Raw genomic sequence first — 230,686 nt, 5'->3', positions numbered from 1 at the left:
TGGACATCGGTTTGCTTTCCCCCGCCGACGCAAAGCCTGCGAATTCACTGGCCGCCGGCGTTTCCAAAGGCACTGCAACGCTGCTTCGGCTTGGCAGATAACCGTGGAGGGCCTGACGACAGCTGTGCAGGTAGCGCATCACAGGGCTGTCGGCTTCAGGCTTGAACAACCGAGCAGCATGAACATCCTCGTCGCTCAGGGGCAGCGCGAAGCGGTCGCGGAACGCCAACAGCGCCTCAGCGTCGAGCTGTTTCTGCTGGTGCGCGATCATCTTGCCTTGCCCCCAGCGGCCCATGCCATGGGCCGCACAGGTCGATCAGTTGCGAGGTCATCGCCAGCAGTTGATCGTGCATGTCGCCCCACAAAGATCTTGTCGCCGACCGAAGCGACGAAGGCTTCATTCGCACAGGCCGCAAGGGCACCGGTACGGAAGCTGCCTCCGCGATCAGGCCACCGACAATCGCGCGTGCGCCGACCTTGGCCGGAATCCCGGTGAATTCCAACCGGGTACCTAACCGGTTATAGATGGAGGCCGAGAGGACATCCGCAGCCGCACTGATACTGGCCTGGGCCAGATTGTTCTTGAAGCTGGTCCGAGGACCAGCAACAAAACGCTTGGGCGCTCGTTAAAGAACATGCACCACGGCATCGCTCGATAGGTAGCCGTGAACTATCGATTTAGCGACGGGAAACGCAGGCATTGACCGGCGGTATCCGACCGCGCCAGGGTTGGGCCCGCTCCAACTGCGCCGCGAGGGCAAACAGGGTACTTTCTTCGCCAAAGCGAGCGGCGAAGTGGGCGCCCATCGGCAAGCCGGCAGCGCTCCAGTACAACGGCACTGACATTGCCGGTTGCCCGCTGGCATTGAACAGTGCCGTGAACGGCGAGTAGCTGTGAAACTGTTCAATCAGCTCCTCCAGGCTCAGGCGGTCGTCTTGCGGATGCAGCTCACCGATCGGCACCGGCTCGCGTGCCAGGGTCGGTGTGAGGATCAGGTCGTAATCCTGCATGAACACCGCCAACTGCCGACCTAAGGCATGAATCCACTCCACCGCCCCCGCGTACTGCGCCCCACTGACATCCCCCTTGCTGCGCAAAATAATGCGGGTGCGGGCTTCCAGCTCCTCAGGCTGCACAGCGAAACCGCGCATCTGCCCCAACACATCGACATAGTGGCGAGTGCTTGCACCGATGATGGTGAAGACCTGATCGAGAAACGCCGGCAGCGCCACCGGCAAGCTGACCAGTTCAACGCGGTGGCCCAGGGATTCGCACAACCTGGCGGCCTGGCGCACGGCTTCCACACTTTCGCTGGAGGTCGGCCAAGGCCCGAGTTGCTCAACGAGGGCAATACGCAGCGACCGGGGGTCACGCTGCAGCGCGGTGACATAGGGCTGCGCTTGCAGCGGCGCGGCATAAGGTGCGCCCAGGTCCATCCCGGCCGTGGCATCCAGCAGCGCGGCGCTGTCACGCACCGACAAAGTAATCGCATGGGGGGTGCCCATGCCGGCCCAGCCCTCGCCGACCATCGGCCCGGACGGCAACAGCCCACGGCTGGGCTTGAGGCCGAACACCCCACAGCAGGACGCCGGCACACGCAAGGAACCGCCGCCGTCGTTGCCATGGGCAAACGGTACGACACGGGCCGCCACCAAAGCGGCCGCGCCGCCGCTGGAACCGCCAGCGCTGTGGCCGATATTCCAGGGGTTGCGTGTGGCGCCAAAGCGCTTGGATTCGGTGGAGTACGACGTGCCGAACTCGGGTGAGGTGCTGGTGCCGAGAATCACACACCCGGCACGGCGGATACGGCTTACGTGCTCAGCTTCAAAGTCCGCGCGAAAGCCTCCCAGCGCTTGCGAGCCATTGGTCATCGCCGCGCCGTTGACCGGCGAAAACAGGTCCTTGATCAAGGTCGGTACCCCGGCGAACACGCCGTGACCCGGCCGCGATGCGAGTGCCGCCGTACGGGCGGCATCATAAAGCCGCTCGGCGACCGCATTGAGCTGAGGTTCGACCCGTTCAATACGATCAATCACCGCCTCCAGCAGCTCGCCAGGTTGCACGTCGCCGCGCCTGACACATTCGGCCAGGCCGGTGGCGTCTTCGATGTCCAGCAGGTTCTGGATGTCCATTTTTATCTCCTTTTAATTACGAATGACTTGAGCCGAATGCCGGCGCGTGCGCTTTGCGCCACGCTTGCAGACCTGCCAGCGCCCAGACCAGGGCAGAGGCGAAACTGACGATCGCCAACCATTGGATGGAGTGGCGCAGGTCGCCCGAGTAAGCACTGAGGACGGCCACCACCAGCGGGCTGACAAATTGGCCGAAGTACAGAAACGCGGTGAACCCACCCAGACCGCGCCCTCGGTTTCCGGCACTCAGGGCATTCATTACCGGCGTCATCGCGTTAGGTACCAGCAGACCGGCGCCCAGGCCGTGAATCAGCACCGCCAGCAACACCGTGTTGTAGCTTTGCCCGCGCATCAGCAGCCATAACCCCAGGCCCAGCAGGGTCAGCAACAATGCATTGCACCCGAGGATGCCTATGCGGCGGCGCAGCAGCGGCCAGGACAATGAACCGACCAGGGTCGCCAGCAACCCCAGGCCTGCCGACAGCCCGATCATCGTGCTCGACGTGACACCCAGGCTGACCAGCAGAATCGGCGCCTGGATCGGCACGATAAAACTCAGGACCATACCGCTGAGGATCAGCAGATAACCGAGCACCAAGGGTACGATCGCCACCCTGCCCTGGCCGGGCGTCGCGACGGTGTGCCGGGGCGCTGTGGGTTCCCATAGCACCTTCATCATCACCGGCACCAGCAGCAGTGGCAGCAGGTACAACAAAAACGGCAGGCGCCAGGAGTGTTCGCCCAACGCTCCGCCCACCACAAAGAACAGCGCGCCGACCAGGCCGATGGTGACCACCTGCCGATTGATGTAGCGCAGCCGTTCCTCGCCGTGCCAATAGTCGGCAATCAGTGTGGCGCAACAGGTCATCACCGCGGCCTCCGCCGCACCGAACAACAGGCGTACGCCAACGATGGCGGGCAAGTTATCCAGCAGCGCCGGAATGGCCCCGAGCACGGCATACAAAAGGGTGGCGATCACCAGCAACGCTTTACGCCCTACCCGGTCGGCCAACCAGCCAACCAGGGGCGCGCACAGTGCAATCGCCAGCGCAGGGCCGGTCACCGCCAACGGCACCAATAGATCCGCACGCGGTTCCAGCGGGCCGAACTCGGCGCCGAGCTTGGGCAGGATCGGCGCGACCATGACCGCGCCCATGATGGTCAGGCTGCTGCCCAGCATCAGCACCAGCCCTTCACGGCGTCCGGTGGCTTGCCGTAGTGATGGAGAATCGGAATAGGATGAGTTCATGGCCAGCCCCTTAGAAACTTTGAGAAATGCGCAGCGCCACGGTGTAGCCCTCGGCACGGTTGCGGGCATCGGTTTCCTTATAGACATGCAGCCACACGGGCGGCAGGCCCGGCTTGAAGTAACTCACGGCAGGACCTACAGCCAGCACCCGCGCGCGGTTGCCTGATTGCAGGCCGGGCGCATCGTCATCGCTGAACTGGCGGTAGTAGTAGCCGCCCAGGCCCAGTGTCCACGGCCCCACATGTTGGCCCACGGCAAACTCGTGCCGGTACTCGACACCGCTTTTGTAATCGGTCGCGGGGTTACGGGTATTGACGTCGACTTCAAAGCTTGACGAAACCTCAAAGCCACTGTCGGTGATGTAAGTGGCGTTGACGATCGATGAGAACGTCCAGTGATTGAGCCCTGGGGAGATCAACCGGTTCTTGTCGTAATCCCCCGTGGGCGTCTGGATCTGCAACTGCGTGTTGATAAACAGATTCGGCGAGAGGCTCCACTGCAGGATCACCGGCAACAGTTGCACGTCGGCCATTCGAAACGGATCGGCTTCCAGGCTCAGCGGCCCCACCGGCGTCTGTACCTTGATGGAAGCGTCCATCTTGAAAAACGGCACCACGGCGCCGAAACCATAGGTGGCACCCAATACGGTGTAATCGGTCATGCGCATATAGGCGAGGCCGATGGACAACACATCCAGTGAGAAGTGGTTGTCGACAGGGCGCCCTTGGCGATTCTTCTGCACGTTGGCCGAATAGAACGCCGTGCGCAGCCCCAGTGTCCCGAAAGGCGTGGCCGGCGGCATCATCCCCGCGCCGAAATCGTACACACCGACGGCGGTGGTCGGCGCGCCGCTCTCGGTGGCCTGGACACTGGCGCAGCAACCCAACAGCCCCAGGGTGAACAGCGTCATACGTGCGGCGCTTGCGTTATTGTTATGAATCATCGAATGCCCCTCCCATCAAGTGGTGTGGGCCATCCTAGTAACGCGCAACGTGAGCCGGTTATCCGTTTTCAGCAGAGTTGAGTGCGGCGCAGGGTTTGCGAAGGACTTTCGCCAAACATGGTGCGGTAATCGCTGGAGAACCGGCTCAAATGCCAGAACCCCCAGCGCGCCGCCACTTCCTGTACACCGTGGGCTTGGGTGCTGGTTCGCAGTTCGCGACGCACCGCATTGAGGCGCAACGCACGCAGATAGGCCACCGGGTTGATGCCCAGGGTTTCCTGAAAACAGTATTGGAGTTTGCGTCGGCTGGCGCCGATGTGGTTGCACAGGTCGAGGATCGACAGCGGTTCGTCGAGGTGACTCAACGCGTATTCGCGAGCGCGGTCGACCATCCTTTTACGCGCCGTGGGGTTGAGGGGGGGCGCGTGGTCCGGCGCGATCAACTCCAGCACATGCAACATCACCGCATCGCGTATGCCGCGCCGGATCGAATCATGCCCCAGCATGGCATGACGGCCCTGATCGCAGCCCGCCAGTTCATCGAACAACGCCGCGAGGTCACGTTGCACGGATGATTGGCCCAGGCGGTAACACTTGGGAAGATCGGTAATTCGAAACTGACTGCGTTGACGCTTCAACAGATGTTCCAGTGCGCGCTCGTCAATGGCCACCCCGAGCAGGTCCAGGTGCTGTGGGGTATGCAGCTCGGGAAGGTTATCACCGTGGGCAACCAACAGGCTGGGCTCGTGGATCGGATGCCCCGAGCAATACACCGGACCGCTGGCACTCAAGGGAAGGCTGAAGGTGATTGCGCCTTTCCAGGCAGAGCCATGTTTGACCATGGCCTGATTAGAGCGGTCGCGCACCAGTTGCATCCAGTCCGAACGGAACGCCACCAACTCACCGGTAAAGGTGCCGGGGGATAACTGATCGTAGCGAACCTGCCAGCCGTCCATATTGCGCGCATGTTCATCGATGTCGCTGGTCAGAAAACGCTGGAGGGGTAACGTCGGTGCAGGCACCAACGAGGCCGCAGGCATCAGCACATTATTATTGTTCATTGACCCAACCTTTTTTCAGTTGCAAGGCTTACAGGTCATAGCGCACGCAAGTTCCATTCCGAACCCAGGGCAGATCGTGCATTTGTGCCGAAAACGGATAGTGAGGATTCAGGCCCGCGACGTTATCAGTGGGCAAAGACGTTCATCTATTAATTAAATGTTAGCCCTTCAAGGCTTGATGTTTTTCAGCTCATTGAGCAAGCCCAGCAACTGCTCCATTTTCTCGGTGCCAAACTGCGCTTCGATTTTCTGGTAGTTGCTTTCCATGCCTTCGCTCATGGAAACGAAGCATTGCTGGCCGCGCTCGGTGAGGCCCACGAACACCCGGCGTTGATCCTGGCTGGACTTCTGCCGACGCACCAGGCCGTCGCGCTCCAGGCGCGTCAACACTCCGGTCATGCTCGGTTTGAGGATGCAGGCCTGCTGGGCGAGCTGGTGGCTTTCGAGTTCGCCCTGCTGGCGCAGGATCCGAATGACCCGCCACTGTTGCTCAGTCAGTTCATGCTTGTTCAGGGCCGGACGGAAGAACGCCATTGCGGCTTCACGGGCTTGCAGCAGGGTCAATGTCAGCGAAGGTCTGGGGTTGGCCATGACGGCACCACTTAAATGGGCGAGTCGGCAGCTTAGTGTCGCCGGCCAGCGGCCGCAAGCGGCGCTGGCGCTGTGAAAAGTACAATCGGTTCCGCGTAAAAGCCATTCTGTCGCACGGCGGCGATGCGCATGATGATCCGTACAAGATCAACAAAACCAAGGCGCTACGCCCCTATGCCTGGCTCAACGCAACCCCGATTGGCGCTGGCGGTACTCCCCGGGAGTGAGCTGTGCGTAACGCTGGAAAAAACGACTGAAATAGGCCGGGTCCTTGAACCCCAGCTGATAGCAGATCTCGTTGGCCGAGCTGCCGGTAAACAGCAGCAGGCGCTTGGCTTCCTGCATCAGGCGCTCCAGGATCAGGCGCTTGGACGGCAGGTCGGCAATGCGTCGGCACACATCGTTGAGCCGCGCCTCTGTCACCCCGATGCCCTGGGCATACCGCGACAAGGGCCAGTGTTGCTGGTAATGCACTTCGATCAGCTCATTGAAGCGGTGGAAGATTTTCAAGTCTTCGTGCCTGGCGGGCGTGGCTTTCAACGAGTGGGAGCACAGCCGCAACAGGCTGATCATGATCAACCGCGTCAAGCTGTCCAGGGCTGCGCTGCGCCCGGAACGCTGGGCTTTCACTTCTTCGCTCAGTTCCTCGAACAGATAATCCAACCGGCGGATATCGCCCGCATATTGCGGCTCCAACTGCGCCAGGGCGACACACGCGGCCGACAATTGCGCACCGGCCGGTGCCAGGCTGGCGTCGGCTTCGATCAGCTGCCACACCAGTTGCTGACGCACCGTCAGCACGTGCCCGTCACTGTCGGCCTCGGTCACAAACGAGTGCGGAATCGTAGGTGGCGTGAGGAAGAACATCGGCCCGGACTCGACGTATTGCTGGTCGTCCAGATACACGCGCACGGTGCCGCTTTTTACGTAGTGAACCTGGAAGAACCGGTCATGCCGGTGAACGGGCATGTTGCGCCCGAAGAAATCCGCCAGGTTCGCCAGTTTGTCGTAGTGGACTTCGGCGTCGCTGTAGCGCTGGTCGTATACCTGGCCAATGTTGATGTTCGGAATGGGTTGACGGTCGCTCATCGCACGCTACTCGTTTTTATTGTGATGGCTGCAGTGCAGCGGCTCTCATCCTGCACCGATTTGGGCGGCACAACCACCGCACAAACAGTCTGCCACCCTTGACGATAGTTAACATCTTAATTATAACTGTTAACACATTAACTAAATGCGGGGCCGCCATGGCTCTGCCAGGAGAAAGCATGAGCCGCGCCTTGCATGACGTCGCGACTGGCACCCTTTTCGGTGTCGCGCTGAACTACCAGGGGCTGCTCAAGCAGCGCCTCGCCGAGTTCGAACAGCCGCCGTATCAGAAACCGCCGGTCAAACCGGTGCTGTTCATCAAGACCCCCAACACGCGCAACCAGCACGGCGCCGAGGTGGTGCATCCAGGTCAGGGCGAACGCTTGCAGCCTGGGCCGGCATTGGGCGTGGTGATGGGCAAGAGCGCCAGCCGCGTCAGCCCGGCCGACGCACTCGATTACGTCGCTGGATTCACCATCGTCAATGAGTTCAGCCTGCCGGAAGACAGCTACTACCGCCCTGCCGTCAAAGCCAAATGCCGCGATGGTTTCTGCGCCATCGGGCCCGAGCTGATACCCACGGCGCAGGTCTCGAACCCGCACAATCTCGCGATCACGCTGTACGTCAACGGCGAGATTCGCCAGCAAAACACCACGGCCAACTTCGTGCGCAACATTCCATTGCTGATCGCCGAGATCAGCGAATTCATGACCCTGCACGCAGGCGATGTGCTGATCACCGGCACACCGGAAGGTCGCGTCGATGTACAACCGGGTGAGACCGTCGAAGTTGAGATCAGCGGTCTGGGCCGCCTCGTCAACCCCATCGTGGCCGCGTCACAGGAGCTCGCATGAAACACGCCCGTATAGCATTTGAAGGCGAAATCCACCTCGCCCACGTCGAAGACAACAACGCGGTACGCCTGGCTGACGGCCGCCTGCTGGCCGAAGACCAGGTGCAATGGCTGCCACCGGCGACCGGCAGCATGTTCGCCCTGGGCCTGAACTATGCCGACCACGCTGCTGAACTGGCTTTCAAACCGCCGACCGAACCGCTGGCCTTCATCAAGTCCGTGGGCACGTACACCGGCCACAATCAGGTGACCTGGCGCCCGGATAACGTCGCTTACATGCACTACGAGTGCGAGCTGGTGGCCGTCATCGGCAAGCCGGCGCGCAACGTCAAGCGCGAAGATGCCCTGGATTACCTGGCGGGCTACACCGTGTGCAACGACTACGCCATTCGCGACTACCTGGAAAACTACTACCGGCCCAACGTGCGCGTGAAAAACCGCGACGCCACCACGCCTGTCGGCCCATGGATCGTCGATGTGGCCGATGTGCCAGACCCTGGCAACCTGACGCTGCGCACCTGGATCAACGGCGAGCTGCGCCAGGAAGGCAGCACCCGGGACATGATTTTCGACATTCCATACCTGATCGAATACCTGTCCAGTTTCATGACCTTGCAACCCGGCGACATGATCGCCACGGGCACGCCCGAAGGCCTGGCGAACGTCGTGCCTGGCGATGAAGTGATTGTGGAAGTCGAAGGCGTAGGCCGCCTGGTTAACCGCATTGTCAGCGAAGCGGCGTTCTTCAGCGCCCGTAAAGAGGCTTGAGCAGCATGATCAAACATTGGATCAACGGCCGTGAGGTCGAAAGCAAAGACGTGTTCGTCAACTACAACCCGGCCACAGGCGAAGCCATCGGCGAAGTGGCCAGCGGTGGCGCGGAGGAAGTCGCGCAAGCCGTGGCCGCCGCCAAGGAAGCCTTCCCGAAATGGGCGGGCACCCCGGCCAAGGAACGTGCGCGCTTGATGCGCAAGCTGGGTGAACTGATCGAACAGAACGTGCCGCACCTGGCCGAGCTGGAAACCCTCGACACCGGCCTGCCGATTCACCAGACCAAAAACGTGTTGATTCCAAGGGCCTCGCACAACTTCGACTTTTTCGCCGAAGTCTGCACGCGCATGGACGGTCACAGCTACCCGGTCGATGACCAAATGCTCAACTACACCCTGTACCAGCCGGTGGGTGTCTGCGCGCTGGTCTCACCGTGGAACGTGCCGTTCATGACGGCTACCTGGAAGACCGCGCCGTGCCTGGCCCTGGGCAATACCGCCGTGCTGAAAATGTCCGAGCTGTCACCGCTGACCGCCAACGAACTGGGGCGCCTGGCTGTGGAGGCCGGCATTCCAAAAGGCGTGCTCAACGTCATCCAGGGTTACGGCGCGACTGCCGGTGACGCCCTGGTGCGCCACCCCGATGTACGCGCGATTTCCTTCACCGGCGGCACCGCCACCGGCAAGAAAATCATGCAGACCGCCGGGCTGAAAAAGTACTCCATGGAACTGGGCGGCAAGTCGCCGGTGCTGATTTTTGAAGACGCCGACCTGGAACGTGCCCTCGACGCCGCGCTGTTCACCATCTTCTCGCTCAACGGCGAACGCTGCACCGCCGGCAGCCGGATCTTTATCCAGGAAAGCGTGTACCCGCAGTTCGTCGCCGAGTTCGCCGCGCGCGCCAAACGCCTGATCGTCGGCGACCCGCAAGACCCGAAGACCCAGGTCGGCTCGATGATCACCCAGGCCCACTACGACAAGGTCACCGGCTACATCAAGATCGGTCTCGAAGAAGGCGCCACCCTCCTCGCCGGTGGCCTGGAGCGCCCGGCCAACCTGGCGGCGCACTTGAGCAAAGGCCAGTTCATCCAGCCCACGGTGTTCGCTGACGTGAACAACAATATGCGTATCGCCCAGGAAGAGATCTTCGGCCCGGTGGTGTGCCTGATTCCGTTCAAGGACGAGGCCGAAGCACTGCAACTGGCCAACGCCACCGAGTACGGCCTGGCGTCCTACATCTGGACCCAGGACATCGGCAAGGCGCATCGTCTGGCCTATGGCATCGAAGCGGGCATGGTGTTCATCAACAGCCAGAACGTGCGCGACCTGCGCCAGCCGTTCGGCGGCGTGAAGGGCTCCGGCACCGGCCGTGAAGGCGGCCAATACAGCTTTGAGGTGTTCGCTGAGATCAAGAACGTGTGCATCTCGATGGGCAGCCATCACATTCCACGCTGGGGCGTCTGAGCACCACCCGAAGCCCCTAAGACAAAAACAATTTCAGGAGAATCATCATGGGCGAAGTCGTCCTGGCGGCGAAAATCTGCCACGTTCCCTCAATGTACCTGTCGGAGCTGCCTGGCAAGCACCACGGCTGCCGCGAAGCGGCGATTGCCGGGCACAAGGAGATCGGTCGGCGCGCCCGCGAGCTGGGCGCCGATACCGCCGTGGTGTTCGACGTGCACTGGCTGGTCAACAGCGCCTATCACGTCAACAGCGGCGAGCACTTCAAGGGCATCTACACCAGTAACGAACTGCCGCACTTCATCAAGAACATGGCGTACGAATACCCCGGCTGCCCGGAGCTGGGCGAGCTGATCGCCGCCGAGGCCAACGCCGCCGACGTGCGCACCCTGGCGCACAACATCCCGAGCCTGGAGCTGGAATACGGCACCCTGGTACCGATGCGCTACATGCATATGGGCGTACCGGGCGAGCAGACATTCAACGTCGTTTCGATTGCCGCCTGGTGTGCCTGGCATCGCCTGCAAGACAGCTTCACCTTCGGCGCCGCCGTGCGCCGGGCCATCGAGAAGAGCGACCGCAAAGTCGTGGTGCTGGCCTCGGGGTCGCTGTCGCACCGTTTCTCCGACGACCGCAATGCCGAAGCCAATATCCATAACTGGACGCGCGAGTTCGACAAACAGGTCGACCTGCATGTGGTGGAACTGTGGCGCCAGGGCCGCTGGAAAGAGTTCTGCGCCATGCTCCCGGACTACGCCGAGCATTGCTTTGGCGAAGGCAAGATGCACGACACCGCCATGCTCCTGGGTCTGCTCGGCGGGCCGGACTACGACAAGCCGGCCGAGATCATCACCGCGCCTTTCGGCAGCTCGGGCACCGGGCAGATCAACGCCATTTTCCCTGTTTGACCGCATGGCCGCGCGGCATCCCCGCGCGGCCTGAAGGAGCCGTTCATGCCTCACTTCATTGCTGAATACACCGACAACATCGAACAGCAGGCAGACCTGCCGGGCCTGTTTGAAAAAGTCCACGCCAGCCTGGGCGCCAGCGGCGTGTTTCCCCTGGGTGGCATCCGCAGCCGTGGCGTGCGCCTGGACACCTGGCGCATGGCCGACGGCAAGCATGACTACGCGTTCGTGCACATGACGTTGAAGGTCGGCCATGGCCGCGACCTGGCCACACGGCAGCACATCGCCGAGCGCCTGTTCGAGGTCATCACCCAGCACTTCACCGAGCTTCAGGCCCAGCGCCTGCTGGCCTTGTCGTTTGAAATGATCGAACTGCACGAGCAGCTCAACTTCAAGCAGAACAACGTGCATGCGTTCCTCAAGGCGCAGGTCGGTTAAGGCGCCCTGCCCGTTCACACCCTCGGCCTCTCAGATAAAAAGTATAAAACCATGAGCACAGCCCATACCGCCGACAACCTCGGCCAGGTCGTACGCGACCGTACTCACAGCACCATCACCTGGCGGCTGATGCCGTTGTTGCTGATCTGCTACCTCTTCGCCCATCTTGACCGCATCAACATCGGCTTCGCCAAGATGCAGATGAGCGCGGACTTGAATTTCAGCGACACCGTCTATGGCTTCGGCGCCGGCCTGTTCTTCGTGGCCTACGCGGTGTTCGGCGTGCCCAGCAACATGGCCCTGGACCGAGTGGGCCCCAGGCGTTGGATTGCCACGCTGATGGTGGTGTGGGGCGTGCTGTCGACCTGCATGTTCCTGATCGACAGCGCCATGGGCTTCTACGTGCTGCGCTTTTTGCTGGGCGTGGCCGAGGCCGGTTTCTTCCCGGGCATCCTGGTGTTTCTGAACCGCTGGTACCCGGCCGGTCGCCGCGCGCAGGTCACCGCCTTGTTTGCCATCGCGGTGCCAATGGCCGGGGTGATCGGCGGCCCGCTTTCCGGCGGCATCCTTGAACACTTTCACGACCTGGGCGGCCTGCGCGGCTGGCAATGGATGTTCGTCATCGAAGGCGCCCCCGTGATTTTGCTCGGGCTGGTGGTACTCAAGTGCTTGCCGGACAGCTTCGAGACGGTCAAGTGGCTGGCGCCGGAACAGAAGCAACACCTGCGCGAGCAACTGCACCGGGAAGAACACCGCAAATCGATCACCTCGTTCTCCGCCATTCTCAGCAACCCGCAGGTGTGGCTGCTGGTGGCGGTGTACTTCGCGGTGATGCTGGCAGTCAACACCCTGGCGTTCTGGATGCCGACGCTGATTCACGGCGCCGGCATCGGCAGCGACGGCAAGGTCGGCCTGCTCAGTGCGGTACCGTACCTGGCCGGGTGTTTTTTCATGATCGGCTGTGGGCGCTCGTCCGACCGCTACCGTGAACGCCGCTGGCACCTGTGCGTGCCCTTGCTGATGTCGGCCGCCGGCATTGCCATCGCCGGGCTCGCCCCCGCCAACCCGGCCGTGGTGCTGGGCGGCTTGACTCTCGCCGGCATGGGCGCCAGCGCGGCGTTGCCGATGTTCTGGCAACTGCCTCCCGCGTTCCTGTCCAATAACACCCAGGCCGCCGGGATCGCCCTAATCAGCTCGTTCGGCAGCATCGCGTCATTCTTCGCGCCCTACCTGATCGGCTGGATGCGCGACACCACCCAAAGCGCCAGCCTGGCCCTGTACGTCCTGGCGCTGCTGATTGCTCTTGGCGGCTTGCTGGTGCTGCGCACCCGGGCGGCCATCGTCAACCCTCAATAAGAGACTCTTGCCATGCTTGATCAATCGCTCATTTTGCAAGCCGCCGCGCGCCTCGACCAGGCCGAACGTTCACGCGAGCAGGTGCGTCAGTTTTCCCTCGAACACCCGGCGATCACCCTCGACGACGCCTATGCCATCCAGCGCGCCTGGGTCGCGCAAAAAATCAAGGACGGGCGCAAGCTGGTCGGCCACAAGATCGGCCTGACCTCACGGGCCATGCAGGTCTCGTCCAACATCACCGAGCCGGATTACGGCGCGTTGCTGGACGATATGTTCTTCGATGAAGGCACCGACATCCCCTTCGAGCGCTTTATCGTGCCGCGCGTCGAGGTGGAACTGGCATTTATCCTGGGCAAACCGCTCAAGGGTCCGAACGTGACGGTGTTCGATGTGCTCGACGCCACCGAATGGGTGATCCCGGCGCTGGAGATCATCGATGCGCGCATCCAGCAGGTCGACCCGCACACCAAGGCGACCCGCAAGGTGTTCGACACCATTTCCGACAACGCCGCCAACGCCGGCGTGGTCATGGGTGGGCGGGCCGTACGCCCCACCGAGATCGACTTGCGCAAGGTACCGGCGGTGCTCTACCGCAATGGCGTGATCGAAGAGTCCGGCGTCTCCGCCGCCGTGCTCAATCACCCGGCCAAGGGCGTGGCCTGGCTCGCGAATAAACTGGCCGCCTATGACGTCACCCTGCAACCCGGACAAATCATCCTGGGTGGCTCCTTCACCCGTCCGGTGGCGGCCAACCCTGGCGATACCTTCCATGTCGATTACGACATGCTGGGGTCGATCGCCTGCCGATTCGTTTAACGGGAGAGCACTCATGGACATGCCTATCAACACCTTCAAACGTCGCCTGCGCAGCGGTGAAACCCAGATCGGCCTGTGGCTGGGCCTGGCCGATGCCTATTGCGCGGAACTGGCTGCCAATGCCGGCTTCGATTGGCTGCTGATCGACGGCGAACATGCACCCAACAGCCTGCGCGGCATGCTCGGCCAGCTCCAGGCCGTGGCGCCCTACCCCAGCCATCCAATAATTCGCCCGGTAATCGGCGACACCGCGTTGATCAAGCAAGTGCTCGACATTGGCGTACAGACCTTACTAGTGCCCATGGTGGAAAGCGCAGAACAGGCGCGGGAACTGGTGAAAGCCATCCACTATCCGCCCAAGGGCGTGCGTGGTGTCGGTAGTGCGCTGGCCAGGGCTTCACGCTGGAACAGCATTGCCGGTTATCTCGACAAAGCCGACGAGCAAATGTGCCTGCTGGTGCAGATCGAAAGCCGCGAGGGCTTGGCCAACCTGGATGCGATTGCGGCGGTGGAAGGCGTCGACGGGGTGTTTATCGGGCCGGCGGACCTGAGCGCCTCGATGGGCCATCGCGGCAACCCCGGCCACCCTGAGGTGCAGGCGACAATCGAAGACGCCATCGCGCGCATCCGCAATGCCGGCAAAGCCGCCGGCATTCTCAGCGCAGACCAGGCACTGGCGCGGCGCTACATCGAACTGGGCGCGGTATTCGTGGCGGTGGGCGTTGACACCACGGTGCTGATGCGCGGGCTGCAAAGCCTGGCGGCGGCCTTCAAGGATTCACCGGCACCTGCCAGCGCGGCCGGCGCTATCTATTAGTGCGAACGAAAAGTGACCTGTAGAGACGGAGCCCTCCTGTGCCGGGGGACTCCTCGTCACAGGCTTATGACCGGCATTGCAGCCGGTACCCCTGGTTCAGCGCTTGAGGGTTTTCAGCTCATTGAGCAAGGTCAGCAACGTCTGCAACTTCTCCTCGCCAAACTCCGCCTGCAAGCGCTGGTAATTGGCTTCCATGCTCTGGCTCATCGAGTCGAAACAGGCTTGACCCTTCTCGGCCAGCCGCACCAGCACGCGGCGTTGATCCTGCTGCGCTTTGCGCCGTTCAACCATGCCCGCAGCTTCCATGCGTACCAGCACCCCGGTCATGCTCGGCTTGAGGATGCACGCCAGCTCGGCCAGGCGGTTGATCTCAAGCTCATCGTGCTGGCTCAGGATACGAATGACCCGCCATTGCTGCTCGGTCAGTCCGTGTTGATTGAGCGAAGGACGAAAAAAACCCATGGCGGCTTCACGCGCATGGAGCAAAGTGAGGGTCAGGGATTGGCGCGGTTTAGACATGGGCGGCTGCGTCGTAATTAGTTAACAGATTAACAACATTCTAGCATTGGCAATTGTTCCCCGTGTGCGGCTTTACCGCGCGGCCGGATTCGGGACTGAGTATTGGCAGCCACGGTCAAGCGCGGCGGCACACAGAATCAAGACACCTACCGCTCGGAAGGCACTTAATGTGTCGCAACAGGCACAGAGCTTCTTGTCGGCTCTGCAGTGAGTTTCCCTTCACTTTTCCAGGCTGCGCCATGATCAATATCGAAACGCCGACCTACTACTCGGCAACCAAGAAATACAATCTCAGCTTCCCCACCCTCGAACGGGACGTGGAAGCCGATGTCGTGGTGATTGGCGGCGGTTTCTCCGGCATCAACACCGCACTGGAACTCGCCGAAAAAGGCATCACCAATATTGTGGTGCTCGAAGCGCGCTACCTGGGCTTCGGTGGCACGGGCCGCAATGGCGGCCAGATCATGGCAGGGATCGGCCACGACCTGGAAAAGATCAAGCAACAAGTGGGCGACGAAGGCCTGCGCCAGATTTTCGAAATCAGTGAGCTGGGCGCCGGCATCATCAAGGATCGCATCGCCAAGTACTCGATCGACGCCGATTTCTGCCACGGCTACGGCTATATGGGCTTCAACGCCCGCCAGGAAAAAACCCTGCGCGCCTGGGAGAAGGACTTCAAGTCGATCAACACCCAGGACGAAATCCGCTTTATGGCGGGGTCCGAGGTCAAGCAGATCATTGGTTCCGACGCCTATACCAGCGCGCTGCTGCACATGGGCGGCGGGCACGTGCACTCGCTGAACCTGTTGCTGGGCGAAGCCAAGGCCCTGGCTGGCCACGGTGTGCGCATCTTTGAGCACAGCCCGGCGCTGGAAGTCAGTTATGGCGAACGTATCACCGTGCGCACCGGCCGAGGCTCGGTCAAAGCCTCCAAGTTGCTGTGGGCCTGCGACAGTTTCCTCAACAAGCTGGAGCCGGAACTGCACAAGACCACCGTCAATACCTATGCCTTCCAGTTGATGACCGAGCCGTTGCCAGAGGAGATGATCAACCGCATCAGCCCGATACGCGGCGCCTACAGCGATATCCGGCCGGTGATCGACTACTACCGGGTCACCAACGAAAACCGCTTGCTGTTCGGTGCCGCCACGCCTTTCGTCGAGCACATCCCGGCGGACCTCAAAGCCTGGAACCGCAGCCTGATGCTGAAGATTTTCCCGTACCTCAAGGACGTCAAGATCGACCTGGCGTGGGGCGGGCCGATGGCGACCGGGGCCAACCTGTTCCCGCAGATCGGCACGCTCAGCGGGCGCCCGAACGCCTTTTATGTCCAGGGCTACGCAGGCTTCGGGGTCACGCCCAGCCACATCATCTGCAAGGTCCTGGCCGAAGGCATGAGCGAAGGCTCGTCGCGCTACGACCTGATCAGCGCGGTCAAACATGCGCAGATCCTCGGCAAGGACCATATCCGCCCGCTGCTGCTCACGGCCGGCAAAAGCCTTCATCAACTTTCGGGCTACTTCAACGGTCGCCGTTGAGCCCAGCTGTTTCATTCACAGGAGAACTGTCATGTCCGTTACCACCCTGAAGAAAGACATCCAATTATCGGACCTCGATACCTGGGGAACCGTTGCCGACCTCGGCTCCGAGATCCTCGAAGGTGAAGTCAAAGCCTTTGGCAAAATGACCTTCGGAGCACCGACCGACGCCGTCAGCAGCGCTTATTTCGGCACCACCCGGGGCAAGTTCCGGATGGTCTACCCGTTCGCCGAACACGCCACGGTCGTCACCGGCGAAGTGCAGTTGACGGACGAAAGCACCGGCCAGAGCGCCCGCTACAAGGCCGGCGATAGTTGGTTCGTGACCAAGGGCACACCGGTGTTGTGGGAGGTGGTGAGCGAAAGTTTTGTGAAGCACTATTTCGCGGTAGTCTGATTACTCCCCTCTGCCGGCTTCGGCCGGCAGCGTTTGTTCCGGCGCAGGTGACTGACCATGCACGCCATCCCCACTCAGGAAGTCGCCGGCCATTGCCTGCAGGCTTTCACTCAATTGGTGCCTGCCAGCAAGGCAGCATTCTATTGCGTCGACCGCCAGCTGCAAGCGCGTGATTTCAGGCTGCAAGGCATGAGCAGTGAGATGCACCGCGACTACCTGGACAACTACCGCCAATTCGACCCATTGCAACCGCGCAATTGCCTGTCCAGCGGGCTGGCGGTGGTGCCCCTGGGTTTCGCCATGGCCCGCCAGTCCATGCGTGACAGCCGCCGCTATCAAGACTTCCTGCAGCGCTACGGTGTGGTCGATGTGGTGGAGATCGTCGCCCATCGCGCCGACCAGCCCCAGGCGGCTATCTCCTTGCTGCGCACGACGGAACAAGGGGTGTTTACCCCAGACCAACTGGCTCGGCTCAATGCCTTGCAGGCGTTGCTGCAAATGGCGGTGGTCAATATGCAGCCTTGCGACGATGCACTGGCCGGTCTTACGCCCAAAGAGCGTCAGATTGCCTGGTTATTACGTCAGGGCGCGAGCAACAAGCAACTGGCCCAGGAACTGGATGTCGGCCTGCCCACCATCAAGACCCACCTGATCCACCTGTTTCGCAAAACCGGTGTGACCAGCCGTACCGAACTGGTCGCCGCGCTGTTTCTTTAAGCTGCCTCAACCCTTTGGTTGATAGGCGCGCCAGGTCGCCAACCGCATGATCCGGGGTGTCCATTCCCTCAACCGGAGCCATGCAATGACTACCTCATCCGACTGGATCACCGTAGGCGCCCTCGCCGATGGTTTTGCCCCCGACGCGTTTATCCTGCCCAACCTTGCCGACCTCAACGGCAAGGCCTTCACCCTGCACTTCGCCAACGGCTGGCAGATCGAGCATCGCTTCGACACCGAACAGTTGCACTGGCACGCCGCCGACGGCCACTCCAGCGGCTCGGCCGTCTACCGCGCCACCTCGGTACGCCCGGGCCTGTACCTGGTTGATTTCATCAAGCATGAAGCCGGCCAGGCGTGGTCGATCAGCCTGGTGCTGGACACCACCACGTCGTCGTTCACCGCCGTGATCGGGCGCATGCCGGACCGCGAACATACCGAGCAAGGACTCTACAGCCGCGCCCTGGCCGGCAAGGCCCTGACCTCGGTAGAAGTAGATTTCCTGCACGGCAGCCTCGATCAAGCCTGGCAGCCCGGCCTATGCCCGCACGCGCCCACCCAGGAACTGACCGGCCTGCGCAACCTGTATCGCTACAGCCCCAGCGAAGTCTACGAGCACATCTACCTGAACGATCAGTTCTATGCCTGGCAGTGCCTCAAAGGCGTGGAGCAGGGCCTGTGCGATACCGATCGCTGCCACTACTACAAGATCGCCGATCAGCTGTACCTGTTTGTCTGGCGCGAAAAGATCATCCCGACCCTAGGCCTGGTGCTGATCGACCTGCAACAGCACCGCAGCGACGGCAAGATCTTCGGCTATGCCGGTGCGTCGTTCGATGAGCTGTCGAACTTTCCGGTCAGTTCCTACTGCCAAGTGCTCAACCGCACGGAGTATCCCGATGCCTGATCCACGCACCGTTGTCATCACCGGTGCCGGCACGGGCATCGGTGCCGCCTGTGCGCGATTGTACGCGGCCGAAGGCGCCAACCTGGTGCTGATCGGCCGGCGACGCGAGCCGCTGGAGCAGGTTGCGCAGGACAGCGGCGGCCTGGTGCTGGTGGGCGATGCGGCCTGCCCGGCCACCTGGGAGGGTTTCGTCGCGCAGATTGGTCAACGCTACGGCCGCCTCGATGTGCTGCTGGCCTGCGCCGGTGGGCATGGCGTGGGCAACGCCACCCAGACCAGCCCACACACTTGGGAGGCGGCCTTGCGCAGCAATCTGGACAGCGCGTTCTACAGCGCTCGCGCCTGCCTGCCGCTACTGATCGAAAGCGCTGGCAATATCGTGCTGCTCGGCTCCATCGCCTCGCTGGCCGCCGGACCCGAAGTATGCGGCTACACCACCGCCAAGCATGCGCTGCTCGGGCTCAGTCGCTCGCTGGCGCGGGATTACGGCCCACGCGGCGTTCGGGTGAACGCGGTGTGCCCGGGGTGGGTTACTACGCCGATGGCCGACCAGGAAATGCAGCCGTTGATGAGTTTCCATGGCGATACTCTGCAGCAAGCCTATGCCCGCGTGTGCGCCGACGTTCCGTTGCGGCGTCCCGCCAGCGCCGAAGAAATCGCCAAGGTGTGCCGCTTCCTGGCCAGCCCGGATGCCGCGATCATCACCGGGGCCAGCGTGGTCGCCGATGGCGGCTCGAGCATCGTCGACGTGCCCACACTGGCTTACGCCCATATGGAGCGTGCACATGCCTGAAGACTTGGATTTCAGCGGCAAAAGCGTGCTGGTCACCGGCGGCGCGCAAGGCATTGGCCGAGCCATCGTCGAAGCGTTTGCGCTGCGTGGCGCACGCGTGATGGTCGTTGACCTTCTCCGACCGCAGGCCCGGGCGTTGGCCGACGAATTATCGGGACGTGGGTGTCAGGTCGAAGCCATCGAGCTTGATCTGGCCGATGCGACGGCAGTATTCGACGCGATCAAGGGCATCGAACGAGACTGGGGGCGCCTGGATATCCTGGTGCACAACGCCGGTTATTTCCCGCTGACTGCATTCGAGCAGATCACCCCCGCTGTGCTGGAGCGCACGCTGGCAGTCAATCTCTGCGCGCTGTTCTGGCTGACCCAGGCCGCGTTGCCGATGTTTCAGCGTCAAGGTGGCGGCTGTGTGTTGGTCACCTCCTCGGTCACCGGGCCACGGGTCGCTTATCCGGGGCTCAGCCATTACGCGGCGTCAAAGGCAGGGGTCAACGGGTTCGTCCGCAATGCCGCATTGGAGCTGGCCACTTACCAGGTGCGCGTCAACGGCGTCGAGCCGGGGATGATTGCCACGCCGGCCATGGATAACCTGGGCGACAGCCAGGTCAATGCCGACATCGCCAGCCGCGTGCCGCTGGGACGGCTGGGTGCCGCTCAGGATATTGCCGGGGCGATGCTGTTTCTGGCGTCGGATCTGGCAGCTTATATCACCGGGCAGACCATCGTGGTGGATGGCGGCTCGACGTTGCCTGAGGTGAAATGACCTCTGTCGGCATGTAAACCGGATCAACTATGGGAGGGCGCTTGCCCCTCCCACATGTTGATCGTGGTGCATCCGTTCAATAGCGCTCGACTCCTTCAAGCAGCGACAGTGAATCACTGAACACCCGCAACAAGGCCGCAAGTCGTTTGACGTAGCCATGGGGCGTTGAATAGATCAGCTCCACATGCAAGCTGTCGACGATGCCCAGGTAGGCGTCGCCAAATACTTCAAGTGCGTCGGGTGGTACCGTCCTGTACCGCCCTTGCGCGGCGCGCTGAAAGTCTTGGCGAATGCTGGCCAGATAAGCCTCGAATCCTGCCGTAATGACGCTGCGAATTTGCGCCGGCGGAAAGTACGCTGTGCGCAACAGGAAGCGCAAGTGCGCCGACCCTTCATAGCGCTCACTCAATCGCTCAAGGTGCAATTGCCCCGGCACACGGGTGTGGGCGGTTTCGTCCTCGAAGCACTGCGCGATGTACTGGTGTTCATGGGCCAGGGCAATCTCGAAGACCCTCTGAAACAGCGCGTTCTTGCTTACAAAATGCGCATACAGCGACGCTTTGCGCATGCCCGCCCCGACCGCGATTTCGTGCAGCGATGAGGCGTCGTAGCCATGGGCGGCAAAGTGTTCGACCGCGACTGCGCAAATGTTATGGGCCGACAGCGTGAGCGGTTTCATTGACAGACAGACACCCTACACAGCACCGACCGCTTGCTGCAGATGAGTGGAACGAAAATCCTTGGGCGACAGCTCGAATTGCTTTTTGAATGAACGGCTGAAGTGCGCAGAATCGGTGAAGCCCCACTTGTAGGCAATCGAGGTGATCGACTCGCTCTTGAGGAAGGGGTTGGTCAGGTCGTCCGCGCTGCGTTTGAGCCGCGCACGCTGAATATAGCGACAGACGCTGTCGTCCTGCTCTTCAAACAAACGGTACAAATGCCGCACTGAAATGTTCAAACGACTGGCCAGGCCCACCGGACTCAGACCGGGCTGGGTCAGGGACTCGTCGATGATTTTTTGCACATAGCTGCGCAGGTTACTACCCTGCAAGGATGCAGTGCCGTCGCCCGTGGCGTCATGCAGTTCAAAGGCTGAACCGAGCAGGGAAATAAACGCCGCTTGCAGCGCCTCGGCCTCTTCAATCGAATCCTGCCCTTCCAGGCCCTCGCGGCACAGCTGATCCATTAACACGTGGAGCATGCGCCCACAGGCCTTGCTCGAAGAGATCTTGCCGAAGGTTTTCGAGGCGCTGCCCAGCTGCTTGCACACTTGATTGCGCGAGAGTGACAAAGAGGCATGTTCGATAAGGCCGAAGGGGCTGATCTCGATCGAACCCGTGGAATCCATCAGTAACATCTCGCCGGGGGCCAGCTGAATGACCTGGCCATTCTGGGTGATCTGGCAATAGCCGCTGCGCTGGCTGACGAGGAAGCAATGCTGGTCCATGTCGTGATCGGCATTGGGTCGCTCGCGCTTGATCAGGCCGGCATTGGTACGCAGGTTGGCCAGTGACAGGTCGCCGCGGGAGTGCTTGGAAACCTCACCGATGAACAGTGAACGGTTGAAGGCCAGTTCCGTGTCGAAATGACCGCACGCCGCTCGCAGATCCTGAGTCCAGGTTTCCAACCCACAGTGCGCAGACTGATAAGTGCTCATGGCATCTCCACAATGGTTTCTTGTTTTTGTCGGCCAATAGTTAACATGTTATCTATATAGGCGCAACAAGTGCGTGATACCGACTGTAGAAGCACTAATGATGCCAATTCCTCAACTCAAAGCGCGCCCAATACCCGCTGTAAACCTGCGAGGACCGTCAGCAACCCGGCTCGCTGCGCGCCGCTCAAGGGGATGTAGCGCCGGAACGCCGGCATGCGGTTGACCACCTCGCTACCGCCCATGTGTTCAAGCCGCACGTGCCATTGCTGCCCGCTCAAATCGAGGTGCAGGCGCTTGAAGTCCAACCCCATCAAGGCTTGATGCAGGCTGGGATCGTCGTTCAAGGCAGCCTGGAGCCTGGCCAGCAAAACCGGCGCTCCTGCCCGTTGCCGACAGGCCAGCCCCGTGCGTCGAATCGACCCGCTGTGGTGCAGTTCAAAGCGCGCACTGCCCCGCTCTGAGGCGGGCACCGTGAACATGAATTCGGTCATGACCAGGTGCATCAGCAATTGCGCTTCGGTGCGCTCGGCAACATCGACCTGAAGACCGATGTCCTCCAGGCAAAACCTTGCCTGGGCGCGCCCCGTCGAGGCGAAACTCGCCAGCCCAAGATTACGCCGCACGTACTCAAGCGTGACCCCCGGCCGGTAACCGGCCGGGGCCCGTTGGGCGCTGAACAGCTCAGACAGCTTTTGCAGCCTGCTCGAGATAACGGTTGTGAGGGTTGCCAGGCTCATGGGAGAACTCCTTGGCCAGCACTTCTTCTACCGAAGCCGGCTTGAATGGATTGACCTTCTGTACCACCAGTGTCCAAAACAGCGCGTATGAAGCCGTGATTCCGAGCATCACCCCGAACGGCACATAAATGTCCGCTGGGTTCATGCCCGGCGGGGTAATGAACCACATGCCCAGCAAGATACCGACGCTGGAAAGAATCTGTGGCAACGGGAAAAACGGCGAACGATAGGCCCGTGGCAGATCCGGACGACGAATGCGCAGGATCACCACCGACAGCGTCACCAGCAGGTATGAGAAGCTCCACGCGCACACCGCCGCCAGCACCAGGTGCATGATGTTGTCGGTGTTGCCGCCTAACCACAGGGCATACAGACACGGAATCAGCATCGCCACCAGTATGCACAGCAGCGGCGTCTTGAAGCGCGGGTGCAAATAAGTGAAGACCCTGGGCAACGCACCGTCCACCGCCATGCCGTAGAGAATCCTCGGCACGCCCGCCATGAGCGTGTTAATGGTGGCGGCACCGGCAAACAGGAAACCGATCCCCAGCCACAGCGGGCCAATATCCCCCATGACCTGCTGGGCAAAGCGTGGGATTGCCATGGGTGTGTCGAGCAGGTGCACGCCGGTCGCGGCATCCAGCACCACGTTTTCCACCTGGCGCTTCATCGCGGCGCCGTAGATAAACATGCAGGCGGCCACGCTCAACAAGCCGAAAATCATGGCCTTGGGCATGACCTTGGCCGAATTGCGCAAGTCCGGGGCCAACGGCGTGACGAACTCGCACCCGACGAACATGAACATGGCCATGCCCACCAGCGACAGAATGGTGATCAGGTCGGTGCCCACCAGCGACACGCCGAACCAGCCCTCCAGTTGCACCGCCGGTGCCGCGATCAGGCCGAGCACGCCGAACACCATCAGGGTCGTCCACATGCCAAAGGTCAGGATGATCTCGGCCCTGCCGAAGGCGCTGACGCCAAAGGCATTAAGAATGCCGAACACCACGACGAACCCTACCCCCAGCAACCATGAACCGCCGGCAGACTCCGCCAGGGTATTGAGGTGCTCGAAGTTCACCAGCGCCATGACCCCGGACAGAATCGTCTCGGCGGTGCCGGCGAACACATGCACGATCAGGTACGCCGACAACGTGCCGGTGATCGCAAAGAAACGGCCCATGCCGCAATTGATGTAGTCGTAGACCGAGCCGGTGGTCGGCAGGATCGAGGCGGCTTCGGCGAAGGTGGTCGCCTGGGCCAACATCATCACCACTGCAATCAGCATGGCCACCGCGAAGGCGCTCCCGCCGATACCGAAGCCCATGGTTGCGGTGAGAATCACCGGGCTGGCCATGATCAGGCCAATAGTGCTGGCCAGCGCGGTCGGAAACCCGACGCTGCCCCGTTTCAAATGCTGTGTGAGCCGGTCATTGATCGACATGGTGCGGATCCTCGAAAGCGGATTTCTGATTGGATGCATCGAGCCGTACAAGGAGCTGGCGATAATGCCCTCCCCAGCCAGTCCCTGATCGAAACGGCATCGTGCGCAAATCACTGTGCACCTCCCGAGCGCCGATCGTCTTGCCCATGTCTGCCGTGGCTTTTGTTGCTGCCTGCCAAGGCATACGGGTTGGCGGGCAGGATCAATTGCGTGGCACGCAGATGAAAGACTTCCCGCGCCTGCGGTCATCTTAATGCGCCCTGGACCTAACCATGCTGGGGAATATAACAATGGAACACACACTGAAACCACGCACGCTGTCCTTAGCCGTCGGGCTGGGAATCGCGTTGTTGATCGGCCATTCGTCGGCCCAGGCCTATGCGTTGTATGCCGACGAGGACACCCACCTGAATGCGGACTTCCTGGCGGTATACGGCCTGTTCAACAGCCGCCACAACTACGACGGCACAGCGGGTGGCTCGACCTGGCGCGAAGGGTTCATCAAGTATGGGGTAAGCGGCGACCAGGGCCTGGCCGGGTACGGCACCGCATATGGCGCGCTCAATTGGGTCAGCTCCGGTACCTGGGGCGATGGCGACGCGGCGGGCAACACCGATGGCAGCGAACGCACCACCAAAATCGAAGACGCGTACCTCGGATGGCGATCGGCCGACCTGTTCCCGGCGCTGGGCAAGGACGGTGTGGATTTTTCCGTCGGTCGCCAAGTGGTCAAGATCGGCCGGGGGTTCCTGATCAACGACGACGGCCCCAACCTGGGCAAAGGCCCGGCTGACGGCGCGCTGAACCGAGGCGGCGCCTATTACCTGGCGGCACGCCACGCCTTCGACCGCACGGCGGTGCTGCGTCTGGGCGGGCAAGAAGGCCTGCACGGTTCGGTGCTGTGGCTCAAATCGAACAACCGCGCCCAGGCTGAAACCGAACTGGCGGCGGGCACCCTCGACTACACGGCCGCAGCCGGCACGCTGGGCTTGACCTGGGTTCACGGCATGAACGTCACCGACCAGTGGGCCAGCGACTTCCAGAAACAGCGCGAGGGGCTGGACACTTACAGCCTGCGCGGCGAAGGCAGCGCCGGTATCGACAACGCCAGCTTCGCCTTCGAATACGCCTGGCAGGACAAGGACGCAGGGCCGGAAAAAGCCTGGTACGCCGAGGCCGGCTACACCTTCGCCGATGTCAGTTGGTCGCCCAAATTGACTTACCGCTACACGCGCTATTCGCAAAAATGGGACCCGCTGTTCACCGGACTCAGCACCGGCTACGGCACCTGGTTCCAGGGTGAAGTCGCCTCCAACTATGCCGGCCCGTTCAACAGCAACACCGGTATCCATCACGTCGGTCTCAAGGCGACGCCCCTGGAGAACCTGACAGTCGGCGCGCTGTACTTCGACTTCAATACCCTGCGCAAAAACGATGCGTTGAACCTCGACGCCCGGGAACTGGACCTGTACGCCGAATGGGCGGTCAACAGCCACCTGATCATCAGCCCGCTGGTGGGCATTTACCAACCCAAAAAGGATGCCGACAGCGGCGGTAACCAGGTGGGTGGCAACGGCACCAACCTTTACAGCCAATTGACCGTGGCTGTGCCCTTCTGACCGATTTGAGGAGCTGCGCGGCGCAGCTCCGTCCTAGCGTTCGTGCTGATGCAGCATCGTCTGGATCTGATGAGTCGCCTGGCGGGTGTTTTCCGCCAGCTTGCGCACCTCATCGGCGACCACCGAAAACCCACGTCCAACCTCGCCGGCTCTGGCCGCTTCAATGGCGGCATTCAAGGCCAGCAAGTTGGTCTGGTCAGCGATGCCCTTGATCACACTCACCACCGTGGCGATTTGGCCGTAGGTGGCCTGATTGTGTTCGAGCAACTGCTGGTGAGTGGTCTTCGCCGACTGCTCATCGCTGATGTCCCGTACCGCGCCGAGCACCCGCGTCAGACAGCCCTGGGCATCACGCACTGCCCGCCCACGCTCGCGACACCAGATGTAATCCCGGGTCTTGTGGCGCATCCGGTATTCAACCACGTACTCACCGCTGCCTTGGGGCGCCAGGATTTCCCGGTCGAAGATCGCCATGATCTTCGGCAGGTCATCGGGGTGGGTAATGCTGACCTGCGCGTCCCAGCCGTCGGGCAACTCATCGGGCGCGTAGCCCAGGAGCAGGCGGAACTGATTGAAAATCCGCATGCGACTGGCGGGGTCTTGCACGTTACCGTTGACCACGGTGATGTCCCAACAGCCCTCAGTCATGGTGCAGAGCAGCAGCTCCCAGATCTGCGTCTCGTGTTGATGCGCAAGGGCGCGCTGCACATGCTCACGCAACTCGGCTTCCAGCGCCTGTTCACGCTGCCCGGCCTGCTGCAGTTGCTGGCGAAGCACGGCAAGTGCCTGTTCGCTGCGCGCCCCTTGGGCAGCCTGGTCGCGGGCTGACTGCTCGGCCAACAGCAACTGCCGCACAGCTTGCGCACGTTGTGTGGCGAGTTGCTCCAGGTCGGCCTGCAGCGGCGGATAAGCTTGCAGCGCGTGAGTTTGCAACACCTCACCAGCCAGCAGCTGCTTGAGGACGGCGGCAAGCTCCTGCATCGGCTGTTTTTTCTTGAAGAACATCGGCGTGGCCCTTCTGATCGAGTCGAAACCGCGGATCTAATCGCAAACCGAGCACGCTTGATTGTACGAGCCTGCAATGCGCTTGCGCGTGGCTGCCACACACGAAAAGTCATATGTGGCGAGGGAGATTGCTCCCGCTGGAGTGCGCAACAGCCCCATTGTTTTTAGGGCCGCTACGCGGGCCAGCTGGAGCAAGCTCCCTCGCCACAGGGATATTGACGCAGGCAATCAGCAGTGGCTGATCAGCTGCTTCAACACCGTCTTGAAGGTTTCGATCTGGTCCTGGCTGAACTCGGCGAACACCTTATCCTGCTGCTCGCGAGCGATAGCCCAGAGGGCTTCAGTCTGTTCGATACCCGCAGCGGTCAGGCGCACGCCGTGTTCATCATCGTCGACCAGCCCCTTGCGCTTGAGGTTGGCCACGGCGTCATCGATTTCCCGCACCGGCATCGCCACTTCCCGCAACAGGTCACTGGCGCTCAGGCGGGCGTCGTTCTCCAGCACCATCAGCATCCGTGCTTCGTTGGTACGTAGGCCGGTGGACAGTTGCCGGGGCTGGTAGCTGGACTGGTAGGCGCGCACCGCCTGGGTCATCAGGTAATAGAGGTTGTGGCTCAGGCGGCCCTGGAAGTGGCTGCTCGGCGGTTGGCTTTCGTCACGCTTGGTCATGCGCGTATGGGGCAAGACCATGGAGTAGGCGCCCTGATGGTAGAGCAACGGCGAGCGGCCGAAATCATCGAAGGCCACCACCTTGCCGATCATGATCCAGTGATCGCCGCCGTCGACCTGCTGATATTTTTCACAGTGAAAACGTGCCGAACAATCGGCGAACACCGGCGCCCCGCCCTCCCCCGGTTCATAGGCTATCTCGGCGAAGCGGTCGTCCCTGGGCCGGGCAAAATTGTTCGAGAGGTCGATCTGGTCGGCCGCCAGTACGTTGACCGCGAAATGGCTGGCCTCCTCGAATACGCCGTGGCTGCTGGAGCGTTTGTCGATGCTCCACAGCACCAGCGGTGGGTCCAGGGACACCGAGTTGAAACTGTTGGCGGTAACACCCACTTTGCGGCCGGAGCCGTCGGCGGCGGTGACCACGGTCACGCCCGTGGCAAAGTTGCCCAGAGCCCGACGAAAGGCGCGTGGGTCGAAAGTCGATTCAGACATGCAAGACTCCTGGGCTGCGTCAGGCGCAGCCCTGATTGTTGTTTTAAAAAAGCGCGTTCAGATCATGCTCGGATCGGGCTCCAGGCCCATCAACTCGCGGCCGAGGATCTGTGCACAGACGTCGTAGTCGGTGTAGGCGTGTGCACCGGTCATGTGCGAGTCGCGGAACAAGCGCTGCATCTCGTTGTGCTCGAACCAGGCATTGCCGCCGGCGGCTTCGAAGAGACGGTCCACCGCCTGGATGCACATCTTGGTCGCGTAGGCCTGGTTGGTGCGCCAGAACGCCAGGGTTTCACGACTGGGGTAACGCTGCTGTTCACTGTGTTCGGCGTGTTCGTTCCAGGTTTTTTCGAGAAAGGCGCGCGCGGCGGCCACCTGGTGGGTGGACTCGGCCAGGCGCATCAACGCCGGGGTCGCGGCACCGACTGCCGCCCCGGTATAGGCGCGCACGCGGGTCTTGGTTTTTTCGCGGAACACCTCGATCATTCGCTCGGCGACGCCCAGGCTGACGGTGGAAAAGCCGCTGGCAAAGTAAGGCCGGTACGGCGAATAGAAGATCTTGCTGTCGGGGTACAGCCCAAAGCCTGCGGACTTGCCTTCCATCATGTCCTTGGCTTTCTGAATGCGGTGCTCCGGCACCCAGGCCTTGTCGATGATCAAGGTCTTGGTGCCGCTGCCTTTCATGCCGGCGGCAAACCAGTCATCACGGATCCGGTAGTCGCTGCGCGGCAGCACCGCGAAACAGTAATCCTGGGTGCCTTGGGCGTTGTTGCGGCGAAACCCGACGATCGCCCACTCAGCATGATCACAGCCACTGCTCCAGCCCATTTCACCGCTGAACAACACGCCGCCCTCAACTTCCTCGGTGCGCCCGAACGGCGCGATACTGCTGCTCGCAGTGGCATTCGGGTCAGCGCCCCAGACTTCCTGCTGCAGTTGGGCCGAAAACAGCGCCAATTGATGGCTGTGGGTACACAGCAGGCTCATGGCCCAGGCCGTGCTGGCGCAGGCCCCTGCGAGCAAGGCGATGCAGTCGGCAAACTGCGGCAGCGACAACTCCATGCCGCCGAACACTTTCGGCTGAAACACACGGTGCATGCCGATGCTCTTGAGCAGCGCAATATTCTCGGCCGGCACCTTGCGGTCCTGCTCGGCCACACCGGCATTAGCGGCGATGGTCGGCAGGATGAACTTGAGGTCTTCGAGGAGCGGGTTTGGCTTTTTCATGGATGGCCCTGCTTATTATTGGATGTCCGGGCACCGCTATAAATCGAGGCATGGCGCCGGATGCAGGGCCAGTATGGAGCGCGCCTTGCTGCCAGAACATGCACCTTCCAGAGTCAAGATTGTACTTTTCAAAGGCTCAGGCGGGTCCTCCATGCACCGGCGCTGGCAGCCACAGACATGCCGCTCGGCAGCCACAGTCAAGCCCGTTCCGGCCACGGGGATTAACCTCAGGCTTTTAAATGTCTGCCACCAGGATCCTCCCCATGAGCGATATCCCACTGCTGCCCCAGGTTGAAGCCTTCCTCCGTCGACACCACGCGTTGTTCATCGACGGTGGCTACGTCGAGAGCCATTCCGGCCAGCGCTTGGAGGTGATCAACCCGGCGACCGGCCAGGTCATCGCCGGCGTCGCCGACGCTGACCCGGCCGACATCGACGCGGCCGTGGCGTCTGCGAGCCGCGGCTTCAAACAGTGGTCGCAGGTCGCACCGGCGGTGCGCGGCAACGTACTGCTCAAGCTGGCCGACCTGCTGGAGCAACACCGCGAAGAACTGGCGCAGATCGAAACCTGCCAGTCGGGCAAGATCATCCAGATTTCCCGCGCCTTCGAAGTCGACCAGGCCGCGCACTTCCTGCGTTACTACGCCGGCTGGGCCACCAAAATCAGCGGCCAGACCATCACCCCCTCGCTGCCCTCCTTCGCTGGCGAGCGCTACACCGCTTTCACCCTGCGCGAGCCGGTCGGGGTAGTGGTCGGCATCGTGCCGTGGAATTTCTCGACAATGATCGCCATCTGGAAACTCGCTTCGGCGCTGGTGACCGGTTGCAGCATCATCATCAAGCCCAGCGAGTTCACGCCACTGACCATCCTGCGCATCGCCGAACTGGCGATTGACGCCGGCCTTCCCGCCGGTGCGCTGAACGTCTTGACCGGCGGCGGCAGCGTCGGCAAAGGCCTGATCGAACACCCCGGCACCGACAAGGTGTCGTTCACCGGCTCCGTGCCGACCGGCATTGCGGTGGGCCAGAGTGCCATGGGCGCCGGGCTGACCCGAGCCACCCTTGAGCTGGGCGGGAAAAACGCGGCCGGGTTCCTGCGCGATGTGGACCTGGACAAGGCCGTCAACGGCATCATCGAAGCGGGCTTTTTACACTCCGGGCAAATCTGCGCCGCTGCCGAACGCTTCTTCGTGCATCGTTCGCAGATCGCAGCGGTCATGGACAAACTGGCCCAGCGCCTGAGCACGCTGAACATCGGCTCGCCCCTGGATGAGCGCACCGAATTCGGCCCGGTCACCAACCGCCAGCACCAACTCAAACTCGGCGAGTTTTTCTCCAAGGCCCGCGCTGAAAACAACACCATCATTCACGGTGGCAACCTGATCGACCGTCCCGGCTGCTACGTCGAGCCGACGATCATCCTCGCCAACAGTGTCAACGACACCCTGCTCAACGAAGAGACCTTCGGCCCCATTGCCACGTTTTTGCCGTATGACAGCGAAGAAGAACTGCTGGCCTTGATGAACAACACACCCTTCGGCTTGAGCGCCAGTCTCTGGACCAACGACCTGGGCAAGGCCCTGCGCATGGTGCCCGCCATCGAGGCTGGCACGGTGTGGGTGAACATGCACACGATGCTGGACCCGGCGGTGCCGTTTGGCGGCAAAAAAAGCTCGGGGGTAGGCCGCGAGTTCGGCAGTGCCTTCATTGATGATTACACCGAGCTGAAGTCGGTGATGATTCGCTACTGATGCCAGGGGTGGCCTGCCGATGCGTACGCTATCGGTTTCCGGAAGACGGATCTAATGCTGAAATTAAACGGCACTTTTTCTGACGAGTACGGGAATAGCGCAGCACTCATGTCGACAGGCCTCTTCGGACAAAGAGGCCAATACTCAAAAACGCCTTTCAGCCCTCCATCGGTTGCTTCAGCTTCGCCCAGGCTTCATCGGTGATCCGGTAGCCCTTACCGGCCTGAAGCAGGATCACTCCCTCCTCGCCCAGGCGTTTTAGTACTTCGCGTACGCTGACGAACGTCATTCCGGCCGACAGCGATACCAGACAGGCATGCACCTCACTGGCGTAAACGCCACGCCCGTCCAGCCTGGCGGCGACCAGTGCACTGAGGACTTTGAAACGCAGCAGACTGGCACGCAACCCATATAAATGCAGCAATCGACGGATGCTTTGATTGGGGCTGCGATCACCTATGAACGCCAACTGATCGGTCGCCGTCAGTAACGGTGACGGTGCGTTTGCGGCCGCTGAGCCTGAGTTGTTCAACATGCGAATACCCCCTTCGAACTATTCAGGTGGGGTCGCTACATCGGCTGTAGCAACCCCTCCTGTCGTCATCAGAAGTCGACGCTGGCCGACAACTGCAAGGTCCGTGGGGAGCCAGGAGAGAATGCGCCGTACGAAGCAACGCCCGACCAGTACTCACGATCAAACACGTTCTGCACGGTGGCGCGGAATGTGGTCGGCCGGCCTTCGATCTTGGTGGCGTAACGCGCGCCGGCATCGAAGCGGGTCCAGGAATCCAGCGACTGCGTATTGGCCTGATTGACGTATTGGCTGTCGGTGTAAATGGCGCCACCGGTCAGGGTGAAGCCTTCGAGCCATGGGGTATCCCATTCGGCCCAGAGGTTGGCTTGCACGTCCGGCACACCCACCGGTTTGTTGCCACGGTTGGCCGCCGTTGCCGAATCGGTCAACTTGCCGTCGAGCAGGGTCACGCCACCCATCAAGCGCGTACCCGGCGCGACTTCGCCGAACATGCTCAACTCAACGCCCCGGTTGCGTTGTTCGGCCTGCACCGAGAAGATGTTTCCGGCGCCGGTTTCACCGCTTGGCTTCTCGATCTGGAACAACGCCAGCGTGGTCATGAACGTACCGTGTTCATATTTAACGCCCAGTTCATGCTGCTTCGATTCGTACGGGGAAAACGTCTCGCCGGCGTTGGCCGCCGTGCCTGGCGCGGTGTCACCTTTGCTCAAGCCTTCTACATAGTTGTAATAGAGCGAGACATCTTCCCAAGGCTTGATCACCACGCCGACCAGTGGAGTCGTGGCACTGGCGTTGTATTTCGAGCTGACCGATCCTGCGGCGTTGTAGTTGCGTGACTCAATGTCCTGGCGACGGATACCGAGGGTCAACTGAAAGCGATCATCCAGCATGGATAAGGTGTCAGTCAGCGCGACACCGGACAGGTCCGATTCGGAAATGCGCAGCACCTTCGGCGAATTGATGGATTGCTTGGGCGCATCGACCGGGTGATAGATGTTCGAAAGAACTTCAGTGCCGTTGTTGATGCCTCGGGACAGTTCATCCTGGTACTGGGTCGCCATCAGCGTGGTCGTGTGGGTGATCGGCCCTGTCGCGAACACGCCGCGCATGCCGACATCCGCTGTTGAGCGATCGACGTTGAATTTGTAGTAACCCGGTGTGTTGCTGGTATCACCAGCCGCATTGAGGATTTTGGGCACTTGATCGGACATGCGCTTGACGTCCGATTTGCCGCCGCCGGCATGGGCAAATACCGTCACCGTGTCAGTCAGATCATATTCGCCCCCAAGCAAGGCAGACTGCTCCTTGGTGTCGGACCAGCCCCAGTCCTGCGGCAGGTTGGTGCGTCCATTCGGTGCGGACGGCACCTCTACACCCGGCGCGACGGTGAATGGTCGCGACGCTGCGTCGAAGCTTTCTTTCTGACTGATGTAATCCAGGTTCAAGCGTAAGCGTTCGCCGCGATAATCGAGGGCAATCGCACCGATACCCAGGTCTCGATGTTGATCATCAATGGCGGTATCGCCGCCCTGCAAGTTACCGTTGAAGCGCACGCCAAACTGATTTTCCTCGCCGAAGCGCCGACTCAGATCCAAATGGCCGCCGACCTGAGAGTCCGAGGCGTAACTGCCGGTAAAGCGGGTCAGGTCTTCATCCAGTGGGCGTTTGGGAACGATGTTGATGACGCCCCCGACGCCACTGTTGGGCGAAATGCCGTACATCAACGCGCCCGGCCCCTTGAGCACTTCAACACGTTCGGCGTACTCGGTGAACACCCGGTAGTTCGGGGCTACGCCATACACGCCATCGAACGCCAGTTCGCCGAGGTTGCCTTCACCGATCGGGAAGCCTCGGATGAAAAACGAGTCGACGATCCCGCCCGTCTGGCCGGTGGAGCGCACCGAAGGATCACGCTGCAGCGCGTCGGCTACGGTCACGGTTTGCAGGTCGGCAAGGGTCTTGGCGGTGTAACTGGTGACACTGAACGGCGTGTCCATCACATCCTTGTTGCCCATCATGCCCAGCCGTGCGCCACGTGCTACCTGGCCGCCGGCGAAGGTTTCCGGCAATGCCGTCGGGCCGTTGTAACGGGCGTTGACGGTGGTCGTGTCGAGGGTCAGCGCATCCGTGCTGTCACCGGTCTGCGGTGTGGCCGCAGTGTTCGAGGTCTCGTCGGCAGCAACGCTGCCTTGCTCTGGGGTGGCGGCCCAGGCGCTCCCCGCGACCAGAACGAAATTCAACATGGCGGCACGAATGGCGAGTGTTAACACGCGCTCACCGCAAGGACGAGTGACAACAGGCATGACGTGAGGATCCTTTTCATAAAGGGAAAATGGTAATCACTCCTATTGCCAGTCGACCCGCAAAAAAGTATCACTCGCTGAACCGTATTTTTATTCCTGTGCGGCCCAGGCTAGGCATACAAGTCTGCCAGCGGTATCGCGACCACCGGCAACGCTGGGTCAAAAGCGTGTCGGGTGGTCTTGTATGCAAACATCTCGCCGCGAGCGATCGTGGTGAAAATTCGCGCCACTTCAAAAGCTTGTCCAGTCCGCCAATGCCGCACACACACCCGTGGGTCGGTGTAGTCGAGCTGGATGCACGGCACTCGCTTCAAGCCCAACTGCAACGCCGCGTTGAGTCGGTGATTGCCATCCATCACGATGCCTTGCGAGCGCTCGACGATGATCGGCTCCAGCCATTGCCCCGCCCGGATAATCGACTCACGCAGCATCGTCACGTTAGCCGGGTCGACCTGCTCCGACTGCAGCACTTCGCAAAGCGGCCGCAGCGCAATCTGATAACCGTTTTCCATGGTTGATCTCCTGATTTGGCGGTGATTCAGCAGGCATCTGCGCGGACAATCGGTGCGTAACGGCTGGCTGCATCGAGCAAACGCTGGGCGTGCTCGATCAGCGGCAAGTCGACCATCTCGCCATCCACTTGCACCGCATGACTGCCCGTCGCCACCGCACTCATCACCCGTTCGGCCCAGGCCAATTGGCGCGAATCCGGCAGGAACGCGCGCTGCACCGAGATCAGTTGCGAGGGGTGGATGCACAGCTTGGCGCCGAAGCCCAGCGAGCGTGCGTAATGCGAGTCTTTGACGACGGTCGCCAGATCGCTGATTGCCGGTGTAACCCCGTCGATGGGAGACGGCAAATCCGCCGTGCGCGAAGCCAGCACAATGCGGTTGCGGGCAAACAGAAAGGCCTCGGGAGTCTGGCTGCAGTTGATATCGAGCGAGAAATCCAATGAGCCGAACGCCAGCCGGGCCAAGCCCTGAATCGACGCAATCGAATCGACCTGTTGCAGGCCCTTGGCAGTCTCGATAATGGCAACGATCTTCAGTTCCGGCTGCCACTGCAGCAGACGCTCGACCACCCGTGCCAGCGCTTCGGGGCACTCGGCCTTGGGCAGGAAAATCCCGTTGCAGCGCTCTGGGTAGCGCATGTCGCTGAGCCAGGTCAGGTCCTGGCGAAACAGCGAACTGCTCGCGCTGTTCAGGCGAATGTAACGCTCGCAGGCGGCGCTTGGCGTCGCCTCTTGCCAGGCCCAAATGGCAGCGCGCGCGGCGGCTTTGCTGTCCGGATGAACGGCGTCTTCGAGATCGAGGATGACCGCGTCGGGCCCTGCTTCGACGGCTTTGGAAAAACGCTCGGGACGGTTGCCCGGCACGAACAGGTAGCTGATCGCGTGGCGGATGTGGCTGCTGAGTCGATCGGATTGCATGGGCTTGCTCCTTGGTGTGAACCAGTCGTGGTTTCTGAAAGTTTTCAGGCCCTTTCAGCGGCAGATCTGCACGCTGCTACGGGTTTTTCGAAACAGCCTCTAACGCCTTATTGTTCAACGAATTAAGGCACTTTTTTATCTCGGGGCGAACGCGTCCTTGAGCGTGTAAATACACGTTCATGTGTTCGCCTTGAGCAGGTCGTTATTCAAAAATATTTCAAAACCTTACTTGATAATCGTTCCTGTTCGCAATATTGTTCACGCCGCCAAGAGGAACTATTCTCGGTTCAAAGCACGTCATCCGGACTTCGGGAAGTACCTGCCAATGATGTCATTTGAATGTCAGTTACTCGTATTTAATCGGGATAGGCCATCAACTAGTGGCCAATTAATACATCCGTAAAAACCTTAAGGAATGGGGTTCTCATGCACGTCTTTTGTGAACCATTTATTACGACCAGCATTTCGCAGCTTTACCCGGTTTTCTGCTGGCATCCACCGCCAAAACATTTAAATCCTCATGATTGAGGCGCAATAAAACAGCCTGAAGCGATAACGCTTAGTTATTAAAACATCAAGGGTGACGTCATTTACGGTGCCAGAGGTTAACTATGCCTTCAACAAACACAGCGCCTGCCGAACAACGGAATAAAGTTCATCATCCGCAGATGTTAAAGCCGCTGATTGATCCCCTTATTTCCACCTTCATCAATGACTTTCCGGACACTCTTCAAGCGTTGGTCAAACAGCACGGCTCGCCCTTGAACCTGGTCTGGCCCCATGCGTTTGAATTAAATACAGCGGCCTTGCTGGCGGTATTGAAACAGCACCGCGTGGCGCATGCGCTCTTCTACGGAGCCAAGGCTAATAAGTCCCAAAGCCTGCTCAGTGCAGCGGCAAGTTCGGGGATCGGCGTTGACGTGTCGAGCATCCACGAGCTGCATGCAGCGCTGCGAGCCGGCACGCCGGCAGAAAAAATCTGTGCCACGGGACCGGCCAAAACGGCCGCATTTCATCAAGCACTGATCAGCGCCGCTTCGTTGATTTGCGTGGACTCGCTGGAAGAGCTTGATCACCTAAAAAGCGTGGTCGACGCACAATCAAACCTTGCCAAAGCCAGAGTTTTACTGCGCTACAGACCGAGGTGCAGTCCAAGAAGCCGCTTCGGAATGGGCGCAGAGGACATGCTCGAAGGCCTACAACGGTTGACGAAATACACGAAGTCTTTTCACTTCGAGGGTTTCCATTTTCACCTCGGCGGTTATGGATTCGAATCCCGTGCACAGGCCTTTCGTGAGGTCGTCGGGTTCGTCGAGGCCGCCAGGGAAATGGGCTTGAATCCGCAGATGATCGATATTGGCGGTGGCCTGCCGATTCGTTATGTCGAGCCTCGGGACTATGCCCGCTTTCTGCAAGACGACAATAAGCCGAGTCATTATTACAACTTGAAAGTTCCCGCTGCTTATTATCCTTATGGCAGCGACCTGACCGCGCCACAATGGCTGTCATTATTACTCGAGGCCGAGCACTCATCTGGCCTTTCCATCGCTGATTATCTGAACCGACAGCCTATAACACTGGCACTGGAACCCGGCCGAAGCCTGGTGGACCAAGCGGCCATTTCAATATTCCGCATCACCCGTACAAAACAATTGACCGACAATAAAACCGTCATTTTTGTCGAGGGCAGCAGTTTCAGCGCCTGCGAGACCTGGTTTGCATCTGAATACTTGATTGATCCAATACTGGTCAGCACAAGCGAACTGCCCAACACACCAACCCACGCGTATATAGCGGGCCATAGCTGCCTGGACGATGACGTGATCACGCATCGGCTGATCAACTTTGCGACGACGCCTCAAGCCGGCGACTTATTGATTTACGTTAATACCGCCGGTTATCAGATGGACTTGCTGGAAAATGAGTTTCATCGCCATCCCCTGCCCCGGCGGTTGACGGCAACCTGTTGTACGGAAGGTAACTATGCGTTTTCACCTGACTACTAAAGGGAACAATTGAAATGATCTTGACTAAAGTATCTGACCTCATTGGCAATACCCCGATGTTGGGCATTGATATTCCGGACACCCACACCCGCTTGTTGTTGAAGATTGAAAAAAACAATCCCGGCGGCAGCATCAAAGATCGTATGGCGCGCAATATGGTCCTGGCAGCGCTGAAGTCCGGTCGATTGAAACACGGCGGCGTGGTCGTCGAGTCGTCCTCCGGCAACACCGGGATTGGCCTGGCCATGGCAGCGGTCGAGTTCGGCCTGCACTTTATCGCCGTGGTCGACCATCATGCAGCGCAAGACAAAATCGCCGTGATGAAGGCGTTGGGCGCCGACATTCGTTTCGTCAAGGGGACGTATCGCGAGGATGAAGTGGCGGTGGTCGAACGCCAGCAGATGGCCGCCGAACTGGCGGCCGAGATCCCCGGGGCTGTGTTCATGAACCAATCCGACAACGCCGCCAACGCGGGCGGCTACAGTGATTTCGTCCGCGAAACCATCGCTCAGGCTGAAGGTGTTATCGGCGCTTACGTTGGCTGTGTCGGCACCGGTGGTTCGATGACCGGCATCGCTCGCGGCCTGAAAGTGCACAACCCGGACACGCTGACCGTTGCGGTGGAGCCCGCCGGTTCGATTGTGTTCGGCCTCCCCGGCTACCCCTACTACCAATCCGGCACCGGTACGCCGGCCGGCGACACCGTCGGCCTGGTGCTCGACTACAGTTGCATCGATCTGGGTGTGCAGGTCACCGATTCTCAGGCGTTCGAAACGGCCCGCTACATGGCGCGCAACTTTGCCTTGCTGGTGGGCGGCTCGACCGGCGGTGCGATTTTCAAGGCGCTGGAGCTGATCCACAAAGGCGTATTGAGCGGCAATGTGGTTGTGCCGATTGCCGACGGCGGCGAGAAATACCTGCACACCGTGTTCGACGACAAATGGCTGCAGGAGCGCGACCTGATCGACCCGAGCATCGCACCGCAACTCGATGCATGGCTGGGCAAGACCCAATGGCTGGAAGGCGTTTGCGCACCGCTGCAATTGAGCGTCGCATGACTTACCCATCACACAGGAACGCCTCTCGATGAATTTATTGAAAGTCGCCATCTGTGGTGGCGGCAGGACCGGTCACCTCAACGCCGTCCTGTTCAAGCAACTGCCGGATGTTCAGGTTTCGATGCACACCCATAATCCGGAAGTCATCGAACAGCACGCCCGCCATACGCCGCTGCAGGCCTTGTTGCCCGATGGCTCAACCCTGAGTGCCCGGCTGGATCGGGTAACCAGCGATGCAAAAGCAGCGGTCGAGGACGCCGACATCGTCATCATCACCGTGCCCGCCCATGCCCGACCGCAAACGCTTAAGGCCATTGCACCGCATCTGAGCACGGGCAAACCGGTTTACGTGGGCGCGATTCCGGGATTTTGTGGTTTCGATTGGTTGGCTGAAACCACCCTGCCCGATCGGCCGAATGTCGTGATCTGGGGCATGAAGGATGTTCCGCATACTGCGTTCGAGCTGATACCGGGGCGCTCGATCAAAATGGGCGGCGGTAAAAGCCAGTTGTATGTGGCGACCCATGCCCGCGAGTCGCAGGCGTGCAGTCAGCAACTGCAGGACATTTTGACGCGGTTGTACGGCCCGTGCGTGACGATGCTCGACCACTATCTGGAAATCACCCTGACGCCGGGTAACCCGATCATGCACAGCTCGGTGATCTACGGCCTCATTGGGCCGTACGGCCAGTGGCATCGCAAGATATTCCCGCAACGCATGTGCTGGTGGACCGAGTGTCCCGAACTGGGCGCTTACTTCCTCGAACGCATGGATCAGGAAAGTCAGGCGTTGTGCGCGGTGATCAGCCAGCGACTGGGTATCGACCTGTCCTCGGTGAAATCCCTGAAAGAGGAAATCGTCGAGGCCTACGGCGAGCAGATCCGCGACCAGAGCAGCATGTTGTCGATCCTGCGCACCAATCAGGCCTACAACGACATCCTCGCGCCGATGGTGCCGGCCGACGGCAACCGCGCCGGTTACGTGATCGAGCGCGAGAGCCGCGCCTTCAATGAAGACGTCGCCTACGGCCTGGTGCTGCTGGTGGAAATGGCCAAACGTTTCGAGCTCAAGGTGCCGTACATCGAGGAAGTCCTTCAGTGGAGCGTGGCTTACATGCACGGCCTGCGTGACTCGGCGCTCGATTACTTCCCGGACCATTGGCCACACACGACCAACGCCGCCGCTTGATCTCTTTACTCAATTTCGACGAGCAGACCGCTGATATGAATGACTTGCAGACACTGATCGCCTACTCCCGCAAAAACGCCATGCGCCGCCTGCTGCGTTGCCTTTTTGCGGAAAACATCCTCGACCGCTCGGCCCTGAGCTTTTCCCACGAGGGCAACCAGGCCACTTTCCCGCTCAAGGGCGGCCGCGCCCACCTGGTGTTTTCGGATATCGCCAAAGGCCCCGCTGACACGGTGGTCAATGACGGTGACGTGGTGCTGGTGACCGACGAAGGAGTGCGTCACACCATCACCAGCCATCAGGACATGCTGGATGTGCTGCGCGACAGCTTCGATTTCGAACCGACTGACGAAGGCGTGGCAGGGCTCAAATCCGACATGGAAAACAGCCTGACCAACGACGCGCACGCCCGTCAGCATCGCCAGCAGTGGAATGCCCTACTGCAACAGGCCGCCAAGGACCAGGGGCTCAACAGCTTCACTGACTACCTGCGCCAACACGCCAAGACCAAGGATGCCGCAATCCTGCTCGACCAGTGGGGTTCACTGGAAGGCCATCCGTACTATCCGACGTGGAAAGCCCGCCCGGGGCTGAGCGATGAGGAAGTGGAGCAACTTTCGCCCGAGTTCAACGCGCAGGTGCCGCTGCGCATCGCCGCCTTGCGCGCCGACAATGCAAAAAGTGAAAGCATGCCTCACGTGACCAATTACCACGATTGGTTTGCCGGCAACTTTGCGCGCCAATGGGAACAATGGAAAGCCTCACTCAACCGCAAGGGCCTGGACGAAACAGAGTGGCTGCCGCTGCCGATTCACGCCTGGCACTTGCAGGCCTATGTGTTGAAAACCTTCGCGGCGGAAATCGAAGAAGGCATCCTGATCACCGACGGCCCGGACATTCCAACCCTGCCGACCATGTCCTACCGCACGATGATGCCGATGCTGGACGAATGTGCGCCGCTGATCAAATTACCCATCGCCGTATGGATGACCAGCGAGCTGCGCAGCCTGCAGGCCAAGTCGATACACATGGGCCCGCGCATCAGCACACTGATCAGCAAGATTCTCGAGGCAGAGAACGGTTTTGATCGACGCCTGGAAATATTCCCGGAAGAAATCGGCGTGCGTTACAAAAACGCCGTTACCCAGGACGATCATCCGGGCCGTCATTTATCCGTGGTCTATCGCGCCAGTGCGCCAGCGTTCGAGCGCAATGACGACTGCCTGCCGATTACCGTGGCCTCGCTGTTCACGCGTTTGCCCGGTAGCGGGCGACCGTTGTTCACCGACCTGATCGAGCGCGATGGCGTGCGCGCCACTGCCGTGCAGGTCGAGGACTGGTTCCGCGAGTACGCCAAAGTGGTCACCCACCCGGTGGTGGCGATCTATTTGATGTACGGCATCGGCCTGGAAGCCCATCAGCAAAACACCATGGTGCTGTTCTCCCCCGACGGCAAAGCACGTAGTCTGCTGATCCGCGATTTCGGCGATGGCCGTACCTACGCGCCATGGCTGGAACAACGTGGCTACAGCCTGCAGCCGCATGTCCAGCCGGGTATCCTGCCGACGGTGTTCTGCGGTGATATTGAACCGGTGCGTATGTTTGTGCTGGACGCGGCGTTTCTCACGCATCTGCATGAGATCGCGCTGTGGCTGACCCGGGAGTACGGCATGAACAACACGCGGCTGTGGCGAATCCTGCGCGAGGAAACCGATCTCGCCTTCGAGGCCGTGCGCGATCGTGTTTCGCCAGCCGTATGGGAAACCGAGCACAAGGCGTTCGTCGAAGACCCATGGCCGACCCGTTCGTTGTTGCGCATGCACTTGATGCAGTACAGCAATTATCGTTTGCAACACACCCTGTCCAACCCGCTCGCCAGCGTTTAACCGAGGCTGACTCATGTCCCATGCAGGTGTCATCCAGGGTTCAAGAGTACGAATCCTGATTTATCTTCTATTTGCGATCCAGTTGGTGTCGATGGGCGCGATGGAAATGAGCGGGCCGTTCTGGCCTGTCCACCTGCGTGGGCTGACGACTTCGGAGTCGGTTTTCAGCTTCGCGAGCATCGCCGTGTACGTCGGGCCGATGCTGGGCATTATTCTGACCAGTGCATTCTGGGGCCGTATCGGTGATCGCTATGGCCATAAGTTGATGATGATCCGCGCGCTCGCCGGCTTGTCGTTGACCCAGCTTGGGCTGGCCCTCTTCACTGATATCTGGGTCATCCTGATCCTGCGTTTCCTGCAAGGCGCGTTCGCCGGGTACATCGCTCCGGCGCAGGCGTATGGTGTGAGCATTGAAGCGCCGTCGCGACGGGCACGATTATTCGCCATCCTGCAAATCTCGACCAACGTGGGCTCACTGCTGGGTGCGGTGGTCGGTGGTTTGATCCTCGATTACGCGACGTTCTTCTGGATCAACCTCATTGCCTCGGCGCTGTGTGCGGTGTGCACCGTGACCGCCGCCGTGACCTTGCCGGATGTGCCCCCGGCGAAAAAACCGGCAACCGCAGACAAACCCGCGCCGGCCAGCCGTTCCGGCCGTCTCTGGCAAGGTTCGCCGTTGCTGTCGCTGCTGGGCGTGATGGGCATTCTGTTGCTGGCGCGGATGCTGCCGCAGACCTCGTTCTCGCTGTACGTCAGCTCGGTGTTCGAGGTCAGCAATTCGGTGGTCGGCCTGTGCTACGGCCTGCTGGCGCTGGGCTTCATTCTTTCGGCCACGGCATGGTCGCGTTATTTCGAACACCGTGGTCAGCAAGACACTTTGCAGCGCATGACGTACGTCGTCATCGGCTGCATCGTCCTCACCGCCGTGGCGGGCGCCACGCGTAATCCGATGGTGTTCGTCATCGCCTACTTTATCTGGGGCGTATTACTGGGGGCGACCACGCCGGTGTTGATGGCGCTGATCTCGAAAACCGCCGACAGCTCGCAGCAGGGCCATGTGCTCGGAATCGCTCAGGGCACCGCGCAGTTTGCCTCGATCGCGGGGATCTCTGCCGGTGGCCTGCTCAGCCAGGTCTACGGTTTGCAGTACACCTACCTGTTCGTTTGCCTGGCCTACGTGCTGGCGCTGGTTCCCATTGTTGCGCTGCGTTACTGGCCTGCGGTGATGCAACCGAGTGCAGCCCCGCCCGGGGATTGACCAAGGAGTTAGCTTTTGAACGTTGAACAACTGCGTGCCGACACACCCGCCGTCGGGCAACTGATCCACTTCAACAATGCCGGTGCGGCACTGATGCCCGCGCCGGTGATCGACGCCATGACCCGCCACATTCAACTTGAGGCGAATCTTGGCGGGTATGAAGCGGCCGGGCAGCAATCGGCCCAGGTGGATACCGTCTATGGCGCCATCGCACGCCTGATCAACGCGCAACCCGAAGAAATCGCGGTGATCGAAAACGCGACGCGTGCCTGGGACATGGCGTTCTATTCATTGCCGCTGAAACCTGGCCAGGTGGTGTTGACGTCGACTACCGAGTACGCCGGAAACTACATTCCTTACCTGCAACTGAAGCAGCAACGCGGCATCGAGATTCGTGTCATCCCCAACGATGAGCGCGGCCAGGTCTCGTTGTCGGCGCTTAAGGGAATGCTCGACGATGATCGCGTTGCACTGATCTCCCTGCCCGTGATCGCCACCAACGGCGGGCCGGTGCAGCCCATCGAACAGATCGGCGCCCTCGCCCGTGCGGCCGGTGTACTGTTTTTGCTCGATGCTTGCCAGGGCGTCGGGCAGATGCCGATCGACGTGCAGAAGATCGGCTGCCATATGCTCACCGCGACCAGCCGCAAATACTTGCGTGGGCCGCGCGGAATGGGTTTCTTGTATGTCGAAAGATCGTTGTGCCAACAGCTGGAACCCGTGTTTCTCGACCTGCATGCGGCGTCTTTGCAAACCGCGCACGCCTTCACAATCCGTCCCGACGCACGGCGCTTCGAAAACTGGGAATGTAATGTCGCCGCGAAACTGGGCCTCGGGGCCGCGGTGGTATACGCACTGGCCCAAGGTATCGAACCGATGTGGCGGCGAATTCAGCATCTGGCGGATTATCTGCGCCAGCGACTGGCGGATATCCCGGGCGTGACGCCGCAAGACCTGGGGGCGGTCAAATCCGGCATCGTCACCTTCACTCATTGCGGTGGCAGCGTCGCGCAGGTTCAGCAGTGGCTGGCCAGTCAGGACAAGCGAATCAACGTCTCGACCTCGACGTTCCGCTCAACCCTGCTCGATATGCAGCACAGGGACTTGCTGGAGGTCAGCCGCGCGTCACTGCATGCTTACAACACCGAGGCGGAGATCGACACGATGATTGCTGCGCTGCGCCGTCTGCCGCAGCAGTGACCAGCAGATCAATCGGCGCTTGCGTCGCAGCAGGGTTGTAAACTAGCATTGGGAATACTTCTCAATTGCATGAATATTTGCAGCCATGAGCGAAACCCTTCCCGCGAATAATGACAACCACCTGCGCGCGATCGAAGCCCTGTACAGCGGCCATCACGGTTGGCTGTATGCGACGCTGAGAAAAAAACTGGGTAACGCCATGGATGCGGCGGATCTGGCGCAGGATACGTTCACCCGCATCCTCGCCTCCCAGGTCACCGTTATCGAGCAACCCCGTGCGTACCTGAGCTGTGTGGCCAAAGGCATACTGGTCAACTGGTATCAGCGTAAGGCACTGGAGCGCGCCTACCTTGATGCCCTCGCTCACATGCCCGCGCAGCAAGCGCCCTCGCCGGAACTGCGGTTCATGGTGCTGGAAACGCTGCACGAAATCGACGCGATGCTCGACGCCCTGCCACCGCTGGTCAAACGCGCATTTCTTCTGTCGCAGATCAGCGGCCTTAAATACGACGACATCGCCGAGCAATTGGGCGTTTCGCTGATCACCGTCAAACGCTACATGAAGCAAGCCTTCGTGCAGTGCCTGTTGCTGGTGGAATGAATGCGCACACGGCGCAATGAACCGAACCCCGATCACCAGTCCCTGGAAGAAGCGGCGGACTGGTTGATCCGCATGAGTGAAAGCGCACTCAGTGACACCGAACGTGCCGAATGGGAGGCCTGGAAAGTCAGTACGCCCGAACGCAGCAGGGCCTGGTCGCGTGCACAGTTGCTGCAAACCAAACTCGGCGGCTTGCCACCGTCACTGGCCATGTCGGCACTCGATCGCCCCAGCAGTCCGGAACGGCGCGCGGCGCTGGGCAAACTGGCGATGATCCTGGCGATCCTGCCGGCCGGTTGGGGCAGCTGGAAACTGGCTGAATCGCAGCAATGGTCCGCCGACTTCCACACGGCCGTCGGTCAACAGCGCGAACTGACGCTGGCCGATGGCTCGAAAATCACCCTGAACACCGACACCGCCGTCGACGTGCTGTTCGACGCCAACCAACGCCTCATCCACCTGCGCGAAGGTGAAATCCTGGTGCAAACCGCACCGGACCGTTCACCGCTGCCCCGCCCCTTTCTGGTCAGCACCCGTCAGGGCCGCATGCAGGCGCTGGGCACGCGGTTTACCGTTCGAGAACAGCAACCTCGTACACACCTGGTCGTGCTGGAAGGCGCGGTGAAAGTCGAGCTTGCGCAGAATCGCCAAGGCACACCGCTGATCATCAATGCCGGTCAACGCACTGACTTTTCTGCCTATACCTTTGGCCCGCTCAGCGTCGCCGACCGCTACGTCGGCGCCTGGACCCACGGCATGCTGATGGCAGACAACATGCGCCTGGCCGATTTCGTCGCCGAACTGACGCGCTACCGCCGTGGCTTCGTGCGCCTCGATCCGGCACTGGCCGATCTGCGCATTTCCGGCGCGTACCCCATCAGCGACAGCCAGCGCACGTTGAACATGCTCGCGCAAACCTATCCGATTCTCGTCAGCGGCCATTTGAATGGCTACTGGGTCATGCTCTCGCCCGCCTGAGTCAAAAAATAGTTGCCGACCGGTGATACTTTTTTTGATCTCGACTGGCTTGTAGGTTGAAGCACTTTTCCGTCCTGTTCATAGGCTCACTCATCCATGCTCGCTGCACGCCTGCTGCGCCCGGATCGTCTGCTCAAGCCCGTTGTTCGCAGTGCGTTGTTAAGCCTTGTCCTTATCGGTGCCATTTGCCCGTTTGCCTTGGCCATCGTGCCGGTGCAACTGGACGCTGTCGCGGTCCGCAGTTACAACATCCCCGCCGGGCCCCTCGGTGCCACGCTGTCGAGTTTCGCCGTGGATGCCGGCATCGCCCTGTCGTTCCAGCCCTCGTTGGCCGAAGGCCTGACCAGCCCCGCGCTGGTCGGCGAGTTCTCTACCCAGGCGGCGGTCAATCGCTTGCTCGAAGGCAGTGGCCTGGACATGGTGCTACGCAGCGACGGCAGTTACACGCTGGTGACGCGCCGCGTGACACTGGATGAGACAGCGATCATCGGCGTTGAAAAGCGTGCCGATTCGTTGCCACAGGTCTATGCCGGCGGCCAGGTGGCCGATGGCGGACGATTGGGCATTCTGGGCAATACCGATGTGATGGACGCGCCATTCAGCGTCAGCACCTACACCTCGGCACTGATCAAGGATCAACAGGCCGTTACCGTTGGCGACGTCCTGGAGCGCGATTCATCGGTACGCGCCACCGGCCAGACCGGCGGCATTGTCGACTCGTTTTTTATTCGCGGCTTTCCCGTCGGCGAAGGCAATTTGGGGGAACTGGCATTCGACGGCGTGTACGGTGTCGCGCCCAACTATCGGGTGTTCACCGAATACGCCGAACGTATCGAACTGATCAAAGGCCCGGGCGCCCTGCTCTACGGAATGTCACCGAACAATGCCGTCGGCGGCGTTATCAACGTCGTGCCCAAGCGTTCCCTCGACGAAGACCTGACCCGTTTTACCAGCAGTTACGGCATGAACTCGCAGCTCGGTGGACACCTCGACGTCAGTCGGCGCTTTGGTGAAGAGCGCCGCTTCGGCGTGCGCTTGAACGGCAGCACACAACTGGGAGATACGGTGATCGACGCGCAGTCGCGCCATGTCGATATCGGCGCCATTTCCCTTGATTATCAGGGCGAACGCCTGCGCACTACCTTTGATTGGCTCAACCAGAAAGAACGCTTCGACGCTGCCTCACGACCGTTTTTGATCGCTTCGGGCGTGGACATTCCCTCCGCCGCCAACGGTCGCACCAATGTCAGTCAGGAGTGGGGGTGGTCGACAACGCGCGACAAATCAGCGTTGCTCAGCGGCGAATACGACCTCAGCGACGCCCTGACCTTGTTCGCTCACGCAGGCGGCGGCAAATCGGAGGTTGCGCGGATGTCGGACCAGACCCCAACCATCACCAACGCTGCCGGCGACACCTCGTCGGTCCCCGGTTACTACAAGTTCGACGTCAAGCGCTACACCGTCGACGCCGGGGCGCGCCTGCGTTTCGACAGCGGGCCGATCAATCATCGCGCGGTGTTGCAGGTCAGCCGTTACCACGACACGCTGTCTCGCGGGATCATTTCCGGCGAGCCGATCCTTTCCAATATCTATCACCCGGTGGATCGCCCGAAGCCTTACATCCCCGAGCCGGGCACGCCAAAAGTATCCGACAGCGAACTGACCGGCGTGGCGCTGGCTGACACGCTGTCGATTCTGGATGACCGTGCACAAATGACCGTCGGTGTGCGCAAACAAAACATCAAATCGAACAACTACACGGCCTCCGGCGTCGTTACCACGTCCTACGATGACGGCCGAACCACACCGTTGTTCGGCGCAGTACTCAAGCCCTGGGATCACGTTGCGTTCTACTACAACTACATTGAAGGCCTGAGCAAGGGCGACGTCGCGCCCTCCACCGCGTCCAATGCCGGCGAGATTTTCGCCCCTTACGTTTCCCGTCAACATGAACTGGGGGTCAAGGCCGACTACGGCACCTTCACCGCCACCCTCAGCCTGTTTCAGATCACCAAACCCAGCGGCGAACTGACCTCCGGCGTTTTTTCGGTTCAGGGCGAACAACGCAATCGCGGGCTCGAGCTGAATGTGTTCGGCGAAGTCACGCCGGGCACGCGTGTGCTCGGTGGTGTGACCCTGCTCAATGCCGAACTTCGCAAAACCGGCGTGGCCGCCAACCGTGGCAATAGACCGGTCGGCGTACCCGACGTACAGGCCAACCTGTGGGCTGAATGGGATACCACGTGGGTCGAAGGACTGACGTTGACCGGTGGCGCTATCCACACCGGCAGCCAGTACGTGGACCAGGCCAACACGCAAAAACTGGATGACTGGACCCGTTTCGATGTTGGCGCACGCTACACCACCCGCATCGAAGAACGGCCGACCACGTTCCGCGCCACCGTGCAGAACGTGTTCGACCACAAATACTGGTCGGGCGTCGCCTCTTATGGCGCGTTCTCCCAAGGTTCACCGCGCACCTTATTACTCTCGGCGACTGTCGATTTCTGAAACGTTCAGGCGGACGACGGTGTGAGCCGTTGACCGAACTGACTTTTGCAAAGGCTTTGACCATGGTGATTTTTGATCGACGCAGCCTCGCGTTTGCTGCGCTGTTACTGGCAGCACTGCTGAGCCTGCTCTCGCTGGCGCCCCGCAGTGCCCACGCCACCGAAACAGACGCGGCGCGTACCGAAGTCACCGATCTTTTGGGTCGCAAGGTCAAGGTTCATCTGCCAGTCAGACGGGTCATCCTCGGCGAAGGCCGGCAGTTGTATCTGGTTGCCGCCCTCGACACACAAAACCCCATCGAGCGCATCGTCGGCTGGCGCAAGGACCTGATCCAGTCCGACCCGGACACCTACAACGCCTACCTGCGCAAATTCCCCGACATTGCCAAGATCCCTACCTTCGGCGGGTTTGAGGACGGGACTTTTGACATCGAGCAGGCCATCTCGCAGCGCCCTGACGTGATCATCCTCAACATCGAGGCGCAGCACGCCACCGAAGATGCGCGTTACATCGAAAAGCTCGACACCCTGGGCATCCCGGTGGTGTACGTCGACTTTCGCAACAATCCCATGCAGAACACCGAGCCGACCATGCGCCTGTTCGGCCAACTGTTCGGCAAGGAGCAAAGAGCCGAAGCCTTCATCGATTTTCGTAACCAGCAGATTCATCGCGTCACCGACATCATCGAGAAACAACATCCGCCCCGCCCCCGCGTGTTCATTGAGCGCATCGGTGGCTATACCGATGATTGCTGCCTGAGTTTCGGCAATGAAAACTTTGGCCTGTTCGTCGAAATGGCCGGTGGCGACAACATTGCCCGCCGCATCATTACGACGACGTTCGGCCAGTTGAACCCCGAGCAGGTCATCGTTGCCAACCCTGCGCACGTGGTGGTCACCACCGCCAACTGGGAAGCTTTTGCCCCCGGCGGCCACTGGGTCGGCGTCGGTCCCGGCGCGGACATGACACAAGCCCGAAAAAAACTCGCGTGGTACACCGGGCGTCCGGCCTACGCCGGCATCCAGGCCCAGGAAACTCAAGCCTTCCACGCGATCTGGCATCAGTTCTATAACAGTCCCTACCAATTCGTCGCGATTCAGCAACTGGCCAAATGGTTCCATCCGCAGCTGTTTGCCGACCTTGATCCTGACGCGTCATTTCGCGAACTGCATGAGCGCTTCCTGCCGGTGCCGTACGAGCCAGGTTACTTTGTCAGCCTGCGCCAACCCGAGGTCAAGCCATGAGCTCATTGACCGACACCGTGGTCATGCAGCGCGAGACGTACCGTCGTCTGGTGTTGCGTAAACGCCTGATTCTTTGCGGGCTGGTTACGGCCTTGATGTGCAGTGTGCTGCTCGACCTGGCGCTGGGGCCGGCGAGCTACAGCCTCAGCGAAGTGCTCGGCGCACTGTTTTCGCCGGACAGCGCTTCACCGCAGGTGCGCGTGGTGATGTGGGATATCCGCTTGCCCGTGGCATTGATGGCGGTTGCCGTCGGCGCAGCGTTGTCGCTGGCCGGCGCGCAAATGCAGACGATCCTCAACAACCCGTTGGCCAGCCCGTTCACCTTGGGCATTTCCGCCGCCGCCAGCTTCGGCGCGGCGTTGGGGTTGGCGTTCGGCGTGGCGCTGTTCCCGCTGGCGGCGCAATTCATGGTGCCGCTGAACGCGTTCATCATGGCCATGCTCTCGGCGCTGCTGATCCACTTTCTGAGCATGCGCCGCGGCGTCACCGCCGAAACCATCGTGTTGCTCGGTATAGCGCTGGTGTTCACCTTCAATGCGCTGCTGGCACTGGTGCAGTTCTTCGCCACCGAACAAGCCGTGGCCGCCGTGGTGTTCTGGACCATGGGCAGCCTGACCAAAGCGACGTGGCCCAAGCTTGGGATTATCTGTCTGGTGATCCTGATCACCCTGCCGATATTCGCCAAACGCGCCTGGGCCCTGACTGCCCTGCGCCTGGGCGACGACAAGGCCGCCAGTTTCGGCATCAACGTACGCAGCCTGCGCTTTCAGACACTGATCATGGTCAGTCTGCTGGCCTCGTTTCCCGTGGCATTTGTCGGCACGATCGGCTTCATCGGGCTGGTGGGTCCGCACATCGCGCGCATGCTGATCGGTGAGGACCAGCGGTTCTTCCTGCCGGCCTCCTTGCTGACCGGCTCGTTGATTCTGTCGGCCAGCTCCGTGGTCAGCAAAACCCTGATCCCCGGTGCAATATTTCCCATCGGCGTGGTCACTTCGCTGATTGGCGTGCCGTTCTTCATATCTCTGATACTCGGCGGGAAGAAAAACTCATGGTGAAGCTGCAACTGGAGACGCTGGGTGCCCGCTACGGCCAGCGCGAGATCCTGCGTGATGTCTCGACGGCGGCGTTTTTCGGCGGTCAGGTGGTCGCCGTGGTCGGGCCCAACGCGGCAGGCAAGTCGACGCTGTTCAAACGAATGGCCGGGCTGATCGACGGCCCCGGTCAGGTGATCCTGCAGGACTCAAAAAAAGGCCTGACGGGCATCAGTTATATGCCCCAGGGGCTGAACGCCAGTGCGCGGTTGACGGTGTATGAATCAGTGTTGCTGGCGCGCAAACAACTGACCCCTGGATGGGTCGTGCATGATGACGAACTGGAACTGGTCGACGAGATTCTCGCCGCGCTGGGCATCGCCAACCTGTCCTTTCGCAACCTGGGTGAACTCAGCGGCGGTCAGCAACAGCTGGTGTCCATCGCCCAAACCCTGGTGCGCGAACCGGAAATACTGCTGATGGACGAGCCGACCAGCGCCCTCGACATGCATCGCCAGGTTCAAGTACTGAACTTCATGCGCAGCCTGGCCCGAAAACGCGAGGTGATTGTGTTCATCGCCATCCACGATCTGAACCAGGCGCTGCGCTTCGCCGATCAGGTACTCGTCATCGCAGACGGCACCACGCAAGGTAGTGGGCCGTGCCACGAGGTGATTACCGAAACGATGCTGCGCAGCGTTTACCAGGTTGAGGCGCGGATTGAGCAGTGCAGTCGTGGACTACGGCATATCGTGATTGACGGTATCGTCTGATGCCTTGCAATGATCGCCCCGCAGCCCCCTTATGCGTGGGTGAGGTACCAGCGCCAGTCCTGCTCGCCGACTTCAGCGTTGAACGTGCGGAACTCGCGCCACTTGATCGCCAGAAACACCTTCAGGAATTCAGCGCCCAGCGCCTCACGTGCCCAGGTTGAACGTTGCAGCGCCTGCAATGCGGTGAGCCAGTCGGTGGGTAGAAATTCAGTCGCCTGTTCATAGCCATTGCCCACAATCGCCGCGCCGGGATCGCTTTGATGAGTGATGCCGTGGTGAATACCCGCCAGTACGGCGGCAGCGGCGAGATAGGGGTTGGCATCGGCTCCGCAAATGCGGTGTTCGATGTGACGGCTTATCGCGGGGCCGCCAGGCACGCGGAACGATACAGTGCGGTTGTTAACCCCCCAACTCTTGGCCAACGGTGCGTAGCTGCCGGTCTGGAACCTGCGATATGAGTTGGCATGGGGGCAAAATATCGCCAGCGCGTCAAACAAAGTGTCCATCATCCCGCCAATGGAGTGACGCAACAGCGGCGTGCCCTGCGGGTCTTCGCTCGCATACAGGTTGTTGCCCTGCTCATCGGCCAGGCTGACGTGCAAATGCATACCGCTGCCGGCCTGATCGCTGAATGGCTTGGCCATGAAACACGCTTGCATCCCGTGTTTGTTAGCCACGCCTTTGACCAGGCGTTTGTAACGTACGCCTTCATCGATGGCCTGAAGAGCGTCAAAACGATGCTCCAGCGTCAATTCGAGCTGACCCGGCGCATACTCGGAGATCGCCGTACGCACCGGTAACCCCTGCAGCGCGCACGCTGCGTAGAGGTCATCAAGAAACGGTTGAACCTGTTCGAGTTCGTATACGCCATACACCTGCGGAGCCACCGGACGTACACCATTGGTTTGCTGCGCCGGCTGCGGTCGACCGTTGACGTCGCGCTGTTGGTCCAGCAGGTAAAACTCCAACTCCACGGCCATGACCGGATGGAATCCATCGGCTTTAAGCCGTTCGATGGTCTGCACCAGTACATGACGCGGGTCGGCCGGTGCGGCGGGAATACCTTGGGTCGGGTGCATGCTCACCTGTACCTGGCCGGTGGGCTGGGTACGCCAGGGTTGCAGGGTCAGGCTGCCCGGCAAAGGGTAGGTCCAGCAATCCGCGTCTGCGACATCCCAGACCAGACCAGTGTCGTCTACATCCTCACCCTGCACGGTCAAGGCGAGAATGGAACTTGGCAGCGGCCGACCATTTTCGTAGATCGCCAGTAGCTCATCACGATGCAGTAACTTGCCGCGTGGAATACCGTTTGCATCGAGCAGAAACAACTCGATGCTCTGCACTTCAGGGTGTGCGGCCAAATAGTCTTCGGCCTCTTTTTTATCTGCAAATTGCATGTCAAACCTCTTCGCGCTCATTCAAGCGACTTGGCAGTCTTTGTAAGAAAAATAGGTTCTTCAAACGTTGGGCTATGAGGGCATAACCCGCGCGCCCGGCAGGGCAAGCAGCGTAGTCAGCGCGTCATCCAGCGCAGCGATCAGGCTGTCGATATCTGCGACGCTGGTTTGCGGACAGCACAGGGTCATGTTGTGAAAAGGCGTGATCAGGATGCCGCGATTGATCAAGTAGAGGTGCAGCGCCATTTGAAGGCTGTCATGGAAAGCCGCCTCGGCTTGCGCGCCGGTTCTGGGCGGTGTGGCACAGAATTGAAACTCACACCGTGCGCCCAACTCGGTGACAGACCAGTTCAGTTGGTGGCGCTCGAATAGCCCTCGAAGTCCCTGCGCCAGTCTTGAGGCGACGGACAGCATGTGCTGGTAAGCCGCGTCGGTCATGACCTCTTCAAGACTGGCGCGCATGCAACGCATCGCCAGCGAGTTGGCGGACAGCGTTGTGCCCATACCGCTGTGTCCATGACCGCCCCCCTCTGCGCTCATCTGCACGTCGCGCATGGCCTGAGCAACTTCCTCGGTCACGCCAAACACCGCGCAAGGCATGCCCCCTGCGATGGGTTTACCCACCACGAAAAAGTCGGGTTCCAACGCCCATTGGCGCGTGCACCCACCCAGGCCGGTGGAAATAGTGTGGGTCTCATCAATCACCAGAAGGCTGCCATATTGGCGGGTCAATTCTCGGCACTTTTGCATGAATCCAGGATCAGGCAGGACCATGCCGATGTTGGTCATCGCCGGTTCGCACATCAGCGCGCACACATCGCCCTGGGCCAAAGCAGCCTCCAGTGCGGCAACATCGTTAAAAGGGATGGATCGACTGTACTGGCTCAAGTCGTAGGCCTGGCCCACAAGACCCGGACGGTGCACTGTCTTGCCGTCGCGGTAGCGCACCATCACGTCATCCACGGTGCCGTGATAGCAGCCGTCGAACACCAGCAGGACATTGCGCTTGGTGATGGCGCGCGCCCAGCGCAGTACATAACGGTTGGCGTCTGTGGCATTCGCGGTCACTTGCCAGTAAGGCAGCCCAAATTGCTGAGCCAGCAACTCGCCGCAGACCACCGCGTCTTCGCCGGGCAGCATCGTGGTCAAGCCATTGTTCGCCTGCTCGGCGATGGCGCGGGCGATGGGATCAGGTGAGTGGCCGAACATCGTGCCGGTGTCACCCAGGCAAAAATCGATGTACTCATGACCGTCGACATCGGTGAAGCGTGCGCCTTTGGCACGCTGCACGAAGAGCGGCGAAGGCATCGACCAATCGCTCATCCAGTGCATGGGCACACCGTTGAACAGATTCGCCCTGGCGCGTTTGGCGAGCGCTATGGAAGCCTGGTTGTTTTCTATAAACCGGGCACGTTCGGATGCGGCAAAGGCAGCAATGGCTGATTCACAAACTCCACTCTTGGACATGATTAAAACCCTTGGTTAATGATCAGATTAAGTAACGTTGTTGCCGTTTAGATAGCCCGCCTATGCGTGCCGTCTCAGTTTGTGGCGGGCACGTAAGTACCGTCCCGCCGACTTGGCGCCTGGGTGATTGTTCTAACTATTTACACTGCCCGCGCATTTACGTTTTTCGAAATCGCGCAGGCGTTGACGCTGGAGCCGGGCGATGCGCGTGACCACAGTTGAAACGTAACTGTTGCTATCGGCGCCTGAGGATTAAGGCGCTTTATTCTCGACCCGCGAGTTCCCGCCATCGACCACGAGCACTTCGCCGGTGATGTAGCTGGATTCTGGCGACGCCAGAAAGGCAACCGCCGCCGCCACTTCGTGGGGGCTGCCTGCACGCCCGATCGGGGTGAAACGCCCCGCTTCGGCTTCCTCGGGTAAGCTTGAGGCGGTGGCAATCCAGCCTGGCGCTACGCTGTTTACGGTGATCCCCTGCTTGGCGACTTCAAGCGCAAGCCCCATGCTCATGCCCACCATCGCGGCCTTGGCGGCGCTATAAGCGGCTTCGCCAGGGTTGCTGCCCCGCGTGCCGGTGGTGGAACTGATATTGACAATGCGCCCGTAATGTCGCGCCTGCATGCCGGGAAGCACGGTGCGGGTTAGAAGAAACGCTGTCGTCAGGTTTCTTGCTATGGAAAGGTTCCACTCATGCAAACCCATCTGGGCCAATGCCGAAAAAGGCTCCGGGCTTCCTTGCATGGCCATCCCCGCATTGTTTACCAGAATATCGACCTGCCCCCAGAGTGATTCTGCCCACACACCGAATTCGCGCACCTGACCTTCATCGGTCAGGTCAACTGGCCGGCCTTCAACTTCGAACCCTTGGGCGCGAAGTTCTGCCACCCGTTCCACGATGCGCTGACTGCTGGCGGTGACGATCAACCTCGCCCCTGCCGCCCCCAATCTGCGCGCAATCGCCATACCAATACCTGCTTCACTTCCGGCACCACTGACAAGTGCGACCTGCCCCTTCAAATCAGTCATTAACATGGTGTTCCCCACGTACTTAATTTGTAATAGGAGTGGAAATTAGGCTAATAAACCTGATAAATAAAGACGATTATTATCAGAGAATTTGACAACCACCATGGCGTTTACCAGCGAGTCACTTAAAGTTTTCCTTGCGGTTATCGACAGCGGTTCCTTTTCTGCAGCGGCACGAAAACTGGGCCGGGTCCCCTCGGCCATTAACATGGCGGTTTCGCAACTTGAAGCAGAGCTGGATTTATTGCTGTTCGACCGATCAACCCGCAAAGCCATTCCTACGGCTGCCGCAAAAGCACTTGAACCTCAAGCACGTCAGGTCGCGAGCCAGATCAATTTGCTCGACGCCCATGCCCTGCAGCTTCACCAGGGTTTGGAGGAGCGCCTGGTCCTGGCGATGGCGCCGGAATTGCAAACGGGCGCCTGGAGTCGCCCACTGGCCATTATCGCCAAAGAGTTTCCCACGCTTGAAATCGAGATTCGCTCGGCCTCCCATCCCGAGGCGATTCGCATGCTTCACGAAGGGCAGGTGCAATTGGCGCTGGGATTCGAACGACCGGGGCTCGATGAGCGGGAGACTTTTCTTGAGGCGGGAAGCCAGCTGTTGGTCGCCGTTGCCGCCCCGGATCATCCTGCGGCCGCCGGCAAGAAAAGCCCGTTAAGTGAAGAACAACTGGTGGACGTCCGGCAAATCATCGTCGCGACCGGAGGACCGACAGACTCAGACCCGCGCGTTGTCCTGTCGCGGCGGATCTGGCTCAGCGACAGTTACCTGGCGACCCTGGATCTGGTGCTGCAAGGATTGGGCTGGGCGTATCTTCCGCAACCGCTGGTACAACCGCTCATCACGTCCGGCGCGTTGACGGAGGTGGTGTTTGACTACATGCCCAGTCAGATGCGGCTGTGGGTCGATATCATCTGGGTAAAAAACCGACCTCTGGGGCTGGGGGCCAGTCGCTACCTCAGCCTGATGCGCAAAATTGCCGAGGGCGAGCCTCGTCGCATGTAAGCCGTAACCACCGGCGATGGATCATTGCGGCCATTGTTCGAGCAGTATCGAGACGAATTTTTCCGCCGCTGGCGAAAGCGATGATCCCCGACGGTAAACCAGGCCCAACGAGCGGTTCACCACCGGCTCGATCAACGGCACGCTGACCAGGGTTGGATGATCATGCGCCGGCATGGCCAGGCTCGGCATGGCCGAAACCCCCAGACCGGCCTCCACCAGACCCAGTGACGTGGACAGATGCTGGACTTCGTAGAACCACTGCGGTCGCCAGCTCAAGCCCGACAGTGCGTGATCGAGCAGCATGCGGTTTCCGCTCAGGCGCCCCACCCCGATAAGCCGGTAATCGCTCAATTCAGACCAGGTGACCGAGCTGCGTCCCGCCAACTCATGGTCACGTCGGCACGCCAGAACAAACGGTTCGCTGACCAGGGGCACGAACTCGATGTCCGGATGCTGCCCACTCATCATATTGATACCGAAGTCGGCCTCCCCCCGCAGTACGGCTTCCAGCCCCTCATTGGCACTCAGGTCCAGCAGACGGATGCGGATTTTTGGATAACGCTCGTTGTACAGCCGAATGACTGAAGGCAGGAAATAGAACGCAGCCGTCGGAATGCACGCCAGGGTGACCCGGCCAATCTGGCGTTCAGCCAGTTCACGAATATTGAGAATCGACTCATCGAAGTCATCCAGCAAGCGCCGCGCCTTGGGAAGAAAGTCGCGGCCGACGCTCGTAAGGCTGACCTTGCGCGTGGTGCGATCAAGCAAAGAAGTACCCAGCCCCTCTTCCAGTTTTTTGATCCTGCGGCTGAGTGCGGGTTGAGAAAGATGCAAGGCATCAGCTGCTTCGTGAAAACTGCCGAGTTCGGCGATCTTCACAAAAGATCGGATGTCGTTCAGCTCATAGTCCATGTCTTTCCTCATCAGCAGAAGGCGTCGAAAGGACGCTCAGCGTAAATTCATCATTCGCGAAACGCAATAATCGCTTCAATCTTTGCATTTGAAACATTTTTTAAAGCTTGAGACTCTTGCTCCAAGAACATCAATTACACCGATTGATCAACAAGAGTCAGTATCATGCAAAGAATTCCCTGTGTGCTGATGCGCGGTGGCACCTCCAAAGGTCCGGTTTTTCTCGACTGGGATTTGCCCGCTGCCGTTGAGGCCCGCGACGAACTGCTGCTCAACCTGATGGGCTCCGGTCATGAACTGGAGATCGACGGCATCGGCGGTGGCAGCCCGCAAACGAGCAAGGTTGCCATCGTCAGCCCTTCGTTGCACCCGGATGCCGACGTTGACTACCTGTTCGTTCAAGTGATGGTTTCCCAACGCCGGGTCGACAGCGCACCCAACTGCGGCAACATGCTGTGCGCGGTTGGTCCGTTCGCCATCGAACAGGGTCTGGTCAAGGGCACCCCAGGCCGCACCCGTGTACGTATTCGCAATGTCAACACCGGGACTTTCATCCATTCCGATGTGCACACACCGGATGGCAAAGTCAGTTACGAGGGCGATACCGCCATCGATGGCGTTCCCGGCACGGCCGCTCCCGTGCAACTGACCTTCCTGGATGCCGCCGGCAGCAAGACCGGCAAACTCTTTCCCACCGGCAACCCGCAGGACGTGATCGACGGCGTTGCGGTGACCTGCATCGACATGGCGATGCCCATGGTGCTCATCCAAGCCAGCCAACTGGGCAAGCGTGGCGATGAGAGCCCGGCGGAACTGGACGCCGATAAGGAATTCCTGCGACGCCTTGAAGCACTGCGCCTGCAGGCCGGCCTGGCCATGGGCCTGGGTGACGTCAGCGATAAAGTGATTCCAAAGCCGGTGCTGGTCTCCCCCGCCAAAGCCGGCGGCACGATCCAGGTGCGTTATTTCATGCCGCACAACTGCCACCGCGCGCTCGCCATCACAGGCTCGATTGGTTTGGCCACCGCGTGCGTGACAGCAGGCAGCGTCGTCGCCCAGATGCTCGGAGGGGTGAGTACTCCGCGTCCGGAAGCCGTGCGTATCGAACACCCAAGCGGCGCAATTGATGTCGTATTGTCCTACACCGGCGTCAACGGTGAGACAATTCAGGCTTCCGTCGTACGCACCGCCCGCAGGCTTTTCTCCGGCTACGTCTACGCCACTGACTCGCAGCGTCTTGCCGGATAAATTCCAGTAGCCGTTGGCAGTTTTTGCATCCGCACAATTCTAAAAAATGGGTGATGCCATGAAACTTGTTAAATCGCTCTACTTCCAGATCCTCTGCGCCGTGGCGCTGGGCATCGTGGTCGGGCACTTCTGGGCGCAGCAAGCCATTGCGCTAAAACCGCTGGGTGATGCCTTCATCAAGCTGATCAAGATGATGATTGCCCCCGTGGTGTTCTGCACCATCGTCACCGGCATCGCCGGGATGAGCGACAAGCGCTCGCTCGGGCGCCTGCTGAGCAAGACCATGCTGCTGTTCTTCGGCCTGACGGTGATCAGCCTGGCGATCGGCCTGGTTGCGGTGTACCTGTTCCAGCCGGGCGCCGGCATGAACATTGATCCCAGCCAGCTGAGCACCAAAGGTTTGGCCCAGTACACGGAGTCGGCCGCAAAGCTTGGGGTTGTGGAGTTTTTCATGCACATCATTCCCGAGACGTTTGTCGGCGCCTTCAGTAAAGGTGAAGTGTTGCCGGTGCTGTTTATCGCGGTGCTGTCCGGCTTTGCCTTGTCGTCGCTGGGTGAACGCGGCAAGCCTGTGCTCGACGTGCTCGAATCCGCCTCGCACATGGTCTTCAAGATCTTCTCTTACCTGATGCGTTTTGCACCGATCGGCGCGTTCGGGGCCCTGGCGTTCACGGTCGGCCAGTACGGCATCACCTCGCTGGGCTCCCTGGCAAAGTTGATCATGACCTTGTACATCGCCTGCGGCTTCTTCGTGTTCGTGGTACTGGGCAGCATCTGCCGCGCCAACGGTTTCAGCCTGTGGAAACTGCTGCGCTACTTCCGGGAAGAGTTTCTGGTGGTGCTCGGCACCTCCTCCACGGAGCCTGTGATGCCGCGCATGCTGGAGAAACTCGAAGCCCTGGGCTGCAAAAAAGGTGTCGTGGGCCTGGTACTGCCCACCGGCTACTCGTTCAACCTGGACGGCACGGCCATCTACCTGTCGCTGGCGGCGATTTTCATTGCCCAGGCCTGCAACATCGACCTGAGCCTGACCCAAATCATCACCATGCTGGCCATCATGCTGCTGTCCTCCAAAGGCGCCGCCGGCGTCACCGGCAGCGGGTTCGTGGCACTGGCCTCGACCCTGACGGTCATTCACGACATCCCATTGGCCGGCCTCGCATTGCTGATCGGCGTTGACCGCTTCATGTCCGAAGCTCGCGCCCTGACCAGCCTGGCCAGCAACGCGGTAGCGACGGTGGTGATGTCGATGTCTGAAAACGCCTGCCACCGCGAAACGTTGAACCGGATGCTCGACGCAAAATTTTCCCCGCCACAGGAAATAGCCTGGGAACACGTGAAGGTCGCCGAACGCGCCTAGAGAAACCCGGATAACGCCACTCCCTGACTTGACTGAACCCCCTCCCCGCCTGGCGCCGTTGTGCCGCCCGGCGGGTCAGGGCTCGTGCGCGTCGGCGTCAGCCATTCTTACGATAACAACAAGAGAATCGTCCTATGCTCGCTTTCCTCGGCTTGGCCATGGTGGTCGTCTTCACCTTCCTCATCATGACGAAGCGCTTGTCGCCGATCGTCGCGCTCACCGTGGTACCGATCGTCTTCGCGGTGATCGGTGGTTTCGGCGGTACCACCGGCAAGATGATGCTCGACGGCCTGAAAATGGTCGCACCGTCTGCCGCGCTGCTGCTGTTTGCGATCCTGTTTTTCGGCCTGATGATCGACGCAGGCCTGTTCGACCCACTGATCCGCAAGATCCTCAAGCGCGTCAATGGCGACCCCATGAAGATCGCCGTCGGCACTGCCCTGCTGTCGTTGCTGGTGGCGCTCGACGGCGACGGCACGACGACCTACATGATCACCTGCGCCGCGATGCTGCCGCTGTATAAACGCATCGGTATGAACCCGATGATCCTGGCGACCATCTCCATGCTGTCGTTGAGTATCATGAGCGGCATGACGCCCTGGGGCGGCCCCGCCACACGGGCGATTGCCGCACTGGGCCTGGATGCCGGCGAATACTTCGTGCCGTTGCTGCCGACCATGATCGGCGGCGCCCTGTGGGTGATCTTCACGGCGTTCCTGCTGGGACGCGCAGAGCGCAAGCGCATTGGCAACGTGCAGCTGCAAAGCGGCGGCGGCGATTGCTACATCAACGCGATTCTTGAAGACACGCCCCACAAACGTCCGAAGCTGGCCTATGTCAACCTGGTGCTGGTGATCGCGGTGATGGTGGCCCTGGTGATGGGGCTGATGCATTCGGCGATCCTGTTCCTGATCGGCTTTGTGCTGGCGCTGATGATCAACTACCCGCAATTGGACATCCAGAAAGAACGCATTCTGGCGCACTCGGGCAATGCCATGACCGTGGTGCTGCTGGTGTTTGCGGCCGGTATCTTTGCCGGGATTTTTTCCGGCACCAAGATGGTTGACGCCCTGGCGCAGACCCTGGTCGACTGGATCCCGCCGTCCTGGGGCCACCTGTTCCCGTTGGTGGTGGCGATCACCAGCATGCCGCTGACGTTCGTGCTGTCCAATGACGCGTACTATTTTGGTGTGGTGCCGATCCTGGCCAATGCCGCCGCAGCCTATGGCATCGACCCGGTCGAAATCGCACGCGCCTCGATCCTGGGCCAGCCCGTTCACCTGATGAGCCCATTGGTTGCCTCGACCCTGTTGCTGGTGGGCATGGTCGATCGCGATATCGGCGACTTCCAGAAGGCCACGGTCAAATGGGCCGTACTGACCTCGCTGGTCGTCACCGCGCTGGCTCTGTTGACCGGGGCCATCAGCCTCTTCACCTGATTCACCCACAACCTCTGCTGCCTGCCAGCGCGCCTCACTCACGGGGCGCGTGTGGCCCTGTGCCCCAATACCTCAAATACCTTAAATAACAACAACGAGTCATCTGCCATGAACCATGTGTATACCCGTCGGGCTTTGTTTTGCGCGTTAGGCCTGGTACCCGTAGCGGGCGCCAACGCAGAAGGTTTCATCGAGGACAGCAAGCTCAAGCTGCAACTGCGCAATGTGTACTTCAACGAGAACTTTCGCGACGAGCATGGCTTGAGCGCGCGAGCGGCCAGAACAGCAAAAAGCGAACGCACTGAGTGGGCCCAGGGATTTCTGCTGGACTATCAGTCCGGCTTTACCGCCGGCACCCTCGGCTTCGGCGTCGACGCCCTGGGACTCTATGGCGTGAAGCTCGACTCGGGACGCGGACGCAGCGGCACCGGCCTCATGCCGGTGCATGATGACGGGCGCGCGGCCGACGAATTTGCCAGTGCCGGCGCCACCGCCAAAGCCCGGTTCGCCAAAACCACCGTGAAGTACGGCACCTTGCTGCCGAAGACACCGGTCCTCGTTTACAACGACGCACGCTTGCTGCCCCAGACCTACCAAGGCACCCAGATCAGCAGCACCGACATCGAGAACCTGACCGTTACCGGCGGGCATCTGGACCGCTTCAAACTGCGCGACTCCACCAACAGCGTGCCCATCGTGCCGGACGGCTACAGCGGCGAGAAATCGGGCGATTTCAACTACGCCGGGGCCGAGTACAAATGGGGCAAAAACATTCGCTTGAGTTATTTTTACGGCGAACTCGAGGACTTCTATCGACAACAGTTCGCCGGCATCCAGCACGACCTGCCGCTGGCCGGTGGTGTGCTGACCACCGACCTGCGTTATTTCAACAGCGTTGACAGCGGTTCCGCCTACGTCGGCAAAATCGACAACGACATGTTCAGTGGGCAATTGTCCTACCTGATCGCCGGCCATACCGTCGGCGGCGGCTACCAGACCCTTCGCGGTGATGCCGGTTTACCCTACATCAGCGGCGCAACCGTCTACTCGTTCAGCAATGCCGGCATCGGCAAGTTCATCGAGGAAGACGAGAAGACCTGGATGCTCAACTACGGCTACAACTTTGCCGCCGTCGGCGTGCCGGGCTTGACCTTTTCCGCGCGCTACCTGAGCGGCAATGACGGCAAGTCCACCACCACGGTCAAGGAATGGGAGCGTGACGCCGAGCTGGCCTACGTTGTGCAGGCCGGCACGTTCAAGGGGTTGGGCGTGCGCATGCGCAACTATGTGTACCGTTCTGAGTTCTCCCGGGGCCGCGACAGCAACCGCCTCTACCTCACCTATGACATCGCCCTTTGGTAAGTCGACGATCGCGGCCCTTGCGGCCGCTTTCCTACAGATTCAGGTGAGGAACCCCAAGCATGCTGTTTAAAAATAAAGTCCTGATGCTGGTGCTGGCCCCGGTGGTGCTGTTATCCACGGTGCTGGCGCTGACGACGAGTACCACCTTGCTGTCGAGCGCCGAGCAGGAAGTCACCGTGACCCGTGAGCGCCTGCTCAATGAAAGCCGGGAGCGCTTGAAAGACTACGCCAACCTTGCCCGTACCGCCGTGGCGGAACTCTATGCCCAGGCCGAGACCGGGGACACCGCCACCCGCGCGTCGGCCATCGCCCGACTGTCCAAAATGAAGTACGGCGACGATGGCTATTTTATCGGCTACGACAGCCAGGTCGTTCGCCTGTTTCGGGGCGACAGCAGCGAAGGCGTCGGCACCAACATGAGTGACCGTAAAGACAAGAACGGGATTTACCTGAATCGAGAAATGGTTGCTGCGGCAAAGAATGACACCCACTTCGTCAATTATTCGGGGGCCCTGATCAATACGGATAAGGTCGTTGCGAAACTGGCTTACAGTTTCTACCTGCCCGCCTGGGACATGGTGGTGGTCACTGCGATCAATCTGGACAGCATCGAACGCCAGGTCGCTCAGGTCCGAGCTGAAATCCATCAACGTGTGCGCAGCCTCGTCTATGGCATCACCGTCATCGCTTTGATTGCGCTCGCGATCACCGGCGTGCTCGCCTTGCTACTGGTTAAAAACAGCCTGCGCCCGCTGTCGCGGATTCGCGAGCACCTCGATGAAATCGCCGCGGGCGAAGGCGACCTGACGCGGCGTTTGCCCGTCAGCCACGACGAGTTCGGTCAGGTGGCCGTATCGTTCAATGCCTTCGTCGATAAGATCCACGGGCTGGTCAGCCAAATCGTCGGCATGGCCAAAGCGTTGAATACGTCGGTCACCCAGGTGGCCGAGCAGAGCAAGTGCATCGATCAGGTCATGGAACAGCAACGCCAGGAAACCGAGCAGGTCGCCGCGGCAATCAATCAAATGTCATCCGCGGCGCACGAGGTCGCCATCAGTGCCCAGAGCGCGTCAGATGCAGCAGGCGAAACCGATGTGCAGGCCGAGCACGCACGGCAGGTCGTCAATGAAAGCATCGTCCGGCTGGGCACCCTGACCGAGGACCTGTCTGCGGGCGGCGTCTCGTTGAAAAGCCTGCAAGGCGATGTGGAAGGCATTGTCACCGTGCTGGATGTGATCCGCTCGATTGCCGAGCAAACCAACCTTCTGGCACTCAATGCCGCTATCGAAGCGGCACGCGCCGGGGACGCGGGTCGCGGGTTTGCCGTGGTGGCCGACGAAGTGCGCGCGCTGGCCAGCCGCACGCAACTGAGCACCCAGGAAATTCAGGCGATGATCGAGCGGCTCAATCTGGCCACCACTAAGGTGGTCGCTGCGATGAGCCACTCCGGCGCAGCGGGCAATAGCGCGAGTGTGCACGCTGAGCACGCCGGGCAGTCACTGGGCAAGGCGGTGGCGTTGATCGTCACAATCAATACGATGAACGCGCAGATCGCCAGCGCCGCCCAGGAGCAGACCGCGGTCGCCGAGGAAATCAACCGCAGCGTGCACCAGATTGCCCGCGCGATTGAAAACGTCGCCGACCAGACGCAGAGCGGCGTCCACACGGTCGATGAGTTGTACGCCATCGGTCATCGCCTTGAGGGCCTGTTGCGGCAATTCAAGATTTAACCAGGACCGGTGTGTGGACGCCTGCAAGCGCCGGACTTGTTGTACCGCCAGTTACCACGTCGCGATATGGGAATCCGCGCGCGGTTCAGTACCGCCACACAGCACCCCGCTGACCGGGTCGCGCAGGATGATCTGGCCGCGCCCGTAGTCGGTGAGGTCGCTGTCGGTCTGCACCTTATGCCCACGGCGCGCCAGCGCATTGACCAGCTCGCGCGAAGCACCGTGTTCAATGCCAACCTTCATGTCCCCCAACCACTGCCAACGCGGTGCATCCAGCGCGGCCTGGGGGTTGAGGCCGAAGTCCACCAGGTTCATCACCATCTGCACATGACCCTGAGGCTGCATGTAGCCGCCCATCACGCCAAAGGGTCCCAGGGCCTGGCCATCTTTGGTGAGGAAGCCGGGGATGATGGTGTGGAAGGTTTTCTTGCCCGGCGCCAGGCAATTGGAATGGGACTCATCGAGGCTGAATTCCTGCCCGCGATTCTGCAGGGCGATGCCGCTGTCGGGCAGTACCACGCCGGAGCCGAAGCCGTGGTAGTTGCTCTGGATAAACGAGACCATGTTGCCTTCGGCATCCGCCGTGGCCAGGTACACCGTGCCGCTGGCATGGGGATCGCCGGGTTTGGGCGGCTGAGCCTGCTCGCCGATCTGCTCACGGCGACGGCTGCTGTAGGCGTCGCTGAGCAGGTCGGCCACCGCCACCCGCATGTGCGCCGGATCGGTGATGTAGTGCAGGCCATCGCTGTAGGCCAGCTTCATCGCCTCCAGCTGGCGGTGCCAGGTCTGTTGGCTGTCGCGGTGATCGAAGCTGAAGCCTTCGAGGATTTTCAGCGCCATCAACGCAACGAGGCCCTGGCCGCTGGGCGGGATCTCCCAGACATCAACGCCGCGATAATTGACATGGATCGGCTCAACCCACTGGGCGCGGTAGTCGTGCAGGTCGGTGGCGCGCAGGTAACCGCCGCTGGCCCGCGAATGCGCGTCCAGGCGCTCGGCAAGCGCGCCGCGATACAGGCTTTCGCAACGCGTGGCAGCCAGTTCTTCCAGGGTGCGAGCCTGGGCCGGGTTGCGGAATATCTCGCCCGCCTGAGGTGCACGCCCGTCGATGAGGAAGGTGTCGAACCAGGCCTGCAGCACGTCATCGCGGTGCGGGCTGAATTCGTTCAACGAGATCTGCCATTGATGCGCGACCACCGGCGACAGCGGGAAACCGTCGCGTGCCAGGCTGATGGCGGGTTGCAGCAGCTCGGCAAACGGCAGCTTGCCGAAACGTTGCGACAGCTCCGCCCAGGCCGATGGACAACCGGGCACCGTGACCGGGGTCCAGCCATACAACGGCATCTGGGTGTGACCCGCGGCCTTGACCGCCTCGATACCCAAGGCGGCCGGCGCATGGCCATTGCCGTTCAGGCCATGCAACTGGCCCTTGCACCACACCAGGGCAAACGCATCACCGCCCAAGCCGCAACCGGTGGGCTCCACCACGGTGAGTGCCGCCGCCGTGGCAATGGCCGCATCGATGGCATTGCCGCCCTTTTGCATGATCTCGATACCGGCCTGGGCGGCCAACGGCTGCGACGCCGCGACCATGCCCCGGCGGGCAAATACGCTCTGGCGCTGCGACGGATAGGGGTACTCGTGAGCAGAAAATTTCAACATGGCAAAGGCTCTTCAAAAAAGGTCATAACACGCGGCTGAGAAAGGCCCGGGTACGCGGATGGCTGGGGTGGCTGAAGATCTGCTCCGGCGGCCCTTGTTCGATCAACTCGCCCTGATCGAGCACCACCACGCGGTCCGCCACTTCACGGGCAAAGCCCATTTCATGGGTGACCACCACCATGGTCATGCCCTCCTCGGCCAGCTCTTTCATCACCTGCAGCACCTCGCCGACGGTTTCCGGGTCGAGGGCGCTGGTGGGCTCGTCGAACAGCATCGCCTGGGGTTTCATCGCCAACGCACGGGCAATCGCCACGCGTTGCTGCTGGCCGCCGGAAAGCATCGACGGATAATGGCTGGCCTTGTCCGCCAGGCCGACCCGTGCCAGTAAGCCACGCGCCTGTTCCAGCGCCTGGGCACGCGGCACGCCGAGCACCTGGATCGGCGCTTCGATGATGTTCTCCAGCGCGGTCATGTGCGGAAACAGGTTGAAGCGCTGGAACACCATGCCAATGTCGCGGCGCTGACGGGCGATGTTGCGCTCCGAATCACGCACCAGGCTGCCGTCGCTGCGTTCGCGATAGCCCATGGCGCGGCCATTGACGCGGATGCGCCCGCCCTGGATGTCTTCGAGCAGGTTGATGCAGCGAATAAAGGTGGTCTTGCCGGAGCCGGAAGCGCCGATCAACACCACCACTTCGCCGCGCCGAACTTGCAGCGAGATGCCCTTGAGGATCTGCAACTCGCCGAACGATTTCTGAACGTCCAGCGCCTCAATGATCAACTCTTCACTTTGGTGCGCCATGGTTAACGTCCCCTGAGCAGTTTAAGGGTGCTGCGACCGAACATGCGGCTGGCGGCCGGAGGTGGCGCCGACGGCCGATCGGACTGGCCGAAGCGGTTTTCGAGCCAGCGCTGGAAGAAGCCCCACAGGGTGGTCAGCGTCAGGAAGTAAAGGGCTACCACCAGGTACAACTCGAACACGCGGAAGGTCGCCGAGGTGATCATCTGAGTGCTGAGCAATAACTCCTGCACCCCGATCACACTGACCAGCGTGGTGTTCTTGAGCATCACGTTAAACTCGTTGCCCAGCGGCGGCACGATCACCCGGAACGCCTGGGGCAGCACAATGCGCCGCATCAGCTTGCCGAAGCCCATGCCCAGGGAACGTCCGGCTTCGTATTGGCCCTTGTCCACCGCGCCGATGCCGGCGCGGATGATCTCGGCCATATAGGCGCCTTCGTTGAGGCCCAGAGCAATGATGGCTGCCTGGATATTGCCGGGGACGATCAAACCGAACAGCTCAATGTCCTCGAAGCGAAAGATCCCGCCCGCCGCCAGCGCGGTGTACAGAAACACGATCTGTACCAGCAATGGTGTGCCGCGCATCAGCCATACATAAAAGCGCACAGGCAGGTGCAACAGCGGGTTCTTCGACAAGCGCAACAGCGCCGCCGCCAACCCCAGCGCACAGCCGAGCAGCATGGCCAGTACGCTGATCAGGCAGGTCAGCCACAGCCCGGTGAGGTACACCCCACTGGGCTGCAGCAGGTACTGCCAGAACACATCCCAATTGAAATTCATCGTTGTAGAACCTCAGTCGAGTGTGTCGCTGCTGACATGCCATTTGTTGAGCAATTGCAGATAGCTGCCGTCGCTGCGCATGTCGCTGATGATCTGCTGCACGGCGGCGGTCAGTTGCGGATCATCCTTGCGCATGCCCAGGCCGGTGAGGATGCGACTGAACGCGGGCACGCCTTCCTGGAACAGGTCCGGGGCCATCGCGGCGTAATAGCCGGCGGTTTCCACGGTGGTGCCGTAGGCGTCGACCTGGCTGATGCGCAGGGCCTGGAAGGCGTCGGTGTCGGTGTTGTACACCACCAGTTTCATCGGTGGTTTGCCGGCCTTGGCGAGGCTTTCGTTCTGGGTATCGAGCAGGGTCTTGATGGTGGAACCGTTGAGCACCGCGACCTTGTGCGTGGACAGGTCATCCAGGGTCTTGATGCCTTTGGGGTTGCCCTTGGGCACCACCACCGACTGGCTGGAATACATGTAGTTGACGATGTCGATCACCTGGCGGCGCTCGGGTTTGTCGAACAGTTGATCGACAATCATGTCGCATTGCTGGGCGAGCAGCGCCGGCACCAGGCCGGAGAACGGAATCACCCGCCACTGCACCTGCTTGTTGCCCAGGCGTTTAGCGATTTCCAGACCCAGGTCGACGGTGAGCCCACGCGGCTTCTGGGCTTCATCGAAGGACACCAGGGGCGGTGAATCCATGCCCGAGCAGTACGTCAGCTTATCGACTTTTTGCAAGCGCTCCGGCACTTGGGGCGCGGCAAACGCCCATTGTGTGCAGAGACCCAGGGTGACAGCCACCAGCAAGGCGCGGCGTTGTTTATGCATGACCAGACACTCCACTTCGTTGAGTAACGGGGGCAGGACTAAAGTCAAAACACGGACGGGGTAGGCCCCGTCTCTCTTATTTTTTCGATCGCAGAAATTGGCTCAACGCCGGCACGGTGCTTTCGATGTGTTCGCGCACCACGGCTTCGGCGCGGGCGGCGTCACCGGCGCGAATCGCATCAAGGATCACCGCATGTTCCTGGCGCGCGCTGAGGGGTTTTTCGCTGTGCTGCAGCCACAAGCGCATGGGCGCTTCCACCAATGAATAGAGCGCGGAAATCTGCTTCATCAAACGCGGGCGCCCGCTGAGGCTGCACAGGTATTCGTGAAAAGCGCGGTGACGACGAACCCACGCGGCGCTCTCATCACGGTAGTCATCCATCTCGTCGAGCAACCGCTCCAGAGCGGCCATTTGTCGCTCGCCGATGCGGCTGACCGCAACCCGCACCGCCAGGCCCTCCAGGGCGCTGCGCATCTCAAACACTTCTTGCAGCTCTTCAATATCCAAGCCACTGACGACTGCGCCACGGTTGGGCCGCAGCGTCACCAGGCCCTGTGCATCCAATCGACGGAACGCTTCGCGCACCGGCATGCGGCTCATGCCGATCTCGCTGGCGATGTCCTCGGCGATCAGTCGGTCGCCTTTGCGGTAGCGGCCGCCGCAGATAGCGTCGAGCAGGAAGTTGTAGGCCTCCTCCTCGGCTGTAAGCGGCTGGCGGTCCACGTAAGCGGGAGCAAATTGCATCGGCTGCACCTTTTGAATTTTTGTATCCAATTATCCATAAATGCAAATACGCACAACCTGTGCCAATCGGCCTAACTAAATGTTAACCATTTGATTCAGATGCGATATTTATTGTAAGCGCAGCCGAGTCGCACAAAGCCGCCAGGGCCATGTGCTACCAATTGGCACAACGGCTGCCCGGTTTTTGTGCGGGAAAGTAGCGCATGCCTGATGAAGTGGGGCCGGCCAGCCTTGCCCAGTTGGCGTCCAGGACGATGCCATGCACTCAAAAAATCTGAATTATTCGCCCCTCAATGCCTCTCTTTTTAACCCGTTAAGCGATTAAGGAGTTGTCTTGAGTTATCTGGATTGGGTTCAGTGGCCTGCCATGGCCGTGACCGTGATCGCCGCCTGGCTCATCGGCTCGCAGCGGCCGCAACGAAGAGTGGCGGGATTCGTCTGTTTCATATTGAGTAATATCTTGTGGGTCGTCTGGGGGGCCTACGCTGAGGCTTATGCATTGATCGTGCTGCAGATCTGCCTGTGCTCGATGAACCTGCGCGGGTTTAAAAAGAACGTTCAAAACCAGTGATCGCGCATCATCGGCAAGCCTGATCGCTGCGCTGGTTTTTCCTGAACCCACGTGCGTTCATGCCCAGCAAAATGCACTCGAGTACGATCAGCCCGAACGCATTTGTGTGCCATCCCCAGACCACCCATAACGAATTGCTGAGGATGAAGCCCCAGAACGCAATCATGCGTCGACGCGGTCGTTGAGACCCGATGAACCAGGCCGAGATAACGGTCACGAGCATGGCAGGCCATTGCACCCAATCGATCAAATCCAAGACGTCGACCTCCTGATGGCCAGCCTTTGAGCGAGTGTGTCGGCGCACACCCTCGATGTCGGCATCTTGCGCTTTGTGAGGTGTGGGCCAGCGTGCATCAGGCGCGTTCCCCCGCCAATGCGCGCAGGTGAAAATGCGGCAGCGATTTCAAGGCATGCACAGACGCAGCCAGTTGAACCTGTTCACGCGAGCCCATGAAGCGTTCCTTTCGACTGAACACGCTCAGTTCTCGCCCTGTTCGGTAGGCCCAGGCAAAACAGACGGTTCCAGGGGGGATTCCATCAACCGCGTCCGGCCCCAGTATTCCCGTCGTCGCTATGGCCACATCGGCCGGGCTGTCGCGCAACGCGCCCTGCGCCATCTCCCGAGCGACCTCACAACTGGTGAGATTGAAGGTCTCCAGGGTGTGTGCGCGCACATGCAACAGGCGTTGCTTCGCCTGGGGCGAATAGACGACGTATCCACTCTCGATCCATGCGCCACCGCCGTCGATCTGCGAGAGCAACGTGATGATTTTCCCGGCGGTACACGACTCGGCCGTTGTAACCACCAGTTGATGGCGTTTGAGGTACTCAACGATAGAAGCGGCGACCGACATGATAGTGGCTCCTGCGTACGGTGACTGCGTGATCAACATCCTCTAAAAACGACCATTCAACGCAGTCAATGTTCAAGCAAAAGCGTTTTGAACGTGTGCGACGCAAGGTCTTCCAACGACTACAGGGTTAAACCCGACGTTCACTCATTCAGCGTGAGAAAACACGATGGACACCAAAACCACCCGAACCGCCAAATCGCTGCCCCTGGCGGCAGCCCTTACCCTGCTAAGCGCCTGCGCGGGCAATGACACCCCCTCGAATGTGGCCGCACCCGGCAAACCCACGGCGCCAACGACCCGGACACTCGACGCCGGCGCCGCCCTGCTCCAGTCGCGCCCGCCGATAGATGCATTGAACGCCTATCTGGACGGTTTCCACTTCTATAACGGCCATCCCGATGTGCAAATGGAAGCCCATCACTACTGCGCAATCCTCAACGACGAGGTGATCCAGTGCGTGATCTACGACGGCAATCGCAGGGACGCAAAGTTGATGGGCGTGGAGTACATCATCAGCGAGCAACTGTTCAATAGCCTGCCTACCCCTGAAAAGGCGCTGTGGCACAGCCACGTGCATGAGGTGAAGTCAGGGCAATTAGTCGCACCGGGAATCCCCGAAGTGGCTGAGCACGCCTTGATGGAAAAGCTGGTGCATACCTATGGCAAGACCTGGCACACCTGGCATACCGATCTCGACAAACGCCTGCCCCTGGGTGTGCCCCAACTGATGATGGGGTTTACCGCCGATGGCCAGGCCGACCCGCGCATGGTCGCCGAGCGAGATCGGCGAATGGGTATCGACAGTACCGAAAAGAAGCACACTCGCGCCGACATAACCCCACCCCCCATCGCACCCGGTGCGGACGCATGGCGCCAGGGTACGGTCATCCAGATCGTCGACCCGGCCATACCGCCCCATCAGCATTGACAACACCATTGAGTCATTTGGATTGAACGATCATTTGCCGCCCAGTCTCTATGGCAAGACAGGTCAATAAAGGGTGCCCGCTGCCTCGGCGCGCAGGCATTTGACAAGCACCAAGCGGCATCAATGAATTGGAGGGCGAGTGCCCTCTACACATGAGGTAACCCAGCATGTCCAACGACTTCCAAGGCACCGCCAGCGTGATAACGGCTTCGCGCCATTTGGGCGCGCCTTCAGATGAGCGACTCAATGATTCGATCGATATCCAAATGAGCAGCAGTGGAAAACCCACCATTGCCCGCGTCGACTTCAAGAGGCCACTGGATTGGCCGGGAAATCCCAACTTTGTCGCCGTCAATTTACCCGACGGCTCATGCATCAGCGGTCTCATCGTCGATATAGAGCGACCGATCAACGCACCGGGTTGGGTGACGTTTACCGTGGACGACTGAAGGCCATAAGCACTTGAGGTCGGTTATCGGACTGTCAGGCAACTTTTATGAATTTTTGTTGACGCCAAATATCTGTAGTTCATGAGCATAGGGAGTCCTCATGAAACGCAACGATTTATTCACAATTGAGTATCAGCTTCACGGTGAGCCAAGGTCGTTCATTGTGCGCGCGCCGCAAATGAACAATGCCGAGGCCTGGCATTGGGCCAGTTGTGATGCCGGTGTCGCTGTCATCCCCAAATTTGGTCAACACTCGCTCAAGCGAGTCTCCAAACCGATGGCGGAAAAATACGGCATTACCCACGTACGCTGGAGTGGTGCGGCGCAGCTTCAGTGGGCGGAGGACCTCACATGATGAACAGCCAGACGCTGGGTTATACGACAGGGCAAGCGCGGGATGACGAGGTAGCTCGAAATAATGAGATGTTTTTCGAAGCCGACCGATTGGATGCGCTAGCGTACAAAATCATTGAATCCTACAGCGGCGATGCGCAGACATGGGCGCGCTTCACCGAGGCCAAAAAGCTCGCGGACGCACAACGCACGGCGGCGTATCAGGAATGGATGCGCATCCACCGTTCGCGGCGAAAGTAACCTGCAGCCCTGCCTGAACTGAGGGCCTGCTACGCCCCCGACTCCGGGTCTTTGGACGGCCCACCGGGGGCGATTCCACCTTGATCAACATCCGCATGCCGGGGATGCTGTGCGCCGGTGTCGCGCGTTCTGTCTTTGCGTTTTGGCGTGTCGGGACGGGCCTTTTGTCCAACATGACCCTGGGCTTTGGATGGGTCGCTCATGGCACCTCCTCAGTCAGGAATAACGGAAATTTTTCCATTGCGCTCAATGATCGCGAATTTAATCTGACTGATCTGCACGATGCCTTGTGCGGATCGGGCGGCTTCGAGAATATCGCTCTCATCGAGCCGTGCACGCCGTAGACGCTCATGAAGCACCTTGCCGTGCTCGACGACGATCGTCGGGCCACCGTCAAGCAGACGCGCCACCCTGCGTGAGCGCTGTTTGAGCAGCGAAAGGCCAACATCAATGGCGATCAGCGTCGCGATCACCAGCACTGCATTGGTCAGTGAAAAATCATCGCCCAGCAGCGCCTGCTGGGTCGCCTCGCCGATCACCATCAACAGCACCAGATCGAAGGTGGTCAGCTCGGCAAGCGAACGCCTGCCGGCGATCTTGAACAGGATCATCAACACGAGATAGATGGCGACTGCCCGCAGCACCGAATCCATAATTGCCCCTAGGGATAAATGAACTGTGATAAGTCCAGCGCGGCGCCTGACGGCAGCGACACGCGTGTTGCAAAGCTGCCCACTCCCTGGCTACGCGCTGTCAGGTGCACGCTCGCCTGCCCCGCTCCGTCGCTGAGCACCCAAAGCCGCACGCCGTCGCCGGCGGCACTTGCCTTGAGGGGCTGCGGCTGAAGCATTTCAACTTCAAAGCCGCGCAACAATTGGCCACTGAGTTCGACTTCAACGGGTTCGCGGGGCTTGCTTTGCAGGTGAACGATCAATTCAGCCGAAGCTCCATTACGCAGAAACCGTTGGTACTCGACGCGTAATTGCCCGTCGGCACTGCGCACCTCGGCGCTGCTCAATGGCCCTTTGGAGAACAACCCTGCCAAGGTCAGCCCGATCAGCACGACCAAGCCATACCAACCCAATCGCTCGAAGCGCCAGACCTTGCGTTGCAAGACCATGTCTTCATCGACTGGGTAGTTACGGCTGTGCAGGTCCCGATGAACAGGCTCTTTCATACGGCACCTGCGGCTCAGCCTTTGCTGTGTTCCGGGGAGGATGGACCTTTGGTCACGCCGCGCGGCCCCGCAATGGCCCAAATGGCCAATCCTGCGAACGGCAACAACACGACCAGGGCTGTCCACCCCGCCTTGCTGCCTGAACGGTTGTCGCTACGCCAAACGCTGTTGATGACCCACAGGTCCAGCAACAGCAGAATAATCATCAGGCCAATCCAGAAATAGGTAACTTGCATGGTGCTGCACCTCCCGGTTACTGGTTATAACCGTTAGGTTTCGGGCGCGGTGTCGAGGTTCAGAATTTTTTAATGCCGTGCCTCCACCTGAACGCACGATGGTTTGAGCCTGGCTGGATGGTCGAATGTCTCGGAGGCGCAGCGCACGCCGACCTCAAAGGCCGCTGCCAGGGCAGTGATGGAGGTCCTCGGCAACCGGGCGCCCCGCTCGCCTGTCATCGCAGTGAACGGCTGGAGCACAGGCTCGCGCGCAGGGACCCTTGCATGCGCCCACAGGGTTTGCCTTTGCCAGGATAGCGCTTGAGCGCCCAAGCGCGGTCATAGGTCATCGCGCCAGGCGGCGACCGCGCAGCAGGCTCGCCGTCAGGTCAAGCGACGCTGATGCATGGATTGCAAAATCGCCGCACCAATCTGCTCCAACGGCAGCTCCCGCTCCACTGCGCCGAGCTTGAAGGCTTCCTTCGGCATGCCGTACACCACGCAGGACTCTTCATCCTGGCCAAGGGTACGGGCACCGTTGTCATGCATTTCCTTCAGGCCCCGCGCGCCGTCGTCGCCCATCCCGGTCATGATGATCCCCAGCGCGTTAGCACCGGCGCTGCGGGCGACGGAGCGAAACAGCACATCAACGGAAGGCCGGTGACGACTTACCGGGGGGCCGTCGACAATCTCTACCTGGTATTGGGCCCCGTTTCGCTTGAGCAGCATGTGCCGACCGCCGGGGGCGATCAACGCGCAGCCGGGCATGACCCGGTCGCCGTTCCTGGCTTCCCTGACCTCGATTTCGCACAGGCGATTGAGGCGTTCGGCAAACGCCGCCGTGAAGTGTTCAGGCATGTGCTGCACGATCACGATGCCGGGGCACACCCTGGGCAACGCGGTCAACACCTGCTCCAGTGCTTGCGTACCGCCGGTGGAGGTGCCGATGGCGACAATATTCTCAGTGGTGCGCGCCATCGCCTGGGTGGCTGCCGGCAGAATCGCGTCAGCATTCAGCCTGGCGGGCGGGCGGTCGGGGGACGGCACCATGCGTTTCATGTTGGCCTTGGCCGCGGCCTTGACGGCGCCTGCCAACTCATCGGCACTGTCGGTGAGAAACTGGCGCAAGTTCAACTGCGGCTTGGTGACGATACTCACGGCCCCCGCCGCCAAGGCTTGCATGGTGGTCGCGGCGCCCTTTTCGGTCAGGGTTGAGCAAATGACCACCGGCGTGGGGTGTTCGGCCATGAGCTTCTTGAGGAACGTGATGCCATCCATGCGCGGCATCTCAACGTCCAGCACAATCACATCCGGCCACTGCTTGCTCATTTTATCCATGGCGAATACCGGGTCCGCCGCCGCGCCGATCACCTCGATGGCCGGGTCTCGCCCCAGTGTCGCCGTCAATACCTGGCGGACCACAGCGGAGTCGTCCACGATCAGCACCTTGATAAGACTCATGTCGTACGCACTCCTTGGGGGCTGCTGAGAGGTCGCTGCAGAGCCAGGTAGTTGAGTTGAACAGCGCCGATGGCCAGGTCGAACACCACGGTTCGGTAACCCACGCCTTCCACATGCAAGGTGTGACATTGCAACTGGTGCAACGCGAGCAGGCGCCTGGCTTGTTCGACGTTGCGTTGCCCGACGTAGTGATTGTCCGGACGCACCAGCCCGGGGAACATGTTCCCGCCGCCATACACACTGATTCGGAACTCCGTCGGCGGCACGTTGCACCCGCGCATGGCACCGAGCAGTAACTGGAGCGCTTCATCGCCGTAACGACCGTCCAGGCCCTTCGCACTGACCACGGCGCGTTGCGGCAGCAGGTAATGACACATGCCCCCCAACAAGCGCTGTGGGTGCCAGAACACCAGCGCCACGCAAGAGCCCAGCACTGTGCGCAGCCGGATCTCGCCGGAACCAAAAAACCACTCGCCAGGATTCAGGAACAACTCACGGGAAGGTCGAGTGTCAGGCATGTGGCCTCCGATAGATCGAAGGCTTGACCAAGCGCAGCTCATCGGTCACGCCATTGAGGCTTTCCGAATGGCTGACCAGAAAATAACCGCCAGGCTTAAGGTGGCTGACCAGCCGTTTGACCACTTGTACCTTGGTGTCATTGTCGAAATAGATCATCACGTTGCGCAGGAAGATCACGTCGAACAGGCCAATTTTCGGCAGCGGATTGTTCAGATTGATCGCCTGAAAATCGATCTTCGACGCCAGCGCCGGGTCAACCATAAAACACCCATGATTGGCGCCCACGCCCTTGAGACAGTATTTGTTGAGCAGTGCTTCAGGAATGCCCCGCGTGCCTTCGAGGGGATAGCGCCCGTGGCGGGCCTTGTCCAGCACACGGCTGCTGATATCCGACGCCACGATCTCCCAAGGACGGCCGGCCAGGTTGTCCGCCAGCACCATCGCCAGGGTGTAAGGCTCCTCACCGGTAGAGCAGGCGCCACTCCACACCCGCAGCGTGCCGCTGCCGCGCAGTTCGGGCAGGGCCACGTCGCGCAGAAAGTCAAAGTGCTTCGGTTCGCGAAAAAAATAGGTTTCGTTGGTGGTCAGCATGTCCACCGCCACCTGCAATTCCTTGGGGTCCTTCATCAGTATCTTGTAGTAAGCGCCATAGGTCGTGAGCTCAAACACCTGCAGTCGCTTGGCAAGCCGGGTGCTCACCAACTGCTTTTTGGCGTCCGACAGGCTGATGCCCGCGATCTGGTGGATCAGGCTGCGAAACTGCTGGAACTCGGTGTCGGAGAGAATCACGTTCATAAGGACATCCCAAAGTCGAATCAGACGGTTGCAGCGGGCAAAGATTCGAGGTTTGCCAGCCCTTCGACCTCTTCCAGAGACAACACACGGCCGATGTCCAGCAACAGCACAAAACCGCTGCCCAGTTTGCCGATCCCGGAGAGGAAATCCGCCCTGATATGGTTACCGACCTTCAGCGGAGGTTCGATATCCTGATCGGCAATTTCCAGCACCTCGCTGACCGCATCCACAATGATGCCTACCGGCTTTTGCACGGCGCCGGTCTGCACCTCCAGGATCACGAAGCAGGTTCTGGACGTCTGCAGCGTACGTTCGCCGCGAAAGCGCACGCCAAGGTCCAGTATGGGCACCGCGGCGCCGCGCAAGTTGATCACGCCACGGATGCTCGCAGGCAGTAATGGCACGCCTGTAATCGGCCCGTATTCGATGATCTCGCGCACGTTGAGTGTGCCGACTGCGTACATCTCATCTCCCAACTCGAAGGTGAGGTATTGGCTCGGGCTCGAGCGCGCGGCAGGGCCTGGACTGTCGATAGATAACGGCATGGTTCACCTCCGGATCAATGGCTTTGCGCGCGCGCGGAACGAGCGTTCATCAAGTCGGCTATTTCATCGACGCATAACACCTGCTCGATTTGCAGCAGCGTGACAAACGCACCTCGCACCTTGGTCATACCCTTGATGAAGTCGGTGCGAATCAGGTTGCCGAACGCCGGTGCGGGCTTGATATCAATGTCGAGAATCTCGATCACCTCGCTGACCGAATCCACCACGACGCCCAGCACCTGGGACTCGCCCTGCGTGGCCGTTTCCAGAATGACGATGCACGTTCGACTGCCAAGGTCTGTCTCGCCCTTGCCGAACCGCGCCTTGAGGTCCACCACCGGCACCACCGAGCCGCGAAGATTGATCACCCCATGCAGGAACACCGGCATCATCGGCACGCTGGTAACCTGGCTGTATTCGATGATCTCCCGCACGCTCAGCGTGTTGACCGCATACATCTCCTGGGCCGCCGAAAAAGTCAGGTACTGCAACGGCTCAGTGGCGTGCAGCGCCGACGCGCTGGTGCCTGGCACAATGGCTGAGGCACTCATGGGTCAACTCCCGAAGCGGACGAAACCGCTCTCCACCGCGCGATGTTCATGATCGCCCATGGATGCCGTACGACTGCCCCCAGACAGGGCGGCAGCCCGCCCGGCACGCTTGCCTTGCACGGTGAAAAAGCCCATCAACTCCTGCAACTGCTCGGCCTGCCCGCTCATTTCCTCGGCAGTCGCGGCCAGCTCTTCGGATGCCGAGGCGTTTTGCTGAGTCAGTTGGCTCATTTGCGACATCGCGCTGTTGATTTGCTCGGAACCGATGGATTGCTCTTCCGAAGCCGCAGCGATTTCCTGCACCAGGTCAGAGGTCTTGGCGATCGACGGCACGATTTCATCAAGCAGGTTGCCCGCCCGTTCCGCCAGGGCCACGCTGTTTTTGGCGACCTCGCCGATCTCCTGCGCCGCGATCTGACTGCGTTCGGCCAGTTTGCGCACTTCCGCCGCCACCACCGCAAAGCCTTTGCCGTGCTCGCCGGCACGCGCCGCTTCGATTGCCGCGTTGAGCGCCAACAGATTGGTCTGGTAAGCGATGGAATCGACGATGCCGATTTTTTCAGCGATGGTTTTCATCGCGGCCACGGTGTCCTTCACGGCGCGACCGCCTTCGGAGGCTTCTTTGTTGGCCTTGCCGGCCATGCCATCGGTCACCTTGGCGTTTTCGGTGTTTTGCGCAATGGACGCTGACATTTCTTCCATCGAAGCCGAGGTCTGCTCCACCGACGCCGCCTGTTCGGACGCCGATTGCGCCATGCTCTGGGCGGTGGCGGAAATCTCCTCGGATGCACTGGACAGCGAATCAGCCGAACCGCGGACTTCGCCGATGATTTCCGAGAGTTTTTCCACGGTGCCGTTGACCGAGTTTTTCAGCTCGAGGAACTTGCCCTGATAGTCGCCGACGATGGTCCGGGTCAGGTCGCCGCTGGAGATCGACGCCAGCACGTCCATGGCTTCAGTGATCGGTACGATGATCGCATCCAGCGAACCGTTGATGCCCAGGATGATGCGGCGGAAGTCGCCTTGATGCCGTGAGGCGTCCGGGCGGGTGTCGAGTTTGCCGATCATGGCGCTGTCGCTGATCTGACGTGTGTCTTCGACCAGAGCCAGCACGTTGGCACGCAATTGTTCGATGTTCTCGTTGATAAAAGCTTTCTTTCCGGGGAACTGTTCCAGCGGTGCCGATAGGTCCCCTTCGCCAAAGGCGCGGATGCACGCCATGGCTTTTTTCTTGACCGAGATGTGGCCGTTGACCATGTCGTTGATACCCTGGGCCATGGAACGGTAACTGCCGTGAAAGCGTTGGGCATCGATCTGGGCGTCGATCTCGCCTTTGTCGTGCTCACTGGATACGCGGTTTATTTCCGTAATCAGTCCATTCAGGCTTGTACCCAACTGTTGCATCGAGGCCATCAAGCTGGTGGTGTCACCAGCCCGGAGCGTAGTTTTGGCCTCCAGGTCCCCAGCTGACAGGCGCGCCGCAAAGGCACGAACATTCGCCGGTTCACCGCCGAGCTGACGCATGAGGTTCCGGGCCAGCAGCGCGCCCATCAGGCCCGTGCCCAACAGCGTCAGTGCGGCAATCGAAAGGATGATGTAGCGGGCTTTTTGTTCGATGCTGGTGGCCAAAATCTGGGCTTTGCGCCCCTGCTCCAGGTTGTATTGGCGCATCTCGGAGATCGTCGCCTGAATGGCCGTCTGCAATGGCTGGCTGGCCTCGATCAGCGTGCGGGCGGCGGCTATATCACCGGCCCCGATCGCGTTGTCGAATCGCGTCTGCAGGTTTGAAAACTCGTCGAACCGGCTGCGCAGTTGACCCAACAGCGCCGCATCGTGCTCGTCTGAAATAAGCGCGGTCTTGTAGCGCTCCAACGCCTTATCGATGGCGCTGAAATGCTGGGTCACCGCCTCGGCGTACGGAGGAACCGTGGTTTTATCCGACCCGTCGAGGCGCTGCCATTGCAAGGCATGCAGACTGGCGAAGGCCTCGGTGGCCCGATCAACCTCCAGCAAGCTGGGCACGGTGTTGACGCTGGCGTAGCTGGCGCTGGTATTGATCTCATCGGTCAGATAAAAGCTGGTGCCGCCCAACACGAAGACGCCCAGCATTGCCGTGAAAACCAACAGCGTAATATTTTTGATAACGGTCATGGCGAGGAACTCCTGATGACGCTTTATTGAGTCGGTAAAGGACGTGGGATCGAACGGTGGGTGGCTTCCTTGGCAACGAGTCCTAACAGATTTGGAATATCCAGGATCAGAGCCACGGCCCCGCTCCCCAGGATGGTGAAGCCGCCCAATCCATGGGCGTCTCCGAACACTTTGCCCAACGGCTTGATCACGGTTTGGAACTCCCCCAGCAAGCGGTCGACCACCAGGCCGGCACGCACACCGGCGTAGCGCACGACCACCACGTTTTCACGGTGGCCGCCCGGCCCTTGCACGGCAAACATGTCCCGCAGGCGCACGATCGGCAGCACATCGCCGCGCAAGTCCAGAAAGCCGGCCTCGGCCTCCTGCCCAGGTGCCAGTTCGATGCATTCCTCGACCATGTTCAACGGAATGACATAAGAGGCCTTGCCCACCCCGATCAAAAAACCATCGATGATGGCCAGGGTCAGCGGCAAGCGAATGCGTACCGTGGTGCCCTGCCCCTCTTCACTCTCCAGGCTCACGCTGCCGCGCAGCGCGGTGATATTGCGCTTGACCACGTCCATGCCGACGCCCCGGCCGGACAGGTTGCTGACCTGGTCGGCGGTGGAGAAGCCAGGCTCGAAGATCAGATTAAGGATGTCTTTTTCAGCCGGTAGCTGCCCCTCCGCCACCAGGCCGCGCTCGCGGGCCTTGGCCAGGATTTTGTCCTTGGCCAGGCCGCCGCCGTCGTCCGACACCTCGATCACGATGCTGCCGGATTCGTGGTAGGCATTCAGACGCACCGTGCCCTGGGCCGGTTTGCCGCGCTCAAGGCGCGTCGACGCGGCTTCGATGCCATGGTCCATGGCATTGCGCACCAAGTGCGTCAACGGGTCGCCAATGCGCTCGACGACGGTCTTGTCCAGTTCGGTTTCGCCACCGCCAATGCGCAGCATGATGTCCTTGCCCAGCTCTTTGGACACATCGCGCACCACGCGCTGGAAACGCGTGAACGTTGCGCCGATCTGCACCATGCGCAAGGTCAGCGCCGAGTCTCGCACCTCTTCCACCAGCCGCGATAAGAGGCTGGTGGCCTCGATCATCTCGCCGATGCCACTGCGCACCGCCACCAGGTTGGCGCCGGCGCCGGCGATGATCAGCTCGCCGACCAAGTTGATCAGTTGATCCAGTTTGGCGGCGTCCACCCGAATCAGATTGCCTTCGTTGTGGGTCGCACCTTTGCTGGCCTTGGTCGACAGCGCTAATGAGTCCTGCGCACCGTCAGGCTCTGCAGGTGCGTCGCCAGGCGTTGGCGCATCCTGCTCGGTGAGGGCCGCAACCTCGGCATCGGTCAGGGTGCCGCAGCGCACCAACAGCGCCAGCAGCTCGGCATTGTCTTGCGGCAGAGCATCAATGTGCTCACGACAGGCCTGGACACTGGCCTGCGGCGCCAGGATCAGCACCAGGGCGTCATCACGGACAAAATCAAAGGCGCCGTCGATAACCTCGCGGGACGCATCAGTGAGCAGCGCCAGTTCAAAGCCCAGGTAGTTGGTTTCGGGGTCCATCGATTGCAACGAGGGCAACGCGTCGAACACGGTGACGGTGTGCAGTACCTGCCCCAGCGTGCCCAGGTAGCGCAGAAATGCCAGAGGGTCCATGCCATTGCGCAGTACATCCGGACCAAAGCGCAGCGAAAGATGCCAGTGACCCGCACCCGCCTCGTGGCCGATCGTTGGGGGTGTATCGTCAGGGCCGGGGGCCACGCTCGCTAACGGCGCGTCCAGGTACTGCGCCAGACGCGCGCCAAGGCGCTGCCCCTGTAGCTGCAGCGGTTCGTCCAGCCGATCAAGGTGGCCGTCCTCGGCCAGCAGGTCGATCAGTTGGCTGATATGGTCACGGGCGTCGAGGAACAACGCACTCAACGCCTCGTCGACCCGCACTTCCAGGCTGCGCACCCGATCCAGCACGCTCTCGGCGACGTGGGTGAATTCCACGATAGGCATCAGGCCAAACAGGCCGGCCGAACCTTTGATGGTGTGGGCCACGCGAAACAGGCCGTTGATGGTGTCCAGGTCCTGCGGCGACTGCTCGATCTGCAGCAACGCATCTTCCATCTGCAACAGCAGTTCGCGGCTCTCGGCGATGAACGTCTGCAGCACGTCATCCATGTTCATGGGCTGGGCCATACCGTCATGCTCCAACCGATACGGTGAACGAGGGGTTGGCGAAGTAATCATCAAGGCCGCTCACCCGCAGGGCTTCGATCACCGTGGCGCTGGGGTTGCTGAGCACCAACTGGGTGCCTTCCTTGAACGATTCACGCTTGATCAGGATCAACAGCTGCAAGCCGGCGCTGTCCAGTTCGTCGACATTGGACAGGTCCAACTCAACCTCATGGGCCAGGGGAAACAGCGACAACAACACTTCTTTTTGTTCAGTGGCCGTGTAGATCGTCAGCGGGCCTTCCATGACCTGGATTCGGCGCAGCATCGGGGCAGTGCTTTTCATGGAAACCTCCTGGCCAGCGCTCGCTGGTCATCGCTATGGCAGGATCAACTTGGAAACCGCAGTGAGCATTTGCGCGGGCTGAAACGGCTTGACCATCCAGGCCTTCGCACCGGACGCCTGACCCTGCTGCTTCATCGCATCACTGGCCTCGGTGGTCAGCATGATGACCGGGGTGAATTTGTAGGCCGGCAACAGCTTGGCGGCCTTGACGAAGCTGAGGCCGTCCATGTTCGGCATGTTCACATCACTGACAATCAGGTGGATTTTTCGACCATCGAGCTTGCTCAGCGCATCGCGGCCATCACAGCCCTCAATCACGTCGTAACCCGCGCCCTTGAGCGTGATGCTCACCACCTGCCGGATGGAAGCCGAGTCGTCGACGATCAGAATGGTTTTGCTCATCGGAAAAGCTCCTCTAGAAAAAGGTGATTTCGCTGGCGTCAGCCTTGGCGTGGGTCTTGCCGCCGTGGATGGCGTGTTGCTCGGGCATGGTGTAGGTCCGTGACAGCTCCTGCAGCCAACGCTCGCTGGCCATCGGCGCCAACGCCTGTCCGTCCAGGCGCGAGGCGTGACGCTCGCTCAACTGCAGCTGTAATTTGTCCAGGTCGCTGGTGATCAGCGCCAGCATCTGGCTGACACGATCCTGAAACTGCAAGGCGACCAGCACCTGGGCAATCTCGTTGGCGACGTTGGCGTTCTGTTGCTGCAGGTCATGGCTGTTACCCACGATGCGCTGGGCGGTACCGCGAAAATGTTCGATGACCTGCGACACCACCCGCTCCGAGTCCGCGAGGGTCAGGGTGTCTTGTTCGGCATGGTGACGGGACATTTGCACCGTGCGGGCAATGGCCGCATTGACGGTGTTGACGGTCTCACTGATCTTGCGCCCGGTTTCGCCGGACATACTCGACAGCTTGCGCACCTCATCGGCCACCACGGCAAACCCGCGGCCGGCCTCTCCGGCACGCGCCGCTTCAATGGCCGCGTTCAGCGCCAATAGGTTGGTTTGACTGGCAATGTCGCCGACAAACGTGGCCATCTGCTGGAGCTGCTCCGTGAACCCGGAAAGCTGCATAACTTCCTTGAGTTCGTTCTCCTTATTGGACAACGCAGCGCGCAGGGCCAGGACGATGGAGTTGAGGTCGCGCTGGCCGACTTCCAGCAAATCCACCAGTTGCCGGGAAGCGTCTTGCGCGCCTTGGCTGGACACGCTGTGACTGATGTCCGATGACAGCGTGCCGAAGCGTTCGCTGAGCTTGAGGATGGAGGTTTCACTGAGTTCACGCGCCGCTTCAATCTGCCTCGACCAGATAGGCAGCACATGGGTGCAGACCTCGGCCAGACCGTCGTCGACGGCCGCGGCTGCCGGGGCGTAGTGCGGTTGCGACAGCGGCTTGCTGTACCCCTGATAACGCCGGTGGGCGAACCAGCCCAGCCCGGCGCATACCACGAACAGCGCGCTCCCCGCCACGACCGCCCCGCCGCTGAAACCGTCGCCGTAGGCCACCGCCAGGCTGCCGAGCAGACCGGCCGTCGTCACCGGAAACAGCGTCAATGTGGCCGAAGGGCTTGGGGTCTGTTCACTCACGGTTTGTCTCCCGGTCAGCGCCTGTCGTCGCCGATGGATCGGCAGCGCGATGGCTTGGGAGCAATACTGGCGCAATAATGGCACCGCCACCATCAGAGCATCCCTATTCTGGGGTAGGGATACCGGGAGACCGGGTAGGAAAATCCCTACCCCAAGCGGCTGATCAGGAAATGCCCAACGTCATGGCAAAGCGCACGATGTCCGCCGTCGAGCTGAAGCCCATTTTTTCCATGAGGCGGGTCTTGTGGGTACTCACGGTTTTGTTACTGATGACCAATTGTTCGGCAATCTGGTTGACGCTCATGCCGTGCGCCAGCAGGCGCAGGATCTGGAATTCGCGATCAGACAGGCTTTCGACATAGGTCTGTTGCTTCAAACCGCTGCTTTGCAGCGCAATCTGCTCAGCCAGACCAGGGTCCAGGTAACGCTGACCACTGACCACTCGGCGCATGGCCGCCAATAACGTTTCGGGATCGCGGTCCTTGGTCAGATAGCCGAGTGCTCCGGCGCGCAAAGCGCGTTGGGCGATGTGGATTTCGTTATGCATGCTTAACACCAGGATCGGCAGATCCGGGTACTGGGTGTGCAAGCGGGCAATCAGAATCTCACCACTGATGCCCGGCATATTCATGTCCAGCAGCAACAGGTCGATCTCAACCTCACGCAACAGCTCGATCACCTGCGCGCCGCTCTCGGCTTCGGCCACCACCTGCACGTCGGCCACCAGGGTAAACAGCTGCTTGAGTCCTTCGCGCATGATGGTGTGGTCATCAGCGATCAGCATGCGAATCATCAATACGTATCCTTATGCATTGGGATAAACGCCTGGACCGTAGTGCCCTGTCCGGGGTGACTGAAAATAATGACTTTGCCGCCCAACATCACACCGCGCTCACGCATGCCGGCCAGGCCCAGGGTCTGGCGTGTGAGGGCATCCGGTTCAAACCCTTTGCCGTTGTCCTGCACCTCCAGTAACCAGTGCGTGTCCTGTGGGGTCAGGGTAACGCTGACCTGTGTGGCTTCGGCGTAGCGCGCAATGTTGGTCAGCGACTCCTGAACGATGCGAAACGCGGCGGTAATGTGGGTATCGGGCAGCGTCAACGGAATCGAAGGCAGGTGCAGCTCGCACGGCACCAGGGTCAGGGTGACGAACTCGGTGGTCAGCCATTCGAGCCCCGACACCAAGCCCAGGTTCAAGGCGGATGGGCGCAGGCTGGTGGACACATTGCGCACCACCTGGATCGTTTTGTCGGTCAGTCCCATCAAGCGTTCGACCTGAGGCGCCAGGTCCGGTGTAGTGGCGCCGAACTGAAACCTTAATAACGAGATGCCCATGCGCAAGGCGGTGAGGTGCTGGCCCAGCTCATCGTGGATTTCCCGGGCGATCAGTTTGCGTTCCTCTTCCCGTGCCGTTTCGCGGCGGGTCGACAGGTCGCGCAACTGCGCGTTGGAATTGGCCAGGCGCCGCTCCGCCGCGCGCAGCTTGGAAATATCCCGGCCCACCGCCAGCACGCTGACCACCCGCTGGCCATCAACCTCCGGGACAAAATGGATCAGCACTACCTTGGGCGCCGTCTTTAGTCCCGAGAGCCGAAACTCCTGTTCGGTGGCCTTGTTTTCACGAATGACTTGGGCCACCAATTCACGGAACAACTGAGATTGGTGATTGTGGGGCGCCACCGATTCCAGGGGCATGCCCATCAGCTCGGGCCACGCGTCGCCTACCCAGGCTCTCAGCCGCGCATTGACGTAGAGCACTTCACCTGCCGCGCTCAGCCGGGCGACCGCGTCGGGGCTGTTCTCCACCAGCGTATTGATGTCGTGCTGGCGCTCCAGTTCTTTTTGCCGGGCACGGGTCAGCAGCGTTGTGTCGCGGCTGATCACCAGGATTCGCGAGACCGCGCGCCCCGAGTCCGCCACCGGCACCAGGGTGAAGTGCAGGGTACGGACTTCGCGACGCACGAGCATGGCCTCATCCGACTCCACCACACGGCCGGCCACCCGGCACTGCTCGCACAGTGCCTGGAGTGTTTGCGCGCTCAACCGACCGAACATCGCTACCAGCGTCGCACCGATGATCTCCCTGTGGGGTTTGCCCAGCGCCCGTAACAAGGCCGGGTTGGCGTCGACACAGCGCACCTCGCCTGACGGCGTGGTCTCCAGCAGCAGAAGCATGTCCAGGGTATGGTCAAAAATGTCCCGGTAGCGCCGCTCGCGTTCGCGCAGCAAGGACTCCGACTGCCAGCGCTCGATCGCGATTGCAGCAATGTGACAGGTCTGCCGCACGTGCTGAACATCGCTGTCGTCCACCGCCGAACCGGGCGATCGCGATAATTCGAACACCCCCAACATCTGCCCTTGTTGGTCCATGATCGGCTCGGACCAAGGGGCACAAGCCTCGTCTGCCAGTGACGAAACGGCGGTCGCGGTTGTCGCCAGGCGGGTGCCGAAAGACTCCACAAGCTGTACGCGGCAGGACCGATGGGGCAAGGCCAATTGGACATAGCCCACCAGCAGCGTCAGCGTCTGTTCCAGGGACGCGCCCGTCGCCATGCGTTCGAAGATCCCCAGCCGCGCGTCTTCCAGCAACTGTTGCCTGCGCAGCTCGGTGATGTCATGGGCCAGCGAGAGCACGCCGACCACCTCACCACTCTGATTGCGCTCGGCCATCAGGCTGACCGCACAGCTCACATAACCCAGGCCGTTGGCGACGGCCCAGCTGTCCACGAACTGCGCCGTTTCGCCCGTTGCCACGACACGGCGCAATTGGCTGACGTAGTCCCTGGCCTCGCCATCCGGGCACAGGCCAATCACCTCGTCGTTAGACTTGCCGGTCAGGCGCCGGTAAGCCGGGTTGACATAGGTGCGTAACAGCTCGCGGTCGTAACGGACAATGATGTTCGGGGAGTTTTCCGCCAGGGTGAGAAACTTGAGCTCACTGCCCATCAATGTTTCACGAAGCTGCCAATTCTCGGTGATGTCTTCCAGTTGCGAGACAAAACACGCCGGTTGCCCTTGATCATCTCGCACCAGGCCGACGGTCAGGCGCCCCCAGACCACGCGCCCGTCGCGATGAATATAGCGTTTGTGCAAGGTCGCACCCGCCCGCGCACCGGACTTCAATTCCTCGATCAGTTGCCTGCCGACCTCGTGGTCGTCCGGGTGAGTCAGCGCCATGAACGTGGTGCGTTGCAGCTGCGCTTCGCTGTAACCGAGCAACGTGCAAATGACCTCGTTGGCGCGCAGCCAACGCCCCTCGAGTGACACGAGTGCCAAACCGGTGCCGGAAGAGTCGAAAATAGACCTGAGCGGGATCTCCGAATAACTGTCGGCGGCAGGCAGCGGGATCGATGGCGCCTGCCGGGCGACCACCTCGACCATAAAATAATCGTCGCGCCACAGCGTCAGGGACACATCCAGCAGGCCATCACCCTCGCCCACTGCCGAGAACGATGCGCGACCATTCCCGGCCGCTTTCTCCAGCGCGAGGTAAAAAAGCCAATGGTCTTCGGGACGCAGCCGGGCGACAAATTCGCCGCCGACGCCTGCCCCCGGGCCACTGTGAAGCTGATAGAACGCCGCATTGCCGGTGACCACCCGCCCCGCCCGGTCCAGGGCGGCCACAGCGCCCGACAGGCACACAAGGACGCTCTCCAGGGTTCGCACGCTGTCGTCGTCAATCAGGGTGGGTGCGTGGCCATTCATGGTTGCCAATACCTCGGACGTGCAAACGCTGGGTCACAACGGAGCGGGGGTCGACCACACGCAGGGCACCTCACCCCGCGGTAGCACCATGATATTACGTGCAGTCTCCTCGCAAAGGCTTAGTGCTTTGGTCGAAGGCCGGCGCGCTATCACGACAAAACCGACTGCACTCACGCTCACTTGTACAAAATCGCTTGATGAATATCCTCCAGCGCCATGATGCGCTGGGCCGCGTTGAGCTTGATGGCTTCCTTGGGCATGCCGAACACCACGCAACTGGCTTCGTCCTGGGCGACGGTGGCGGCGCCGGCCTCAAGCATCTCCTTGAGTCCGCGCGCGCCGTCGTCGCCCATGCCGGTCATGATGATGCCGGTGGCGTTTTTGCCGGCGAACTTGGCCACCGAGCGAAACAGCACGTCCACCGAAGGCCGGTGCCGGTTAACCAGTGGCCCATCGATGACCTGGGCGTGATAAAAGGCGCCGCTGCGGTTGACCATCAAGTGCTTGCCGCCTGGCGCGATCAGGGCCAGGCCGGGCAGGATGCGGTCGTTGTTACGCGCTTCGCGCACCTCGATCTCGCAGACGCTGTTGAGGCGCTCGGCAAACGAGGCGGTGAATTTTTCCGGCATGTGCTGCACGATCACCATGCCTGGGCACACCCTCGGCAGTGCCGTCAGCACCGCTTCCAGCGCCTGAGTGCCGCCGGTGGAGGTGCCGATGGCGACGATGCGCTCGGTGGTCTGCGCCATGGCGTGGCCATTGGCGGCGGGCAGAATCGCATCCGCTGTGAGCTTGCTGGGCGGGGCCAGTGCGGGAGCAGCGCTGCGCTTGCCCAGGTTCTTCACATTGGAATTGGCCGCGGCGCGGATCGCCGCCACCAACTCGGCGGCCGATTCGATCAGAAAGTTCTTCAAGCCGGTCGTGGGTTTGGTGATGATCTCTACCGCGCCGGCCGACAGCGCCTGCAGGGAGGTTTCCGCGCCTTTCTGGGTCAGCGAGGAACAGATCACCACCGGCGTCGGCCGCTCACTCATGATTTTCCTGAGAAAGGTGATGCCGTCCATGCGCGGCATCTCGACGTCCAGCACGATCACGTCCGGCCATTCGCGGGCGAGTTTGTCCATGGCGAAGATCGGGTCGGACGCGGCGCCCATCACGTGAATATCCGGCGTGTCAGCGAGAATCGCCAGCAATACCTGACGCACCACGGCCGAGTCATCGACCAGCAGCACACTGATTTTTTTGGTAGGCATCTTGTTGAAGTATTCCCATTGGTTGGTGCCGAACCCAGACGTTGCCGTTCCACAGGTCGAACATGATCGTGCGGTAACCGGTGCTGCCCATGTCCTGGGCCGTCAGGTGCAGGTGATAGTGCTCGGCCAGGGACAAAGCTGCGCGGATATTCAGGCTGGCCACGTCCTGCGTCGGCAACTGGCACTGCTGGCCGAGAAACATTTTGCCGCCGCCGAACAACTTGACCTGGTAATCCCGTGCATGAGTGCCATTGGCCTGGGTGTGTCGCAGCAGCAGTTCCATGGCTTCGTCGGCATAGCGGCCGTCCAGCGGTTGATGGCTGCGCAGGCGCCCCGGCAGCATGAAGTGACACATGCCGCCGATCAGCCGCTGCGGGTGCCAAAAGGTGATCGCTACACAAGAGCCAAGCAAGGTGCGCAGGCGCGTTGGCCGCGTCGCAAAGCTGACCTGGCCAGGCGCCAACACCACTTCGGTCGCATCGACAGGCTTTTTCATGGCTTGCGGTAAATCGACGGCGCCACCAGCTTCAGGGTGTCGTTCACACCATTGAGGCTTTCGGAGTGACTGATGATGAAATAACCGCCGGGCTTAAGCAGCGGCAGCAGACGCGCGACCACCTGGCTCTTGGTCTGCTGGTCGAAATAAATCATCACGTTGCGCAGAAAGATCACCTCGAACTCACCCAGCGCCGGCAGCGCTTCGTTGAGGTTGACCTGAACAAAGTTGACGCGATTACGCAGCGCCTTGTCGATCAGGAACGTGCCCTCCTGGCGGCCAATGCCCTTGAGGCAGTACTTGGTCAGCAACGGTGGCGGCAGCGTGCCGGCGCGCTCCATGGCGTAATGCCCGGTACGCGCCTTGGCCAGCACCTGGGTGCTGATGTCCGAGCCGATCACTTCCCAGGGGGTGGTGCCCAGGCTCTCGGCCAGGGTCATTGCCAGACTGTAGGGTTCTTCGCCCGACGAACTGGCCGCGCTCCACACGCGAAAGACCTTGCCCGGCGCAGCATTGGGCAACACCTGTTGACGCAGGAAGTCGAAGTGCTTGGGCTCGCGGAAAAAATAGGTTTCGTTGGTGGTCAATAAATCCAGCGCCACCTGCAGTTCGCCCTTGCGCTGGTCATTCATGATCAGCTTGAAATACTCACCATAGCTGTGCAGCTCATAGTGTTTGAGACGCTTGAACAGGCGTCCTGCGACCAGGGCTTTCTTGGCGGGCGACAGGTTGATACCCGCCGCGCGGTACAGCCAGCTCTGGAACTGACCGAATTCACGATCATCGATGGAGGCGGTATCTGGCATGGTCGGGTCTCAACGCGGATCAGGGTCGAGGGCCGCCTGACCACCCTCGGCGAGGCTGGACATCTCATCGATGGACAACACTTTGTCCACCTCCAGCACAATCACGAACTTGCCGTCGACCTTGGCCATACCGCTGATGAAGTCGGCGCGAATCCGCGCGCCGAAGCTCGGCGGCGGCTCAATTTGCGCGGCAGGGATCTCCTGCACGGCGGACACCGTATCGACCAGCAACCCGATGTCCTGGGGCTGGCCCTCGTCGGTGCTCGCCTCGATGATGATCACGCAGGAGCGCCGAGTGATCGCCGAATTGGCTCGCCCAAAACGCGCCGACAGGTCAACCACCGGCACCACCGCGCCACGCAGGTTGATCACCCCGCGCACGAACGCGGGCATCATCGGCACCACCGTCAGACTGCCGTATTCGATAATTTCCTTGATCCCCAGGATGCCGATAGCGAACATTTCGCCACCGAGCATAAAGGTCAGGTACTGCGCATCCTCATCCACCGCCGCAGCGGTTTGCCGAGTCGTCATCACTGCGCCCATTTCACTCTCCCTTGTAGGCCCGCATTGATCGTGTGATCAGAAACGGGTGAATTCCGATTCGTCCGGCGCGCTGGCCATGCTGTAGGCGAACGCCTTGCGCGGTGCCGGCGCTTTCGGGCGCGGCGGCTGGCGGTTGGGCTTGCTGCCGGGGCTGTCCACACTGCTGCTTTGCGCGGCCGCTTTGGTCGCGGAATCCAGCACGAAGAAACTCATGGCCTGTTGCAGTTGCTCGGCCTGGCTGCTCATTTCTTCGGCGGTGGCGGCCAGCTCTTCACTGCTCGAGGCATTTTGCTGGGTCACCTGATTGAGCTGGGTCATGGCCGTGTTGATCTGCGCGACACCGGCGGCCTGTTCCTCGGACGCGGCGCTGATTTCCTGCACAAGGTCGGATGTCTTGTTGATGGAGGGCACCATTTCGTCGAGCAACTTGCCGGCTTTCTCGGCCATGTCCACGCTGCTGGAAGACAATTCGCCGATTTCCTGGGCGGCAACCTGGCTGCGTTCGGCCAGCTTGCGCACTTCGGCGGCCACCACGGCGAACCCCTTGCCGTGCTCGCCGGCCCGCGCGGCTTCAATGGCGGCGTTGAGGGCCAGCAGATTGGTCTGGTAAGCGATGTCATCAATGATGCTGATGCGCTGGGCGATTTTCTTCATCGCCACCACCGTCTGCTGCACCGACTCGCCGCCCTCGGTGGCTTCCTTGGCAGCCTTGCTGGCCATGCCGTCGGTGACTTTGGCGTTTTCGGTGTTCTGGTTGATGCTGGCGCTCATCTGCTCCACCGAGGCGCTGGTTTCCTCGACGCTCGCAGCCTGTTCACTGGTGGCCTGGCTCATCGATTGTGCGGTGGCACTGACCTGCTCGGAGGCACTGGCCAGGTTATCGGCGGCATTGCGCACTTCGCCGATGATATGCGCCAGCTTGCCGACCATGTTGCGCATGGCGTTGAGCACCATGCCGGTTTCGTCTTTGGTTCCAGGCTCGATGTGGGCGTTGAGGTTGCCTTCGGCCAGTTGCTCGGCCGCCAGCGCGGCTTGCTTCAACGGGCGGGAAATGATGCGGGCGATGAATATCGCCAGGCCCAGGCCAATCAACAGGGCCGCGACCAATACCGCGATGATTGACAGGCGTGAGCTTTCGTACAGCGCCGAGCCCTTGTCACCAGAGACCGTCGCGCCGGCGTCATTGAGTTCGACCATTTTCTGCAGACGGTTGGTCACCTCATCGAAATGCTCCTTGGACTCGCCCCTGAGTAAGCTGCGCGCCTGGGTATCGAGGTTCTGCCGGGAGAACTCGAGCAACTGCTTGCTGCTTGCCAGGTAGGCATCCCACGCGCTTTTCACGCTTGCCAGGAGCTGACGGTCTTCTTCGTTGGACAGCAACTGCTCATAGGTGCCCATGCGGGTTTCGAACTGTTGACGTGACTCAGCGGCTTCACGCTCGGCTTGGGTCTTTTCCTCGGCGATCTCGGTACCGATGTGGCGGTTTTCTTTCAAGCGGTAGTTGGCCGCATAAAACCGCATGCCTGCCGCGGCGCGCATGGAGGGCATCCAGTTGCCCTTGATGTCCTGGGCCGCCTGGTTGACCGCACCGAGCTGGAGGATGGCGAAGACACCCATGACTGCAGTGAGCGCCAGCACCACCAGGAATGAGCTGATCAACTTGGTGGAAATTTTAAGATCGTAGAACCATTTCATCGGGGGAACCTCCATGGAATTGCAAAGACGTCAGCGAGCGACGACCGGCGGCGACTGAGGCGCCTGGGGCGTGCGGGCTTCCAGTTGTACGATTTGGTTGAGCAGTGCCGGGACATCCAGGATCAGGGCCACGGCACCGCTGCCCAATATGGTCGAGCCGCTGATGCCGCGCAGTGCGCCGAACAACTTGCCCAGGGGTTTGATCACGGTCTGGAATTCACCGAGCAGGTCATCCACCACCAGCCCGGCCTTGTGCTCGGCGTAGCGCACCACCACCACGTTCTGACGGCGCGCCGCCGGCCCTTCGTGGCTGAAGTGATCGCGCAGGTCCACCAGCGGCAGCACCTCGCCCCGCAAGTCCAGGTAACCGTTGTCACGGCTGGACTGGCGCTGGCGTTCATCCAGTTCGATACATTCCTGGACCATGTCCAGGGGAATCACGTAGGTGGATTGGTCGATGCCGACCAGGAAGCCATTGATGATCGCCAGGGTCAGGGGCAGGCGAATGCGCACCACAGTGCCCTGGCCGGGACGGCTGTCCAGGTCGACGGTGCCGCGCAGCAAGGTGATATTGCGTTTGACCACGTCCATGCCGACGCCACGCCCGGACAGGTTGGTCACCGCCTCGGCGGTCGAGAACCCCGGCTCGAAGATCAGGTTGTAGATCTCCTGGTCGGTCAGCACCGCGCCGCTGGCGACCAACCCGCGCTCCTGGGCCTTTTGCAGAATACGCTCGCGGTTGAGCCCGGCGCCGTCGTCGGCGATTTCAATGACGATGTTGCCCGAGTCATGGTAGGCATTGAGGCTCAAATGGCCCTTGGCCGGCTTACCGGCGGCACGCCGTGCGTCGGCGCTTTCGATACCGTGGTCCATGGCGTTGCGCAGCAGGTGCATCAGCGGGTCACCAATCTTCTCGACCACGGTTTTGTCCAGTTCGGTTTCCGCGCCGCTGATGATCAGCTCGATGTCCTTGCCCAGTTCCTGGCTGATATCGCGTACCACGCGGCGAAAACGGTTGAACGTGTCACCGATGGGGATCATGCGCAAATGCAGGGCGCCATCAAGGATCTCTTCCACCAGCCCGGACACGGTCGAGGTGGCCTCCTGCAAAGGGTCGTTGTTGCAAGAGCGCGCCAGCAGACTTGCGCCGGCGCTGGCGATCACCAATTCGCCGACCAGGTTGATCAACTCGTCGAGCTTGTCGGCGTTGACCCGCACGTAATTGCCGTCGCGGCTTTTCGTCTCGCTGTTCGCCGGCGCGCGTTGCGGCGCGGTCGCCACCAAGTTTTGCTCGCTCTGGCCAGCCACGTCGCTGGCGATGGCCACCAGAGTGCCCGGCACTTGCTCGACGGCACGGATGTGCACCTCACAGTCGTCACGCACGAAGTCGAACACTTCGTTGAGGGTGGCGTGGCTGGCGCTCGAACGCAGTTCGATCTCGAACCCCAGGTAGCAGCTTTCCGGGTCCCAGCGATCCAGCGGAGGGAGGGTGTCCGTCAGGGTAGCGACCTGCAGCAACTGCCCCAACGTTTCGAGGTAACGCAGAAATGACAGCGGGTCCATGCCATTGCGGAACACATCCACACCGAAGCGCAGGGAGATGTGCCACAGCACGTCAGCGGATGGGCCTGCATCGGTCACCGCTACCTCGGCCGTTGGCGTGGCGACGTCCTGTGCCTGAAACGCGCGCAGCGCCTCACGCAATAACGCCTCACGTTCGAGAGCCTCAGGCGTTAGTGCTTCGCCCCGATTGGCGACGACCTCGATCAACTCGAGCATGTGGTCGCCGCTCTTGAGCAGCACGGCGATCAGCGCGGCGTCCACGGCGACACTGCCGTCGCGCAAGCGGTCGAGTACGTCCTCGACAATATGCGTAAAGCCCACCACCGGCTCAAGGCCGAACAGCCCCGCGGAACCCTTGATGGTGTGCGCGGCGCGGAAAATCGCACCAATGGCATCGCTGTTGTCAGGCTCGCTTTCCAGTTGCAGCAGGGATTGCTCCATGGCCTGCAACAGCTCGCGCGCCTCAACGATGAATGTCTGCTGTGCCTGATCGAGATTGATGCTCACCTGGACTTTCCTTGTCGATCAAAAAACATGGGACGCGCTGGCTATGAGGCCGCGCTACGACACAGTTGGAGCGCCTGCATGACCGCCTGGCTTTGGCCGGTCACGCTTAAGGCAGTACCGGCAATGCCCGCCTCACGCTCAAGCACCGCGAGTAACTGCAGACCGGCGCCATCCATTTCCGTGACCTGTGACAGGTCCAGTTCCAGGCGGGGCGTGGCCCCCATCTGCGGCAGCAGTGCAGCCGCCAGTTCCGCCACCGTGTAGATCGTCAGCTCGCCGTCAATGCGCACGCGGGCGGTGTCATCGAGCACTTCAGTGGTTATCGGCATGGGGCCTCCTGGCGCCGGCGGTCAAGGCAGGATCAGTTTGGACACTGCGGCCAGCATCTGCGCCGGCTGAAACGGCTTGACCACCCACGCCTTGGCGCCGGCGGCCTGACCCTCGGCCTTCTTCGACTCCTGGGACTCGGTGGTCAGCATGATGATCGGGGTGAACTTGTAGTTGGCCAGCTTCTTGACCTCTTTGACGAAGGTAATGCCGTCCATGTTGGGCATGTTCACGTCACTGATGATCAGGTGCACTTTCTGCCCGGTCAGCTTGCTCAGGGCATCCTTGCCGTCGCTGGCCTCGATGACGTCATAACCGGCGCTTTTCAAGGCAATGCCGACCACCTGCCGCACACTGCTGGAGTCGTCGACCACTAATACGTTCTTCGCCATGATGGGCTCCTAAAAAAAGGTGATGTCTTGAGAATTCTGCTGCACCGCCGCCTCGCCATGATGGAGGCGACGCTGCTCGTCGGTGGCATAGGTGGCCTCCATCCGCGCCAGCCACTGCCGGGCGTCGACGGCTACCACCTGGTCCGGGGCCTGGTGCGCCTGCTGCAGGTGGTCATGCAGGGCGTGGATGTTGTCGCGTACGTGGCTGAGGATCTGGCTGACCCGATCCTGGAATTGCAGGTTGACCAACACCTCGGTCATCTCGTCACGGATGCCGTAGCTTTCCTGCTTGAGCAGGTTGGCGGAGTCGGCCAGGCGCCCGGTGATGTTCTGGAAGCGCTCGAGCACCAATTGAATACTGTTTTCGGACTCTGCCACCGAGTGGCTGTCCTGGTCGGCACTGCTGGAAGCGGCCTGCACCAACTGCGTGATGGCGTTATTGATGATGTCGACCTTGGCCGACATCTGCTGGCCGGTTTCACTGGACTTGCTCGACAGGCTGCGCACCGCGTCAGCCACCACCGCGAAGCCGCGACCGGCCTCTCCGGCACGTGCCGCTTCGATGGCGGCGTTGAGCGCCAGCAGGTTGGTTTGCGCGGCAATCGCCGCCACATCGGCGGCCATGGTGCGCAGCTCGCCGGTATAGGCCGTGAGGCTGCGCACCTGGGCCAGGGTCTGGTCACGGCTGGTTTGAGTGGCCTTGAGTGAATTGATCACCTGGCTCAGTTCGCTGTCACTGCGCGCCAGCACTTCGAGCGCACCGTCGGCGGCCTGGCCGTCCAATTCACCGGCGGCGTGTTGCGAGGCTTGCACGGTTTCCTGCAAGCGTGTGGCGATCCCGGTGAATCGGTCGGCCAGGCTCACAATCGCTTCTTCGGTCTGATGCCGCGAACTTTCCACCTGTTTGGCCCAGATCGGCATGGCGCCCAGCAACACCTCATCGAGTTGCGCGCGCGAAGCAATGCTCCTTTGCGCCGCGTCATCTTCGGACTGATCCGCCTGGGCCCGGGCAATGGCCCGCTGCACCGCGCTGCGCTGCGAACCCGCGCTCCAGGCACAGGCACCGAGACCGATCAACACCAGCGCAGCGCAGGCCAGCAGGTTGGTCAACGAGGCCGATTGCGACAGTATCCATGCAACGGCAGGCACAACCGGGATCAAGGCAAACCAGCAAAAGCGCGGATGAACAGCAGAGGCGGTGCGGACAGAGTGACGCTGGGTCATGAATTCGATCCTTGAACGTTGTTGCGGATATAGGCGACATAGGGGTTATCTGCCCTGCCCCTGACAACTTTAGAGCCGCTGCATGCCTTCCGTCCGATTTGTGACAGGCGGATGACCGCACAAGCGCCGCGCGCACCGTGAGCCTTGCCTCATGTGCAGAGTATTAAAGCTGAACCAATGGGAATATCCACTCGCGCACCCTGCGCCAGGCCGTCAGGACTTCAGGTTTTTCACACTGGCAAATGTCGACTCCCCGCGCGCCTGCTCCAACGCACTCATCGGCATGGGTGCCGGCACCGTCTGAATGATGGGTTTGAGCGCGACAACGCGCTCATCCGTGGTCACCAGGCGTTCGTCGCTGGGGGGCACGCCAAAGTACTCGCGGTAGCATTTGGAAAAGTGCGGCGTGGACACAAAGCCGCAGAGCACCGCCAGCTCTACGATGGAGATGGGGGTTTGCTTGAGCAACTGACGCGCACGGATCAGCCGCAGCCTGAGGTAGTAGCGTGACGGTGAGCAGCGCAAGTACTTCTGGAACATCCGCTCGAGCTGACGGCGCGACAGGGCCACATACTCCGCCAACTGGTCGAGGTTGATCGGTTCCTCGAGGTTGGCTTCCATCAGCGCGACGATTTCCTGCAACTTCGGTTGCTGCGTGCCGAGCATGTGCTTGAGCGGCACGCGCTGGTGGTCTTGTTCATTGCGCATGCGCTCGTACACGAACATGTCGGAGATGGCCGCTGATAGTTCGTGTCCATGATCACGCCCGATCACGTGCAGCATCATGTCCATGGGCGCAGTGCCGCCGGAACTGGTCAGGCGATCACGGTCGAGGGTGAACACGCTGGCACTGAGGGTCACCCGTGGGAAGGCTTCCTGCATGGCGGCCAGCCACTCCCAATGCACGCTGCATTCAAAACCGTCGAGCAGCCCTGCCCGCGCCAATACCCAACTGCCGGTGCAGATGCCACCCAGGCGCTTGGAATAACGTGCCTGGGCGCGCAGCCACTTAACCAGTTCGCCGGTCACGGTGCTTTGAATCCCGGTACCGCCACAGACAAACACGATATCGGCGGGCGGCGCGTTGTCTATTGACCCGTCGGGGGTGATCGGCATGCCATCGCTGGCCCATACCGGGTGACCGTCGCAGCTGGCGGTATGCCAACGGTAGAGCTCCTGGCCCGACAGCTGGTTGGCCATACGCAGCGGCTCCACCGCAGAGGCCAATGAGATCAGCGTGAACTGATCCAGCAACACAAACACCACGCGGGTGACGGGGCGAACGCTCATGGCCGCGAGGCGATGGGCATCGGTTTGCGCACGAGGTCGGGTTGCCGCGCGGTGAGCACGCCGACCAGGGAGATCAACAACGCCAGTCCGATGGTCGACGACACCTCAAGACGATGCTCGGGCGTGAACAGCATCACCCCCAAGGCCGCGCAAATGAAGGCGATGACCACCCACGTCAGCCAGGGGAACAACCACATCTTGAAAGTCAGCGGGGTATTGCGTCGTTGCAGGATCTTGCGCATGCGCAGTTGCGAAACGGCAATCACCAGGTACACCACCAGCGCAATGGCCCCCGAACTGGCCAACAGAAACTGGAACAGCCCGGCCGGCATGAAATAACTGAGCAACGTCACGCCGGCCCCGAGCACGGTACTGGCGACCACGGCCGCCCTTGGCACGCTTGCGGCCGAGGTTTTTTTCATCAGCATCGGCGCATCCCCGCGCTTGCCCAGGGAATACAGCATGCGCGAGGCAATGTAGATCGAGGAGTTCATGCAACTGGCCACGGCGATCAACACCACCACGTCCACCAGGATCTTGGCGTGGGGGATGTTCATCAACTCCAGCGCGCGCTGGTATGAGCCCACCGAGGCCAGCAGCGGGTCATTCCACGGCACCACGGAAATCACCACGAAGATCGACAACACGTAAAACACGCCGATGCGCCACATCACCGAGCGGGTCGCCCGGGCAATGTTCTGCGCGGGGTTATCGGACTCGGCCGCGGCAATCGTGACGGCCTCGGTGCCGATGAAACTGAACATGATGGTGATGAAGGCCCCGACCACCGCCGACAGCCCGTTGGGCGCAAAACCGCCATGTTCCTGCATCAGCGTGCTCAGGCCGCTGGCTTCCCGCTCGGGAATCCAGCCCATCAACACCGCCCCGCCCAGGCCGATAAAGCCGATGATCGCGATGACCTTGGCCATGGCAAACCAGAACTCGAACTCGCCGTACTTGGAGACGCTGAACAGGTTGGTAATCACCAACAAAAAGATCGACAACAAGGCAAACAGCCAAGCGTCGATCTGGGGAATCCACTGATTGAGGATATGCCCGGCGGCCAGGGCTTCGATGGGAATCACCAGCACCCAGAACCACCAATACAGCCAACCAATGGTGAACCCGGCCCAGCGCCCGATTGCCTGGTCGGCGTACGTGGAGAACGAACCGGTGTCGGGGTTGGCTACGGCCATTTCGCCGAGCATGCGCATGACCAACACCACCAGCAGTCCGGAAAACAGATAGGCCAGCATCACAGCCGGGCCCGCCGCCGCTATCGCGTGGCCGGAGCCGACAAACAACCCCGCGCCGATAATCCCTGCAATAGAGAGCATGGTCACATGCCGCGGCTTGAACCCCTGCGCCAGTTGGCCGTTTGAATCCTTGGAAATCGGGCTATTCATCGATGTTTTTATTCTCTGTGATCGACGTTAAGACGTACTGACTGGAGGGTCAGGCGATCATCATTTTTCAATGACGGGTCACATTACGCGGCATGCCTCTGACCAAAATAGCCTCATTGCGGCACGGATTCGCCTGATAACGACACTGGCAGCGGCCGCGCCAGACGTTTGGGCGACGGGCCGTCTCCCATGGATACGGCGGCATGGGTGGCGCCAGCGGGTCAAGCGCATCGAGCGGTTGCAACACACGCGCCTGATGCCGGCCAGCTGTGGCAGAGAGGTTGCCCCCTGAACGGCTTTGTTTCAGCCGACGCAACAGTGCTTTGTCATCACAGCCATTGATAGGCCCCTAACGAAACCCCCATCCTAGAGGGCTCAGCTCGCCCTTATATCATTCCGAATGATAGTTACCTTTGCTTCATTCGATTCGTGACATAGCACCTCGCCGCGCATGATCCGCCCATCTCAAATACATTGGCGGATGCACCTCATGGAACAGTCACTCAAACATTTGCGCTTGCCCCTGGCGATTCTGGCCGTGGTGGTGATGAGCGCGTGCGGCAAGTCCCCGGAACAAGCAGCTGCCATGCCTGCGGCGAAAGTCAGTGTGGCCAAGGTGCTTGAGCAGCCAGTCAACGAGTGGGACGAGTTCACCGGCCGCCTGGAAGCACCGGAAACCGTACAGATCCGTCCGCGCGTGTCGGGCCAGATTGACCAAGTCGCTTTCACCGAAGGCGCTTTGGTCAAGAAAGGCGACGTGCTGTTCCAGATCGACCCGCGTCCGTTCCAGGCTGAAGTGCGTCGCCTTGAGGCCCAGCTGGCTCAAACCAAAGCCGCCGCCACCCGCAGTGATAACGAAGCCCAACGTGGCGAGCGCCTGCGCCAGAGCAACGCGATCTCCGCCGAACTGGCCGACTCGCGCACCACCGCCGCCCAGGAAGCCCGCGCCGCCGTCGCCGGGATCCAGGCGCAGTTGGACCTGGCCAAACTGAACCTGAGTTTTACCCGTGTCACCTCCCCCATCAGCGGCCGGGTCAGCCGTGCCGAAATCACCGCCGGCAACCTGGTAACCGCCGATGTGACGGCGCTGACCAGCGTGGTCTCCACCGATAAGGTCTACGCCTACTTCGACGCCGACGAGCGCGTGTACCTCAAGTACACCGAGCTGGCGCGTCAGGGCCGCCGCGGCGCCACCACGCCGGTGTACCTGGGCCTGTCCAACGAAACCGGCAACCCGCACCTGGGCCAGATGAACTTTGTCGACAACCAGGTCAACCCGGCCACCGGCACCATCCGAGGCCGCGCGGTGTTCGATAACAGCAAGGGCGAATTCACGCCCGGTCTGTATGCGCGCCTGAAGCTGGTTGGCAGCGGCACCTACTCCGCCGTGCTGATCAACGACGAGGCCGTGGGCACGGACCTTGGCAAGAAGTTCGTGCTGGTGATGGACGGCGACAAGCCGGCGTACCGCGCCGTGGAACTGGGGCCGAAGATCGAAGGGCTGCGAATCGTGCGCAACGGCCTGAACAAGGACGACACCATTATCGTCAAGGGCCTGCAACGCGTGCGTCCAGGTTCGCCGGTCGCGCCGGAAACCATTCCGATGGCCAGCAAGGAAACCCTCGCCGCCTTGGCCCAACAACGACAAGCGCTTGAAGCCAGCAACCTGGAGCAAGTGGCGCCGGATAAAGCCGCGCCCAAACTCGCAGCCGTTGCGACTCCACGCGGTTAAGGGATACGACTCACGATGAATTTTTCCAAGTTCTTCATTTCGCGGCCGATCTTCGCGGCGGTGCTCTCGCTGTTGATCCTGATCGCCGGCGCGATTTCGCTGTTCCAATTGCCGATCAGCGAATACCCGGAAGTGGTACCGCCCACCGTGGTGGTGCGCGCCAACTTCCCCGGCGCCAACCCCAAGGTCATCGGTGAAACCGTTGCAGCCCCGCTGGAACAAGCCATCACCGGTGTCGAGAACATGCTGTACATGTCCTCGCAATCGACCGCCGACGGCAAACTGACCCTGACCATCACCTTCGCCCTGGGCACCGACCTGGACAACGCACAGGTGCAGGTGCAGAACCGGGTGACCCGCACGCAGCCAAAGCTGCCTGAGGAAGTCACGCGCATCGGTATCACCGTGGACAAGGCCTCCCCCGACCTGACCATGGTGGTGCACTTGACCTCCCCGGATCAGCGCTACGACATGCTCTACCTGTCCAACTACGCGATCCTCAATATCAAGGATGAGTTGGCGCGTCTGGGTGGTGTGGGCGATGTACAGCTGTTCGGCATGGGCGATTACTCCCTGCGCGTCTGGCTGGACCCGAACAAAACCGCCTCGCGCAACCTCACCGCCACCGACGTGGTGACGGCGATCCGCGAGCAGAACCGCCAGGTCGCGGCCGGCGCCTTGGGCGCACAGCCTGCGCCGTCCGACACCAGCTTTCAGTTATCGGTCAATACCCAAGGGCGCCTGGTGACCGAGGAAGAGTTCGAGAACATCGTGATTCGCGCCGGCGCCAACGGTGAAATCACGCGCCTCAAGGACATCGCCAGAGTCGAACTGGGCTCCAGCCAATACGCGCTGCGCTCGCTGATCGATAACCAGCCGGCCGTTGCGATTCCGATCTTCCAGCGCCCCGGTTCGAATGCCATCGACATCTCCAACGATGTGCGCGCCAAGATGGCCGAGCTGAAAAAGAGTTTCCCGGCGGGTATGGATTACCGCATTGCGTACGACCCGACGATCTTTGTACGCGGTTCCATCGAAGCGGTTGTGCACACCCTGTTCGAAGCGCTGATCCTCGTGGTGCTGGTGGTCATCCTGTTCCTGCAGACCTGGCGCGCCTCGATCATTCCGTTGGTGGCGGTGCCGGTATCCTTGATCGGTACGTTTGCGGTGATGCACCTGTTCGGGTTCTCGCTCAATGCCCTGTCGCTGTTTGGCCTGGTACTGGCCATCGGTATCGTGGTGGACGACGCCATCGTGGTAGTGGAGAACGTCGAACGTAATATCGAGCTGGGCCTGGAGCCGTTCCCGGCCACTGAAAAAGCCATGAGCGAGGTGACCGGACCGATCATCGCCACGGCACTGGTGCTGTGTGCGGTGTTCATTCCAGCCGCGTTCATCAGTGGCTTGACCGGGCAGTTCTACAAACAGTTCGCCTTGACCATTGCGATCTCGACGGTGATCTCGGCGTTCAACTCGCTGACCCTGTCCCCTGCCCTGGCTGCCGTACTGCTGCGCAGTCACGATGCACCGAAGGATCGCTTCTCGAAGTTCCTCGACAAGCTGTTTGGCGGCTGGCTGTTCCGCCCCTTCAACCGCTTTTTTGAAAAGGCCAGCCATGGCTACGTGGGCACGGTACGCCGGGTGATTCGCGGCAGTGGTATCGCGCTGTTCGTCTACGCCGGTTTGATGGTGCTGACGTTCTTCGGCTTTGCCCACACCCCGACCGGTTTCGTACCGGCCCAGGACAAGCAGTACCTGGTGGCGTTCGCCCAACTGCCCGACGCCGCGAGCCTGGACCGTACCGAAAACGTGATGAAGCGCATGTCTGACATTGCGCTGAAGCAGCCCGGCGTGGAAGCTGCGATTGCCTTCCCGGGTCTGTCGATCAATGGCTTCACCAACAGCCCGAACAGCGGCATCGTGTTCGTCACCTTGAAGCCCTTCGATGAGCGCAAAGATGCGAGCATGTCCGCCGGGGCGATTGCCGGTGCGTTGAATGGCCAATACGCCAATATCGAAGAAGCCTACATGGCGATCTTCCCGCCGCCACCGGTACAGGGCCTGGGCACGATCGGCGGGTTCCGCCTGCAGATCGAAGACCGTGGCAACCTGGGCTATGACGAACTGTACAAAGAAGTGCAGAACGTGATCACCAAGAGCCGCAGCGTGCCGGAACTGTTCGGCCTGTTCACCAGCTACACGGTCAACGTGCCCCAGGTCGATGCCGCCATCGACCGGGAAAAGGCCAAGACCCACGGCGTGGCGATCAGCGACATCTTCGACACCCTGCAGGTCTACCTGGGCTCGCTGTATGCCAACGACTTCAACCGTTTCGGGCGCACTTATCAGGTCAACGTGCAGGCTGAGCAACAGTTCCGCCAGGACGCCGACCAGATCGGCCAGCTCAAAGTGCGCAACAACAAAGGCGAGATGATCCCGCTGGCGACCTTTATCAAGGTCAGCGACACCTCCGGGCCGGACCGCGTGATGCACTACAACGGCTTTATCACCGCTGAAATCAACGGCAACGCCGCACCGGGCTACAGCTCGGGCCAGGCCCAGGCCGCGATTGAAAAACTGCTGAAAGAGGAACTGCCCAACGGCATGACCTACGAGTGGACCGACCTGACCTATCAGCAAATCCTCTCGGGCAACACCGCGCTGTTCGTGTTCCCGCTCTGCGTACTGCTGGCGTTCCTGGTACTGGCCGCCCAATACGAAAGCTGGAGCCTGCCGCTGGCGGTGATTTTGATCGTACCGATGACGCTGCTGTCGGCCATTACCGGGGTGATCATCTCGGGCGGCGACAACAACATCTTCACCCAGATAGGCCTGATCGTGCTGGTGGGCCTGGCCTGTAAGAACGCGATTCTGATCGTCGAATTCGCCAAGGACAAACAACAGGAAGGCCTCGACCCGCTCGCTGCGGTACTGGAAGCCTGCCGCCTGCGTCTACGGCCGATCCTGATGACCTCCTTCGCCTTCATCATGGGTGTGGTGCCCTTGGTGCTCTCCAGCGGTGCGGGTGCCGAGATGCGTCATGCCATGGGCGTGGCGGTGTTCTCCGGGATGATCGGGGTGACCTTCTTCGGTCTATTGCTGACGCCGGTGTTCTACGTATTGATCCGGCGCTATGTGGAGCGCAGCGAAGCGCGCAAAGCGGCCAAGGCCCTGAAGCTGGAGACACAGCAATGAGTGTGAACGTATTTTTGCCGAGTCTGCTGGTATTGGCGCTGAGCGCCTGTACCGTGGGCCCGGACTATAAAACCCAAACCCCGGAGGCGGCGAACATCACCGCCGCCGCGGACGCCAGGCAATATGACCATGCCAAGTTCGAAGGCATCTGGTGGCAACAGTTCGAAGACCCGACCCTGAACCAGTTGGTGACGCAGTCGCTGCAAGGCAACCGTGACCTGCGCGTGGCCTTTGCCCGCCTGCGGGCGGCACGGGCGATCCGCGATGACGCCAGCAATGACGCCATGCCGACCATCACCAGCCGCGTCAGCAGTGACCAGGGCAAAGGCCAGATCCCCGGGCAAACCACGCGCCGGGTCAAGACCGAGCGCTACGACCTGGGCCTGGACATGGCCTGGGAGCTGGACCTGTTCGGGCGCATCCAGCGCAATCTGGAAGCCAGCGACGCCGACCAGCAAGCCGCAGAAGCGGACCTGTACCAACTGCAGGTCACCATGATTGCTGAATTGGTGGATGCCTACGGTCAACTGCGGGGCGCACAGTTGCGTGAACGTATCGCCCTGGCCAACCTGAAAAACCAGCAGGAATCGCGCACCATCACCGTCAGCCTGCGCGATGCCGGGGTGGGTGACCAACTCGATGTCGAGCGTGCCGACGCACGCCTGGCGGGGGTGGAAGCCAGCGTGCCGCAACTGCAAGCCGAACAAGTGCGCGAGCGTAACCGCATCGCCACCCTCCTCGGCCAGCGCCCGGACACACTCAGCGTGGACCTGAGCCCCAAGGACTTGCCGGCGATTGCCAAGGCACTGCCGATCGGCGACCCAGGGCAATTGCTGCAACGGCGTCCGGACATCCTCAGCGCCGAACGCAAACTGGCCGCCGCCACCGCGCGCATTGGCGTGGCCAAGGCCGACCTGTTCCCACGGGTGAGCCTCAGCGGCTTCCTCGGCTTCACCGCCGGGCGTGGTTCGCAGATCGGCTCGTCTGCCGCCAACGCCTGGACGCTGGGCCCGAGCATCACCTGGGCCGCGTTCGACCTCGGCAGCGTGCGTGCCCGCCTGCGCGGTGCTGACGCCGAAGCCGATGGCGCATTGGCCACCTATGAGCAGCAAGTGCTGCTGGCCCTGGAAGAATCGGAAAACGCCTTCAGTGATTACGGCAAACGCCAACAGCGCCTGGTTTCGCTGATCCGTCAGAGTGAGTCCAGCCGCGCCGCCGCCGACCTCGCCGCGATCCGCTACCGCGAAGGCACCGTGGACTTCCTGGTACTGCTCGACGCCCAACGCGAACGCCTGGCCGCCGAAGACTCCCAGGCCCAGGCCGAAGTCGACCTGTATCGCGGGATAGTGGCGATCTACAAGGCGCTGGGGGGTGGCTGGCAGCCGGACACGGTGGTCGCCAGCGCGAAGTGATGTAAAGAGCTCCTTTGGTTGGTCGCATCCAGCCAATTTTTAGCCCCATGGTCCGTTTGGTCATGGGGCTTTTTTTGTTTGAAGCGTCCTAAAATGTTGAAAGTTATTTCTGTAAGTCAAATAAGAAGTCCTTTGTAAGTAATTTCCTAATGCCGCGCTGTGCCTGAACATCAGGCTTAATTGTTTTTTATCGTGACACGCGATTCTCCTATTTAGAAACGCACTGGCACCTAAAAGCACGAAACGTACGTTTGCGTACCACCGTTAACATGGTCTTTACTCATGGAGGCGCTGATTAGTTCAGAAGTCACAAGATCACTCCCTAACTAGGGCTTTTCGTGTGTTTTTGGACCATCAATCAGTGCCTGCTTAACCAAAGCTGTTAACAATTAACTAGCGAGGAATACAAAATGGAAAACGAAGAAATGCTTGAATACGTATTAGAGTCAGACAATCCCTTTTCTGCCACCAGCGAACGGGAAGATGTCTCTGTCTTCATCGACTTAGCAGATGATGAACTGATGCTACAAGCAGTTTTCAGCCGTTGTTAATAGTTCGCTAGACCGCATAAAAAAGGTCATTCATTTGTTTGGGGCCGCTTATCCTTGACGAGTTCACTACACGTTTAGACAGGCGTACAGCCAAAATTGTCGCTATAAATTTAGGCAAGCTTCTGCGTTCCAACAAACAAAGTGCTTTTATTGCAAGTTGCCATGAAGACATTGTGAAATTTTTAAAACCTGATGTTCATATTGAGCTTCGCTCAAATGGAAAACACCGAATTTCCAATAAAAAGCCTATAAGCACAACCATATTAGAAAGCCTAAAAATCGAAATTAAAAAAGGCACCATAGACGATTATAAAAAACTTTCTCGCTATCACTATGAAAATGACAACCCGAATGATATTAGACTGTTGGCACCTCTGGTTGATCACGTTGTAATTGCTTGCTCTAAAGGAGAGCTGATTGGCGTTAACTTATGTATTCGTCCATGGCCCAAGGCTTTTGAGATATTCCCTGAGTTCTCAGAGATTAATAAATATGTATCGCAATCATTTCGAGTCATTGTACATCCACAATATCGTGGAGTTGGACTAACCAAAGAATTAGATATTATTCCTAACACGAATACAAAAATACTATTATCGTGGTCTGCATTTTCTTCATATTACTCTTTCCCTATTCTTGCAGGCTATCAGCGGTTAAATAGCCCATTTGAAATAATGAGCCCAGCAGAGACCTTGCTTCAAGCATTTGTTGAGCCACGACAAAAGAACAAAAGAAAATCACTTCATCTCATTACGGAGTGCTGTCAACTCTGGCGAGAGCTTACAAATGAAGAAAAGAAGACATTGAAAAAATTGCTTATTGATGCAGCAAGTGAGAAAAGCTTGCGTTTAACTCTCTTTCAAAGAAATATATCTGGCTTGGACACACCTCCTGAGTCTATAAATCTTATTAAGTCTATTTTTTTGAAACTTTATTCTAGATCGAGCAATGACGCCTTACCCATGTTGCTGGCTGAAACGGTTTATAGACCGATGGCTATGTTTGTTAAGAATATAAGCGGTACGAACATAATAGAGGGTTCCCATCTTGCTTAAAAAAGAAAACCAATGGGTATTGCGCGGTGATATTGCCATCATTAATGATGATGACAATCAACTTAAATTGATTACAGAGACTGGCATAAAAAGCATTAAACCCAATAACTCCGATATTGCCAAACTACTTCATTTGCTTAGTACAACAGGCATAAAGGTTGAATTAGATAATGAGCCAGAAGGAAGCCTACTTCGAAAGCTAAAAAATGATAATCTCATTCATGCAGCACCTCCTTATGGGATGAGTTCGTTACAGACTGTGCAATGGTCGTGGAATGAAGCTGTTGCACCAAATCAAGAAATGAGTCAACAGCTAAACAACTCATCAATAGTAATTGTTGGATGCGGTGGCACCGGATCTTTAGTTGCACAAAGCCTTGCAGGTTCAGGTGTTGGGACTTTTGTTTTGATTGATTTCGACAAAGTGAGCATGAACAATCTTAATCGTCAATTTGTATTTCATGCTCACGAAATTGGTCAATACAAGTCAAATATACTTGCTCAGCGCTTAATGGAGAATCAAAAAGTAGTAAAAGCTAGATCTATTTTAGCTAAAATAACTTCCAGCGAACAGTTAGCGAAGCTCGCTAAGGGAGCGGATTTAATAATCTGTTGTGCTGATGAACCTAAAGGAGCTATTCAGAGTTACGTTGCTAACGCAGCAGTAAAAGCAGGTACATCAGCGCTGTTCGGTGCCGTTGGTATTAACAGCGGTATACTCGGGCCGCTTCTCACAGATAGATCTTCGTTTCAGGCCTACCTTCGCTGGATTAAAAAGGTACGCAGCGCTTGTAAAAAAATAATTATTCCCGCACGTTTTCCGTCCAATGGAATAACAAATTCGATTATTGCTAACCTTATAGCTTGGGAAGCTTTTCAGTATTTGGCAAAAATTGGCCCTTCAAAAGTGGATGCATGTACTTTAAATTTAAATTTTAAATCTCTTAAACTCACAAAAAAACAGGTATTCAAATAGAATGACTGGATTAGAATTCTTAAAAAACAAGAATGACAACCTATATTATTCTCTGTCGATATTCATGAATATGGATGTTCAGAGAAGTTTGTTTGTACTTTACCTGCTGCAACTTGGAATCACACAAGGAGAGATAGGCATCCTCCAATCTTTTTTATTCTTTTCTTCCGTAGCCTTGGAAATCCCATCGGGTTTACTCGCAGATCGATATGGACGTAAATCTTCTCTTATAATTGGGTTTTTAGGCTTGTCTTTAAGTGGCGTCGGCTTTTTGCTGTTTTCTTCTTTTATTCCTTTTGCAATTATCTTCTGCCTATTCGGCGCGAGCATTGCCATGGGCTCCGGAGCAGACAGGGCATTATTGTATGATAACTTACTAGCTGAGAACCGAACTGCAGAATATCCTAAAATATTATCACGTGCCCGTGCTATTGGTGCTGTGTCATTAGGATTATCCATGCTTCTTGGTGGCGTATTACAAGACGCGATGTCCTGGAACAGTGTGTATATATTTTTTGCGATATCCAAACTTATTGGGGCTCTCGTTGTAATATTCCTTCCTGAAGTCAAGCTCCCATCCCTCTCGCTGAATCCCAATAACAAAAGTGACATTAGAAATGAAAAAGCAGACGGCGCCTTCACTTCGCTAATTAAGTTTTTCCGTTCAAAAAAGGGCGCTTTCCTGATACCACTATTTATTGGATATGCTTTATTCGAACTGTCGACAATCCCTTTATTTATCTATGGCCAGCCATTTTTTTCAATGCAGGGGTTGGAGATACCTATAATTGCTGGCATTTATGCTGCCGTTGAGGCTGTATCGGCATTAATGTTCATGGCCGCTGGTTTTATTTGCTCCAAGCACTCTCTTGGCATCATTGCTTTCACGACAACTGGCATTGTCGCACTCCTGCTTTTCATTTTGTCATTAAATATCGGAATCCTTACTTCAATTGCAGCCTTCCTTCTGATTATGTCGCTGCCTGCCATATATGAAACGTCATATGAAACCTATATTCACGATAACGTTGAGTCGCGTATTCGAGCCTCTTGCCTCTCCGTTGCAAACCTAGTCAACTCGGTAATCATCGGTATTTCCTACACCGTTTTCGGGGGGCTAGTAGATATATATGGCTTCTCATTAACTTTGCTTATAGTTGCAGCCACCTGTTTTGCTGGTTTGTTTGGTGTCGGTACAACGTTGCTGTTAGGTGAACAAAAAGCCCAATCAAAAAAACAAGAAGCTTGAGATGCTCGATTCATTTGCAACCTAGCATCACGCTTATAGACATCCGACTGAATACTTGACTGAGCTTTATCCGTGCCCTCACCCCTACGCAGCGTCGTTAAGAATCAAACTCCGATAATGCCCCGGATTCGATCCGCTCCATTTACGAAACGCCTTATAAAACGAACTGGTATCGGCAAACCCCAGCCGCTCTGCAATCTCGGCAAAGCTGATCTGTGGCTCCGCCAGCCACACGATCGCCAACTCCTTGCGCACGCTGTCCTTGAGGCCCTGGTAGGTCTGACCTTCTTGCGCCAGACGGCGGCGCAGCGTGGAAGCGGAGATGCACAAGGTGGTCGCCAGGCCCTCGGTTTCGGGCCAGGTCTCGGGAGGCATGTGCCGCAGGTCCTGCTTGATGCGAGTCGCCAGGCTGTCGGGGTTGCGGTATTTGACCAGGATGTTCGCCGGCGCGTGGGCCAGGAAGCGCTTGAGTTCCTCCGGGCTGCGCTTGATCGGCAGGTCGAGGCAGTCGGCGGAGAAGATCATGCGGGTGCGCGGTCGGTCGAAGCGCAGGTTGTCGGAGAACATCACGCGGTAATCGTCACAAAAGTCCGGCGGCGGGCAGCGCAGTTCAATCGCCAGGATCGGAATGCGCCGCCCCGCCAACCAGCAGGCGACGCCGTGCACGATCATCCAATAGGTGAAGTAGGTGAACGCGCGCTTTGCCTCAGGCTGCGGTTCAAGCAGCACGATTTCCGCCAGGCTCTGTTGGCGCACCAACTGGGCGGGCAGGTGTTCAAGCATGAGCGAGAGGAAACCCAGGCCGGTTTCCAGGCCTGTCGCCAGGCTGGGTTGCGCGATGGCCGTGCGGCACAGGAATGCGAGGCTGCCGGACTTTAGCTTGCGCGGGTCCATGCCGAAGAATTCATCGTCCGTGCGCCTCGCCAGCAGCCGCCACAACCGTGCATAGGCCGTGGCCGGAACGCGCGCAGCGGGCTGCTCGAGCAAGGCCGGATCGATCCCGACTTTACTCAAGGCCTCGACCGTGGCCGCCCCTTGCGCGCAACTCTGCAACAAGGCTTCACGGACAAGGTGGATAGAGATCGTGTCTTTTTCCGACATAGGGCGCTGGGTAATCCGACAGGTCACGATTAGATGGCGTGCATCATAAGGGGGCTTACGCTAAGCCACCACCGTTCAGCCTGCGTTCAGCAAAAGTCAATATTTCCTGTTTGGCAATGAGTATCATTATGTTACAACTTAGCCCCCTATCTAATTGCCCTGCGGTGCCGAATGCTTGTCCCCTTTCTCATCATGCTGCGCGAAGGCATTGAAGCCGCATTGATCGTCGGCATCATCGCCAGTTACCTGCAACAGACCGGTCGTGGTCAGTGGATGCCTGCCGTGTGGATCGGGGTGTTTCTCGCCGCTGCGCTGGCCCTGCTGGTCGGGGGTGGTCTGGAACTGGTCAGCGCGGAGTTCCCGCAAAAACAGCAGGAACTGTTCGAAGGTGTGGTCGGCCTGGTCGCCGTGGGCATCCTCAGTTCCATGGTGTTCTGGATGCGTAAGGTCGCGCGCTCCATCAAGCATTCGCTGCACGCCTCCCTCGACCAGGCGCTGACCGGCTCCAAACACCAGGTCACCGCGTTGATCCTCATGGTGTTTTTCGCCGTGGCCCGCGAAGGCCTGGAAACCGTGTTCTTCCTGCTTGCGGTGTTTCAGCAGAGCGAGGGCCCCGGCGCACCGATTGGGGCCCTGCTCGGCCTGGTTCTGGCGATCATCGTGGGTTTCCTGATCTACACCGGCAGCATGCGCCTGAACCTGGGTGCGTTTTTTCGCTGGACCGGCCTGTTCATCCTTGTCGTGGCTGCCGGCATCCTGGCCAATTCGGTACAGGCCCTGCACGAAGCGGGCGTGTGGAATCACCTGCAAACCGTGCTGTTCGACTTCAGCGCCGTATTGCCGATGGACAGCCCGCTGGGCTCGGTGCTCGCCGGAATGTTCGGCTATCAGGAAGCCCCCACCGTCAGCACCCTTGGCGCCTACCTGATTTACCTGGTGGCGGCGCTGGTGATGTTCTTCCTGCCGTCCACGCCGGCCGCCATACCTTCTTCCGTTTCCAGTCAGTAAGGACCGTCCCTTGTCCAACCCTACTCCTCAACCGGCTTCGCCACCCCGCGCCCTGCGCTGGGCGGTGGCCGGCTCGGTGGTCGTGATGATCGCCGCCGGTGGCCTGTTCTATTACGCCTCGCAACTGGCGGCCGGCAAGCGCCAGGCCAACAGCAACGAGATCGCGGTGACCATCCACGGCCACGCCTGCGAGCCGAACGCGCTGACGGTGCCGGCTGGCCGCGCGAGCTTTCGTATCATCAACCGCTCTGAGCGTGCAGTGGAGTGGGAAATCCTCGACGGTGTGCTGGTGGTCGAAGAACGGGAAAACATCGCCCCGGGCCTGAGCCAGGTGATCAACGCCAACCTGCTGCCCGGCGACTATGCGATCACGTGCGGCTTGCTCAGCAACCCCCGTGGCACCTTGCATGTCACGCCCACCGCCGAATCCGACGCCCAGGCCAAAGCCAAGCCGTCGATGGTGGCGTTTATCGGCCCGTTGTCGGAGTTCCGCGTGTACTTGAGCGGTCAGGGCAGCGCGCTGGTCAAGGCCGCGACCGCCTTGCAGCAGGCCATCGACGCCGGTGACCTGGCGCAGGCCCAGGCGCTGTATGTGCCCGCCCGTGCGGCTTACCAGCGCTTGGCAGCGGCGTCGCAACGCCTGGCTACGCTTGATAACGCGATCAATGCCCGCGCCGATTACTTTGAAAAGCGTGAACAGGACCCGGCTTTCAGCGGTTTCCATCGCCTTGAATACGGTCTGTTCCAGCAGCGCAGCCTCGATGGCCTGGCGCCGATTGCGCAGCGCCTGGTGACCGATGTCACCACCCTCAAACAGCAATTGCTGGCCCAGTCGCTGCCACCGGAGCAACTGGTGGGCATCGTGGTGCGCAACCTCAACAGCCTGGCGGACGTGCGTGCCCTCAGCGGCGAAGAGGAGCGCTACAGCCACACCGACCTCAACGATTTTGCCGCCAACCTGCAAGCCGCCCATAAAGTCGTCGAGCTGATGCGGCCGCTGCTGGCCAAGTCCGCCGCCGACCTGCTGCCAAAGGTCGACAGCGCCCTCGCCGCCTTCGATGCCCAACTCCAAGGTTTCAACGTCGGAACAGGCTACGCCTCTTACGACAGCGTCACGGCCGATCAGCGCAAGCAGATCGCCGACAAGGCCAAGGCTCTGGCCGTTGCACTCGATGGAATCGACCCCGCCCTTGGCCTCTCCGGCCTGCAGTGAAGACGACCGCACACATGAGTGATTCAACACCGTTTGATCTACAACGCCGCCGTGTCCTGCTGGGCATGGCGGCCACGGGCGCGGCAATCGCCGGCAGCAGCCTGAGCTGCCCGGCCATGGCTGCCGCTGCCGAGCAAGTCACCACCGCACCGCGCAGTGACAAGACCCAGGACCACCACGACTTTTTCGGCCCGCACCAGACCGGTATCGTCACGCCGCGCCCGGCCTGCGGCATGCTGGTGGCGTTCGACGTGTTGGCCAGCGACCGCCAGGACCTGGAGCGCCTGTTCCGCACGTTGAACGAACGCATTCGTTTCCTGATGACCGGCGGCCCCGTGGCGCAAGTCGATCCGAAACTGCCGCCGACCGACTCCGGCATCCTCGGCCCGGTGGTGACCCCGGATAACCTGACCATCACCGTATCGGTCGGAGCGTCGCTGTTCGATGAGCGCTTCGGCCTTGGCGTGGCCAAGCCCAAGCGCCTGATCCGCATGGTCGGCTTTCCCAACGATGCACTGGAGCCGGCGCAGTGCCATGGCGACCTGAGCCTGCAGTTCAGCTCCAACACGCCGGACACCAATATCCATGCCCTGCGCGACATTGTGAAGAACCTGCCCGACCTGCTGCTGGTGCGCTGGAAGCAGGAAGGCAGCGTGCCGCCCCAGGCGCCCGCCAAACCCGGCACGCCTGCACAGAGTGCGCGTAACTTCCTGGGGTTCCGTGACGGCTCGGCCAACCCCAACTCCAACGACAGCAGGATCATGGACCAGATTGTGTGGGTGCAACCGGGCAGCGACGAACCGGCGTGGGCGGCCAACGGCAGCTATCAGGCGGTGCGCATCATCCGCAACTTCGTCGAACGCTGGGACCGCACGCCCCTGCAAGAACAGGAAAGCATCATCGGTCGGATCAAGACCTCCGGCGCGCCCATGGATGGCCAACAAGAATCCCAGGTGCCCGATTACAGCAAGGACCCTGAAGGCAAGTTGACCAAGCTCGACGCCCATATCCGCCTGGCCAACCCGCGCACCCCGCAGACCCAGGCCAACCTGATCCTGCGCCGGCCGTTCAACTACTCCAACGGCGTCAATAAAAACGGTCAGCTGGACATGGGTCTGTTGTTCATCTGCTACCAGGCTGACCTGGAGAAAGGCTTTATCAGCGTGCAGACCCGGCTCAACGGCGAGCCTCTGGAGGAATACCTCAAGCCTGTGGGCGGCGGGTACTTCTTCAGCTTGCCAGGGGTCACCGGCCCCAAGGATTTCATCGGCCGCACGCTGCTGGCCGCCACAGCCCCTCACACCACTGCCAACACCTGAAAACCAACCCTCACAGCGGAAACCGTCCCATGAAGAAGTCGACTCTCGCGTTGTCGTTGCTTATGACCCTTTCGCCCCTCGCCGCTTTTGCCGCCACCACGGCGCCGCTGGATCTGGTAGGCCCGGTGTCGGACTACAAGCTCTACGTCACCGAAGAAATCGGTGAGCTGGTGACCCAGACCCAGGCGTTCACCGACGCCATCAACAAAGGCGACCTGGCCACCGCTAAAAAGCTCTACGCGCCGACCCGCGTGCACTATGAGTCGATCGAGCCGATCGCCGAGCTGTTCAGCGACCTCGACGCCTCCATCGATTCGCGCGTCGACGACCACGAAAAAGGCGTGACGGCCGAAGACTTCACCGGCTTCCATCGCATCGAATACGCGTTGTTCTCGCAGAACTCCACCAGAGGCCTGGAAGCGCTGACCGCCAAGCTCAACACCGACGTCAACGACCTCAAAACCCGCGTCGATGGCCTGACCTTCCCGCCGGAAAAAGTCGTGGGCGGCGCCGCCGCGTTGCTCGAAGAAGTCGCCGCCACCAAGATCTCCGGCGAAGAAGACCGCTACAGCCACACCGACCTGTACGATTTCCAGGGCAACATCGACGGCGCTAAGAAAATCGTCGACCTGTTCCGTGGCCAGATCGACAAGCAAGACAAGGCCTTCCTGGCCAAGGTCGACAAGAACTTCGCCGCCGTGGATAAGATCCTGGCCAAGTACAAGACCAAAGACGGCGGCTTCGAAACCTATGACAAGGTCAAGGAAGCCGACCGCAAAGCCCTGGTGGGCCCGGTCAACACCCTGGCTGAAGACCTGTCGATGCTGCGTGGCAAGTTGGGTTTGAACTGATTGGCCGCCCCGGCGTGCGTGCAGCCCGGTCTCGGCTGCCGCAGGCCCGGGCCGCTCTGGTTTCAGTTCGCCTGCGGTATGAACTGCTCCAGGGGTGTGCCTTCGGGTCTTTGCGTTAAGGGGTTGATCGCGTACCAGTAGCCGCTCTTCTGGATCGCATGGACCTGCTGGTGACCGATAGAGCCTTTGCGCGATCCCGCCCACTGGCTGTCCGAGGCGCTTGAAGGGGCAAACAAGGTATCGTGCGCGCCAACGGTCCAGCGCCATTGTTCAAAGGTCTTCACCGGTAAAAAGGTGCTCGATCCAAGACGAAATGGACGTCCCCGCGCAAACGTTTTAAGGGCGTTCGGGCCAGCGCGCACAATCTCAGGAAGACTTTCCAGCGGGTTGAAGACCCCCCGCAAAAAGGTACCCGCGCCTTTCAGTGCCGCCATGCTGAACGGCGTGCGATTGAACCGAATCAGTATTTTCGCCCCCTTGGCAAAGCTTTTGACTCCGGCCCACCCACCGGTGGCGATCAAAGACGCCATGTCGATTAGCAGTCCTTGCACGCCCGCTCGGGTATTGCCCTCCACCAGATCCGCCAGTGCGCCCACAAACGGGATGAGGCTGAGGACCGTGCGTGCATTTTCGGCGGTAAAAATAGGAGTGCCTGAGGCAAACGGGTAGGCACGGCGGCGTTCAAGCCTGGTGGGTTGATTGGCATAGTCGAGCAACGCCTCGCGTTTGCCGTCGAAGCTATAGGCCAGCAGGGTGTCCACGAGTTTCGCGGTGGTGGAAGAAACAAAGGTGTTGGGTGCGCGTGGATTTGCTTTGTCGCCTGAGCCACGCAACGGGCGGCCGTACTTTTCAATGATGACCTCCGAGCTCACCCCGGAGCGTGGCACGGTGCCTGAGCGATAGGCCTCAAAATCATAGGGCAGCGTCACCCCCTTCTGCACCTTGATCGGCGAATAGCCACCCAGCCCGGTGGGCTCATAGCCTCTGGTGATGTGATCGCCCAATGGCAAATCATCGGGCAGGTCGGTTCGTTCGATGATTTTCATCGAGTTGGGGAACACTTCGTAATAGCCATATTTGGGGGTGGCCTGACCCGTTTCGTAGCGCATCAACAGGCCGTGGGTGCCGCGTTTTGTTGCCACTTTCGAGTCCGGCGCTTTGTCGTGCTCCAGGCTTTCACCGGTGCCTGTACGGAGCGTGAAAAACTGAATTTCGTTTGACGACTCCAGTGCCGTGCGCTGTTTCAGAGGTAATTCAGCGAAGGCCAGCTTCATCGCCGTCGCCTGGGCCTTTCGGCGGTCAGCAAGGTACTGATCAACCGCCGGTTGCACCAGCGACGTGATCGTCGGCAGACGACTGATGCGCTGGAAAAAGGTCGCCTGGGAAATCTGCGGGTGATTGAAGTTATAGGTTTTGTCACCCTTGAACAGGCCGTTGAAAGACGCAGTGAGTTTGAGCCAAAAACTCGCATCTTCAGCCTGCCCCGCCAAAATGAAGTCAACCAGCAATGGCTGGCGGGTTTCCAGGTGTGCGTGATTGCGGGGGTCATAAGGTTCATCGGTCACGAGATCCAGCCTGGCCGCGCGAATCTCTTGTTCAGTCATCTCAGGAAACAACGACGCCAGTTGTTTGACTAATAGGCTTCTTTGCGTGGGAGGCTCACGTGTCAACGCCTCGAAAGCGTCGCGCGTCGTTTTTTCCCGCTCGGTAAACGCTTTGGAGGCGGCCTCATAATCCGTGCTGGAGTAAGTGCGATCGGAGGTGGCCGGATAGATGCCCGCCATGACGCCCCAGTCCAACACTGCCTGGGCGCCCATCATTTTGATCAATGCCTCATGGTTAGGCCCTGTCGGGGCTTGACGTGCCAGAGCCAGGGCCTGCTGAAGGTTCAGCCGCGAATCGCCTGCCATCGCGCTGGCCAGGCGCACGTTCATCCACGCCGTGGAACCGACCTTGATACTGAGCGGGTCCCCGTTGAGCGGGTTGAGGGGGTCGTCGGGTAAGCCAGGGTCCCGCTTGATCAGCATTTCCGGCGCCGACTGGGCCAGATACAAGTGGGCCATCAATGCCGAGACCTTAGGGTCAACGCCTTTGTCTATCAAGCGACGCTCGACGTCACTCCTGACCTGTTTAAGCGTGCGACCCAGATTGGCCGGTTGGTACAGATCGTAACCCGCCACCGTCCCTGGAAGCCCTGGCACCGGCGCGTCGACACTGAACTTGAGGGCCGTCGCCAGAACTTGATGGCGGTCAGCCCTTGGGAGCGCTTGACCGTCGGCCACGGCAAACAGCTTCAGGGATTTAGCGATAGTGTCTGCCAGCGCACTGGCGCCTGGGGAGTCAAAAAAGGCCGCGAGCTGGCTGTCCGGGTCGGGGAAGGATTGGAAGCCCGACGGGTCAGGGGAAAACGCCTTGAACAACGCCATGACCTGCTTGGAGGCGCTTTTGAGTATGTGCCTGGCGGCGCCAGGCAGATCCCCCAGGCCAGCCCCATAGGGCGTCATGCCCGCGTAGTTACCTGCCGGTGGAGGCGCCGGCAACTGCGTGTTGAAACCGCTCAGGGCCGCGCGCATTTGGCCGACGGTTTGCGGAACGTCAAGCGCATAGTGCGCCATGGCCTGACGGGCGTCATACGTGCGCGTGGAATACAGCGCATCACCGGTTTTTTTACTCAGTGTCACTAACCGATCCAGCTCCGCGCCCATTTGACGCGCCGCAGCTTGCGCGTCTGCATTGCCCCCGCGAGACACTTTCCCGACCTCATCCTCAAAAGCACGCAGCAGCGAAACCCACTGACCTGCGCGATCGCGCATCTGCAAGTCACCCGCCGACAGCCTGTATTCATGCGCCCCGGATTCAGCACCCAAGCGTTGAAAGCCGGTCTTATCCAAAAAGGCCTGGAACGTCGCAGATGCCAGAAATTGCTGAAACCGTTCGCGGTTTTTTTTACTGAGCTGATCCAGGCTTGCGCCGGGGGCGACCACCACGCTCAACCCATTCAGATCCAGCGGATCGTTGTCCTCTTTGCCCTCAAGCAAGGGTTGCAGCAGCTCGGACAGGCGCTCCCGTACGGCACCGTCCTCTTTGCAGCGCCGTTGCTGTTTGAGTTGCGCCGCCCACTGATCACGCTGCGCCTGCGATATTGACGGCCAGCCATTCCCCTTGAGCTGTTTGCCCAACAGGGCCATCGCCTTTTCATTTCTAGGTGCCTGAACCCCATAAAAGTCCAACAGCACAATAAGTGGAATATTCGCCGCGGCAGCACCGATGCCGAGGGGAATGCCCCAGTTGTTCGGCGAGAGGATCCTTTGCAGAGCAGATACCTGTGTGCTGACCTGTCCCCAGCCGGAACCGTCGGTGGCGCTAAAACGTTGGAAGGTTTCCTTGCCATCGCGCACCACGATGCCCACCACGGCACCGTCCAGTACCCTTACGGTCTCTGGCTTGAAGCCCTTGGATTCGACCCACGCCTGGAGGCGCGAGTCTTTCAGCGCAGCGTTGTACAGGGCAATAAACGGCGCAATGGATGCCTTTTTTGGCACCGCGTTATCAGGCGGGTTGCCGGTACGCAGCCAACGGTTCAGGTTCTTCTGCAGCTTTTTATCGGCATCGCTTGTCTCGGCGACGGTCGGGAAACGCTCACCCGCGCCGACCGCCTTGGCGGCATGTCGCTGGACGCGGTTTTGCGGCTCGCGCAACGGGTCTGCGAGCCCGTCCAAAAGCACGGCGCGCAGCGAACGACTGTCGTGGAGTGGGCGTTGCGGGCGGGTCGGGCTTGAATGCTGCGGCACAGTGTCATCCCGGGCGCCGCCTACGGCAATAATCGGCGCTTCAGGCACTTGGGGAACGAACGATACGGGTGCAACAGGGGGTCTGCTGATGGTTGTCATGCTCACGCTCTCTATCCAAAAGAATGGCGAGAGTTCCAGTCCTTAGAACTGTCGGCAGAAAACGTAAGGGACAACACGCAAGCAAACCGTAGGCAAATTCCCAATGACCCAAGGGCAATGCCCTAAACGGCGAACGGAAACCACGGAGTTCGCCGTGCAGTCGACTCAGGCCTACAGGATGCGATAGAGCAAACGTTCAATCCGCACGCGGCTGACCCGGCGCAGAAACTTGCCCACCGCCGGCGGGTAGTCCACCAGCGTCTCCAACTGCTGATAACCCTCAATGCGCGTGGTGTGCTGGAAAATCTGCGCCAGCTCGGTACGCCGTGGCCCCAGCCATTGGCCTTGCGGATCATCTATCAGCAAGGCGTTCTCCAGGTCGAGGCGGAAGGCCCGTGGGTTGAGGTTGTTGCCGGTCAACAAGGTGTAACGCTCATCGACCCACATGCCCTTGAGGTGGTAGGTGTTATCGCCGTCGCGCCACAGGTGCAGGTTGAGCTGGCCTTTGTCGATCACCGGCTGATGGCGCTTGGCGAAGCGGCGCAGGCTGATTTCGTACAGATACGGCAAGGCCGCAATCACCTTGAACGGCTCGCTGGGCGGAATGTAGAAGTCGTTGGCGGTCTTGTCGCCGACAATGATGTCGATCTTCACGCCGCGTGCCAGGGCACGGTTGATCTCGCGGGTCACCGGCAGCGGCAGGTTGAAGTATGGCGTGCAGATGGTCAGTTGATGCTGTGCGCCGGCGATCAGCTCCAGGATCACCCGACTCAACGGGTTGTTCTTGCCTACACCCAGCAGCGGGCTGACCGACAGGTGGCCGTTGGGCAATTGCCCGGCAGTGGTGTCATAGGCGGCATGCTTCAAGCGGCTGCGCAGGTCACCGATATCGTTGCGTAAGCTGCGGGTGGTCGGCGGGTTGGGCAGGTCCAGGCGATGCACCGCCTTGGACGCCACCAGCCCATGTTCCACCAGGTGCTGCATGGAGTCGGCCAGGGGCTGGCTGTGGATCAGGTGATAACGGTCGAAACGGTATTTGTCGAATTTGTGCAGGTACACGTTGTTCAGGCTGGCGCCGCTGTAAAGCACGCTGTCGTCGATCACAAAGCCCTTGAGATGCAACACACCGAACAGTTCGCGGGTTTGTACCGGCACGCCGTACACCGGCACTTCGCTGCTGTGGCGTGCGGTCATGGCTTGGTACCAGGCGCTGTTGCCGGGCTGCTTGCCGGCACCGATCAACCCGCGCTGGGCGCGCAGCCAGTCGACCACCACCACGACGTCCAGCTCTGGCCGCTTGGCCTTGGCTGCGTGCAGGGCGTCGTAGATTTCCTGCCCTGCTTCATCCTGCTGCAAATACAGCGCGACAATGTAGATCCGCCGGGTGGCCTGGGGGATCAGCTCCAGCAGGCGCTGGCGATATGCGGCAGCACCGGACAACACCTCAAGGGCATCGGGAGTCAGGGGGAAACCGCGCAGTTTGGGCAACAGAGAGCGTTTGAAGAACGACGGCATAAGGCTCGCAATGGGTCGAATCCGAAGAGGCCCCGAGCTTACACCATGGGTGTGCTCAGGTCTCGCTGGCCAGCATGGAAAAAAGTTTATTGACCAAGAAGAACGATCGTTCTACTGTTTAACGCATGAACGACATGCCCCCGAATGAAACCCGCGACATTATTCTCGACGTCACCGAGAAGTTGATCTATCGCCATGGCATCGCCGCCACCGGCATGGATTTTCTGGTAAAGACCGCCGGTGTCTCGCGCAAAAGTATCTACCGCTACTTCGCCAATAAGGACGAACTGGTGCTTGCCGCGCTGCGCCGTCGCGATGAGCGCTGGCTCGACTGGCTGCGCGGTGAAGTGGAACGCGTCAACGGCAGTGGCGAACGCCTGCTGGCGCTGTTCGGCGCGTTGAAAACCTGGTTCGGCTCAGCAGACTTTCGCGGCTGCGCCTTTATCAACACCAGCGGCGAAACCGGCGACCCGCACGACCCGGTGCGGCTGCTGGCCAAGGCCCATAAGCAGAAACTGTTCGAGTACGTCCTCGAACTGTGTCAAGCACATGGCACCCCCGAGCCCGAACGGCAGGCCGCGCACCTGCTGATCCTGATCGATGGCGCCATTACCGTTGCCCTGGTCATGGGCGATTCCACTGCCGCCGATAACGCGCAATGCATGGCGCAAACGTTATTGGGGCTGTGAATGCCCGCTTGCGCAACTTCGTATTAACAGGAGCCATGACATGTCAAACACCACAGAACCCCGCCCGCCGTTGCCGCCGTTCACCCGTGAATCGGCGGTTGAAAAAGTACGCCTGGCCGAAGACGGCTGGAACTCCCGCGACCCGCAACGGGTGTCCCTGGCTTACACGCTGGACACGCAATGGCGCAACCGCGCCGAATTCGCCCATAGCCGTGAAGAAGCCAAGGCTTTTCTCATGCGCAAATGGGCCAGGGAATTGGATTACCGGCTGATCAAAGAGCTATGGGCCTTTACCGATAACCGCATTGCCGTGCGTTACGCCTACGAATGGCACGACGACTCGGGCAACTGGTTTCGTTCGTATGGCAACGAGAATTGGCAGTTCGACGAGAACGGCCTGATGGCCCACCGTTTTGCCTGTATCAACGACATGCCCATCAAAGACAGCGAGCGCAAGTTCCGCTGGCCGCTGGGGCGGCGCCCGGATGAGCATCCGGGCTTGTCCGAGTTGGGCCTGTAAAAGACGCCGGGGCCGGTTTACCGGCCCCAACCCTCAGTCCTGATTCAAACCGACGCGATACAGCACGCCGTCATCCTCGTCCGTCAGCACATATAGATAGCCATCCGGCCCCTGCCGCACATCGCGAATCCGTGCTTTCAGGCCACCGAGCAAGCGCTCCTCATGCACGACCTTGTCCCCATCGAATTGCAGCCGGATCAGCTCCTGGCTGGCCAACGCGCCGATAAACACGTTGTGCTGCCACGCCTTGAAGCGGTCACCGTCATAGAAGGCCATGCCACTGATGGCCGGTGATTTTTCCCACACATGGTGCGGCGCGACGGTCCCTTCGGCGGTCTTGCCCGTGGCCTCGGGGATCGGCGTCAGGGAATAGTTGATGCCGTGGGTCGCCAGCGGCCAGCCGTAGTTTTTGCCGCGCTCGATGATATTGACCTCATCGCCACCGCGCGGCCCGTGTTCGTTTTCCCAGATCGTGCCGCTCCAGGGGTTCAGCGCCAGGCCCTGGGGGTTGCGCTGGCCATAGGACCAGATTTCAGGGCGTACGCCCTGCTGGCCGACGAAGGGGTTGTCATCCGGCACCCGGCCGTCGGGGAAAATCCGCACGACCTTGCCTTGCAACTTGTCCAGGTCTTGGGCGGTGGGCCGGTCGTTATTCTCTCCCAGCGTCACGAACAGGTAGCCATCGCGGTCAAACGCCAGGCGTGAGCCAAAATGATTGCCGGTAGACAACTTGGGCTCCTGGCGCAGGATCACCTTGAAATCAGTCAAGCCGCTGAGGTCGGTCGCCAGGCGACCGCGGCCCACTGCGGTGCCGGCCGTGCCGCCCTTGCCGCCGCCTTCGGCATACGACAGGTAGACCATGCGGTCCTCCTTGAAGTCCGGCGACAGAACCACATCGAGCAAACCGCCCTGCCCTTTGGCCCAGACTTCGGGCACCCCGCTCAGCGGGGCCGAGAGTTTGCCATCCGGGCTGACAAACCGCAGGTGGCCGGGGCGTTCGGTGACCAGGAAACCACCGTTGTCCGGCAAAAACGCCAGCGCCCACGGATGGTCCAGGCCTTTGGCAATGGGCGTGGCCGTGACGCTGCCTTGTTCACTGGGGAATTGCTGAGGATCGGCGGCATACACAGCGCTGATGGTCGTTGCGCAGAGGGCCGCTAACAGGGTTTTACGTAGGAGCATAAGACGAGTCCTTACCGGCGATTGCCGTTGGCATCATAAGTGGGGGCTTTGGTCTCGGTGGCCGGACGGCTCGGGGTGGCGTTGCGCTGCGGATAGCGATTGCCGATACCACCGTTTTCCAGGGTCGGCGTGCGCGGGGTGGGCCCGGTCTGAATGCCACGCGTTGCCGGCGCATTGGGCTGGGTGCCCTGCATGCTATTGGGGTTGGCGCGATGAATCGCTCCGTTGTTGGAGTTGTTGCCGGGCAGGTTCTGCGCCTGAGCGAATGGACCCAGGGCCAGGCCCAGCATCAACGCAGCCATGTGGCGTATACAAGTGTTCATGGCAAAGCCTCTCACGGCGAGGAGTACGTGCTTTCGATAACACGCTACGCCAGGGGTTCGGCGTTGGTAACTAAATACTTCCTCAGCAGGTGTAACACGATCTGTCCGCGCATCCGTCCGGGGAAACTTTTCGCGCAGCCTTCGAGTCACCAGAACACTGGGACTTCTTGAGGAATTTCACATATGCCACGGGCAATCTGGAAAGGCGCGATCAGCTTCGGTTTGGTTCATATTCCGGTATCGCTGGTCTCAGCGACGTCGGCACAAGGCGTCGACTTTGACTGGCTGGACAAGCGCAGCATGGACCCGGTGGGCTACAAACGCATCAACAAGACCACCGGCAAGGAAGTCACCAAAGAAAACATCGTCAAGGGTGTGGCCTTTGAGAAAGGCCGCTACGTGGTGCTCAGCGAGGACGAGATTCGCTCGGCGCACCCCAAATCGACCCAGACCATCGACATCATCGCCTTTGTCGCCGGCGACCAGATCCCATTGCAGAACATCGATACCCCCTACTTTCTGGCCCCGGATAAACGCGGCGGCAAGGTCTATGCGCTACTGCGCGAAACCCTCAAGAAAACCCGCAAGGTCGCCCTGGCCAATGTGGTGCTGCACACCAAACAGCATTTGGCCGCCTTGATGCCGCTGGAATCGGCGCTGGTGCTGGTCATGCTGCGCTGGCCCGCCGAGGTGCGCAGCCTGGATGAGCTGGAACTGGGCAGCGACGTCACCAAGCCCAGCCTGGCCAAAGGCGAGTTGGACATGGCCAAGCGTCTGGTGGAAGACATGAGCGCCGACTGGCAGCCCGATGACTACCGCGACACCTTCCAGGACAAAATCATGGCCCTGGTGGCCAAGAAGGCCAAAGCCGGCAAGATCGAAGACGTGGAATCCCAGGAAGGCAGCGACGAGCGCAAGTCGGCCGATGTGATTGACCTCACCGAGTTGCTCAAGCGCAGCCTGGCCGGCAAGCCCGCCGCGAAAAAAACCGCCTCGAAAAAATCCACCAAAAAGGCCTCTTGAGCCCGTCGCATGCTGGAGAAACCCATGGCCAAGCCCCTGAGCGAATACAACCGCAAACGTGACTTCGAGATCACCGCCGAACCGTCCGGCAGCGCGCCCGCCCGCAAGCATAAGGCGTCAGCACTGTCGTTCGTGATCCAGAAACACGCTGCGCGCAACCTGCACTACGACTTTCGCCTGGAGCTCGACGGTGTGCTCAAAAGCTGGGCCGTGCCCAAAGGCCCGAGCCTGGACCCCAGCCAGAAACGCCTGGCGGTGCATGTGGAAGACCACCCGCTGAGCTATGGCAGTTTCGAAGGCAGCATCCCGCCTGGCCAATACGGTGCCGGTGACGTAATCGTCTGGGACCGAGGCGTGTGGCAACCCCACGACGATCCTCATCAGGCCTACGCCGCCGGCAAGCTCAAGTTCAGCCTGGTAGGCGAGAAACTCGCGGGGGACTGGGCGCTCGTGCGTACCCGCTTACGCGGCAGCGGTGACAAGGAACAATGGTTACTGATCAAGGAAAAAGACGAACAGGCACGTCCCGCCGACGACTATGACATCGTGCAGGCCCAACCGGACAGCGTGCTCAGCGATGCCACCATCGGCGCGCCAAAGGGGCGAAAGAAAGCCGCAAAGGTGGCAAAGGCCAAGCCTGCCGCGACCGCCCTCCCCGAGCAATTCAGCCCACAATTGGCCACCCTTGTAGACCGCCCTCCTGAAGGCGATTGGCAATATGAAATCAAGTTCGACGGTTACCGCATGCTGGCGCGCATTCGCGACGGCGAGGTGCGCCTGTTTACCCGCAACGGCCACGACTGGACCGAGCGCTTGCCGCGCCAGGCAAAGGCGCTGCAAGCGCTCAAACTCAAGGACAGCTGGCTCGATGGCGAAGTGGTCAGCCTCAACGGCGAGGGCTTGCCGGATTTCCAGGCGCTGCAAAGTGCGTTCGACATCGGCCGCAGCCTGGACATCGTTTATTACGTGTTTGACGCGCCGTTTCTGAAGGGCCAGGACATGCGCCAGAGGCCTGTCGAAGAACGCCGGGCGGCGCTCAAGGCTGCGCTGAGCGCCAGTAAAAGCAAGCTGCTGCGCTTTTCTGAAGCCTTCGCGGCGCATCATCGCGACATCTTTGAAAGCGCCTGCGACCTGGCCCTGGAAGGCGTCATCGGTAAACGCCTGGGCAGCCCCTATGTGTCCAGTCGCAGTACCGATTGGATAAAACTCAAATGTCGCTTGCGCCAGGAGTTCGTCATCGTCGGCTACACCCGCCCCCAAGGCTCGCGCACCGGGTTTGGCGCGTTGCTGCTGGCCGTCAATGACGACAGCGGGCTGGTGTATGCCGGCCGCGTGGGCACGGGGTTCGACCACGCGTCCCTGGCCAGTATCTACAAGCAACTCCGGACGCTGGAACGCGAGACGTCGCCCCTGCAAAAAACCCTGACCAGCACCCAGGCGCGCGGTGTGCATTGGGTGGAGCCGACACTGGTCGTTGAGGTGCAGTTTGCCGAGTGGACCCGCGAAGGCGTGGTGCGTCAGGCTGCTTTCGTGAGTATGCGCACCGACAAACCCGCCGCGCAGATCGTGCATGAGCAGCCGCGCAAAGCGAAGTCCCTGAACACGCCAGCCACAAAAAAAGCCACCGGTGGTGTGACGATCACGCACCCCGAGCGAATCATCGACAAACAAAGCGGTACGCAAAAGCAGGCGCTGGCGCAGTTTTACCAGGCCATCAGCGACTGGATCCTGCCTTTTCTGCGCCAACGACCGGTGTCCCTGCTGAGGGCGCCCGAAGGCGTCGAGGGCGAGCAGTTCTTTCAGAAACACACCGAGCGCCTGTCCATTCCCCATATCACTCAACTGGACCCGGCGCTCGACCCCGGCCACGCACGCTTGATGGAAATCGGCAGCGCCCAGGCCCTGCTCGGCGCCGTGCAGATGGGCACCATCGAGTTGCATACCTGGGGGGCCACGTACGACAAGATCGACACCCCGGACCTGTTTGTGCTCGACCTCGACCCGGACCCGGTGCTGCCCTGGAAAAGCATGCTGGAGGCGGCTCAACTCACCTTATCGGTACTCGATGACCTGGGGCTTGAGGCGTTCGTCAAGACCAGCGGCGGTAAAGGCTTGCATCTGGTGGTGCCACTGGCGCGGCGCGATGACTGGGACACGGTAAAAGCCTTCGCCAAAGCCATCGCGCAGTTCATGACGCAGCAACTGCCCGAACGCTTTACCGCCACGTCCGGGCCGAAAAACCGGGTCGGTAAAATTTTTATCGATTACCTGCGCAATGCCCGCGGCGCCAGTACCGTGGCCGCCTATTCGGTGCGCGCACGGCCAGGGCTGCCGGTGTCGGTACCGGTCAGCCGCGAGGAGTTGAAGGGGTTGCGCGGCGCGCAGCAGTGGACGGTGGCCAACCTGCAGCAACGCTTACAGGGGCTCAAGGACGACCCGTGGGCCGGTTATGCCCATCGGCAGAAGATCAGCAAAAAAATGTGGGACAAGCTGGGCGCGCAACCTCCGCAATGAGCGGCGCCCCAGCCGCCTTTAGATCAACACGAAGATCAGCGCCAGCGCGGCGAAAATCGCCCATTTCTCCAGGTAGTAACGGGTGCGGTTGCGCTTCTTGAGTTCTTTACCGCGCAAGCGAATCTTGTACAGACGGGTAAACGCACGGTTAAGCGCGCCGGTCCTGTCGCCCTCATCGTTGGGCGATCCAGCGGCAGCCATGACGGTGCGGCTGAACCAGCGATTGAAGGCTGCCGCCCAGCGGTATTTCATCGGGCGTTCGACGTCGCAAAACAGAATGATCCGGTTGTGCTGTGTGGTGTTCTCGGCGAAGTGGATGTAGGTCTCGTCGAACATCACCGGCTCACCGTCACGCCAGTAATAGTTTTCGCCGTCCACGTTGATGTAGCAGCCGGGATCATTCGGGGTATCCAGGCCCAGGTGATAGCGGTAGGACCCGGCGTACGGATCGCGATGGCGTACCAGCCTGGAGCCGGGCGGCAACTCGGCGAACATCGCCGCCTTGATCGAACCGATGCTTTGCACCAACTGCGTGGTCCGCGGGCACAACTTCATGGCAGACGGGTGGCTGTCGCCATACCACTTAAGGTAGAAACGCTTCCAGCCCGACTTGAAAAACGAGTTGAAACCCACGTCGTTGTACTGCTCCGAGCGCTTGATCGCCCCGGCCTGCATCAGGTTCTGGCCTTCCTGACGGATTTCCTCCCAATGCTCTTGCAATGGGCTCAGGTCCGGAAAATCAGCCGGCGACAGATAGGGCCGGCCAGGCAGTTTGGAAAACAGATAGAGGAAGCAGTTGATCGGCGCCAGGAACGTCGAATGATCGCTGAGTTGCCGGCCCAGCGTGTGTCGCACCCGGCCACGCAGGTGAACATACGCAATGGAGGCAAGGTAGAGAGCAACAATGATGAGTTTCAAGGGATTTCGTCACACGTCAGAAGAGAACAGGCTGCTCCCGCGTGCCCACGACGGCCGAGGATGGAATGCAGCACCTGAAATCACAATTCACACCGCCGTCACGAACGGCTGCCTGACAGCCGGTTCGTGACCATTGGCAGTTATTTAGCCACAGTTTGTAACCAAAAGTTAATCAAGAATTGTGAAAAGCTGTCTACTGATTGTGTTGAGCGCGCACTGAGGCGCGCTCGGCGGGTAATGGGTCTGCGAGGGCTCTGGCCCGGCCTACCGCTGTGGTGCAGGACGATCGTCGATCAGCGAAAACGGCCCATTTTCACGGCGTAGCCGCACGAAATGGCGAATCAACGCCAGCAACACACCAAGCATCAAGCCGCCCACCAGGCTCAAGGCAATGATCAAGACCTTTTTCGGCTTGATCGGCGCCAACGGTTCCTGTGCAGGCTGGTCAACGGTCACCAGTTTCAGGGCGCTCATGTCGATATTGAGTGCCCGCAAACGGGCCTCTTCAGCCCGTAACGGTTCGACGTCCTGCAGGAACACATCTTCATTCTGGCGACTGTTGAGTACTTCCACTTGGCGATTGACATCAAGCATACGTAGCTCTTTGCCAATCTCTGCCACCCGCGGATTGGTGAAGTCATCGTTGGTCCGTCGCTGTAACGCTGCCCGCTCGGCTTCAAGAGCGTCTGAGCCCATGAAATACAGAGGGATTTTCTGGTTACTCACTTGCAGCACCTGGCTGGAGCCACGAAGTGCGCCCGCGCCCATCGCAGACGGTGTGGTGGGTGCTTTGATGCCGATAGACTTGGCAATCGTGATCGCTTCAGTCAATTCCGCCAGGCGGTCGGCACGCTCCACTTTCATCTGCAAGCGCAGCGCAGTGAGTTCGTCCTGCAGTCTGGCGCGCGTGACACTGTCCGCCTCAAGCAGCCTGGCGATTTTTGACTCTTTGTCCGTCTTGTAATTGGCGCGCGCGGCGTCGATCTTGCCTCTGAGTTCGTTAAGACGGTTATTGACGATGACCTTGAGGTCAGCCTCCACTTGGGCGCGCTGCAGCACAATGGCATAGTCAACAAAGCCGTTGAGGATCGCCGCGCCATCGACATTGGCGGGGTACTGCATCTCCAGGCGCAAGTAGCTATCGGGTGACTCGGACCGCTTCGGGTCCGGCAACACCACGTTGATTGAGTTGCGGTTGAAGTCATCAAAGCTCTGTTCGAGGCTTTGCCCAGGGCGCTGGAAGGCTTCGAACAACGCTGGGTTGGCCTTGAAAAAGCCCATCCGGGCCTCATAGGAGTCCAACTGAGCACCGACTTTGGCCAACGCCTCGCCGGGCGGCAGCTTGTATACTTCGGAACGGTTGAGCGCGTCCAACTCATTGATCGCGGCAGGCCGCAGCACGCTGCTGACCTGATACACCCTGGGGGTCAGAAGCACGTAACCAAGGCCCAGCAGGCCAGCCAGGATCGTGCAACCGATCACCCACTTTTTTTGATTCCAGACAGCTTGAAACAACTCAAATAGATCGATCTCGTCCGCCGGCAAATGGCGATGCAACTGAGGAGCATTGTTCAAAGCGATTACACCCCGATGAGTTGAAATTCAGTGCCCGACCACACAGACCTGGATAACAACTGAATAAACAGGGGGCAGCGTCCAGGCGCACGGCATGCGTGACCCGCGGTTAGCAACGACCCCTCGTCTCACCGAGCAATCACACCTAAGCAGCTAAATGTTTCACTTCAGTTACACGGATGCCATGGCTGATAGACACACAGAGCATAGACGGTTCGTTACAAGACGTTACCCAACGACGGCTCAAGTATTACTAATTGCTTATCTTTAAAGGGAAAAAATCCAAAAAAACGAAAAATTTAGGAAAAATCCTACATTCAGCTAAATTTCAGACGACTCAAAACGCCAGACTTTCCCTAGATACCAACGATTGACCCTTCAGCAAAAAGGAAGTTGCATGTCATCCATTTCCGATCCGGATTATCTCGCCCTCCAAGGTGCCTGGGAGCAAACCTCGCTCGAAGACAGCGGTGTACTCAACCCCACGGATGCCCACAGCGCCCCCGGTGCGATCACCAGCATTTGCGGCGACCGCTTCGAGGTAAAAACGGTCAACGGCGAAGTGTTATTGGCTGGCCGTTTTTTCCTGGACAGCACCACCGTGCCCAAGCGCATTACCTGGGTGGACGCCATTGGGGAGGATGCGGGCAAGCACCTGCCCGCCAGCTATCACCTTGACGAGGATACGTTTGTGTTTATTGCAGCAGATGAAGGTATGCCGCGGCCCGTCTCGTTCAGTACCGGACCCGGCCAAACCATGCGCACATTCGTAAGACGTTAACGAGCCATGCGCCATCCGAAGCATCGACACCCTTTTCACAAGGCCTTCACTTGTGGAGCGATAGGGTGACACCTACCTACTCCAGTGAATCCCCTTAGCCCGCCTATCCTTGCGGGCTTTTTTTTAACCGGCGCAAACCGGTTTCAGGCGCTCTGTTTGATGGCCGTGAGGGTGAAGCACAGGGGCAATTGCGCCGGCTGATGCTCGTATTGATCGTAGAGTTCCTCGCGATTGGAGTGCGCATACTCTTGCAGATGGCTGATCTGCAGATCGGCGCAGATCGCCGCGCTGACCACATCACCCAGGGTATGCACAAACCAATAGGATGTCGGGCCGGCCACCTCGGCCTGCCCCTCATAAACAATGGCCTCCTGGAGCACAAACGGCTCGCGCTGAAAATAGGAGCTCGCGGGCAAGAACGGGTTCTGCGCCCTTGGGTCGAACACCTCAAGGAACGGGTGGGTTTCATACATCACCAGGCTGCCACCGGGTTTCAAGCAACTGGCGACATGCTGCATGAACAGCGCGACGTCCGGCATCCAGCCAAGTACACCTATAGTCACCAAGGCAATGTCGAAGCGCCCCTGCAAGCGTTCCGGCAACTGATGGATATCGCTCTCGATAAATTCCGGATGGTAGGGCGAACGTTCAGCCAGCTCATTGGCCTGCTGAAGAAACGCCCGAGATTGGTCGACCCCCACCACTGAGCGTGCGCCGAGCCCCAGCAGCGACAAACTCTCCCGGCCGTTGTTGCAGCACAACTGCACCACGTCCTTGCCGGCGACGCCGATGTCTTGCAGCACACCTGTAAGGGTGGGGTCCAGGCAGGAAAACCCAGGATTTGCGACCGCTCTGAGCAGCGCGCTCCAGGTGTCGGTAGTTTTATGCAGATCGGCGGATTGGTCCCAGGCGTCCTTGTTACACGCGATTGCCTGCTGGGCTGAGGGCATGTCCATTTGCATCTCCAGAAGTGATAACAGCGAAGTTCAGAAAGTAAGCCAAGTGCCCTCGGAATAAAACCCCGGGGACCGTGCGAAACTTAACGCATGGCCAATAGGTCATTTAGCCATTGACTGTTCAGCTCCTGAACGCACTCGCCGAAGATCTCGCCGTGGCCACACACTCCGACCTGCGCAATACGCTGTCCCTGGACAGTCTGAATTTCTTCCTGGCCGATGTACGCGACGGCCTCGGCCCCTACTTAGCCATTTACCTGCTGGCCGTGCACCAATGGGACCCTGCCAGCATCGGCGTGGTGATGACCCTGGCCGGCATCGCCGCCTTGGTCGCACAGGGCCCTGCAGGCGCGTTGATTGACCGCACCCGCAGCAAGCGAGCCGTGATCGCCTTGGCGGCGCTGCTGGTGACGGCCAGTTGCCTGGTACTGCCGTTTGTCAGCTCGTTCGGTTGGGTGGCATTAACCCAGGCCGCCAGCGCCATTGCCGCCTCGGTGTTCGCCCCGGCGATTTCGGCGATTTCCCTGGGGATCACCGGGCCGCGCGCCTTTACCCGCCGCACCGGGCGCAACGAAACCTTCAACCACGCAGGCAATGCGGTGGCGGCGTTGCTGGCGGGTGGCCTGGCGTACCTGTTCGGTCCTGTGGTGGTGTTTTACCTGATGGCCTTTATGGCCGTGGCCAGCGTCGTCGCGATCAGTTGCGTATCGGCTGCTGCGATAGACCATGACGTCGCCCGCGGCTTCGACCCGGCCCATCACACCGAAGATGAACAGCCGTCCGGCATCAAGGTGTTGTTGGCGAACCGTCCACTGCTGCTGTTTGCCATTTGCTGCGCGTTGTTTCACTTGGCCAACGCCGCGATGTTGCCGCTGGTCAGCCAGAAGCTCTCGCAGATCAACCTGCAGATGGCCACGCCATTGACCTCGGCGTGCATCGTCGCCGCGCAACTGGTGATGGTGCCGGTGGCCTGGATGGTGGGCCTCAAAGCCGATCTGTGGGGGCGCAAACCGTTGTTGCTGCTGGGGTTCATGATTTTGCCGGTACGCGGCGTTCTGTACACCCTGTCCAACGACCCTTACTGGCTGGTGGCGGTACAACTGCTCGACGGCGTTGGCGCTGGGATCTTCGGCGCGTTGTTCCCGGTGATCGTCAAGGACCTCACCCAGGGCACTGGTCGCTTCAACGTCAGCCTTGGGGCATTGTCCACAGTGTTTGGCCTGGGCGCCGCGCTGAGCAGCAGCCTGGCCGGGTTCGTGGTGCAACAGGCCGGTTACAACGCCGCGTTTATGACCCTGGCGGGCGTGGCGGCCGTCGCATTGGCGCTGTTATGGCTGGCGATGCCGGAGACCTTGGCGAAACCTTCTTTCGTGGGGGGTGCAACGGTGGCTTGAGCGGCGGCGGGTGACAAATGAGCGCCGGGGTGCAGCGACAGGTATAGCGCTGCCGCCCGGCGTCCCCCCAGGCCCTCGCCGGCCATCTTTCGTCCGCCATACAACTGTCGCGCTACATATGCGACAATGCGCGCCAAATTCCAACACACATCCCCATTTTTTGCTCAGCGACCGGGTTTCGCACCTTGATGTCGCTGTTGATGCATGCCTGACGGCGCCTGCTGCCACGCTCGCAACCCATTGATAGGTAAAGTAATTGATCTCCACAGCTAACATCACCATGCAGTTTGGCGCCAAGCCGCTCTTCGAGAACGTCTCGGTCAAGTTCGGCGCCGGCAACCGTTATGGTTTGATCGGTGCCAACGGTTGCGGCAAGTCGACCTTCATGAAAATCCTCGGCGGCGACCTTGATCCGTCCGGCGGCCAAGTCATGCTCGAGCCGAACGTGCGCCTGGGTAAACTGCGCCAGGATCAGTTCGCCTACGAAGAATTCAACGTGATCGACACCGTGATCATGGGTCACGAAGAGCTGTGGAAGGTCAAGGCCGAGCGCGACCGCATCTATTCGCTGCCGGAAATGAGCGAAGAAGACGGCATGGCCGTAGCGGAGCTGGAAACCGAGTTCGCTGAAATGGACGGCTACACCGCCGAATCCCGTGCCGGTGAGTTGCTGCTGGGCCTGGGTATCGGCATCGAGCAGCACTTCGGCCCGATGAGTGAAGTGTCCCCAGGCTGGAAACTGCGTGTCTTGCTCGCCCAGGCGCTGTTCTCGGACCCGGAAGTGTTGCTGCTCGACGAACCGACGAACCACCTGGACATCAACACCATTCGCTGGCTGGAAAACGTGCTGACCCAGCGTAACAGCCTGATGATCATCATCTCTCACGACCGTCACTTCCTGAACAGCGTGTGCACCCACATGGCTGACCTGGACTACGGCGAGCTGCGCCTGTTCCCGGGCAACTACGACGAATACATGACCGTGGCGACCCAGTCCCGCGAGCAACTGCTGTCGGACAACGCCAAGAAGAAGGCGCAGATCTCCGAACTGCAATCCTTCGTCAGCCGCTTCTCGGCCAACGCCTCGAAAGCCAAGCAGGCCACGTCCCGCGCCAAAGCGATCGACAAGATCCAACTGGCCGAGGTCAAGCCTTCGAGCCGCGTGAGCCCGTTCATCCGCTTCGAGCAAACCAAGAAGCTGCACCGCCAGGCAGTCATCGTCGAACGCATGGCCAAAGGCTTCGACGGCAAGACGCTGTTCAAGGACTTCAGCTTCCAGGTTGAAGCCGGCGAACGCGTGGCGATCATCGGCCCGAACGGCATCGGCAAAACCACCCTGCTGCGCACCCTGGTCAACGAACTGACCCCGGATGCCGGTAGCGTGAAGTGGACCGACGCCGCGGAACTTGGCTACTACGCCCAGGACCACGCCCACGACTTCGAAGACGACGTCACCCTGTTCGACTGGATGGGCCAGTGGGCCCAAGGCGAGCAAGTGATCCGTGGCACCCTCGGCCGCATGCTGTTCTCCAACGACGAGATCCAGAAGTCCGTCAAAGTGATCTCCGGTGGTGAGCAAGGGCGCATGCTGTTCGGCAAGCTGATCCTGCAAAAGCCGAACGTGTTGATCATGGACGAACCGACCAACCACTTGGACATGGAATCCATCGAAGCCCTCAACCTGGCGCTGGAGAACTACCCGGGCACGCTGATCTTCGTCAGCCACGACCGTGAGTTCGTATCGTCCCTGGCCACACGCATCATCGAGTTGAGCGCCGATGGCGTGATCGACTTCAGCGGCACCTACGACGATTACCTGCGTAGCCAGGGCGTCGTGTTCTAAACAGCGCCCGCACCACGCAAAAGCCCCGTCCAGCGTGACGGGGCTTTTTGCATGTGCAGGCAGATACCTTCCCCCACGCAGAAGGTTTTAAAGGTCGTTAGCCAGCTTCCTTTTCTCCCAGGCCCTTGCCATGATGCCCTCACCGCCCGCCCGCGAATAAGTGCCCATGTCGACCGCCGCCCCCTCCTCCCTGTCGATCACCCTGCAGATTGTCTCCATCGTGTTCTATACGTTCATCGCCTTCATCTGCATCGGTCTGCCGATTGCGGTCATACCAGGCTTTGTTCACGAGCAACTGGGGTTCAGCGCGGTCGTGGCCGGGATCACCATCGGCTCGCAATACCTGGCGACCCTGCTCAGTCGCCCGATGGCCGGGCGCATGTCGGACAACGTCGGTACCAAACGCGCGATCGTGATGGGGCTGGCCGGCATTTTGGTGAGCGGCGTGCTGACGTTTTTCGCGACCCTGCTGCAGAGCTGGCCCACGGTGAGCCTGGGGGTTCTGATCGGCGCCCGGCTGCTGCTCGGCGTGGCCCAAGGCTTGATCGGCGTGGGCACCATCAGTTGGTGCATGGGCCAGGTGGGTGCCGAGCATACCGCGCGCTCGATCTCCTGGAATGGCATCGCCTCCTATGGCGCGATCGCGATCGGCGCACCGCTGGGCGTGGTGATGGTCGCCGACTATGGCTACGACAGCTTGGGCATTGCCCTGGCGGTGCTCGCCGGGCTGGGCCTGGTGCTGATCCGCAACAAGCCGTCGGTGCCCGTGGTGCGCGGCGAACGCCTGCCGTTCCGGGCGGTGTTCGGGCGTATCGCGCCGTTTGGCGCCAGCCTGTGCCTGGCCTCGATCGGCTACGGCACCCTCACCACCTTTATCACCCTTTATTACCTCAGTCGCGGCTGGGCCGGCGCGGCGTACTGCCTCACGGTGTTTGGCGCGTGTTTTATTCTGGCGCGGCTCGTGTTTATCTCGGCCATCAGCCGCTTCGGTGGCTTTCGCGCGGCCATCGGCTGCATGGTGATCGAGACCCTGGGCTTGACGCTGCTCTGGCTGGCGCCCACCACCGGCGTGGCCTTGATCGGCGCCGGGCTGACCGGCTTTGGTTTGTCGCTGGTGTACCCGGCGCTGGGCGTAGAAGCCATCAAGCAAGTGCCCAACAGCAGCCGTGGGGCCGGTTTGAGTGCGTACGCGGTGTTCTTCGACCTGGCCCTCGCGATTGCAGGGCCGTTGATGGGGTTTGTGGCGCTGAACCTCGGTTACGGCTGGATCTTCTTTTGCGCGGCCCTGTTGTCGCTCACAGGCCTGGGCCTGACCTTGCTGCTCAAACGCCAGGCTTACTGATCGGCCGTCTGCAGGCCGGCGCGGGAAGGTTCGCTGAGGGCGTGAGCGAAAAAGCGCCCGGCTTCGGAGACCAGGTCGCGGTGAATGCCTTCGCGGTCGACGCCGTCGGCATCGGTGCAAAGCGCCGGCATCGCGGCCAATTGGTCACTGTCGCACGGCGCCATGAACACAAAGTGCCCAGCCCCGGCCAGCAGTTTGAAATCAGGCGGCTGCGGCAGTTTGCGCGCAAGGGCTGCGGCGTTTTTGTCCACGGCCACCAGTTTGTCGCCATCGCCACTGTAGAGCAGCACCGGCACGTGCACGTCGGCCAGGGTATGCCGACCGAACATCAGGCTCAGCGGCGCCATCAACATCAGTGCATGAATGCGGGGGTCCGATTGCGGCTGCAAGTCATCACGGTCCACCACCAGCTCGCCTTTGGTGGTGCAGGCGTCGCGGTCTTCCGGGCGTTCCTGGCAGTAGCGACGCAGGCGATCGAAATCCGGCTTGGCGCCCGCCAGAATCAATGCGGTCTCGCCGCCGGCGGAATAGCCGATCACCCCCACTTGGTCGATGTCAACGAACGGCGACAGCATCGGGTCGGCCAGAGTGGCGGTGATCGCTTCGGAAATCTGAATCGGCCGACCGTACAGGTTACTCACGGTGCCCAGGCGGCTGTGGTCCTTGTAGTTGTCGCCAGGGTGCAACACCGCCACCACCACAAAGCCTTTGCGCGCCAGGGATGTGGCCAGGTCATGCAACGCCAGGGGCGTGCCGGTGTTGCCGTGGGACAGCATCAGCATCGGGAACCGCCCGATGGCGATCTTGGCGTCTTCGCTGGCGGCAACGTGATAGGGGCCCAGTTGCGTAGCGTGCTCGGTGTCGGTGGACGGGTAGAACGCGATGGCCTTCATCGGCTGCAGATCCAGCGGGTCGAGAAAACTCATGCGATGAAAACCCACGCTCCAATGGGGGGGCGGCGCGGGCGCGGCGTGCACTGAAACCAGGCTGCCGAGCAGAGAAAGAACCATAACAGCCCAAAGACGCATCATGGGGACGTCCACCTTTGCTGCGTGAGAACCGACATGTCGAATGAGAAGTCCAGGTATTGAACCCATGCTTGCACAACCTGGGCCACATCAGAGCAGACAGCGGGGAAACGAAAAAACTCCGTACTCCGATCGCGTTCAGGCGAGCAGAATACAGAGTTTAGGCGCCCGGTTTCAGAATGAAACAGAGAACAGCTGAAATTTACATAAGCCTTACGCAGCGGTGAACAATTGTTCGCTAATCAATACGTTGGCGGCGTCCATGGCTTTGCTGCGCACTTCATCACCATAGGCCAACCCTTCGGCGCGCACGATTTCGATATCGGTGATGCCAAGGAAGCCAAACAGCAGTTTCAGGTAGCCTTCATGGGCCGCGCCGGACGCTTGACCGGCGTGCATGCCACCGGCGGTGGAGACAATGATCACCTTCTTGTTACCGCACAGCCCTTCCGGGCCCGCTTCGGTGTAACGAAAGGTCTGGCCGGCGACCGCGATGCGGTCGATCCAGGCTTTGAGTTGGGTCGGGATGGTGAAGTTGTACATCGGTGCACCGACAACGATGGCATCGGCCGCAAGGAATTCAGCCAGGGACGTCGCACTCAGCTGTGCCTCATGCTTTTGCGCCGCGTCACGCAGTTCAGCGGCCGTGCCCAATGCACCCAGGGTAGCGCCGGAGAAGTGGTTGATCGCATCGCTGGCCAGGTCGCGATAGGTGACTTCCACATTCGGCTCAGCCGCTTGCCAGGCTTTCACAACACCAGCGCTGAGCTGGCGGGAAGCCGAGTTGTCGCCGAGGATGCTGGAATCGATGTGCAACAGTTTCATGGTGGATCTCCGAGGTGGGATCGACGAGGGCGATCTGATGGCGGTGATGCTACGCATGAAACCAATGGTCGATAAGACGCCTTAAATGCGATAGTTTGTCCCACTGACAGGACAATAGGCCGACCATGCAAGACCTCAATGACCTTTACTATTTCGCCAAAGTCGTCGAGGCCGGCGGTTTTGCCGCTGCCGGGCGTCTGATGGGCATTCCCAAGTCGCGGCTGTCGCGGCGCATCGCCGAGCTGGAAGAGCGCCTGGGCGCGCGCCTGTTGCAACGCACCACCCGCCAATTGACCCTCACCGCCGTCGGTGAACGCTACCTGCGCCATTGCCAGGCCATGCTGCTGGAGGCCGAGATGGCCGACGAGGCCGTGGCCAGTATGTCCAGTGAACCCCGTGGGCGTTTACGGGTGACGTGCCCGGTGGGGTTGGCACAAAACTTCATGCCGGATGTGGTCGCAGGTTTTTTAGCGGCTTACCCTCAGGTTCAGTTGGAAATGACCCTGGTCAACCGCCGGGTCGACCTGGTGGCCGAAGGCATCGACGTTGCTTTGCGTGTGCGCGAGCTGGGTGACGAGGACCCACTGCTGGTGACCAAGCGCCTGCGCCCTGCCCAGACTGCTTTGGTGGCCAGCCCGGGGTTCCTGCTCGGCAAACAGATCAATACCCTCGACGACCTCAAGCAACTGCCGATACTCGGCGCACTGGAGGCCGACCGCATGGTGCACCAGCGCCTGCTCGACCCTCAGGGCAATCCCCACGACCTGGTGATGGAACCGCGCCTGGGCATCGATGATTTCAATGTGCGCAAGGCCAGCGCCATCATGGGGTTGGGGTTTACCGTGCTGCCGCTGATGTATTGCGAAGAGGAACTGGCCAGTGGCCGCTTGGTGCAACTGCTGCCGCATTGGTCATTGCCGGGCGGCTGGTTACAGGCCGTGTACCCGCACCGGCGTGGCGTGCTGCCGGCCATTCGTGCCTGGATCGATTACCTGGAAGAGGGCTTTAAAAGCTGCGGAGATCGACTGCTATGAAGATGACCGAAGAACAGGTCGCCGCGTTCTGCCTCAGCCTGCCCGGCGCGCGGGAAGACTATAAATGGGGCGGCGTGCGCGTGTTCTCGATTGCCGGCAACAAGATGTTTGCGTTGCAGAACCTGCGCGGCGAGTCGCTGGCGTTCAAGGTCGATAAAGAACTGTTCCTCGGCCATGTGGACCGCCCCGGCATCCACCCCGCGCCGTACCTGGCTCGCGCGCAGTGGATCATCATGAACACGCCCTACCCGCTGGGCGCCGAAGAACTGCGTGGTTTGTTGCAACGCTCCCACCAACTGGTGGTGGGCAAGCTGCCCAAACGCACGCAGATCGGGTTGTTGCTAGAGCACTGACAACACGGTGCCGCCCAGGAACAACTGGTCTAACCAGAACACCTGGTGCAGCAACACGATCACCCAGAACAGCACCTGGTAAGACACCTTGCGCGTCTTGTGCCGGAACACCTGCTGGGCGATCAGCGCCCCCGGCCAGCCGCCCGCCAGTTCGACGGCGTGCAGGATGTTCTCAGGGATGCGCCAACGGTCGGTGCGGGCCTTTTGCTTGTCGCTCCAGTACAGCAGAAACGCGATCACGCTGACCACGCCATAAGCCAGCAGCGGCATCACGGTTTCGCCGCGATGCCACACCAATACCGAGCCCAACAACGGCGCCGTGCACAGCAGCGCAAAGATTGCGGCCTTCAGGCGCGGATGCTGGATGTTCATGCCTTGGCTGCCGCCCAATCGATCCAACCGAACTGCCAGGTGGCCAGAATCAGCAGGCCAAACCCGATGCGGTACCAGGCAAACGCCGCGTAGCTATGGCTGGCGATGAACTTGAGCAGGCCCTTGACCGCGATCATCGCGAAGATGAACGAGGTGATAAAACCCACCGCGAACACCGGCAAGTCCGCCGGTTGGAACAGGTCACGGTACTTATAGCCCGAGTACACCGCCGCGCCGACCATGGTAGGCATGGCCAGGAAGAACGAGAACTCCGTGGCGGTCTTGCGCGAGAGGCCGAACAGCAGGCCGCCAATGATGGTCGAGCCGGAGCGCGAGGTGCCCGGGATCATCGCCAGACACTGGGCAAAGCCCACCTTGAGCGCGTCTTTCCAGGTGATGTCGTCGACGGTCTGAGCATGCACTTCATGCTCACGGCGCTCGGCCCACAGCATGATGATGCCGCCCACCACCAGGGCCGTGGCCACAGTGATCGGGTTAAACAGGTAATGATGGATCAGGTCGGCGAAGATCACCCCCAGCACCACGGCCGGCAGGAACGCGATCAACAGGTTAACGGTGAAACGCTGGGCATTGCGCTGCGTGGGCAAGCCCGTCACGACGTCGAGGATCTTGCGCCGGAACTCCCAGACCACTGCCAAAATGGCGCCAAGCTGGATAATGATGTTGAACGCCATCGCACGCTCGCCGCCGAAGTCGAGCAAATCGGCGACGATGATCTGGTGGCCGGTGCTGGAGATCGGCAGGAACTCGGTCAGCCCCTCCACTACGCCAAGAATCAATGCCTGAATGGCAGTCCAAAAATCCATGCTTCCCCCAAAGGTCATGCGCCATGGCATGCCTTGTTAGTCTTTTTTAATGGTTCACTGACGACGAGCGCACTGAAGGCCGGCGTTGATAACGGTCAACGCCGGCCTGCAAAAATGCTGTGAAAATCAAGCAGTACTAAGGTTTTACGATTACGGGCCGAAAGCCTATCAGACAAGGCGTAAAAGTCGATGCAACGCCCACAATTATAAAAGCCCGGAGTGACAGGACGAATGAACAGTTTGCGCAACATGTCGATCAGCCGACGCCTGTGGCTGATCCTGATCGTCGCCGTGCTGATGCTGATGGCCCTGGGTTTGCTGATGCTCAAGCAGATCCACGACGACCTTTACCAGGCCAAGCGCCAACAGACCCAGCACGTGGTCCAGACCGCCAGCGGCATCCTGACGTTTTATCACTCACTCGAAACCACCGGTGTGATGACCCGCGAAGCGGCACAGAAACAAGCCCTGAGTGCTGTGCGCGGTTTGCGCTATGACCATGACGACTATTTCTGGATCAACGACCTCACCCCCGTGATGGTCATGCACCCGGCCAACCCCAAACTGGATGGCCAGAACCTGTCGGCCATTCGCGACCCTGACGGCTTTGCCATATTCAACGAGTTCGTCAGCCTGGCGAAGGCCAAGGGCGCCGGTATCGTCAACTACCGCTGGCCCAAGCCGGGTGCCGACGCACCGGTCGCCAAGACCTCATACATCCAATTGTTTGAACCCTGGGGCTGGATTATCGGCTCCGGCGTTTACGTGGACGACGTGCAGGCCGAATTCAACGCTCAGGTGTGGAAAGCGTCGTTTATCGTGCTGGGCATCGCGTTGGTGATGGGCTTGCTGGTGTCGTTGATCGCCCGCAGCATCGTGCGTCCGCTGCAGGCAGCGGTGAATGCCATGGGCAATATCGCCAGCGGCGAAAGCGACCTGACACGCAGCCTCGACACCCACGGCCGTGACGAAGTGACGCAACTGTCCCAGCACTTCAACAGCTTCACCGCCAAGCTGCGCCAAGTGGTCAGCCAGTTGCAATCCTGCGCCAACGCCCTGGGCCAGTCGTCCGCGGAGCTGGGCACCAACGCCAGCCAGGCCCATGACCGCAGCCAGCAGCAGTCACAGCAGATGGAACTGGTGGCCACCGCCATCAATGAAGTGACCTACGGCGTGCAGGACGTGGCCAAAAACGCCGAACACGCCGCCAGCGAGATGCGCGAAGCCCAAGCCCAGGCCCAGCAAGGCCAGGTGAATATCGACGGCAGCCTGCAACGGATCGACCAGCTCTCCACCACCATCAGCCAGGCCGTGGAAGTGATTCGCACCCTGTCCAGTGAAAGCACGCAGATTGGCGGTGTACTGGAAGTCATCCGCTCCATCGCCGACCAGACCAACCTGCTGGCCCTGAACGCTGCCATCGAAGCGGCGCGCGCCGGCGAGCAAGGTCGCGGGTTCGCCGTGGTGGCCGATGAGGTCCGTCTGCTGGCCCAGCGTACGCAAAAATCCACCGCCGAAATCCAGGTGATGATTGAGCGCCTGCAAAGCCACTCGGAAGCTGCGGTCAAGGTGATCAGTGACAGCCATAGCGCGTCGCAACTGACCATTGAGCAAGCGGGCCTGGCCGGTGAAAGCCTGAACGCCATCGGCCAGGCGCTGCGCAACCTCAACGGCCTGAACGCCTCGATCGCCAGCGCCACGCTGCAACAGGCCCACGTGGTGGAAGACATCAACCAGAACGTCACCCAAGCGGCGGGGTTGTCCCACAGCACGGCGGTCGCCGCGGAACAGTCGAGCCTGGCCAGTGCCCAGTTGCGCGGTTTGAGTGAGCAGTTGGATGGGTTGTTGCGCCAGTTCAAGGTGTGATGCTGCGGGAGCGGGCTGTGAAGCGGTGCCGGGAAGTAGCACGGTAAGGCATTTTTGTGGAACTGCTGCGCAGTCCGGCGCGGGGCAAGTTCGCTCTCCACGGCACGTTCGCCCATGGCGGCGAGCCCGGTCTCGACAAAGTCGGCGCCTGCACGAGGCCGTCTTTGGTTACAATCAGCGCCCTCTCCCACTCCCCAAAGGATCCGCCATGTCCGGGCTTGAACTGTTCGCCGCTGCCCTGGGGGTGATCGCTGTCTGGCTGACGGTCAAGCAAAACCCTTGGTGCTGGCCCATCGGCCTGGTGATGGTGCTGTTGTACACCTGGGTGTTTTATGACGTGAAACTCTATTCCGACATGCTGCTGCAGGTGGTCTACGCCGGCCTGCAATTGTATGGCTGGTGGCAATGGACCCGCGCCGGCGAGGTCAGGCAAGGCCGCCAGGTCAGCAGCCTGGGTTGGCCGGCGATCATCACCAGCCTGGCCATCGGCGCAACGGGCAGCCTGTTGCTCGGTGCCGCCATGGCCCACTGGACCGACGCCGCCCAACCGTGGCTCGACGCCGCCCTCACCGGCTTCAGCCTGGTGGCGCAAATGTGGATGGCGCAAAAACGCGTGCAGTGCTGGCCGTTGTGGATCGTCGTCGACGTGATATTCGTCGGGCTGTTCCTCTATAAAGGCCTCTATCTCACCGCTGCGCTCTATGCTTTGTTCACCGTGATCGCCGTGCAAGGCTGGCGCGAATGGCGCGCCGACCCGGCGCTGCAATCGTGAAGGTGGTGGTGTTGGCGGGCCCCGAGTCCAGCGGTAAAAGCTGGCTGGCCGCCGAGTTGCACGCGCAGTTCGGTGGTTTGATGGTGGGCGAATACGTTCGGCACTTTATCGATCACCATCAGCGCGATACGTGCCTGGCGGACATCCCCGCCATCGCCCACGGCCAACTGGCGTGGGAAGACGCTGCGCGCGCAGCGCAACCCCACCTGCTGATCCTCGACACTCACCTGCTCACCAACAAGCTGTGGAGCCAGACCCTGTTCGGCGACTACCCGGCGTGGCTCGACGATGAGCTGCTGGCCCGTGATTACGACCTGCACCTGCTGCTCTCGCCCGAAGAGGTGGAGTGGACCGCCGACGGCCAGCGTTGCCAACCGGAACTGGCGGACCGGCGTGCATTCTTCCAGGACAGCCTGGCGTGGCTGCAACAGCACCACCAGCCCATGCGGGTCATCAGCGGAGATTGGGAGGCGCGCCGCGCCGCAGCGTTTGCTGCGGTAGAACAGCTCTTGCGGTGAGCGGGCTCCCTCCCAACAGCAAGCCCGCTGATAACAGGACGGCGAGGTTAGTAGCCCAGGGACAGGCCAGTGTTGCGCCGTGGGTCATTCGCGCCGTAGAAGCGGTTGTTACCCACCGGTTTACCGTCTAACGAAGGCGCCCCTACCAGAATCGCCGCCAAGTGGTTGGCATCCTGCGGCCCTGCAAACGTGTGGCCCCAGCTTTCGAGGATTTTCTGGGTGTCCGGGCTGACGGCAAAGGTTTCCAGGTTGGTGGTTTGCGGCATCCACTGTTGGTGGAAACGCGGCGCGTCCACCGCTTCCTGAATGTTCATCTTGTAGTCGATCACGTTCAGGATCGTCAGCAGGGTTGCGGTAATGATGCGACTGCCGCCAGGCGTGCCCACCACCATCACGGCCTTGCCATCTTTGGTCACGATGGTCGGGCTCATCGACGACAGCGGCGCCTTGCCAGGGGCGATGGCGTTGGCTTCGCCCTGAACCAGCCCGTACATGTTCGGCACGCCGACCTTGACCGTGAAATCATCCATTTCGTCATTGAGGATCACCCCGGTCTTGCTGGCCATCACGCCCGCGCCGAACCAGTCGTTAAGGGTGTACGTGACGGAGACCGCGTTGCCCCACTTGTCGACGATGGAATAGTGCGTGGTGTTGTTGCCTTCATGGGGCGACACGCCCGGTTTGATCGCCTGGGAATCCCCGGCTTTCTGCGGTTCGATGGCGGCGCGCAGTTTGGTGGCGTAGTCCTTGTCCAGCAGGTGGGCGATCGGGTTCTTCACGAAATCCGGATCGCCAAGGTAGCTGTTACGGTCCACATAGGCGTGGCGCATCGCTTCGATCTGATAATGCAGACCCTGCGCCGAGTGGTAGCCGAGCTCGGCCATCGGGTAGCCTTCGAGGATGTTCATGATCTGGCAGATCACCACACCGCCCGAGCTCGGCGGCGGCGCGGAAACCACGTGGTAGCCGCGGTAGTCACACTCGATGGGCGCCAGTTCACGGGTCTTGTAGGTGTCGAGGTCCGCCTGGGTGATGATGCCTTTGCCGGCCTGGCTGGAATCGACCAATGCCTTGGCCACCCAGCCTTTATAGAAACCGTCGGTGCCCTTGGCGGAGATCTCCTTGAGGGTCTTGGCCAGGTCCTTCTGCACCAGCTTCTGGCCGACCTGCAGCGGCTGGCCGTTGTGCAGGAAGATGCCGCGCAGGTCCTTGTCTTTCTCGAACTCGCCGGTGGCGGTGTGCAGCAGGTCGATATCACCCTGCTCCAGGGCAAAGCCGTTTTCCGCCAGCTTGATCGCCGGGGCAATCACCTGGGCGCGCTTGAGGGTGCCGTATTTGCTCAGGGCCAGCTCCATGCCGGAGACCGTGCCGGGCACGCCGACCGCCAGGTGGCCCTTGGCGCTCAGGCCTTCAATGACGTTGCCGTCCTTGTCCAGGTACATGTTGGCGGTCGCCGCCAGCGGGGCTTTTTCGCGGAAGTCGAGGAAGGTCTTGCGCCCGTCCGCCAGTTGCACGGTCATGAAACCGCCGCCGCCCAGGTTACCCGCCGCCGGGTAGACCACCGCCAGTGCGTAGCCCACCGCCACCGCCGCATCCACCGCGTTGCCGCCGGCCTTGAGCACGTCCACGCCCACATGAGTGGCCAAATGCTGTGCCGTGACCACCATGCCGTTTTCACCGGCCACCGGGGCCTGGGAAGCGGCATGCACACCACTGACCGTCAACACCAGGGCAGTGGCAATCAAGGTTCGGCTGAAGGGTTGGTATTTCATCCATGGCTACTCTGATTATTGAGATGCACCAAAATAGCCCGTTGCGCGTTCAATCCCCAGCGCAATGGCGTTTTTATTACAGAACTTGTCGGTCACGGAACGGCGCAAAACGCCGTTGCTCTTTTCTGCGCTCAAGCTGTTGTACCCTCGCCTATCAAAAGAATGGCGCTAGAATCAGCGCCATCCTTCGTTAGCCTTCCTGACACGAGTCCCGCCATGAGCTTTGATTTCGACACGATCCACCCCCGTCTCGGCACCGGCAGCACCAAGTGGAGCCGTTACCCGGCCGATGTCTTGCCGATGTGGATCGCCGATATGGACATCGCTGCGCCGCCCGCCGTGCTGCATGCCCTGCATGAGCGCCTGAACCAGCAGATCCTCGGCTACAGCGTGGCCGGGCCTGACGTGCGCGAAGCCATCGTGGCCGACCTGTGGGCCAAATACGCCTGGCGCGTGCTGCCCGAAGAGCTGCTGTTTCTGCCTGGCGTGGAGCCGGGCTTCAATATGGCCCTGCACGCATTTGTGCAACCCGGCCAACCGGTGGTGCTGCAAACCCCGAACTACCGCCCGATTCGCCTGGCGCCGGGGCACTGGAACCTGCCGCGTATCGAAGTGCCGTTCGAATTGATCGACGGCCAATACCTCACGCCAATGCCCGCCATGCGCCAGGCGCTCAGCGGTGCCGGCGCGCTGCTGCTGAGCAACCCGCACAACCCCATGGGCAAGGTATTCCCCCGTGAAGAATTGTTGGCACTGGCCACCGCTTGCCTGGATCAGGGCGCACTGATCATCAGTGACGAAATCCATGCCGAGCTATGCTTCGATGGCCGCCGCCATATCCCCACCGCGAGCCTGAGCCCAGAGATCGCACAGCGCACCATTACGCTGATGTCGGCCAGCAAGGCCTACAACGTGGCGGGCCTGAAAACCTGCTTTGCGGTGATCCAGAATGCCGACATTCGCGAGCGTTTCAACAACGCCCGGTGCGGCATGGTCGACAGCGTCAGCCCACTGGGCCTGGAGGCCACCCGCGCCGCCTACAGCCAATGCGGCGAGTGGCTCGACGCGCTCAAGCACTATCTGCAAGCCAACCGCGACTACTTGCTCAATGCCGTACAGACCCGCTTGCCCGGCGTGGTGATGCATGCGCCCCAAGGCACCTTCCTCGCCTGGCTCGATTGCAGCGCCCTGGGCTTGGACGACCCGCAACGGTTCTTCCTGGAGCAGGCCAAGGTCGGCTTGAGTGCGGGGATCGAATTCGGCGATGACAGCCAGCAGTTCGTGCGCCTGAACTTCGGCTGCCCACGGGCGTTGCTGGAAGAAGGCTTGCAGCGCATGGAGCGCAGTTTGCGCAACCGCTGAACCAGGCTGGCACCCGATGGGTGCCAGCCAGTGCGTGAAGGCGCCTCGCGCCTTATGCCGGTTTTGTATCGGTAGTAACCCTCATGCTGGTCACTTTGGGAATGCGTTCGGCGGAACCGTCCTGAGCCGCAGCGGTGATCGTCATCATGACACCATCACGGGTGATAAAAGTCGTCCGTGCTTTAACGTCACCGGAGCCCTTGGAGAACGCACTCTTGAGGACCAGCTTCTGCCGTTCCGCCGGTTCACCCGTCAGGTCAGCCGACAAATCACCTTGCGGCGAAACATGCCAGCCCGAGATCTGGGCAGCGCTGTAGTCCAGCCTGACTATATTGTCGGCCGGGTCATCGATCGTCACACCCAGGTTGTTCCGGTTAATGATGTAAGTGTTGAATCCGCCCTCTCCATGGATTTCGGCACCACCGTTGACCACCACGACGTTCGCGCCTTTGCCGGTGTAGAGCACATCACGGTGACCATTGAGGGTGAACCTGTTGTTCTCATCATTGCCTCTGATAAAACTCTCGCCCTTCTCCACCGTAGTCGCGTTGGAAAATGCCTGGAAGTGCGCGATTTTTTTCAGGCCTTCTTTATTGGACTGTTGAGTTTTTATCGAAACAGTCTGGGACCTGAAGTCGATAGCGTGACCTTTGTACTCGCTGGTTTTGCGCTGCCCGTCCTCCTCGTAGGACGTGCTGAGCGGCCCACTGAACGACAGAGTGTTAAGCCCTGCGCCGCCATTGAGTGAGGTTTGCCGCGGGCTGAAGCCATCCTTTTCGGTTTCGCCAACCTGCCTGGCCTGCTCCAGTACCTGGCGTGCATCCGCGTTGAAAATCACCGTGTCGTCGGCGTTGCCGCCGTTTATCCCTTTTTTGCCGCCGCCCAGCAAAAAGAAGTTGGGTTTTTGCTCGATACCCGAGACCCAATCATCGCCGTCACCCAAGTCCCAGAGTGTGGCTTTGCTTTCGCCCAGCTCGCCTTCCACAGCGTTAACGGGCTTGTCGTTCCAAGCGGTAAGAGCGCCTGAAATATGGTCGTTGCCGCCTTTGACGCTGACGCCTGGTACCTGGCCGTTGATTTTGATCAAGCTCAGCGGCCACGTAATCGGCGAATACCACAACGTCGGCGTCAGCTTGACCTTCCCAGGGACTTTTTTAGCTTCCACTTCGGCAGAGCCAAAAATCACCCGTTCGAAGTACTGTTTGCCGCCGTCTTGCAGGAACGCCTCGTAGCGCGCCCTGTTCTTTTCGTCGTACTCCTTGGAATACTTGGCCTCCAGGTAGGGTTTTATCACGTCGAAGCCTGGCTCGAACCCGAGAAATGACTTCACCCCGACCACGAATTTTTGCTGGCCTGAGAGGGGCGTATATTTTTCAATGTCCTCCACCACACGCACCGCCGTATAGATCGCCTGAGCAGCCATCAACGCCCCGGCAATAATCAACCCCGCAGGCCCTGCCGCACTTGAGCCCATCAGGAAGGCCGCCGTCAGGGTCAGCGAAACTGCGGCATTGGCCACTGAAAATGCGCCGTTGACGTAGTGATCCTGAGCGTCCTTACCTGTGCTTTTGGCGGCCTTGTTGAACGAGTCGATCGCGTTGTGAATCTCAAACGGTACGCTCAATGCAGTACCGGCAGCACCGCCGATTTTCCCTATCAATTTTCCGACCGTTAAGGCTTTGAAACCGGCGATTGACGGCGCAGCGCCGCTGATCGCCTTCTGCGCCAGCTTGTTCATGCCCGCTTCCACACCCATCCCGACATAATCGCTCGCCACAGCACCGAGGGTTATCGCGCCTTCAGTGGTCTTGCCGCTCTGGAAGTTTGCAATGGCACTGCGTAACCCCTGATACGTGCTGAACGCCTGGAATCCCAGCCCTGCAGATGTCTTAGCCCCGCTCGCGTCTGACGCTTGAGGCGCGAAAAAGTCGGAGGGCAGCGGTTGCTTGCTCTGCTCAAAGCGCTGTAGCAATGCATGTTGTTCGGAGGTGTCATGGACTAACTTCTGCAAGGGTTCAGGCACGGCGGTGCTGCTTGACGTGCTGAACAGCGGCGCGCCCTCCACGCCACGATGACTGCCTATCTCAGAAATCAGGCTGGCGACGCGGTCGCCCACGTCATTCGAAGTGCCTTTCAAGTACCCTTTGAAATGCTCGAGATCGACCTGGAGCCTGTTGCACAATTGACGACCCTCCGCATCGCCAGGTAAAGGGTTTTCAATGGGGTTTCCATCGACGGTGGCGCCCATTTTATAAAGCTCCACGCGGCTTACATTGAGCTCTCCAAGACGTATCGGAGGACGGCTGGCATCGAGCTGCTGCAGACGGGCAACCTGGGCTTCATCGATCGTTGTGACGTGGGGAGACGATGTTGCCGGCACGCCGTTGCGCGTGCCTTCAGCGGATGAAATCAAGCTGTCGAGCGAGGCTTTGACTGCACTGTCGAGTTTTCCGTCGCAGACGCGCGCGGTGTAGGCCTCCGAAATAAAATCACGAGGGGTCCGCCCGGCACGTTGGCTAAGTGCCTGATCGCTGCTGCTGTAAGGGTCCTGGTTGTTCAACAACGTCAGGAACTGTTTAGGTTTGGCTGTGTAGTAGCCATGCAACCCCAACTCCCCGACAATCAGCGCGGCCTGCTTTTGGGCGATGGCATCGGCAAGATTATCGCCAGCCTGGCGGCCCACTCGATCGGCCACAGTGCCGTTACCGGCAGCGGGAGGCGCGAAGAAGTCATCGCCGACAATCAGCGTGGGAACAGGCCCCAAACGGATATGCGTGCGCGCGTGATCGCCTGGTTTGGCGATCACCACATTGACATCGGTGCCCAGCAGGTTGGCGGTCTGTGGATCGTTCTGATGAATTTTCTCCAGTGCCGCACTCACGGCTTTCGTAACGGCCTTCGTGCGGCCGGGGTCGGCGTTTTTAGAGGTGACGACATTCACGGCTGCATAAGGGGCGTATTCGGTATGGTATTTCTTTGGCGAACCAAGTTCGGCCTCGGCCAGCCCGACACGATCCCCCTCCATGCTCTCAAAGGCGTAAGGATACTCAGTGGGCGCCGCAGCCTCGTTTATGACATTGACTAACTTTTGCGCCAGCGCCCTCATTGCCGTCAGTTGCATCGCGTCCGGGTGATTCTCAATAAAGGCCTGGGCTGCGCTCAGCACAGTTTTGGCCTCGTGATACTGCGACATGCCCTTGGCGTCATGCAGCTTTTTCAACCCGTTCGCCACCGCGTCATAGTCCGCCTTTGCGGCAGCGTCCGGTGCTGAAGTCTGACTGCGAAAATCATCGGCCAATGGCAAGCGTGAGGCGTTGATTATCTTGGCTGAATCAAGACCGTCCAACGGGGCGTCGTACATGAACTTGACGCCGATATGGTCAGGAGAAACCTCGGGGATATGCGTCGGGTTGAAGACACTCAGAATGTATTTAGGGTGTTGAAAGTAGCCGCCAGGCACGGCAGGGGTGAAAGCGCCGCTGAGCTCGCCCGTGAATAATTTATTCAACCCTTCTTCAAAGCGCGCATAAGAAGAAAATTCGATCAGACCAATATTGGGGTCGCTGTAATAGTAAGTCCTGTTCTGGTTGGCATCGACGATCACACCTGCCGTAACACGATGGTCATCCCCGTTAATCAACAAGGTTTTAGTGGCAGGCGAATCCTTGAGTTGAGGTGCGATCTCGGTATAAGGCGCCAGGGTTGTGGTGCTCGGATCGTTGGCGAGCTTGCGGTATTTTGTGTAGGCCTGAACATCGGCAAGTTTCTCAAAAAACAGCCTTGATTCAGGCGCGTCCGGGTTGGCTACCGCCTGAAAAACGTTACCCAGAAAAATATGCTGTTTACCCTCTGCCGCCGCCAGCGACAAAAGGTGGGAAATCCCTGAACATTGCCCCTGAGACAGCTTGTTAATCATCGAAAGATAGTAGCCTTGGGGCATCGGCGTCACCTTGACACCATTACCTGACATTACCTTTGTAAACAGACTGACAAACACTTGGCTGTCATTGATAAGTCGCTGCTCACTGAGGCGTTGAAGTGCGCCGAGTTGCTCAGGCGAATACGATTGATCCACGCCCAGCCGCAACAGGGCCAAGTCGCTCATGGAAGCGAAATAACCCGGCAATTGCACTGACGAAGGCGTGTTGTAACCTTTCAAATAAGCGCTGGACTGTTTGCCCGTCTTGGCCTGAACGACCTTGTTGTGAAAGACCTTGAGTACATCCGCATCCGGAACAGCGGCAGCGGCAGCGGCAGCGGCAGCGGCAGCGGCAGCGGGCAATGGAGCCGGCGTACCTGTTTCATCACGGCGTACGCGGCGGCCGCCAGGTGAACCCTGTTGCAGCCCCCGCGACAGGGTTGCATTGAACGACGAACCATCCGGAAAAAAGAGGGAGGAGGAATCAGATGACGATAGCTTCATGAGCAACTCTTACACGCATAATTATTGGCGACCTCCCTTTATGTTTTTACTCCTTCGCCAATCACCCTAACAACGGCACAAAAGACACTCCTATCAGATTTTTCTGGCCTTGTTTTTTAAACGCGTTATAAAAAAGTTCCATGCTGCGCAGCGTTGAATAAGTAAACAGAAAAGTCCTGCATGGGTTCGTGTCGACCACCAAAGAGCAAGCTACCCCTGCGTTCGGTCAAGCTTCAGAGTTTGGCAATTGAAACTTCGGTCGACTTCACGAAAGCGATCACTTCACTGCCAACTTTGAGTTCCAAGTCGCGCACCGAGCGGGTGGTGATAACGGATGTCACGATACCGGACGCGGTTTGCACGTCGATTTCCGATACCACTTCCCCCAGCAGAATTTCTTTGATCACGCCTTTGAACTGGTTACGCACGTTGATCGCTTTAATGGTCATGTCGGCTTTCCTTTTGGCTGTTGGGTCAATCCGCACGAATGCGCAGGCCCTCAACATGCACTTTCAGAACCGACATTAAAAGGAATATGTAGATCTTTATTTATTCCATACGGAACTATAAAGAGCATTCACGCGCCGACCCTGATCGTTAAGCCGCCCCCAATACGACGCATCCGCTGGCGTCCACTGGATCTAAGCCATCTTGCGCAACGTCACCCAATACCGCGTCCGCGCCTGCACCTCCAAGCCTAATGTAGAGGCCAGCAGGTTGAGGATGCGGTCGGTGTCGTCCAGGCGGAAACTGCCGCTAACCCGCAAACGCTCCAGGCTCGGTTCCCAGCGCAGCACGCCGGGGCGATAGCGCTGCAACTCGCGCAAAAAGTCACCGAGCCCTTGGTTCTGCGCGGTCAGCACGCCGTCGCGCCAGCCCAGTTGCAGTACATCAAATGGCGCCCACGCACCAAGGCCGCCGGCCTTGAGTGACGCTTGCTGGCCAGTCGGAAGGCTCGTGCTGTTGCCATTCAACTCCCGCACCTGCACCGCGCCGCTCAGCACCGACACCAGACAACCGGACGCCTTTTGCCGCACACAGACATCAGCCGCGCCGACCAGTAACTGGCCATAACGGGTGTGCACCGTCATCGCCGCCGCACCTGGTACGTTCAAGGCCAGTTCGCCATCGACCAAGCTGATGCGCCGTTGCGCCAGGTCAACGTCCACCGCCGTCGCCGTATTGAGTTGCAGGCTGGCGCCGTCGGGCAAGGGCAGGCGCGTGCGCTCGCCAGTGGCGGTATGCAGGTCGGCGCGCCAGGTGTCGATGGGCAATTGACGGCTGATCAACCAAGCGGTCGGCAGCAACGCCGCCACGCCCAGGGCACGCTTGAGCACGGCACGGCGCGAGGGTTGTGGACGGTCGAGGCTGGCCATGGCGAGGGCGTGAGGCAAGCCACTGAAACGCTGACGCAGGGCTTGGGCTTTCTGCCAGGTGTGTTCGTGTTGAGGATGGCTGTCGCGCCAGTGCTGCAACGCGGCGTGGTCACGCTCGGTCGCCGCACCGGACTCCAGCAGCGCCAGCCACTGGGCGGCGGCGCGGGCCACATCGCGGCTCACAGCTCCACCAGCAGGCAGTGCTCGTAGGCCTGAGCCATATAGCGTTTGACCGTGCGCTCGGACACCTGCAGACGCTCGGCAATCTCGCGATAGCCCAAGCCTTCCAGCTGGCTCCACAGAAACGCGCGACGCACCAGCACCGGCAAGCCGTCGAGCAATTCATCCAAGGCTTGCAGGGACTCCAGCACCAGCCAACGTTGTTCGGGGGATGGCACACAGGCTTCGGGCAGGTTGGCCAGGGCATCCAGGTAGGCCTGCTCGAGGCTGCGCCGCTGATGAAAATTGACCAGCAGGCGTTTGCCCACCGTCACCAGGTAAGCCCTCGGCTCCTGCACCTGTGTCAGCGGTTGGGCACTGGCCAGCACGCGCATAAACGTGTCCTGGCTCAGGTCGGCCGCATCCCAGGCGTTGCCCAGACGCCGGCGCAGCCAGCCTTCCAGCCAACTGCGGTGGTCACGGTACAGGCTCGACAGCGTCAGTTCGGGGGCATGCGTCGGGGCAACAGCATCATTCATGGCAAGCAACCTGCACGGCGCGAGTGAGTCTCAAATGAGATTCATTCTATTTAATATCGCGCCGCTGCACCATGGTCTTTTCAACATTGGGTTTAAAGCACGCACGCCGCCTCGGTTCAACAGCACCCTGACCGCGTTGCGGGCTGGACCCCGCGCCGCCTGTCAAGCGATGAGACTCAGTTGGCGCTGGCCTGTTGCCTGAGGCTTCTGACAACATGACCAGCCGTGAACGCTGAGTTCCGACTGACAGGAGTCAACCTGATATGACCGTCGCATCCCTGATGTTTGCCACCAGCTTCCCCATTGCGTTTACCGATCATTTGGTCAGCAATACAATCGGCACGCTTATCCCGCCGATCACCCCAATCAGCGGCGCGGAAACACGCGTAGGCGTGAATGGCGATATTCCGGTGGGGCTGGGTCTGAAACTGTGGGAGTCGCGGGCAGATGTTCACTTGCTTTATGCGGGGTCCATCGTGGATGCCAACAAGATTCTTGACATGATTGAACTGGCGCTCCAGCGGGAAACCTACAGCAGAAAAATCAACCAGCAGATTAAGAGGTTCGTCGCCCAGTCAGGCCTGAACGCGAGTTTTATCGTTGTCTACTTGAGCCACCGCGGGCGAGTAAGTTTTTGCAGCAGCGACGAGGCACAACACTATATCGACAAGCACTTTCGTCGCGTTGTCATGATTGGTAGCGGCAAACCTGCGCTGGTCCAGATCATCAACACCGTGTCCGGGCAGTTGAAAGCGCCATTGCCCAGCCTGAAACATGATCAAACCGGCCATGTGTTTCAAGCCATTGCCCGCTCATTGGCGGTGGTTGCTCGGTCCACCATTGACTACATGAGCGGCAGTGCATCGTCATTTGCGGCCCAGTCAACGGGTGGTTATTTCTGTATCTCCTATTTTCTCGATCTCTACTGGCGGGACCAGGCGCCCCCCGCCTTCCTGGACAACAGCCTGTGCCAGATCTTCACTGAAGCCGATGTCGATCAGATCTATCTCACGCGCCTGATCGTTTCCCAGCGCGCACCAGGCCTCGGTTACATGGATGTCTTTGTTTTTGTCGGTCGCCAGCCGATTTCGCTGAATGACACGGTGATAAGCCTGCCGCTGAGCAGTTTCAGCCATACCTCAATCGCTAACGTACGCAAGCAATCCACCCATAACCCCATGGACCCTTTGGGGCGACGCCTGGACCTTTTTCAAATCATCGCCTATGCCGCTTTGCCCATGAACGGACGCATCACACGAACACACACTGTCGAGTTCAGTGCCGCAGTGGCCGTCGACCTGACAGACACTCATCAGGCCATAGAGCTCACCCTGCATCGTCCATTGATCGCCAAACTGTGGGCGCGCCTTTTGAAGGCGTTTTAGGCCTGACGCAACCGGACCTGCCGTGATGTGATCCGGGCAAGCTCCCGCAGTGCGGAAAATGGCTTGCGGCTCAGCGACCGGCTCACAGACCGCGCTTGCGCAACCACTGCAAAAAGCCTTTCTTGACCGGCACCACCGGCGCTTCCTGGGTCAGGGCCTGGGCCGCATGCAGGCGAAAATCCAACAAAGTCTTCATCGCATCGCCGATGTCGTGCCGCGCGTCCAGGCACGGCGTGAGGTACTCCTTCTCGATGCGATACAGCGTACAGAACGTTTTGGCGGTGAAATCCGCCAGGGTGGCCTGATCCGTGAGAATCCCCGCCTCGCCAATTACCTCGCCCGGGCCCATGCGCCCGGCTTCGAATTTATGCCCGTCTTTGACCAGCATCACCGAGACCACGCCGGACTCGACGATAAACAAATGGTCGCTGACCTCGCCGGCCGGCAGGATCATCTCACCGGCGCGGTAGGTGTGCAGGGTCATGTTCTGGCTGAAGGTTTCCTTTTCTTCCTGGCGCAGGGTGGAGAAGATCGTGGAACTGTCCAGCAGCGCCCGCGCCCGTGACGGCGCGACCGGCGTAGTGCTTTCGACCGCCGATAACAGGCTCACGCCCGCCGCTTGCAGATGCCTGAAGGCCAGGTCGTACAGCTGGTTACGCACCTCGCGCTTGAGGGGCATGGCGGGCACAAAGCCACTGATTTCATATTCCACGCCGCCACTGGTGGAGGTCTTGAACGCCACACTGGGTGCGGGGTTGGTCAGCAACGGTCGGCAACCCTGCATGGCGCGTTCCAACGCTTCGATCACCGTTTGCGGGCGCGCGTGGGGGCTGACCTGCAGGCTGACGGCCAGGCCGAACATGTCTGCCGGGCGCGAAAAGTTAATGATCTTCGCCTTGGCCGCCAGGGAATTGGGGATCACCGCCATGCTGCCCTGGGAGGTTTGCAGGCGCGTGGCACGCCAGTCGATGTCGGTGACGCGCCCTTCGGTGCCGTCGATGGAAATCCAATCATCCAGTTGATAGGGCTTGGTGGTGTTGAGCACAATCCCGGAAAACACGTCGCTCAAAGTGCTTTGCAACGCCAGGCCAACAATGATCGCCACCGCGCCGGATGTTGCCAGCACGCCTTTGACCGGCAGGTCGAGCACGTAGGCCAGCGCGGCGATGATCGCAATCAGGAAAATCACCGCCCCCAGCAAGTCCTGCAACAGGCGTCCGGTATGCCCGACGCGCTGCATCATCAGCGCCCCAAGCAACACCGTAAGCGTGCGCGCCGCGAACAGCCACCAGCCGATCTGCAAGGCCGTGGCGGCCATGTGCAAGGCGGTGTTGTCGGCGTAGGGTGGCACGAGCATGGGGTTCATGCCGTCGTTGAAGAGCACGGCGCTGAACACCGCGAAGATCACCAGCCGCGCCGCCAGCTTCCAGTTGGCGAAGTCCGCGGAAATCAGGCGCCATACGGCAATATCGATAATGACCAGCGCCAATGCGCAGAGCATCGGGTGATCGGAAATAAATGAGGGCATCCAGGCGACTCCAGGGCGAATGGCGTGAAGATCGCATGAATTGAGAACGCTGGAAAACAAAATGTGGGGACAGGCTTTTGTAGTGAGAGGGCCCACCACAAAAGCCCCGCACGACAGATGTGCGACGGGCGATCAGACGTTCATTCGCCCAAACCGACCCGACTGGAAATCCGCAAACGCCTGATGAATCTCTTGCTCGGTGTTCATCACGAACGGTCCATGCCCGACAATGGGCTCCTCGATCGGCTCGCCGCTGAGCAGCAGCACCATCGCGTCGTCATCGGATGCCAGGGACACCTGGGTGCCCTCGCGCTCGAACAATGCCAATTGCCCTTGGCGGGCCACTTCCTCAGCGTTAATCCGCACCGTGCCGCGCAGCATCACCAGGGCGGTGTTGCGACCGGCGTGCAGGTCCAGGGTCACGGTTTTACCGGCGTTAAGGCGCAGGTCCCACACGTCGATCGGCGTGAAAGTGCGTGCAGGCCCCGTGACGCCCGCGAATTGACCCGCGATCAGACGCAGTTGTCCGGCGTCATCAGCCAGCGGCAGCAGCGGTATGTCGCCGTCGATGATCGTCTGGTAGCCGGCGTCGGCCATTTTGTCTTTGGCTGGCAGGTTGACCCACAGTTGCACCATCTCCAGCGCGCCGCCTTTACGGGCAAAGTCGGCGGAGTGGAATTCTTCGTGAAGAATGCCTTTTGCGGCGGTCATCCATTGCACATCGCCAGGGCCGATCGTACCGCCGGCGCCGGTGGAATCGCGGTGTTCGACCTCGCCGTCGTAAACGATGGTCACGGTTTCAAAGCCGCGATGGGGGTGCTGGCCAACGCCGCGACGCTGTTCAGTCGGGCTGAATTGCGCCGGGCCGGCGTGGTCGAGCAGCAAGAACGGGCTGATGTGTTTACCCAGGCTGTCGTAGGAAAACAACGTGCGCACCGGGAAACCGTCGCCGACCCAATGGGCGCGAGGGCTGGTGTAGATGCCGATGAGTTTTTTCATGATGGTCCTCCAAAGTGCAGACAGCCTAATTCCCTCCATCCATGGATACTAGACGGCAAAAATAACGTTATTCGTTCTATACATAGGACAATGCTTTGCGCGGGCGCTCACGTAACAGGTGATACGCAGTGAAGGTCAGCACGGCAAAGCCCACCTGCAGCCTTCAAGGCCGAACCCGTTGGGGCCACCAACGCCTGCTCGATGGCGCCGAGGCCCGGAGTGATCAACGGGGTCGCGACTTCACCCAGTGCGGTGGGGCTACCAGTAAAAACAACAGGCTGCGTGTCGGTGCAGGGGCATTTGCCATGGTGATTATCCAGGGGGCTGGATTAATTTATATTTCGACCATAATATTAGTGAAAAATTATGTCCGTAATTTTTTGCCCGATGGTCACCCCTGGAGCCCGACATGCACCCTCTCCCCCTGCGCTTTCTCACGCCCCTGGCCCTGTTAAGCCTCCTCAGTGGCTGTAACAGCCAGGCAGACAGCGCCGCCCCAATGACCCCTCCGCGCCTGGTGCTCGCCGCCCAGGTCGACGCCGTCGGCACCCGGCAAAGCGCCTACACCGGCGTGGTCGCGGCCCGCACGGAAAGCGACTTGGGCTTTCGGGTCAGCGGCAAGGTGATCGACCGTAAGGTGGACCCCGGCCAGCACGTGTCCCGTGGCGACACCCTGCTGGTGCTGGATATCGGTGACTTCGAACTGGCCCTGCGCTCAGCCAGGAACCGCGTCAACGCCGCCCAGGCGCAACTGCGTCAACGCCGCGATGATGCAAACCGCTACCAACGCCTGGCCAGCACCGGCGCGGTGTCACGGCAGATCTTCGATCAATCGGCAACAGCCCTGCGGGTCGCCGAAGCCGAGCTGGCCTCGGCGCAATCCGATGCCAGCCAGATCGAAAACCGCCGTACCTACTCAGTGCTCAAGGCCGATGGCGACGGCATCATTACCGACGTGCGGGTCGATCGCGGCCAAGTGGTCGCCGAAGGACAAATCGTCGCGCGCCTGGCCCATGATGGCGCCCGCGAAGCCATCGTCAACCTGCCGGAAAACAGACGCGATCAAGCCTCGCAAAAAGCCCTGGCCTTCCCCTTTGGCGCACCTGACCAGGCGGTGACGGCCTCCCTGCGCGAACTCTCCGCCAGCGCCGACCCGGTCACCCGCACCTACCGCGCCCGCTATGTGTTGCATGGCGCCGTAGACCGCTTTGCCCTGGGCTCGACCATTACCGTACGCCTGCAAGGCGACGGCCAGGCCCAGCAAACCCGCGTGCCCATCGGCGCCTTGCATGACGCCGGGCAAGGTCCTGGGGTCTGGCTGATCGGCGCCGACAATAACGTCAGCTTTGCCCCGGTGAAGGTCGCCAGTCTCGGCCAGGAGGATGCCCTGCTCGACAGCGGCGTGCGCCCAGGGCAAACCGTCGTCGCCCTCGGCGCCCACCTGCTGCACAGCGGTGATGCGGTGCGCCTGCAGCCCGCCCAGGCATTGGCCCTCAACCGCAAAAAGGATCAATGAGCATGCGCGGCATCAACCTCTCTGAGCTGGCGGTCAAGCATCGCGCCGTCACGCTGTTCCTGATCATTGCGATCCTCGCCGCCGGGGTTTTCGCGTTCGGCAAACTGGGGCGCGCCGAAGACCCACTGTTTACCGTCAAGGTCATGACCATCAGCGCCGCGTGGCCCGGCGCCACGGCCCAGGAAATGCAAGAGCAAGTGGCCGACCGCCTGGAAAAACGCCTGCAGGAGCTGGACGGCTACGACCGCGTCGAGACCATCGCCCAGCCGGGACTGGTGTCGATGCGCATGACTTTCCTCGAATCCACACGCGCCAGCGAGATTCAGGAGCTGTTCTACCAGACCCGCAAAAAGCTCAGCGATGAAGCCGCCAGACTGCCCAAGGGCGTGATCGGACCGTTCTTCAACGATGAATATTCCGATGTGTATTTCGCACTGTATGCGCTGGAAGCCGAGCACCTGCCTCACCGCCAACAAGTGCAAATGGCCGAGGACCTGCGCCAGGGCCTGCTCAACCTGCCGGGAGTGAAGAAGGTCAATATCCTCGGCGAGCAGGCTCAGCGCATCTTTGTCGAGTTTTCCTATGAGCGCCTGGCCACCCTTGGCATCAAGCCCGATCAGATCTTCGCCGCCCTTGCCGCGCAAAACGCGGTGGCGCCTTCGGGCTTTGTGGAAACCGCAGGCGCGCGCGCCTACATCCGTATCGATGGCGCATTCGACAGTCTGGCACTGATTGAAAATGTGCCGCTGCAGGTCAACGGCCGGGTGCTGCGCATCGCCGACGTGGCCACCGTCAGCCGTGGCTACGAAGACCCGCCCAGCTACCGCATCCGCCATCAAGGTGACCCGGCGCTGATGCTCGGCGTGATCATGGAAAAACACTGGAACGGCCTGGAACTGGACCAAAGCCTCAAGGCCCAGGAAGCCAGGATCCAGGCGGATCTGCCCCTGGGCGTGAACTTCGCCAAGGTCTCCGACCAGGCCAAGAACATCACACTGGCGGTGAATGAGTTCATGCTCAAATTCTTCGTCGCCCTGGCCGTGGTGATGGTCATCAGCCTGCTGGCCCTGGGCTTCCGCGTGGGCTTGGTGGTGGCGGCTGCGGTGCCGCTGACCCTGTCCATCGTGTTTGTGATCATGCTGATGACGGGCCGCGAGTTCGACCGCATCACCCTCGGCGCGCTGATTATTTCCCTGGGTTTGCTGGTGGACGATGCAATCATCGCCATCGAAATGATGGTGGTGAAACTGGAGGAAGGTTTCGACCGGATTCACGCCGCCACGTTTGCCTGGAGCTCCACCGCCGCGCCAATGCTGACCGGTACGCTGGTGACGATCATCGGTTTTCTGCCGGTGGGCTTTGCACGTTCAGCCGCTGGGGAATACGCCGGCAATATCTTTTGGATCGTCGGGTTTGCGCTGATCGCATCCTGGCTGGTAGCCGTGGTGTTCACACCGTATCTGGGCGTGAAGTTGCTGCCGCAGATCAAACCGGTCCCCGGTGGCCACGACGCAATCTATGCCGGGCGCTACTACCAGACACTTCGCAGCCTGGTGCAAGCCTGCGTGCGTCAGCGCTGGCTGGTGACGGGGCTGGTGGTGGCGGCATTCGTGCTGAGTGGCCTGGGCATGGCCGTGGTGAACAAGCAGTTCTTCCCCAACTCCGACCGTTCCGAGCTGATCCTTGAGGTGTACATGCCGCCCGGCAGCGCATTCAAAAGCACCGAGGCGGTGGCGGCGCAGCTGGAAAAAGCCTTGCTGCAGGAGCCACAGACACGCATGGTCGACACCTATGTGGGCGGCGGCGCACCGCGCTTTTTCCTGTCGTTGAACCCGGAACTGCCCGACCCGGCGTTCGCCAAATTGATCGTGCAAACGCCCGATTCCCACGCACGTGATGCCTTGAAGCTGCGCATGCATGAACGTATCGCGGCCGGCGAATTCCCGGCCGCGCGGGTGCGTGTCACACAGTTGCTGTTCGGGCCGCCGGTGCCGTTCCCGGTCGTGTTTCGCGTGTCGGGCCCGAACCTGGATGTGCTGCGCGGCTTGTCCGAAGAGGTGCGCGGCGTGGTCGCCGCCAACGCCCTGACCAAGGACACCTTCCTCGATTGGGGCGAGCGCGCCAGCGGGTATCGCCTGGTCCTGGATCAAGACCGCCTGCGCCTGCTGGGCTTCACCCCTGACGAGGTCAAGTCTCAGCTCAATGCCCTGCTCAGCGGCAACCCGATCACCGAAGTGCGCGAGGGCAACCGCACCGTGTCCGTGGTCGCCCGTGCCCAGGGCAATCAGCGGGAGAACCTCGACAACCTCAACAACATGACCCTGACCAACAGCGCGGGCACCTCGGTGCCACTGGCTCAGGTCGGGCACTTCCAGGCGGTAATGGAAGAACCCATCCTCAAGCGTCGTGACCGTGCGAGTACCGTGGAAGTGCGCGCCGACATCATCGACGGCGTACAACCGCCCGACGTGGAAATGGCGGTGTACAAGGACCTGCAACCGCTGATCGCCACACTGCCGGCCGGCTACCGGATCGACATCGGCGGCCCGGTGGAAGAAAGCGCCAAGGCCAACGCTGCCCTGGCGGCGCTGTTCCCGATCATGATCCTGCTGACCCTCACCGTGATCATGTTCCAGGTGCGCTCCTTCGGCGTGATGTTCATGGTCTTCGCCACCGCCCCTCTGGGCTTGATCGGCGCGGTGCCGACCCTGCTGCTGTTCAACCAGCCCTTTGGGTTTAACGCGATCCTGGGGCTGATCGGCATCGGCGGGATCCTGATGCGCAACACGCTGATCTTTACCGACCAGATCCGCCAGAACCAGGACCACGGCATGCCGATTCGCGAGGCCATCGTCGAAGCCACGGTACGGCGAGCCCGCCCGGTGATATTGACCGCGTTGGCAGCGGCGCTGGCGTTCATTCCGCTGACGTTGTCGGTGTTCTGGTCGTCCCTGGCGTTCGTGCTGATCGGCGGCGTATTGGTTGGCACCGTGTTGACGCTGTTGTTCCTGCCGGCGCTGTGCAGCCTGGTGCTGGGGCGAGAGAAGACAGAGGTTGTCGAAACGTCCCACGCAAGCGCCGGATAACCTCTACTCCCCTCCCCTGAGAACCTCTGCAAAGTCCTTCGCCTGATCAAACAGTGCGAAGGATTGCAGATGGTTATTTTTTTGAAGGCCCCAGGCAACGGGGCCGCATCATGATCAACGGAACCAGCCAAGCCATTGGCTTTCTGGTGCTGGCGGCGATGGACTCGAAGACGCGCGACGTCGAGTCCGTCCTCAGCGACTTCCGCCGTTGCCTCAACCACTACGATGCCTGGGCCGAGCGTTTTTTCAGCTTTTCGGCACTGGATGTCGAGCAGGTGTTCAAGGTCGGTGACGAGGTGGCAATCGTCGCCCCCATCAATCGCTCACTCTTCCCCAGTACCACCGTGGCAACGTGCCAGGCCACCGGCACCTTGACCCTGGTGCATATGTTTCAGAGCGCGCGCTTTGTCCCCATTGGCGATACGCCGGTGGTGGTGCAGCGCATCGACCCCGACGGCGGCCCAGCCTATCTCTCCCAGCAACTCATTAACCCAGAAGCTCATTACACTCCCAAGCCTATTCACCCCAGAAGCCCACTTCCCTAAAAACCGGCTCATCCAAGACGGCTGGGTGAGCCCTCAATCACCGCTTCGAAAGCTCCATAATCATCCGGCTAAGCAGGTAAACCCGCGGCACCACACTCTCCACCTCGGCATACTCCTCGGGCGTGTGAATATTGCCCCCCACAATCCCAAACCCATCCAATGTAGGCGTGCCCACCCCGGCCGACAGGCTCGCATCCGCCGCGCCGCCGCTGCCTTCAATCGTCAACGTTTTGCCCAGTTCCCCATAAATCCCCTGGGCGATCGCTACCAATTTGTCCGATTCCGGCGTCTGTGGCATCGGCGGCAGGCCGCGTTTGAGGCTGGTGGTGACTTCGGTTTCCGGGATCAGTTTGTTCGCTGAAACGCGTACCAGGTCTTTCTCGATCCGATCGAACTCTTCCGGCAATGCGGCGCGCACGTCGGCTTTGGCGGTGGCTTGGTCGGGGATGACGTTGGTGCGGTCGCCGGCCTTGATCACGGTGAAGTTGATGGTGGTTTTTTTCTCTTCATCGCCCAGCTTGCCCAGTTGCAGGATCTGGTGCGCGGCTTCCATGGCCGCGTTGCGCCCCAGTTCCGGGGCGACCCCGGCGTGGGCGGCTTTGCCTTTGACTTCGACCACAGCGGTGGCGCTGCCTTTGCGCCATACCACCAGGCCGTCTGCGGGGCGGCCGGGTTCGAGGTTCAGCGTCACGTCGTGGGCTTTGGCGGTGTTGCGAATCAGATCGGAGGCGATGTCGGAGCCGGTTTCTTCGCTGGCATCGAGCAGAAAGGTGATTTGCCCGAAGTCCTTGAAGCCCTGGTTTTTGAGGACTTTGAGCGCGTAGATACCGGCGACGATGCCGCCTTTGTCGTCCATCACGCCGGGCCCATAGGCGCGGCCGTCCTTGATCTGGAACGGGCGCTCGGCGGCTGAGCCTTCTTTAAACACGGTGTCCATGTGGGCCATCAGCAAAATCTTGGCCTTGCCGCTGCCTTTCAGGGTGGCAATCACATGGCTGCTGTTGGCGGCGGCATCCGGTACCCGTTCGATACTGAAGCCCAGCTGTGTCAGTTCGTCGACCGCGATCTCGCTGACCTGGGTCAGGCCCGGCCCGTAGCCAGAGCCCGAGTCAATGTTCACCAGGCGCTCCAGCAGTGTCAGGGCCTCAGCCTTGTACTGCTGAGCGTCCGCCTGGATCTGCTTGTGGGGTTCGGCACTGTAAGCCGCCAGTGGGAACGACAACGCCAGGGTGACGGCCAGAAGGGTACGGGGGAAGGTGAAGAGCATAAACCGATCCTTGTTTTGTGTGAGGGACCGCTCCACCCTACCCCACTAAACAGACCGCAACCAAACGCCCTGCGCCGCGTTGACACGGTTGCGTCCGTTGCTCTTGGCCTCGTACAACGCCAGGTCGGCATCGTTAAGCCAACTGATCGCATCGACATGCCCCGGCTGGTAAAGCGCCAGGCCGATGCTCAAACTGGCGCGCAACGTGGGGTCCTGGGCGTAGGCCAGGGCGTTGAAGCGGTCACGCAAGGCGTCCATCACTTCAGTGGCACGGTTGAGTGGCATGCCGGGCAGGATTACGCAGAACTCATCCCCGCCGTAGCGCCCGGCCAGGTCGGGGATGCGCAGGCTCTGGCGCAGGACTTTGCTCAGTTGACGCAGAACGATGTCGCCGGTGACGTGACCGTAGGTGTCATTGATCAGCTTGAAATGGTCGATGTCGATCAGCGCAATCGCTGCGCCCTGCTGCTCGCGGCGGCAGCGTTGAAATTCGATGTCCAGATGGTCTTTCCAGGCCCCATGGTTGAGCAGGCCGGACAAGCTGTCGGTGCGGCTCAGGGCTAGAAATTCGTGTTTTTGCCGAGTCAGGGTCACCGCCTGGCGGTAGCAGATCCAACCCAGCGCCAAGGGATATACCATCAGGATCGGCAGGCAGGCATAGAGTTGCGCCTCGGTGGTCACCGCGATGAACGAGGGGGCGAAGATCAGCAGCGCCGTGCCGATGCCCAACGCCTGGGCAACCCAGCCCGCGAGCATGAAACGCAGACCGCCGATGGCCACGTTGTTCATGGTCATCATTGACAGGCTGGTGACGGCGGGCAGCGGGTTGAAGTGCATGGCGCCGGCCCAGAAGCCGCCGCAGAACGAATCGAACAACAGGTTGCGCCGTTCGCTGCGCAGGGCATTGGCGCTACGCAGCGACAGTTGGTAGCCCAGGGAGGGCCAGACAAACGCGTTGATCACCATCCAGACCCACACCCACAACGGCGGGTTCAGCGGGTACATGCCAAACACCACGCATACAAATCCGAGCGTCAGCCCCAAGGTGCGAGATGTGTACAAGCGGCGAGCGAGCGGAAGTCCCTTTCCTCCGGCGGCTGGCATGGTCGGCGTAATCCTGAATGAATGCCTGGAGTCTATCAGGGCGCCAGCAATACGCCACTACCACTCATAAGCTCATCACTCGCGCAAATACCCGTTCCAAAGCGTCTAGTGGGAAAAACCGCGCGCCAACATCAGCGCCACCACCAACAGCAACACCGCCGTGATTCGCTGCAGCAGCACCCGACGCGTGGGGTTTTCCAGCACATGCTTGATGCGTTGGCCGAAGTAGCAATACAAGCAACCACTGGCAAATTGCAGCAACAGGAATGTCGTGCCGAGGATCGCGATGTCGGCCGCCGAGCTGTGCTCCCCTGCCCCCGTGAACTGCGGGAACACGGCGCTGAACATAATGATGGCCTTGGGGTTGGAAAACCCGGTCAACAATCCCTTGCCGAACAGGCTGCGCGAGCCTTCCACGGCTGCCACCTTGCCGATCGATACGCCGCTGCTGGTCCACTGTTTGCAGGCCAGGTAAAGGATGTAGGCCACGCCGACAAGCTGAATGCTCTGGGTGATGGCAACGTTGCCCTTGATCAAGGCCGAGAAGCCTACGGCAAAAATCAGGATCGAAATCAGGTAGGACACACTGGCGCCGATCTGCGCCGGGATCGAATGGCGCAGGCCATCCTTCAAACCCAGACTCAACAGCAACAGGGTCATGGGGCCGGGGCTGAAGGTGACGGTGGCGCAGAACAGCAGGAAGTAGAGAAACGAAGACAGCGTTAATGCACTTGTCATGGGCCAAGTCCTTTTGAGGGTAGATACAACGGCAGACGACGGTCCCTTGCGGGCAGCATCGCACGCAGTCTAGGGAAGCGGCGTTGCGCATGGCAGGTAAAGTGATGCCTAATCCGGCCTCACCTCACCGGTAAAACAGCCGGTAAACACAGGGAAGGTTTATGTTTGTATCCGCCATCGCCTTCGTGGAAGGCGCGCCGAAGGTGCAGCAGATCGTCGAGGCGTTCAGCCAGGCCATCGAAAACGGCGAATGGGCACCCGGCAGCAAGTTGCCTTCGGTGCGTGAATTAACCCAGACCCTGGGCGTCAGCAAGTTCACGCTCAACGAGGCGCTGGACCGCCTGCGCGGGCGCCACCTGCTGACCTCAAGCCAGGGCCGCGGTTACTTTGTGGCGATGGACAGCGCGCGCCCGGCGTCAGCGGCCTGGGTCGACCTGTTGCCGCAGGATTTGCTCAGCGTATTGCGCCGGCCGTTGACCACCGCCGCTGGCGAGTTGCGCCCTGGCGGCGGGCATTTGCCGGAAGCGTGGCTGGACAACGATGCCATGCGCCAGGCCATGCGCTCTGTGGTCCGCGCACCGTCGCTGCGCATCGCCGGGCTGGGCACGCCCGCCGGGTTGCTGCCGCTGCGCCAGGCGTTGCAACAGAAGCTGCATGGCGAAGGGTTGTCAGTGCCGGTGGAACAGATCATCACCACCCCCAACACCGTGCAGGGTCTGGACATGCTCATGCGCCTGCTCGCACGTCCCGGCGACACGGTGCTGCTCGACGCGCCGTGCTACTTCAACTTTCACGCCAACCTGGCTTTGCACGGCGTCAAGGTCGTGACCCTGGAGCGTCGCCCCGACGGCTTCGACTTTACCGCCCTCGAACACCTGCTGGCCGAACATCGCCCCAGCCTGTACCTGACCACCAGCGTGCTGCATAACCCCACAAGCCATTCCTTCAGCCCAAGCCAAGCGTTCCGCCTGTTACAACTGACCCAGCGCTACCACTGCCATATCGTCGAGGATGACCTTTATGGCGACCTGCACCCCAACCCTCCACCACGCCTGGCAGCGGTTGCCGGCCTGGACCAGGTCACCTACCTGTCGGGCTTCTCCAAGATCCTCAGCGCCAACACCCGCGTCAGTTTTGTGGTGGCGGCGCCCCAACTGGCGGCCAACCTGACCAACATGAAGCTGATGAGCGGCGGCGTGACCTCGGAACTGCTTGAACAGATTGTCTATCGCCTGCTCAGCGAAGGCAGCTACGCCAGGCACCGCAAGCGCATGGTCCAGCGCTTGATGGAAGCCGGTGGGCGCGTCGAGCAATGGCTGCGGCACTGCGGCTGCGAACTGCCGATGGCCTTCGAAGGCGGGATGTTTATCTGGGCACGCCTGCCGTGCGGGGTGAACGGCGAGGTGCTCGCTCAGGAGGCGCTGAAACACAGCATGTTACTGGCGCCGGGCGCACTGTTCGGCAACGACCCGGCCCATCGCGACTCGATGCGTTTCAACGTGGCCCACAGTGATGATCCACGGGTACAGCAGGTGTTTGAAGGGTTGTTGCTCAAGGCCGTGCGCGGGGCCTGAAAGGCAGCGCCGGTTGCACGGCACCTGCGACGTTCGATCCACTCTTGCGCGTTGACCAGTCTTGTTACACACCATATAGTGTGCCCACAAACAAAACAGACCACTACATAGTGTGCAGTATCGGTATCTACCGACCACACTCTGCGCAGTATTTCAATGCCTTGAAGCCTGCAAATTACCTATTTTTGGACGGGTTCACACACCGTCAAAACAGACCAGGAAGGAGTATTTCAATGCTGAGTTGGGATGAAGTCGACAACGAAGACACCGGTGCAGCGGTGATCAAGGGCGCCAATGCCGGCCATGCCAGCGAAGCCAACATGGATCGTCTCGACGGTGCCGGCGCCGCCGCTGCCCTGGAAGCGCGCCACGTGACTGCCAACGACTCCGCCGCCATCATCCGCGCCAAGGCCGCCCTGGACAAACTCGACGTTGCCGAAGGCCTCGCCGAACTCGAAGGCGCCTCCGCCCGTGTCGCCGTCGACGAAAAGCGCATGATCAACTGCCGCGCCGACCTCAACCAGCTCGTGCCCTTCAAGTACGACTGGGCCTGGCAGAAGTACCTCGACGGCTGCGCCAACCACTGGATGCCGCAAGAGGTCAACATGACCGCCGACATCGCCCTGTGGAAAAACCCCGAAGGCCTGACCGACGACGAACGCCGCATCGTCATGCGCAACCTGGGCTTCTTCTCCACCGCCGATTCCCTGGTCGCCAACAACCTCGTGCTGGCTGTGTACCGCCTGATCACCAACCCGGAGTGCCGCCAGTACATCCTGCGCCAGGCCTTCGAAGAAGCGATCCACACCCACGCCTACCAGTACTGCATCGAATCGCTGGCCATGGATGAAGGCGAGATCTTCAACATGTACCACGAGATCCCATCGGTGGCTAAAAAGGCCGCCTGGGGCCTCAAATACACCCGCTCGATCTCCGATCCGAAGTTCGAAACCGGCACCGTCGACACCGACAAAGAGTTGCTGCGCAACCTGGTCGCCTACTACTGCGTCCTGGAAGGCATCTTCTTCTATTGCGGCTTTACCCAGATCCTCTCCATGGGCCGCCGCAACAAAATGACCGGCGTGGCCGAACAGTTCCAATACATCCTGCGCGATGAGTCGATGCACCTGAACTTCGGTATCGACGTGATCAACCAGATCAAAATCGAAAACCCGCACTTGTGGGATGCCGAGATGAAAGAAGAAGCGACCCAGATGATTCTGCAGGGCACGCAGCTGGAGATTGAATACGCGCGCGATACCATGCCTCGCGGTGTACTCGGCATGAATGCGGCGATGATGGAGGATTATCTGAAGTTCATCGCGAATCGTCGGTTGTCGCAGATCGGGTTGAAGGAAGAGTACCCAGGGACGACTAATCCGTTCCCGTGGATGAGCGAGATTATGGACTTGAAGAAAGAGAAAAACTTCTTCGAAACCCGTGTGATCGAGTACCAGACCGGCGGAGCGCTGAGCTGGGATTGATTGACAATCCGCCTTCGCAAGCAAGCCCGCTGCCACAGGGGCTATCTGCGTTCTTTAAACGTGCGTACCTGCCTTTATGCCCAACCAAACCATCAAGACCCCCTGCATCGGCCTGTGCTCCACCGTTTACGGTGACCTTGTGTGCCGGGGGTGCAAGCGCTATCACCATGAGGTGATCCAGTGGAATGGCTACAACGCCGAGGAAAAACAGGCAGTGTGGCTGCGCCTTGAGCAGTTACTGGTGCAAGTGATGGCCAGCAAGCTGGAAGTGTTCGACCCACAGCGTCTGCGCCAGCAGTTGGAAGACCGCAAAATTCGCTTTGTGCCGCATCAGTCGCCGTATTGCTGGGCGTACCAACTGATCGCACGCGGCGCGCGGGTCATGTCCAGGCTGGATGCCTACGGGTTGGCGTTACTGCCGGAGTTTCGTGACCGCCACCTAACGGACTTGCGCGACGCGATCGATCGCGAGTTTTTCCTGTTGTCCGAGGCGCACTACGAACGGTACATCGCACCGGGATTCTTGAAGGAAGCCTTCGGACCCGCTCTGATCGCGACCTGCTAGCCAGCGCCGTTGTGGTGAGCGAGCCTGCCCCGCGCCCCTGCGGCCAAGGTGTGCGCAACCCCCCGCAAACCCCGCCAGTGTGTTTAAAATGCCGCCCGCTTAACCACCGACGCTCAACGATGACCCCAGACGCACTCGCCACCCTGCACACCCACTTGCTCACCGCCCTGGCCAGCCCACCCGCTGAAACCCGACGCCTGTTCCACGGGCGCGGTCGCTGCTGGCCGGGCCTGGAGCAACTGACGGTGGACTGGCTGCAAGGGGTGATCCTGGTGGCATTGTTCAAGGAGCCCAAAGCAGCGCAACTGGACGCGCTGAAACAGCTGCTGAGCGACATCGAATGGGCACGCTTCGGCGCGCACACCGTCGCACTGCAACACCGCTACCTGCCGCAAAGCACCACCGAGTGGCTGGTGGGCGAAGCCATCGATGAACTGATCATCACCGAAGGCGGCCTGCGCTACCTGATCGACCTGGGCAAGAAACAGAACAGCGGATTGTTCCTCGACATGCGCTACGGCCGCCACTGGGTGCGCGAGCACGCCAAGGGCCAGCATGTCCTCAACCTGTTCGCCTACACCTGCGGGTTCTCGGTGGCGGCCATCGAAGGCGGCGCCGAGCACGTGGTGAATCTGGACATGGCCCGTGGCGCCCTGAGCCGGGGTCGCGACAACCATCGTCTCAATGGCCACGACTTGAGCAAGGTCACGTTTCTGGGCCACGACCTGTTCAAATCCTGGGCCAAAGTCACCCACGGCGGCCCGTACGACCTGGTGATCATCGACCCGCCGTCATTCCAGAAAGGCAGCTTCCTGCTGACCAAAGACTACCAGCGCGTACTGCGCCGCCTGCCGGACCTGCTCACGCCACAGGGCACGGTGCTGGCGTGCATGAACGACCCGGCCTTTGGCGAAGACTTCCTGATCGACGGCGTGACCCGCGAAGCGCCGGGCCTGCGCTTTGTGGAGCGCCTGCAAAACCCACCGGAATTTCCGGATATTGACGCGCAAAGTGGCTTGAAGGCCCTGGTGTTCCGCCAGGGTTGATGCCGAAATGTCCTACGCTTGCTACGCTTAGCGATACACCGGGCGGTGAACCTTATGCGCCCCTTCCCGGTCGATACCTGCATTCCCCGGCCAGAATCGACGGCGTTACGTTGTCGGCTGCCCCGTTTCACCTTTTGGAGAACCGCCCGTGATATCGACCCTGCATGTAGCCAGAATCAAAGCCTGGGGGGCCCACGGCTTTACCGCCACCGGCGTGGTGCTGGCGTTTTTGGCCACGCTGGCGCTGCTTGAGAACTCACCCAAGGCCTGCCTGCTGTGGCTGGGCCTGGCGCTGGTGGTGGACGGCGTGGACGGTTCCCTGGCGCGACGCTTGAACGTCAGCACGGTGCTGCCCAGCTTTGACGGCTCGGTACTTGACCTGGTGATCGACTACCTCACCTACGTGTTCATTCCGGCACTGTTTATCTACCGCTATATCGATCTGCCGGAGTTCACGCACCTGTTCACGGTGTCGGTGATCCTGGTGTCGTCGCTGTTCTGCTTCTGCAACGTCAACATGAAGAGCAAAGACAACTATTTCGTCGGTTTCCCCGCCGCCTGGAACGTGGTTGCCCTGTGTGTGTACATCATCCAGCCCGAGGCGTGGGTAACGCTGCTGACCGTGATCGGCCTGGCGCTGCTGACCGTGACGCCGATGAAGTTTTTGCACCCGTTCCGCGTCAAGCGCTTTATGCCGCTCAATATCGCGGTGACCACTATCTGGTTGCTGTGCAGCTTTTTGATGGTGGTGGACTACCCCAACACCAACCCGTGGACCTTTGGGTTGTGGTCGCTGATGTCGGCGTACTTTTTGGGGATCTGCGTGTGGCGCACGGCCTTGGAGTGGCTCGACAAACGTCACGGCTGAATACAGGCCCGTGTGGAATCTGCATTCATTTGGATCTGTATGGGTGTGGCAGGTAAGATGGCGACCTTTCAGCAGTCCCGCCAATCATAAGCCCTGCCCATGCCCTTCGAACTCAGCGTTGACCTGACCACCCTCGCCATTCTCGCCGCCGTGGCGTTTATCGCCGGTTTTATCGACGCCATCGCCGGCGGTGGCGGCCTGCTCACCACCCCCGCCCTGCTCACCGCCGGCATGCCGCCGCACTTGGTGCTGGGGACCAACAAGCTCAGCTCCACCTTCGGCTCGGCCACCGCCAGCTTTACCTTCTACCGCCGCAAGCTGTTCCACCCGCGCCAGTGGGTGCACGCCATCGTCGGGACGTTGATCGGAGCACTGGCCGGCGCAGTGGTCGCCCACTACCTGCCCGCAGAGACCCTGAACAAGATGCTGCCGGTGATCGTGTTCGGCTGTGGCCTGTACCTGCTGTTCGGCGGCACGCCCAAGGCAGCGCTGGACAATGACGCACCGATCAAGAAGAAGTGGCAGTCCGCCCAGGGCTTTGGGCTGGGCTTCTACGACGGCGTGGCCGGGCCGGGCACCGGCGCGTTCTGGACGGTGAGCACGATGCTGCTGCACCCCAACGACCTGGTGAAAGCCAGCGGCGTGGCGCGCAGCATGAACTTCGTCAGCAACGCGGCGGCACTGTCGGTATTTATCTTCAATGGCTCGGTGGACTGGGTTGTCGGCCTGGCGATGGGCGTTTCGGTGATGGGTGGCGCGTTCTTTGGCGCACGCAGCGCGATCAGCGGCGGCGCCAAGTTCATTCGCCCGGTGTTCATCACCGTGGTTCTCGGGCTGACGGTGCGCCTAGCCTGGCAGCACTGGTTCAGCGTGGCCTAAGCGACGGGCCAGGTAGAGGTCGATCAGGTAACGCGCAATGGAGCGCGACGCCGGCAGCGGCGGCAGGTCATGGATGTTGAACCACTGCGCGTCTTCGATCTCGTCGGCCTGGGGCACGATATCGCCCCCGGCGTATTCGGCATGGAACCCCAGCATCATCGAATGAGGGAACGGCCAGCACTGGCTGCCCATGTACTGGATGTTCTTGACCTCCACCTGCACTTCCTCGCGCACTTCACGGATCAGGCAGTCTTCGGCCGACTCACCCGGCTCGGCAAACCCCGCCAGCGTGCTGTACACCCCTGTGACAAACCGCGGTGAACGCGCCAGCAGAATCTCGTCACCACGGGTCACCAGCACGATCATGCTCGGCGAAATCCGCGGGTAGCTGCGCAGGTCACAGGCCTGGCAGTACATGGCGCGTTCCCGAGGCACCTGGACCATGGCCTGGCCGCAACTGCCGCAAAACCGATGCTCACGTGCCCACGTGCCGATCTGCGCCGCATACCCGAGCACTTTGTACAGGGTGTGATCGCCCTGCAGCATGAAGCCGCGCAGGCCCTGCCAACTGCAGCCCTGCACGTCACTCGCCGCATTGAGTTCCAGCAGGTACACCGGTTCGCCATCGAGGTGGCCGATGCCGTGTTCGGCAAACACCGACAGGTCCTGGCGCTTGAGCCATTCCCGGGGAAACAGCGGACCATTGTCGTCATGCAAAAAGCCGTCGCGGCTGCGGGCGACGGCCCAGCCGCCGGGGGTGTCAGTGTCCAGCAGCGTTGTGGTAATCCAGCCTGGGGTCATGTCAGTCAATCCACGAATTCGGGTTTCTGCTTGCTCATGTGGGCCGCGATGGCCACACGCAGGTCGTTGGATTGCAACATAGCCGAGTTCCAGGTGGCAACGTATTCCAGGCCATCATTGATCGTATGGTCACGCATGTAGCTGATCATGGCCTTGGTGCCGGTCACGGCGATCGGTGATTTGGCGGCGATGTCATGGGCAATCTCCAGCACCCCTGCCAACAGGCTGGCAGGGTCCGGGTACAGCCGATTGACCAGGCCGATGCTGCGCGCTTCTTCGGCGCCGAACTGGCGGCCGGTGTACGCCAGCTCGCGCAGCATACCGTCGCCGATAATCCGCGGCAGGCGTTGCAGGGTGCCGACGTCGGCGGCCATGCCGATGTCGATTTCCTTGATGGAAAACAGCGCATCCTCGGCGGCGTAACGCATGTCACAGGCGCTGATCAGGTCGATGGCGCCGCCGATGCAGTAGCCCTGGATCGCCGCCAGCACCGGCTTGCGGCATTGGTCCACAGCGTTGAACGAGGCTTGCAGCTCGAGGATCTTGCGCCGCAACAAGCGTGCGTTGCGGCCCACGTCCTTGCCGAAGTCGTTGGCCACCGACGCCAGCATCATCAGGTCGATGCCCGAGGAAAAATGCTTGCCGGCGCCGCTGAGCACGACCGCGCGCACCGCATCGGTGTCTTCGACCCATTGGAAGATGTCGATGATTTCGGTCCAGAACGCGGCGTTCATCGCGTTGATTTTTTCCGGGCGGTTGATCTGCACATGGGCAACGTTGCCGGTGAGTTCGACGACGAAAGCTTGGTATTTGGACATGGCAGTGATCCCTGACTGGCGAGTGATAAGGCCCGAACTATAACAAGGGTGCACAACGGCGCATCGGCCAAAAGCGGGACTGGCAAAAAACCCTGCCAGGCGCCATCCTTGGCGCTTTAAGCCGCCCTGCCCGCGGCGTTCGACGTTTTGAAGGATATGCCATGCACACCCAACCCCTCGCCGCCGCCGAATTCGACTTTATCGACGACACGCTGCTCAAGTACGGCGATGACCATTCGGTGCTCAACCTGGCCGAGCTCGATGGTTACTTCACGGCCCTGGTGTCCAGCCCCAAACAGGTCGACGTCGCCGAATGGTTCCCCGCCATCTGGGGCGGGCAGAACCCCGAGTGGAGCAACATGGATGACGCGCAGCGGTTCCTCGAACTCTGTGTGCGCCATATGAACACCCTCGCCGCGCAACTGGCCGGTAATGCCCAGGGTTTCAAGGCATTGTTCGACGAGAAAGAGCATCAGGGCCAATCGGTGACCCTCGCCGAAGAATGGTGCTTCGGCTATATCCGTGGCGCCGCTATCGGCAACTGGCCTGAACTGTCGGCCGAACACGCGGCGAATCTGGAGAAAATCTCCTGGTGTGCCGAGCAGGACAATTTCGAATTGCCCGTGGACCTGGACGTAGCCGCCCATCAGCGGCGTGTCAGCGAGATCGAGCCGGCGGCGCGGGCGCTGCATGATTACTGGCTGAGCCAGCGCTAAACCTCGACAAGCACCGCACCTTTGGCCGATTATTCGGGTCCGCCCGTCGACCACGCCGTACCCCTTTGCCTTGATCAGGAGCCCTGTCCCTTGAGTTCGCAGAAAACCGTGACCGTTACACCGCCCACTTTCCCCCTCAATGGCAAGGTCGCGCCTCCCGGCTCCAAATCCATTACCAACCGCGCCCTGCTGCTGGCCGCGCTGGCCAAGGGCACCAGCCGCCTGAGCGGCGCGCTGAAAAGCGACGACACCCGGCACATGTCGGTCGCGTTGCGCCAGATGGGCGTGACCATCGATGAGCCGGATGACACCACCTTTGTCGTCACTGGCTCCGGCAAGCTGCACTTACCTGCCCAACCGCTGTTCCTCGGCAATGCCGGCACCGCCATGCGCTTTCTCACCGCCGCCGTGGCCACCGTCGACGGCACCGTGGTGCTCGATGGCGATGACTACATGCGCAAGCGCCCGATCGGCCCATTGTTGGCCACCCTCGGCCAGAACGGTATCCGGGTCGACAGCCCAACCGGCTGCCCACCGGTGACCGTGCACGGCGCGGGCAAGGTCCAGGCCAGGCGCTTTGAGATCGACGGCGGCTTGTCCAGCCAGTACGTTTCGGCCCTGCTGATGCTGGCAGCCTGCGGCGAGGCGCCGATAGAAGTGGCCCTGACCGGCAAGGACATTGGTGCCCGTGGCTACGTGGACCTGACCCTCGATTGCATGCGGGCCTTCGGCGCACAGGTCGAGGAGGTCGACGACACCACCTGGCGTGTGGCCGCTACCGGCTACACCGCCCATGACTACCTGATCGAACCGGACGCCTCCGCCGCCACGTACCTGTGGGCTGCTGAAGTGTTGACCGGCGGGCGCATCGACATCGGCGTGGCCGCGCAGGACTTCACCCAACCCGATGCCAAGGCCCAGGCAGTGATCGCCCAGTTCCCGAACATGCAGGCCACAGTCGTCGGCTCGCAAATGCAGGACGCCATCCCAACCCTGGCGGTGCTGGCAGCGTTCAACAACACCCCGGTGCGCTTCACCGAACTGGCCAACCTGCGGGTCAAGGAATGCGACCGCGTGCAGGCGCTGCACGATGGCCTCAATGAGATTCGCCCAGGCCTGGCCACCATCGAAGGCGATGATCTGCTGGTCGCCGCCGACCCTGGGCTGGCGGGTACGTCGTGCAACGCACTGATCGACACCCACGCCGACCACCGCATCGCCATGTGCTTTGCTCTGGCCGGTTTGAAAGTGTCGGGCATCCGCATTCAGGACCCGGACTGCGTGGCCAAGACCTATCCTGAATACTGGAAGGCCTTGGGCAGCCTTGGGGTAACGCTCAGCTACTGAGCCAACCGCACCGGTTTGGGGAGGGCCTGCACATGACAATTCGCCAACCCTGCCCACCCGGCGCCTGTGTCTGCGACCGCGAACGTCTGTTGCAAGCACCCGGCGCCGACCTGCGCATCCTGAGCCTTACGCGCCAGGAAGAAAAACGCCTGCTCGAACGCCTGGAAGACCTCAAAAGCCTGCAAGACCTGGAGCGCATGCAGCAATTGATGCACCAGCAATTGGGCATTCGCGTGCACATTGCCCCAGGCCATACCGAGGTCAAGAGCATGCGCGGGATTCAGATTGTGATCGATGAGCTACCGGGAATGTGCCGCAAGACCCGGCAATCGATCCCGGCGGCGATTCGGCGTGGCATGGAAAAACGCCCGGAGATCGCCTACCGCCTGCTGGACGCCCACGACTTGTTTCGCGACGGTTGAATCAACCGACGACCGTCTCAGCCGCAAACACCTTGCGGCCCACCGCATGGGCCGTGTTCAGATGCCCGTGCGCCGCGCCGCCTTCCGAATCCAGCAACAACTGGGACGTCACCACTTTCGCCCCGCAATAATCAAAAATGCCGTGGTCGATCTGCGTGCGCATCGCCGTGGCGTAGCCGTGGCGCTCAAACGCACTGTCATCCGCCCCGCCGAGGGCCAGCAGGTGCACCTGCAAGTGCCGCAGTTTTTTCGTCACCGGGGTATCGGGGCCATATTCGATTGCCCAGCCGTTGACGAACACGCGGTCTATCCAGCCTTTGAGCAGCCCAGGCAGTGACCACCAGTAGATGGGAAATGCCAGCACCAGCGCATCGGCCCGATCCACGCGCGCTTGTTCAGCCCGCACATCGGCCGGTGGCGCGGCGCCGTGGCGGTGTACCCGATGGTCGGCGGCGCTGTAACGCGGGTCAAATCCTTCGGCGGCGAGGTCGGCGATCTCATAAGTGTGGCCGCTTGCCTCAAGGCCAGCGGCGACTTGCGCGGCAATTGCATGGGTGAGCGATTGCGGGTCGTGATGAGCGACAACGATCAGTGCGTGCATGACATTGACTCCGTTTGAGGTTAGGCTGGGCTTAAGTTACGGATAGTAAGTTACTTTTGGTATATAAGCATGTCAAGCCCTGAATCCCCTGCCCCGCGTCGTCGTTTGTCCCGAGAAGATCGCCTGCGCCAGTTGCTCGATGTCGCCTGGCAACTGGTGCGCGAGGAAGGCACCGATGCCCTGACCCTGGGTCGCCTGGCGGAACTGGCGGGCGTGACCAAGCCGGTGGTCTACGACCATTTCGTCACCCGCGCGGGTTTGCTGGCGGCGTTGTACGAGGATTTCGACGGGCGTCAGAATCAGGTGTTCAGCGACGCCATCGAAGCCAGCGCCGCGACACTGGATGAGCGCGCCTGGGTGATCGCCGCGTCGTACGTCGATTGCGTGTTACTGCAGGGACGGGAAATACCGGGGGTGACGGCCGCGCTGAGCGGTTCGCCGGAATTGGAAAGCCTCAAGCGCAAATACGAGGCGATCTTCCTCGATAAATGCCGCGACGCGCTGGCGCCCTTCGCGCCCACGGGCACGGTGTCTCAAGCCGGCTTGCGCGCCATGCTCGGCGCCGCGGAAGCCCTGTCCCACGCGGCGGCCAACGGCGAGCTCAGTCGTGAAGAGGCGCAGCAGGAGTTGCTGGCCACCATTCTGGGGATGGTTAATCGCGGCCGCCGCTGACGAACAGCTGGACCTTGCGCGCCAACTGATCCAGGTGCCGATCGCGTTGCTTCTCTGCATCGACCATGGCGCGCTTGCCGTGTTTTTGCAGCAGGTAGGTGTGAATCTGCCGGACTTCCAGGGAGCTGTAGATCGCGGCCACATCCAGCACGCCCATCAGGCCATCGGTGCCGTAGTCGCGGGTGTTCATCAGCACTTGGGTGCCGCGTGCGCCGCGCACTTTAAAGCCCATGGCCTCGAACGCGCGGACCTTTTCCACGGAGCAGGCCAGCTCGGCATGGGGATAGCGCGCCAACACGTCCTGCAACATGGCCCGTGCCACACCCCGGCGACGCGAGGCCGCCTGCACCGCCATGAACGCGATGCCGCACGCCTCGGGATCGTCCTTGACCGGCAAGCACAACACAAAGCCGAGGACCTTCCCGGCATCCTGCGCATCGGTGGCGACAATCAGTTCGACCGCGATGCCTTTCTCGCCATTGAGCGCTTCCAGGTACAGGTGCACCTCAAAGCCAATCGCGTACTGGTAGATGTTGTAGAGCAGGTTGCTCGGCGGCAGCGCCACGCTGCTGATGTCGGTGAGGTTGTCCACCACCAACTGCAGGATCTGGCCATTGATCGGCTCGGGGCACGGCGTGGTGTAGCGGGTAAGGCTGAACATGCAAATTCCTGGGGTTTTGCGTCAAGGCAGCGGCGATTGTACCTGTTGCGCGTGAGTTATTGCCCGCAGACCTCACGCAGGCACCCGCGCAGCCAGCGGTGGGCCAGATCCGCATCCAACCGCGGGTGCCAGAGCATCGCCACACTGAAGCTCGGCAAGCTCAGTGGCAGGGTAAAGCAGAACAGATCGCGGCGGTTGGCGGTGTAACGTTCGGGCACGCAGGCGATCAGGTCGGTGTCGCGGGCCAGGGCGATGGCAGTGGAGAAACCGCTGACGATACTGCCGATGCGGCGGGCCAGGCCGTGGGCCTCGAGCGCGTCATCAATCTGACCACGGTCTTGCCCGCGCCGGGAAACGTAGACGTGCTGGCCCTCGGCAAAGCGTTGGGCGCTGATCTCGCCACGGCTCAAGGGATGGCCTTCGCGTACCACGCCCACCAAGCGGTCGCGAAACAGTGCCTGGGTCAGGACTTCGGGGCTGGCGTCGGGGTCGACCACACCGGTTTCCAGGTCCACGCGTCCGTCACGTAGCAGCGCGCTGTCCTTGTCGGTCTTGTTGATGAAACGCAAACGCACACCGGGAGCCTCGCGGGCGATGCGCGCCAGCAACGCGGGGCCGATGAGCTCAACGAACTCCTCACTGGCGCGCAGGGTGAAGGTGCGTTCCACCTGCGCCATGTCCAGCGATTGCGCCGGGCGCAATACGGCCTGAGCCTCCTGCACCAGACGGCTGACCTGTTCGCGCAGCGCCATCGCCCTCGGCGTAGCCACCAGGCCGCGACCGGCACGCACCAGCAGCGGGTCGCCGGTGGTTTCGCGCAGGCGCGCCAGGGCACGGCTCATGGCCGAAGCACTCAGGCCCAAACGCCTGGCCGCGCCGGCGACGCTGCCTTCGGCGAGCAGCACGTCCAGCGTGAGCAACAAATTAAGATCGGGCATGTGTATTCCTCAGCAGGCGTTATATGCAGGTATTAAGTGCAACCCGTGCGTCTTCCGCCATGGTAGGCGACACCGTAGATTTGTGACAGGTACGTTCACTCAAGGAATCGCCCCATGCCCTTCTCCTCACGCGGTAGCCTCGCCAGCCTGTCGTTGTCCATGTTGCTGGCATCCCTGGGCACCAGCATCGCCAATGTCGGCCTGCCAAGCCTGGCGCTGGCATTCGACACGTCTTTTCAGGCGGTGCAGTGGGTGGTGCTCAGTTATTTGCTGGCGATCACTGCGGTCATCGTCAGTGCAGGCCGACTGGGTGATCGCCTGGGGCGCCGTCGGCTGTTGCTGGGCGGGTTGCTGCTGTTCGCGCTGGCAAGCGGCGTGTGCGCAATGGCGCCATCCCTCACTGCACTGATCGCCGCTCGGGCGCTGCAAGGCCTCGGCGCCGCGAGCATGATGGCCATGGCCCTGGGCATGGTCGGCGATACCGTCACCCGGGAACGCACCGGCCGGGTGATGGGCTTGCTCGGCACGATGTCGGCCGTCGGCACCGCCATGGGGCCCAGCCTGGGCGGCGTGCTGCTCAGCCTGTGGGGGTGGCGCGCGCTGTTTGCGGTGGGTATGCCGCTGGGGCTGTTGGTGTTTGCGCTGGCCTGGCGGTACTTGCCCGCCGATCAACCGCGCACGCCGCTCGTGTCAGGCTTCTGGACTCCCCTGCGCGACGTTTCACTGCGCGTAGGCCTGACCATGAGCGCCTTGGTCGCCGCCGTGATCATGGCCACGTTCGTCGTCGGGCCGTTTTACCTCTCACGCGGCCTGGGCCTGGCCCCTGAATGGATGGGCCTGGTCATGGCCGTCGGCCCCTGCGTCGCGGCCGCCACCGGCGTACCGGCAGGCCGCCTCACCGACCGCCTCGGCAGCCGGCGCATGACCCGCACGGGGCTGGGCGTGTTGCTGTGTGGCGCCCTGCTGCTGGCGCTGACGTCAGGGTTGGTGGCCTACGTGATTGCGCTGGTCGTCCTGACAACCGGTTACAGCCTGTTCCAGGCCGCCAACAATACGGCGGTGATGAGTGACGTGCCGGCGCCGCGCCGGGGAACAGTCTCGGGGCTGTTGAACTTGTCACGCAACCTCGGCCTGATCGGCGGTGCCTCGGCCTTGGGCGCAGTGTTCGCCTGGGCCACGCCCGGTGTCACCCACGCCAGCGCGCAATCGGTCACGTTTGGCCTGCACGCCACGTTTGCCGTGGCGGGAGGGTTGATCCTGGTGACCACGGCGATGGCATGGGGCCACAACGTTGCTGTAAACGACACCTGCAGGCCCCGTTGAGGTAAAAAAACAAAAAAGGCGTTGCACCGGACCGGGTTACATCGCGCATCATGGGCACTTTCAAGTTCAAGGGTAACGTCCATGCGCGTTCTGTCATTGATGATGGGTCTCACGACGCTGGCCGCCAGTACGGTGTTCTGCGCCAGCGCGATGGCGAATGAAGAAAGTCAGCTAGTCCAACAGATCAACGAATACCGCAGCCAGGTGCAACGCTGCGGTGACCAGGGTTCCCAGGAACTGCCGCCGCTGGCCAGCGACACACGGCTGGTGCTGCCGGCCAGTAACGTCGGCGATTTGCAGCAGGCCCTGGCGCGGGCGGCCTACCCGATGGTGAATGTACAGGCCATCAGCCTGTCGGGGCCCAAGGACGCCCAGGCCGCCATGAAGGCCGTGCGTGAAAGTTTCTGCCGGGTGGTGCTGGACCCGCAATTCGTCGACATCGGCGTAAGCAACAGCGGCCAGGACTGGCGCATCGTGCTGGCGCGTCCGCTGCTGTCCAGCGGACTGGGCGACTGGCAGACCGAAGGCAGGAAAGTGCTCGACCTGATCAATACCGCCCGCGCTCAACCGCGTCAGTGCGGTACCCAGGCGTTTACGGCGACCACACCGTTGTCGTGGAACGATAGCCTGGCCGATGCCGCCAACAGCCACACGCGCAACATGGCCAACGGTAATTTCTTCGACCACCTCGACCATGACGGCCGCACCCCCGGCGACCGTGCGGAGCTGGCGGGGTACATCGCGAAGAACATCGGTGAAAACATCGCCGCCGGCCTGGATACCCCGCGCAGGGTGGTCGATGGCTGGCTCGCCAGCCCCGGCCATTGCGCCAACCTCATGAACCCGCTATTTCGCGAGTTGGGCGCCGCCTATGCGATGGACCCAAAGAGTGACGCCGGGATCTACTGGACGGGCTTGTTCGGCACGCAATGAGGGTGAGACAAGGGCTAAAACCTTCTAGATATCCTTTAGTTAAACGAATAGAGCATCAAATTGCCATCTAGCGGATAATCGCGCTGAACTGGCAGTGTTCGGGCAGGTCTGTAGCTCTGCGCCAGGGCATTTCCGGCGCATTGCAGACTCTGGTAAACAAGGTGTTTTCCCAATGATGAATTGGCTGCAAAGCAGCAGCGATATGGCTGAGCGGGTGCGTCAGCATGATTGGGCCAGTACGCCCCTGGGGCCACTGGAACAGTGGCCGGATGTTCTCAAGACCACCGTAGCGCTGTGTTTCGCTTCAAGTTTCCCGAAGGCAATCATTTGGGGGCCCAATCTGATAACGCTGTACAACGACGCGTTTATCCCGATCCTGGGCGATAAGCCCTACGCCCTTGGCCGCCCATTCAGTGAAGTGTGGAGCGAGGTGTGGGACGACATCAGCCCCATTTGCGACGCTGCCTTCCAGGGCCACGCGACCTATATCGAAAATTTCCCGCTGGTCATCGAGCGGGGCCATGCGCCGGAGCAGGCCTACTTCACTTTCTGCTACAGCCCGATCCGCGACCCTCAGGGCCGCGTGGTGGGCATGCTGGATACCGTGACCGAAACCACCGCCACGGTGTTTCTCACCCGCCGTCTGGCAGTGCTGGACACCATCAGCAACGCCGTGGCCAACGCCGCCGATGCCGAAGCGATCATGACCAGCACCACCCGATTGCTGGCCGAGCACCTGCAGGTGAGCAATTGCGCCTACGCCGACATGGACGCCGATGAAGACGGTTTCACTATTCGCGACAATTGGACGGCGCCCGGCTCACCGAGCATCATCGGCCGCTACCGCCTGGCGGACTTCGGTGCGATGGCCGTCGACTACTTGCGCGCCGGCGAGCCCTTGGTGATCAACGATAACCTGCTCGAATTGCCGCCGGCGGAATCCGCCAACTTCCAGGCCCTGGGCGTCACCGCAACCCTGTGCATGCCTCTGATCAAAAACGGCCGACTGACCGCATTGATGGCCGTGCACGACAAAACAGCGCGATCCTGGTCACCCTACGACCTGGCCTTGCTGCGCGAAGTCACCGAACGTTCCTGGGCGCATATCGAACGGGTACGCGCCGATGCCGACGTGCGTAAAGGCCTCGCAGCCTATGCCGAGCTCAACACCACCCTCGAGCAGCGGGTAGAAGAGCGCACGCTCGCACTGGCCCAGGCCGAAGCGGCGCTGCGCCAGTCGCAAAAACTCGAAGCCATTGGCCAACTGACCGGCGGCGTGGCCCATGACTTCAACAACCTGCTCACGATCATTCGCTCATCGGTGGATTTCCTGCGCCAACCCGGCCTCTCGGAAGAACGCCGTCAACGGTATATGAGCGCGGTGTCCGACACCGTCGAGCGGGCCAGTAAACTCACCAGTCAATTGCTCGCGTTTGCCCGTCGCCAACCGCTCAACCCGGAAGTCTTCGACGTGGGCCAGCGCGTGCAGAACATCGGCGAGATGCTCGAAAGTGTCACCGGCGCGCGTATTCATGTACAGGTCCACCTGCCGCCACATGCTTGCTTTGCACGTGTCGACTCCAGCCAGTTCGAAACCGCGCTGATCAACATCGCGCTCAATGCGCGGGACGCAATGGGCGGCCAGGGCACGCTGACACTGCGAGTGGCCGGCCAACAGCCGCTGCCCAGCATCCGCGGCGACGCAGGCTCCCGCCAGCCGCACATCGCGGTCTCGCTGGCCGATACCGGGCAGGGCATTGCAGCGGACACCGTTGAACGCATCTTCGAACCGTTCTTCACCACAAAAGCCGTGGGCAAAGGCACCGGCCTGGGTCTGTCGCAAGTGTTCGGGTTCGCCAAGCAGTCCGGCGGTAACATCGACGTGACCAGCACACCCGGGCAAGGCAGCGTGTTCACCTTGTACCTGCCGCAAGTCGAAGCTCAATCCTCGCTGCCGCAGAGCCCCCAGGACACCCCTCTTACAACTCCGGACACCACGCAGTGCCACGTACTGATCGTGGAGGACAACCTGGAAGTCGGGCGTTTTGCCAGCCAGATCCTCCAAGACCTGGGCTACCAGACCACCTGGGCGACGGACGCCGAGCAGGCGCTGACCCTTGCAGGCCAGGATGCCATGGCCTTTGATGTGATTTTCTCGGACGTGGTGATGCCCGGCATCACCGGCGTGGCGATGGCCAAACTGCTGCGCCAGCGACGGCCGGATTTACCGGTGGTGCTCACCTCGGGCTACAGCGATGAGTTGGCCGACAGTGGTTACGAAGGGTTCGAATTTCTGGCCAAGCCCTACTCTGCCGAGCAGGTCTCGCGCGTGTTGATCAAGGCCATGCTCAAGGACTGAGCCTGCCCTACTCTGCCAGCGCCACCTGATTGCGACCCTGGGCCTTGGCTCGATAAAGCGCCTTGTCAGCCGTGTTCATCAACCCGTGCAAGTCCTGATCCTGCGCATAGGCGAACGCCACACCTAAGCTGGCGCTAAGGCCATGCACCGGATCGCACGCCAGGTTGGAGATGGCCTTGACCAACTGCTCAGCGATTTCCCGCGCGGCTTCCAGCGAGGTGTCCGGCAGCAGCACCGCAAACTCCTCTCCACCCAAGCGACCGTAGACATCGGCCTTGCGAAACGACGCGTTGATCACTCCGCCAATCTGGCGCAATACCTGATCGCCAGCCTGATGGCCGTAGGTGTCGTTGATCTGCTTGAAATGATCCATGTCCAGCATCAAGGCGCACAGGGGTTGCTGATGATGCCGGCATTGCGCGTACAGCAGGTGGGCACGCTCGAAAAACGCCCGTCGATTCATCAAACCGGTCAGTTCATCGGTTTGTGCGGCCAGGTTGGAAATGTGGTGGGCGCGCTCCATTTGCCGGGTCAGGCGAAAGGCCTTTTCCAGGGCATCGGACAATTTACGGGTGGCGCTGACCACGAACGTGCTGAACACCAACACCGCAATCGCCACGCCTAGCTGCATTGCTGACGGCTGAAACAGCAGCCACACCGTGCACGGCAGCAACACCAGGCCGATGGACGCCAGCGTCATGTAGCGATAGGCCGAATAACACGACACCGCACTCACCGACATGCCCACGGTGAACAAGATCACCAGCACCTGGGACAAACGATCATCCGGCGGCATCAGCGCCAGCGCACCCGCGCCCCAGATCCCTGCGGAGAGCGTCAGGGTCCACCAATAACGGCGCTCCCAGCGGGAGGGGGTACGCTCACTGTTGGGGCAGCGGAACCAGTCCATGAACATCTTGACCCGCAACAGCGCCGACAGGCCCAGCAGCGCCAGCCAGGCCACCATGACTGAATGGTCAAAGCGATCCCAGCACAGCCAGCACAGCATCGCGGCCGCCAGATAACTGCCGAAAATGGCGGTAAATGACTGCCGAAACAGCTGGTGCAGACGGTCAGTCCGCACCTGCTCTTCTATGGAGCAATCCTCGTCCTGCTTACGCCCAAGGCCATTCATGAAATTCGCCTGATTCAACTGTCGCGACAAGGGCGCCATTGTGGCACCCGGCCAGCACCGCGGACAACAGAATCCAGCAAGATAGAGCCGTTTACAGCGTTTCCGGTCGCAAAATCAGCACTCCCAACGGCGGCAGATTCAGGGACAGCGACACCGGCTGCCCGTGGCGTGGCTCCTCGTGGGTAAACACGTCGCCACCGTTGCCGAAATTGGATCCAGCGTAGGTGTCCGCGTCGCTGTTGATCACCTCGCTCCAACGCCCGGCAAACGGCACACCCACGGCGTAGGCTTCACGGGGCACCGGGGTGAAGTTGGCGACCACCAACACGGGCTTGCCGTCCTTGCTCCAGCGCAGCCAGGCATAGACGCTGTTGATCGCGTCATCACCGATCAGCCACTGGAAACCTTGGGGTGCGTCGTCCTGGTCATGCAGGGCCGGCTCTGTGCGGTACAGCCGGTTCAAGTCCCCTACCAGTTTTTGCACACCTTTATGTTCGGCGTACTGCAGCAGGTACCAATCCAACTGCTGATCGTGGTTCCACTCCCGCCATTGGCCGAACTCGCAGCCCATAAACAGCAGCTTCTTGCCGGGATGCATCCACATGAAGGTCAGGTAAGCACGCAGGTTGGCGAATTTCTGCCAACGGTCGCCGGGCATCTTGTCGATCAACGAATGCTTGCCGTGCACCACCTCATCGTGGGAGATCGGCAGGATAAAACGTTCGGACCAGGCATATACCAGGCCAAAGCTCAGCTCGTTGTGATGATGCGCGCGGTACACTGGGTCTTGCTGGATGTAATGCAGGGAATCGTGCATCCAGCCCATGTTCCATTTGTAATTGAAGCCCAGGCCACCCTGTTGGGTGGGCTGGCTCACGCCTGGCCAGGCAGTGGACTCCTCAGCGATCACCAGCGCGCCGGGGGCTTCCAGAGCCACCACGTCGTTCAAGTGACGCAGGAAGTCAATCGCTTCCAGATTCTCGCGACCACCGTGGCGGTTCGGCACCCATTCGCCGGCCTTGCGTGAATAGTCTCGGTAGAGCATCGACGCCACGGCGTCCACGCGCAGACCGTCGATGTGGAAATGCTTGAGCCAGTGCAGCGCCGAGGCCAGCATGAAACCGTGCACTTCGGTGCGACCCAGGTTGTAGATCAGCGTGTCCCAATCCTGGTGGAAGCCTTCGAGCGGGTTGGCGTATTCGTACAACGCGGTGCCGTCAAATTGCGCGAGACCGTGGGTATCGGTAGGGAAATGCGCTGGCACCCAGTCGAGGATCACGCCGATATCGGCCTTGTGCAGGGCATTGACGAAGTAGGCGAAATCCTCCGGCGAACCGAACCGCGCGCTCGGCGCGAACTGCGACAGCGCCTGGTAGCCCCATGAGCCGCCAAACGGGTGTTCCATGATCGGCATCAGCTCGATATGGGTAAACCCCAACTGCTGCACGTAAGGCACCAGCCGCTCCGCCAGTTCACGCCAGCCATATTGGCGGGCGACTTCACCGGCTTCGTCCAACTCGCATTGCCAGGAGCCGACGTGCAGCTCGTAGATCGACAGCGGCGCACTGGTTTTATGCTTCTCGGTGCGCGATTGCATCCACTCGTGGTCTTGCCACTCAACCTGTAACGGCGGCGCGACTTTGGAGGCGGTGTCGGGCGGCAGTTGCGTCGCCAGCGCCATCGGGTCGGCCTTGAGCGGCAGGATCCCATTGGCGCCAAGGATTTCGTACTTGTAGGCCGCACCCGGCTGCAGGCGCGGGATAAAAATCTCCCATACACCCGAAGGATGACGCAGGCGCATCGGGTGGCGGCGGCCGTCCCAGATGTTGAAGTCGCCCACCACCGATACGCGCCGTGCATTCGGTGCCCACACCGCAAAGCGCACACCCTGCACGCCGTCGACGCTTGTCACTTGGGCGCCCAGGCAACTGCCGAGGTCGCGGTGATTGCCTTCGGCAAACAGGTACAGGTCCATTTCCCCGAGCAGCAACTGGCTGAAACTGTAGGGGTCTTCGGTGATTTGCTCACCGCCGGCCCACTGGATTTTCAATAGATACGGCTGGCGCGTGCCGAAGTGACCGACAAACAGCCCAGGCACCTGGGTCGCGTCGAGGCTGCCGAGGGTCTCGCCGCCCTCGCGGCTGAGTACCTGGACGCTCAGCGCTTCGGGCAGGAACGCGCGAATAAATTGCCCGCCCTGCTCATCATCGTGCGGCCCCAGGATAGAAAATGGATCGTGGTGCTCGGCGCGCACCAGTGCTTCGACGTCTTTGGACGCCGGCATTGCAGTCAACTTTGGCTGCAGCGGTTCTTTATGCGTGTAATTCATGACGTCTCCCCACCGCGTGCAGTGTTCGATTTAGGTGCTTGCTTGATCGGTACAGCCCCGCTCAACAGGCCATGCAGGCCCTGCAAAGGCACCGGCAACCAGGTCGGGCGGTTTTCCGCTTCGTAAGCCACTTCGTACGCGGCCTTCTCCAAACTGAACAACGTCAGCGCGGCCTCCTGGCCATTGGCATCTTGCCAGTCATGCGCCAGTGTAGACGTAGCCGCCTGATAAGCCTGGATAAATGCCAGGCGTGCTTCTTTCAAGTAGCGATCGGTCACGCGTTTGCGCGCCAGGTCCGCTTCGGGCGAGTGATCCACACCCTGCACATTCAGGGCCATGGCGGCGGCGTAATCGAACGAACGCAGCACGCCACTCACATCTTTATAAGGGCTGTGCTTGCCGCGACGTTCGTGCAGCGGCCGGGCCGGCTCGCCTTCGAAGTCGATCAGGTAAGCATCGCCCTTGACCACCAACACCTGGCCCAAGTGCAAATCGCCATGTACTCGAATACGCAACCCGCCCAACGTGGCTTTGGCCAAGGTCTGGACATGGGCGGCGACGGCTTTTTTCTGCGCTAACAATTCACTGACCAATGCCTGGTCCGCCGGGTTCAATTGGTGTTGATGCAGCTTGAGCAAGTGCAGCGCGCGCTCGATCTGCGCGCCGACATCCTTGGCCCAGGTCTGGGTGTCTTTGGCAGTGGTGACCTCGGGTTTGAAGTCCTTGTCAGTAGTTTGTCCGCCCAGCACGAGGTGCATTTCACCCAGGCGCTGGCCGAGCAAACCGGCGAAATCCTCCAGTTCACCGAGGGCGTTGTAGTGCTGCTCTTGCTCGGAAATAGCCTGGGCCAACTCGTCGCGAATCGCCCGTTCCAGGTTGTTCTGGGTCCAGCTCCAGGCATCACCCTGGTTGCTCAGGTAACCCTGGGCAATCATCAGCAGGTTGTCCTGACCGTCGGCGTCGCGGCGGATCATCGAGCCCATCAGCGGCGAGATATTCGGGTATTCGGCGGCAGTGAGGTAGGCGCTCATCTCCAGCTCGGGGTGCACACCCGCGCTGACTTTGCGAATCAGCTTGAGCACCAGGCTTTCACCCACCACCACCGAGCTGTTGGACTGCTCGGCCGACAGGTAGCGCACCTGCGCCTCATCGCCCAGCTGCAGCTTGGACAGGTGCGGCGGGGCCTCAAAGTGCAGGTCGCCGTCACTGGTGCTCAGTACGGTGCCAGCTTGCAGCCCCTGGATGACCGCGCGGATGAAGTGTTCGAGGCTGAAGGCGTCGGTGACCAGCCCTACCTGGCGGGTACGCCGCACACGCGCCAGGGCCAATTGCTGGGGCAAGGCGCTGGTGAACTGATCTTCGCCAAGAAAACCGAACGGCAACTGGTAACGACTGACCTGGCCGCCTGCGCTCACCTCCAGCTCGCTGAGCAATACCGGGTGCTGCGGGTCGCCAAACCGTACGCCATAAACAATGCGCACGCTGTCGATAGCCGTGTCCTTGCCGGCAAACCAGCGCCGCTTGGGCAGCCAGGCTGGCAACGTCGCTTGTTCGAGGGTGCGGCGGGAGGGTTCGTCGAGTAGCTCTTCCATACGTTTTTTCAAGACCAGGGTGGTGAAGTCGGGCATGCTCTGCGCCGGTTCCACATGCCAGCTCGGCATCTGGTTTTCCGCCGCCAATACAAACCAATAGAAGCCATACGGTGCCAGGGTCAGCAGGAAATTCAGCTGGCCGATAGGCGGGAAAGCGTTTCCGCCGAGCATCTCCACCGGCACCATGCCGGCAAACGCCGACAAGTCCAGTTCGGCGGCCTGGGCGCTGCGCGACACGTTGGCCACGCACAAAATGATTTCCGTACGCCCATACTCGCCGGTGTACTCGCGGGTGTAGGCCAGAATGCGCCGGTTGGCCGGCGACAGCATCTTCAAGCTGCCCCGTCCAAACGCCTTGGACTGCTTGCGCACCGCGAGCATGCGCCGGTTCCAGTTAAGCAAGGAGTGCGGGTCCTGGGTCTGGGTCTCGACGTTGACCGACTGGTAACCGTACAACGGGTCCATGATCGGCGGCAGCACCAGGCTGGCCGGGTCGGCGCGGGAGAACCCGCCGTTGCGGTCGATCGACCACTGCATCGGTGTGCGCACACCGTCGCGGTCGCCCAGGTAAATATTGTCGCCCATGCCGATTTCGTCGCCGTAATACAACGTTGGCGTGCCCGGCATCGACAGCAGCAGGCTGTTAAGCAGCTCCACGCGGCGGCGATCACGCTCCATCAACGGTGCCAAGCGTCGGCGAATCCCCAGGTTAATGCGGGCGCGGCGGTCAGCGGCGTAGTAGTTCCAGAGATAGTCGCGCTCTTTGTCGGTGACCATTTCCAGGGTCAGTTCATCGTGGTTGCGCAGGAAGATCGCCCATTGGCAGTTGGCGGGGATCTCCGGGGTCTGGCGCAGGATGTCGGTAATCGGGAAGCGGTCTTCCTGGGCCAGCGCCATGTACATGCGCGGCATCAGGGGAAAATGGAAGGCCATATGGCATTCATCGCCGTCATCGCCCTTTTTGTCACCGAAATACAACTGCGTGTCTTCCGGCCACTGGTTGGCTTCGGCCAACAGCATGCGGTCGGGGTAGTTGGCATCGATCTCGGCGCGGATCTGCTTGAGCACGTCGTGGGTTTCGGCGAGGTTCTCGTTGTTCGTGCCGTCACGCTCGATCAAGTACGGGATGGCGTCCAGACGCAGGCCGTCGATGCCCATGTCGAGCCAGTAGCGCATCACCGACAACACCGCTTTCATCACCTGCGGATTGTCGAAATTGAGGTCGGGCTGGTGTGAATAAAAACGGTGCCAGAAGTATTGACCGGCGACCGGGTCCCAGGTCCAGTTGGACTTCTCGGTGTCGAGGAAGATGATCCGCGTGCCGTCGTATTTCTGGTCGTCATCGGACCACACGTAGAAGTCGCGCGCCGCCGAACCCGGCTTGGCCTTGCGCGCACGCTGAAACCAGGGGTGCTGGTCGGAAGTGTGGTTAATGACCAGTTCGGTGATCACCCGCAACCCGCGCTTGTGAGCCTCGGCGATAAACCGCTTGGCATCGGCCAGGGTCCCGTAGTCACTGTGCACGCCCCGGTATTCGGCGATGTCGTACCCGTCATCACGCCGTGGCGAAGGGTAGAACGGCAGCAGCCAGATGGTATTGACGCCAAGGTCGGCGATGTAATCGAGTTTGGCGATCAGCCCGGGAAAGTCACCGATACCGTCGTTATTGGCGTCGAAATAGGATTTGACGTGAACCTGGTAAATCACCGCGTCCTTGTACCAGAGCGGGTCTTTGATAAAGGTGGCAGCCTTGGGTTTCTTGGCCATTGGAAACTCCTGGAAAATAAACGGCGGTGTCATGCAGGCGGGTGGAGTGCGCCAGCGTGTGCGGCAAGCCGGCTTGTGTGGCCGGCTTGCCGCACACGCCCATCAACACCAAGGCACACTCACCACAAAGGCACATTCACCACAAAAGAACATGCGCACCTTCAGGACGTGCTGATCCGCCACACCCCGAACGGCATCTGCGGTTCCAGTCGTGTCCATTGGGTTTTGCCGTACCACGTCCAGCGATGGCCGTTCATCAAGTCTTCACCCTGAGTCTGGGCGTCATCCGGCAAGCCCAACTCCCACAGCGGCAGCTCAAAGTGCGCTTCCTGAGCGTTGAACGGGTCGAGGTTGACCGCCACCAGAATAAAGTTGCTGCCATCCTCGCTGCGCTTGCCGAAGTACAGGATGTTGTCGTTCCAGGCGTTGTAAAGCTTCAGGCCCAAGTGCGTCTGCAAGGCCGGGTTCTGGCGGCGTATGCGGTTGAGCTGGGCGATTTCGGCAATGATGTTGCCGGGGGCGGTGAAGTCTCGAGGGCGGATTTCGTATTTTTCCGAGTCCAGGTATTCCTCTTTGCCCGGCACCGGCGCCGCTTCGCACAACTCGAACCCCGAATACATCCCCCACAGGCCCGAGCCCAGGGTCGCCAGTGCGGCGCGGATCAAAAACCCGGGCCGGCCGGACTCATGCAGGAAACCTGGGTTGATGTCGGGCGTATTGACGAAGAAGTTCGGCCGGTAGCATTCGCGCCATGGCGACTGGTTCAACTGCGCCAGGTACTCGCTAAGCTCAGCCTTGGTATTGCGCCAGGTGAAATAGGTGTAGCTCTGCGAATAGCCGACCTTGCCCAGGCGCGCCATCATCGCCGGGGTGGTGAACGCTTCGGCGAGGAAAATCACCTCGGGGTGCTTGGCGCGCACATCGCTGATCAGCCATTGCCAGAACGGCAGTGGCTTGGTGTGGGGGTTGTCGACGCGAAAGGTCTTCACGCCCTCTTCCACCCAGCCCACCACGACGTCACGCAGTTCGGTCCACAAGCTGGGGATCGCATCCGCCGCGTAGAAATCGACGTTGACGATGTCCTGGTACTTCTTCGGTGGGTTTTCCGCGTATTTGATCGTGCCGTCCGGGCGCCAGTTGAACCAGCCGGGGTGCTGTTTGAGCCAGGGGTGGTCCTGGGAGCACTGGATGGCGAAATCCAGAGCAATTTCCAGGCCGTGGTCGGCGGCGGCCTTGACCAGGCGGCGGAAGTCATCGCGGCTGCCCAGTTGCGGGTGAATCGCCTCATGGCCACCCTCCTCGCTGCCGATGGCATAGGGGCTGCCGGGGTCATCGGGGCCGGCCGTCAACGAATTGTTCTTGCCCTTGCGATGGCTGCGGCCGATCGGGTGAATGGGCGGGAAGTACAGCACGTCAAAGCCCATGTCATGGATCATCGGCAAGCGCGCGTGCACATCGTTGAAGGTGCCGTGGCGGGCCGGGTCGTCGGTGATCGAGCGCGGAAACAGCTCGTACCAGCTGGCAAATTGCGCGGCCTCACGTTCAACGTCGATCGGGTACACGGGGCTCACGCTCAAATAGGCGCGGTGGTCGGCCTGGGTCATCAGGTGTGCACTGTCTTCGTGCAGGAACAGCGCAACCTGCTCGGTTTCCAGCAGGCCGGAGAGCTCGTGGTGCAACAGCATCAGGCGGTCGCGCAGTTCGTTGTCGCTGCGCTCGGCGGCCTGCAACACCAGGCTGCGGCCTTCCTGCAGCTCCAGGCTTACCGGCACACCCGCCTCGTGCTTCTTGCGCAGCTCATAGCAAAAGCTGGCGAAGGTATCGATCCACGCTTCGATGCAGTACTCGTGGGGCCCCATGGCGGCGACGGTAAACGCGCCTTCCCAGCCATTGTTGCCCACATCGCTCATCACCACGCTGTGCCAGCTTTCGTCCTGGCGCGCGCGCCAGCGGATCAGCACCGCGAGCTTGTCATGGCCGTCGGCGAAGACCTTGCTGGTGACGTTGAGGCGTTGGCCGACCACGGCCTTGACGGCAAATTCGCCGCCGTCGATCACCGGCATGGTGCTTTCGATCGCGATCCTGGGCAGCAACAGCGCCTGGGACAGCGGCAATAAGGAATCTTCTGGAACCAGTGTTTCAGCAGTCATCGAGCATCTTCCCCTTACGCCCTGTGGACGCTCTTTGCTTGATTCGAATTCTGATACGGCGAGACTCTCCCTGAGCAGGGCCGTAAAAGGTCCGAGCCTGCACAGCGGTCAAAAGTTCAGGTGGATGTGGCGCCATTGAGCGGGAATCAAATTGCGCGGGCGATTGTCCACCGATAGAGCAAAGCACAAAGGAGGCCACACCGAATGAATATCCCGATCCCGGCTGAAACCCCTGATCCGAATATCGACAACCCGACACTGCCGCCCACCGACCCCGAGCCGATCCCGGAGCAAGAACCGCCGGAAAACCCGCCGCCACCGGTGCAGGAGCCACCGACCACGATGCCGCCGGTGATCGTCAGTCCTTGTCCAACCGCTTGACGATACTCGGCATCACGCTGAACACCGCCAGCGCCAACAAGGTGCTGAGCACCGCAGTTGATTCACGCCCCAGCCCCGCCGCCACGCCGATGGCGGCGGTCATCCACAGGCCGGCAGCGGTGGTCAGGCCCTTGACGTGCTGGCCGTCATCCTCCTCCTTGCCTTTGAGAATGGTGCCGGCACCGAGGAAACCAATCCCCGCAATCACCCCCTGTACCACCCGGCTCATGGCGTCCGCCTGATTACCGGACATCTGCGGCACCATCACAAACAACGCGGCGCCCATGGCCACCAGCATATGAGTGCGCACGCCCGCCGCCTTGCCCTTATGCTCGCGCTCGAAGCCGAGGATGCCGCCGAGAATCGCGGCGATCACCAGCCGCACGGTGATCTGGGTCAGTTGCCGGGCATCGCCGATATCGGCGAACTCGGCTTGCAGGGTTTGCCACGCTTCATGCCACCAGGCGTCCATGGTCTGTTTCCTTGGTTGAGGGTGATAAAGCATGGACAGCGGCGACCGCCAGTCAGTTGCCTGGAACGCCTTGCGCTGCGCAGGGACCTAAACTTGGTCAGCCCATGAAAAGGAGATCGTCATGCCCGTGCGTATCGAACACCAGACGTGCTATTTCAAGCTCAACGAAGACGGCCAGGAATACAGCCAGCCGGCGCAGGCCGTGACGGTGAGTACAGACATCGACAAAGCCATGTCCTACGTCGAACTGAACGCCCAGCGCGTTTACATCACCGAGCAGGAAGCCGATGCCCTGACGGTGGCCGGCGCCACCGATGGGCGCCGGCACAAGAAAGCCACCGAGCCTGGTTCGGCGATTTGATTGATCTGTAGCAACCTGCCCTGGATCAGGCTGTACCTCAGGTGCCGCGGGGTGCAGCACATTGTCGCAGGTGGACGACGGGTGTTCATCTGATCCGCTTTTAATCGCCATACCTGAGTCTGTTATGCAAACAGACCGCGTCGCATAGTTCATTGGCCTGATGGAGGCTGATGAGCGAACGACCATGAGCGAACGAATCCCCACCGTGGAAACCTTTGAGCCGATTCACCCAAAGAAGGTGAAGGTCACATCCAGCGACAACCTGATCCATACCCGCAGCTTCACCGGCCTGTATCGCACCTTGCGCGTGGCCGGTGCAGGCCTTCTGTTCCTGGCGTTTTTCGGCACCGTGTGGCTGAACTGGGGCGGTCGCCAGGCCGTGCTGTGGGACTTGGCCGAGAGTAAATTCCACATCTTCGGCGCCACCTTCTGGCCTCAGGATTTCATCCTGCTCTCGGCGTTGCTGATCATCTGCGCCTTTGGCCTGTTTGCGATCACCGTGTTTGCCGGCCGCGTGTGGTGCGGCTACACCTGCCCGCAAAGCTCGTTCACCTGGCTGTTCATGTGGTGTGAAAAGGTCACCGAGGGCGAGCGCAACCAGCGCATCAAGCTGCACGCCGCGCCCTGGAGCCTGAACAAGCTCGCACGGCGTTCGGCCAAACACACGTTATGGCTGGCGATCAGTGTGCTGACCGGGCTGACTTTCGTCGGTTACTTCACGCCGATCCGCCCGCTGGCCGCCGAACTGCTGACCTGGCAACTGGGCGGCGTCAGCCTGTTCTGGGTGCTGTTTTTTACCGCCGCCACCTATATCAATGCGGGCTGGCTGCGCGAAGCCGTGTGCATGCACATGTGCCCCTATGCCCGCTTCCAGAGCGTGATGTTCGATAAAGACACCCTGACCATTTCCTACGACAGCGCCCGTGGCGAACAGCGTGGCCCGCGCAAACGCGAGGTCAAACCGGCCGACGTCGGCCTGGGTGACTGCATCGACTGCCAACTGTGCGTCCAGGTATGCCCCACCGGCATTGATATCCGCGACGGCCTGCAGATGGAATGCATCGGCTGCGCCGCCTGCATCGACGCGTGCGATTCGATCATGGACAAAATGGGCTACCCGCGCGGCCTCGTGAGCTACACCAGCGAGCATCAACTGCAAGGCGGCAAAACCCGGCTGCTGCGACCACGCCTGATCGGCTACAGTGCCGTGCTGCTGGTGATGATTGCCGCACTGGTGGTGGCGCTGGTGCAGCGGCCCATGGTGTCGCTGGATGTGACCAAAGACCGTGGCCTGTTCCGCGAGAACGCCCAAGGCTTGATCGAAAACATCTACAGCCTCAAGGTCATCAACAAAACCCAGCAACGCCAGAATTACCGGGTGCAACTGGAAGATGCCGAGGGCTTCGAGCTGCAGGGCAAGACCGCGCTCAGCCTGGCGCCGGGGGAAATCGTTGATGTACCGGTGTCGGTGGCGTTGCTCGCGCAAGCCCCGACGCGCAGCTCGCAGACCCTGCGTTTCAAAGTCACCGATGTGGATGAACCCTGGGTCTACAGCGCCGCCGACAGCCGCTTCGTGGCACCGTTGAACCGCTGAGTCCGGCGTGTATAGAGGGACATCAAGCGGTGGGAATGGGCGCTCCCGCTCCCACCGTTTGTTCCATGTAAAGACCCGAAAATCGTTCAAGGCCCCCATGAAACGCTACGAAAAATTTGCCGAAGATATAGCAGAACTGATCCGCTCCGGCGTACTGGGGCCCGGCCAGCGCGTGCCGTCGGTGCGTTATGCCAGCCAGACCTACGGGGTCAGCCCGTCCACCGTGTTCCAGGCCTATTACCTGCTGGAACGCCGCGGCCTGATTCGCGCCCGGCCGCGCTCCGGCTACTTCGTCAACACCCATGCGCCCAGCCCGTTTTCCGAGCCGGTGGTGAGCGAGCAGGTGCACGAGTCCACCGAGGTGGATGTCAGCGAACTGGTGTTCTCGGTGCTTGATTCGATCAAGGACCCCAACACCGTGCCCTTCGGTTCGGCGTTCCCCAGCCCCATGCTGTTCCCGCTGCCCCGCCTGGCCCGCTCCCTGGCCAGCGCAAGCCGGGAGATGGACCCGCGTCTGGTGGTCACCGACATGTCGCCGGGCAACCCGCAACTGCGTCGGCAGATTGCCCTGCGCTACATGGTCGGCGGCCTGATGCTGCCCATGGAAGAACTGCTGATCACCAACGGCGCCCTGGAAGCACTGAACCTGTGCCTGCAAGCCGTCACCGAGCCCGGCGACCTGGTGGCCATCGAAGCTCCGGCGTTCTACGCCTGCCTGCAGGTACTGGAACGCCTCAAGCTCAAAGCGGTGGAAATTCCCGTGCATCCGCGCGACGGCATTGATCTGGGCGCCCTGGCCCAAACCATGGAACGCTACCCGATAAAGGCCTGTTGGACCATGACCAGCTTCCAGAACCCCATGGGCGCGACCGTCCCGGAGGCCAAGAAACAGGCGCTGGTGGAGTTGTTGCGCAGCCATCAGGTGCCGCTGATTGAAGACGATGTGTACGCCGAGCTGTATTACGGACAACACGCGCCCAAACCGGCCAAGGCCTTCGACACCGAGGGCCTGGTGATGCATTGCGGCTCGTTTGCCAAAAGCCTCGCGCCGGGCTATCGCGTGGGTTGGGTGGCGGCCGGGCGCTATGCGCAGAAGGTTGAACGCTTGAAGTTGATGACCTCGCTGTGTCCTTCGATGCCGGCGCAGGCAGCCATTGCCGACTATCTGCAACATGGCGGCTATGACCGGCACTTGCGCAAATTACGCTACGCCCTGGAAGAACAGCAAAGCGCCATGCTCGCCGCCATTGCGCGTTACTTCCCGGCACAGACCCGCGTCAGCCAGCCGGCCGGGGGCTACTTTCTCTGGTTGGAGCTGCCGGAGCAGACCGACTCGTTGAAGCTGTTCCAAATGGCGCTGGCGCAAGGGATCAGCATCGCGCCGGGCCCGATCTTCTCGGCGACCCAGCGCTTTCGTAACTGCATTCGCTTGAACTACGGCAGCCCGTGGACCGACGCGTCGGAAAAGGCCATGGAAACACTGGGGCGGATTGTGCGCTCGTTCTAGATTCAGCGGCCGCCGCCCAGGTCCAGAAACGTACCGGTGGCGTACGAGGCTTTATCCGACAACAGCCAGATAATCGCTTCCGCCACTTCATCCGGGCGCCCGCCGCGGGCCATGGGGATGCCGGACTCCAGTTTGCTGACCCGGTCCGGGTCGCCGCTCAGGGCATGGAAGTCGGTGAAGATGTAGCCGGGGCGTACCGCGTTGACGCGGATGCCCTCGCCGGCGACTTCTTTCGACAAGCCGATGGTGAAGGTGTCGAGTGCGCCCTTGGAGGCCGCGTAGTCAACGTATTCACCCGGCGACCCCAGACGCGCGGCCACCGACGACACGTTGACGATGCTGCCGCCCTGCCCGCCATGCTTGGGCGACATGCGCAACACGGCATGCTTGGCGCACAGGATCGGCCCGAGCACGTTGGTTTTCATGATTTTAAGGATGCGGAACTCGGACATTTCATCGACCCGCGACTTGTGACCCACGGTGCCGGCATTATTGACCAGTGCCGTGACACGGCCCAATTCGGCGTCGACCCGGTGGAACAACCCGATCACTTCATCTTCGATGCTCACGTCGGCCCGCACTGCAATCGCCTGTGCACCCAGCGCGCGCACCTGTTCCAGCACACGGTGGGCGGCGTCTGCGTCAGATTGGTAATTGATGCAGAGGCGATAACCCTGGCGCGCCGCCAGCAAGGCGGTCTCGGCGCCAATCCCACGACTGCCCCCGGTGATAATGAGCACTTTGTCCATGCGTGTGATCTCCTGTCTCAACCTGATGGATGGGGTCGGTCCCAAGAATACCCGTCACTCACCGCCTTTGTCAGGCGCCTGCGCCGCTTCGACACGGCGGATATCGGCCATGAATGCCTCCGCCGGCAACGAGTGCCCAAGCAGGTAACCTTGCAGGGAGTTACAGCCCAGACGCGTGAGGAAGCGCTGCTGCGCATCGGTTTCAACACCTTCGGCGACAGTCCTCAGGCCCAGGGCCTGGCCAAGGGCGACAATGGCCGAAACGAGGGCGGCTTCGTGCTCCAGATCACGCACGAAGCCTCGATCAATCTTCAACTCGTTGGCTGGCAGGCGCTTGAGGCACATCAGGCTGAAATCAAGTCTTCGATGTCAACAGGGCGAATCAAAAGACAATAAAATCAATCACTTATACTGATCTTTGTGTCACCATCCCAACCACCGCCCAAGGCTGCGATAAGTTGTACACTCGCCACCAGGCGGCTTTGCAGCAACGTCAGCACGCTGCGTTCATTACTTAGTGCAGTGGCCTGCACGGTCACCACATCCAGGTAGGCGATCAGCCCGGCTTTGTACTGGTTCTGGGTCAACCGCAGGGACTCGCGCGCGGCTTCGAGCGCTTCATTGCTGACCACCGCCTCGTCTTCCAGCACCTTGAGCTGCACCATGTAGTTCTCCACCTCACGGAAACCATCCAGCACGGTCTGGCGGTACTTGGCCACGGTTTCGTCATAGCTGGCCACGGTGCGGTCGACTTCCGCCGAACGCTGACCGCCGTCGAACAGGGTCATCGCCAGTTTCGGCCCCACCGACCAGAAGCGGTTCGGCAGGCTGATCCAGTCGGCATAGGTGCTGCTGGAATAACCACCGGCCAGGCTCAAGCTCAGGTCGGGGTAGTACGCGGCCTTTGCCACGCCGATATTGGCGTTGGCGGCGATCACCGAGCGCTCGGCCGAAGCGATGTCCGGGCGGCGCTCGAGCAGTTGCGACGGCAGGCTCACCGGGATCTGCGGCAGCGCTGGAATATCCTTGCTCACCGCCAGGTTGAAGTTGGCCGGCGCCTCGCCGATCAGCACGGCAATCGCGTTTTCCAGCTGGGCACGCTGCCAGATCAGGTCGATCAGACTGGCCTGGGTGGTTTTGAGCTGGGTTTGCGCCTGAGCCACCGCGTCCTTGCCGGAGACACCGGCGCGGTATTGGTTTTCGGTCATTTGCAGGGAGCGCTGGTAGGTGTCCAGGGTCGCTTGCAGCAGGCGGGTCTGCTCATCCATCACACGCAGTTGCAGGTAGCTCTGCACCAGCTCCGACTGCTGGCTCAGGCGCATCGCCGCCAGGTCCGCCGAACTGGCTTCGGCGCTGGCCTCGTTGGCTTCAAGGCCACGGCGCAGCTTGCCCCAGATGTCGGCTTCCCAGCTCACACCCAACTGCGCGTTGAGGGTGTCACGGATGCCACTGCTGGAACTGCTGAGGCTCGCACTGCTGCTGCCGGTGCCCTGGCTGGCGCGGGTTTTACCGGCGCTCAGGTCGACGGTGGGGTAAAACGCCCCGCGCGAACTGCGCACCAGCGCCTGGGCCTGGCGAAAGCGCGCTTCGGCCTGGGCCACGGTCTGGTTGGCGTTATTGAGGCGCACCACCAGCTCGTTAAGCTGACGGTCGCCATACAGCTCCCACCAGGCGCCACGGGCCAGGGAATCGCTCGGCGTGGCCTGGCGCCAGCCCTGGGCTTGCTTGAACTGGGCCGGCTCAATCACCTCCGGGCGCGTGTAGTCGGGCCCCACCGCGCAGGCGCTGAGCAATACGCCGCAAAGCAGCAGGCTCGCCATGCGAGAACCACGATACAGGGCCAATCGAGCCAGGGTTGAGTCGGTCATAGCGCAGTGTCCAGGGCAGCATCGGTACGCACGCCGCGCCAGGCATTGAAGCGATGGCGTGCGCGGTCGAGGTAGAGGTAAACCACCGGGGTGGTGTAAAGGGTCAGGACCTGGCTGAACACCAGGCCACCAATGATGGTCAGGCCCAGTGGGCGACGCATTTCTGCGCCGTCGCCCGTGCCGAGCAGCAAGGGCAAGGCGCCGAGGATCGCCGCCAAAGTGGTCATCAGAATCGGCCGCAAGCGCAACAGGCAGGCGCTGCGAATCGATTCCAGGGGGCCCATGCCGTCGTTACGCTCCAGTTGCAGGGCCAGGTCGATCATCAGGATCGCGTTCTTCTTCACCACGCCGATCAACAGGAACAGCCCGAGCAAGGAGATCAGACTGAACTCCCCCCCTGTCAGGTAGATGGCCAGCATGGCGCCGACTCCGGCCGACGGCAGGGTAGAGAGGATGGTCAGCGGGTGAATGTAACTTTCATACAGAATGCCCAGCACCAGGTACACGGCGACCAGCGCGCCGAGAATCATAAACGGCTGGCCTTTCTGCGTGGCGGCAAACGCATCGGCGGTGCCGGCCATCTTGGCGATCACGTCTTCCGGCAACCCGACCTTGGCAATCGCCCGCTCGATGGCGGCGGTGCCCTGCTCCACCGTGACCCCTGGCGCCATGTCGAAGGCGATGTTTTCCGAGGCGAACTGGCCTTCGTGACTGACGCGGTCGTCGGCCAGACTGTTTTCATAATGGGCAATGGTCGACAGCGGCACCCGCGCGCCGTCGGCGGTAATCACCTGCATCTGATTGAGGGTGATCGGGTCCTGGGCGTATTTGGGATTGACCTCCATGACCACCTGATACTGGTTGAGGCTGTCATAGATCGTGGATATCTGCCGCTGGCTGTAGGCGTTATTGAGCACCGCCGTGACCATGTCCATGTCGATGCCCAGGCGTTTGGCCTGATCACGATCGACAATCAAGGTCACCTGCGCCGCGCCACGGCCTTCACGGGCGTCGATGGCGGTCAGTTCCGGCAGCGCACGCAGCGCCGCCACGACTTTCGGGTACCACAGGCGCAGCGCGGCCAGGTCGCCGCTTTGCAGAATGTAGGAATACTGCGCACTGGTCTGGTCGCGGCTGCCGCCAAATTGCAGGTCCTGGTCGGCCATCAGGAACAGGCGCCCGCCCGGCACCAGCGGCACGTCCTTGCGCAGGCGCTCGATCACCGCCTGGGCAGAGATCTTGCGCTCGCTGATGGGCTTGAGGCGCACCAGCATCACCGCGTTGTTGGTGCCGTTGTTGCCACCGATAAAGCCGGCCACGCTGAGCACTGCGGGGTCTTTGAGCACCGCCTTGCGAAAGGTTTCCATCTTGGGCTGCATCACGCTGAACGACAGGCCGTCATCGCCGCGCACAAAGCCGATCAACTGGCCGGTGTCCTGCTGGGGCATGAAGGTTTTCGGCACCACCACGTAGAGTGCCACGTTGACGCCGACGGTCAGCAACAGGCTGAGCAGCGTCAGGCGGCGGTGGCGCAAGACCCAATCCAGGCTGCTGGCATAAACCGCGACCATGCGGTCGTTGACCTTCTGGCTCCAGCGCTGCAACCCGGTCAGCTGGCCTTTGACATGGGGCTTGAGCCAGCGGGCGCAGAGCATCGGGGTCAAGGTCAGCGAGACGATCAGGGACACAATGATCGCCGCCGACAAGGTGATGGAAAACTCGCGAAAAAGGCTGGTGACGATGCCCCCCATGAACAGGATTGACAGGAACACCGCCACCAGCGAGACGTTCATCGACAGCAGGGTAAAGCCGACTTCCTCGGCGCCCAGGTAAGCGGCTTTCATCGGCGGCACGCCGTCGTCGATATGCCGCGAAATATTTTCCAGCACCACGATCGCATCATCGACCACCAGGCCGGTGGCCAGGATCAACGCCATCAACGAAAAGTTGTTCAGCGAGAACCCGTACAGGTACATCACCGCAAAGGTGCCCACCAGCGAAACGGGCACCGCCAGAGTGGGGATCAGCGAGGCGCGGAAATTGCCGAGGAACAGGTAGACCACCAGGATCACCAGCCCCACCGCGATCAGCAGGGTCATCTCAGCTTCGTGCAAGGTGGCGGTGATCACCGGCGAACGGTCCATGGCCAGGCTCAGCTTGACGCTGGACGGCAACACCGCCTGCAGCGCCGGCAACTGCGCCTTGATCTGCCGGACGGTCTCGATGATGTTGGCGCCGGACTGGCGGTTGATCACCAGCAGCACCGCCTCCTCGTTGTTGAAGAAACCACTGTTGTAGCGGTCCTCGACGCCATCGGTAATCTTCGCCACATCCGACAGGCGCAAGGCCGCGCCATTCTGGTAGCGAATCAGCAGCGGCTCGTAGTCCTTGGCTTTTTCCAGCTGGTCATTGGCCTGGATCTGCCAGTTGCGCTCGCTGTCTTCCAGCGAACCCTTGGGCCGGCGCTGGTTGGCATTGGCGATGGTGTTGCGTACATCGTCCAGGGCCACGCCGTACTGGTCGAGGGCCTTGGGCTCGAGTTCGATGCGCACCGCCGGCAGGGAGCTGCCGCCGATCTGCACTTCGCCCACGCCCGGCACCTGGGACAGGCTTTGGGACAGGATCGTGGAGGCCAGGTCGTAGAGTTGGCCTTTTTGCAACACGTCCGAAGTCAGCGACAGCACCATGATCGGCGCCTGGGACGGGTTGATCTTCTTGTAGGTAGGCATGCTGCGCATGCCGCTGGGCAACAGGTTGCGCGAGGCGTTGATGGCCGCTTGCACCTCCCGTGCCGCGCCGTTGATGTCACGGTCGGAGTCGAACGCCAGGATCACCCGCGTGGAGCCCTGGCTCGACGAACTGCTCATGGTGGTGATGCCGGCAATCGAGCCGAACGAGCGCTCCAGCGGCGTCGCCACGGTGGAGGCCATCACCTCGGGGCTCGCCCCCGGCAGGCTGGCCGAGACCACGATCACCGGGAAGTCGATCTGCGGCAACGGCGACACCGGCAACAGATTGAAGCTGACCCCGCCCAGCAACATGATCGCCAGGCTCAGCAGCAAGGTGGCGACCGGCCGGCGAATGAAAGGTCCGGACAGGTTCATGACTCAACCGGCTCCAGGCGTTGCGGTTCCTTGCGCCAGCGACGGCCCAGGCGATCGAAGTACAGGTAGATCACCGGGGTGGTGAACAGGGTCAACACCTGGCTCACCAGCAAACCGCCGACCATCACCAGGCCCAGGGGCTGACGCAGTTCCGCGCCGGAACCAGTCGCGAGCATCAACGGCACCGCACCGAACAACGCGGCCAGGGTGGTCATCAGAATCGGCCGGAAGCGCAACAGCGCCGCTTGATAGATCGCCGTCTGCGGGTCGAGGCCTTGGTTACGTTCGGCTTCGAGGGCGAAGTCGATCATCATGATCGCGTTCTTTTTGACGATGCCGATCAGCAGGATGATTCCGATAATCGCGATCATGCCCAGGTCATTACCACTGAGCAGCAGCGCCAGCAAGGCCCCCACCGCCGCCGACGGCAGGGTAGACAGAATGGTGATCGGGTGGATGTAGCTCTCGTAGAGCACGCCGAGCACGATGTACATGGTGACCACCGCCGCCAGGATCAGCAGCAAGGTACTCGACAGCGAGGCTTCGAACGCCTGCGCCGCGCCCTGGAACTGGGTCTGCACGCCCACCGGCATGCCGATGTCTTTCTGTGCCTGGTTGATCAGCTCCACGCCTTTGCCCAGCGCGACGCCGGGGGCAAGGTTGAATGACATCATCACCGCCGGAAACTGGCCGATATGCGCCACGGCCAACTGCGCCTGGCGTTGCTCCACCCGCGCCAGGCTGGACAAGCGTACCTGGCCGCCATCGGTAGTTTTTACGTGAATCTGGTTCAGCGCTTGCGGCCCCAGGGTTTCACCGGATTGGGCCTGCAGGACCACGCGGTATTGGCTGGCCTGGGTGTAGATCGTCGAGATCTGCCGCTGGCCGAAGGCGTCATACAGCGCATCGGTAATGGTCGCCACGCTAACGCCCAGACGCGAGGCGGCATCGCGGTCGATCACCAGGTATACCTGCAGGCCTTTGTCCTGCAGGTCGCTGGCGACGTCGGTGAGTTCCGGCATCTGGCTGAGGGTTTGCACCAGCTTGTCGCTCCACAGCGCCAGCAGCTCGGCGTCCGGCGAGGACATGCTGAACTGGTACTGGGTGCGACTCACGCGGTCCTCGATGGTCAGGTCCTGCACCGGCTGCATGAACAGGCGGATGCCCACCAGCTTGTCGATCTGCGGTTGCAGGCGGGTGATCACCTGCGCGGCGCTCACGTCGCGCTGACCGTGAGCCTTGAGGTTGATCAACAGGCGGCCGCTGTTGAGCGTGGCGTTGTCGCCGTCCACACCAATGTAGGACGACAGGCTTTGCACCGCCGGGTCGGCGAGGATGATCCTGGCCAGCGCCTGCTGACGCTGGCTCATGGCCGCAAAGGAGATGGACTGTGGCGCCTCGGAAATACCCTGGATCACCCCGGTGTCCTGCACCGGGAAAAAGCCTTTGGGCACCACCAGGTACAGCACCACCGTCAGGCCCAGGGTGGCGATGGCCACCAGCAGGGTCAGCGGCTGATGCTTGAGTACCCATTGCAACTTGCGCCCGTAGGCTTCGATCAACCAGTCGATCCAGGCGCCGCTGGCCTTGTAGAAACGGCCTTGTTCCTCGGCCTTGGGTTCACGCTTGAGCAGACGCGCGCACATCATCGGCGTCAGCGTCAGCGACACCACCAGGGAAATCAGGATCGCCACGGCCAGGGTGATGGCGAATTCGCGGAACAAGCGACCTACGACATCGGCCATGAACAGCAGCGGGATCAGGACCGCGATCAGCGACAGGGTCAGGGAAATCAGGGTAAAGCCGATCTGCTTGGCGCCCTTGAGCGCGGCCGCCATCGGGGTCTCGCCTTCCTCGATATAGCGAGAAATGTTCTCCAGCATCACGATGGCATCGTCCACCACAAACCCGGTGGCGATGGTCAGGGCCATCAGCGTCAGGTTATTGATGGAGAACCCGGCCAGATACATCACGCCAAAGGTACCCACCAGCGACAGCGGCACGGCAATCGAGGGGATGATCGTGGCGCTGACCCTGCGCAGGAACAGGAAGGTCACCATGACCACCAGGGCAATGGCGATCAGCAATTCATGCTGCACGTCCGTTACCGAGGCGCGGATGGTTTGGGTACGGTCGGTGAGGACGGTGACGTCAAGGCCGGCCGGCAGGTTGTCGGTGATGCTCGGCAACAGCGCCTTGATGCGGTCCACCACCTCGATCACGTTGGCACCCGGCTGGCGCTGAATATTGAGCAGCACCGCCTGGTTTTCGTTGGCCCAGGCGGCAAGGCGTTCGTTTTCGGCGCCGTCGACGATTTGCGCCACATCCTTAAGGCGCAACGGCGCGCCGTTGTTGTAGGCCAGGATCAGTTCGGCATATTGCTGGGGCGAGACCAACTGGTCGTTGGCGTCGAGCATCGACACCCGCGTCGGGCCGTCGAAGTTGCCCTTGGGCTGGTTGACGTTGGAAGCGGCGATCAAGGTGCGCACGTCCGACAGGTTCAAGCCGTTGGCCGCCAGGGCTTCGGGATTGACCTTGATGCGCACGGCCTGGCGCTGACCACCGGCGATGCTGACCATGCCGACGCCGCTGATCTGGGCAATCTTCTGCGCCATGCGCGTGTCGACCAAGTCATTGAGCTTGGGAAGCAGCATGGTTTTGGAGGTAATGGCCAGGGTCAGCACCGGGGTATCCGCCGGGTTGACCTTGTTGTACACCGGCGGTGCGGGCAGATCCTTGGGCAGCAGGTTGGTGGCGGCGTTGATCGCGGCCTGCACCTGTTGCTCGGCGACATCCATATTGATGTCGAGGTTGAAGCGCAGAGTCAGCACCGAGGCGCCACCGGAACTGGTGGACGCCATCTGGGTCAGCCCCGGCATCTGCCCGAACTGACGCTCAAGGGGCGCGGTGACCGCGCTGGTCATGACATCGGGGCTGGCGCCGGGGTACAGCGTCATCACGCGGATGGTCGGGTAATCCACCTGGGGCAAGGCGGAGACCGGCAACAAGCGGTAAGCAATGATGCCGGCCAGGACGATGGCCAGCATGCTCAGGGTGGTGGCGACCGGGCGAAGGATAAACAGCCGCGACAGGTTCATGAACCGACCTTTTGCGCCTTGCCGGCGGTGGTGCCGGTCTCCCCTTTCGCCGCAGGCTTGCCTTGCAGGTGTTCGGTCGGGGTGGTCGGCACTTCACTCGCGTCGTTGACCACTTCGATTTCGCTGCCGTCCTTGAGCCGGTCGGTACCTTCCAGCACCACACGGTCACCGGCCACCAGGCCTTGCTTGATCACGGTGTTGTCGCCGTCGGTGTCACCCACCACCAGCGGCTGGACCTTGACCTTCTTGTCACCGTCGAGCTTGTAGACGAAGGTGCCGGTGTTGCCGAACTGAATCGCGGCGGACGGTGCCAGCACCACGTTGTGCAGGGTATCGGCCAACAAGTGCACGTTGACGAACTGGTTGGGGAACAGCGCCTGGTCCTTGTTATCGAAACGTGCCTTGAATTTCAGGGTGCCTGTGGTGACGTCGATCTGGTTGTCCAGGCTTTGCAGCACGCCGGTGGCCTGGCGCTTCGCGTCGCCACGGTCCCAGGCTTCCACGGGCAGCTTGTTGCCGGCGTGGTAACGGGCCAGGACGGTTTCCAGGGTGTTTTCCGGCAAGGTGAAGGCCACACTGATCGGCTGCGTCTGGGTGATCACCGCCAGGGCGGTGGTGTCGTTGGCTGCCACCAGGTTGCCAACATCAAGCTGACGCAGGCCGACGCGCCCGGTAATCGGTGCGCGGATCTTGGTGAATTCAAGGTTAAGCCTGGCATCATCCACCGCGCCCTGATTGGTCTTGACCGTGCCCTGGTATTGCAGGACCAGCGCTTCGGCGGTGTCCAGGGTTTGTTTGGCGATACTGTCCTGGGCGTAGAGGCCGCGATAACGCGCCACATCGACCTGGGCGTTTTTCAACTGGGCCTGGTTCTGCATCAAAGTGCCCTGTGCCTGAAGCAAGGCGTTCTGGTAGCTGCGCGGGTCGATTTCCGCCAACAGATCACCGGCCTTCACCATCTGCCCTTCTTCAAAGGCGATCTTCACCAATTCACCGCCCACCCGGCTGCGCACATTGATGGTATTGAGCGCGGTGACCGTGCCCAAGGCCTTGTAGTACACCGGAAATTCCCCCAGCACCGCCGGCGCCACACGCACCGGCACCGGGCCGGTGGAGCCGCCGAAGCCTGGGCGCGCCATGCCGGTTTTACCGGTGTGCCCGGCCGGTGCATCTTTGTGCGCCGCGCCGCTTGGCCAGAACTTCCAGCACAGGCCGGCGATCACCAGCAGCACAAGCAGGCCGAACAGCCAACGACGGGAATTGCGGGGGGAGGATTGCATGGAGTGATCAACCATTGGGCGCGAGAGCTTCTTCTTCGGGAGGCTGAAAGATAAGCACTGGGGCGCATTAAGAAAAGCGCCTTTACCGGCTATTTACCTTGGGCTTACAACTTTTAACGGCAGCGCTTAGTCCGCCGGCTATTTCCCTAAGCGTCTGAAGCACAAATGAAAACGGCCTGGACTAGGCCAGGCCGCAATCATGTACCACCGGTGTTACTGCAACACGACAGTCTTACGCAGAAACAATTACTTCAAAACAGCCAGGGCCGCTTCATAGTTTGGCTCTTGGCCAATTTCAGCAACCAGCTCGCTGTGCAGCACCTTGTCGTTTTCGTCCAGCACCACTACGGCACGGGCGGTCAGGCTGCGCAGGGGGCCGTCAACGATGTCCACGCCGTAGTCTTGGGAGAATGCAGCGCTGCGGAAGTCCGACAGGCTTTTGACGTTGTCCAGGCCTTCGGAACCGCAGAAGCGTGCCTGGGCAAACGGCAGGTCCGAGGAAATGCACAGCACGACGGTGTTATTCAGTTCGTTGGCCTGCGCGTTGAACTTACGGACCGAAGTCGCGCAGGTCGGGGTGTCGACGCTTGGGAAGATGTTCAGCACTTTGCGCTTGCCGGCGAAAGTGGCCAGGGTTACATCCGACAGATCGCCGGCGGTCAGGGTGAAGTCAAGCGCCTGGGTGCCGACTTGCGGCAGTTCGCCTTCAACCTGAACCGGGTTACCACGAAGGGTGACTTGAGCCATGAACGGAATCCTTATGCTGGGTTTGGTTAAACGAATTCGAGAGGCAGAAGTTAAACACAAACTCGGATATGCACCTATAGACAAAACCTCATCTCGCTCGCGGCGCCTGCTAAACAGTTTGTTAAACACCCATCAGGAACGGTTCTGCGTTGCGCTCCACCCAGTGGCGGATTAGCCGACATTGCGAGGACGGCTAGCAACTATTTATCAAAGGAATCTCCATGCCCCCTCTTTTGTCGGCGTTTCAGCCGTCCCCTGCATCAGCGCGGCAAAACAGCCATGCCGCGGGACAACCTGTCGCGAGTGGCATGCCCAGCACGCCCAAAGACGATCAAACCTGCGAGGCGGTGGATACACGGCCACGCGCTCGACGCAGCGCACCGCGCCTGGTCAGCATGGAGACGCCGCTCATCACGCCACTAGCGCAGAAGGCTGCCGAGGCGCGGGTCAGGCAGGGTGACCGGGTGGTGGCGCTGCAATTGGCCGCCACTTTGATGAACCGTTTAATTTCACTTGAGCCGGAAGGTGTCAACACCCGGGCCAGCCGCTTCGTCTCAGACATCCCCCCCGGCTCCACGTTTGGGCTGGCCTGGTCGCGCCTGACCCAGGCCCTCAAAGCGGAGCCTTTTGCAAGCTATGCCAAAACCCATCACATCGACACCTCCGAATGCACCCTGGACCACCGCACCGGAACGCTGCAGTGCAAGGTTGACGGCAAACTCGTGACGTTCGGCAAGGATCTACCGGGCTGGGCACAGGCCAGTGCCGACGTCATGGCAGTGGCCCGCGAACTGGCGCCAACCCTGGGTTTTGTGGTGTATGCAGGCGAGCAGAGCACACGGTACGAGCTGATCCAGGCTTTCTATGGCGCAAACTACGCAAACACCAAGACCGACACCCTGGACTTTATCCGTTTCATTCAGCGCAACCATTCATTTCCCGCCTTGTACAGCGAGACTCAAGAGCGCGTTGAGATCGAACCTGAGTACGCCGCTGTAAAACAGCGCCAGCTGGACGCAATCCAGACCACTGCCTGCCGACTCACAGAAAAACCCGAAACGGCTCCACCCCAACAGGCCGGATCCTGGGCAAGCCGGGTGAATGAGGCTGATCTACAGCTGGCACGATCAGCCGGCTCCTTGTTGTGGGAAGAGGATCTGCCGGTATCGGGCAGGGGGGACTTCAGCCGCGCCAGCATGTTACCGCCCGAAGACTCCACCATGGGCCAACTGCTTAAAGCCCTCGATGATGCCCTGGCCGCGCCGGCGTTCCAGGCCTTCGCGACAAAGCACAATATTGTGCTGGAAAGCATCAACATTGCCCCTCACACCGGCGACCTGATGTGTGAGGTATACGGCGCCAACGGTGAGGTGACGCGCACCGTGTTCACAATGGGCGATGCCTCAGGCTGGTCTGCGGTCGCTGGCGAGATCGTGGCCTTGGCCAACAGTCTCGCCGCAGGCTCGACCACCGCAGTGCGCAACCCGTTAAAGCGCAGCGCAACCTATCCGCGCGATTTCATCCTGAACTTTTACGCGCAGAGTCGGAATTTCAGCGGACTGAAGCAGAAACTGGAATTCTTCTGCGGACTGATTAAAGACGGCTTCAGCGCCGCAAGGCATAACCACCCGACCAGCGATGAACGCTCTCGGGCCTTCCAGGAGAAACGCCGTGCCGTCATCGCACGTCTTGAGAACCCCGCCCCGGCAAACCCGGACGGCGCAAATCAGACGGCGCTCGACCCGGCCAGCGAACTGCTAAGGACGCTGTTTGCCGGTGAACCGCGCTTGCACACGCTGCTCACGCAACGCTTGAACGCCGCCATTAAGTCAGGCTCAGACGGCACCCTGGATGTGGACAGCAACCATGTAACCCTGGCCCAGCCCGACCCTGACAATCCGGGACAATTCATCCACACCCCGCTGGTGCAGATCGCTCTCGCTCGCCTGACTGGCAACGACACCCTTGAGTTGAGCGATCAGGACAAGCTGTTCGACACCCGGCCCGGCCACACATCACCCACTCCCTTGACATCGACCATCCCGCTTGATGTTGCGATGGGGTCCGTCAGGCTGGCATTGCGCGAACTCCCGGCGCTGCTCAATGACTACTACGCCGAAGCCAGGGCCGCGTATTGGGAGCAGCCCGCCTTTGGCGTACCGGCGTCGGGCAACACTGGCCAGACATCGGGTGCAGGCCATGTCTATAACGGCAGCCGCAAAGCGTTGCTCAGCGATCTGTTGCGGGAAAATCTGCTGCAGGCGGGGTTGAATCAACCGGGACTGGATGATCTGCAACGTGAAGCCATCGACACCGTAGTGCGCTATCCCGAGGCCTCCACCCGTCCCGAGGTACAAAACAGAGGCAAACCCGACGTATACGTGGTGAAAACCGGCGCAACTGCAGAGGCCACGCCAAACCTGCTGATTCATCGCCTGGTCGACGGCCGGCCGGAAATCTTTCTGCTGGTGGAACCCGACGGAAAAATCACCCCTTATGACTCCGCAGATGCCCTGGCGGCGGCGAACATCCATTTCGAGCTGCCGCTGACCGACAATATATTTGCGGCTCAGGCGGCCAGTCTCATTAACAGGCGTTCGGGCACGCCCCTCGCGTCAAATACGCCCGCCGCTGCCTCTGCAAGTACGCCCACGCCCGAGGCAACATTGCCAGGGTGGATCGAAACGGCCGGTGACGCCGAACGCTTTGTCCTGCGCGACCTCTCCTTGCAACTGGCCAGTTTTATACGACGCCATCAGGGGCGCCTGTACAACAGTGGCATCCCGACAATACGTTCATTTGCCTTGAGCGAATTCAACGCAACGTTACCGTCGCCACGGCTCTACACGGCGGAGGATCTGGAAGTTGTGTTCAAAACCCCGGTGGGCACGCTGAGCAACGGCTTTATCGAACGCAAAACCATGAGCCTGGCCGATGCACTCCTGCAAAATCTTTCAGGCCTGCCCGATGGGCAGATCGAGGTGTTTTACAAGCCAGGAAATGTGCGGATCACCGCGCTTGAAAAAGAAGGCGCGCTCAAAAAAATCATCCAGGACCTGGACATCGGCAAGCGCTACGGTGAGCTGCTCAAGCGTGAACTGCTCGACGACCCCACGACTAAAGCTCAAAGAATGCAGCGGTTCGCCCAAGGAGTACCGATTGACCTGAAGATCAAGGCCCTTGAGTTGGCAACCAAAGGAGAGCAAGGGGTTGACACCACCGGGTTCAGGTTCATCACGCAAATCCTGAAGGCTGAGCCCGGAACAAAGACCGTCGATGGGCAAGAGATCGTTATCCGCCCGCTGGCATTCGACCGCAAGGCTGATGGCAAGGTAGACGTGGTGGAAAACATGTACCTGATCGAGCCCAAAGACCCCGAAAAGGGGCCCCACGTGCTTTATCGTCCGTTGATTTCCGATGCCCCCTTGATGCAATTTTCTACCCGCGAAGCCTTGCTCGAAGCGATCCAGAAGCCGGGCAAATTGCAGCAAGACGTTTTGGCCTGGCTCCCTGACGACGCCACCCGCAAGATCTACACAGGCGCCGGTTTTACCCATCCGAACCTGGTCATTGCCGGCTTCAATACGGGTCGTTTGTTTACCGGCCCCGCACCTACTAACCCCTTGGCCACCGAAGGATTCGAGGCGGCCCAAACGCTGCAACAGAAGCTTCAGGATGGCCATTTGATGAGCCACCTGTACGAGGCCCATGTTCGCAGCCTGCTGACGCTGGCCGATGAACAGTCAACGTCCAATGAGGAAAGCCGCTGGGCATCCGTCAAAAAAGGCGGCTACCTGCTGCTGAATGCCGTACTACCGGCCCTGCGCGGGCCGGGCGCGGTGATCGGGGCCGCGCTGCAGTTGGATAACATGTTGAATGACATTGAGAAACTGAGCGGCGATGACAAGCGCAAAAAGGAAGCCGCTGCGGCGGATCTGCTGGTCAACTTCGCCAGTGTGCTGGCTCATTTTCAGCCCCGATCGGCCACTTCCTCCCTGCGTACACCATCGATTGGGCAACGGACCGAAAGCCGGCTGTCCTCACCCGACCCTGCGCCTGCGCCTGACGCCGCCCGTTACCGCATTCGGTTGGGCGGTCCGGTCAAAGACGTCACCCCTGTCGATGGCGAAATCCAGACGTTCGTCGACGAGTACAACGGCGCCAAGCGCATCAATATCATTGGCCATGCCGTTGAGCCTGCACCGGGTCAGCCCGCACGCATCTTGGGCGAAAACGAAACGGGCTACTCCGCTGAACAGGTCAATAACGAACTCCTCGCCCGCGGCATCGACATTCGAGACTACCCCAACGTCCGGGCCTTCTTCTGCTACTCGGGCCACGGCGGCGCAAAATCATTTGCCTCGGTGCTGCATTCGATCACCGGGGTGCCCGTCAAAGGGTTCGAAGGGCAGGTCATTACCGAACTCACCGACGGTGAATTCCCTGCGGATGTCTATCAGCGAGCGCTGGCCGCCAACAAGGCCAAATACCCGCAGCTTTGCGCCAGCGATATTGAATGGCTTGCGAAAATCGAGCTTGATAACACCTACGCTGAAAAACCGATTCTTGCCAACGTCTTCAAGCAACAGGGCACGCCGATCGAGGTCAACGTCGGAACGCTCGAACAACCGGTGTACACGACAATAAACGTCGACTACCGGCCCGTCCGCTTCGGCCCTCCCAAACAACAATCGCCTGCTCAGGCGCCCGTGCGCCATACCGTCAAGGAACTGCGCAGCCTGGCCGAATACCAGGGCTTCAAACGGCTTTCCGAGCCCGAAAAAATCGCTGAAAGCATTGCTTTCAGCGTCTCTGACGACGCTCAATTCGAGTATTTCCTCGATGGACCAAAAGGCGGCAAAGACACCCGACTGAACATCGTTGGGCATGGCGATAAGGGCGGCGTCACCTTTAAAAGTGACTTGGCGGGTGCGCACACTCACACCCCTGAGTCGCTCGCCAGACTCATCGCCCCTCTTCTACAGAAAACCGGCGCCACCCGCATTCGGCTGCTGAGCTGCAAGTCTGCGGCAACAGGCTTCGCCCAGGCCCTGTCAGAGCAGTTGAATGTCCCGGTCAAAGCGCCCGTCGGCACTGTTTCACAGTTTCAAGTCGCCCCGGACAGGTACTGGTTTTTGGAAAAACACCCGAACCCACGCCGCCCCCATGACCACGAATGGAAAACCTTCGAGGGCGCGTCCGATGAGACACAGGCGCCCACGTCCAAGGACGACACAAGCGAGGCCGCGCCCCCTACGGCGCCGCAAAAAGTCGATGTTTCAATGGGGTACTCTCACACCGCAGAAGATGGCACGACGGTGTTGACCACGCGCAGCCTGACCGACTGCTCGGCCGTGGCCGTTCTGACCGACTTGAAAGACGGGATTTATCAGAAACGCACCCTGATGCATTTGACCGGCAGCAACCTTGAGCACGGTTTGTTGGACCAGGACGCCCAGCAGCTCGTGCAGGCATTGAATCGCTCGTTGGACAAGGGTGGGAAAGTGATCTTTGTCGGCGGTGTGAGTTCTGACTCCGCCGTTGGCATGGGGGTTATTGTCGGCCAGGAATATGAAGGCCGAAAGCCGCTGCTGGAGCTGCTGAAAAAGCCGGGCGTGCAGACGACAATCGCCAGCTCCGTCGGGGTCACGATCAATCCTGACGGGACATTCAACTTGGTTGAGGGCACCGGCAAAGGGGTGTTCAACCCCAACATGGTCAGGGATGTGATGGACTTTGCCGTCGATTGACCTCAAGGGCTGACCAGACGCCTGCCGTTTTCGCCACCGCCGACCAACACCAGGGTCGGCTGTGGTTTAATTGCGGCGTTTTGCCATGCCCTTACTCCCGCCGCCAAGGAACTTTTTTGATGAATCAGCCCGCCACCAAAGTCCTGGTCATTGGCTATGTCTGGCCGGAGCCGCGCTCCTCGGCCGCAGGCGGGCATATGATGCAAATCCTCGAGAGCTTTCTTACGCAAGGCTGGGACATCACCTTCAGCAGCCCTGCCGCACTCGGCGAGCACAAGGCCGACCTGCTCAGCCTGGGTATCGCCGAATGCGCCATCGAGCTCAATAACAGCAGTTTCGACGATTTTATCCGCGAACTGACCCCGGATATCGTGCTGTTCGACCGTTTCATGATGGAAGAACAATTTGGCTGGCGCGTGGAAAAGTGTTGTCCGGATGCCCTGCGGGTCCTGGAAACTTCCGACCTGCAAAGCCTGCGCGACGCCCGTCACCAGCGTCTCAAGGACCACCTCAAGGCACACCCTGACAGCAACGACTTCAGCGCGCTGTTCACGCCCGCCCTGCCGGAGGAATTCCAGCTGATGGCCGACACCGACCTGGCCAAGCGCGAGATCGCCGCGATTTACCGCTGTGACATCAGTCTGATGATTTCCGACGTGGAAATTCGCCTGCTCACCGAACAGTTCAAGGTGCCGGCCGCCCTGCTCCACTGGTGTCCACTGATGATGGCGCCGCCGAGCGGTGCTTTCGCGCCCTTCGAAGACCGTGCGCATTTTCTGAGCATCGGCAATTTCCGCCACGCGCCGAACTGGGACGCGGTGTTATGGATGAAAAACAGCCTGTGGCCGCTGATTCGCCAGCAACTGCCGGGGGCGCAGTTGCATATCTACGGTGCCTACACACCGCCCAAAGCCACCGCGCTGCACAACCCCGCCCAAGGTTTTCATGTCATGAACTGGGCCGAAGACGCCCTGCAAGTGATGACCGCCGCGCGTATCTGCCTGGCGCCGCTGCGCTTCGGTGCCGGTATCAAGGGCAAACTGGCCGATGCGATGTTGTGCGGCACACCGAACGTCACCACACCGATTGGCGCCGAAGCCATGGGCGATGAACAACCATGGCCCGGCCTGATCGAACAGAGCGCACCAGCCCTGGCGGCCGCGGCCGTCGCCCTTTACCAGGACCGCGAGCGTTGGCACCAGGCCCAGGCACATGGCCGTCAGTTGCTTGCCCGTCGTTATGACCAAGCGATCCACGGCCCTGCACTGGTGGCCTGCCTGGAACGCTGCCGACACCAACTCGCCGCCCATCGCCGCACAAACTTCACCGGCAGCATGCTGCGCCATCACGCGCATAAAAGTACCCAATACATGTCCCAATGGATCGAGGCCAAAAACCGCCTCGTGTAAACGCCGACGCTGGCGAGGGCGCGCGCGAGGGGGCATTATCCTACGCAGCAACCACAATAAAGCGACGGCAGCATGACCCGAGCAACGCGAATCAAAGACCCTTCCTACGAGCTGATGGACGATCACAACGGTCTGTCAATCATCTATCGCCAGCACGGCTTCCCCTGCCCGCTGGTGCGCTGGCATTTCCACAAGGAATACGAGCTGCACCTGATCGTCGCCAGCTCCGGCAAGGTGTTTATCGGCGACTACATCGGTAACTTCTACCCGGAAAGTCTGTTCCTCACCGGCCCCAACCTGCCCCACAACTGGATCAGCCAGGTCGAAGAAGACGAGGTGGTGCCCAAGCGCGACATGCTGGTCAATTTCACCGAGGACTTGCTTGACGGCGGCAGTCAGATCTTTACCGAGCTCAAGACCCTGACGCCGCTGCTGGAACGCGCGCAGTACGGGATTGAATTCCGCTGCAAAAAAACCATCGCCCAGGCCATGGCCCTGATGCAGCGCATCGAAGACGCCCAGGGCATGGCGCGCCTGGGGCATTTTTTCATCCTCCTTGACGTGCTGAGCGCCTGTGAGGACTACCAACTGCTGTCCGGCGCGACCACGCCACAGCTGGCTGACGAACACAGCATCGACCGCACCAACCGCGCCGTCGATTACATCTTTGCCCATTACGCACGCGAGTTGCCGCTGGAGGAAGTGGCGGACTACCTGGGCATGAAACCGACGTACTTTTCACGGGTATTCAAACAGGCCACCGGGCGCACGTTTATCGAATTCGTCAATCGACTGCGCATCAGCAAGTCCTGCGAATTGCTGGCCGATGGCGATAAAGCGGTCACGGATGTGTGTTTTGAATCGGGGTTCAACAATATCTCCAACTTCAATCGGCGCTTTCAGCAGCTTAAGGGCATGACGCCGTCCCACTATCGGCGGTTGGCGGTGCAGCGGTTGACTGAGCAGAATCTGGCTTGAAATAAATTAAACTCACTGGCTTATTCTCCGTCAGACAACAACGCTGAACTGATTCATCGGGAAAACGAACGGGGGCGGCAAACTGCCTTTGTAAACGGAATCTCTCGCGCCGCTTTTAATAAGCGCTAATAAAACCTTCTCAAATATCTTATTTTCTTTGGCAAATCAGAATTCCACGCCCTCAGCCGGAAACTGAACCCACTCTTCGTTTTCAGGGGTATCCAACAACGGCGTCAATGAGTCACTGGAAGCTAAGCTCTCATTGATCAAGTAGGAACAGCACAGGCAAGCGATACGCCAGTGTTACCACTGGCGATCATGCTGGCCGTTCGACTGCTCTATGGCTGGGGCAAGACCCTCTTAATTGATCAACGAGAAACTGATATTGTTCACAGCAAAACTTTCAAGATAGCTAATTATAATTTTTGCACTCGGATGCAATTCGCTGGGCAGCCTATATGCGTCCCATCCCCCTCTTATTCCCAGCCCACCCGGAAGCCTGGCGCGACCTCTCGACTCCATAGGTTCTCCCAGAGCGCTACGCACACCTTGCTGATTCATCATCAGTGAAAATGGAGTGGGTAACCCTCCGGTGTAAACCGGTTGGCCGACCGTCGGGATGAATGTGATCAGGATCTGTTTCAGGGACTTGGTCGTGTCACTGAAGAGCAACTCCACGCCATCTACTGGATGCATGGTTGGCCAATCGCTGTCCTCAAACGACTTCACCAGCGGTTGGTCGGGTATCTTTCCATCGGCTACAAGTTCGGTGAAACCAAGCTCTAAACTCTCCACCCACAATTTAATCGTTGGCGCGTCCATCAATACCACCCCATTTCTTTATTGATTTTATGCATTTTGGTCCGCGCATCTTCAAGGTCCGCTTCTTTAAACCCTTCTTCAAGCATGTAGGGCTTTATTGCATAAAAATTCCGATCTACCGCACCTCGTAAATCAGCAGCATCCACCTGTTGTTTGAATTTTGTGTTTCTGCCTCCGAAGGTCTCACTGTATTTTTGGTGAACCCGAGACGGTATCGCGATGCTTGCGGCGTTTTTCATTGCATGTTTTCGTTCAGCCTCTCCAAGATGTAGGAAATTTTTCACCAAGTAACGCTCTAACGCTGCTTGGGAAGGCATGTGATCCAAGTGCATTCCTTCTCTAGGCCGTCCACTGAACGCACCATAAATATCAACCTCCAACGGCCTGACCGCCGACTTGGCAAACACCAAATACAACGGCGGCAAACCCGAATCAGCCGGAAACGAAATGATCGTATCCTGCCAGGTAACATCCTCAGCTTCGCGCCCAGGGTAGTGACTGATTGCCGAATCCTGCCCCACGGCAACCGGATGCACGAACAAATTATCCAGGCGCTCCCATGTGCCTGGATACGGACTCGGCGCATTGACAACCGGCCCTTTATTTGGCGTCCAGGTAATGCTGATGCCATCCAGCACGGCCACCATCGCGCTTTTGTCCGTATTCCATCTAGCTTGCGCAACGGGTACACGATCAGCGCCACTGTCAGCCTTGGTATGTATGCCGTAAACACGCAGCTCACCTGACTCATCCTGGCGAAACTGAAACCGGACCCGTGTACTGGCCGAGCGCATTCCTGCCAGTTGTTCCGGGGTATATAACGTTGAATCACCGATATCCCGTGGCCAGAAAGCCAGCAGCATGACATTGAGTGCTGCACTGGCGCCTGCCAGCCCGCCGCGTACGGCCCAGGCACCCAGGTCGCTGCCGAGCGTTCCTGCGATCCTCCCGACAACGCCCGCCGTACCGGTCGAAGCCATGACGGCCGTGGTGCCAAAATTTCTGGCGTGTTCAGGGCTCGTTCCCGCAGCCGTGGAACCGACCGGCACCGAAACGCACGACTTGGCGAACACGCACGCGTCAGCGGCACGACTCATCGCGCCGGGCGCAGAGAAGCTCGAAACAGGAGGGGTGCGTGGGCTCGGCCCTGTCCAAATGGAGGTGTCGCGCTGGGGTTGTGTGCCGAATTCCTGACACTTAAAGCGCTGATTGGCGATCAGCTCCGGCGGTGGAACGCATTTACACCTGCAGAGATCACCCTCCAGCGCCGCTTGTTTGCCGCCCCATGATTCGCACAGGCGAGGGCCGGCAAGCTCAATGACGCCTTCAGTGCCGCATGCCGGACACGCAACCCGGTCGCCCTCCCTGGCGATCATTTGGCCGTTGAAACTGGTTCGCTCCATGCCGCTGATCACTTCGCCGCCTGCGGTGGTCTTCGCGCCCGTCATGATGTTGTAGCGCCTCACCTGTGGCGCTCCAGGCAGAAGTCGAGGGTGGCGTTGATTGGGCGAGTTGATTGTTGGATTTGGGTATCAGCGTCCTTCATGTCGCTTCCTTTTTTAGGCGCGCAGGGGATAAAACACCGTCGTGGTGTTGAATCGTGCAAAGAGGATCGCGCCGCTGTGGCGCGCAGGAAGAGGTTGCTGACTGATGGAAAAACCGGCAACTGACCGTTCGGCTAGGTATTGGGAAAAACGGAAACGTCCGACAAGGTTTTGAGGTTGTCCCTAGGACATTCAATCTCTAGTCTCCCTACACCGCTGCACACGCAGCGGTCGGGCGTCGCGGCCCGGTTTAATCAGACGCAAAGTGCCATTTCCGCTTTCAGTTGACGTTTTTTTATCGTCTACTGTGCGGCCTTATGGTGGCTGTGCGCGGGATACCTTCGGGTATGCCGGTTTCCTGATTCCGGTCCGCGAACCTGCGTACAGCTACCACCCGATCGCGTCGCGGCGGTCAGTGGTAGTTCCACTTAAATCAGGAACTTCACCATGAATAAACCCACCCCAAATCCCCCGATCGAGTCAGCCCCCAGCGTGCTGTTCACCGTGAAAGACGACATCTGCACCCAGGACTTGCTGGTCAACCTCAGCGAATCACTCGCATCTGCCCACGCGCTCGCCTGCGATTTCGCCTTTGAGCTAGACGGCTCGCGGCGAGAAGGCGCGTTGGGTATTGCGCAGTTGATCGAGATGTCTCGGTTGTTGGCTGAGCGGTTACTGGCTGAAATCGAGGGTTAAGCACAGCACTGATCGTTCCCGCGCTCCGCGTGGTAACGCCGCTTGGGACGCTCCGCGTCCCTGGTGACGCAGAGCGTCACGGTATGCATTCCCACGCAGAGCGTGGGAACGATCAGGTCAGGCAGTCAACGAGTGCAAAAAAGTATCAGTGAGCGTGTTCCCAAGGATTTGTCAGCGCGCCTTTAGAAGGCTGTAATCAACGCACACTCTTCCTGACTCCCTGTAGGAAGACACAACAACAATAACTGTCCTTCTGTAGCCCTCTGGGCGCGGAAATGGAGTGCGCGATGAAGTTCACAGCAAAAACGCTGCTTGCCTGTTCCTGCATGACGGCCTGCATGACCCTCAGCGCCGTCAGCCTTGGCGCGCAAACCCTGACGATTGCCACCGTCAATAACAGCGACATGATCCGCATGCAAAAGCTCTCGAAAACCTTCGAGGCCGAGCACCCGGAGATCAAGCTGAACTGGGTGGTGCTCGAAGAAAACGTGCTGCGCCAACGCCTGACCACCGACATCGCCACCCAGGGCGGACAGTTCGACGTGTTGACCATCGGCATGTACGAAGCCGCACTCTGGGGCGCGAAGGGTTGGCTGGAGCCGATGAAAGACTTGCCGGCATCCTACGACCTCGATGATGTATTTCCTTCCGTGCGCGATGGCCTGTCGGTCAAAGGCTCGCTGTACGCCCTGCCGTTCTACGCCGAAAGTTCGATCACCTACTACCGCACCGACTTGTTCAAGAACGCCGGGCTGAGCATGCCCGAGCACCCGACCTGGAGCCAGATCGGCGAATTCGCCGCCAAACTCACCGACAAAACCAAAGAGCAGTACGGCCTGTGCCTGCGCGGCAAAGCCGGTTGGGGTGAAAACATGGCGCTGATCACCACCCTGGCCAACGGTTACGGGGCGCGCTGGTTCGATGAGAAATGGCAGCCGCAATTCAACGGCCCCGAGTGGAAAGACGCGCTGAACTTCTACGTCGACAACATGAAAAAATCCGGCCCGCCGGGCGCGTCCAGCAACGGTTTCAACGAAAACCTGGCGCTATTCAACAGCGGCAAGTGCGCGATCTGGGTGGATGCCAGCGTCGCCGGTTCATTCGTGACCGACAAGACCCAAAGCAAAGTGGCAGACCACGTCGGCTTCACATTTGCCCCGCACGAGAAGACCGACAAAGGCACCTCGTGGCTGTACTCCTGGAGCCTGGCGATTCCAGCCAGCTCCAAAGCCAAGGACGCCGCCAAGGTGTTCACCACCTGGGCGACCTCCAAGGAATACGGCGCACTGGTCGCCAAGACCGACGGCATCGCCAACGTACCGCCGGGCACGCGCACCTCGACCTACAGCGACGAATACATGAAAGCCGCGCCATTCGCCAAGGTGACCCTGGAATCGCTGAAAGTCGCGGACCCGACCAAGCCGACGCTCCAGCCCGTGCCGTACATCGGTATCCAGTTGGTGACCATTCCTGAATTCCAGGCGATTGGTACCCAGGTCGGCAAGTTCTTCGCTGGAGCGCTGACCGGTCAGCAGACGGTCGATCAAGCCTTAAGTGCTGCGCAGACCACCACCGAGCGCGAAATGAAGCGGGCCGGTTACCCCAAGTAACCCGGACCTCCCCCCAGTCCAATGCGGGAGGGGCAAGCCCCCTCCCGCACTGACTGCGCTTCGACTCTCGCTTTGCATGCACTTGACTGGTCTATCACCATGAATACAACGCGCAAAAGCCGCCTGGCCAACCCCGGCTGGTTCCTCGTCACGCCCTCGGTCGCCATGCTGCTGTTGTGGATGATCGTGCCGCTGGGCATGACCCTGTACTTTTCGCTGATCCGCTACAACCTGCTCTACCCCGGTGAAAACCAATTCGTGGGGCTGGAGAACTTCACCTACTTCATCACCGATTCGGGCTTCCTGCCCGGCGCCACCAATACCTTGCTGCTGGTGGGCAGCGTGCTGCTGATCAGCGTGGTGTTCGGCGTGTTGATCAGCGCCTTGCTGGAGGCCAGTGAGTTCTTCGGGCGCGGCGTGGTGCGGGTGTTGTTGATTTCGCCGTTTTTCATCATGCCCACCGTGGGTGCGTTGATCTGGAAGAACCTGATTTTCCACCCGGTGTCCGGGGTGCTCGCCGCCGTGTGGAAGCTGTTCGGCGCCGAACCCGTGGACTGGCTGGCACATTACCCGTTGCTGTCGATCATTATCATTGTGTCGTGGCAATGGCTGCCCTTTGCGATCCTGCTGCTGATGACGGCCATGCAGTCCCTCGACCAGGAACAAAAGGAAGCCGCGCGCCTGGACGGCGCCGGTGCCATCGCGATTTTCTGGCACCTGACCCTGCCCCACCTGGCCCGCCCGATTGCCGTGGTGGTGATGATCGAAACGATCTTCCTGCTCTCGGTGTTCGCCGAAATCTTCACTACCACCAACGGCGGCCCCGGCTACGCCTCGACCAACCTCGCCTACCTGATCTACAACCAGGCGCTGGTGCAGTTCGACGTGGGCATGGCCTCGGCCGGCGGCTTGATAGCCGTGGTCATCGCCAATATCGCGGCGATCATCCTGGTGCGGATGATCGGCAAAAACCTGACTGACAAGCCTTGAGGGCCGCGCCATGACGCTTCAACAATCCCGTCGCCTGCAAAGCCTGCTGCTGGGCACGTTGGCCTGGGCCATCGCGATCCTGATTTTCTTCCCGATCTTCTGGATGGTGCTGACCAGCTTCAAGACCGAAATCGACGCGTTCGCCACGCCGCCGCAGTTCATCTTCACGCCGACGCTGGAGAATTACCTGCACATCAACGAGCGCAGCAACTACTTCAGCTATGCGTGGAACTCGGTGCTGATCTCGTTCAGCGCCACCGCGCTGTGCCTGCTGATCTCGGTGCCGGCCGCCTACTCCATGGCGTTCTACGAAACGCAGCGGACCAAGGGCACGCTGCTGTGGATGTTGTCCACCAAGATGCTGCCGCCGGTGGGCGTATTGATGCCGATCTACCTGCTGGCCAAGAGCTTTGGCCTGTTGGACACGCGCATTGCGCTGATCATCATCTACACCCTGATCAACCTGCCGATCGTGGTGTGGATGGTGTACACCTACTTCAAAGACATCCCCAAGGACATCCTCGAAGCCGCCCGCCTGGACGGCGCCACCCTGTGGCAGGAAATGGTCCGGGTGCTGCTGCCGATCGCCAAGGGCGGCCTGGCATCGACCGTGTTGCTGTCGCTGATCCTGTGCTGGAACGAGGCCTTCTGGTCGTTGAACCTGACCTCGTCCGCCGCCGCACCGCTGACCGCGCTGATCGCCTCCTACTCCAGCCCCGAAGGCTTGTTTTGGGCCAAATTGTCCGCCGTGTCGACCCTGGCCTGCGCGCCGATCCTGATCTTTGGCTGGATCAGCCAGAAACAGCTGGTGCGCGGTTTGTCCTTCGGTGCCGTGAAGTAACGGTCTCTCATAAAAATTCAGACGTGGAGGCCCACCATGGCCAACCTGAAAATCAAGAATCTGCAAAAAGGCTTCGAAGGTTTCTCGATCATCAAAGGCATCGACCTGGAAGTGAACGACAAAGAATTCGTGGTCTTCGTCGGCCCGTCGGGCTGCGGTAAGTCCACCCTGCTGCGCCTGATCGCCGGGCTTGAAGAAGTCAGCGACGGCAGCATCGAACTCGATGGTCGCGACATCACCGAAGTCACCCCGGCCAAGCGCGACCTGGCGATGGTGTTCCAGACTTACGCGTTGTACCCGCACATGAGCGTGCGCAAAAACATGTCGTTTGCCCTGGACCTGGCGGGCGTCGACAAAAAGCTGGTGGACAGTAAAGTCAGCGAAGCGGCGCGCATCCTCGAGCTGGGCCCGCTGCTGGAGCGCAAGCCCAAGCAGCTCTCAGGGGGCCAGCGCCAGCGCGTGGCGATCGGCCGCGCGATTGTGCGCAACCCGAAAATCTTCCTGTTCGACGAACCGTTGTCCAACCTCGACGCCGCGCTGCGCGTGCAGATGCGACTGGAGCTGGCGCGCCTGCACAAGGAACTGCAGGCAACCATGATTTACGTGACCCACGACCAGGTCGAAGCCATGACCCTGGCCGACAAGGTGGTGGTGCTCAACAGCGGCCGCATCGAGCAGGTCGGCTCGCCGCTGGAGCTGTATCACCAGCCGGCCAACCTGTTTGTGGCGGGGTTTCTGGGGACGCCGAAAATGGGCTTCCTCAAGGGCAAGGTCACACGGATTGACGCGCAACACTGCGACGTGGAACTGGACGCCGGCACCTCTGTCAGCCTGCCATTAAGCGGCCCGACCTTGAGCGTGGGCAGCGCCGTGACCCTGGGTATCCGCCCCGAACACCTGGAAATCGCCACCCCCGGCCAGACCACCCTGACCGTCACCGCCGACGTCGGCGAGCGCCTGGGCAGTGACACCTTCTGCCACGTCAACACCGCCAACGGCGAGCCGCTGACAATGCGCATCCGTGGCGACATGGCCAGCCAATACGGCGAAACGCTGCACCTGCACCTGGACCCGGCGCACTGCCATCTGTTCGACACCGATGGCGTGGCCGTGGCCCGCCCACTGCGCGCTGCCGCCTGATTTCGCGAGTACGACGTTATGAAGCTGAATAAACAGAACCTGACCCAGTTGGCACCCAACGTAAAACTGCCGACCTACGCCATTGGCAGCACCTCCCAAGGCATTGCCCACATCGGTGTCGGCGGTTTCCATCGCGCCCATCAGGCGTACTACACCGATGCCTTGATGAACACCGGCGAAGGCCTGGACTGGAGCATCTGCGGCGTAGGCTTGCGCAGCGAAGACCGCAAAGCCCGCGATGACCTCGCCGGCCAGGACTATCTGTTCACCCTGTATGAACTGGGCGACACCGACGACACCGAAGTACGCGTAATCGGCGCCATCAGCGACATGCTGCTGGCCGAAGACGACGCCCAGGCGCTGATCGACAAACTGGCCAGCCCGGCCATTCGCATCGTCTCATTGACCATCACCGAGGGCGGCTACTGCATAGACGACAGCAACGGCGAGTTCATGGCCCATCTGCCGCAGATTCAGCACGACCTGGCGCACCCGAGCGCGCCGAAAACCGTGTTCGGTTTTCTCTGCGCCGCCCTCACCCGGCGCCGCGCGGCCGGAGTTCCGGCGTTTACCGTGATGTCCTGCGATAACCTGCCGCACAACGGCGCCGTCACGCGTAAAGCGCTGCTGGCGTTCGCCGCGCTGCACAATGCCGAACTGCATGACTGGATAGCGGCCAACGTGAGCTTCCCGAACGCCATGGTCGACCGCATCACGCCCATGACCAGCACCGCCCACCGCCTGCAACTGCACGATGAACACGGCATCGACGACGCCTGGCCGGTGGTGTGCGAACCCTTCGTGCAGTGGGTGCTGGAAGACACATTCGTCAACGGCCGCCCGGCCTGGGAAAAGGTCGGCGTGCAGTTCACCGATGACGTGACGCCCTACGAAGAAATGAAGATCGGCCTGCTCAACGGCAGCCACCTGGCCATGACGTACCTGGGGTTTCTCAAGGGCTACCGGTTTGTCCACGAGACCATGAACGACCCGCTGTTCGTCGCGTACATGCGCGCCTACATGGACCTGGACGTCACGCCGAACCTGGCGCCGGTGCCGGGGATCGACCTGACCGAGTACAAACAGACCCTGGTGGAGCGCTTTTCCAACCAGGCGATTGCCGATCAGTTGGAGCGCGTGTGTTCGGACGGCTCGTCGAAGTTTCCCAAGTTCACCGTGCCAACGATCAATCGCCTGATTGCCGACGGACGCGAGACCGAGCGCGCGGCGCTGGTGGTCGCGGCCTGGGCCTTGTATTTGAAGGGCATGGATGAGAATGGGGTGAGCTACACCATCCCGGACCCGCGCGCGCCGTTCTGCCAGGATCTGGTGCGTGACGATGCCCTGATCAGCCAGCGGTTGCTGGGAGTGGAAGAGATTTTCGGCACGGCTATTCCCAACTCACCTGAGTTTGTGGCAGCGTTCGAGCGGTGCTACGCAAGCCTGCGCGACAACGGCGTCACACAAACCCTGCAAAATGTGCTGAAGAAACCGACTTAACCCTGTGGGACCTTAATTGTTTTGGCGAGCGGGCTTGCCGTGGTGAGCGGGCTTGCCCCGCGCCGGGGCTGCCAAGCAGCCCCCAGACCAATCCGCCCTGCCACAATGAAGCGCGTTACCCATCCCAAATAACAACACTGCTGAGCACACCCTCATGACCCAGCAAAACCTGTTCCTCGGCATCGACTGCGGCACCCAGGGCACCAAGGCGATCGTCCTCGACGCAGCCAGCGGCAAGGTCCTGGGCCTGGGTGCGGCGGCCCACACGCTGATCAGCGGCGCCAATGGTCGCCGTGAGCAACACACCCAGGAATGGCTCGACGCCTTCACCGAAGCCACCCATCGCGCCCTGCAGCAGGCCGGCGTGGATGGCCAGGCGATCCTCGGCATTGGCGTGTCCGGCCAACAACACGGCCTGGTCCTGCTCGACGAGCACGGCCAGGTGCTGCGCCCGGCCAAGCTGTGGTGCGACACCGAAACCGCTGAAGAAAACGACCGACTGCTGCAGCATTTGGGCGGTGAACGCGGCTCCCTGGAGCGCCTCGGCGTCGCCATCGCGCCGGGCTACACCGTGTCCAAACTGCTGTGGACCCGCGAGCAACACCCGGATGTGTTCGCGCGCATCGCCCATGTCCTGCTGCCCCACGACTACCTCAACTACTGGCTCACCGGCCGCGCCGTCGCCGAATACGGCGATGCGTCGGGCACCGGTTATTTCAACGTGCGCAGCCGTGAATGGGATGTGGCGTTGCTGCAGCACATCGACCCCAGCGGCCGCCTGGAAAAAGCCCTGCCAACCCTGATCGAAGCCAACCAGGCCGTGGGCACGATCCTGCCGGCCATCGCCGAACGCCTGGGCATCAACCCCCGTGCCATCATCGCCAGCGGCGGCGGCGACAATATGATGGGCGCCATCGGCACCGGCAACATCGCCCCCGGCGTGATCACCATGAGCCTGGGCTCATCGGGCACTGTGTATGCCTTTTCCGACCAGGCCACGGTGAGCCATCAAGCCTCGGTGGCGACGTTCTGTTCATCCAGCGGCGGCTGGTTGCCCTTGATCTGCACCATGAACCTGACCAACGCCACCGGGGTGATCCGCGAGTTGTTCGAACTGGACCTGGACCGCTTCAACGCTCTGGTCGAGCGCGCGCCGATTGGGGCCGACGGCGTGAGCATGCTGCCGTTTCTCAACGGCGAGCGCGTGCCCGCCCTGCCCCACGCCACCGGCAGCGTGCACGGCCTGACCATGACCAACCTGACCCGCGCCAACCTGTGCCGCGCGGTGGTCGAGGGCACCACCTTCGGCCTGCGTTACGGCCTGGACCTGCTGCGCCAGGGCGGTCTGCAAAGCCAGAGCATCCGCTTGATCGGCGGTGGCTCGAAAAGCCCGGTGTGGCGCCAGATGGTGGCCGACATCATGAACACCGAGGTGGTCTGTACCGAACAAAGCGAAGCCGCGGCCCTGGGCGCGGCGATTCAGGCGGCGTGGAGCCAGTCCGGCGAATCCCTGGCCAGCCTGTGCGACAAATGCGTCAGCGTCGACCCGAACAGCCGTACCCTGCCGGTGGCGGCCAATGTGGTCGCCTATCAACAGGCTTACGAACGCTATCAACAGCACGTGGCAACCCTTTAAGAGCGAACGACTATGTATCTGGTGTGTGGTGAAGCGCTGTTTGATTTTTTCAGCGAGGAGGACGCCAGCGGGCTGGCGTCCAAGGTCAACTACAAATCGATTGCCGGCGGCTCGCCGTTCAACGTAGCGGTGGGCTTGCGCCGCCTGGGGATCGAGGCCGGGTTGTTCGGCGGGTTGTCCACCGATTTCCTGGGTCGTCGCTTGTTGCAGGTGCTCAAGGATGAAAGCGTGAGCGAACAGTTTTTAGTCGAGTTCGACGCGCCGACCACCCTGGCGATGGTCGCCGTGGGCGCCAATGGCTCGCCGCAATACAGCTTCCGCGGTGAAGGCTGCGCCGACCGCCAACTGCAGGTGTCGCACTTGCCGGTGCTGGGCGATGAGGTGCGCGGTCTGCATGTCGGCTCGTTCTCGCTGGTGGTGCAGCCGATCGGCGACACCTTGCTGGCACTGGTGCAACGCGAAAGCGGCAAGCGCCTGATCAGCCTCGACCCCAACGTACGGCTCAACCCGCAACCGGACATCCAGTTGTGGCGCGAGCGCGTCGCCGAGCTGGCCGAGCATGCCGACCTGATCAAGGTCAGCGACGAAGACCTGCACCTGCTCTACCCTGGCCAATCGCCGGAAAGCGTGGTGCAAGGCTGGCTGCAACACCGCTGCCAACTGGTGTTCCTCACCCGGGGCGGCGACGGCGCCAGTGTCTTCAGTCGCAGGCACGGCACCTGGTCGCAACCGGCAGTCAAAGTGGTCATGGCCGACACGGTGGGCGCCGGCGATACCTTCCAGGCGGCGCTGATTGCCTGGCTGACCGAACAGCAGTTGGACTCCGTGGCAGGCGTGCAACAGCTCAGCCGCGATCAAATCGACGCGATGCTGGGCTTCGCGATTCGTGCCGCCGCGTTGACCTGCACCAAAACCGGCCCCGACCTGCCGTATCGTCAGCAGGTGGGCTGAAACCCACGGTTCATGAAGGTTTTGTCAGCAAGGGCGCGATTAATCGATGGTTAATCCCGCGGGTCGAGAGTGAAATCGAACCCACTTGCGGAGCACCTTCATGACACTGCGTACGTTAATGTCTGCCGGCGTACTGGCGCTGGCAGCGGTCGCGGGCCTGGCTCAGGCCGACGACCAAAAGCCCGTGCCTTACGAGTACGGCATGCCGTTACAGATCAAGCACGTGATCGCCATGAACGAAACACCGACAACTGACTGTAAGGTCATCGATGCCGAGATCAAGTTCGTGGACAAGGCCGGAAAAATCGAAGACGTGGGCTATCGCAAGTTGTCGGACGCCTGCACTTTGCAGAATTGAGCCCTGAAGGCCAGGCAGCAGGCCCGCGCAGATAGGCGTATTCTCGCGGGCTCGCCCTTTCTTGTGGGCTTGCCCCAAGGCCGAAAGGAATCGCCATGCCGTTGAGTTTTCGCACCCTCGCCACTGCAACCGCCCTGCTCTGCTTCGCCCTCGCGCTGGTCTGGGGACTGCATCCTCAACTGCTGCTGGATATGTGGCGCATTGACTCTACCGACGCCACCGGGCTGCTCTGCCGACGCAACGCCGCGTTGTTCCTGGCCATCGGCATCATGTTTTACCGCGCACGTCAGGCGCCACCCTCGGATACACGTCGCGCCATGACCCTCGGGTTTATCACCGGTTGCCTGGTGCTGGCCGTGCTGGGCGTGATTGAGTGGATCAATGGCAATGCCGGACCGGGCATCTTTTTGGCCGTGACCACGGAAACCGTACTGGGCCTGGCTTTTATCCAGGCCCACCGGTCGTCGGTGACTCAGCGTCAGGCCTAGTAATGGGCCCTGGCGCCCGCGCGTTGAAAGACGGGGGTCTGGCTGTGTTTGAGGTCTTCACGCAACCCCGCAATCAGATTGCAAATGGCTCGACTGCTGTCGAGCTTGTCCGCATTGATACCTTTGACTTCCAAATGCACCCGGTCACGGTCGCGGTCGTCGTAGACCTTGATCGTCAGCGAAGCATCTTCGGCTTTGGTGCACTCACACCGTTTAGGCAGGAAACTTCCTTCAATAATGCTGCGTAGCTCGAGTTCCGAAAGCATGGTCAACCTCTCCTTTTTTGAGACTGCCAACAGATTGTTATGTATATGCAGACGCGCTCCGGCCTTGGAAGACGCCTTCAAATACCAAGCGTACTCGGCAAAATCCGCCTGTGTTGTAACCTTTCCTCATAAGCACTGCGGTGTTTTATGAAGATGAAATGTGAACTTTTCGGCATTGTTTAAATAATCGTCGAACCACTTCGATTAAACGTTTAACCCTGCACTTTGTATTAAACGATGGCACGGGCCGCCACTCTTTCTGCAACATGTCGCAAACTATCAAAGTTAATGTTCGCCCCTGAGTTAACGGCCACCAACGTCTGCCCCTGCACACCTCGCTCGGCCACGTACCGGCGAACCCCAGCGACCGCCAAGGCACCGGAAGGCTCGGTGATCGAGCGGGTATCGTCATAGATCAGCTTGATCGCGCTGCACAGTTCATCGTTAGTCACGGTGATGACTTCATCCACCCAGTCCCGGCAGACCTCAAAGCCGTACGCGCCGACCTGCGCGACCGCCGTGCCATCGGCGAAGCCATCGACACTGGGCAGTACCACCCGCTCACCGGCACGTAACGCGGCCAACAGGCAACTGGAGCCTTCAGGCTCGACGCCGATGACGCGCACCTCGGGCCGCAGGTACTTCACATAGGCGGCGATCCCGGCGATCAGGCCACCGCCGCCCACCGGTACGAAAATCGCGTCGAGCGCGCCCTGCTGCTGACGCAGGATCTCCATAGCGACTGTGCCTTGACCGGCGATCACGTCAGGGTCGTCGAAGGGCGAAACGAATGTGCAGCCGGACGTTTCGGCCAGTCTCAGCGCATGGGCCAGGGCGAAGGGGAAGCTCTGGCCATGCAGCACTGCTTCTGCGCCTCTGGAACGTACGCCAGAGACTTTCAGTTCCGGCGTGCTGCAGGGCATGACGATGCGCGCCTGAATCCCCAGCTCCCGCGCCGCCAGCGCCACGCCCTGGGCGTGATTACCGGCCGAGGCGGTCACCACGCCGCGCGCCTTTTGTTCATCGCTGAGCTGCACCAGCTTGTTGTAGGCGCCACGAATCTTGAAAGAAAACGTCGGTTGCAGGTCTTCGCGCTTGAGCAGCAGCGTGTTGCCGAGCAACGCCGACAATGCCGGTGCCACCTGCAATGGCGTACGCACCGCCAGGTCGTAAACCGGCGCGGCGAGGATCTTTTTGACGTAATGCTCAAGCAGTGCCGTGTCGCGCAACTGCGGGGCTGTTCGGGGGGTCATGGGTGTCTCCTGGCTTTGTGGGCGGCCCTGGAGACGGAAAAACAAAACCCGCCTCTAGGGCGGGTTTGGGTACAGCCATGCGCTATCCCGCCAAATGAGGAATGGCGGTAATAATGCTTGGCTGGCTACGAAAGGCTTGAAATGTCATGTCACGAAATTAACCGGCGACTGCCAGACCAGTCAATGGCCAAGCACCATTTAGCCGGCAAGGGTTTACCCAGAGCATACGAAACGTATACGCTCTGTATATCAAAGTCTAAATAGTGAAACCCATGGGCATCGTCAAGATCACCGACACACTGCACGAACAACTGCGCGTGGCGAGCGCCGCGATGGACCGCTCGATCAACGCCCAGGCCGAGTTCTGGATCAAGATCGGCTTGCTCGCCGAACTCAATCCCAGCCTGCCTTACAACGAATTGATCAACAAACTGCTGCTGGATAAACCCGACCTGATCCGGGGGCGCAGTTGATGATCAAGACCGCCGCACAACTGGCCGTGATGCGCGAGTCGGGGCGCCTGCTGGCCCAGGTGTTCACCCTGCTCGACGGCTTTGTCGCCGCCGGCCGTTCCACCCTGGAACTGGACGCCACCGTCGAAGCGTTTATCCGCAATGAGTTAAAGGCGCGCCCGGCAAGCCTGGGGCAGTACGACTACCCCTTTTGCATCAACACCTCGATCAACGAAGTGGTGTGCCATGGCATGCCCAGCGCCAAAGACATCCTCAAGGACGGCGATATCATCAACATCGACATCACCCTGGAAAAAGGCGGCTACATCGCCGATTCCAGCAAGATGTACATGATCGGCACCGTCGCCCCCAAGGCCAGGCGCCTGGTGGAGATGACGTTTGAAGCGATGTGGGCCGGCATCCGTCAGGTCAGGCCGGGTGCGCGCCTGGGTGACATCGGCCATGCGATCCAGAGCCTGGCGCAGGCCAATGGCTACAGCGTGGTACGCGAATACTGCGGCCATGGCATCGGCAAACAGATGCATGAAGAGCCGCAGATCCTGCACTTCGGTCGCCCAGGCACCGGGCTCACACTGCGCGAAGGCATGGTGTTTACCATTGAGCCCATGCTCAACCAGGGCGGCGCCAAAACCCGCAGCCTCAAGGACGGTTGGACGGTGGTGACAGCGGACAACAGCCTGTCGGCGCAGTGGGAACACACGGTGGCAGTGACGGCGGATGGGTACGAGGTGTTGACCCTGCAACCCGCCGTTTAAACGCCCGCGTGTTCAAGCCTCTCAGGCCACCTGCTTGATCGCCGCCTTGGCTTCCAGTTCGCGTACCAGGGGCAGCACACGCTTGCCGAAGTACTCCACTTCTTCCTGGAAGTGCAGGAAGCCGGCCAGCACCAGATCGACCCCCACAGCCTTGAGCGCGACGATGCGCTCGGCGATCTGCTGCGGGGTGCCGATCAAATTGGTCTTGAAGCCATCGTTGTATTGCACCAGGTCCTCAAAACTCGACTTGGCCCAGTTGCCCTCGCCTTCCGGCGAGGCTTTGCCCGCCTGCTTCGCCGCATCGCCAAAGGCATTCACCGCTTGCGGATCGGCCTTGTCGATGATGTCGGCGAGCACGGCGCGAGCTTCTTCTTCGGTGTCGCGGGCGATCACAAACGCGTTCACGCCGATTTTGACCGAGTGATGATTCGCCGCCGCCTTGGTGCGAATATCGTCGACCTGCGCCTTGATGCCCTCGGGCGTATTGCCGTTGGTGAAGTACCAGTCCGAGACGCGCGCCGCCATGTCCCGCGCCGCCCGTGAACTGCCGCCCTGGAACACTTCCGGTCGGCCCAATGGCTTGGGTTTGAGGGTGTAATTGTTGAAGCGGTAGAAATCGCCTTTGAAGGTGAAGTCGTCCTGACTCCAGATGCCTTTGAGGGCGCGGATGAATTCTTCGGAACGGCGATAGCGCTCATCGTGCTCCAACCAGGGTTCGCCGATGGCCTGGAATTCGCCCTTGAACCAACCGCTGACGATGTTCACGGCGATGCGGCCATTGGTCAGTTGGTCGATGGTCGCCAGTTGCTTGGCGGCCAGCGCCGGTTGCCAGGGGCCGGGCAGGATCGCGGCGATCACTTTCAATGTGGTGGTCGCCGCCAGCAGCGCATGGCTGAACGCCACGGACTCATGCTGGTTCTCGGCGCCGTAGCCGGCGGTGAAGCGGATCTGGGTCAGGCCATACTCGAAGCCGGCCGC

The 230,686-nt window shown here is 60.7% G+C and carries 196 protein-coding genes and 10 pseudogenes (2 of these 206 running past the window's edge); 101 read left to right on the top strand and 105 right to left on the bottom strand.

The window, feature by feature from the left end; translation table 11 throughout:
* From PSH59_RS12945 to hpaA, 8 genes and pseudogenes are all read right to left on the bottom strand, one after another.
* Positions 1-301 (bottom strand): annotated as a pseudogene (locus PSH59_RS12945) (pyruvate dehydrogenase (acetyl-transferring), homodimeric type) (its annotated part extends 1,160 nt beyond the left edge of the window); the annotation flags it as partial.
* On the bottom strand, positions 237-560 hold the full coding sequence (locus PSH59_RS12940; RefSeq protein ID WP_305395296.1) for a hypothetical protein: 324 nt from the start codon (positions 558-560) through the stop codon (positions 237-239). The gene PSH59_RS12940 and the pseudogene PSH59_RS12945, both read right to left, overlap by 65 nt.
* Positions 561-678: 118 nt before the next feature.
* Positions 679-2,133, bottom strand: a complete 1,455-nt coding sequence (locus tag PSH59_RS12935) for an amidase (protein WP_305392821.1) — start codon at positions 2,131-2,133, stop codon at positions 679-681.
* A gap of 16 nt (positions 2,134-2,149) precedes the next feature.
* The gene (locus PSH59_RS12930) at positions 2,150-3,382 is read right to left on the bottom strand and encodes an MFS transporter (RefSeq protein WP_305392820.1); all 1,233 of its coding nucleotides are present in this window, start codon (positions 3,380-3,382) and stop codon (positions 2,150-2,152) included.
* Positions 3,383-3,392: 10 nt separating this feature from the next.
* Complete coding sequence (locus PSH59_RS12925) at positions 3,393-4,325, bottom strand: transporter (protein ID WP_305392819.1); 933 nt, start codon at positions 4,323-4,325, stop codon at positions 3,393-3,395.
* A gap of 68 nt (positions 4,326-4,393) precedes the next feature.
* Positions 4,394-5,386 carry a helix-turn-helix domain-containing protein gene (locus PSH59_RS12920; protein WP_248079105.1) on the bottom strand — a complete coding sequence of 331 codons (993 nt, stop codon included), beginning with the start codon at positions 5,384-5,386 and terminating at the stop codon, positions 4,394-4,396.
* Positions 5,387-5,554: 168 nt separating this feature from the next.
* Entirely contained in the window at positions 5,555-5,977 is a 423-nt protein-coding gene (gene hpaR / locus PSH59_RS12915) for a homoprotocatechuate degradation operon regulator HpaR (protein ID WP_305392818.1), read from the bottom strand.
* A gap of 183 nt (positions 5,978-6,160) precedes the next feature.
* Positions 6,161-7,066, bottom strand: coding sequence for a 4-hydroxyphenylacetate catabolism regulatory protein HpaA (hpaA, locus tag PSH59_RS12910; protein ID WP_248079098.1), 906 nt, complete (start codon positions 7,064-7,066; stop codon positions 6,161-6,163).
* 179 nt (positions 7,067-7,245) lie between these two features.
* On the opposite strand from hpaA, the gene PSH59_RS12905 reads away from it, so the two are divergent.
* From PSH59_RS12905 to hpaI, 8 genes are read left to right on the top strand one after another with little or no spacing between them, the layout of a single operon-like run.
* The gene (locus PSH59_RS12905) at positions 7,246-7,920 is read left to right on the top strand and encodes a fumarylacetoacetate hydrolase family protein (RefSeq protein WP_305392817.1); all 675 of its coding nucleotides are present in this window, start codon (positions 7,246-7,248) and stop codon (positions 7,918-7,920) included.
* Positions 7,917-8,687 (top strand): fumarylacetoacetate hydrolase family protein, encoded by a 771-nt coding sequence (locus PSH59_RS12900; RefSeq protein WP_305392816.1) that lies wholly within the window; start codon positions 7,917-7,919, stop codon positions 8,685-8,687. Before PSH59_RS12905 ends, PSH59_RS12900 begins: the two co-directional genes overlap by 4 nt.
* 5 nt (positions 8,688-8,692) lie before the next feature.
* The gene (hpaE, locus tag PSH59_RS12895; RefSeq protein WP_053139653.1) at positions 8,693-10,153 is read left to right on the top strand and encodes a 5-carboxymethyl-2-hydroxymuconate semialdehyde dehydrogenase; all 1,461 of its coding nucleotides are present in this window, start codon (positions 8,693-8,695) and stop codon (positions 10,151-10,153) included.
* 47 nt (positions 10,154-10,200) lie between these two features.
* A complete protein-coding gene (gene hpaD / locus PSH59_RS12890; RefSeq protein ID WP_248079085.1) occupies positions 10,201-11,058 on the top strand; it encodes a 3,4-dihydroxyphenylacetate 2,3-dioxygenase in 858 nt (285 codons plus the stop codon).
* 45 nt (positions 11,059-11,103) lie between these two features.
* Positions 11,104-11,496 (top strand): 5-carboxymethyl-2-hydroxymuconate Delta-isomerase, encoded by a 393-nt coding sequence (locus tag PSH59_RS12885; RefSeq protein ID WP_248079082.1) that lies wholly within the window; start codon positions 11,104-11,106, stop codon positions 11,494-11,496.
* Positions 11,497-11,547: 51 nt separating this feature from the next.
* The gene (locus PSH59_RS12880; protein ID WP_305395258.1) at positions 11,548-12,852 is read left to right on the top strand and encodes an MFS transporter; all 1,305 of its coding nucleotides are present in this window, start codon (positions 11,548-11,550) and stop codon (positions 12,850-12,852) included.
* A 12-nt stretch (positions 12,853-12,864) separates the two neighbouring features.
* A complete protein-coding gene (hpaH, locus tag PSH59_RS12875; RefSeq protein WP_248079078.1) occupies positions 12,865-13,668 on the top strand; it encodes a 2-oxo-hept-4-ene-1,7-dioate hydratase in 804 nt (267 codons plus the stop codon).
* Between the two features lie 13 nt (positions 13,669-13,681).
* Entirely contained in the window at positions 13,682-14,485 is an 804-nt protein-coding gene (hpaI, locus tag PSH59_RS12870; protein WP_305395257.1) for a 4-hydroxy-2-oxoheptanedioate aldolase, read from the top strand.
* A gap of 96 nt (positions 14,486-14,581) precedes the next feature.
* Here the strand turns inward: hpaI and hpaR (PSH59_RS12865) are convergent, their stop codons facing one another.
* Positions 14,582-15,004: a homoprotocatechuate degradation operon regulator HpaR gene (gene hpaR, locus PSH59_RS12865; protein WP_248079071.1), complete on the bottom strand. Its 423-nt coding sequence runs from the start codon at positions 15,002-15,004 to the stop codon at positions 14,582-14,584.
* 239 nt (positions 15,005-15,243) lie between these two features.
* Here hpaR (PSH59_RS12865) and PSH59_RS12860 point away from each other — a divergent pair, with 239 nt between their 5' ends.
* From PSH59_RS12860 to PSH59_RS12835, 6 genes are all read left to right on the top strand, one after another.
* Positions 15,244-16,542 carry an FAD-binding oxidoreductase gene (locus PSH59_RS12860; RefSeq protein WP_305395256.1) on the top strand — a complete coding sequence of 433 codons (1,299 nt, stop codon included), beginning with the start codon at positions 15,244-15,246 and terminating at the stop codon, positions 16,540-16,542.
* Between the two features lie 31 nt (positions 16,543-16,573).
* Positions 16,574-16,939 carry a cupin domain-containing protein gene (locus tag PSH59_RS12855; protein WP_305395255.1) on the top strand — a complete coding sequence of 122 codons (366 nt, stop codon included), beginning with the start codon at positions 16,574-16,576 and terminating at the stop codon, positions 16,937-16,939.
* A 57-nt stretch (positions 16,940-16,996) separates the two neighbouring features.
* Positions 16,997-17,656: a helix-turn-helix transcriptional regulator gene (locus tag PSH59_RS12850; RefSeq protein WP_305395254.1), complete on the top strand. Its 660-nt coding sequence runs from the start codon at positions 16,997-16,999 to the stop codon at positions 17,654-17,656.
* 85 nt (positions 17,657-17,741) lie between these two features.
* On the top strand, positions 17,742-18,563 hold the full coding sequence (locus PSH59_RS12845) for a molybdenum cofactor biosynthesis F family protein (RefSeq protein WP_305395253.1): 822 nt from the start codon (positions 17,742-17,744) through the stop codon (positions 18,561-18,563).
* Positions 18,556-19,356, top strand: a complete 801-nt coding sequence (locus PSH59_RS12840; RefSeq protein WP_248079058.1) for an SDR family NAD(P)-dependent oxidoreductase — start codon at positions 18,556-18,558, stop codon at positions 19,354-19,356. The genes PSH59_RS12845 and PSH59_RS12840 overlap by 8 nt, the downstream gene beginning before the upstream one ends.
* Positions 19,349-20,119 carry an SDR family oxidoreductase gene (locus PSH59_RS12835; RefSeq protein WP_305395252.1) on the top strand — a complete coding sequence of 257 codons (771 nt, stop codon included), beginning with the start codon at positions 19,349-19,351 and terminating at the stop codon, positions 20,117-20,119. Before PSH59_RS12840 ends, PSH59_RS12835 begins: the two co-directional genes overlap by 8 nt.
* 76 nt (positions 20,120-20,195) lie before the next feature.
* Here the strand turns inward: PSH59_RS12835 and PSH59_RS12830 are convergent, their stop codons facing one another.
* From PSH59_RS12830 to PSH59_RS12815, 4 genes are all read right to left on the bottom strand, one after another.
* Positions 20,196-20,798 (bottom strand): TetR/AcrR family transcriptional regulator, encoded by a 603-nt coding sequence (locus PSH59_RS12830; protein WP_305395251.1) that lies wholly within the window; start codon positions 20,796-20,798, stop codon positions 20,196-20,198.
* 15 nt (positions 20,799-20,813) lie between these two features.
* Positions 20,814-21,776, bottom strand: a complete 963-nt coding sequence (gene feaR / locus PSH59_RS12825) for a transcriptional regulator FeaR (protein ID WP_248079050.1) — start codon at positions 21,774-21,776, stop codon at positions 20,814-20,816.
* A gap of 116 nt (positions 21,777-21,892) precedes the next feature.
* Positions 21,893-22,513: a DUF3156 family protein gene (locus PSH59_RS12820; protein ID WP_248079048.1), complete on the bottom strand. Its 621-nt coding sequence runs from the start codon at positions 22,511-22,513 to the stop codon at positions 21,893-21,895.
* Complete coding sequence (locus tag PSH59_RS12815) at positions 22,458-23,957, bottom strand: APC family permease (RefSeq protein WP_248079046.1); 1,500 nt, start codon at positions 23,955-23,957, stop codon at positions 22,458-22,460. The genes PSH59_RS12820 and PSH59_RS12815 overlap by 56 nt, the downstream gene beginning before the upstream one ends.
* 290 nt (positions 23,958-24,247) lie before the next feature.
* Between PSH59_RS12815 and PSH59_RS12810 the strand changes: the two genes are divergently transcribed.
* Entirely contained in the window at positions 24,248-25,576 is a 1,329-nt protein-coding gene (locus PSH59_RS12810) for a hypothetical protein (RefSeq protein ID WP_305395250.1), read from the top strand.
* 45 nt (positions 25,577-25,621) lie between these two features.
* Here PSH59_RS12810 and PSH59_RS26315 read toward each other — a convergent pair.
* The 4 genes and pseudogenes from PSH59_RS26315 to PSH59_RS12795 all read right to left on the bottom strand — a co-directional run.
* Positions 25,622-25,879, bottom strand: a pseudogene (locus PSH59_RS26315) (methyl-accepting chemotaxis protein); the annotation flags it as partial.
* A gap of 39 nt (positions 25,880-25,918) precedes the next feature.
* Positions 25,919-26,161, bottom strand: a pseudogene (locus PSH59_RS26310) (PAS domain-containing protein); the annotation flags it as partial.
* A gap of 648 nt (positions 26,162-26,809) precedes the next feature.
* Entirely contained in the window at positions 26,810-27,742 is a 933-nt protein-coding gene (locus PSH59_RS12800) for a p-hydroxyphenylacetate 3-hydroxylase reductase component (RefSeq protein ID WP_305395249.1), read from the bottom strand.
* Positions 27,743-27,799: 57 nt separating this feature from the next.
* Positions 27,800-28,969: a p-hydroxyphenylacetate 3-hydroxylase oxygenase component gene (locus PSH59_RS12795; protein ID WP_305395248.1), complete on the bottom strand. Its 1,170-nt coding sequence runs from the start codon at positions 28,967-28,969 to the stop codon at positions 27,800-27,802.
* 263 nt (positions 28,970-29,232) lie between these two features.
* Here PSH59_RS12795 and PSH59_RS12790 point away from each other — a divergent pair, with 263 nt between their 5' ends.
* Complete coding sequence (locus PSH59_RS12790) at positions 29,233-30,720, top strand: aldehyde dehydrogenase family protein (protein ID WP_305395247.1); 1,488 nt, start codon at positions 29,233-29,235, stop codon at positions 30,718-30,720.
* Between the two features lie 157 nt (positions 30,721-30,877).
* On the opposite strand, the gene PSH59_RS12785 is transcribed toward PSH59_RS12790, so the two are convergent.
* The 4 genes from PSH59_RS12785 to PSH59_RS12770 form a co-directional block, all read right to left on the bottom strand.
* Positions 30,878-31,255, bottom strand: coding sequence for a fe2+ zn2+ uptake regulation protein (locus PSH59_RS12785; RefSeq protein WP_248079034.1), 378 nt, complete (start codon positions 31,253-31,255; stop codon positions 30,878-30,880).
* A gap of 68 nt (positions 31,256-31,323) precedes the next feature.
* On the bottom strand, positions 31,324-33,558 hold the full coding sequence (locus PSH59_RS12780; RefSeq protein WP_305395246.1) for a TonB-dependent siderophore receptor: 2,235 nt from the start codon (positions 33,556-33,558) through the stop codon (positions 31,324-31,326).
* A gap of 110 nt (positions 33,559-33,668) precedes the next feature.
* Complete coding sequence (locus tag PSH59_RS12775) at positions 33,669-34,070, bottom strand: ParB N-terminal domain-containing protein (RefSeq protein WP_305395245.1); 402 nt, start codon at positions 34,068-34,070, stop codon at positions 33,669-33,671.
* A gap of 26 nt (positions 34,071-34,096) precedes the next feature.
* Positions 34,097-34,987 carry a CoA ester lyase gene (locus tag PSH59_RS12770; RefSeq protein ID WP_305395244.1) on the bottom strand — a complete coding sequence of 297 codons (891 nt, stop codon included), beginning with the start codon at positions 34,985-34,987 and terminating at the stop codon, positions 34,097-34,099.
* A gap of 611 nt (positions 34,988-35,598) precedes the next feature.
* Here PSH59_RS12770 and PSH59_RS12765 point away from each other — a divergent pair.
* From PSH59_RS12765 to PSH59_RS12710, 12 genes are all read left to right on the top strand, one after another.
* Positions 35,599-36,993: a Y4yA family PLP-dependent enzyme gene (locus tag PSH59_RS12765; protein ID WP_305395243.1), complete on the top strand. Its 1,395-nt coding sequence runs from the start codon at positions 35,599-35,601 to the stop codon at positions 36,991-36,993.
* A gap of 14 nt (positions 36,994-37,007) precedes the next feature.
* Positions 37,008-38,051 (top strand): PLP-dependent cysteine synthase family protein, encoded by a 1,044-nt coding sequence (locus PSH59_RS12760; RefSeq protein ID WP_305395242.1) that lies wholly within the window; start codon positions 37,008-37,010, stop codon positions 38,049-38,051.
* A gap of 28 nt (positions 38,052-38,079) precedes the next feature.
* Complete coding sequence (locus tag PSH59_RS12755) at positions 38,080-39,240, top strand: NAD/NADP-dependent octopine/nopaline dehydrogenase family protein (RefSeq protein WP_305395241.1); 1,161 nt, start codon at positions 38,080-38,082, stop codon at positions 39,238-39,240.
* Between the two features lie 35 nt (positions 39,241-39,275).
* Positions 39,276-41,126, top strand: a complete 1,851-nt coding sequence (locus PSH59_RS12750) for an IucA/IucC family siderophore biosynthesis protein (RefSeq protein ID WP_305395240.1) — start codon at positions 39,276-39,278, stop codon at positions 41,124-41,126.
* 13 nt (positions 41,127-41,139) lie between these two features.
* Positions 41,140-42,384 (top strand): MFS transporter, encoded by a 1,245-nt coding sequence (locus PSH59_RS12745; protein WP_305395239.1) that lies wholly within the window; start codon positions 41,140-41,142, stop codon positions 42,382-42,384.
* Positions 42,385-42,399: 15 nt separating this feature from the next.
* The gene (locus PSH59_RS12740) at positions 42,400-43,584 is read left to right on the top strand and encodes an aminotransferase class V-fold PLP-dependent enzyme (RefSeq protein WP_305395238.1); all 1,185 of its coding nucleotides are present in this window, start codon (positions 42,400-42,402) and stop codon (positions 43,582-43,584) included.
* Between the two features lie 85 nt (positions 43,585-43,669).
* Positions 43,670-44,185 carry a sigma-70 family RNA polymerase sigma factor gene (locus tag PSH59_RS12735; RefSeq protein WP_248079011.1) on the top strand — a complete coding sequence of 172 codons (516 nt, stop codon included), beginning with the start codon at positions 43,670-43,672 and terminating at the stop codon, positions 44,183-44,185.
* On the top strand, positions 44,186-45,163 hold the full coding sequence (locus PSH59_RS12730) for a FecR domain-containing protein (protein ID WP_305395237.1): 978 nt from the start codon (positions 44,186-44,188) through the stop codon (positions 45,161-45,163).
* Positions 45,164-45,259: 96 nt separating this feature from the next.
* A complete protein-coding gene (locus PSH59_RS12725) occupies positions 45,260-47,674 on the top strand; it encodes a TonB-dependent receptor (RefSeq protein WP_305395236.1) in 2,415 nt (804 codons plus the stop codon).
* Between the two features lie 62 nt (positions 47,675-47,736).
* Complete coding sequence (locus tag PSH59_RS12720; RefSeq protein WP_305395295.1) at positions 47,737-48,918, top strand: ABC transporter substrate-binding protein; 1,182 nt, start codon at positions 47,737-47,739, stop codon at positions 48,916-48,918.
* Positions 48,915-49,976, top strand: a complete 1,062-nt coding sequence (locus PSH59_RS12715; RefSeq protein WP_248079004.1) for an iron ABC transporter permease — start codon at positions 48,915-48,917, stop codon at positions 49,974-49,976. The genes PSH59_RS12720 and PSH59_RS12715 overlap by 4 nt, the downstream gene beginning before the upstream one ends.
* Positions 49,970-50,725: an ABC transporter ATP-binding protein gene (locus PSH59_RS12710; protein ID WP_248079001.1), complete on the top strand. Its 756-nt coding sequence runs from the start codon at positions 49,970-49,972 to the stop codon at positions 50,723-50,725. Before PSH59_RS12715 ends, PSH59_RS12710 begins: the two co-directional genes overlap by 7 nt.
* Positions 50,726-50,754: 29 nt before the next feature.
* Here the strand turns inward: PSH59_RS12710 and PSH59_RS12705 are convergent, their stop codons facing one another.
* From PSH59_RS12705 to PSH59_RS12695, 3 genes are all read right to left on the bottom strand, one after another.
* Entirely contained in the window at positions 50,755-52,122 is a 1,368-nt protein-coding gene (locus PSH59_RS12705) for a glutamine synthetase family protein (RefSeq protein ID WP_248078998.1), read from the bottom strand.
* 72 nt (positions 52,123-52,194) lie between these two features.
* Positions 52,195-53,589 carry an aspartate aminotransferase family protein gene (locus PSH59_RS12700; protein WP_305395235.1) on the bottom strand — a complete coding sequence of 465 codons (1,395 nt, stop codon included), beginning with the start codon at positions 53,587-53,589 and terminating at the stop codon, positions 52,195-52,197.
* A gap of 252 nt (positions 53,590-53,841) precedes the next feature.
* Positions 53,842-54,621: an SDR family NAD(P)-dependent oxidoreductase gene (locus PSH59_RS12695; RefSeq protein WP_370694404.1), complete on the bottom strand. Its 780-nt coding sequence runs from the start codon at positions 54,619-54,621 to the stop codon at positions 53,842-53,844.
* Positions 54,622-54,718: 97 nt separating this feature from the next.
* Here PSH59_RS12695 and PSH59_RS12690 point away from each other — a divergent pair, with 97 nt between their 5' ends.
* Positions 54,719-55,624 carry a LysR family transcriptional regulator gene (locus tag PSH59_RS12690; RefSeq protein ID WP_248078989.1) on the top strand — a complete coding sequence of 302 codons (906 nt, stop codon included), beginning with the start codon at positions 54,719-54,721 and terminating at the stop codon, positions 55,622-55,624.
* A gap of 21 nt (positions 55,625-55,645) precedes the next feature.
* Here PSH59_RS12690 and PSH59_RS12685 read toward each other — a convergent pair whose 3' ends face one another.
* Entirely contained in the window at positions 55,646-56,536 is an 891-nt protein-coding gene (locus PSH59_RS12685) for a LysR family transcriptional regulator (protein WP_248078986.1), read from the bottom strand.
* Positions 56,537-56,701: 165 nt separating this feature from the next.
* On the opposite strand from PSH59_RS12685, the gene PSH59_RS12680 reads away from it, so the two are divergent.
* The 6 genes and pseudogenes from PSH59_RS12680 (at position 56,702) to PSH59_RS26300 (ending at position 63,675) form a co-directional block, all read left to right on the top strand.
* A complete protein-coding gene (locus tag PSH59_RS12680) occupies positions 56,702-57,784 on the top strand; it encodes a 4-oxalomesaconate tautomerase (RefSeq protein ID WP_305395233.1) in 1,083 nt (360 codons plus the stop codon).
* Between the two features lie 46 nt (positions 57,785-57,830).
* Positions 57,831-59,144: a dicarboxylate/amino acid:cation symporter gene (locus tag PSH59_RS12675; RefSeq protein ID WP_305395232.1), complete on the top strand. Its 1,314-nt coding sequence runs from the start codon at positions 57,831-57,833 to the stop codon at positions 59,142-59,144.
* Between the two features lie 134 nt (positions 59,145-59,278).
* Complete coding sequence (locus PSH59_RS12670) at positions 59,279-60,583, top strand: CitMHS family transporter (RefSeq protein WP_248078979.1); 1,305 nt, start codon at positions 59,279-59,281, stop codon at positions 60,581-60,583.
* Between the two features lie 108 nt (positions 60,584-60,691).
* A complete protein-coding gene (locus PSH59_RS12665; RefSeq protein WP_305395231.1) occupies positions 60,692-61,945 on the top strand; it encodes an OprD family porin in 1,254 nt (417 codons plus the stop codon).
* A 59-nt stretch (positions 61,946-62,004) separates the two neighbouring features.
* Positions 62,005-62,769: pseudogene (locus PSH59_RS26305) on the top strand (cache domain-containing protein); the annotation flags it as partial.
* An 84-nt stretch (positions 62,770-62,853) separates the two neighbouring features.
* Positions 62,854-63,675: a methyl-accepting chemotaxis protein gene (locus PSH59_RS26300; protein WP_370694423.1), complete on the top strand. Its 822-nt coding sequence runs from the start codon at positions 62,854-62,856 to the stop codon at positions 63,673-63,675.
* A gap of 51 nt (positions 63,676-63,726) precedes the next feature.
* Here PSH59_RS26300 and PSH59_RS12655 read toward each other — a convergent pair whose 3' ends face one another.
* From PSH59_RS12655 to PSH59_RS12635, 5 genes are all read right to left on the bottom strand, one after another.
* Complete coding sequence (locus tag PSH59_RS12655; RefSeq protein ID WP_305395229.1) at positions 63,727-65,337, bottom strand: gamma-glutamyltransferase family protein; 1,611 nt, start codon at positions 65,335-65,337, stop codon at positions 63,727-63,729.
* A 22-nt stretch (positions 65,338-65,359) separates the two neighbouring features.
* Positions 65,360-66,139, bottom strand: a complete 780-nt coding sequence (locus tag PSH59_RS12650; protein ID WP_248078969.1) for an amino acid ABC transporter ATP-binding protein — start codon at positions 66,137-66,139, stop codon at positions 65,360-65,362.
* A gap of 2 nt (positions 66,140-66,141) precedes the next feature.
* Positions 66,142-66,918, bottom strand: a complete 777-nt coding sequence (locus PSH59_RS12645; RefSeq protein WP_248078967.1) for an amino acid ABC transporter permease — start codon at positions 66,916-66,918, stop codon at positions 66,142-66,144.
* A gap of 12 nt (positions 66,919-66,930) precedes the next feature.
* Positions 66,931-67,740, bottom strand: coding sequence for an ABC transporter substrate-binding protein (locus PSH59_RS12640; protein ID WP_305395228.1), 810 nt, complete (start codon positions 67,738-67,740; stop codon positions 66,931-66,933).
* Between the two features lie 76 nt (positions 67,741-67,816).
* Positions 67,817-68,485: a GntR family transcriptional regulator gene (locus tag PSH59_RS12635; RefSeq protein WP_248078962.1), complete on the bottom strand. Its 669-nt coding sequence runs from the start codon at positions 68,483-68,485 to the stop codon at positions 67,817-67,819.
* A gap of 334 nt (positions 68,486-68,819) precedes the next feature.
* Here PSH59_RS12635 and PSH59_RS12630 point away from each other — a divergent pair, with 334 nt between their 5' ends.
* The gene (locus PSH59_RS12630) at positions 68,820-69,056 is read left to right on the top strand and encodes a hypothetical protein (RefSeq protein WP_248078960.1); all 237 of its coding nucleotides are present in this window, start codon (positions 68,820-68,822) and stop codon (positions 69,054-69,056) included.
* Positions 69,057-69,063: 7 nt separating this feature from the next.
* Here PSH59_RS12630 and PSH59_RS12625 read toward each other — a convergent pair whose 3' ends face one another.
* Both PSH59_RS12625 and PSH59_RS12620 read right to left on the bottom strand, forming a co-directional pair.
* The gene (locus PSH59_RS12625; protein ID WP_305395227.1) at positions 69,064-69,312 is read right to left on the bottom strand and encodes a hypothetical protein; all 249 of its coding nucleotides are present in this window, start codon (positions 69,310-69,312) and stop codon (positions 69,064-69,066) included.
* Positions 69,313-69,409: 97 nt separating this feature from the next.
* Positions 69,410-69,910, bottom strand: a complete 501-nt coding sequence (locus tag PSH59_RS12620; RefSeq protein ID WP_248078954.1) for a CinA family protein — start codon at positions 69,908-69,910, stop codon at positions 69,410-69,412.
* A gap of 166 nt (positions 69,911-70,076) precedes the next feature.
* Between PSH59_RS12620 and PSH59_RS12615 the strand changes: the two genes are divergently transcribed.
* From PSH59_RS12615 to PSH59_RS12600, 4 genes are all read left to right on the top strand, one after another.
* Complete coding sequence (locus PSH59_RS12615; protein ID WP_305395226.1) at positions 70,077-70,838, top strand: OBAP family protein; 762 nt, start codon at positions 70,077-70,079, stop codon at positions 70,836-70,838.
* A 167-nt stretch (positions 70,839-71,005) separates the two neighbouring features.
* Positions 71,006-71,287, top strand: coding sequence for a hypothetical protein (locus tag PSH59_RS12610; RefSeq protein WP_305395225.1), 282 nt, complete (start codon positions 71,006-71,008; stop codon positions 71,285-71,287).
* A gap of 100 nt (positions 71,288-71,387) precedes the next feature.
* Positions 71,388-71,642, top strand: coding sequence for a DUF6555 family protein (locus tag PSH59_RS12605; protein ID WP_248078947.1), 255 nt, complete (start codon positions 71,388-71,390; stop codon positions 71,640-71,642).
* Entirely contained in the window at positions 71,642-71,881 is a 240-nt protein-coding gene (locus PSH59_RS12600) for a hypothetical protein (protein WP_248078945.1), read from the top strand. Before PSH59_RS12605 ends, PSH59_RS12600 begins: the two co-directional genes overlap by 1 nt.
* 29 nt (positions 71,882-71,910) lie before the next feature.
* On the opposite strand, the gene PSH59_RS12595 is transcribed toward PSH59_RS12600, so the two are convergent.
* The 28 genes and pseudogenes from PSH59_RS12595 to gabP all read right to left on the bottom strand — a co-directional run bounded on the left by PSH59_RS12595 (position 71,911) and on the right by gabP (position 98,586).
* Entirely contained in the window at positions 71,911-72,084 is a 174-nt protein-coding gene (locus PSH59_RS12595; RefSeq protein WP_305395224.1) for a hypothetical protein, read from the bottom strand.
* Between the two features lie 9 nt (positions 72,085-72,093).
* A complete protein-coding gene (locus PSH59_RS12590; RefSeq protein WP_305395223.1) occupies positions 72,094-72,534 on the bottom strand; it encodes a DUF421 domain-containing protein in 441 nt (146 codons plus the stop codon).
* 8 nt (positions 72,535-72,542) lie between these two features.
* Complete coding sequence (locus PSH59_RS12585; protein WP_305395222.1) at positions 72,543-73,058, bottom strand: hypothetical protein; 516 nt, start codon at positions 73,056-73,058, stop codon at positions 72,543-72,545.
* A gap of 14 nt (positions 73,059-73,072) precedes the next feature.
* On the bottom strand, positions 73,073-73,294 hold the full coding sequence (locus PSH59_RS12580) for a PLDc N-terminal domain-containing protein (protein WP_305395221.1): 222 nt from the start codon (positions 73,292-73,294) through the stop codon (positions 73,073-73,075).
* Between the two features lie 363 nt (positions 73,295-73,657).
* Entirely contained in the window at positions 73,658-74,734 is a 1,077-nt protein-coding gene (locus tag PSH59_RS12575) for a chemotaxis response regulator protein-glutamate methylesterase (protein ID WP_305395220.1), read from the bottom strand.
* A complete protein-coding gene (locus tag PSH59_RS12570; protein WP_305395219.1) occupies positions 74,731-75,252 on the bottom strand; it encodes a chemotaxis protein CheD in 522 nt (173 codons plus the stop codon). Before PSH59_RS12570 ends, PSH59_RS12575 begins: the two co-directional genes overlap by 4 nt.
* Positions 75,245-76,048, bottom strand: a complete 804-nt coding sequence (locus PSH59_RS12565) for a protein-glutamate O-methyltransferase CheR (RefSeq protein WP_248078929.1) — start codon at positions 76,046-76,048, stop codon at positions 75,245-75,247. Before PSH59_RS12565 ends, PSH59_RS12570 begins: the two co-directional genes overlap by 8 nt.
* 20 nt (positions 76,049-76,068) lie before the next feature.
* Positions 76,069-76,593, bottom strand: coding sequence for a chemotaxis protein CheW (locus PSH59_RS12560; RefSeq protein WP_305395218.1), 525 nt, complete (start codon positions 76,591-76,593; stop codon positions 76,069-76,071).
* Positions 76,594-76,607: 14 nt separating this feature from the next.
* Positions 76,608-77,144: a chemotaxis protein CheW gene (locus PSH59_RS12555; RefSeq protein ID WP_248078924.1), complete on the bottom strand. Its 537-nt coding sequence runs from the start codon at positions 77,142-77,144 to the stop codon at positions 76,608-76,610.
* A 123-nt stretch (positions 77,145-77,267) separates the two neighbouring features.
* Positions 77,268-77,963 (bottom strand): annotated as a pseudogene (locus PSH59_RS12550) (methyl-accepting chemotaxis protein); the annotation flags it as partial.
* Positions 77,964-78,047: 84 nt separating this feature from the next.
* Positions 78,048-79,253: pseudogene (locus tag PSH59_RS12545) on the bottom strand (methyl-accepting chemotaxis protein); the annotation flags it as partial.
* 65 nt (positions 79,254-79,318) lie between these two features.
* A complete protein-coding gene (locus tag PSH59_RS12540; RefSeq protein ID WP_305395217.1) occupies positions 79,319-81,466 on the bottom strand; it encodes a chemotaxis protein CheA in 2,148 nt (715 codons plus the stop codon).
* 4 nt (positions 81,467-81,470) lie between these two features.
* The gene (locus PSH59_RS12535; protein ID WP_305395216.1) at positions 81,471-81,788 is read right to left on the bottom strand and encodes a lipid asymmetry maintenance protein MlaB; all 318 of its coding nucleotides are present in this window, start codon (positions 81,786-81,788) and stop codon (positions 81,471-81,473) included.
* Positions 81,789-81,821: 33 nt separating this feature from the next.
* Positions 81,822-82,190, bottom strand: a complete 369-nt coding sequence (locus PSH59_RS12530; protein ID WP_010563050.1) for a response regulator — start codon at positions 82,188-82,190, stop codon at positions 81,822-81,824.
* Positions 82,191-82,203: 13 nt separating this feature from the next.
* Positions 82,204-83,469: a methyl-accepting chemotaxis protein gene (locus tag PSH59_RS12525; RefSeq protein ID WP_370694403.1), complete on the bottom strand. Its 1,266-nt coding sequence runs from the start codon at positions 83,467-83,469 to the stop codon at positions 82,204-82,206.
* Between the two features lie 70 nt (positions 83,470-83,539).
* Positions 83,540-84,169 carry a response regulator transcription factor gene (locus PSH59_RS12520; protein WP_248078915.1) on the bottom strand — a complete coding sequence of 210 codons (630 nt, stop codon included), beginning with the start codon at positions 84,167-84,169 and terminating at the stop codon, positions 83,540-83,542.
* Positions 84,169-87,081: a PAS domain S-box protein gene (locus tag PSH59_RS12515; RefSeq protein WP_305395214.1), complete on the bottom strand. Its 2,913-nt coding sequence runs from the start codon at positions 87,079-87,081 to the stop codon at positions 84,169-84,171. Before PSH59_RS12515 ends, PSH59_RS12520 begins: the two co-directional genes overlap by 1 nt.
* 176 nt (positions 87,082-87,257) lie before the next feature.
* Positions 87,258-88,334, bottom strand: a complete 1,077-nt coding sequence (locus PSH59_RS12510; RefSeq protein ID WP_248078910.1) for a chemotaxis response regulator protein-glutamate methylesterase — start codon at positions 88,332-88,334, stop codon at positions 87,258-87,260.
* Entirely contained in the window at positions 88,297-88,830 is a 534-nt protein-coding gene (gene cheD / locus PSH59_RS12505) for a chemoreceptor glutamine deamidase CheD (RefSeq protein WP_248078907.1), read from the bottom strand. The genes PSH59_RS12510 and cheD overlap by 38 nt, the downstream gene beginning before the upstream one ends.
* Positions 88,827-89,636 (bottom strand): protein-glutamate O-methyltransferase CheR, encoded by an 810-nt coding sequence (locus tag PSH59_RS12500; protein WP_248078905.1) that lies wholly within the window; start codon positions 89,634-89,636, stop codon positions 88,827-88,829. Before PSH59_RS12500 ends, cheD begins: the two co-directional genes overlap by 4 nt.
* Positions 89,637-89,645: 9 nt before the next feature.
* Positions 89,646-90,182 (bottom strand): chemotaxis protein CheW, encoded by a 537-nt coding sequence (locus PSH59_RS12495; protein ID WP_305395213.1) that lies wholly within the window; start codon positions 90,180-90,182, stop codon positions 89,646-89,648.
* A gap of 36 nt (positions 90,183-90,218) precedes the next feature.
* Entirely contained in the window at positions 90,219-91,877 is a 1,659-nt protein-coding gene (locus PSH59_RS12490; RefSeq protein WP_248078900.1) for a methyl-accepting chemotaxis protein, read from the bottom strand.
* 30 nt (positions 91,878-91,907) lie between these two features.
* A complete protein-coding gene (locus tag PSH59_RS12485; RefSeq protein ID WP_305395212.1) occupies positions 91,908-93,947 on the bottom strand; it encodes a chemotaxis protein CheA in 2,040 nt (679 codons plus the stop codon).
* Positions 93,948-93,988: 41 nt separating this feature from the next.
* Positions 93,989-94,276: a lipid asymmetry maintenance protein MlaB gene (locus PSH59_RS12480; RefSeq protein WP_248078895.1), complete on the bottom strand. Its 288-nt coding sequence runs from the start codon at positions 94,274-94,276 to the stop codon at positions 93,989-93,991.
* A 21-nt stretch (positions 94,277-94,297) separates the two neighbouring features.
* Positions 94,298-94,666: a response regulator gene (locus PSH59_RS12475; protein WP_010446480.1), complete on the bottom strand. Its 369-nt coding sequence runs from the start codon at positions 94,664-94,666 to the stop codon at positions 94,298-94,300.
* 9 nt (positions 94,667-94,675) lie between these two features.
* Positions 94,676-95,587, bottom strand: a complete 912-nt coding sequence (locus PSH59_RS12470) for a methyl-accepting chemotaxis protein (protein ID WP_370694422.1) — start codon at positions 95,585-95,587, stop codon at positions 94,676-94,678.
* A gap of 516 nt (positions 95,588-96,103) precedes the next feature.
* Positions 96,104-97,180, bottom strand: a complete 1,077-nt coding sequence (locus PSH59_RS12465; protein WP_248078890.1) for a GlxA family transcriptional regulator — start codon at positions 97,178-97,180, stop codon at positions 96,104-96,106.
* A complete protein-coding gene (gene gabP / locus PSH59_RS12460; RefSeq protein ID WP_248078887.1) occupies positions 97,177-98,586 on the bottom strand; it encodes a GABA permease in 1,410 nt (469 codons plus the stop codon). The genes PSH59_RS12465 and gabP overlap by 4 nt, the downstream gene beginning before the upstream one ends.
* Positions 98,587-99,076: 490 nt before the next feature.
* On the opposite strand from gabP, the gene mexE reads away from it, so the two are divergent.
* The 7 genes from mexE (at position 99,077) to PSH59_RS12425 (ending at position 108,756) form a co-directional block, all read left to right on the top strand.
* Entirely contained in the window at positions 99,077-100,318 is a 1,242-nt protein-coding gene (gene mexE / locus PSH59_RS12455; protein ID WP_248078884.1) for a multidrug efflux RND transporter periplasmic adaptor subunit MexE, read from the top strand.
* 15 nt (positions 100,319-100,333) lie between these two features.
* Entirely contained in the window at positions 100,334-103,513 is a 3,180-nt protein-coding gene (locus PSH59_RS12450) for an efflux RND transporter permease subunit (protein ID WP_248078882.1), read from the top strand.
* Positions 103,510-104,925: an efflux transporter outer membrane subunit gene (locus tag PSH59_RS12445; protein ID WP_305395211.1), complete on the top strand. Its 1,416-nt coding sequence runs from the start codon at positions 103,510-103,512 to the stop codon at positions 104,923-104,925. Before PSH59_RS12450 ends, PSH59_RS12445 begins: the two co-directional genes overlap by 4 nt.
* A 410-nt stretch (positions 104,926-105,335) precedes the next feature.
* Complete coding sequence (locus tag PSH59_RS12440) at positions 105,336-105,476, top strand: hypothetical protein (RefSeq protein WP_305395210.1); 141 nt, start codon at positions 105,336-105,338, stop codon at positions 105,474-105,476.
* 173 nt (positions 105,477-105,649) lie between these two features.
* Positions 105,650-106,531 carry a hypothetical protein gene (locus tag PSH59_RS12435; protein ID WP_305395209.1) on the top strand — a complete coding sequence of 294 codons (882 nt, stop codon included), beginning with the start codon at positions 105,650-105,652 and terminating at the stop codon, positions 106,529-106,531.
* Entirely contained in the window at positions 106,524-107,507 is a 984-nt protein-coding gene (locus PSH59_RS12430; RefSeq protein WP_305395208.1) for a ThiF family adenylyltransferase, read from the top strand. Before PSH59_RS12435 ends, PSH59_RS12430 begins: the two co-directional genes overlap by 8 nt.
* A 1-nt stretch (position 107,508) precedes the next feature.
* Entirely contained in the window at positions 107,509-108,756 is a 1,248-nt protein-coding gene (locus PSH59_RS12425; protein WP_305395207.1) for an MFS transporter, read from the top strand.
* Positions 108,757-108,840: 84 nt separating this feature from the next.
* Here the strand turns inward: PSH59_RS12425 and PSH59_RS12420 are convergent, their stop codons facing one another.
* Entirely contained in the window at positions 108,841-109,857 is a 1,017-nt protein-coding gene (locus PSH59_RS12420) for an AraC family transcriptional regulator (RefSeq protein ID WP_305395206.1), read from the bottom strand.
* Positions 109,858-110,028: 171 nt separating this feature from the next.
* Here PSH59_RS12420 and efeU point away from each other — a divergent pair, with 171 nt between their 5' ends.
* From efeU to efeO (PSH59_RS12400), 4 genes are read left to right on the top strand one after another with little or no spacing between them, the layout of a single operon-like run.
* Positions 110,029-110,865 (top strand): iron uptake transporter permease EfeU, encoded by an 837-nt coding sequence (efeU, locus tag PSH59_RS12415; RefSeq protein WP_305395205.1) that lies wholly within the window; start codon positions 110,029-110,031, stop codon positions 110,863-110,865.
* Positions 110,866-110,875: 10 nt separating this feature from the next.
* Complete coding sequence (gene efeO / locus PSH59_RS12410; RefSeq protein WP_305395204.1) at positions 110,876-112,078, top strand: iron uptake system protein EfeO; 1,203 nt, start codon at positions 110,876-110,878, stop codon at positions 112,076-112,078.
* Positions 112,075-113,397 carry an iron uptake transporter deferrochelatase/peroxidase subunit gene (gene efeB, locus PSH59_RS12405; protein WP_305395203.1) on the top strand — a complete coding sequence of 441 codons (1,323 nt, stop codon included), beginning with the start codon at positions 112,075-112,077 and terminating at the stop codon, positions 113,395-113,397. The genes efeO (PSH59_RS12410) and efeB overlap by 4 nt, the downstream gene beginning before the upstream one ends.
* A 29-nt stretch (positions 113,398-113,426) precedes the next feature.
* Complete coding sequence (gene efeO, locus PSH59_RS12400) at positions 113,427-114,248, top strand: iron uptake system protein EfeO (protein ID WP_305395202.1); 822 nt, start codon at positions 113,427-113,429, stop codon at positions 114,246-114,248.
* 62 nt (positions 114,249-114,310) lie between these two features.
* On the opposite strand, the gene PSH59_RS12395 is transcribed toward efeO (PSH59_RS12400), so the two are convergent.
* Positions 114,311-118,138, bottom strand: coding sequence for a hypothetical protein (locus tag PSH59_RS12395; RefSeq protein WP_305395201.1), 3,828 nt, complete (start codon positions 118,136-118,138; stop codon positions 114,311-114,313).
* A gap of 171 nt (positions 118,139-118,309) precedes the next feature.
* Positions 118,310-119,653, bottom strand: a complete 1,344-nt coding sequence (gene pssA, locus PSH59_RS12390) for a CDP-diacylglycerol--serine O-phosphatidyltransferase (RefSeq protein ID WP_305395200.1) — start codon at positions 119,651-119,653, stop codon at positions 118,310-118,312.
* A 125-nt stretch (positions 119,654-119,778) separates the two neighbouring features.
* Between pssA and PSH59_RS12385 the strand changes: the two genes are divergently transcribed.
* On the top strand, positions 119,779-120,342 hold the full coding sequence (locus PSH59_RS12385) for a TetR/AcrR family transcriptional regulator (RefSeq protein ID WP_305395199.1): 564 nt from the start codon (positions 119,779-119,781) through the stop codon (positions 120,340-120,342).
* A 40-nt stretch (positions 120,343-120,382) separates the two neighbouring features.
* Positions 120,383-120,862 (top strand): nuclear transport factor 2 family protein, encoded by a 480-nt coding sequence (locus tag PSH59_RS12380; RefSeq protein WP_248078852.1) that lies wholly within the window; start codon positions 120,383-120,385, stop codon positions 120,860-120,862.
* A 33-nt stretch (positions 120,863-120,895) separates the two neighbouring features.
* On the opposite strand, the gene PSH59_RS12375 is transcribed toward PSH59_RS12380, so the two are convergent.
* Both PSH59_RS12375 and PSH59_RS12370 read right to left on the bottom strand, forming a co-directional pair.
* Positions 120,896-122,044: a PQQ-dependent sugar dehydrogenase gene (locus tag PSH59_RS12375; protein WP_305395198.1), complete on the bottom strand. Its 1,149-nt coding sequence runs from the start codon at positions 122,042-122,044 to the stop codon at positions 120,896-120,898.
* 11 nt (positions 122,045-122,055) lie between these two features.
* Positions 122,056-122,367: a hypothetical protein gene (locus PSH59_RS12370; protein WP_305395197.1), complete on the bottom strand. Its 312-nt coding sequence runs from the start codon at positions 122,365-122,367 to the stop codon at positions 122,056-122,058.
* A 183-nt stretch (positions 122,368-122,550) separates the two neighbouring features.
* Between PSH59_RS12370 and PSH59_RS12365 the strand changes: the two genes are divergently transcribed.
* Both PSH59_RS12365 and ligD read left to right on the top strand, forming a co-directional pair.
* Complete coding sequence (locus tag PSH59_RS12365; protein WP_305395196.1) at positions 122,551-123,390, top strand: Ku protein; 840 nt, start codon at positions 122,551-122,553, stop codon at positions 123,388-123,390.
* Positions 123,391-123,414: 24 nt separating this feature from the next.
* Positions 123,415-125,904, top strand: a complete 2,490-nt coding sequence (ligD, locus tag PSH59_RS12360) for a DNA ligase D (RefSeq protein WP_305395195.1) — start codon at positions 123,415-123,417, stop codon at positions 125,902-125,904.
* 18 nt (positions 125,905-125,922) lie between these two features.
* On the opposite strand, the gene lpxO is transcribed toward ligD, so the two are convergent.
* Complete coding sequence (lpxO, locus tag PSH59_RS12355) at positions 125,923-126,822, bottom strand: lipid A hydroxylase LpxO (protein ID WP_305395194.1); 900 nt, start codon at positions 126,820-126,822, stop codon at positions 125,923-125,925.
* A gap of 264 nt (positions 126,823-127,086) precedes the next feature.
* Entirely contained in the window at positions 127,087-128,397 is a 1,311-nt protein-coding gene (locus tag PSH59_RS12350; RefSeq protein ID WP_305395193.1) for a Wzz/FepE/Etk N-terminal domain-containing protein, read from the bottom strand.
* A 397-nt stretch (positions 128,398-128,794) separates the two neighbouring features.
* On the opposite strand from PSH59_RS12350, the gene PSH59_RS12345 reads away from it, so the two are divergent.
* Positions 128,795-129,178 (top strand): TIGR03067 domain-containing protein, encoded by a 384-nt coding sequence (locus tag PSH59_RS12345; protein ID WP_248078834.1) that lies wholly within the window; start codon positions 128,795-128,797, stop codon positions 129,176-129,178.
* A 143-nt stretch (positions 129,179-129,321) separates the two neighbouring features.
* Here PSH59_RS12345 and PSH59_RS12340 read toward each other — a convergent pair whose 3' ends face one another.
* Entirely contained in the window at positions 129,322-130,134 is an 813-nt protein-coding gene (locus PSH59_RS12340; RefSeq protein WP_305395192.1) for a bifunctional 2-polyprenyl-6-hydroxyphenol methylase/3-demethylubiquinol 3-O-methyltransferase UbiG, read from the bottom strand.
* A 155-nt stretch (positions 130,135-130,289) separates the two neighbouring features.
* Between PSH59_RS12340 and PSH59_RS12335 the strand changes: the two genes are divergently transcribed.
* The 3 genes from PSH59_RS12335 (at position 130,290) to PSH59_RS12325 (ending at position 134,713) form a co-directional block, all read left to right on the top strand.
* Positions 130,290-131,528 (top strand): MFS transporter, encoded by a 1,239-nt coding sequence (locus tag PSH59_RS12335; RefSeq protein ID WP_305395191.1) that lies wholly within the window; start codon positions 130,290-130,292, stop codon positions 131,526-131,528.
* A gap of 256 nt (positions 131,529-131,784) precedes the next feature.
* Positions 131,785-133,371: an ABC-F family ATPase gene (locus PSH59_RS12330; RefSeq protein WP_248078825.1), complete on the top strand. Its 1,587-nt coding sequence runs from the start codon at positions 131,785-131,787 to the stop codon at positions 133,369-133,371.
* 166 nt (positions 133,372-133,537) lie between these two features.
* Positions 133,538-134,713, top strand: a complete 1,176-nt coding sequence (locus tag PSH59_RS12325) for an MFS transporter (protein ID WP_305395190.1) — start codon at positions 133,538-133,540, stop codon at positions 134,711-134,713.
* Here PSH59_RS12325 and PSH59_RS12320 read toward each other — a convergent pair.
* Both PSH59_RS12320 and PSH59_RS12315 read right to left on the bottom strand, forming a co-directional pair.
* Entirely contained in the window at positions 134,707-135,744 is a 1,038-nt protein-coding gene (locus tag PSH59_RS12320) for a dienelactone hydrolase (RefSeq protein ID WP_248078819.1), read from the bottom strand. The genes PSH59_RS12325 and PSH59_RS12320 overlap by 7 nt on opposite strands.
* Before the next feature lie 210 nt (positions 135,745-135,954).
* On the bottom strand, positions 135,955-136,566 hold the full coding sequence (locus PSH59_RS12315; protein WP_305395189.1) for an FMN-dependent NADH-azoreductase: 612 nt from the start codon (positions 136,564-136,566) through the stop codon (positions 135,955-135,957).
* 125 nt (positions 136,567-136,691) lie between these two features.
* Here PSH59_RS12315 and PSH59_RS12310 point away from each other — a divergent pair, with 125 nt between their 5' ends.
* Both PSH59_RS12310 and PSH59_RS12305 read left to right on the top strand, forming a co-directional pair.
* Positions 136,692-137,600, top strand: coding sequence for a LysR substrate-binding domain-containing protein (locus tag PSH59_RS12310; RefSeq protein ID WP_248078813.1), 909 nt, complete (start codon positions 136,692-136,694; stop codon positions 137,598-137,600).
* Entirely contained in the window at positions 137,597-137,953 is a 357-nt protein-coding gene (locus tag PSH59_RS12305) for an MmcQ/YjbR family DNA-binding protein (protein WP_248078811.1), read from the top strand. Before PSH59_RS12310 ends, PSH59_RS12305 begins: the two co-directional genes overlap by 4 nt.
* Here the strand turns inward: PSH59_RS12305 and PSH59_RS12300 are convergent.
* Positions 137,942-138,325: a DUF1294 domain-containing protein gene (locus PSH59_RS12300; RefSeq protein WP_248078809.1), complete on the bottom strand. Its 384-nt coding sequence runs from the start codon at positions 138,323-138,325 to the stop codon at positions 137,942-137,944. The two genes, PSH59_RS12305 and PSH59_RS12300, sit on opposite strands and share 12 nt — an antisense overlap.
* On the bottom strand, positions 138,322-139,152 hold the full coding sequence (locus tag PSH59_RS12295) for an undecaprenyl-diphosphate phosphatase (RefSeq protein WP_248078807.1): 831 nt from the start codon (positions 139,150-139,152) through the stop codon (positions 138,322-138,324). The genes PSH59_RS12300 and PSH59_RS12295 overlap by 4 nt, the downstream gene beginning before the upstream one ends.
* A 231-nt stretch (positions 139,153-139,383) precedes the next feature.
* On the opposite strand from PSH59_RS12295, the gene PSH59_RS12290 reads away from it, so the two are divergent.
* The 3 genes from PSH59_RS12290 to PSH59_RS12280 all read left to right on the top strand — a co-directional run bounded on the left by PSH59_RS12290 (position 139,384) and on the right by PSH59_RS12280 (position 142,308).
* Positions 139,384-141,018 carry a methyl-accepting chemotaxis protein gene (locus PSH59_RS12290; RefSeq protein WP_248078804.1) on the top strand — a complete coding sequence of 545 codons (1,635 nt, stop codon included), beginning with the start codon at positions 139,384-139,386 and terminating at the stop codon, positions 141,016-141,018.
* Positions 141,019-141,226: 208 nt separating this feature from the next.
* Entirely contained in the window at positions 141,227-141,790 is a 564-nt protein-coding gene (gene pnuC / locus PSH59_RS12285) for a nicotinamide riboside transporter PnuC (protein ID WP_305395188.1), read from the top strand.
* On the top strand, positions 141,787-142,308 hold the full coding sequence (locus tag PSH59_RS12280) for an AAA family ATPase (RefSeq protein ID WP_248078797.1): 522 nt from the start codon (positions 141,787-141,789) through the stop codon (positions 142,306-142,308). Before pnuC ends, PSH59_RS12280 begins: the two co-directional genes overlap by 4 nt.
* Before the next feature lie 47 nt (positions 142,309-142,355).
* Here PSH59_RS12280 and ggt read toward each other — a convergent pair whose 3' ends face one another.
* Positions 142,356-144,080, bottom strand: a complete 1,725-nt coding sequence (gene ggt, locus PSH59_RS12275; RefSeq protein ID WP_248078794.1) for a gamma-glutamyltransferase — start codon at positions 144,078-144,080, stop codon at positions 142,356-142,358.
* A 216-nt stretch (positions 144,081-144,296) separates the two neighbouring features.
* Here ggt and PSH59_RS12270 point away from each other — a divergent pair, with 216 nt between their 5' ends.
* Positions 144,297-145,442 (top strand): MalY/PatB family protein, encoded by a 1,146-nt coding sequence (locus PSH59_RS12270; protein ID WP_305395187.1) that lies wholly within the window; start codon positions 144,297-144,299, stop codon positions 145,440-145,442.
* A gap of 52 nt (positions 145,443-145,494) precedes the next feature.
* Here PSH59_RS12270 and PSH59_RS12265 read toward each other — a convergent pair whose 3' ends face one another.
* The 4 genes from PSH59_RS12265 to PSH59_RS12250 form a co-directional block, all read right to left on the bottom strand.
* Positions 145,495-149,865, bottom strand: coding sequence for a hypothetical protein (locus PSH59_RS12265; RefSeq protein ID WP_305395186.1), 4,371 nt, complete (start codon positions 149,863-149,865; stop codon positions 145,495-145,497).
* 233 nt (positions 149,866-150,098) lie between these two features.
* On the bottom strand, positions 150,099-150,314 hold the full coding sequence (locus PSH59_RS12260; RefSeq protein ID WP_003173733.1) for a molybdopterin-binding protein: 216 nt from the start codon (positions 150,312-150,314) through the stop codon (positions 150,099-150,101).
* A gap of 192 nt (positions 150,315-150,506) precedes the next feature.
* Positions 150,507-151,424, bottom strand: coding sequence for a FecR domain-containing protein (locus PSH59_RS12255; protein ID WP_305395185.1), 918 nt, complete (start codon positions 151,422-151,424; stop codon positions 150,507-150,509).
* Positions 151,421-151,939: a sigma-70 family RNA polymerase sigma factor gene (locus PSH59_RS12250; RefSeq protein ID WP_248078786.1), complete on the bottom strand. Its 519-nt coding sequence runs from the start codon at positions 151,937-151,939 to the stop codon at positions 151,421-151,423. Before PSH59_RS12250 ends, PSH59_RS12255 begins: the two co-directional genes overlap by 4 nt.
* 263 nt (positions 151,940-152,202) lie before the next feature.
* Between PSH59_RS12250 and PSH59_RS12245 the strand changes: the two genes are divergently transcribed.
* Positions 152,203-153,324 (top strand): hypothetical protein, encoded by a 1,122-nt coding sequence (locus tag PSH59_RS12245; protein ID WP_305395184.1) that lies wholly within the window; start codon positions 152,203-152,205, stop codon positions 153,322-153,324.
* A gap of 82 nt (positions 153,325-153,406) precedes the next feature.
* Here PSH59_RS12245 and PSH59_RS12240 read toward each other — a convergent pair whose 3' ends face one another.
* From PSH59_RS12240 to PSH59_RS12230, 3 genes and pseudogenes are all read right to left on the bottom strand, one after another.
* Positions 153,407-154,852 carry a mechanosensitive ion channel family protein gene (locus PSH59_RS12240; RefSeq protein ID WP_305395183.1) on the bottom strand — a complete coding sequence of 482 codons (1,446 nt, stop codon included), beginning with the start codon at positions 154,850-154,852 and terminating at the stop codon, positions 153,407-153,409.
* 132 nt (positions 154,853-154,984) lie between these two features.
* The gene (locus PSH59_RS12235; RefSeq protein ID WP_305395182.1) at positions 154,985-155,851 is read right to left on the bottom strand and encodes a pirin family protein; all 867 of its coding nucleotides are present in this window, start codon (positions 155,849-155,851) and stop codon (positions 154,985-154,987) included.
* A gap of 137 nt (positions 155,852-155,988) precedes the next feature.
* Positions 155,989-156,158: pseudogene (locus PSH59_RS12230) on the bottom strand (MFS transporter); the annotation flags it as partial.
* A 102-nt stretch (positions 156,159-156,260) separates the two neighbouring features.
* Between PSH59_RS12230 and PSH59_RS12225 the strand changes: the two are divergent.
* The 3 genes and pseudogenes from PSH59_RS12225 to PSH59_RS12215 all read left to right on the top strand — a co-directional run.
* A complete protein-coding gene (locus tag PSH59_RS12225; protein WP_305395181.1) occupies positions 156,261-157,367 on the top strand; it encodes an efflux RND transporter periplasmic adaptor subunit in 1,107 nt (368 codons plus the stop codon).
* Positions 157,368-157,369: 2 nt separating this feature from the next.
* A complete protein-coding gene (locus tag PSH59_RS12220; protein WP_305395180.1) occupies positions 157,370-160,453 on the top strand; it encodes an efflux RND transporter permease subunit in 3,084 nt (1,027 codons plus the stop codon).
* A gap of 110 nt (positions 160,454-160,563) precedes the next feature.
* Positions 160,564-160,917: pseudogene (locus tag PSH59_RS12215) on the top strand (hypothetical protein); the annotation flags it as partial.
* Positions 160,918-161,035: 118 nt separating this feature from the next.
* Here PSH59_RS12215 and PSH59_RS12210 read toward each other — a convergent pair.
* The 3 genes from PSH59_RS12210 to PSH59_RS12200 all read right to left on the bottom strand — a co-directional run bounded on the left by PSH59_RS12210 (position 161,036) and on the right by PSH59_RS12200 (position 164,107).
* Positions 161,036-162,265 (bottom strand): M20/M25/M40 family metallo-hydrolase, encoded by a 1,230-nt coding sequence (locus tag PSH59_RS12210; protein ID WP_305395178.1) that lies wholly within the window; start codon positions 162,263-162,265, stop codon positions 161,036-161,038.
* 45 nt (positions 162,266-162,310) lie between these two features.
* A complete protein-coding gene (locus PSH59_RS12205) occupies positions 162,311-163,369 on the bottom strand; it encodes a diguanylate cyclase (RefSeq protein ID WP_305395177.1) in 1,059 nt (352 codons plus the stop codon).
* Positions 163,370-163,474: 105 nt separating this feature from the next.
* Complete coding sequence (locus PSH59_RS12200) at positions 163,475-164,107, bottom strand: LysE family translocator (RefSeq protein ID WP_305395176.1); 633 nt, start codon at positions 164,105-164,107, stop codon at positions 163,475-163,477.
* 161 nt (positions 164,108-164,268) lie between these two features.
* On the opposite strand from PSH59_RS12200, the gene PSH59_RS12195 reads away from it, so the two are divergent.
* The 6 genes from PSH59_RS12195 (at position 164,269) to PSH59_RS12170 (ending at position 170,523) form a co-directional block, all read left to right on the top strand.
* Entirely contained in the window at positions 164,269-165,681 is a 1,413-nt protein-coding gene (locus PSH59_RS12195; RefSeq protein WP_305395175.1) for a PLP-dependent aminotransferase family protein, read from the top strand.
* A gap of 233 nt (positions 165,682-165,914) precedes the next feature.
* A complete protein-coding gene (locus PSH59_RS12190) occupies positions 165,915-167,165 on the top strand; it encodes a ribonucleotide-diphosphate reductase subunit beta (RefSeq protein WP_305395174.1) in 1,251 nt (416 codons plus the stop codon).
* Positions 167,166-167,241: 76 nt separating this feature from the next.
* Positions 167,242-167,730 (top strand): DUF1289 domain-containing protein, encoded by a 489-nt coding sequence (locus tag PSH59_RS12185; RefSeq protein WP_248083948.1) that lies wholly within the window; start codon positions 167,242-167,244, stop codon positions 167,728-167,730.
* Positions 167,731-167,849: 119 nt separating this feature from the next.
* Positions 167,850-168,776: a class I SAM-dependent methyltransferase gene (locus PSH59_RS12180; RefSeq protein ID WP_305395173.1), complete on the top strand. Its 927-nt coding sequence runs from the start codon at positions 167,850-167,852 to the stop codon at positions 168,774-168,776.
* A gap of 148 nt (positions 168,777-168,924) precedes the next feature.
* Positions 168,925-169,644 carry a phosphatidylcholine synthase gene (pcsA, locus tag PSH59_RS12175; protein ID WP_248083950.1) on the top strand — a complete coding sequence of 240 codons (720 nt, stop codon included), beginning with the start codon at positions 168,925-168,927 and terminating at the stop codon, positions 169,642-169,644.
* A 99-nt stretch (positions 169,645-169,743) separates the two neighbouring features.
* Positions 169,744-170,523 carry a TSUP family transporter gene (locus PSH59_RS12170; RefSeq protein ID WP_305395172.1) on the top strand — a complete coding sequence of 260 codons (780 nt, stop codon included), beginning with the start codon at positions 169,744-169,746 and terminating at the stop codon, positions 170,521-170,523.
* Here the strand turns inward: PSH59_RS12170 and nudC are convergent.
* Both nudC and PSH59_RS12160 read right to left on the bottom strand, forming a co-directional pair.
* Entirely contained in the window at positions 170,491-171,324 is an 834-nt protein-coding gene (gene nudC, locus PSH59_RS12165; protein WP_305395171.1) for an NAD(+) diphosphatase, read from the bottom strand. The genes PSH59_RS12170 and nudC overlap by 33 nt on opposite strands.
* Positions 171,325-171,329: 5 nt before the next feature.
* Positions 171,330-172,142: a crotonase/enoyl-CoA hydratase family protein gene (locus PSH59_RS12160; RefSeq protein WP_248083953.1), complete on the bottom strand. Its 813-nt coding sequence runs from the start codon at positions 172,140-172,142 to the stop codon at positions 171,330-171,332.
* A gap of 161 nt (positions 172,143-172,303) precedes the next feature.
* Here PSH59_RS12160 and PSH59_RS12155 point away from each other — a divergent pair, with 161 nt between their 5' ends.
* The 3 genes from PSH59_RS12155 to PSH59_RS12145 all read left to right on the top strand — a co-directional run bounded on the left by PSH59_RS12155 (position 172,304) and on the right by PSH59_RS12145 (position 174,627).
* Positions 172,304-172,858 (top strand): UPF0149 family protein, encoded by a 555-nt coding sequence (locus PSH59_RS12155; protein WP_248083954.1) that lies wholly within the window; start codon positions 172,304-172,306, stop codon positions 172,856-172,858.
* A gap of 90 nt (positions 172,859-172,948) precedes the next feature.
* Positions 172,949-174,205, top strand: coding sequence for a 3-phosphoshikimate 1-carboxyvinyltransferase (locus PSH59_RS12150; RefSeq protein ID WP_248083955.1), 1,257 nt, complete (start codon positions 172,949-172,951; stop codon positions 174,203-174,205).
* 32 nt (positions 174,206-174,237) lie between these two features.
* Positions 174,238-174,627, top strand: a complete 390-nt coding sequence (locus PSH59_RS12145) for a hypothetical protein (RefSeq protein ID WP_248083956.1) — start codon at positions 174,238-174,240, stop codon at positions 174,625-174,627.
* 1 nt (position 174,628) lies between these two features.
* On the opposite strand, the gene PSH59_RS12140 is transcribed toward PSH59_RS12145, so the two are convergent.
* On the bottom strand, positions 174,629-175,228 hold the full coding sequence (locus PSH59_RS12140; RefSeq protein WP_305395170.1) for an NAD(P)H-dependent oxidoreductase: 600 nt from the start codon (positions 175,226-175,228) through the stop codon (positions 174,629-174,631).
* Positions 175,229-175,297: 69 nt separating this feature from the next.
* On the opposite strand from PSH59_RS12140, the gene PSH59_RS12135 reads away from it, so the two are divergent.
* On the top strand, positions 175,298-175,900 hold the full coding sequence (locus tag PSH59_RS12135) for a TetR/AcrR family transcriptional regulator (RefSeq protein WP_305395169.1): 603 nt from the start codon (positions 175,298-175,300) through the stop codon (positions 175,898-175,900).
* Here the strand turns inward: PSH59_RS12135 and PSH59_RS12130 are convergent.
* Both PSH59_RS12130 and PSH59_RS12125 read right to left on the bottom strand, forming a co-directional pair.
* Complete coding sequence (locus tag PSH59_RS12130; RefSeq protein WP_248083959.1) at positions 175,881-176,561, bottom strand: GNAT family N-acetyltransferase; 681 nt, start codon at positions 176,559-176,561, stop codon at positions 175,881-175,883. The genes PSH59_RS12135 and PSH59_RS12130 overlap by 20 nt on opposite strands.
* A 56-nt stretch (positions 176,562-176,617) precedes the next feature.
* Positions 176,618-177,499, bottom strand: a complete 882-nt coding sequence (locus PSH59_RS12125) for a LysR family transcriptional regulator (RefSeq protein ID WP_305395168.1) — start codon at positions 177,497-177,499, stop codon at positions 176,618-176,620.
* 114 nt (positions 177,500-177,613) lie between these two features.
* On the opposite strand from PSH59_RS12125, the gene PSH59_RS12120 reads away from it, so the two are divergent.
* From PSH59_RS12120 to PSH59_RS12110, 3 genes are all read left to right on the top strand, one after another.
* On the top strand, positions 177,614-178,822 hold the full coding sequence (locus PSH59_RS12120; RefSeq protein WP_305395167.1) for an MFS transporter: 1,209 nt from the start codon (positions 177,614-177,616) through the stop codon (positions 178,820-178,822).
* A gap of 81 nt (positions 178,823-178,903) precedes the next feature.
* Complete coding sequence (locus PSH59_RS12115) at positions 178,904-179,755, top strand: CAP domain-containing protein (protein WP_305395166.1); 852 nt, start codon at positions 178,904-178,906, stop codon at positions 179,753-179,755.
* A gap of 172 nt (positions 179,756-179,927) precedes the next feature.
* Positions 179,928-182,114 carry a GAF domain-containing protein gene (locus tag PSH59_RS12110; RefSeq protein ID WP_248083963.1) on the top strand — a complete coding sequence of 729 codons (2,187 nt, stop codon included), beginning with the start codon at positions 179,928-179,930 and terminating at the stop codon, positions 182,112-182,114.
* A 7-nt stretch (positions 182,115-182,121) separates the two neighbouring features.
* Here the strand turns inward: PSH59_RS12110 and PSH59_RS12105 are convergent, their stop codons facing one another.
* From PSH59_RS12105 to PSH59_RS12090, 4 genes are all read right to left on the bottom strand, one after another.
* Positions 182,122-183,288 carry a GGDEF domain-containing protein gene (locus tag PSH59_RS12105; protein WP_248083964.1) on the bottom strand — a complete coding sequence of 389 codons (1,167 nt, stop codon included), beginning with the start codon at positions 183,286-183,288 and terminating at the stop codon, positions 182,122-182,124.
* A 52-nt stretch (positions 183,289-183,340) separates the two neighbouring features.
* Positions 183,341-185,578 carry a 1,4-alpha-glucan branching protein GlgB gene (gene glgB, locus PSH59_RS12100; protein WP_248083965.1) on the bottom strand — a complete coding sequence of 746 codons (2,238 nt, stop codon included), beginning with the start codon at positions 185,576-185,578 and terminating at the stop codon, positions 183,341-183,343.
* Positions 185,575-188,937 carry a maltose alpha-D-glucosyltransferase gene (gene treS, locus PSH59_RS12095; protein WP_305395165.1) on the bottom strand — a complete coding sequence of 1,121 codons (3,363 nt, stop codon included), beginning with the start codon at positions 188,935-188,937 and terminating at the stop codon, positions 185,575-185,577. Before treS ends, glgB begins: the two co-directional genes overlap by 4 nt.
* Positions 188,938-189,098: 161 nt before the next feature.
* Positions 189,099-191,087, bottom strand: coding sequence for an alpha-1,4-glucan--maltose-1-phosphate maltosyltransferase (locus PSH59_RS12090; protein ID WP_248083967.1), 1,989 nt, complete (start codon positions 191,085-191,087; stop codon positions 189,099-189,101).
* Between the two features lie 204 nt (positions 191,088-191,291).
* On the opposite strand from PSH59_RS12090, the gene PSH59_RS12085 reads away from it, so the two are divergent.
* Complete coding sequence (locus PSH59_RS12085) at positions 191,292-191,468, top strand: hypothetical protein (protein WP_305395164.1); 177 nt, start codon at positions 191,292-191,294, stop codon at positions 191,466-191,468.
* Here the strand turns inward: PSH59_RS12085 and PSH59_RS12080 are convergent.
* Positions 191,446-191,940 (bottom strand): MgtC/SapB family protein, encoded by a 495-nt coding sequence (locus tag PSH59_RS12080; RefSeq protein WP_248083969.1) that lies wholly within the window; start codon positions 191,938-191,940, stop codon positions 191,446-191,448. The two genes, PSH59_RS12085 and PSH59_RS12080, sit on opposite strands and share 23 nt — an antisense overlap.
* 121 nt (positions 191,941-192,061) lie before the next feature.
* On the opposite strand from PSH59_RS12080, the gene PSH59_RS12075 reads away from it, so the two are divergent.
* The 3 genes from PSH59_RS12075 (at position 192,062) to mapR (ending at position 195,402) form a co-directional block, all read left to right on the top strand.
* Positions 192,062-192,301, top strand: coding sequence for a DUF3203 family protein (locus PSH59_RS12075; protein ID WP_305395163.1), 240 nt, complete (start codon positions 192,062-192,064; stop codon positions 192,299-192,301).
* Positions 192,302-192,485: 184 nt separating this feature from the next.
* Positions 192,486-193,895, top strand: a complete 1,410-nt coding sequence (gene ccoG / locus PSH59_RS12070) for a cytochrome c oxidase accessory protein CcoG (protein ID WP_305395162.1) — start codon at positions 192,486-192,488, stop codon at positions 193,893-193,895.
* Between the two features lie 97 nt (positions 193,896-193,992).
* Positions 193,993-195,402: a GntR family transcriptional regulator MpaR gene (mapR, locus tag PSH59_RS12065; protein WP_305395161.1), complete on the top strand. Its 1,410-nt coding sequence runs from the start codon at positions 193,993-193,995 to the stop codon at positions 195,400-195,402.
* Positions 195,403-195,404: 2 nt separating this feature from the next.
* Here mapR and PSH59_RS12060 read toward each other — a convergent pair whose 3' ends face one another.
* From PSH59_RS12060 to tpx, 7 genes and pseudogenes are all read right to left on the bottom strand, one after another.
* Positions 195,405-196,151: an SDR family oxidoreductase gene (locus PSH59_RS12060; RefSeq protein WP_248083973.1), complete on the bottom strand. Its 747-nt coding sequence runs from the start codon at positions 196,149-196,151 to the stop codon at positions 195,405-195,407.
* A gap of 54 nt (positions 196,152-196,205) precedes the next feature.
* Positions 196,206-196,502 (bottom strand): annotated as a pseudogene (locus tag PSH59_RS12055) (EAL domain-containing protein); the annotation flags it as partial.
* 47 nt (positions 196,503-196,549) lie between these two features.
* Entirely contained in the window at positions 196,550-198,019 is a 1,470-nt protein-coding gene (locus tag PSH59_RS12050) for an efflux transporter outer membrane subunit (RefSeq protein WP_305395160.1), read from the bottom strand.
* On the bottom strand, positions 198,016-201,123 hold the full coding sequence (locus tag PSH59_RS12045; RefSeq protein ID WP_248083974.1) for an efflux RND transporter permease subunit: 3,108 nt from the start codon (positions 201,121-201,123) through the stop codon (positions 198,016-198,018). Before PSH59_RS12045 ends, PSH59_RS12050 begins: the two co-directional genes overlap by 4 nt.
* Positions 201,120-204,221 carry an MdtB/MuxB family multidrug efflux RND transporter permease subunit gene (locus PSH59_RS12040; protein WP_305395159.1) on the bottom strand — a complete coding sequence of 1,034 codons (3,102 nt, stop codon included), beginning with the start codon at positions 204,219-204,221 and terminating at the stop codon, positions 201,120-201,122. Before PSH59_RS12040 ends, PSH59_RS12045 begins: the two co-directional genes overlap by 4 nt.
* The gene (locus tag PSH59_RS12035; RefSeq protein WP_305395158.1) at positions 204,218-205,516 is read right to left on the bottom strand and encodes an MdtA/MuxA family multidrug efflux RND transporter periplasmic adaptor subunit; all 1,299 of its coding nucleotides are present in this window, start codon (positions 205,514-205,516) and stop codon (positions 204,218-204,220) included. The genes PSH59_RS12040 and PSH59_RS12035 overlap by 4 nt, the downstream gene beginning before the upstream one ends.
* A gap of 231 nt (positions 205,517-205,747) precedes the next feature.
* On the bottom strand, positions 205,748-206,248 hold the full coding sequence (tpx, locus tag PSH59_RS12030; RefSeq protein WP_248083977.1) for a thiol peroxidase: 501 nt from the start codon (positions 206,246-206,248) through the stop codon (positions 205,748-205,750).
* A 221-nt stretch (positions 206,249-206,469) separates the two neighbouring features.
* On the opposite strand from tpx, the gene PSH59_RS12025 reads away from it, so the two are divergent.
* The 3 genes from PSH59_RS12025 (at position 206,470) to PSH59_RS12015 (ending at position 214,385) form a co-directional block, all read left to right on the top strand.
* The gene (locus tag PSH59_RS12025; protein ID WP_305395157.1) at positions 206,470-211,998 is read left to right on the top strand and encodes a dermonecrotic toxin domain-containing protein; all 5,529 of its coding nucleotides are present in this window, start codon (positions 206,470-206,472) and stop codon (positions 211,996-211,998) included.
* A gap of 119 nt (positions 211,999-212,117) precedes the next feature.
* On the top strand, positions 212,118-213,407 hold the full coding sequence (locus tag PSH59_RS12020; RefSeq protein ID WP_305395156.1) for a glycosyltransferase: 1,290 nt from the start codon (positions 212,118-212,120) through the stop codon (positions 213,405-213,407).
* A gap of 72 nt (positions 213,408-213,479) precedes the next feature.
* Positions 213,480-214,385 carry an AraC family transcriptional regulator gene (locus tag PSH59_RS12015; protein WP_305395155.1) on the top strand — a complete coding sequence of 302 codons (906 nt, stop codon included), beginning with the start codon at positions 213,480-213,482 and terminating at the stop codon, positions 214,383-214,385.
* 360 nt (positions 214,386-214,745) lie between these two features.
* Here the strand turns inward: PSH59_RS12015 and PSH59_RS12010 are convergent, their stop codons facing one another.
* Together PSH59_RS12010 and PSH59_RS12005 are read right to left on the bottom strand one after the other, a co-directional pair.
* Entirely contained in the window at positions 214,746-215,207 is a 462-nt protein-coding gene (locus PSH59_RS12010) for a DUF6392 family protein (RefSeq protein WP_305395154.1), read from the bottom strand.
* Positions 215,207-216,673 carry an S-type pyocin domain-containing protein gene (locus PSH59_RS12005; RefSeq protein ID WP_305395153.1) on the bottom strand — a complete coding sequence of 489 codons (1,467 nt, stop codon included), beginning with the start codon at positions 216,671-216,673 and terminating at the stop codon, positions 215,207-215,209. Before PSH59_RS12005 ends, PSH59_RS12010 begins: the two co-directional genes overlap by 1 nt.
* Positions 216,674-217,198: 525 nt before the next feature.
* On the opposite strand from PSH59_RS12005, the gene PSH59_RS12000 reads away from it, so the two are divergent.
* The 10 genes from PSH59_RS12000 to PSH59_RS11955 all read left to right on the top strand — a co-directional run bounded on the left by PSH59_RS12000 (position 217,199) and on the right by PSH59_RS11955 (position 226,961).
* The gene (locus tag PSH59_RS12000) at positions 217,199-217,447 is read left to right on the top strand and encodes a DUF6124 family protein (protein ID WP_305395152.1); all 249 of its coding nucleotides are present in this window, start codon (positions 217,199-217,201) and stop codon (positions 217,445-217,447) included.
* Between the two features lie 287 nt (positions 217,448-217,734).
* Positions 217,735-219,057, top strand: coding sequence for a sugar ABC transporter substrate-binding protein (locus tag PSH59_RS11995; RefSeq protein WP_305395151.1), 1,323 nt, complete (start codon positions 217,735-217,737; stop codon positions 219,055-219,057).
* A 99-nt stretch (positions 219,058-219,156) separates the two neighbouring features.
* Positions 219,157-220,047 carry a carbohydrate ABC transporter permease gene (locus PSH59_RS11990; protein WP_248083773.1) on the top strand — a complete coding sequence of 297 codons (891 nt, stop codon included), beginning with the start codon at positions 219,157-219,159 and terminating at the stop codon, positions 220,045-220,047.
* A 10-nt stretch (positions 220,048-220,057) separates the two neighbouring features.
* Positions 220,058-220,888, top strand: a complete 831-nt coding sequence (locus PSH59_RS11985; RefSeq protein WP_003173672.1) for a carbohydrate ABC transporter permease — start codon at positions 220,058-220,060, stop codon at positions 220,886-220,888.
* Positions 220,889-220,924: 36 nt separating this feature from the next.
* The gene (locus tag PSH59_RS11980) at positions 220,925-222,028 is read left to right on the top strand and encodes an ABC transporter ATP-binding protein (protein ID WP_305395150.1); all 1,104 of its coding nucleotides are present in this window, start codon (positions 220,925-220,927) and stop codon (positions 222,026-222,028) included.
* An 18-nt stretch (positions 222,029-222,046) separates the two neighbouring features.
* Entirely contained in the window at positions 222,047-223,528 is a 1,482-nt protein-coding gene (locus tag PSH59_RS11975; RefSeq protein ID WP_305395149.1) for a mannitol dehydrogenase family protein, read from the top strand.
* 154 nt (positions 223,529-223,682) lie between these two features.
* Entirely contained in the window at positions 223,683-225,164 is a 1,482-nt protein-coding gene (gene xylB / locus PSH59_RS11970; RefSeq protein WP_305395148.1) for a xylulokinase, read from the top strand.
* 12 nt (positions 225,165-225,176) lie between these two features.
* Positions 225,177-226,115: a carbohydrate kinase gene (locus PSH59_RS11965; RefSeq protein WP_305395147.1), complete on the top strand. Its 939-nt coding sequence runs from the start codon at positions 225,177-225,179 to the stop codon at positions 226,113-226,115.
* Positions 226,116-226,215: 100 nt separating this feature from the next.
* Entirely contained in the window at positions 226,216-226,473 is a 258-nt protein-coding gene (locus PSH59_RS11960) for a DUF2790 domain-containing protein (protein WP_248083768.1), read from the top strand.
* Positions 226,474-226,568: 95 nt separating this feature from the next.
* Positions 226,569-226,961: a hypothetical protein gene (locus tag PSH59_RS11955; RefSeq protein ID WP_248083767.1), complete on the top strand. Its 393-nt coding sequence runs from the start codon at positions 226,569-226,571 to the stop codon at positions 226,959-226,961.
* Here the strand turns inward: PSH59_RS11955 and PSH59_RS11950 are convergent.
* A complete protein-coding gene (locus PSH59_RS11950) occupies positions 226,958-227,227 on the bottom strand; it encodes a DUF1652 domain-containing protein (protein WP_248083766.1) in 270 nt (89 codons plus the stop codon). The two genes, PSH59_RS11955 and PSH59_RS11950, sit on opposite strands and share 4 nt — an antisense overlap.
* A 254-nt stretch (positions 227,228-227,481) precedes the next feature.
* Positions 227,482-228,480, bottom strand: a pseudogene (ilvA, locus tag PSH59_RS11945) (threonine ammonia-lyase, biosynthetic); the annotation flags it as partial.
* Between the two features lie 272 nt (positions 228,481-228,752).
* Between ilvA and PSH59_RS11940 the strand changes: the two are divergent.
* Together PSH59_RS11940 and map are read left to right on the top strand one after the other, a co-directional pair.
* The gene (locus PSH59_RS11940; RefSeq protein ID WP_248083765.1) at positions 228,753-228,953 is read left to right on the top strand and encodes a ParD-like family protein; all 201 of its coding nucleotides are present in this window, start codon (positions 228,753-228,755) and stop codon (positions 228,951-228,953) included.
* Positions 228,953-229,708: a type I methionyl aminopeptidase gene (map, locus tag PSH59_RS11935; protein ID WP_305395146.1), complete on the top strand. Its 756-nt coding sequence runs from the start codon at positions 228,953-228,955 to the stop codon at positions 229,706-229,708. Before PSH59_RS11940 ends, map begins: the two co-directional genes overlap by 1 nt.
* A 21-nt stretch (positions 229,709-229,729) precedes the next feature.
* Here the strand turns inward: map and sfnG are convergent, their stop codons facing one another.
* On the bottom strand, positions 229,730-230,686 hold the 3' portion of the coding sequence (gene sfnG / locus PSH59_RS11930) for a dimethylsulfone monooxygenase SfnG (RefSeq protein WP_305395145.1). The gene runs 129 nt beyond the window's last position; the window shows 957 of its 1,086 coding nt (coding positions 130-1,086); its start codon lies off the right edge, out of view; it ends in the stop codon at positions 229,730-229,732.

Origin of the sequence: Pseudomonas sp. FP2309 (assembly GCF_030687575.1) — a bacterium.
Taxonomy (GTDB): Bacteria; Pseudomonadota; Gammaproteobacteria; order Pseudomonadales; family Pseudomonadaceae; genus Aquipseudomonas.
The sequence above is the reverse complement of the archived record's forward strand: the minus strand, read 5'-3'. Positions and strand labels throughout refer to the sequence as shown.

What these genes read in the sequence shown, in the direction of transcription:
- PSH59_RS12090 (WP_248083967.1), bottom strand. Translation starts at nt 191,087, where the DNA reads ATGACTGCTGAAACACTGGTTCCAGAAGATTCCTTATTGCCGCTGTCC.
- PSH59_RS12210 (WP_305395178.1), bottom strand. Translation starts at nt 162,265, where the DNA reads ATGCTCTTCACCTTCCCCCGTACCCTTCTGGCCGTCACCCTGGCGTTG.
- PSH59_RS12780 (WP_305395246.1), bottom strand. Translation starts at nt 33,558, where the DNA reads ATGCCTGTTGTCACTCGTCCTTGCGGTGAGCGCGTGTTAACACTCGCC.
- PSH59_RS12855 (WP_305395255.1), top strand. Translation starts at nt 16,574, where the DNA reads ATGTCCGTTACCACCCTGAAGAAAGACATCCAATTATCGGACCTCGAT.
- PSH59_RS12120 (WP_305395167.1), top strand. Translation starts at nt 177,614, where the DNA reads ATGCCCTTCTCCTCACGCGGTAGCCTCGCCAGCCTGTCGTTGTCCATG.
- PSH59_RS12695 (WP_370694404.1), bottom strand. Translation starts at nt 54,621, where the DNA reads ATGTTAATGACTGATTTGAAGGGGCAGGTCGCACTTGTCAGTGGTGCC.
- PSH59_RS12535 (WP_305395216.1), bottom strand. Translation starts at nt 81,788, where the DNA reads ATGAAAAGCACTGCCCCGATGCTGCGCCGAATCCAGGTCATGGAAGGC.
- PSH59_RS12730 (WP_305395237.1), top strand. Translation starts at nt 44,186, where the DNA reads ATGCGCACACGGCGCAATGAACCGAACCCCGATCACCAGTCCCTGGAA.
- PSH59_RS12225 (WP_305395181.1), top strand. Translation starts at nt 156,261, where the DNA reads ATGCACCCTCTCCCCCTGCGCTTTCTCACGCCCCTGGCCCTGTTAAGC.
- glgB (WP_248083965.1), bottom strand. Translation starts at nt 185,578, where the DNA reads ATGAATTACACGCATAAAGAACCGCTGCAGCCAAAGTTGACTGCAATG.
- PSH59_RS12520 (WP_248078915.1), bottom strand. Translation starts at nt 84,169, where the DNA reads ATGATTCGCATGCTGATCGCTGATGACCACACCATCATGCGCGAAGGA.
- PSH59_RS12590 (WP_305395223.1), bottom strand. Translation starts at nt 72,534, where the DNA reads ATGGATTCGGTGCTGCGGGCAGTCGCCATCTATCTCGTGTTGATGATC.
- PSH59_RS11985 (WP_003173672.1), top strand. Translation starts at nt 220,058, where the DNA reads ATGACGCTTCAACAATCCCGTCGCCTGCAAAGCCTGCTGCTGGGCACG.
- cheD (WP_248078907.1), bottom strand. Translation starts at nt 88,830, where the DNA reads ATGAAAAAGCCTGTCGATGCGACCGAAGTGGTGTTGGCGCCTGGCCAG.
- PSH59_RS12425 (WP_305395207.1), top strand. Translation starts at nt 107,509, where the DNA reads ATGACTGGATTAGAATTCTTAAAAAACAAGAATGACAACCTATATTAT.
- PSH59_RS12575 (WP_305395220.1), bottom strand. Translation starts at nt 74,734, where the DNA reads ATGAGTCTTATCAAGGTGCTGATCGTGGACGACTCCGCTGTGGTCCGC.
- feaR (WP_248079050.1), bottom strand. Translation starts at nt 21,776, where the DNA reads ATGAGCACTTATCAGTCTGCGCACTGTGGGTTGGAAACCTGGACTCAG.
- PSH59_RS12395 (WP_305395201.1), bottom strand. Translation starts at nt 118,138, where the DNA reads ATGACAACCATCAGCAGACCCCCTGTTGCACCCGTATCGTTCGTTCCC.
- PSH59_RS11965 (WP_305395147.1), top strand. Translation starts at nt 225,177, where the DNA reads ATGTATCTGGTGTGTGGTGAAGCGCTGTTTGATTTTTTCAGCGAGGAG.
- PSH59_RS12905 (WP_305392817.1), top strand. Translation starts at nt 7,246, where the DNA reads ATGAGCCGCGCCTTGCATGACGTCGCGACTGGCACCCTTTTCGGTGTC.
- PSH59_RS12040 (WP_305395159.1), bottom strand. Translation starts at nt 204,221, where the DNA reads ATGAACCTGTCGCGGCTGTTTATCCTTCGCCCGGTCGCCACCACCCTG.
- PSH59_RS12645 (WP_248078967.1), bottom strand. Translation starts at nt 66,918, where the DNA reads ATGAATTTCAATTGGGATGTGTTCTGGCAGTACCTGCTGCAGCCCAGT.
- PSH59_RS12320 (WP_248078819.1), bottom strand. Translation starts at nt 135,744, where the DNA reads ATGATGCGTCTTTGGGCTGTTATGGTTCTTTCTCTGCTCGGCAGCCTG.
- PSH59_RS12690 (WP_248078989.1), top strand. Translation starts at nt 54,719, where the DNA reads ATGGCGTTTACCAGCGAGTCACTTAAAGTTTTCCTTGCGGTTATCGAC.
- PSH59_RS12845 (WP_305395253.1), top strand. Translation starts at nt 17,742, where the DNA reads ATGACTACCTCATCCGACTGGATCACCGTAGGCGCCCTCGCCGATGGT.
- PSH59_RS12685 (WP_248078986.1), bottom strand. Translation starts at nt 56,536, where the DNA reads ATGGACTATGAGCTGAACGACATCCGATCTTTTGTGAAGATCGCCGAA.
- PSH59_RS12155 (WP_248083954.1), top strand. Translation starts at nt 172,304, where the DNA reads ATGCACACCCAACCCCTCGCCGCCGCCGAATTCGACTTTATCGACGAC.
- PSH59_RS12465 (WP_248078890.1), bottom strand. Translation starts at nt 97,180, where the DNA reads ATGAGCGTTCGCCCCGTCACCCGCGTGGTGTTTGTGTTGCTGGATCAG.
- PSH59_RS12045 (WP_248083974.1), bottom strand. Translation starts at nt 201,123, where the DNA reads ATGAACCTGTCCGGACCTTTCATTCGCCGGCCGGTCGCCACCTTGCTG.
- gabP (WP_248078887.1), bottom strand. Translation starts at nt 98,586, where the DNA reads ATGAATAGCCCGATTTCCAAGGATTCAAACGGCCAACTGGCGCAGGGG.
- PSH59_RS12770 (WP_305395244.1), bottom strand. Translation starts at nt 34,987, where the DNA reads ATGCAATCCGATCGACTCAGCAGCCACATCCGCCACGCGATCAGCTAC.
- PSH59_RS12250 (WP_248078786.1), bottom strand. Translation starts at nt 151,939, where the DNA reads ATGAATGATGCTGTTGCCCCGACGCATGCCCCCGAACTGACGCTGTCG.
- PSH59_RS12050 (WP_305395160.1), bottom strand. Translation starts at nt 198,019, where the DNA reads ATGACCGACTCAACCCTGGCTCGATTGGCCCTGTATCGTGGTTCTCGC.
- PSH59_RS12365 (WP_305395196.1), top strand. Translation starts at nt 122,551, where the DNA reads ATGCCACGGGCAATCTGGAAAGGCGCGATCAGCTTCGGTTTGGTTCAT.
- PSH59_RS12605 (WP_248078947.1), top strand. Translation starts at nt 71,388, where the DNA reads ATGAAACGCAACGATTTATTCACAATTGAGTATCAGCTTCACGGTGAG.
- PSH59_RS12140 (WP_305395170.1), bottom strand. Translation starts at nt 175,228, where the DNA reads ATGCACGCACTGATCGTTGTCGCTCATCACGACCCGCAATCGCTCACC.
- PSH59_RS12555 (WP_248078924.1), bottom strand. Translation starts at nt 77,144, where the DNA reads ATGAGTGCCTCAGCCATTGTGCCAGGCACCAGCGCGTCGGCGCTGCAC.
- PSH59_RS11955 (WP_248083767.1), top strand. Translation starts at nt 226,569, where the DNA reads ATGCCGTTGAGTTTTCGCACCCTCGCCACTGCAACCGCCCTGCTCTGC.
- PSH59_RS12900 (WP_305392816.1), top strand. Translation starts at nt 7,917, where the DNA reads ATGAAACACGCCCGTATAGCATTTGAAGGCGAAATCCACCTCGCCCAC.
- PSH59_RS12600 (WP_248078945.1), top strand. Translation starts at nt 71,642, where the DNA reads ATGAACAGCCAGACGCTGGGTTATACGACAGGGCAAGCGCGGGATGAC.
- PSH59_RS12680 (WP_305395233.1), top strand. Translation starts at nt 56,702, where the DNA reads ATGCAAAGAATTCCCTGTGTGCTGATGCGCGGTGGCACCTCCAAAGGT.
- tpx (WP_248083977.1), bottom strand. Translation starts at nt 206,248, where the DNA reads ATGGCTCAAGTCACCCTTCGTGGTAACCCGGTTCAGGTTGAAGGCGAA.
- PSH59_RS12325 (WP_305395190.1), top strand. Translation starts at nt 133,538, where the DNA reads ATGTCGACCGCCGCCCCCTCCTCCCTGTCGATCACCCTGCAGATTGTC.
- PSH59_RS12585 (WP_305395222.1), bottom strand. Translation starts at nt 73,058, where the DNA reads ATGAAAGAGCCTGTTCATCGGGACCTGCACAGCCGTAACTACCCAGTC.
- PSH59_RS12190 (WP_305395174.1), top strand. Translation starts at nt 165,915, where the DNA reads ATGCTGAGTTGGGATGAAGTCGACAACGAAGACACCGGTGCAGCGGTG.
- PSH59_RS12385 (WP_305395199.1), top strand. Translation starts at nt 119,779, where the DNA reads ATGAACGACATGCCCCCGAATGAAACCCGCGACATTATTCTCGACGTC.
- PSH59_RS11980 (WP_305395150.1), top strand. Translation starts at nt 220,925, where the DNA reads ATGGCCAACCTGAAAATCAAGAATCTGCAAAAAGGCTTCGAAGGTTTC.
- PSH59_RS12860 (WP_305395256.1), top strand. Translation starts at nt 15,244, where the DNA reads ATGATCAATATCGAAACGCCGACCTACTACTCGGCAACCAAGAAATAC.
- PSH59_RS12500 (WP_248078905.1), bottom strand. Translation starts at nt 89,636, where the DNA reads ATGCCAGATACCGCCTCCATCGATGATCGTGAATTCGGTCAGTTCCAG.
- PSH59_RS12620 (WP_248078954.1), bottom strand. Translation starts at nt 69,910, where the DNA reads ATGTCGGTCGCCGCTTCTATCGTTGAGTACCTCAAACGCCATCAACTG.
- PSH59_RS12295 (WP_248078807.1), bottom strand. Translation starts at nt 139,152, where the DNA reads ATGGATTTTTGGACTGCCATTCAGGCATTGATTCTTGGCGTAGTGGAG.
- PSH59_RS12205 (WP_305395177.1), bottom strand. Translation starts at nt 163,369, where the DNA reads ATGCCAGCCGCCGGAGGAAAGGGACTTCCGCTCGCTCGCCGCTTGTAC.
- PSH59_RS12080 (WP_248083969.1), bottom strand. Translation starts at nt 191,940, where the DNA reads ATGGACGCCTGGTGGCATGAAGCGTGGCAAACCCTGCAAGCCGAGTTC.
- pnuC (WP_305395188.1), top strand. Translation starts at nt 141,227, where the DNA reads ATGTCCGGGCTTGAACTGTTCGCCGCTGCCCTGGGGGTGATCGCTGTC.
- PSH59_RS12725 (WP_305395236.1), top strand. Translation starts at nt 45,260, where the DNA reads ATGCTCGCTGCACGCCTGCTGCGCCCGGATCGTCTGCTCAAGCCCGTT.
- PSH59_RS12670 (WP_248078979.1), top strand. Translation starts at nt 59,279, where the DNA reads ATGCTCGCTTTCCTCGGCTTGGCCATGGTGGTCGTCTTCACCTTCCTC.
- PSH59_RS12515 (WP_305395214.1), bottom strand. Translation starts at nt 87,081, where the DNA reads ATGAATGGCCACGCACCCACCCTGATTGACGACGACAGCGTGCGAACC.
- PSH59_RS11940 (WP_248083765.1), top strand. Translation starts at nt 228,753, where the DNA reads ATGGGCATCGTCAAGATCACCGACACACTGCACGAACAACTGCGCGTG.
- nudC (WP_305395171.1), bottom strand. Translation starts at nt 171,324, where the DNA reads ATGACCCCAGGCTGGATTACCACAACGCTGCTGGACACTGACACCCCC.
- PSH59_RS12125 (WP_305395168.1), bottom strand. Translation starts at nt 177,499, where the DNA reads ATGCCCGATCTTAATTTGTTGCTCACGCTGGACGTGCTGCTCGCCGAA.
- PSH59_RS12060 (WP_248083973.1), bottom strand. Translation starts at nt 196,151, where the DNA reads ATGGACAAAGTGCTCATTATCACCGGGGGCAGTCGTGGGATTGGCGCC.
- PSH59_RS12560 (WP_305395218.1), bottom strand. Translation starts at nt 76,593, where the DNA reads ATGCCGTTATCTATCGACAGTCCAGGCCCTGCCGCGCGCTCGAGCCCG.
- hpaI (WP_305395257.1), top strand. Translation starts at nt 13,682, where the DNA reads ATGGACATGCCTATCAACACCTTCAAACGTCGCCTGCGCAGCGGTGAA.
- PSH59_RS12880 (WP_305395258.1), top strand. Translation starts at nt 11,548, where the DNA reads ATGAGCACAGCCCATACCGCCGACAACCTCGGCCAGGTCGTACGCGAC.
- PSH59_RS12495 (WP_305395213.1), bottom strand. Translation starts at nt 90,182, where the DNA reads ATGGGCGCAGTGATGACGACTCGGCAAACCGCTGCGGCGGTGGATGAG.
- PSH59_RS12635 (WP_248078962.1), bottom strand. Translation starts at nt 68,485, where the DNA reads ATGCAATTTGCTCCCGCTTACGTGGACCGCCAGCCGCTTACAGCCGAG.
- PSH59_RS12785 (WP_248079034.1), bottom strand. Translation starts at nt 31,255, where the DNA reads ATGTTGAACAACTCAGGCTCAGCGGCCGCAAACGCACCGTCACCGTTA.
- PSH59_RS12020 (WP_305395156.1), top strand. Translation starts at nt 212,118, where the DNA reads ATGAATCAGCCCGCCACCAAAGTCCTGGTCATTGGCTATGTCTGGCCG.
- PSH59_RS12420 (WP_305395206.1), bottom strand. Translation starts at nt 109,857, where the DNA reads ATGTCGGAAAAAGACACGATCTCTATCCACCTTGTCCGTGAAGCCTTG.
- PSH59_RS12105 (WP_248083964.1), bottom strand. Translation starts at nt 183,288, where the DNA reads ATGGCGCCCTTGTCGCGACAGTTGAATCAGGCGAATTTCATGAATGGC.
- map (WP_305395146.1), top strand. Translation starts at nt 228,953, where the DNA reads ATGATCAAGACCGCCGCACAACTGGCCGTGATGCGCGAGTCGGGGCGC.
- treS (WP_305395165.1), bottom strand. Translation starts at nt 188,937, where the DNA reads ATGGCCAAGAAACCCAAGGCTGCCACCTTTATCAAAGACCCGCTCTGG.
- PSH59_RS12445 (WP_305395211.1), top strand. Translation starts at nt 103,510, where the DNA reads ATGAGTGTGAACGTATTTTTGCCGAGTCTGCTGGTATTGGCGCTGAGC.
- PSH59_RS12755 (WP_305395241.1), top strand. Translation starts at nt 38,080, where the DNA reads ATGAATTTATTGAAAGTCGCCATCTGTGGTGGCGGCAGGACCGGTCAC.
- PSH59_RS12655 (WP_305395229.1), bottom strand. Translation starts at nt 65,337, where the DNA reads ATGTTGAAATTTTCTGCTCACGAGTACCCCTATCCGTCGCAGCGCCAG.
- PSH59_RS12820 (WP_248079048.1), bottom strand. Translation starts at nt 22,513, where the DNA reads ATGAGCCTGGCAACCCTCACAACCGTTATCTCGAGCAGGCTGCAAAAG.
- PSH59_RS12715 (WP_248079004.1), top strand. Translation starts at nt 48,915, where the DNA reads ATGAGCTCATTGACCGACACCGTGGTCATGCAGCGCGAGACGTACCGT.
- PSH59_RS12370 (WP_305395197.1), bottom strand. Translation starts at nt 122,367, where the DNA reads ATGAACACTTGTATACGCCACATGGCTGCGTTGATGCTGGGCCTGGCC.
- PSH59_RS12300 (WP_248078809.1), bottom strand. Translation starts at nt 138,325, where the DNA reads ATGAACATCCAGCATCCGCGCCTGAAGGCCGCAATCTTTGCGCTGCTG.
- PSH59_RS12270 (WP_305395187.1), top strand. Translation starts at nt 144,297, where the DNA reads ATGAGCTTTGATTTCGACACGATCCACCCCCGTCTCGGCACCGGCAGC.
- PSH59_RS12565 (WP_248078929.1), bottom strand. Translation starts at nt 76,048, where the DNA reads ATGAACGTGATTCTCTCCGACACCGAGTTCCAGCAGTTTCGCAGCCTG.
- PSH59_RS12305 (WP_248078811.1), top strand. Translation starts at nt 137,597, where the DNA reads ATGAAGATGACCGAAGAACAGGTCGCCGCGTTCTGCCTCAGCCTGCCC.
- PSH59_RS12015 (WP_305395155.1), top strand. Translation starts at nt 213,480, where the DNA reads ATGACCCGAGCAACGCGAATCAAAGACCCTTCCTACGAGCTGATGGAC.
- PSH59_RS11995 (WP_305395151.1), top strand. Translation starts at nt 217,735, where the DNA reads ATGAAGTTCACAGCAAAAACGCTGCTTGCCTGTTCCTGCATGACGGCC.
- PSH59_RS12830 (WP_305395251.1), bottom strand. Translation starts at nt 20,798, where the DNA reads ATGAAACCGCTCACGCTGTCGGCCCATAACATTTGCGCAGTCGCGGTC.
- PSH59_RS11960 (WP_248083768.1), top strand. Translation starts at nt 226,216, where the DNA reads ATGACACTGCGTACGTTAATGTCTGCCGGCGTACTGGCGCTGGCAGCG.
- PSH59_RS12720 (WP_305395295.1), top strand. Translation starts at nt 47,737, where the DNA reads ATGGTGATTTTTGATCGACGCAGCCTCGCGTTTGCTGCGCTGTTACTG.
- hpaA (WP_248079098.1), bottom strand. Translation starts at nt 7,066, where the DNA reads ATGAGCGACCGTCAACCCATTCCGAACATCAACATTGGCCAGGTATAC.
- PSH59_RS12170 (WP_305395172.1), top strand. Translation starts at nt 169,744, where the DNA reads ATGCCCTTCGAACTCAGCGTTGACCTGACCACCCTCGCCATTCTCGCC.
- PSH59_RS12530 (WP_010563050.1), bottom strand. Translation starts at nt 82,190, where the DNA reads ATGAGCAAAACCATTCTGATCGTCGACGACTCGGCTTCCATCCGGCAG.
- PSH59_RS12745 (WP_305395239.1), top strand. Translation starts at nt 41,140, where the DNA reads ATGTCCCATGCAGGTGTCATCCAGGGTTCAAGAGTACGAATCCTGATT.
- PSH59_RS12795 (WP_305395248.1), bottom strand. Translation starts at nt 28,969, where the DNA reads ATGAAAAAGCCAAACCCGCTCCTCGAAGACCTCAAGTTCATCCTGCCG.
- PSH59_RS12925 (WP_305392819.1), bottom strand. Translation starts at nt 4,325, where the DNA reads ATGATTCATAACAATAACGCAAGCGCCGCACGTATGACGCTGTTCACC.
- PSH59_RS12525 (WP_370694403.1), bottom strand. Translation starts at nt 83,469, where the DNA reads ATGGTGGCGGTGCCATTATTGCGCCAGTATTGCTCCCAAGCCATCGCG.
- PSH59_RS12760 (WP_305395242.1), top strand. Translation starts at nt 37,008, where the DNA reads ATGATCTTGACTAAAGTATCTGACCTCATTGGCAATACCCCGATGTTG.
- PSH59_RS12375 (WP_305395198.1), bottom strand. Translation starts at nt 122,044, where the DNA reads ATGCTCCTACGTAAAACCCTGTTAGCGGCCCTCTGCGCAACGACCATC.
- PSH59_RS12570 (WP_305395219.1), bottom strand. Translation starts at nt 75,252, where the DNA reads ATGCCTGACACTCGACCTTCCCGTGAGTTGTTCCTGAATCCTGGCGAG.
- PSH59_RS12345 (WP_248078834.1), top strand. Translation starts at nt 128,795, where the DNA reads ATGTCATCCATTTCCGATCCGGATTATCTCGCCCTCCAAGGTGCCTGG.
- ccoG (WP_305395162.1), top strand. Translation starts at nt 192,486, where the DNA reads ATGAGCGAACGAATCCCCACCGTGGAAACCTTTGAGCCGATTCACCCA.
- PSH59_RS12650 (WP_248078969.1), bottom strand. Translation starts at nt 66,139, where the DNA reads ATGGCGCACCAAAGTGAAGAGTTGATCATTGAGGCGCTGGACGTTCAG.
- PSH59_RS12240 (WP_305395183.1), bottom strand. Translation starts at nt 154,852, where the DNA reads ATGCCCTCATTTATTTCCGATCACCCGATGCTCTGCGCATTGGCGCTG.
- PSH59_RS12640 (WP_305395228.1), bottom strand. Translation starts at nt 67,740, where the DNA reads ATGCATAAACAACGCCGCGCCTTGCTGGTGGCTGTCACCCTGGGTCTC.
- PSH59_RS12835 (WP_305395252.1), top strand. Translation starts at nt 19,349, where the DNA reads ATGCCTGAAGACTTGGATTTCAGCGGCAAAAGCGTGCTGGTCACCGGC.
- PSH59_RS12025 (WP_305395157.1), top strand. Translation starts at nt 206,470, where the DNA reads ATGCCCCCTCTTTTGTCGGCGTTTCAGCCGTCCCCTGCATCAGCGCGG.
- mexE (WP_248078884.1), top strand. Translation starts at nt 99,077, where the DNA reads ATGGAACAGTCACTCAAACATTTGCGCTTGCCCCTGGCGATTCTGGCC.
- PSH59_RS11950 (WP_248083766.1), bottom strand. Translation starts at nt 227,227, where the DNA reads ATGCTTTCGGAACTCGAGCTACGCAGCATTATTGAAGGAAGTTTCCTG.
- efeO (WP_305395202.1), top strand. Translation starts at nt 113,427, where the DNA reads ATGAAGAAGTCGACTCTCGCGTTGTCGTTGCTTATGACCCTTTCGCCC.
- PSH59_RS12260 (WP_003173733.1), bottom strand. Translation starts at nt 150,314, where the DNA reads ATGACCATTAAAGCGATCAACGTGCGTAACCAGTTCAAAGGCGTGATC.
- PSH59_RS12790 (WP_305395247.1), top strand. Translation starts at nt 29,233, where the DNA reads ATGAGCGATATCCCACTGCTGCCCCAGGTTGAAGCCTTCCTCCGTCGA.
- hpaD (WP_248079085.1), top strand. Translation starts at nt 10,201, where the DNA reads ATGGGCGAAGTCGTCCTGGCGGCGAAAATCTGCCACGTTCCCTCAATG.
- PSH59_RS12850 (WP_305395254.1), top strand. Translation starts at nt 16,997, where the DNA reads ATGCACGCCATCCCCACTCAGGAAGTCGCCGGCCATTGCCTGCAGGCT.
- ligD (WP_305395195.1), top strand. Translation starts at nt 123,415, where the DNA reads ATGGCCAAGCCCCTGAGCGAATACAACCGCAAACGTGACTTCGAGATC.
- PSH59_RS12700 (WP_305395235.1), bottom strand. Translation starts at nt 53,589, where the DNA reads ATGTCCAAGAGTGGAGTTTGTGAATCAGCCATTGCTGCCTTTGCCGCA.
- PSH59_RS12035 (WP_305395158.1), bottom strand. Translation starts at nt 205,516, where the DNA reads ATGGTTGATCACTCCATGCAATCCTCCCCCCGCAATTCCCGTCGTTGG.
- mapR (WP_305395161.1), top strand. Translation starts at nt 193,993, where the DNA reads ATGAAACGCTACGAAAAATTTGCCGAAGATATAGCAGAACTGATCCGC.
- PSH59_RS12840 (WP_248079058.1), top strand. Translation starts at nt 18,556, where the DNA reads ATGCCTGATCCACGCACCGTTGTCATCACCGGTGCCGGCACGGGCATC.
- PSH59_RS12765 (WP_305395243.1), top strand. Translation starts at nt 35,599, where the DNA reads ATGCCTTCAACAAACACAGCGCCTGCCGAACAACGGAATAAAGTTCAT.
- PSH59_RS12775 (WP_305395245.1), bottom strand. Translation starts at nt 34,070, where the DNA reads ATGGAAAACGGTTATCAGATTGCGCTGCGGCCGCTTTGCGAAGTGCTG.
- PSH59_RS12135 (WP_305395169.1), top strand. Translation starts at nt 175,298, where the DNA reads ATGTCAAGCCCTGAATCCCCTGCCCCGCGTCGTCGTTTGTCCCGAGAA.
- PSH59_RS12540 (WP_305395217.1), bottom strand. Translation starts at nt 81,466, where the DNA reads ATGGCCCAGCCCATGAACATGGATGACGTGCTGCAGACGTTCATCGCC.
- PSH59_RS12315 (WP_305395189.1), bottom strand. Translation starts at nt 136,566, where the DNA reads ATGAAACTGTTGCACATCGATTCCAGCATCCTCGGCGACAACTCGGCT.
- PSH59_RS12595 (WP_305395224.1), bottom strand. Translation starts at nt 72,084, where the DNA reads ATGAGCGACCCATCCAAAGCCCAGGGTCATGTTGGACAAAAGGCCCGT.
- PSH59_RS12290 (WP_248078804.1), top strand. Translation starts at nt 139,384, where the DNA reads ATGAACAGTTTGCGCAACATGTCGATCAGCCGACGCCTGTGGCTGATC.
- PSH59_RS11990 (WP_248083773.1), top strand. Translation starts at nt 219,157, where the DNA reads ATGAATACAACGCGCAAAAGCCGCCTGGCCAACCCCGGCTGGTTCCTC.
- PSH59_RS12610 (WP_305395225.1), top strand. Translation starts at nt 71,006, where the DNA reads ATGTCCAACGACTTCCAAGGCACCGCCAGCGTGATAACGGCTTCGCGC.
- PSH59_RS12310 (WP_248078813.1), top strand. Translation starts at nt 136,692, where the DNA reads ATGCAAGACCTCAATGACCTTTACTATTTCGCCAAAGTCGTCGAGGCC.
- PSH59_RS12930 (WP_305392820.1), bottom strand. Translation starts at nt 3,382, where the DNA reads ATGAACTCATCCTATTCCGATTCTCCATCACTACGGCAAGCCACCGGA.
- pssA (WP_305395200.1), bottom strand. Translation starts at nt 119,653, where the DNA reads ATGCCGTCGTTCTTCAAACGCTCTCTGTTGCCCAAACTGCGCGGTTTC.
- PSH59_RS12810 (WP_305395250.1), top strand. Translation starts at nt 24,248, where the DNA reads ATGGAACACACACTGAAACCACGCACGCTGTCCTTAGCCGTCGGGCTG.
- ggt (WP_248078794.1), bottom strand. Translation starts at nt 144,080, where the DNA reads ATGAAATACCAACCCTTCAGCCGAACCTTGATTGCCACTGCCCTGGTG.
- PSH59_RS12180 (WP_305395173.1), top strand. Translation starts at nt 167,850, where the DNA reads ATGACCCCAGACGCACTCGCCACCCTGCACACCCACTTGCTCACCGCC.
- PSH59_RS12815 (WP_248079046.1), bottom strand. Translation starts at nt 23,957, where the DNA reads ATGTCGATCAATGACCGGCTCACACAGCATTTGAAACGGGGCAGCGTC.
- PSH59_RS11975 (WP_305395149.1), top strand. Translation starts at nt 222,047, where the DNA reads ATGAAGCTGAATAAACAGAACCTGACCCAGTTGGCACCCAACGTAAAA.
- PSH59_RS12130 (WP_248083959.1), bottom strand. Translation starts at nt 176,561, where the DNA reads ATGTTCAGCCTTACCCGCTACACCACGCCGTGCCCCGAGCCGATCAAT.
- PSH59_RS12710 (WP_248079001.1), top strand. Translation starts at nt 49,970, where the DNA reads ATGGTGAAGCTGCAACTGGAGACGCTGGGTGCCCGCTACGGCCAGCGC.
- PSH59_RS12920 (WP_248079105.1), bottom strand. Translation starts at nt 5,386, where the DNA reads ATGAACAATAATAATGTGCTGATGCCTGCGGCCTCGTTGGTGCCTGCA.
- hpaH (WP_248079078.1), top strand. Translation starts at nt 12,865, where the DNA reads ATGCTTGATCAATCGCTCATTTTGCAAGCCGCCGCGCGCCTCGACCAG.
- PSH59_RS12220 (WP_305395180.1), top strand. Translation starts at nt 157,370, where the DNA reads ATGCGCGGCATCAACCTCTCTGAGCTGGCGGTCAAGCATCGCGCCGTC.
- PSH59_RS12665 (WP_305395231.1), top strand. Translation starts at nt 60,692, where the DNA reads ATGAACCATGTGTATACCCGTCGGGCTTTGTTTTGCGCGTTAGGCCTG.
- efeU (WP_305395205.1), top strand. Translation starts at nt 110,029, where the DNA reads ATGCTTGTCCCCTTTCTCATCATGCTGCGCGAAGGCATTGAAGCCGCA.
- PSH59_RS12475 (WP_010446480.1), bottom strand. Translation starts at nt 94,666, where the DNA reads ATGGCGAAGAACGTATTAGTGGTCGACGACTCCAGCAGTGTGCGGCAG.
- PSH59_RS12705 (WP_248078998.1), bottom strand. Translation starts at nt 52,122, where the DNA reads ATGCAATTTGCAGATAAAAAAGAGGCCGAAGACTATTTGGCCGCACAC.
- PSH59_RS12245 (WP_305395184.1), top strand. Translation starts at nt 152,203, where the DNA reads ATGACCGTCGCATCCCTGATGTTTGCCACCAGCTTCCCCATTGCGTTT.
- hpaE (WP_053139653.1), top strand. Translation starts at nt 8,693, where the DNA reads ATGATCAAACATTGGATCAACGGCCGTGAGGTCGAAAGCAAAGACGTG.
- PSH59_RS12885 (WP_248079082.1), top strand. Translation starts at nt 11,104, where the DNA reads ATGCCTCACTTCATTGCTGAATACACCGACAACATCGAACAGCAGGCA.
- PSH59_RS12115 (WP_305395166.1), top strand. Translation starts at nt 178,904, where the DNA reads ATGCGCGTTCTGTCATTGATGATGGGTCTCACGACGCTGGCCGCCAGT.
- PSH59_RS12675 (WP_305395232.1), top strand. Translation starts at nt 57,831, where the DNA reads ATGGGTGATGCCATGAAACTTGTTAAATCGCTCTACTTCCAGATCCTC.
- PSH59_RS12735 (WP_248079011.1), top strand. Translation starts at nt 43,670, where the DNA reads ATGAGCGAAACCCTTCCCGCGAATAATGACAACCACCTGCGCGCGATC.
- xylB (WP_305395148.1), top strand. Translation starts at nt 223,683, where the DNA reads ATGACCCAGCAAAACCTGTTCCTCGGCATCGACTGCGGCACCCAGGGC.
- PSH59_RS12750 (WP_305395240.1), top strand. Translation starts at nt 39,276, where the DNA reads ATGAATGACTTGCAGACACTGATCGCCTACTCCCGCAAAAACGCCATG.
- PSH59_RS12510 (WP_248078910.1), bottom strand. Translation starts at nt 88,334, where the DNA reads ATGCCTACCAAAAAAATCAGTGTGCTGCTGGTCGATGACTCGGCCGTG.
- PSH59_RS12195 (WP_305395175.1), top strand. Translation starts at nt 164,269, where the DNA reads ATGTTTGTATCCGCCATCGCCTTCGTGGAAGGCGCGCCGAAGGTGCAG.
- PSH59_RS12075 (WP_305395163.1), top strand. Translation starts at nt 192,062, where the DNA reads ATGCCCGTGCGTATCGAACACCAGACGTGCTATTTCAAGCTCAACGAA.
- PSH59_RS12380 (WP_248078852.1), top strand. Translation starts at nt 120,383, where the DNA reads ATGTCAAACACCACAGAACCCCGCCCGCCGTTGCCGCCGTTCACCCGT.
- PSH59_RS12010 (WP_305395154.1), bottom strand. Translation starts at nt 215,207, where the DNA reads ATGGACGCGCCAACGATTAAATTGTGGGTGGAGAGTTTAGAGCTTGGT.
- PSH59_RS12340 (WP_305395192.1), bottom strand. Translation starts at nt 130,134, where the DNA reads ATGGACATGCCCTCAGCCCAGCAGGCAATCGCGTGTAACAAGGACGCC.
- PSH59_RS12580 (WP_305395221.1), bottom strand. Translation starts at nt 73,294, where the DNA reads ATGCAAGTTACCTATTTCTGGATTGGCCTGATGATTATTCTGCTGTTG.
- PSH59_RS12800 (WP_305395249.1), bottom strand. Translation starts at nt 27,742, where the DNA reads ATGTCTGAATCGACTTTCGACCCACGCGCCTTTCGTCGGGCTCTGGGC.
- PSH59_RS12185 (WP_248083948.1), top strand. Translation starts at nt 167,242, where the DNA reads ATGCCCAACCAAACCATCAAGACCCCCTGCATCGGCCTGTGCTCCACC.
- PSH59_RS12265 (WP_305395186.1), bottom strand. Translation starts at nt 149,865, where the DNA reads ATGAAGCTATCGTCATCTGATTCCTCCTCCCTCTTTTTTCCGGATGGT.
- PSH59_RS12450 (WP_248078882.1), top strand. Translation starts at nt 100,334, where the DNA reads ATGAATTTTTCCAAGTTCTTCATTTCGCGGCCGATCTTCGCGGCGGTG.
- PSH59_RS12935 (WP_305392821.1), bottom strand. Translation starts at nt 2,133, where the DNA reads ATGGACATCCAGAACCTGCTGGACATCGAAGACGCCACCGGCCTGGCC.
- PSH59_RS12615 (WP_305395226.1), top strand. Translation starts at nt 70,077, where the DNA reads ATGGACACCAAAACCACCCGAACCGCCAAATCGCTGCCCCTGGCGGCA.
- hpaR (WP_248079071.1), bottom strand. Translation starts at nt 15,004, where the DNA reads ATGTCTAAACCGCGCCAATCCCTGACCCTCACTTTGCTCCATGCGCGT.
- PSH59_RS12440 (WP_305395210.1), top strand. Translation starts at nt 105,336, where the DNA reads ATGGAAAACGAAGAAATGCTTGAATACGTATTAGAGTCAGACAATCCC.
- PSH59_RS12480 (WP_248078895.1), bottom strand. Translation starts at nt 94,276, where the DNA reads ATGCCGATAACCACTGAAGTGCTCGATGACACCGCCCGCGTGCGCATT.
- PSH59_RS12235 (WP_305395182.1), bottom strand. Translation starts at nt 155,851, where the DNA reads ATGAAAAAACTCATCGGCATCTACACCAGCCCTCGCGCCCATTGGGTC.
- PSH59_RS12110 (WP_248083963.1), top strand. Translation starts at nt 179,928, where the DNA reads ATGATGAATTGGCTGCAAAGCAGCAGCGATATGGCTGAGCGGGTGCGT.
- PSH59_RS12085 (WP_305395164.1), top strand. Translation starts at nt 191,292, where the DNA reads ATGAATATCCCGATCCCGGCTGAAACCCCTGATCCGAATATCGACAAC.
- PSH59_RS12160 (WP_248083953.1), bottom strand. Translation starts at nt 172,142, where the DNA reads ATGTCCAAATACCAAGCTTTCGTCGTCGAACTCACCGGCAACGTTGCC.
- PSH59_RS12145 (WP_248083956.1), top strand. Translation starts at nt 174,238, where the DNA reads ATGACAATTCGCCAACCCTGCCCACCCGGCGCCTGTGTCTGCGACCGC.
- PSH59_RS12470 (WP_370694422.1), bottom strand. Translation starts at nt 95,587, where the DNA reads ATGCCGATCTGGGCCAAACAGGTGGAAAGTTCGCGGCATCAGACCGAA.
- PSH59_RS12200 (WP_305395176.1), bottom strand. Translation starts at nt 164,107, where the DNA reads ATGACAAGTGCATTAACGCTGTCTTCGTTTCTCTACTTCCTGCTGTTC.
- PSH59_RS12000 (WP_305395152.1), top strand. Translation starts at nt 217,199, where the DNA reads ATGAATAAACCCACCCCAAATCCCCCGATCGAGTCAGCCCCCAGCGTG.
- PSH59_RS26300 (WP_370694423.1), top strand. Translation starts at nt 62,854, where the DNA reads ATGGCCAAAGCGTTGAATACGTCGGTCACCCAGGTGGCCGAGCAGAGC.
- PSH59_RS12490 (WP_248078900.1), bottom strand. Translation starts at nt 91,877, where the DNA reads ATGAAATGGTTCTACGATCTTAAAATTTCCACCAAGTTGATCAGCTCA.
- hpaR (WP_305392818.1), bottom strand. Translation starts at nt 5,977, where the DNA reads ATGGCCAACCCCAGACCTTCGCTGACATTGACCCTGCTGCAAGCCCGT.